Source organism: Paenibacillus terrigena DSM 21567 (assembly GCF_000374845.1).
Lineage (GTDB): Bacteria > Bacillota > Bacilli > Paenibacillales > Paenibacillaceae > Paenibacillus_K > Paenibacillus_K terrigena.
Window position 1 is genome coordinate 56,199 of the sequence record NZ_KB895419.1, and the last position, 230,686, is coordinate 286,884.

The 230,686-nt window shown below is 45.6% G+C and carries 199 protein-coding genes, 1 pseudogene, 2 riboswitches and 1 other annotated feature (2 of these 203 only partly in view); of the genes and pseudogenes, 164 read left to right on the top strand and 36 right to left on the bottom strand.

The features are described 5' to 3' along the window. The 5 genes from C558_RS0120400 to C558_RS0120420 all read left to right on the top strand — a co-directional run. Nucleotides 1-111: the 3' portion of a hypothetical protein gene (locus C558_RS0120400; protein WP_018758151.1), read on the top strand. It extends 165 nt beyond the left edge of the window; only the last 111 of its 276 coding nucleotides appear in the window; its start codon lies beyond the left edge, outside the window; its stop codon occupies nt 109-111. Between the two features lie 85 nt (nt 112-196). Then, nucleotides 197-670: a VanZ family protein gene (locus tag C558_RS0120405; protein ID WP_156826212.1), complete on the top strand. Its 474-nt coding sequence runs from the start codon at nt 197-199 to the stop codon at nt 668-670. Nucleotides 671-673: 3 nt separating this feature from the next. After that, nucleotides 674-1,174 carry a cysteine hydrolase family protein gene (locus tag C558_RS0120410; protein ID WP_018758153.1) on the top strand — a complete coding sequence of 167 codons (501 nt, stop codon included), beginning with the start codon at nt 674-676 and terminating at the stop codon, nt 1,172-1,174. Next, on the top strand, nt 1,171-1,539 hold the full coding sequence (locus C558_RS0120415; RefSeq protein WP_018758154.1) for a glyoxalase superfamily protein: 369 nt from the start codon (nt 1,171-1,173) through the stop codon (nt 1,537-1,539). Before C558_RS0120410 ends, C558_RS0120415 begins: the two co-directional genes overlap by 4 nt. Before the next feature lie 13 nt (nt 1,540-1,552). After that, nucleotides 1,553-2,131: a DUF1572 family protein gene (locus C558_RS0120420; protein ID WP_018758155.1), complete on the top strand. Its 579-nt coding sequence runs from the start codon at nt 1,553-1,555 to the stop codon at nt 2,129-2,131. A gap of 22 nt (nt 2,132-2,153) precedes the next feature. Here C558_RS0120420 and C558_RS0120425 read toward each other — a convergent pair whose 3' ends face one another. Next, the gene (locus C558_RS0120425) at nt 2,154-2,609 is read right to left on the bottom strand and encodes a RidA family protein (RefSeq protein WP_018758156.1); all 456 of its coding nucleotides are present in this window, start codon (nt 2,607-2,609) and stop codon (nt 2,154-2,156) included. 237 nt (nt 2,610-2,846) lie between these two features. Here C558_RS0120425 and C558_RS0120430 point away from each other — a divergent pair, with 237 nt between their 5' ends. Continuing rightward, the gene (locus tag C558_RS0120430) at nt 2,847-3,746 is read left to right on the top strand and encodes an alpha/beta fold hydrolase (protein WP_018758157.1); all 900 of its coding nucleotides are present in this window, start codon (nt 2,847-2,849) and stop codon (nt 3,744-3,746) included. 83 nt (nt 3,747-3,829) lie between these two features. Here the strand turns inward: C558_RS0120430 and C558_RS31515 are convergent, their stop codons facing one another. Then, on the bottom strand, nt 3,830-4,666 hold the full coding sequence (locus C558_RS31515; RefSeq protein ID WP_018758158.1) for a MerR family transcriptional regulator: 837 nt from the start codon (nt 4,664-4,666) through the stop codon (nt 3,830-3,832). Between the two features lie 430 nt (nt 4,667-5,096). Between C558_RS31515 and C558_RS0120440 the strand changes: the two genes are divergently transcribed. The 7 genes from C558_RS0120440 to C558_RS0120475 all read left to right on the top strand — a co-directional run bounded on the left by C558_RS0120440 (nt 5,097) and on the right by C558_RS0120475 (nt 20,474). Then, a complete protein-coding gene (locus tag C558_RS0120440; RefSeq protein ID WP_018758159.1) occupies nt 5,097-9,176 on the top strand; it encodes a family 20 glycosylhydrolase in 4,080 nt (1,359 codons plus the stop codon). Between the two features lie 141 nt (nt 9,177-9,317). Beyond that, nucleotides 9,318-13,856, top strand: a complete 4,539-nt coding sequence (locus C558_RS32715) for an endo-alpha-N-acetylgalactosaminidase family protein (protein ID WP_018758160.1) — start codon at nt 9,318-9,320, stop codon at nt 13,854-13,856. A 404-nt stretch (nt 13,857-14,260) separates the two neighbouring features. Then, nucleotides 14,261-15,277 carry an S-layer homology domain-containing protein gene (locus C558_RS0120455; protein WP_018758162.1) on the top strand — a complete coding sequence of 339 codons (1,017 nt, stop codon included), beginning with the start codon at nt 14,261-14,263 and terminating at the stop codon, nt 15,275-15,277. A gap of 200 nt (nt 15,278-15,477) precedes the next feature. Further along, nucleotides 15,478-16,704, top strand: a complete 1,227-nt coding sequence (locus C558_RS31525) for an MFS transporter (RefSeq protein ID WP_018758163.1) — start codon at nt 15,478-15,480, stop codon at nt 16,702-16,704. A gap of 101 nt (nt 16,705-16,805) precedes the next feature. After that, nucleotides 16,806-17,915, top strand: coding sequence for a YheC/YheD family protein (locus tag C558_RS0120465; protein ID WP_018758164.1), 1,110 nt, complete (start codon nt 16,806-16,808; stop codon nt 17,913-17,915). A gap of 83 nt (nt 17,916-17,998) precedes the next feature. After that, entirely contained in the window at nt 17,999-19,606 is a 1,608-nt protein-coding gene (locus C558_RS0120470) for a sensor domain-containing diguanylate cyclase (RefSeq protein WP_018758165.1), read from the top strand. A 142-nt stretch (nt 19,607-19,748) separates the two neighbouring features. After that, the gene (locus C558_RS0120475) at nt 19,749-20,474 is read left to right on the top strand and encodes an endonuclease/exonuclease/phosphatase family protein (RefSeq protein ID WP_040675551.1); all 726 of its coding nucleotides are present in this window, start codon (nt 19,749-19,751) and stop codon (nt 20,472-20,474) included. 92 nt (nt 20,475-20,566) lie between these two features. Here the strand turns inward: C558_RS0120475 and C558_RS0120480 are convergent, their stop codons facing one another. The 3 genes from C558_RS0120480 to C558_RS0120490 form a co-directional block, all read right to left on the bottom strand. Further along, nucleotides 20,567-22,876 (bottom strand): glycoside hydrolase, encoded by a 2,310-nt coding sequence (locus C558_RS0120480; protein ID WP_018758167.1) that lies wholly within the window; start codon nt 22,874-22,876, stop codon nt 20,567-20,569. A 123-nt stretch (nt 22,877-22,999) separates the two neighbouring features. Beyond that, complete coding sequence (locus C558_RS0120485; RefSeq protein ID WP_018758168.1) at nt 23,000-23,737, bottom strand: VanZ family protein; 738 nt, start codon at nt 23,735-23,737, stop codon at nt 23,000-23,002. Nucleotide 23,738: 1 nt separating this feature from the next. Beyond that, nucleotides 23,739-24,065: a PadR family transcriptional regulator gene (locus C558_RS0120490; protein WP_018758169.1), complete on the bottom strand. Its 327-nt coding sequence runs from the start codon at nt 24,063-24,065 to the stop codon at nt 23,739-23,741. Nucleotides 24,066-24,475: 410 nt separating this feature from the next. Here C558_RS0120490 and C558_RS0120495 point away from each other — a divergent pair, with 410 nt between their 5' ends. From C558_RS0120495 to C558_RS0120535, 9 genes are all read left to right on the top strand, one after another. Continuing rightward, a complete protein-coding gene (locus C558_RS0120495) occupies nt 24,476-26,188 on the top strand; it encodes a proline--tRNA ligase (RefSeq protein ID WP_018758170.1) in 1,713 nt (570 codons plus the stop codon). Between the two features lie 16 nt (nt 26,189-26,204). Next, entirely contained in the window at nt 26,205-27,299 is a 1,095-nt protein-coding gene (locus C558_RS0120500; protein WP_018758171.1) for a winged helix DNA-binding domain-containing protein, read from the top strand. Nucleotides 27,300-27,386: 87 nt separating this feature from the next. Next, complete coding sequence (locus C558_RS0120505; protein WP_026264041.1) at nt 27,387-29,321, top strand: ATP-dependent DNA helicase; 1,935 nt, start codon at nt 27,387-27,389, stop codon at nt 29,319-29,321. Then, complete coding sequence (locus tag C558_RS0120510; RefSeq protein ID WP_018758173.1) at nt 29,318-29,614, top strand: DUF6509 family protein; 297 nt, start codon at nt 29,318-29,320, stop codon at nt 29,612-29,614. The genes C558_RS0120505 and C558_RS0120510 overlap by 4 nt, the downstream gene beginning before the upstream one ends. A gap of 136 nt (nt 29,615-29,750) precedes the next feature. Continuing rightward, the gene (locus C558_RS0120515) at nt 29,751-31,118 is read left to right on the top strand and encodes an MATE family efflux transporter (RefSeq protein WP_018758174.1); all 1,368 of its coding nucleotides are present in this window, start codon (nt 29,751-29,753) and stop codon (nt 31,116-31,118) included. A 216-nt stretch (nt 31,119-31,334) separates the two neighbouring features. Continuing rightward, on the top strand, nt 31,335-32,171 hold the full coding sequence (locus tag C558_RS0120520; protein WP_018758175.1) for a helix-turn-helix domain-containing protein: 837 nt from the start codon (nt 31,335-31,337) through the stop codon (nt 32,169-32,171). A 142-nt stretch (nt 32,172-32,313) separates the two neighbouring features. Beyond that, a complete protein-coding gene (locus C558_RS0120525) occupies nt 32,314-33,831 on the top strand; it encodes a HEAT repeat domain-containing protein (protein ID WP_018758176.1) in 1,518 nt (505 codons plus the stop codon). A gap of 137 nt (nt 33,832-33,968) precedes the next feature. Beyond that, the gene (locus C558_RS0120530) at nt 33,969-35,183 is read left to right on the top strand and encodes a GNAT family N-acetyltransferase (protein ID WP_018758177.1); all 1,215 of its coding nucleotides are present in this window, start codon (nt 33,969-33,971) and stop codon (nt 35,181-35,183) included. 64 nt (nt 35,184-35,247) lie between these two features. Then, entirely contained in the window at nt 35,248-36,489 is a 1,242-nt protein-coding gene (locus C558_RS0120535) for an aminopeptidase (RefSeq protein ID WP_018758178.1), read from the top strand. 76 nt (nt 36,490-36,565) lie between these two features. Here C558_RS0120535 and C558_RS0120540 read toward each other — a convergent pair whose 3' ends face one another. Both C558_RS0120540 and C558_RS35005 read right to left on the bottom strand, forming a co-directional pair. Continuing rightward, nucleotides 36,566-36,661 (bottom strand): hypothetical protein, encoded by a 96-nt coding sequence (locus C558_RS0120540; protein WP_018758179.1) that lies wholly within the window; start codon nt 36,659-36,661, stop codon nt 36,566-36,568. 276 nt (nt 36,662-36,937) lie between these two features. Further along, on the bottom strand, nt 36,938-37,063 hold the full coding sequence (locus C558_RS35005; protein WP_281167135.1) for a hypothetical protein: 126 nt from the start codon (nt 37,061-37,063) through the stop codon (nt 36,938-36,940). Nucleotides 37,064-37,203: 140 nt separating this feature from the next. Between C558_RS35005 and thrS the strand changes: the two genes are divergently transcribed. From thrS to C558_RS0120600, 11 genes are all read left to right on the top strand, one after another. After that, entirely contained in the window at nt 37,204-39,117 is a 1,914-nt protein-coding gene (gene thrS, locus C558_RS0120550; RefSeq protein WP_018758181.1) for a threonine--tRNA ligase, read from the top strand. A 145-nt stretch (nt 39,118-39,262) separates the two neighbouring features. Then, nucleotides 39,263-40,249 carry an inorganic phosphate transporter gene (locus tag C558_RS0120555; RefSeq protein WP_018758182.1) on the top strand — a complete coding sequence of 329 codons (987 nt, stop codon included), beginning with the start codon at nt 39,263-39,265 and terminating at the stop codon, nt 40,247-40,249. Between the two features lie 177 nt (nt 40,250-40,426). After that, a complete protein-coding gene (locus C558_RS0120560) occupies nt 40,427-41,911 on the top strand; it encodes an amidase family protein (RefSeq protein ID WP_018758183.1) in 1,485 nt (494 codons plus the stop codon). Nucleotides 41,912-41,965: 54 nt separating this feature from the next. Further along, a complete protein-coding gene (gene map / locus C558_RS0120565; RefSeq protein WP_018758184.1) occupies nt 41,966-42,709 on the top strand; it encodes a type I methionyl aminopeptidase in 744 nt (247 codons plus the stop codon). Nucleotides 42,710-43,104: 395 nt separating this feature from the next. Continuing rightward, nucleotides 43,105-45,117 (top strand): endonuclease MutS2, encoded by a 2,013-nt coding sequence (locus C558_RS0120570; protein WP_018758185.1) that lies wholly within the window; start codon nt 43,105-43,107, stop codon nt 45,115-45,117. A gap of 81 nt (nt 45,118-45,198) precedes the next feature. Then, nucleotides 45,199-45,786 (top strand): HD domain-containing protein, encoded by a 588-nt coding sequence (locus tag C558_RS0120575; protein WP_018758186.1) that lies wholly within the window; start codon nt 45,199-45,201, stop codon nt 45,784-45,786. A 79-nt stretch (nt 45,787-45,865) separates the two neighbouring features. Next, entirely contained in the window at nt 45,866-46,414 is a 549-nt protein-coding gene (locus C558_RS0120580; protein ID WP_018758187.1) for an NUDIX hydrolase, read from the top strand. A gap of 124 nt (nt 46,415-46,538) precedes the next feature. Next, nucleotides 46,539-47,357, top strand: coding sequence for a hypothetical protein (locus C558_RS0120585; protein WP_018758188.1), 819 nt, complete (start codon nt 46,539-46,541; stop codon nt 47,355-47,357). Continuing rightward, nucleotides 47,354-47,935 (top strand): hypothetical protein, encoded by a 582-nt coding sequence (locus C558_RS0120590; protein ID WP_018758189.1) that lies wholly within the window; start codon nt 47,354-47,356, stop codon nt 47,933-47,935. Before C558_RS0120585 ends, C558_RS0120590 begins: the two co-directional genes overlap by 4 nt. 39 nt (nt 47,936-47,974) lie before the next feature. Then, on the top strand, nt 47,975-48,856 hold the full coding sequence (locus C558_RS0120595) for an aminoglycoside 6-adenylyltransferase (protein WP_026264044.1): 882 nt from the start codon (nt 47,975-47,977) through the stop codon (nt 48,854-48,856). 40 nt (nt 48,857-48,896) lie between these two features. Beyond that, nucleotides 48,897-49,550, top strand: a complete 654-nt coding sequence (locus tag C558_RS0120600; protein ID WP_018758191.1) for an HAD family hydrolase — start codon at nt 48,897-48,899, stop codon at nt 49,548-49,550. Between the two features lie 40 nt (nt 49,551-49,590). On the opposite strand, the gene clpP is transcribed toward C558_RS0120600, so the two are convergent. Then, on the bottom strand, nt 49,591-50,175 hold the full coding sequence (clpP, locus tag C558_RS0120605; protein WP_018758192.1) for an ATP-dependent Clp endopeptidase proteolytic subunit ClpP: 585 nt from the start codon (nt 50,173-50,175) through the stop codon (nt 49,591-49,593). Between the two features lie 186 nt (nt 50,176-50,361). On the opposite strand from clpP, the gene C558_RS0120610 reads away from it, so the two are divergent. From C558_RS0120610 to C558_RS0120620, 3 genes are read left to right on the top strand one after another with little or no spacing between them, the layout of a single operon-like run. Then, on the top strand, nt 50,362-51,090 hold the full coding sequence (locus tag C558_RS0120610) for an RNA polymerase sigma factor (RefSeq protein WP_018758193.1): 729 nt from the start codon (nt 50,362-50,364) through the stop codon (nt 51,088-51,090). 21 nt (nt 51,091-51,111) lie between these two features. Then, a complete protein-coding gene (locus C558_RS31530; protein WP_018758194.1) occupies nt 51,112-51,615 on the top strand; it encodes a GNAT family N-acetyltransferase in 504 nt (167 codons plus the stop codon). 32 nt (nt 51,616-51,647) lie between these two features. After that, entirely contained in the window at nt 51,648-52,169 is a 522-nt protein-coding gene (locus C558_RS0120620; protein WP_018758195.1) for a hypothetical protein, read from the top strand. A 4-nt stretch (nt 52,170-52,173) separates the two neighbouring features. On the opposite strand, the gene C558_RS0120625 is transcribed toward C558_RS0120620, so the two are convergent. Beyond that, complete coding sequence (locus tag C558_RS0120625; protein ID WP_018758196.1) at nt 52,174-53,697, bottom strand: FAD-dependent oxidoreductase; 1,524 nt, start codon at nt 53,695-53,697, stop codon at nt 52,174-52,176. A gap of 248 nt (nt 53,698-53,945) precedes the next feature. Here C558_RS0120625 and C558_RS32720 point away from each other — a divergent pair, with 248 nt between their 5' ends. The 11 genes from C558_RS32720 (at nt 53,946) to C558_RS35010 (ending at nt 62,594) form a co-directional block, all read left to right on the top strand. Further along, the gene (locus C558_RS32720) at nt 53,946-54,944 is read left to right on the top strand and encodes a glucosaminidase domain-containing protein (RefSeq protein WP_018758197.1); all 999 of its coding nucleotides are present in this window, start codon (nt 53,946-53,948) and stop codon (nt 54,942-54,944) included. A 127-nt stretch (nt 54,945-55,071) separates the two neighbouring features. After that, complete coding sequence (locus C558_RS0120635) at nt 55,072-55,836, top strand: MerR family transcriptional regulator (RefSeq protein WP_018758198.1); 765 nt, start codon at nt 55,072-55,074, stop codon at nt 55,834-55,836. Nucleotides 55,837-56,024: 188 nt separating this feature from the next. After that, nucleotides 56,025-57,017 carry an ABC transporter substrate-binding protein gene (locus tag C558_RS0120640; protein WP_018758199.1) on the top strand — a complete coding sequence of 331 codons (993 nt, stop codon included), beginning with the start codon at nt 56,025-56,027 and terminating at the stop codon, nt 57,015-57,017. Nucleotides 57,018-57,056: 39 nt separating this feature from the next. After that, nucleotides 57,057-58,046, top strand: a complete 990-nt coding sequence (locus C558_RS0120645; RefSeq protein WP_018758200.1) for a FecCD family ABC transporter permease — start codon at nt 57,057-57,059, stop codon at nt 58,044-58,046. 1 nt (nt 58,047) lies between these two features. Then, nucleotides 58,048-58,839, top strand: a complete 792-nt coding sequence (locus tag C558_RS0120650) for an ABC transporter ATP-binding protein (protein ID WP_026264046.1) — start codon at nt 58,048-58,050, stop codon at nt 58,837-58,839. Nucleotides 58,840-58,858: 19 nt separating this feature from the next. After that, nucleotides 58,859-59,356 (top strand): HugZ family pyridoxamine 5'-phosphate oxidase, encoded by a 498-nt coding sequence (locus tag C558_RS0120655; RefSeq protein ID WP_018758202.1) that lies wholly within the window; start codon nt 58,859-58,861, stop codon nt 59,354-59,356. A 26-nt stretch (nt 59,357-59,382) separates the two neighbouring features. Then, nucleotides 59,383-59,847 carry a DinB family protein gene (locus C558_RS0120660; RefSeq protein ID WP_018758203.1) on the top strand — a complete coding sequence of 155 codons (465 nt, stop codon included), beginning with the start codon at nt 59,383-59,385 and terminating at the stop codon, nt 59,845-59,847. A 145-nt stretch (nt 59,848-59,992) separates the two neighbouring features. Beyond that, nucleotides 59,993-60,880 carry an ABC transporter permease subunit gene (locus C558_RS0120665; protein ID WP_018758204.1) on the top strand — a complete coding sequence of 296 codons (888 nt, stop codon included), beginning with the start codon at nt 59,993-59,995 and terminating at the stop codon, nt 60,878-60,880. Continuing rightward, nucleotides 60,877-61,797, top strand: coding sequence for an ABC transporter permease (locus tag C558_RS0120670; RefSeq protein ID WP_018758205.1), 921 nt, complete (start codon nt 60,877-60,879; stop codon nt 61,795-61,797). Before C558_RS0120665 ends, C558_RS0120670 begins: the two co-directional genes overlap by 4 nt. A gap of 167 nt (nt 61,798-61,964) precedes the next feature. Next, entirely contained in the window at nt 61,965-62,471 is a 507-nt protein-coding gene (locus C558_RS0120675; protein ID WP_018758206.1) for an RNA polymerase sigma factor SigV, read from the top strand. Beyond that, a complete protein-coding gene (locus tag C558_RS35010; protein ID WP_018758207.1) occupies nt 62,472-62,594 on the top strand; it encodes a hypothetical protein in 123 nt (40 codons plus the stop codon). Nucleotides 62,595-62,615: 21 nt separating this feature from the next. Here the strand turns inward: C558_RS35010 and C558_RS0120685 are convergent, their stop codons facing one another. Continuing rightward, the gene (locus C558_RS0120685; protein WP_018758208.1) at nt 62,616-63,434 is read right to left on the bottom strand and encodes an alpha/beta hydrolase; all 819 of its coding nucleotides are present in this window, start codon (nt 63,432-63,434) and stop codon (nt 62,616-62,618) included. A 173-nt stretch (nt 63,435-63,607) separates the two neighbouring features. On the opposite strand from C558_RS0120685, the gene C558_RS0120690 reads away from it, so the two are divergent. From C558_RS0120690 to C558_RS0120770, 16 genes are all read left to right on the top strand, one after another. Continuing rightward, the gene (locus C558_RS0120690) at nt 63,608-64,453 is read left to right on the top strand and encodes an EcsC family protein (RefSeq protein WP_018758209.1); all 846 of its coding nucleotides are present in this window, start codon (nt 63,608-63,610) and stop codon (nt 64,451-64,453) included. A 155-nt stretch (nt 64,454-64,608) separates the two neighbouring features. Next, nucleotides 64,609-66,798 carry a heavy metal translocating P-type ATPase gene (locus C558_RS0120695; RefSeq protein ID WP_018758210.1) on the top strand — a complete coding sequence of 730 codons (2,190 nt, stop codon included), beginning with the start codon at nt 64,609-64,611 and terminating at the stop codon, nt 66,796-66,798. Between the two features lie 230 nt (nt 66,799-67,028). Then, nucleotides 67,029-67,184 (top strand): DUF1540 domain-containing protein, encoded by a 156-nt coding sequence (locus tag C558_RS33275; RefSeq protein WP_018758211.1) that lies wholly within the window; start codon nt 67,029-67,031, stop codon nt 67,182-67,184. 195 nt (nt 67,185-67,379) lie between these two features. After that, nucleotides 67,380-68,327: a VanW family protein gene (locus tag C558_RS0120705; RefSeq protein ID WP_018758212.1), complete on the top strand. Its 948-nt coding sequence runs from the start codon at nt 67,380-67,382 to the stop codon at nt 68,325-68,327. Between the two features lie 5 nt (nt 68,328-68,332). Next, a complete protein-coding gene (locus tag C558_RS0120710; protein WP_018758213.1) occupies nt 68,333-68,641 on the top strand; it encodes a phasin family protein in 309 nt (102 codons plus the stop codon). Between the two features lie 47 nt (nt 68,642-68,688). Beyond that, nucleotides 68,689-70,368, top strand: coding sequence for an ABC1 kinase family protein (locus C558_RS0120715; RefSeq protein WP_018758214.1), 1,680 nt, complete (start codon nt 68,689-68,691; stop codon nt 70,366-70,368). Nucleotides 70,369-70,474: 106 nt separating this feature from the next. Continuing rightward, the gene (locus C558_RS0120720; protein ID WP_018758215.1) at nt 70,475-71,047 is read left to right on the top strand and encodes a bifunctional transcriptional activator/DNA repair enzyme AdaA; all 573 of its coding nucleotides are present in this window, start codon (nt 70,475-70,477) and stop codon (nt 71,045-71,047) included. 7 nt (nt 71,048-71,054) lie between these two features. Further along, nucleotides 71,055-71,597, top strand: a complete 543-nt coding sequence (locus C558_RS0120725) for a methylated-DNA--[protein]-cysteine S-methyltransferase (RefSeq protein ID WP_018758216.1) — start codon at nt 71,055-71,057, stop codon at nt 71,595-71,597. Between the two features lie 330 nt (nt 71,598-71,927). Beyond that, nucleotides 71,928-72,398 carry a hypothetical protein gene (locus C558_RS32725; protein ID WP_156826213.1) on the top strand — a complete coding sequence of 157 codons (471 nt, stop codon included), beginning with the start codon at nt 71,928-71,930 and terminating at the stop codon, nt 72,396-72,398. Nucleotides 72,399-72,568: 170 nt separating this feature from the next. Further along, complete coding sequence (locus tag C558_RS0120740; RefSeq protein ID WP_018758218.1) at nt 72,569-73,720, top strand: acyl-CoA dehydrogenase family protein; 1,152 nt, start codon at nt 72,569-72,571, stop codon at nt 73,718-73,720. Next, on the top strand, nt 73,720-74,889 hold the full coding sequence (locus C558_RS0120745) for an acetyl-CoA C-acetyltransferase (RefSeq protein WP_018758219.1): 1,170 nt from the start codon (nt 73,720-73,722) through the stop codon (nt 74,887-74,889). The genes C558_RS0120740 and C558_RS0120745 overlap by 1 nt, the downstream gene beginning before the upstream one ends. A 15-nt stretch (nt 74,890-74,904) precedes the next feature. Beyond that, a complete protein-coding gene (locus tag C558_RS0120750; RefSeq protein ID WP_026264049.1) occupies nt 74,905-75,759 on the top strand; it encodes a 3-hydroxybutyryl-CoA dehydrogenase in 855 nt (284 codons plus the stop codon). Between the two features lie 35 nt (nt 75,760-75,794). Beyond that, entirely contained in the window at nt 75,795-76,937 is a 1,143-nt protein-coding gene (locus tag C558_RS0120755) for an acyl-CoA dehydrogenase family protein (RefSeq protein ID WP_018758221.1), read from the top strand. Between the two features lie 34 nt (nt 76,938-76,971). Beyond that, complete coding sequence (prpB, locus tag C558_RS0120760) at nt 76,972-77,862, top strand: methylisocitrate lyase (RefSeq protein ID WP_018758222.1); 891 nt, start codon at nt 76,972-76,974, stop codon at nt 77,860-77,862. Then, nucleotides 77,859-78,980: a bifunctional 2-methylcitrate synthase/citrate synthase gene (gene prpC, locus C558_RS0120765; protein WP_018758223.1), complete on the top strand. Its 1,122-nt coding sequence runs from the start codon at nt 77,859-77,861 to the stop codon at nt 78,978-78,980. Before prpB ends, prpC begins: the two co-directional genes overlap by 4 nt. A 21-nt stretch (nt 78,981-79,001) precedes the next feature. Next, entirely contained in the window at nt 79,002-80,447 is a 1,446-nt protein-coding gene (locus C558_RS0120770; protein ID WP_018758224.1) for a bifunctional 2-methylcitrate dehydratase/aconitate hydratase, read from the top strand. A gap of 79 nt (nt 80,448-80,526) precedes the next feature. Here C558_RS0120770 and C558_RS0120775 read toward each other — a convergent pair whose 3' ends face one another. After that, the gene (locus tag C558_RS0120775; RefSeq protein ID WP_018758225.1) at nt 80,527-80,817 is read right to left on the bottom strand and encodes a hypothetical protein; all 291 of its coding nucleotides are present in this window, start codon (nt 80,815-80,817) and stop codon (nt 80,527-80,529) included. Between the two features lie 210 nt (nt 80,818-81,027). On the opposite strand from C558_RS0120775, the gene C558_RS0120780 reads away from it, so the two are divergent. From C558_RS0120780 to pdaA, 5 genes are all read left to right on the top strand, one after another. Then, entirely contained in the window at nt 81,028-83,307 is a 2,280-nt protein-coding gene (locus tag C558_RS0120780) for an ABC transporter ATP-binding protein (protein ID WP_018758226.1), read from the top strand. Beyond that, nucleotides 83,307-83,837, top strand: coding sequence for a DUF1854 domain-containing protein (locus C558_RS0120785; protein ID WP_018758227.1), 531 nt, complete (start codon nt 83,307-83,309; stop codon nt 83,835-83,837). Before C558_RS0120780 ends, C558_RS0120785 begins: the two co-directional genes overlap by 1 nt. A gap of 13 nt (nt 83,838-83,850) precedes the next feature. Continuing rightward, nucleotides 83,851-86,085 carry an ABC transporter ATP-binding protein gene (locus C558_RS0120790; protein ID WP_018758228.1) on the top strand — a complete coding sequence of 745 codons (2,235 nt, stop codon included), beginning with the start codon at nt 83,851-83,853 and terminating at the stop codon, nt 86,083-86,085. Nucleotides 86,086-86,263: 178 nt separating this feature from the next. Beyond that, nucleotides 86,264-87,853: an acetate--CoA ligase gene (locus tag C558_RS0120795; protein WP_018758229.1), complete on the top strand. Its 1,590-nt coding sequence runs from the start codon at nt 86,264-86,266 to the stop codon at nt 87,851-87,853. A gap of 208 nt (nt 87,854-88,061) precedes the next feature. Next, complete coding sequence (gene pdaA / locus C558_RS0120805; RefSeq protein WP_018758231.1) at nt 88,062-88,826, top strand: delta-lactam-biosynthetic de-N-acetylase; 765 nt, start codon at nt 88,062-88,064, stop codon at nt 88,824-88,826. A 111-nt stretch (nt 88,827-88,937) separates the two neighbouring features. Here pdaA and C558_RS31540 read toward each other — a convergent pair whose 3' ends face one another. After that, the gene (locus C558_RS31540) at nt 88,938-89,144 is read right to left on the bottom strand and encodes a hypothetical protein (protein WP_018758232.1); all 207 of its coding nucleotides are present in this window, start codon (nt 89,142-89,144) and stop codon (nt 88,938-88,940) included. 362 nt (nt 89,145-89,506) lie between these two features. On the opposite strand from C558_RS31540, the gene C558_RS0120815 reads away from it, so the two are divergent. Continuing rightward, on the top strand, nt 89,507-90,154 hold the full coding sequence (locus C558_RS0120815) for a FusB/FusC family EF-G-binding protein (protein ID WP_018758233.1): 648 nt from the start codon (nt 89,507-89,509) through the stop codon (nt 90,152-90,154). Nucleotides 90,155-90,351: 197 nt separating this feature from the next. On the opposite strand, the gene C558_RS0120820 is transcribed toward C558_RS0120815, so the two are convergent. Then, entirely contained in the window at nt 90,352-91,248 is an 897-nt protein-coding gene (locus C558_RS0120820) for a cupredoxin domain-containing protein (RefSeq protein WP_018758234.1), read from the bottom strand. Between the two features lie 81 nt (nt 91,249-91,329). Between C558_RS0120820 and C558_RS0120825 the strand changes: the two genes are divergently transcribed. From C558_RS0120825 to C558_RS0120840, 4 genes are all read left to right on the top strand, one after another. Continuing rightward, the gene (locus C558_RS0120825; protein ID WP_018758235.1) at nt 91,330-92,463 is read left to right on the top strand and encodes a hypothetical protein; all 1,134 of its coding nucleotides are present in this window, start codon (nt 91,330-91,332) and stop codon (nt 92,461-92,463) included. A 494-nt stretch (nt 92,464-92,957) separates the two neighbouring features. Next, nucleotides 92,958-93,335 (top strand): PadR family transcriptional regulator, encoded by a 378-nt coding sequence (locus C558_RS0120830; protein WP_018758236.1) that lies wholly within the window; start codon nt 92,958-92,960, stop codon nt 93,333-93,335. Between the two features lie 75 nt (nt 93,336-93,410). Continuing rightward, nucleotides 93,411-94,001, top strand: a complete 591-nt coding sequence (locus C558_RS0120835; RefSeq protein WP_018758237.1) for an RNA polymerase sigma factor — start codon at nt 93,411-93,413, stop codon at nt 93,999-94,001. After that, nucleotides 93,962-94,939, top strand: a complete 978-nt coding sequence (locus C558_RS0120840; protein WP_026264052.1) for a hypothetical protein — start codon at nt 93,962-93,964, stop codon at nt 94,937-94,939. Before C558_RS0120835 ends, C558_RS0120840 begins: the two co-directional genes overlap by 40 nt. A 142-nt stretch (nt 94,940-95,081) precedes the next feature. Here C558_RS0120840 and C558_RS0120845 read toward each other — a convergent pair whose 3' ends face one another. Then, complete coding sequence (locus tag C558_RS0120845) at nt 95,082-95,975, bottom strand: pentapeptide repeat-containing protein (protein ID WP_018758239.1); 894 nt, start codon at nt 95,973-95,975, stop codon at nt 95,082-95,084. A 177-nt stretch (nt 95,976-96,152) separates the two neighbouring features. On the opposite strand from C558_RS0120845, the gene C558_RS31545 reads away from it, so the two are divergent. From C558_RS31545 to mglC, 33 genes are all read left to right on the top strand, one after another. Beyond that, entirely contained in the window at nt 96,153-98,759 is a 2,607-nt protein-coding gene (locus tag C558_RS31545) for a glycoside hydrolase family 84 protein (RefSeq protein WP_018758240.1), read from the top strand. A gap of 124 nt (nt 98,760-98,883) precedes the next feature. Beyond that, a complete protein-coding gene (locus C558_RS0120855; protein ID WP_018758241.1) occupies nt 98,884-99,162 on the top strand; it encodes a DUF2277 domain-containing protein in 279 nt (92 codons plus the stop codon). A 195-nt stretch (nt 99,163-99,357) separates the two neighbouring features. Then, nucleotides 99,358-99,858 carry a C40 family peptidase gene (locus C558_RS0120860; protein ID WP_018758242.1) on the top strand — a complete coding sequence of 167 codons (501 nt, stop codon included), beginning with the start codon at nt 99,358-99,360 and terminating at the stop codon, nt 99,856-99,858. Nucleotides 99,859-99,893: 35 nt separating this feature from the next. Continuing rightward, nucleotides 99,894-100,493, top strand: coding sequence for a TVP38/TMEM64 family protein (locus C558_RS0120865; RefSeq protein ID WP_018758243.1), 600 nt, complete (start codon nt 99,894-99,896; stop codon nt 100,491-100,493). A gap of 84 nt (nt 100,494-100,577) precedes the next feature. After that, nucleotides 100,578-100,829, top strand: a binding site (T-box leader). Nucleotides 100,830-100,900: 71 nt separating this feature from the next. Further along, nucleotides 100,901-102,580 (top strand): glutamine--tRNA ligase/YqeY domain fusion protein, encoded by a 1,680-nt coding sequence (locus C558_RS0120870; protein WP_018758244.1) that lies wholly within the window; start codon nt 100,901-100,903, stop codon nt 102,578-102,580. Between the two features lie 251 nt (nt 102,581-102,831). Continuing rightward, nucleotides 102,832-103,338 (top strand): sigma-70 family RNA polymerase sigma factor, encoded by a 507-nt coding sequence (locus C558_RS0120875; RefSeq protein WP_018758245.1) that lies wholly within the window; start codon nt 102,832-102,834, stop codon nt 103,336-103,338. Continuing rightward, a complete protein-coding gene (locus tag C558_RS0120880; RefSeq protein WP_018758246.1) occupies nt 103,335-104,186 on the top strand; it encodes a hypothetical protein in 852 nt (283 codons plus the stop codon). Before C558_RS0120875 ends, C558_RS0120880 begins: the two co-directional genes overlap by 4 nt. A gap of 266 nt (nt 104,187-104,452) precedes the next feature. Beyond that, on the top strand, nt 104,453-108,361 hold the full coding sequence (locus C558_RS32730; protein WP_018758247.1) for a glycosyl hydrolase family 95 catalytic domain-containing protein: 3,909 nt from the start codon (nt 104,453-104,455) through the stop codon (nt 108,359-108,361). A gap of 262 nt (nt 108,362-108,623) precedes the next feature. After that, entirely contained in the window at nt 108,624-109,673 is a 1,050-nt protein-coding gene (locus C558_RS31555) for a Gmad2 immunoglobulin-like domain-containing protein (protein WP_018758248.1), read from the top strand. 136 nt (nt 109,674-109,809) lie between these two features. After that, the gene (locus C558_RS0120895) at nt 109,810-111,414 is read left to right on the top strand and encodes an alkaline phosphatase family protein (protein WP_018758249.1); all 1,605 of its coding nucleotides are present in this window, start codon (nt 109,810-109,812) and stop codon (nt 111,412-111,414) included. 65 nt (nt 111,415-111,479) lie between these two features. Next, nucleotides 111,480-112,382 carry a LysR family transcriptional regulator gene (locus tag C558_RS0120900; RefSeq protein ID WP_018758250.1) on the top strand — a complete coding sequence of 301 codons (903 nt, stop codon included), beginning with the start codon at nt 111,480-111,482 and terminating at the stop codon, nt 112,380-112,382. A 137-nt stretch (nt 112,383-112,519) separates the two neighbouring features. Beyond that, nucleotides 112,520-114,802 (top strand): 5-methyltetrahydropteroyltriglutamate--homocysteine S-methyltransferase, encoded by a 2,283-nt coding sequence (gene metE, locus C558_RS0120905; RefSeq protein ID WP_018758251.1) that lies wholly within the window; start codon nt 112,520-112,522, stop codon nt 114,800-114,802. Between the two features lie 119 nt (nt 114,803-114,921). Continuing rightward, a riboswitch (cobalamin riboswitch) is annotated at nt 114,922-115,118 on the top strand. A 168-nt stretch (nt 115,119-115,286) separates the two neighbouring features. Continuing rightward, on the top strand, nt 115,287-120,476 hold the full coding sequence (locus tag C558_RS0120910) for an S-layer homology domain-containing protein (RefSeq protein WP_018758252.1): 5,190 nt from the start codon (nt 115,287-115,289) through the stop codon (nt 120,474-120,476). A gap of 81 nt (nt 120,477-120,557) precedes the next feature. Next, entirely contained in the window at nt 120,558-121,508 is a 951-nt protein-coding gene (locus tag C558_RS0120915) for a DUF4430 domain-containing protein (RefSeq protein ID WP_018758253.1), read from the top strand. After that, nucleotides 121,509-122,399: an energy-coupling factor transporter transmembrane component T gene (locus C558_RS0120920; RefSeq protein WP_018758254.1), complete on the top strand. Its 891-nt coding sequence runs from the start codon at nt 121,509-121,511 to the stop codon at nt 122,397-122,399. Further along, nucleotides 122,372-124,060, top strand: coding sequence for an ABC transporter ATP-binding protein (locus C558_RS0120925; protein ID WP_018758255.1), 1,689 nt, complete (start codon nt 122,372-122,374; stop codon nt 124,058-124,060). The genes C558_RS0120920 and C558_RS0120925 overlap by 28 nt, the downstream gene beginning before the upstream one ends. Beyond that, complete coding sequence (locus C558_RS0120930) at nt 124,027-124,755, top strand: ECF transporter S component (RefSeq protein WP_018758256.1); 729 nt, start codon at nt 124,027-124,029, stop codon at nt 124,753-124,755. The genes C558_RS0120925 and C558_RS0120930 overlap by 34 nt, the downstream gene beginning before the upstream one ends. Before the next feature lie 200 nt (nt 124,756-124,955). Next, nucleotides 124,956-125,534, top strand: a complete 579-nt coding sequence (locus tag C558_RS0120935) for a GNAT family N-acetyltransferase (protein WP_018758257.1) — start codon at nt 124,956-124,958, stop codon at nt 125,532-125,534. 538 nt (nt 125,535-126,072) lie between these two features. Further along, nucleotides 126,073-127,134, top strand: a complete 1,062-nt coding sequence (locus C558_RS0120945; RefSeq protein WP_018758259.1) for a suppressor of fused domain protein — start codon at nt 126,073-126,075, stop codon at nt 127,132-127,134. 150 nt (nt 127,135-127,284) lie between these two features. Then, nucleotides 127,285-127,695 (top strand): MarR family winged helix-turn-helix transcriptional regulator, encoded by a 411-nt coding sequence (locus C558_RS0120950; RefSeq protein ID WP_018758260.1) that lies wholly within the window; start codon nt 127,285-127,287, stop codon nt 127,693-127,695. Nucleotides 127,696-127,782: 87 nt separating this feature from the next. Further along, a complete protein-coding gene (locus C558_RS0120955; RefSeq protein WP_018758261.1) occupies nt 127,783-128,625 on the top strand; it encodes an SDR family oxidoreductase in 843 nt (280 codons plus the stop codon). 158 nt (nt 128,626-128,783) lie between these two features. After that, entirely contained in the window at nt 128,784-129,980 is a 1,197-nt protein-coding gene (locus C558_RS0120960; RefSeq protein WP_026264054.1) for a chromate transporter, read from the top strand. Between the two features lie 112 nt (nt 129,981-130,092). After that, entirely contained in the window at nt 130,093-130,494 is a 402-nt protein-coding gene (locus C558_RS0120965) for an RrF2 family transcriptional regulator (protein ID WP_018758263.1), read from the top strand. Between the two features lie 77 nt (nt 130,495-130,571). Continuing rightward, complete coding sequence (locus C558_RS0120970) at nt 130,572-131,474, top strand: NAD(P)/FAD-dependent oxidoreductase (RefSeq protein ID WP_018758264.1); 903 nt, start codon at nt 130,572-130,574, stop codon at nt 131,472-131,474. A 185-nt stretch (nt 131,475-131,659) separates the two neighbouring features. After that, nucleotides 131,660-131,818, top strand: a riboswitch (cyclic di-AMP (ydaO/yuaA leader). A 188-nt stretch (nt 131,819-132,006) separates the two neighbouring features. Then, on the top strand, nt 132,007-133,833 hold the full coding sequence (locus tag C558_RS0120975; protein WP_018758265.1) for an APC family permease: 1,827 nt from the start codon (nt 132,007-132,009) through the stop codon (nt 133,831-133,833). Between the two features lie 158 nt (nt 133,834-133,991). Beyond that, a complete protein-coding gene (locus C558_RS0120980) occupies nt 133,992-134,333 on the top strand; it encodes an ArsR/SmtB family transcription factor (protein ID WP_018758266.1) in 342 nt (113 codons plus the stop codon). Next, nucleotides 134,320-134,454, top strand: a complete 135-nt coding sequence (locus tag C558_RS35015) for a hypothetical protein (protein ID WP_018758267.1) — start codon at nt 134,320-134,322, stop codon at nt 134,452-134,454. Before C558_RS0120980 ends, C558_RS35015 begins: the two co-directional genes overlap by 14 nt. Nucleotides 134,455-134,649: 195 nt before the next feature. Continuing rightward, entirely contained in the window at nt 134,650-136,251 is a 1,602-nt protein-coding gene (locus C558_RS0120990; RefSeq protein ID WP_018758268.1) for a response regulator, read from the top strand. Next, the gene (locus C558_RS0120995) at nt 136,248-137,987 is read left to right on the top strand and encodes a cache domain-containing sensor histidine kinase (RefSeq protein ID WP_018758269.1); all 1,740 of its coding nucleotides are present in this window, start codon (nt 136,248-136,250) and stop codon (nt 137,985-137,987) included. The genes C558_RS0120990 and C558_RS0120995 overlap by 4 nt, the downstream gene beginning before the upstream one ends. Nucleotides 137,988-138,064: 77 nt before the next feature. Further along, a complete protein-coding gene (locus C558_RS0121000) occupies nt 138,065-138,952 on the top strand; it encodes a substrate-binding domain-containing protein (RefSeq protein WP_018758270.1) in 888 nt (295 codons plus the stop codon). 116 nt (nt 138,953-139,068) lie between these two features. Further along, nucleotides 139,069-140,097 (top strand): galactose ABC transporter substrate-binding protein, encoded by a 1,029-nt coding sequence (locus tag C558_RS0121005; RefSeq protein WP_018758271.1) that lies wholly within the window; start codon nt 139,069-139,071, stop codon nt 140,095-140,097. Between the two features lie 100 nt (nt 140,098-140,197). Beyond that, entirely contained in the window at nt 140,198-141,709 is a 1,512-nt protein-coding gene (locus tag C558_RS0121010; protein WP_018758272.1) for a sugar ABC transporter ATP-binding protein, read from the top strand. 24 nt (nt 141,710-141,733) lie between these two features. After that, nucleotides 141,734-142,744, top strand: coding sequence for a galactose/methyl galactoside ABC transporter permease MglC (mglC, locus tag C558_RS0121015; RefSeq protein WP_018758273.1), 1,011 nt, complete (start codon nt 141,734-141,736; stop codon nt 142,742-142,744). Between the two features lie 76 nt (nt 142,745-142,820). On the opposite strand, the gene C558_RS0121020 is transcribed toward mglC, so the two are convergent. After that, nucleotides 142,821-143,714, bottom strand: a complete 894-nt coding sequence (locus C558_RS0121020; RefSeq protein ID WP_018758274.1) for a LysR family transcriptional regulator — start codon at nt 143,712-143,714, stop codon at nt 142,821-142,823. Between the two features lie 105 nt (nt 143,715-143,819). Here C558_RS0121020 and aroA point away from each other — a divergent pair, with 105 nt between their 5' ends. The 9 genes from aroA (at nt 143,820) to C558_RS0121065 (ending at nt 156,757) form a co-directional block, all read left to right on the top strand. Further along, complete coding sequence (aroA, locus tag C558_RS0121025; RefSeq protein ID WP_018758275.1) at nt 143,820-145,166, top strand: 3-phosphoshikimate 1-carboxyvinyltransferase; 1,347 nt, start codon at nt 143,820-143,822, stop codon at nt 145,164-145,166. Between the two features lie 19 nt (nt 145,167-145,185). Continuing rightward, the gene (gene aroC, locus C558_RS0121030; RefSeq protein ID WP_018758276.1) at nt 145,186-146,241 is read left to right on the top strand and encodes a chorismate synthase; all 1,056 of its coding nucleotides are present in this window, start codon (nt 145,186-145,188) and stop codon (nt 146,239-146,241) included. Nucleotides 146,242-146,578: 337 nt separating this feature from the next. Continuing rightward, nucleotides 146,579-149,995: an endo-beta-N-acetylglucosaminidase gene (locus C558_RS31565; RefSeq protein WP_018758277.1), complete on the top strand. Its 3,417-nt coding sequence runs from the start codon at nt 146,579-146,581 to the stop codon at nt 149,993-149,995. A 125-nt stretch (nt 149,996-150,120) separates the two neighbouring features. Continuing rightward, nucleotides 150,121-150,411, top strand: coding sequence for a DNA glycosylase AlkZ-like family protein (locus tag C558_RS0121040; RefSeq protein ID WP_281167139.1), 291 nt, complete (start codon nt 150,121-150,123; stop codon nt 150,409-150,411). 169 nt (nt 150,412-150,580) lie between these two features. Continuing rightward, nucleotides 150,581-151,930: an amino acid permease gene (locus C558_RS0121045; RefSeq protein ID WP_018758279.1), complete on the top strand. Its 1,350-nt coding sequence runs from the start codon at nt 150,581-150,583 to the stop codon at nt 151,928-151,930. Nucleotides 151,931-152,097: 167 nt separating this feature from the next. Next, complete coding sequence (locus tag C558_RS0121050; RefSeq protein WP_018758280.1) at nt 152,098-152,898, top strand: hypothetical protein; 801 nt, start codon at nt 152,098-152,100, stop codon at nt 152,896-152,898. A gap of 152 nt (nt 152,899-153,050) precedes the next feature. Further along, on the top strand, nt 153,051-154,499 hold the full coding sequence (locus tag C558_RS0121055; protein ID WP_018758281.1) for a spore germination protein: 1,449 nt from the start codon (nt 153,051-153,053) through the stop codon (nt 154,497-154,499). Nucleotides 154,500-154,517: 18 nt separating this feature from the next. Then, on the top strand, nt 154,518-155,633 hold the full coding sequence (locus tag C558_RS0121060; protein WP_018758282.1) for a GerAB/ArcD/ProY family transporter: 1,116 nt from the start codon (nt 154,518-154,520) through the stop codon (nt 155,631-155,633). Beyond that, complete coding sequence (locus tag C558_RS0121065) at nt 155,630-156,757, top strand: Ger(x)C family spore germination protein (protein WP_018758283.1); 1,128 nt, start codon at nt 155,630-155,632, stop codon at nt 156,755-156,757. The genes C558_RS0121060 and C558_RS0121065 overlap by 4 nt, the downstream gene beginning before the upstream one ends. A 79-nt stretch (nt 156,758-156,836) precedes the next feature. Here the strand turns inward: C558_RS0121065 and C558_RS0121070 are convergent, their stop codons facing one another. Genes C558_RS0121070 through C558_RS0121080 form a run of 3 tightly spaced genes read right to left on the bottom strand, consistent with a single transcriptional unit; the run spans nt 156,837 to nt 157,781 of the window. Next, nucleotides 156,837-157,052 (bottom strand): DUF3955 domain-containing protein, encoded by a 216-nt coding sequence (locus tag C558_RS0121070; RefSeq protein WP_018758284.1) that lies wholly within the window; start codon nt 157,050-157,052, stop codon nt 156,837-156,839. Between the two features lie 32 nt (nt 157,053-157,084). Beyond that, nucleotides 157,085-157,291 (bottom strand): helix-turn-helix domain-containing protein, encoded by a 207-nt coding sequence (locus C558_RS0121075; RefSeq protein ID WP_018758285.1) that lies wholly within the window; start codon nt 157,289-157,291, stop codon nt 157,085-157,087. Between the two features lie 10 nt (nt 157,292-157,301). Next, on the bottom strand, nt 157,302-157,781 hold the full coding sequence (locus C558_RS0121080) for a DUF2975 domain-containing protein (protein ID WP_018758286.1): 480 nt from the start codon (nt 157,779-157,781) through the stop codon (nt 157,302-157,304). A gap of 204 nt (nt 157,782-157,985) precedes the next feature. On the opposite strand from C558_RS0121080, the gene C558_RS0121085 reads away from it, so the two are divergent. The 10 genes from C558_RS0121085 (at nt 157,986) to C558_RS0121130 (ending at nt 168,111) form a co-directional block, all read left to right on the top strand. Next, nucleotides 157,986-158,684 carry a response regulator transcription factor gene (locus C558_RS0121085; RefSeq protein ID WP_018758287.1) on the top strand — a complete coding sequence of 233 codons (699 nt, stop codon included), beginning with the start codon at nt 157,986-157,988 and terminating at the stop codon, nt 158,682-158,684. Beyond that, entirely contained in the window at nt 158,677-159,777 is a 1,101-nt protein-coding gene (locus C558_RS0121090; protein WP_018758288.1) for a sensor histidine kinase, read from the top strand. The genes C558_RS0121085 and C558_RS0121090 overlap by 8 nt, the downstream gene beginning before the upstream one ends. Before the next feature lie 75 nt (nt 159,778-159,852). Further along, nucleotides 159,853-160,767: a carbohydrate ABC transporter permease gene (locus C558_RS0121095; protein ID WP_018758289.1), complete on the top strand. Its 915-nt coding sequence runs from the start codon at nt 159,853-159,855 to the stop codon at nt 160,765-160,767. Nucleotides 160,768-160,782: 15 nt separating this feature from the next. Continuing rightward, nucleotides 160,783-161,643, top strand: coding sequence for a carbohydrate ABC transporter permease (locus tag C558_RS0121100; RefSeq protein ID WP_018758290.1), 861 nt, complete (start codon nt 160,783-160,785; stop codon nt 161,641-161,643). Between the two features lie 25 nt (nt 161,644-161,668). Next, entirely contained in the window at nt 161,669-162,829 is a 1,161-nt protein-coding gene (locus tag C558_RS0121105) for an efflux RND transporter periplasmic adaptor subunit (protein WP_018758291.1), read from the top strand. A gap of 31 nt (nt 162,830-162,860) precedes the next feature. Continuing rightward, nucleotides 162,861-164,177, top strand: coding sequence for an ABC transporter substrate-binding protein (locus C558_RS0121110; protein ID WP_018758292.1), 1,317 nt, complete (start codon nt 162,861-162,863; stop codon nt 164,175-164,177). Between the two features lie 153 nt (nt 164,178-164,330). Continuing rightward, nucleotides 164,331-165,119 carry a DeoR/GlpR family DNA-binding transcription regulator gene (locus C558_RS0121115; protein WP_018758293.1) on the top strand — a complete coding sequence of 263 codons (789 nt, stop codon included), beginning with the start codon at nt 164,331-164,333 and terminating at the stop codon, nt 165,117-165,119. After that, nucleotides 165,116-166,270 carry an N-acetylglucosamine-6-phosphate deacetylase gene (gene nagA, locus C558_RS0121120; RefSeq protein ID WP_018758294.1) on the top strand — a complete coding sequence of 385 codons (1,155 nt, stop codon included), beginning with the start codon at nt 165,116-165,118 and terminating at the stop codon, nt 166,268-166,270. Before C558_RS0121115 ends, nagA begins: the two co-directional genes overlap by 4 nt. A gap of 158 nt (nt 166,271-166,428) precedes the next feature. Then, entirely contained in the window at nt 166,429-167,295 is an 867-nt protein-coding gene (locus tag C558_RS0121125; RefSeq protein WP_245583847.1) for an AraC family transcriptional regulator, read from the top strand. 27 nt (nt 167,296-167,322) lie between these two features. After that, entirely contained in the window at nt 167,323-168,111 is a 789-nt protein-coding gene (locus C558_RS0121130) for a class I SAM-dependent methyltransferase (RefSeq protein ID WP_156826214.1), read from the top strand. Nucleotides 168,112-168,182: 71 nt separating this feature from the next. Here the strand turns inward: C558_RS0121130 and C558_RS0121135 are convergent, their stop codons facing one another. The 3 genes from C558_RS0121135 to C558_RS0121145 are packed head-to-tail and all read right to left on the bottom strand — an operon-like array spanning nt 168,183 to nt 171,947. Further along, the gene (locus tag C558_RS0121135) at nt 168,183-169,349 is read right to left on the bottom strand and encodes a Ger(x)C family spore germination protein (RefSeq protein ID WP_018758297.1); all 1,167 of its coding nucleotides are present in this window, start codon (nt 169,347-169,349) and stop codon (nt 168,183-168,185) included. Continuing rightward, nucleotides 169,346-170,854 (bottom strand): spore germination protein, encoded by a 1,509-nt coding sequence (locus tag C558_RS0121140; protein ID WP_018758298.1) that lies wholly within the window; start codon nt 170,852-170,854, stop codon nt 169,346-169,348. Before C558_RS0121140 ends, C558_RS0121135 begins: the two co-directional genes overlap by 4 nt. Then, nucleotides 170,835-171,947, bottom strand: a complete 1,113-nt coding sequence (locus C558_RS0121145; protein WP_018758299.1) for an endospore germination permease — start codon at nt 171,945-171,947, stop codon at nt 170,835-170,837. The genes C558_RS0121140 and C558_RS0121145 overlap by 20 nt, the downstream gene beginning before the upstream one ends. Before the next feature lie 162 nt (nt 171,948-172,109). Here C558_RS0121145 and C558_RS0121150 point away from each other — a divergent pair, with 162 nt between their 5' ends. From C558_RS0121150 to C558_RS0121160, 3 genes are all read left to right on the top strand, one after another. Continuing rightward, nucleotides 172,110-172,493 (top strand): VOC family protein, encoded by a 384-nt coding sequence (locus tag C558_RS0121150; protein WP_018758300.1) that lies wholly within the window; start codon nt 172,110-172,112, stop codon nt 172,491-172,493. 90 nt (nt 172,494-172,583) lie between these two features. After that, nucleotides 172,584-173,435: an AraC family ligand binding domain-containing protein gene (locus C558_RS0121155; RefSeq protein WP_018758301.1), complete on the top strand. Its 852-nt coding sequence runs from the start codon at nt 172,584-172,586 to the stop codon at nt 173,433-173,435. Further along, nucleotides 173,425-174,315, top strand: coding sequence for a DMT family transporter (locus C558_RS0121160; RefSeq protein ID WP_018758302.1), 891 nt, complete (start codon nt 173,425-173,427; stop codon nt 174,313-174,315). The genes C558_RS0121155 and C558_RS0121160 overlap by 11 nt, the downstream gene beginning before the upstream one ends. A gap of 213 nt (nt 174,316-174,528) precedes the next feature. Here the strand turns inward: C558_RS0121160 and phnE (C558_RS0121165) are convergent, their stop codons facing one another. From phnE (C558_RS0121165) to C558_RS0121180, 4 genes are read right to left on the bottom strand one after another with little or no spacing between them, the layout of a single operon-like run. Next, complete coding sequence (gene phnE, locus C558_RS0121165; RefSeq protein WP_018758303.1) at nt 174,529-175,326, bottom strand: phosphonate ABC transporter, permease protein PhnE; 798 nt, start codon at nt 175,324-175,326, stop codon at nt 174,529-174,531. Then, nucleotides 175,323-176,135: a phosphonate ABC transporter, permease protein PhnE gene (gene phnE / locus C558_RS0121170; RefSeq protein ID WP_018758304.1), complete on the bottom strand. Its 813-nt coding sequence runs from the start codon at nt 176,133-176,135 to the stop codon at nt 175,323-175,325. The genes phnE (C558_RS0121165) and phnE (C558_RS0121170) overlap by 4 nt, the downstream gene beginning before the upstream one ends. Then, entirely contained in the window at nt 176,132-176,902 is a 771-nt protein-coding gene (phnC, locus tag C558_RS0121175) for a phosphonate ABC transporter ATP-binding protein (protein ID WP_018758305.1), read from the bottom strand. Before phnC ends, phnE (C558_RS0121170) begins: the two co-directional genes overlap by 4 nt. A gap of 20 nt (nt 176,903-176,922) precedes the next feature. Then, the gene (locus C558_RS0121180; RefSeq protein ID WP_018758306.1) at nt 176,923-177,843 is read right to left on the bottom strand and encodes a phosphate/phosphite/phosphonate ABC transporter substrate-binding protein; all 921 of its coding nucleotides are present in this window, start codon (nt 177,841-177,843) and stop codon (nt 176,923-176,925) included. 342 nt (nt 177,844-178,185) lie between these two features. Between C558_RS0121180 and C558_RS33280 the strand changes: the two genes are divergently transcribed. After that, on the top strand, nt 178,186-181,803 hold the full coding sequence (locus C558_RS33280) for a DUF6359 domain-containing protein (RefSeq protein ID WP_018758307.1): 3,618 nt from the start codon (nt 178,186-178,188) through the stop codon (nt 181,801-181,803). Nucleotides 181,804-182,077: 274 nt separating this feature from the next. Then, complete coding sequence (locus tag C558_RS0121190) at nt 182,078-184,465, top strand: polyprenyl synthetase family protein (protein ID WP_018758308.1); 2,388 nt, start codon at nt 182,078-182,080, stop codon at nt 184,463-184,465. A gap of 21 nt (nt 184,466-184,486) precedes the next feature. On the opposite strand, the gene C558_RS0121195 is transcribed toward C558_RS0121190, so the two are convergent. Then, nucleotides 184,487-184,987 carry a DUF2269 family protein gene (locus C558_RS0121195; protein ID WP_018758309.1) on the bottom strand — a complete coding sequence of 167 codons (501 nt, stop codon included), beginning with the start codon at nt 184,985-184,987 and terminating at the stop codon, nt 184,487-184,489. Nucleotides 184,988-185,148: 161 nt separating this feature from the next. On the opposite strand from C558_RS0121195, the gene C558_RS0121200 reads away from it, so the two are divergent. The 3 genes from C558_RS0121200 to C558_RS0121210 all read left to right on the top strand — a co-directional run bounded on the left by C558_RS0121200 (nt 185,149) and on the right by C558_RS0121210 (nt 187,739). Continuing rightward, nucleotides 185,149-185,859, top strand: coding sequence for a response regulator (locus tag C558_RS0121200; protein WP_018758310.1), 711 nt, complete (start codon nt 185,149-185,151; stop codon nt 185,857-185,859). Beyond that, a complete protein-coding gene (locus C558_RS0121205; protein WP_018758311.1) occupies nt 185,850-187,187 on the top strand; it encodes a sensor histidine kinase in 1,338 nt (445 codons plus the stop codon). The genes C558_RS0121200 and C558_RS0121205 overlap by 10 nt, the downstream gene beginning before the upstream one ends. 138 nt (nt 187,188-187,325) lie before the next feature. Further along, complete coding sequence (locus C558_RS0121210) at nt 187,326-187,739, top strand: YugN family protein (protein WP_018758312.1); 414 nt, start codon at nt 187,326-187,328, stop codon at nt 187,737-187,739. A gap of 77 nt (nt 187,740-187,816) precedes the next feature. Here the strand turns inward: C558_RS0121210 and splB are convergent, their stop codons facing one another. The 6 genes from splB to C558_RS0121240 all read right to left on the bottom strand — a co-directional run bounded on the left by splB (nt 187,817) and on the right by C558_RS0121240 (nt 193,138). Next, the gene (gene splB, locus C558_RS0121215; RefSeq protein WP_018758313.1) at nt 187,817-188,845 is read right to left on the bottom strand and encodes a spore photoproduct lyase; all 1,029 of its coding nucleotides are present in this window, start codon (nt 188,843-188,845) and stop codon (nt 187,817-187,819) included. Then, nucleotides 188,838-189,095, bottom strand: a complete 258-nt coding sequence (locus C558_RS0121220; protein ID WP_018758314.1) for a transcriptional regulator SplA domain-containing protein — start codon at nt 189,093-189,095, stop codon at nt 188,838-188,840. The genes splB and C558_RS0121220 overlap by 8 nt, the downstream gene beginning before the upstream one ends. 86 nt (nt 189,096-189,181) lie before the next feature. Then, complete coding sequence (locus tag C558_RS34780; RefSeq protein ID WP_018758315.1) at nt 189,182-189,340, bottom strand: hypothetical protein; 159 nt, start codon at nt 189,338-189,340, stop codon at nt 189,182-189,184. A 112-nt stretch (nt 189,341-189,452) separates the two neighbouring features. Then, the gene (locus C558_RS0121230; RefSeq protein ID WP_018758316.1) at nt 189,453-190,589 is read right to left on the bottom strand and encodes a Ger(x)C family spore germination protein; all 1,137 of its coding nucleotides are present in this window, start codon (nt 190,587-190,589) and stop codon (nt 189,453-189,455) included. Between the two features lie 45 nt (nt 190,590-190,634). Beyond that, nucleotides 190,635-192,047 (bottom strand): spore germination protein, encoded by a 1,413-nt coding sequence (locus tag C558_RS0121235; RefSeq protein WP_018758317.1) that lies wholly within the window; start codon nt 192,045-192,047, stop codon nt 190,635-190,637. Continuing rightward, nucleotides 192,044-193,138 (bottom strand): GerAB/ArcD/ProY family transporter, encoded by a 1,095-nt coding sequence (locus C558_RS0121240; protein ID WP_018758318.1) that lies wholly within the window; start codon nt 193,136-193,138, stop codon nt 192,044-192,046. The genes C558_RS0121235 and C558_RS0121240 overlap by 4 nt, the downstream gene beginning before the upstream one ends. 167 nt (nt 193,139-193,305) lie before the next feature. Here C558_RS0121240 and C558_RS0121245 point away from each other — a divergent pair, with 167 nt between their 5' ends. After that, a complete protein-coding gene (locus C558_RS0121245) occupies nt 193,306-194,070 on the top strand; it encodes an SDR family oxidoreductase (RefSeq protein ID WP_018758319.1) in 765 nt (254 codons plus the stop codon). A 73-nt stretch (nt 194,071-194,143) separates the two neighbouring features. Here the strand turns inward: C558_RS0121245 and C558_RS0121250 are convergent, their stop codons facing one another. After that, on the bottom strand, nt 194,144-194,548 hold the full coding sequence (locus C558_RS0121250) for a RidA family protein (RefSeq protein WP_018758320.1): 405 nt from the start codon (nt 194,546-194,548) through the stop codon (nt 194,144-194,146). A 246-nt stretch (nt 194,549-194,794) separates the two neighbouring features. Here C558_RS0121250 and C558_RS0121255 point away from each other — a divergent pair, with 246 nt between their 5' ends. From C558_RS0121255 to C558_RS0121265, 3 genes are all read left to right on the top strand, one after another. Beyond that, nucleotides 194,795-195,400 (top strand): DUF1349 domain-containing protein, encoded by a 606-nt coding sequence (locus C558_RS0121255; protein WP_018758321.1) that lies wholly within the window; start codon nt 194,795-194,797, stop codon nt 195,398-195,400. An 87-nt stretch (nt 195,401-195,487) separates the two neighbouring features. Beyond that, nucleotides 195,488-196,402 (top strand): phosphotransferase family protein, encoded by a 915-nt coding sequence (locus C558_RS31575; RefSeq protein WP_018758322.1) that lies wholly within the window; start codon nt 195,488-195,490, stop codon nt 196,400-196,402. A 134-nt stretch (nt 196,403-196,536) separates the two neighbouring features. Further along, a complete protein-coding gene (locus tag C558_RS0121265) occupies nt 196,537-197,727 on the top strand; it encodes an acyl-CoA dehydrogenase family protein (RefSeq protein ID WP_018758323.1) in 1,191 nt (396 codons plus the stop codon). A 72-nt stretch (nt 197,728-197,799) separates the two neighbouring features. On the opposite strand, the gene C558_RS0121270 is transcribed toward C558_RS0121265, so the two are convergent. Further along, nucleotides 197,800-198,309, bottom strand: coding sequence for a tetratricopeptide repeat protein (locus C558_RS0121270; RefSeq protein WP_018758324.1), 510 nt, complete (start codon nt 198,307-198,309; stop codon nt 197,800-197,802). A gap of 302 nt (nt 198,310-198,611) precedes the next feature. Between C558_RS0121270 and C558_RS31580 the strand changes: the two genes are divergently transcribed. After that, nucleotides 198,612-199,973, top strand: a complete 1,362-nt coding sequence (locus tag C558_RS31580; protein ID WP_018758325.1) for a serine hydrolase domain-containing protein — start codon at nt 198,612-198,614, stop codon at nt 199,971-199,973. 41 nt (nt 199,974-200,014) lie between these two features. Here the strand turns inward: C558_RS31580 and C558_RS34785 are convergent. After that, nucleotides 200,015-200,155, bottom strand: a pseudogene (locus tag C558_RS34785) (carbohydrate-binding protein); the annotation flags it as partial. A 277-nt stretch (nt 200,156-200,432) separates the two neighbouring features. On the opposite strand from C558_RS34785, the gene C558_RS0121280 reads away from it, so the two are divergent. The 10 genes from C558_RS0121280 (at nt 200,433) to C558_RS0121325 (ending at nt 213,398) form a co-directional block, all read left to right on the top strand. Continuing rightward, the gene (locus C558_RS0121280; protein WP_018758326.1) at nt 200,433-201,179 is read left to right on the top strand and encodes a metallophosphoesterase family protein; all 747 of its coding nucleotides are present in this window, start codon (nt 200,433-200,435) and stop codon (nt 201,177-201,179) included. 32 nt (nt 201,180-201,211) lie between these two features. Beyond that, the gene (locus C558_RS0121285; RefSeq protein WP_018758327.1) at nt 201,212-201,727 is read left to right on the top strand and encodes a phosphotransferase-like protein; all 516 of its coding nucleotides are present in this window, start codon (nt 201,212-201,214) and stop codon (nt 201,725-201,727) included. A gap of 148 nt (nt 201,728-201,875) precedes the next feature. Next, nucleotides 201,876-202,625, top strand: a complete 750-nt coding sequence (locus C558_RS0121290; RefSeq protein ID WP_018758328.1) for an alpha/beta fold hydrolase — start codon at nt 201,876-201,878, stop codon at nt 202,623-202,625. A gap of 7 nt (nt 202,626-202,632) precedes the next feature. Then, the gene (locus tag C558_RS0121295; protein WP_018758329.1) at nt 202,633-203,223 is read left to right on the top strand and encodes a TetR/AcrR family transcriptional regulator; all 591 of its coding nucleotides are present in this window, start codon (nt 202,633-202,635) and stop codon (nt 203,221-203,223) included. Between the two features lie 249 nt (nt 203,224-203,472). Then, complete coding sequence (locus C558_RS0121300; RefSeq protein ID WP_018758330.1) at nt 203,473-204,435, top strand: ABC transporter permease; 963 nt, start codon at nt 203,473-203,475, stop codon at nt 204,433-204,435. A 10-nt stretch (nt 204,436-204,445) separates the two neighbouring features. Next, on the top strand, nt 204,446-205,330 hold the full coding sequence (locus C558_RS0121305) for a carbohydrate ABC transporter permease (RefSeq protein ID WP_018758331.1): 885 nt from the start codon (nt 204,446-204,448) through the stop codon (nt 205,328-205,330). Between the two features lie 12 nt (nt 205,331-205,342). Continuing rightward, a complete protein-coding gene (locus tag C558_RS0121310) occupies nt 205,343-206,962 on the top strand; it encodes an extracellular solute-binding protein (protein ID WP_018758332.1) in 1,620 nt (539 codons plus the stop codon). Between the two features lie 103 nt (nt 206,963-207,065). Then, the gene (locus tag C558_RS0121315; RefSeq protein ID WP_018758333.1) at nt 207,066-209,336 is read left to right on the top strand and encodes a glycosyl hydrolase family 95 catalytic domain-containing protein; all 2,271 of its coding nucleotides are present in this window, start codon (nt 207,066-207,068) and stop codon (nt 209,334-209,336) included. Between the two features lie 159 nt (nt 209,337-209,495). After that, nucleotides 209,496-211,817, top strand: a complete 2,322-nt coding sequence (locus C558_RS0121320) for a helix-turn-helix domain-containing protein (protein ID WP_018758334.1) — start codon at nt 209,496-209,498, stop codon at nt 211,815-211,817. A gap of 3 nt (nt 211,818-211,820) precedes the next feature. Beyond that, complete coding sequence (locus tag C558_RS0121325) at nt 211,821-213,398, top strand: extracellular solute-binding protein (protein ID WP_018758335.1); 1,578 nt, start codon at nt 211,821-211,823, stop codon at nt 213,396-213,398. Nucleotides 213,399-213,406: 8 nt separating this feature from the next. Here C558_RS0121325 and C558_RS0121330 read toward each other — a convergent pair whose 3' ends face one another. Next, nucleotides 213,407-213,925 (bottom strand): GrpB family protein, encoded by a 519-nt coding sequence (locus C558_RS0121330; protein WP_018758336.1) that lies wholly within the window; start codon nt 213,923-213,925, stop codon nt 213,407-213,409. Nucleotides 213,926-214,244: 319 nt separating this feature from the next. On the opposite strand from C558_RS0121330, the gene C558_RS0121340 reads away from it, so the two are divergent. The 16 genes from C558_RS0121340 to C558_RS0121405 all read left to right on the top strand — a co-directional run. Next, complete coding sequence (locus C558_RS0121340) at nt 214,245-215,684, top strand: SWIM zinc finger family protein (RefSeq protein WP_018758338.1); 1,440 nt, start codon at nt 214,245-214,247, stop codon at nt 215,682-215,684. 11 nt (nt 215,685-215,695) lie between these two features. Further along, nucleotides 215,696-217,558 (top strand): HEAT repeat domain-containing protein, encoded by a 1,863-nt coding sequence (locus C558_RS0121345; protein ID WP_018758339.1) that lies wholly within the window; start codon nt 215,696-215,698, stop codon nt 217,556-217,558. 52 nt (nt 217,559-217,610) lie between these two features. After that, the gene (locus C558_RS0121350; protein ID WP_018758340.1) at nt 217,611-218,714 is read left to right on the top strand and encodes an AAA family ATPase; all 1,104 of its coding nucleotides are present in this window, start codon (nt 217,611-217,613) and stop codon (nt 218,712-218,714) included. Further along, nucleotides 218,711-221,047: a DUF5682 family protein gene (locus C558_RS0121355; RefSeq protein WP_018758341.1), complete on the top strand. Its 2,337-nt coding sequence runs from the start codon at nt 218,711-218,713 to the stop codon at nt 221,045-221,047. The genes C558_RS0121350 and C558_RS0121355 overlap by 4 nt, the downstream gene beginning before the upstream one ends. A 2-nt stretch (nt 221,048-221,049) precedes the next feature. Continuing rightward, nucleotides 221,050-222,267: a VWA domain-containing protein gene (locus tag C558_RS0121360; RefSeq protein WP_018758342.1), complete on the top strand. Its 1,218-nt coding sequence runs from the start codon at nt 221,050-221,052 to the stop codon at nt 222,265-222,267. 1,007 nt (nt 222,268-223,274) lie between these two features. Then, nucleotides 223,275-223,517: a VOC family protein gene (locus tag C558_RS33905; protein ID WP_156826215.1), complete on the top strand. Its 243-nt coding sequence runs from the start codon at nt 223,275-223,277 to the stop codon at nt 223,515-223,517. Nucleotides 223,518-223,793: 276 nt separating this feature from the next. Then, a complete protein-coding gene (locus C558_RS0121365; protein WP_018758343.1) occupies nt 223,794-224,333 on the top strand; it encodes a histidine phosphatase family protein in 540 nt (179 codons plus the stop codon). 323 nt (nt 224,334-224,656) lie between these two features. After that, nucleotides 224,657-224,752, top strand: a complete 96-nt coding sequence (gene comI, locus C558_RS34795) for a competence inhibitor ComI (protein WP_018758344.1) — start codon at nt 224,657-224,659, stop codon at nt 224,750-224,752. A 402-nt stretch (nt 224,753-225,154) separates the two neighbouring features. Continuing rightward, entirely contained in the window at nt 225,155-225,811 is a 657-nt protein-coding gene (locus C558_RS0121375; protein ID WP_018758345.1) for a metallophosphoesterase family protein, read from the top strand. Nucleotides 225,812-225,917: 106 nt separating this feature from the next. Further along, on the top strand, nt 225,918-226,664 hold the full coding sequence (locus C558_RS0121380) for a GNAT family N-acetyltransferase (RefSeq protein ID WP_018758346.1): 747 nt from the start codon (nt 225,918-225,920) through the stop codon (nt 226,662-226,664). 236 nt (nt 226,665-226,900) lie between these two features. Then, nucleotides 226,901-227,365, top strand: coding sequence for an NUDIX hydrolase (locus tag C558_RS31585; RefSeq protein WP_018758347.1), 465 nt, complete (start codon nt 226,901-226,903; stop codon nt 227,363-227,365). Between the two features lie 471 nt (nt 227,366-227,836). Then, nucleotides 227,837-228,313, top strand: coding sequence for a GyrI-like domain-containing protein (locus C558_RS0121390; RefSeq protein ID WP_245583848.1), 477 nt, complete (start codon nt 227,837-227,839; stop codon nt 228,311-228,313). Beyond that, nucleotides 228,297-228,416 (top strand): DUF3221 domain-containing protein, encoded by a 120-nt coding sequence (locus tag C558_RS35230; protein ID WP_169445401.1) that lies wholly within the window; start codon nt 228,297-228,299, stop codon nt 228,414-228,416. The genes C558_RS0121390 and C558_RS35230 overlap by 17 nt, the downstream gene beginning before the upstream one ends. Nucleotides 228,417-228,544: 128 nt before the next feature. Then, the gene (mtnN, locus tag C558_RS0121395; RefSeq protein ID WP_018758349.1) at nt 228,545-229,246 is read left to right on the top strand and encodes a 5'-methylthioadenosine/S-adenosylhomocysteine nucleosidase; all 702 of its coding nucleotides are present in this window, start codon (nt 228,545-228,547) and stop codon (nt 229,244-229,246) included. A 216-nt stretch (nt 229,247-229,462) separates the two neighbouring features. Beyond that, nucleotides 229,463-229,837, top strand: coding sequence for a VOC family protein (locus tag C558_RS0121400; RefSeq protein WP_018758350.1), 375 nt, complete (start codon nt 229,463-229,465; stop codon nt 229,835-229,837). Between the two features lie 112 nt (nt 229,838-229,949). Next, nucleotides 229,950-230,686: the 5' portion of an alpha/beta hydrolase gene (locus C558_RS0121405; protein ID WP_018758351.1), read on the top strand. It continues 130 nt past the right edge of the window; the window shows 737 of its 867 coding nt (coding positions 1-737); it begins with the start codon at nt 229,950-229,952; the stop codon falls past the right edge of the window.

The following is a 230,686-nucleotide window of genomic DNA, read 5'->3' on the forward strand; positions in this document are numbered from 1 at the left end:
GGGACAAGCAATAACTCGAGTTCGGTGTACTGGCTGCTCGGATGTATAGGGCTTAGCGCAATTTATTACGGAATTCGGATCGCCATGATTCGTACGCAAAAGATTAGGTAGCCTACCCAGAAGTGGCTGAAAAATGGATGATTATGGTACAATGGTTGTGGTTGAACTTGCATGGAATAGGAGACACATCATTGAAATGTTTAAGCAAAGATATTATAGGAATAATGTCGTAACTGCTATCTTACTCGTCGCGTTAATAGGTTATTGCTTGGTGATGTTGAACTTGCTGTTCTTTCGGGCAAGGCATGCATTGGATATGTATCACTACAATCTCATCCCATTTGCTACGATTGAACAACTTGTGATCCATCGAGACCACTTTAGCACTGAGACATGGGTAAAAAATCTGTTCGGGAATATCATCTTATTTATTCCGTTAGGGATTTTCATTCCACTATTGAATCAGAAGTTTATGCGGGTCGCAAAATTCGTAATGTTCGTGGTGGTCCTCATCTTTGTCGTCGAATGTGCACAGATGTTGACTTATGTAGGCCGATTCGATGTCGATGACATCATGTTGAATACGGTGGGTGGATGGATAGGTCTCGTCTTAACGAGGCGGTTATGTAGGCAAGTAACACAATCAATAGATACAACAAAAGGAGTGTAATATATGGAGAAAATTGCTTTACTTATCGTGGATATGCAGCGTCTATTTTTAGAGAATAACATGGAGAAGTTTGGTGTTGCTAGAGCATGCGAATACGTGAATCATGTTGCGGATCAGCTTCGCACGCATGGTCATTGTGTCGTACATATCCAGGACGTTGAAGATGCAACAGATGATAACGCAGCGCTGCTAGATTTCATCCCCGAAATTCACGTCGATGCGCATGATATTCATGTGAAGAAGGTGCACTCGAATGCATTCTGGCAGACAGAGCTGGAGCAAATTCTACGGGCTCAGGGTGTTGGCATGGTTATCGTGGCAGGGTTCGCTGCGGAGCAATGCGTGTTATTCACCTATAATGGCGCGATTGAACGTGGATTCAAAACAGTTATGCTGCAGAATGGCATTGTGAGTTTGCCAGATATTATTGCGATGACAACCCGCGATAGGCACATGATCTCTTATCCGGTAATTGAGTTCATGGTCGGGAGGGACAGTGCATGATCTGTCATAGCATGACCCCAATTCTTCGCATATTTGATGAACAGAAGGCGAAGGAGTTCTATTTGGAATTTTTAGAATTTGGGGTGGAATTTGAGCATCGTTATGAGGATGGGTTTCCGTTATATATGTCCGTTACGATGTCTGGTATCACAATTCATCTGTCAGAGCATCATGGCGATGCAACGCCAGGTTCGACGATACGAATCGGTGTAACAGGGCTGGAAGATTATCATAAGAAGCTGCTGGCGAAGACATACAAATTTGCACGGCCAGGCCTTGAACGCACCCCTTGGGAAAACATCGAGATGTCGGTGGCGGATCCTTTCGGGAACCGACTCGTATTCTATGAAATGGATGCAGGATAGGAGCGTAGGATCGATGGAGACGAATCAAGTCTATTTGGATAGTGTGAAGAAGCAGTTCCGCTATTATAAAATGCTTGGTGAGAAGGCAATGGAGCAGGTAACACCGGAGCAGTTATTCCTCGCTCCTAATGACGATTCAAATACGATAGCATCGGTCGTGAAGCATCTGTGGGGCAATATGCGCTCGCGATGGACGGAATTTCTTACGACGGATGGGGAGAAGGAATGGCGGGACCGTGATGCAGAATTCGAAGTTGTTCAGCAAGATCCGACAGAAGTAATGAAGCAATGGAACGAAGGCTGGGCTTGTCTGTTCGATGCGCTTGAATCGATCGAACCGAATCAATTGATGGACATCATCTATATCCGGAACGAAGGGCATACCGTGATGGATGCCATCAATCGCCAGCTTGCGCATTATCCGTACCATGTCGGTCAGATCATCTATGCGGCCAAAGCGCTCAAGGAAGGCGCATGGAATAGTATCTCTGTTCCGAAGAATCAGTCCAAGCAATACAACCATGCCAAGTTTGCCCAAGATAAAGGCATCCGACATTTTGTGGATGGGGAAGTGAAGAGGCTCGAGTCATAGGACTCCAGCCTCTTTTGTTGTCTTAGATGTTCGAATCAACTTGGAAAATCGAATCGACGATGATCGGCAGGTTGTCTCTCACGGAGACAGCGCCGAACACGGATCTCGCATGCAGCCCTTCATCACCGAATACGTCGATCATCAGCTCTGAGAACCCATTGAGTACCTTATGGTGCTCTTCATAATCAGAGGATGCATTGACGAAGCCTTGGACTTTGACGACACGCTTCACTCGCTCGAGTGATCCGAGCTCGGCCTTGAGTACCGACAGTACCTCAAGCCCAACTTGCCTTGCAAAGCGATACCCTTCCTCCGTCGAGAAATCGATGCCGAGTTTTCCCTTCGGTTGACCGGATGGTCCTTTGCCGGATAGAAATACGAGTCCATTGATATTCACGAGATTCGAGTACTTTGCTGCGGGCTGACTGGCTTCAGGCAGGGTAAATCCTAATGCTGCGAGACGCTGTTCTACGGTCATAGCGATCCTCCTCTAATATGAAAATATAGATTATGGAAGAACATACCATAAGCCTAAAATGGATTCAATCTTAAATTCAAACAAAATGATCGACCATTGAAAATAACTATTGCTCATTACGTTGCGTAATATGATTAAATCATAACTAAAGATGCGATTAATGAGCTGGAAGAAACTTGTTCTTCAGTCAGTTGCTAATTTCTTAATGGTGTTGATTCTAAGGGGGAACGAGTTATTTTGATTAAAAGTAAACTAGGTCATTTTACTTCTAAAGCAGGAGAAGCAGAGTTTAAGAATGCTTATCATGAAGCAATGGCACTTATCCCAAAGCCTAATGAAACAAAGGATATCCATACTAACTATGGTACAGTTCGTGTATATTACTTTACTGAAGAGAAAAACAGGGACAAAGAGCCTATCGTATTGCTTCCTGGACGCTCAGCTTCTACACCAATGTGGGAGCCGAATTTGGAGGGGCTAATGAAGGAAAGGCCAATCTATGCTATTGATTTACTCGGGGAGCCTGGAATGAGCATACAGACAGTTGCAATTGTCAACCGGCAGGTACAAGCTGAATGGTTAAATCAGGTGCTTGAAGCGTTAAACTTAGATAGAGCTCATATTGTTGGCGTTTCAATAGGGGGTTGGACTGCCATAAATTTAACGAGATATTACCCCGAAAGAATAGCATCTATTAGCCTTCTAGATCCAGTTTTTGTTTTCGCTCCGATTTCACTAAAGATGATTGCTTTATCAATTCCGGCATCTGTGCCAGTTATTCCCCAAGCTATCAGAGAAAAGATGTTAAGCTATATTTCTGGAGGTGCTAAGGCTGATGAAAGTGAACCGATAGCAAAGTTAATAGAATCAGCAATGCGAAACTACAAGCTTAAGCTTCCGGCTCCTGATCAAATTAGTATTGAAGATTTGAAAAAGATTGATCTTCCTATTCTTGCTTTAATGGCTGAAAACAGCACAATGCATAATTCAAAAAAGGCAGTTGAAAAAGGTAAAAAATATGTAAAAGATATTGATATCGAAAGCTGGCCTAATGCCTCACATGCGATAAATGGGGAGTATCCTGAAGAAGTAAACAGCAGAATACTGGTATTTGTAAAAAAGCATTCGCGGGACTAGGGTCAGTAAGATAGTCAAGCATAGGTCTAGTACGTGTTGTGGGACTTGGTTTAAAAGATGAGTTTTTGCTCGTAATCATTTAATTAAGGAATCTCCTCTGATTGTGTTTGGCATTTATCGTATTTACGTTTTAAAGAGTTGTAATCTTTGCTGTCCTTGCATCGGGTCTTTAAATAGTGCTTCACCGATAAATCAATAAAAGATTGAGATGCATCCATGAGATCGCGGTCTCCCTCAGGCCATGAAGCTCGATCTTCTTGAATCTGTGCAAAAGCATGGATTCGTTCATCATCCCCTTCTGTTACTTCCAGTACTATTTTCCACCAAGCTTCGGCTAATTCTTGTGCAACCGGATCTTCCGGTGCCATCCCGGACTTGGCAAGCGCTGCGGCTTTCAATGCTATTGTTCTCCATGTATGATAAAAATCGAAGGCTTCTCTTTTGGCAAAATGTTCACCCAACATTTCCTTCTGGCTGTCACTGAAAGTGTATTGCCCCCAATCCAACAGATTACTGTTCCTTAAGGTTCGGATAAAACCGGTTATCAACTGCCACGGCGGATCGTTTCCAGCTGCGATGGCAGTCCGAAATGCCTCGATTGAAGAAATGCTTGCATAAGCATCTTCTATTTTTCTATAGAGTACAACCTCTTGCTCATGCAGGATTTGATCGATCTGAGATAACTTCGGACGTTTAACCACTTTGTCGCGTATTTCTGGTAAGGAAAATCCTAATGATTTATAAAACATGATTTGCTCTAAACAGAGCATGTCTTCCTTGGTATAATAACGTCGTCCACCTTCAGTACGGCCGGATGTCGGCAAAAGCCCGATATTGTCGTAGTGCTGAAGGGTTCTTACGGTTACACCGGTTGCCGCGGCCAGTTCGCCGATCAAAAAGATTTTGTCTGTTCCGTCCATGCGTCTCACCTCCTTACCATTACACCACATAACGTAACGTAATGAGCAAGGAATTTTTATTTTTTAAGGTACCTGCTCAATATGGATTGGATATATTCCGAAATCAGTTCGCTAGCAACTTACACCCTGCCCAAGCATTTACTTCTAAAAGGGGCATTATTGTGTCAATTATTACGTATAAATCGACATCGAAGTAGGATTATCCATTATTCTGATAACCTTTGTCGAATGTATTGCTATGGGGAGAGGAATCCACTATTTTAGGGTTATACCACCCCTCAAATCTAAGCGTGTTACTGGAATCAGGCATGAGCTTAAAGAGGCAACTCTTTTTGCTCATGCTTTTTTTACGCCCTTTTTAGGCAACAATTTGGGCAAAAAAACGAAAAGGAGATGATGATGCCGATATTTTTGGACGTAATCGAGGGGAATGGTTAAGCAATGTTGTGGCGCTGAGGGGGCAGGCTTCGCGTTAACATTCAAATATGATGAAGGAGGGGACACAAGAATCGTGAAGAAGTTCAAAACCTTTACAACAATTTTATGTTTGTTAGGCATGATTCTAACGTTGGTACCGCTGTCAAAGGCTGATGCGGCAGAAGGCAGCGTGAATCTGAAGCCGACCGTCATTCCAAGTCTGCAAGAATGGACAGGGGGAACAGGCAGCTTCACGCTGACGGAGAACTCGCGTCTCGTACTGCCTACGAGCTACGCGCGTAAGTTAGGCGCAACCGCTGTCGTATTCCAGAGCGATCTGAAGGAATTAACAGGCCGCAAATATGTATCCGCTGTCAGCAACCTGCCGAAGGCGGGAGATATTGTCCTCACCATGACGAATGAGCGAGACGAGTCGATTGGTGATGAGGGGTACTACTTTGAAGTCGGCGATTATGTCACCATTCGAGCGAATACGGATACGGGTGTGTTCTACGGTACGCGGACTGCGCTTCAAATTCTAGCACAAGATGGAGCACACATTCAGATCCCTAAGGGGAATGCGAAGGATTTTCCGAAGTACAAGGTGCGCGGCTTCATGCTGGATGTCGGCCGCAAATATTTCCCGATGGATTTTCTCAAAGAATATGTAAAGTTTATGTCGTATTACAAAATGAACGACTTTCAAATTCACTTAAATGATAACGAGATTTTCAAAGATAATAGTCGTACGCATTGGGATAAATACGAGGCATTCCGATTGGAGAGCACGAAGTATCCGAATTTGACGGCAAAAGATGGACATTACACGAAGAAGGAATTCCGCGAGCTGCAGGATTTGGCGAATCTGCACGGCATGACCATTACCCCGGAGCTGGAGTCGCCAAGTCATGCGCTATCCTTGACGAAAATTCGACCTGATCTCGTTAAGGACACGCTTCCTGTGGATCATCTGGATATTACTCGCCCGGAGGCGGTTGAGTTTATCAAAGATGTATGGGGAGAGTATATCGATGGCGGTTGGTTCGATGCGAAGGAACTCCATTTTGGCGGCGATGAATTCGATCGGAATGATAAGTCGACGGTGGAAGCCTATCGACAATTCTTGAATTCGATGGATGACTATTTCAAGAGTAAAGGCAAGACATCTCGGATGTGGGGAAGCCTCTCGTTCTTCCCAGGCACGACGCCTGTGAACAAAGATATTACGATCAATATCTGGAATAACGGCTGGCATAATCCGAATGATGCGATTCGCGATGGGTTCAATATCATTAATACGGTCGATGGTAACTTATATATCGTACCGAAGGCAGGCTATTATTACGATTATTTGAATACGAAATGGATTTACGAGAGTTGGGATCCTACATATTTCAGCGGCTCGATCAAATTAAGCGAGAACGAACCGAAGCTGCAAGGGGCCATGTTCGCGGTATGGAATGACCTATTAGGCAAAAAGGTCAGTGTCGAGGACGTCAATGATCGCGTTAAGGAAGCACTTCCAGCATTGGCGCAGAAAATGTGGGGCGGTAAAACGACAGATTCGACTTACGAACAATTCCAGCAAATTAGCAAATCCATTGGGGATGTGCCTGGGACGAACTTGCAGCATCGTGTAGCCTCACAAAGCGAAATGGTTTTATCGTATCCATTTGAAGAAGGTAACGGTCAAACCGTGCACGATACTTCCGGCAATGGCTATGACGGATTGATGCAGGAGGGAACGTGGGCCGAGTCGGGTAAGAATGGCAAGGCTGTACAGTTCAACGATGCGAGCGGGTTCATTACAACAGGACTTCCGGACAAAGGATTTCCATGGACTGTCTCAGCTTGGGTGAATCTGGATGAAGCAGCGACCAATGCCGCTTCCGAAGTGACCTTTATGCAGTCCGACTACGGTAAAATTCAATTGAAACAAACTGGAACAGGTAAAATTGGATTCTCGCGTGAAGGGTATGATTACAGCTTCAATGCAGTCATTCCTACTGGCAAATGGGTGCATGTTGCACTTCGCGGGGATCTAAGCGGCACATCGTTGTTCCTGGATGGGGTATTGAAGGATACGTTGAAAGATACAACACTGCTGCCGATCGCAACGATTGGTGGAAGCCATGGATTTGTTGGTGCTTTGGATGATCTGCAAGTGGTGAATCGCGTGCTTTCCGCGAAAGAGATTGCAGCAGCTGCTGGATCACCCCCATGGACGATCAATATCGCTGCGCATCAGCCGGCCACTGCTTCATCGTCTGAAGTGGACTATCTGACACCGAACCTCGCATTTGATGAAATCGAATCGAGCACTTCTCGATGGGCTTCGAAGTATACGGATAATGAATGGATTCGAGTCGACCTTGGAGAGCGCAAGGCGTTCGATAAAGTAGTCTTGAAATGGGAAGCTGCCTATGCGAAAGGTTACAAGATCCAAGTCTCTGACGATGATCAGAACTGGAACGATGTCTACACGACTACAGCAGGTGCCGGAGGAACAGAAATTATCAGATTCCCTGAGACGACAGCTAGGTATGTGAAAATGTTAGGAACGAAGCGAGTAGGTACTTATGGATATTCGCTGTATGAATTCGAAGTCTATCAACCGAATCCGAATGATCCGGTTACTGTTCCAGAAGCGATTCGTTACACGGAGAACTTCGAGGACAACGCTATCGAAGGTTGGGAACATGTGATTGGCAAGGGTGTAGGAACCATGGCATTAGTGGACGATCCTACGGGAGCAAGCAAGTTTGCGCTTCGTTTGGCTTCCAATGGAACGAACAATATTTTCGTGGATCAGCATTCACCTGCTGTGAAGGACGGTGAGGTCGAATTCAAGGTTCTTCCGGAGTCCGACAACATGCGTCTAGGGATTATTTTCCGATACGATTCGAATGATTCGTGGGCTTCGGTAGGGTTCGATAAGACATCGTGGTACTGGGTCAATGCGCAAGACAGCTACGGACTGATGACCAGCGATCCCGCTGCGAAGTTAACGAAGGGTGTTCCTGCGACGGTCAAAGTGAAATTCGAAGGTAATTCCGTTGCGCTGATCGTGAACGGCGTGACGTATTATGACAACGTCATCAGCGGTATTCCGAATACGGCGGGTAAAATGGGCGCGAGAGTGTTCGGTACGACAACAGCGGTCTTCGATGACTTTCATTACAACAACAACGTACCGGTTACGAATATCAACGTCACGGGGGTCTCGCTTGATAAGGCTACCATTACACTGAAGGAAGGCGAGACGGCAGATCTGACAGCTACCGTTCTTCCAGCGAACGCGACGAATAAGCAAGTGACTTGGTCCAGCAGCGACAATACAATTGCGACAGTGGCGGCGACGGGCGCGGGGCAAGCCAAGGTCACGGCCGTGAAGGAAGGGACAGTGGATATTAAAGTCACGACGACAGATGGTAAATTTGAGGCCATTTCAAAGGTTACCATTGTGAAGTCCGTGAACAAGGAACTGTCAACGGCATTGATCGGTGCTTCGTCTGTCGTATCCGGACAATCTTTCGATGTGACTTTAGGGCTTCGCAACGTTACACAAAGTGTATACGCTCAGGATATTTCCCTGCAATTTGATCCGACAGTGCTGGAGTATGTGGATGCGAGCTCTTTGATCAATGGTGTTAGTGTGATCAAGTCGGTCTACAAGCCAGATGGAACATTGCGCTTCATCCTTGCAAGTATTGATCCAGAGCAAGCATTGACCGGAAATCCTGATATGCTGAAAATCACTTTTAAGTCTAAGGAATTAACGCAGGGCACGAACACGACTCTTGCTGTGACAAATGCCGTGGTATCGGATGATGGAGGCATAGAGATGACTGCGAAGGTGTCGTCTCTTGCCATTCAAGTAACGGTGAATGAGCCGGGTATTCCAGGCGATTTGAATGGCGATGGCAAGATCAGCATCGGGGATCTCGCAATCATTGCGGCGAATTACGGCAAGACCGATAAGGATTCAGATTGGAATACCGCGAAGAGAGCTGACGTTAATCATGACGGGAAAGTGGATCTAGATGATCTGGTATGGGTCGCGCAGCGAATCATGGGTACGAACAAGAATTAAATAGGGAAATGACATCCGACACGGCTTGCTTCATGAGAACGATGAGACAATGCCGTGTCTTTGTGCTTGCAATTTCGGACTATGTAAGATCGCTCTTATGAGCGTAAGAACATGACTTGAAATGGGAGGATTATATAACCAATGAAGAAAAAGAAAAAGAAAAAAGCTATTCAACAGACTAGCGCAGCGATCGCTCTATTGATGAGTGTGCAAATGGGGGTACCAGCGACGCTCGTATTCGCCGATGGGACGACGAGTGCCGTAACGTCGAGCATTTCTGCCACAGCAGCAGCGGCGTTAGCAAGCTACACGAAGGATTTTAATGACGGCAATGTATCCAGTTGGAAGGTGGCAAAAGGAGAAGCAACACTCACGGCGGATAATGGAACGTTGAAGGCGGAGACGGTTGGATCTACAGTCCTCGTGGATACCGATTCACCTGTCATTAAGAATGGTGAGTATGAGATCAAGATGAAATTCAAAGATGTTCCATCCCGGATTGGGCTACTTATTCGCTATGTCGATGCCAATAACTATGCACTTATTCATTATGATAATAATAATTGGGGCTGGGATTTCCTCAAGAACGGGACAGAGACCTACGGCGGAATTGAGTCGGTCTCGAATCCTGTATTTGAAGCCAATAAACAATATACGTTCAAGGTGAAATATATCGATGATAGCGTTCAATTGTGGCTGGATGGACAGGAAGTGCTGAATACCACACTTTCGGATATTCCAATGGCTCCAGGTAAGATAGGCATTCGAAGCTGGTTCGCGAATAAGACCATCAACATTGATGATATCAAATTGGTGGAGAAAGAATCCGGCAGCTCAAATACTAGACCCATTACGATAACGGATACGCTCGCCTCCAACCTACTAACAGCTGAGATTGATAAAGAATTCCCTAGGGTTAAGCAATATACATGGAAACCAACAAACAGGATGATACAAGGCCAGATCAATGGTTCGAATGAAGTGAAAATTAACGGCGTGTCTTCCTTCCCAATCGCTACAAATTACGCGAAGCATGCAGCTACTTCGACAAAAGGGGAGTCCGCAACCTATACCTTGAACTTTCCAGATCAGAACGTGGATATGGATGTTGAACTTGAAGTGAAGGATAACATTCTAAACTTCCGTGTAACTCGCATAGCCGAGAATGGTACGACTAAGGTTCGAACCATCGAACTACCAAATCATGATCTTGTGTCCGTCGTATCTACAGAGCCAAAGGCCGATGAGACTTCAGTTCAGGTCACCTCGCAATGGAACACCATTAATGAAGAGTTTAAAGACTTAAAGAATAAGAATACAGCAGATGGTGGGGGAAGTCGGACTTACGCTTTCTTGAACAATGGTTATCTTGCAGGAACGATCGTGAACAATGTCATTAATGGTGACGATAAACTTCGTGTGAAAGTCTCTACAGGGACGAACAGTGTGAAGAAGGCTGCGCTGTGGAACGGGGCATGGACGTATCGGGGAAGTCTTGCGCCTGGATTTGGCCCAGAAGAGCTGCCATGGTCAAAAGTCATTATTACGGGGAATGCGAACAATGACGGTATCATTAACTGGCAAGATGGAGCGATTGCGTATCGTGCGAATGCACCTGCACCGTACCGAAGTGATTTGATACGGGATAATATATCATACATTGCAATTAACCTTGGATCAACGAATACCAATCCGTTCATGCGGGCATTTGATGATGCGAAGAAAATCTCGAATTTAACGGATGGATTTGGTCAAATTGTGTTACATAAAGGATATCAAGCGGAAGGTCATGACGATTCCCATCCGGATTATGGCGGTCACATTGGGATTCGTCAGGGTGGAGCGAAGGATTTCAACTATATTCTTGAAGAAGGTAAGAAGTATAACATCAAGGGCGGCGTGCACATTAACGCGACCGAATACATGTTGGATGCCAAAGAAACGAAAATGGAGAACTTGGTTCAACCCCTCAGCGGAGGATGGGGATGGTTGGATCAAGCCTATTACGTGGATAAGACGAAGGATATCGAGTCGGGAGAGCTGAAACGCCGTCTGGATATGCTGAAAGCCGATACCGGAGATAACCTGGACTTCCTCTATGTCGATGTCTATTCCGGCCTTGGCTGGAATGCCGCGCAACTGGCGAAGTACGCGAAAGACAATGGCTGGATGCTAGGTACAGAGTTCGCAGGTCCATTCAATGAACAAGTATCCTGGGTGCATTGGGGAACAGATCCAGGCTATCCGAACCAAGGCAACTCCAGTAAGATTATGCGCTTCTTGCGTAATGACACGATGGATGGCTTCATAAGCGATCCTGTTTTGAAGGGGAACAAGCAAGTTGGAGTTGGTTATTGGCAGAATAACCCAGAGTTCTATGATTACAAGAAGACGACAGAAGCGTTCTTCCAACACAATCTGCCTACGAAATATATGCAGCATTTCCAGATTATAAGTAGGGACGTTGGTGGTTGGGTGTTTTTCACGGATAACGTAATCGCTGCCGTAAAGCAAGATAGCAAAGTGCATTTAATGAAGGACGGCAAGGATGTTGCCATCATGACGTATAGCAGTGAAATTAGCGATAGCACGATATTCATCCCATGGGATCCGGTGAAAGAAGATAAAATCTATCACTGGAATCCGGCGGGCGGCGCAACGACTTGGGATCTTCCTAACTCCTGGAGCGAACTTAACAGTGTGAAGCTCTATAAGCTCTCTGATTTAGGGCGGGAGTTCATTGCCGATGTTCCTGTTGTGGGTGGCAAAGTGACGATCACGGCGGACAAAAAAATTGGTTATGTTCTCTACAAGACCGAAGCGCCAGCTGCGTTAGATATGAATTGGGGCGGCAATGGCGCTGCGAAGGATGTCGGCTTTGACAGCCAAGGCTTTACGAAGTGGCAGAAATCTTCGACTGGCGGGAATACCGACCACGTTACGATTGTGAAGGATGGGAATGCGGACGATAAGCTGCAAGTCGCAGGACCTCAGGATGCTTCGGTGACGCAAGAGCTTACTGGATTAACGCCAGGGAAGACGTACAGTGCCTCCGTCTGGGTGAAGGTGAACGGCGAACGCCGCACAACTATCAGCGTCAAGCAAGGAGAAGAAGAGAATAGTAATTACTTGGATAACACCAACGTGAAGTTTTGGGCACAGCAGCACAAATATTTGAATACGAATTTTGAGCGGCTGAAAGTGAATTTCGACGCGGTTGGTACGACAGCGACACTCGCGCTGAATGTAGACCCGGGCTCTGCGGTTGTCCAATTCGATGACGTTCGCGTCTGGGAGAATCCGACGAAGACGGATGAGCATGATGGCGGCGCATTCTATTACGAGGATTTTGAGAATATCGATGAAGGATATGGTCCATTCGTATATTCGAAGAACAGCCCTGTACGGACGCATCTTGTCGAGAAGCTCGATGGCCAGATCAAGTCTTATGTCATTGACGGTAAAACATCGCTCAAGACCAATGAGGAGAGTACAGGTGAAGTGCTGCGTACGCTACCTCAGACATTACGTCTCATGCCAGGAAAGAAATATCATCTTACCATGGCCTACAACGCTGAAGTGAAAGATATGTATACCGTATCCGTTCGCGGAAACGTTGGAGGAACGGTGAAGGACTTGGCATCACAGAAACTGGATGCAGGCAAGGGAACAGTAGATCTGAGATTCGAGACAGCGAATGCGGAGGATATCTATCTGGCGATTAACAAGAACTTCACATCAGATGCAGGTACGGAATTAACAGGAACCATGGTACTAGATACGATTCGTGTGGTCGATGAGACCACACAAACGGCAGTAACGGGTGTGAAGGTGGATAAAGCCGATGCAACACTCACGGTGGGTCAGACTGTTGAATTGAATGCAGCGGTAGAGCCGAGCAACGCGACGAATAAGAATGTCACATGGTCGAGCAGCGATGAATCTGTGGCATCCGTCGCCGTAACGAACGGAAAAGCAGTCGTCACAGCGAAGAAGCTGGGAACGGCTGACATTACGGTGACGACAGAGGAAGGTAAATTCAAAGGCGTTAGCAAAATAACGGTCTCCACAACGGCAGCGCCATCGGGCTCGATCGCAGCACCAGCTTCGGCATACGCTGGCAAAGAGTTCAAAGCTCAAGTCGGTCTAAGCAGCGTGACGCAGGGTGTATATGCACAGGATTTGTCTGTCGATTTCGATCCGGCAACGTTGGAATTCTTGCATGCAAAATCGCTGATTACAGGCATAAGTATCATTGATAAGAAGACATTACCGGATGGCAAGCTGCGCTTCATCGTTGCAAGCGAAGGGCCAGGGAATGCCGTAACAGGAACCAAGGATGTCCTCGAGCTCACGTTCAAAGCGAAGCAAGTTACAGAAGCTGTGAACAGCGTTATTGCGATCACGAAGGCCATCATTTCGGATGCTGCTGGAACTGAAGTGACAATCGGCAATGCAAGCGCAACGGTACAAGTGTCGAAGGAGCAACCGCCAGTTGCGACAGGCGACTTGAATGGTGACGGTAAAGTGACGATTGGTGACTTGGCTATCGCAGCTGCGAACTATGGTGCCACGAAGACAAGTCCGAACTGGAGTAAGGTGCAGTTGGCTGACTTTGACAACAATGGTGTCATTGACATCAGTGATTTGGCTGCTATTGCCCAAAAAATTATTCATTAACACATAGCAGCCCAAGAGAAATCTAGGGCTGCTATTTTTTGAACTCACAATGATACATAATGGATCATTTTTGGGTATCGAAATAATCTCATTCGTTAGACCTAGATCTATAAGACTATGAATTATTATTTGTCGAAAAAAGGGGTCGAAACCGCGTCTTTACAATACATTAACAGTTCTATGATGAATTTTATAAGATTATTAGAAGTTATGTCGAAAGACTTGCAAAATGTGATGGCTCGCGGTAATTTAGATACAAATAGTAACATTAATTTCGTTAATAATTTTGAAAACGTTACTAGATTAGAAGATAGGGGAGGGATGACTCGAATTTTAAGGCATGCGTTAAATCATGAATTATATACCCATACTAAAAATATACTGAAATTCGAAGGGACGATCCTATGAAAACGAAATTACTATCCACGCTACTTGCCGGCATCTTATGTCTGCCGCTTGTATTGAATACAGCATTCGCAGCTACGGGACCTGCGTTCTCTTTAACAGCAGATCAGAAGCAGGCCAAAGTAGGTGAGACGGTCTCACTAACCTTGAGCGGAAAAGGAATTAAAGACCTGTATGCCTATGAAGCTAAATTTACTTATGACCCGAATCAATTGGAAGTCGTAACCGCGAAGTCCAAAATGGAGGGATTCTCTGTATCGCCAATCAAGAAAGATACGGAGATTACGATCGCACATACGAAAATTGGGAAGGTCAATGGGCAGGATGGGGATTTCGATATCGGCACCATTTCGTTCAAAGTTAAAAAAGAGGGCGATGCGAAAGTGACTTGGACGGCGATGAAGACCGTCGATCATAATCTCACGTCGGCTACTGTAACTGTTAACAGTTCGGCTTCGTTCAAGGCTTCGGGTAAAGCAAGTGCGCCTACGCTGACAGATATCCAGAATCATTGGGCGAAGGATCAAATCCTTGAAGCCGTTGAGAAGGGCATCGTCGATGGATATCCTGACGGCACGTTCAAGCCGGATGCGCCAATCTCCCGAGCTGAATTTGCTGCCATTCTAGCGCGTGCATTGAATTTGCCAGATGGCGATGCACTCCAATTCAACGACCTGCTCAAGATTCCGAATTGGGCACAGCCGCAAGTGGCTAAAGCAGTCAAAGCAGGCATCATTACAGGCTATGATGACAACACATTCCGTGCGAATAGTACAATATCACGTACTGAAATTGCAGCGATGGCAGCACGTGGATTGAAGCTCACTCAGGGAACAGGCGATAAGCTGAATTTCGCGGATAAGGATGTCATTCCAGCTTGGGCAATAGGATGGGTTGAAGCGGCAGTGGATAAGTCGATCATCAAAGGTCGTGAAGGTAATAAGTTCGTTCCAAAAGCCGGGGCAACGCGTGCAGAAGCAACCGTCATTGTACTGCGCATGTTAGACTCTAAATAAGTGGAACCACAAGTAAATAAAGAATAATGATCAATCTCCAGGGCTTAGGCTCTGGAGATTTTTTGTATATTCAAAATAGACGGAATAAAATAATGTTTGACGTTAAAGTAAACGTAATGATAATATATCCATTATATATATAGACATAAATAGTAAGTGTCTATAAATCAAATACGGTGTTGAAGGGAGAAGGAAGTTCGATGTTTAAAAATCCGTATGTCCGGACGATCATCTCGTCCCGTGTGCTGATTCACCTTGGCATCTGGGTAAGGAACTTTGCAATTTTGTTGTATGTGACAGATATGACGCATAACGATCCACTATATGTTTCGCTAATCTCGGTGGTTGAATATGCGCCCATTTTCATTTTTGCGATCATTGGGGGCACTTTTGCCGATCGATCCAAGCCACGAAGGACCATGATCGGTAGTGATATGTTATCTGCACTATCGATTATTACGGTCTTGTTGGTCATTCTGTATGGGGCATGGCATGCATTATTTTTCGCGACATTAATCTCTTCGATCTTGTCGCAATTCTCGCAACCGTCCGCGATGAAGCTCTATAAGCAGCATGTACCGGAAGAGCAGCTGCAAGCGGTAATGGGGATCTACCAGACGCTTACGGCGGTATTTGTCGTGATTGGACCGATGGTAGGGACATTTATTTATCAACAATATGGGTTGGAAGTGGCCCTAGCGATCACCGCCGTGCTGTTCTTAGGTGCAGGTTGGATTCTCTCTTGGTTACCGAAGGATGCTGAAGATGTCCGTCAGGAGCAAAAGACCCATTTTATGCAGGATTTGAAGGATGGGCTTCATTATGTATGGCGAAAACGAGAGCTTCGAGCGCTTGGTGGCGCATTTGTGTTCTCTGGCTTCGCGGCGGGATTAGTTCAACCGATGCTGATCTTCGTCACGATGGAGAATTTAGGACTGGATAAGGGTCAATTGAAGTGGATGATGATGGCCAATGGTGCAGCAATGCTCGTGGGTGGAGCTGTCGTGATGGGAATCGCGAAGAAAATAAAACCACAGACCTTGTTAACTTTGGGTCTAGCGGTCAGTACATTCACAACAATTGGACTTGGATTCTCCGTTAGCGTACCGCTGTCTATGAGCTGTCAAGTGTTAGGAGGCTTTTTCTATCCGTTCATTATGATCGGCATCAACACGTTGATGATTAAGAACACCGAAGGTGCGTTTATCGGCCGTGTCGGTGGCGTCATGACACCGCTCTTTATGGGGATGATGGTGATCGGGATGTCGATAGCCGGGATGCTCAAAAGCGCGCTATCGTTATCGACTGTCTATCTGATAAGTGGCTGTTTGTTCTTCATTGGGATGTTGGTTCTATTGCCTCTATACCGTAAACATGTACAGGATGCAGTGGAGGTCCCTCAAGTTGTTCAAGATTCTGAAGCGTGATGGGTGCCATTAATTCTGTGTCGTAGGCTTCCACCGTGTTAATCCGAATGGGCCATGCATACGCTGTGAGTGACATATGATTAATAGATGGTGGTGAGTAGATGGGTGCAATCGTTGGTGTTCTCCTCGATCCGAAGACATATGCGGGGATACGAAGCGGGAAAACAGGCAGTGAACGCATTGCCTTATATCAGAAAGCGGGTCAAGAACTTGGCATTACGCCCCTCTTTATGTCACTAAGGCCAATTCGGAACAATGTTGTTGTCGGATTAATCTATAGACATCCTAAATTTCATCTTGTTAGACGTCCTATCCCGAGTGTGACGCATAATCGCGCGATGGCTTTTTCGAAATCGAGTAAGCAACTTATGGCGACGCTGGCTGCACGCAGTACCATTTTTAATCGCGTTAATCGGTTTGATAAATTGCATATCTATCAGCTCATGTATAAGGAAAAGCGCATGCGGCGTTTCCTACCGTGGTCTGTGAAATTCACACTTGCACAACTTCGTAAAGCGATGGTAAAACATAATGCACTCTATATTAAACCGACGAGCAGCAGTGTGGGGGAAGGCATCATCAAGATTCAGAAAGACATGAACGGATTATGGATCTTGACCTGGAAGAAGAGAGAAAAGTATCTGTTAAATGAGGACAGAGCAATCGCCTGGATTAAGAAGAAGGTTGGCCGACAGAAATATATGATTCAAGAAGCGATTCAATTGGCCAAACATGAGGGGAATGTCTATGATCTACGCGTCTCCGTCCAACGAGGGGGAGATGGGAGGTGGCAAATTACCGGTATCGTAGGGAAGGTCGCTGCGAAGGGAAGCCATGTCACCAATGTCGCCAAAGGCGGGAAGGTGAAACGCACACAGGTATTGTTCCGCGGGAGCGGCTTCCATCCAGTGATTATGAAGCGTACGGTAGAGAAGTCTTCCCTTCAGATGGTTAAATTCCTAAGCACCAAGCTGCCGCTTTTGGCTGACGTGGGACTAGATATTGGGATTGATGAGTTCGGGCAAGTAAAATTGATTGAAATGAACTGCAGGGACCAACGGTATTCGTTCCGGAAAGCAAATATGAAGAAGACGTTCTATCGTACGTATGAAACGCCGCTGCGGTACGCCAAATTTCTGCTATTGAAGAAAAAGAGCTCCAGATTGAAATTACCAAATCTTGAACAATCGAAAAAGAAAGTGCTACAATAGACTTTTAGGAAGAATGCACTAGATTCTACCATCGATTCGACAAAATTTGTAATAGGCGATCAACCATTCAATAAAGGAGCGATATGGAACCAAACAAGCAGCCACGTAAAGGCTTAAAATTATCGGCAATCATTTCAATTGTTGTACTCATCTCCGTCTTCGTTACAATTATTATCAATACGATTGTCGGTTATCAAGCGGAGCGCATCTCGTTATATAACAACACGATAGAATTTAACAAAATCAACGCGACAGATCTAAGTAAGATGACACAATCTCTGATGGTATCGATGAAGAAGAGCATTAAAGTGACGGCAGATTATTTCGCGGATGTACCTCTAACCGATTCGAATGTCCTGTCACAGCTTGATTTCTTTATGGATACCAACCATTATTTTAATTCAATTGTGGTCGTGGATGCTGGGGGGACGATCGTATCGACTTCACCGAGCCACCTGTCCTTAATCGGCCAGAAGCTTAGCTCGCAAGCGGCGAAGGAGGCGCTCGAACGTCGTACCCCTCTTATTTCAGAGCCGTTTCTGGCCATTACAAAGAGGCTGATCGTGCTCGTTAGCCACCCGATCTATGATTCGAAGGGTGTTTACAAAGGATTTGTTGCGGGTTCGATCTACTTGCAACAGCCGAATATTTTTCAGAACATTCTAGGTACCCAAAATAAAAATAAGAATGGATCGTATTATTATGTCGTTGATTCTTCGGGCCGATTAATCTATCATCCGGATTCATCGCGTATTGCGGAGAAAGTAGATCAGAATCCTGTTGTACAGAATCTAATCCATGGGGTTAGTGGACAGCAATTAGTGACAAATATCAAAGGTGTTCGGTATCTGGCAGGATTTGCGAAGGTTGATGAAGTCGGCTGGGGGATTGTATCGCAAACACCAGAGAGTTATATTCAAGCGCGCAGCAACAAGCTCATTAAGAATATGCTCGTTTTCTCGATGCCGTACTTGATCGTTCTATTATTGTTGTCGATCTGGCTTGCCCGTCGCTTGTCCAAGCCCTTGTATCAGCTCGCGAATGCCGCATCACGTCTCTCGCAAGGGGATGAGAGTTTAACCTCTATCCCGCTTCAACCGAGTTGGAATTATGAGACGAACGAGCTTACGAGGACGATTGCAATCGCCTTCGATCGGATGAAGCAGAAGACCGATGAGCTGTCACAAGAAGCAATGACGGATCCGCTGACAGGTTTAACAAACCGAAGAACAATGATGGCTATCACGTCACTCTGGGAAGAGCAGGGGATATCCTATGCTTTTGCCATGCTGGATTTGGATCGGTTCAAATCGGTTAATGATACGTATGGTCATCAACTTGGCGATGAAGTACTTAAATTTCTTGCGCAAGTGATGATGGAAGAGAAGCGGGACCAAGACTTTTGTTGTCGGTATGGCGGTGAGGAGTTCACGATCCTTATGCCGGATACGACAGAACAGGAAGCATACATAGTAGCAGAGCGGATACGAGAAAGAATGGAAACATCAATAAGTCCGATCGGACGTCCAGTGACGCTGTCCATCGGCATTTCCTCGAATGCAGAGGGTTCTGAAGATACGATGGAACGCTTATTGAAGAAGGCGGATGAAGCGTTATATGCGGCCAAGCATGCAGGGAGAAATCGGGTCGTCATGTATCGCAACATGGAAGACATCATGTCCTCGAAATGAAACGCATAACGCAAGACAAAAAGGTGTGAGCTACAAGAAGATATTTTCTTGAGGTTCATGCCTTTTTCGATCGGATTTGTGATATCTTGAGGGAAGAAGATGCAACGTCATGGTGGAGAGGATGTGCGATGAGAGGATGACGATGAACAGGAAGGAACAGACGTCTGTAAGGCTGCGTGTGCTGACATACAACATTCATCATGGAGAAGGCATGGATGGGGTTGTAGATTTACAGCGAATAGCGAATGTCATGCAGTCTCTGCAACCGGACATTATTGCGCTGCAAGAAGTCGACAAATATGTACCGCGCAGTGATGACGTGGACCAGACTGCTGAACTTGCTCGGCGAATGGGAATGACAGGGGTATTCGGCAAAGCCATTGATTTGCTGGGCGGGGAGTACGGTGTTGCGGTATTATCTCGGTTCCCCGTAATCGCTGAACAGAAGACGTACTTGCCGAATGTTAAGCATGGAGAGCAGCGAATACTCTTATCTGTGAAGTTGGATTTAGGGGAAGAGCTTCCGCCGTTAACGTTCTCCGCTGTCCATCTGGAGTGGAATCCGAAGCAGATTCAAGCTAAGCAAGCGGCAGCAATTATTGAGCTGCACAGCAAGGAGACACCTTATGTTCTCGCAGGGGATCTAAATGCAATACCTGGATCGGATACGATGAAGCTGATGTCAGCCGTGTGGACAGATGCCACGGCGAGCATTACGGACTGGACGAATGCAGAAGATGGTAAAATTGATTACATCATGGTTGGGGCGAAGGATCAGTGGCAAGTGGGAGAGCCGATCTTGATGAAGGAAGACATCGCATCGGATCATCGCCCGGTCCTTGCTGTGCTGGACTGGATTAGATATTAGCAACAACGTGCCAGCCCTAGCGTTTATGATTAGGGATACATGAAGAAGGACATCCGTTCATTCGTGAACGAGATGTCCTTCTATTTTTCCAATTACTCTTGCGGCGCCTGGAACCATGTACGCTCGCCATGTCGAATGATGAGTGCTGCTCGTGCAGGAATGGTCTCGCTACCAACTTTCACTTTGTGATCTGAGAAGTTCGCGGTAACTTGTAACTGATCGCCATATGAAGCCTGTTGAACGAGCCTATCTTCAGACAGGATCTTGAAATCTGTCATCGATTTCTGGACAGCTTCCGCATGGAAAGGGGACCACACCTTCAAATAATCCGTGATACGCTGCTTGTTGATGTTCCAAGCACGCTCATTCATATGATAGAGCGGAGGGACATTATAGAGGAGTTCTTTCAGCATTCTTGTACCGACTTCACCCTTAATTTTGAAGGAACCCCACTCCCAGTGCGCTGTGGTAATCACGGAATCGTTATACACCAATTTGAAGAGTGGAAGGGAATACGTAGGGTCAATATAGATATGATCATAGAGTTCCTTAACTGGAACTTGTTTGTTGTAACGTTCCGGGATTTGTCCGGGCGGTCCCCAATAGCCGCCGATATAATAAGGACTTTGTTTGTTCGTCCGCATGTCGGCATCGCCCCATTTGATCACAGGCGCCTCCATACCATGTGCGAATGCAATCGTCTGGCTCGCATAATCATTCCCTGTCTCCGAACCGATCACCATATGCTGCTCGTCACGGATATACGCCATACGATCAAGCTTAGCCTGCATATCTTGCGCTTCTGTTGTCTCATGGCCTGGTGTGTAATCATCATTGAAATCACCCGCGGCATCTACGTCGATGAACCAGGAATTAAAGGCTACACCGGTGCCCATTATTTCTTGCATCCGCTGCTTGACACTTGGCAGTGACAAGGTCGGGTTGAGCAGACGGCCTTTCTTCAGAAATCCTGTCTTTTTCTCCCCATTTGCCTTCGTAATGGTACCATCTGCGTAGAGACTTGCATCTGGGAAGAAAGCTGTCTCCCAATCGCCAGTCTTCTCTTGATGAATGGAATGATAGGAGTCATAGGGCCCAATCAGATAGCCGAGCTCCGCCGCTTTCTTAACGAATTCAGGATTCATATAAGCAGCAGTCCAGTCGGACAGACCGAGCCAAGCTTTTGTCATACCGGCTTGCTGGAACTGCTGTAGTAATTGAACGGTATTCTTCTCATTCCAGTGATCGACTTCGACGACGGCATCGCCGAGTTTAGCCTTCAGCAGACGTTTGTTCAATTCGAATAATTGTACGGGATTCAGCTTGTCGATTCCTTGGGCGATCAATGCTTCGGTTGCCTGATCCAGGGATTTGAATATTTCCGGCTGGTAGAAATCCTTGGATTGGAGTAGCGCGTTAAACCCGCCGATCATGCTATTTTTCTGATATTTATCATAATAATCCTGCTTCATGACAGCACGGAACTGGGCTGCTTGCTCTTTCCCTTCATCACTTGCACGTGGTAAATGCGAAGTGATCCAATCGAGAAATGGCTTATCGAGTTTCGATTTCAACTTCGGCCAAAGGATATCCTCCTCGGAGAGGAGAGATTTATTCCACATATAAATATGCGGTGCGCCATAGAGCTTCTCGATATTCGGATTGTTCGCAGCTTTCTGCTGGAGTGTCGTGAATTTTCCTTGTGCGACCAGTTCATTTTTATAAATACCGGCGATTGCAACGGGATCATTATCGGTTACATAAATACGGAAATTATACGATTTATCCGGATTAATAGAGGGAAAATCATGCGTCATCGAGATCGTGATCCGTGGGTCGACCGTGAAATCTACTGTATTGTTATAAGGATTGTCGAGAACATACATGATTGCATATTGGCTCTTGTTCACCGTCATGAAACGCATGGAGAAAGATTCATTGAAGGACAGACTCTCGTCCGCCAGGAATGCTCTCCAGTGCTGATCATGACTAGGAATCCATTTCCCTTCCCCCCAAGGTATCATATAACTGTCTCCGCTTAACGTTGGCCATGTGATGGACTTCGCTGCGGTCGACGTCATTTGAACTTCAAGCGCGTCTTTTGCCCGTGTTAACTGAACCTGTAGGCCATCGTCAGGATATGTCCATGATATTTTATCGCCCACACGTTGAACATTTGAGACTTTACGTATGGGTTGAGGCTCGGACGCGATCTCTGTCTTGCCGTCTTTTGTAACAGAGATTTGGAACGTCTCGGGCACAACATCATACGTAAATGGAGAAGCAGGATTCACAACAATCGGTTTGGGTACAGCAGTTGGAGCAGCAGGACTTGAACAGCCTGTAATTCCGACGGATAAAATAAGTACTAAAGTTAGTAGTATAGACATGGTATGTTTCATGATGGAACTCCTTTGGAATATATATCACAATATAGATCGTATTACGATGTACTTAATGAAATGAAAACCCTTGATGAAGTGATGAGATCATTTCTTCATGGCAAGGGGCAACGTGTAACGTGCTTATTCATGAATTTGGAACTTTGCATGTTTGTATTGATTGACCAAGGCATGTATCACTTTATAGCATCCGAATCCCATCATACCGCCAATTAAGTTCAATATCAGGTCATCCACATCGAAGCTGCCTAAGGTGAATGCATATTGCAGCATCTCGATGAGAACACATCCGGTAAATGAAGCAAGAAAGATGCGATGAATTGACCGGAAGTAAGGGAAGAGCAAGGGTAATAATAGACCAAACGGGATGAAAACCCCGATATTGCCGAACAAATTCAAGAAGATCGTTGTAAAGGTATAGCGATGATGATTCACGATATAATCACGCAAGGTGTGAAAAGGGACTGTATTCTCGTATAAGTGCATACTCTGCGTATGTCCATACTCAAGCATTTTACGTTTCCATTCGATTGTAAACGCCCGACGTGCCCAGCGGTCACTCGATAGGAGCATGACGTAGCTGAGGAGGGAGGTATAGAGAATGAAAAGCGCTAGAATCCATTTACGCAAATACTTGTCCACGAGCGGGAGAGCATGACATAGCTGATTGCGGATGAACTGCGGCTTCCCGAATCGTTCGATGGCCATAGCTGAAGCCGTGTGCTCGTCGCAGCCTTCTTCGATCAGGTCCATATGTAGTTCGGTTAAATGATCCTTGAGCTCGTCCTGCATATCTTTCTTCTCACGCTTGGAACAAGGCAAGCCTTGAACGATCTGTGATGTATATTGTTCAAAATCCATGCTACTCGCTCCCTTCATGCGTTAGGGTCACGAGGCGCGTCAGCGTTTGCCAATCTTTCATTTTCGCTTGCAAGATTTTGGTTCCCTCGTTCGTAATTCGGTAATATTTACGGCGTCCGCCTTCAATCGATTCTCCCCAGTAGGATTCGACGGCTTTTTGGGACTCTAAACGCTTAAGGGCTGGATAGAGTGTGCCTTCTCCGATTTCATAGACATCATTACTAAGCAATCGAATTTTTTTGGAAAGCTCATAGCCATATTGATCCTTCTGAGCGATGAGGTTCAGTAGGATAAGATCAATACTGCCTTTTAGTAGTTCTTTGTTCACGATATTCACTCCTTTCTACTTCGTGATTAACAGAATATCACATAGTATATCGTATTACAAGGTAATTGGCTTTCCATATTCTTCTTGACAATAGCTCAGCGATATTGTAGATTTGTCGTTAATATTGAACAGTGTTGACCGAGAATCATGGTATTCAGCCTTTCGTCGCGTCAGAGAGGAGACCCCTTGGCTGCAAGGTTTCTAGCTACGAATGAATGCCCCTGTCTTGTGAGCTGTATTGGTGATTGTGGCTTATCCAGTTTGACAACTATACCAATACCGGGTTCGACCGTTATATCGACGAAGAATCATCATACGCCGTGTGATGATGAAATAAGGGTGGTACCACGACACATTCGTCCCTGACGAATGTGTCTTTTTGTCATACAGAGAAAGAGGAGGAGTATACGATGCGTCAAAGTCAATTATTCTCACCTACCCTGCGAGAGGCACCATCGGACGCAGATGCGATCAGTCATCAGCTGTTGCTTCGAGCAGGCATGATTCGCACGTTAGCTGCAGGAATCTATAGTTATTTGCCGTTAGGAAGGAGGGTGCTGCGGAATATTGAGAACATTATTCGCGAGGAGTTAGACATAGTAGGTGCTCAAGAAATGCTCATGCCTTCGATGCAGCCAACGGAGCTCTGGAAGGAATCTGGACGGTATTCAATCTATGGACCTGAACTCATCCGTCTTCACGATCGTCATCAGCGTGAATTCGCTCTTGGTCCTACCCATGAGGAGGTCGTCACCACCATCGTACGCAATGAGATCAACACGTATCGTAAGCTGCCTCTTATCGTGTATCAGATTCAGACGAAATTTCGGGATGAACGAAGACCTCGATTCGGATTGCTGCGTGGTCGGGAATTTCTGATGAAAGACGCATACTCTTTCGATACAGACATGGCAGGTCTCGATCGGTCCTATCAAATCATGTCTCAAGCCTATCATCGGATCTTCAACCGTCTCGGCCTTCATGTCAGAGCGGTAGAAGCTGATGCAGGCGCGATTGGCGGAGATGGCGGTACGCATGAGTTCATGGCACTGGCGGACATTGGAGAAGATACAATAGTGTCTTGTGATTGTTGTGAATATGCGGCGAATTTGGAGAAAGCGGTGGCTAGATTCTCAATTGAACAGACGGGAAATAATAATATTAATAATACTCGGATTCTCGATATGCCTGAGCGAATCTATACCCCTAGCATTCATACGATCGACCAATTAGTGCAGCTGCTGAATCTCAACCCGAAGCACCTGATCAAGACGTTAATATATCGTATAGGCGATCATGTCATTGCTGCGTTGGTACGCGGTGATCATGAGGTCAATGAAATCAAGCTTATGAATGCGCTTGGCGTCGAACAACTTGAATTGGCCGATGCAGCTACCGTTGAACGTATCACTGGGGCGCCAGTCGGATTCGCGGGACCACTCGGTCTTGCCGTACCGGTCTATGTTGATCATGCTGTAGCACGGATGGAAGAGGCTATTGTGGGAGGGAATGAACAAGATTATCACATCCGACATGTACGACCAGGGCGTGATTTTGACATGAATACCGTATTGGATTTGCGGAATGTTGTTGAAGGAGATGCATGTCCGCATTGTGATCAAGGTAGATTGCAGTTCAGCCGTGGTATTGAAGTCGGGCAAGTCTTTAAGCTTGGAACACGATATAGCGAGAAGATGAGAGCAGCTTTCTTAGATGCATCCGGACGCGAACAAACGATGGTTATGGGGTGTTATGGGATTGGCGTGTCGAGAATATTGTCTGCCGTCGTTGAACAACAGCATGATGATCATGGGATATGTTGGCCGGAAGCGATTGCTCCATTTCATGTACACCTTATTCCAGTGTCATTGCAGGATCCCAGTCAAGCGGAAGTGACGGAGTCCTTATATCAACGTTTGCGAGCTAACGGTGTCGCAGTGCTGCTCGATGATCGCGAGGAACGACCAGGCATTAAATTCAAAGACTCGGACTTGATTGGGATACCGTATCGTATTGTTGTCGGAAAGCAAGCAGCCGAAGGAAAGATTGAACTGAAGCAGCGCAGCAGGAAGGATACCGAAGTGCTGACAATCGAAGAAGTTATCGTGCGAATGAATTCATAGGAAGAGGAGGTAATCCATGGTTCAAATGTTATATCGACGAGCATTAAACCGCGCATTGCTCGCGCGCCAGCTATTATTACAGCGTGCTGATATGCCAGTCTACAATGCGATTGAACATTTAGCAGGTATGCAATCACAGGTGCCCAATCCACCCTATTTCGGATTGTGGTCACGACTTCGAGATTTTCAACCAGATGATTTATCGGCATTAATCTTGTCTCGACGTGTCGTACGCATGAGTCTGATGCGATCCACGATTCACCTTGTGACCAATCAAGATTGTCTCACTTTTAGACCTATACTTCAACCTGTGATGGATCGCGGTCTTCAGGGCTCTTATGGGCGACAGTTACGGGGAGTTGATCTCGATGGGATTGCCGAGACTGGCCGAATGTTGGTCGAAGAACATCCAAGAACATTCGCTGAATTAGGCAAGCTCCTACAGTTGCAGTGGCCTGACCATGATGCTGCTGCGCTAGCCAATGCCGTTCGGAATAAGGTTCCGCTTGTCCAAATTCCGCCGCGGGGTCTCTGGGGGAAGAGCGGGAGTGCGACGCATACGACAGTTGAAGCATGGCTAGGTCAATCGCTCACTGCCACCGCGACTCCTGATGCAATGATTCTGAGATACCTTGCTGCCTTCGGCCCGGCAACGGTGCAGGATATGCAGACATGGAGCGGGTTAACGAAGCTTCGTGAGGCCGTAGATCGTCTATTGCCTCAGCTGCTGACGTTCCAAAATGAAGAAGGACATATTCTCTATGATTTACCAGAAGCACCTCGTCCGCCAGCGGATACGCAAGCGTCCGTTCGATTCCTAGGTGAGTTCGATAATATGCTGCTATCTTACGCGGATCGAAGTCGGATCATGGCTGATGAATATCGTACCCGTGTATTTACCGATAATGGTATCATTCGGTCGACTATACTGATTGACGGGTTCGTCCAAGGGTTATGGAAAATTGAGAACAAGAAGAAACAAACGGTATTAACGATTGAACCTTTTGCTCCGCTGGAACAGGATATACGACAAGCATTGATGGAGGAAGGGACAAGGCTGCTGTCTTTCACAGCGCCGGGTACGACTTTCCGGGAAATACAAGGGATTTGAAGCACACAGATCGGTATTTTTAGTGTATAGTAGTAGGATGTGTTTTTTGTGAAGTATTTTTCTTAATGATTTGGAGGCAAAATTCGATTGACTACGTACCCATTTGCATTTAACCCCGGAGAGTCTTTCATGAAACAAGCTGGTGATTGGATCGCGGATGTATTCTATGAGATTTTACCGGAAGCCGGCTTTGAAATCCGGGACGAACAGATCTATATGGCGTTTCAGCTGGAACGGGCCTATAGTGAGAAACAGACGATTTTCGCTGAAGCGGGTGTTGGAACCGGCAAGACGCTCGTCTACCTGCTCTATGCGATCAGTTACGCGAGATATACGCGGAAACCTGCAGTTATTGCATGTGCTGATGAGTCCTTAATCGAACAATTGGTCAAACCGGAAGGAGATATCGCCAAGCTTGCTCGCTATTTGGACCTCACGATCGATGCGAGATTGAGTAAATCCCCGACACAATATATTTGTCTGAATAAACTCGATGAAGCCAAGTCAGGATTTGAGGATGCAGAGAGCTACCAAATGATTTATCAAGATCTGCCGGATTTTGTTCATTTCCCGGACACGATGCAAGCGTTCCACCCATACGGCAATCGGAAGGAATTTCCGCATCTATCGGATGAGCAATGGGGGAGAATAGGCTGGGATGTGTTCCAAGACTGTCTCGTCTGCCATCAGCGTCATCGATGCGGTCAGACATTATCTAGAGATCATTATCGAAAATCGACGGATCTCATTATTTGCTCCCATGATTTCTATATGGAACATGTATGGACATATGAAGCAAGGAAGCGTGAAGGGCAACTGCCGCTCCTTCCGGAGCATAGTTCCGTTGTTTTTGATGAGGGACATCTCTTGGAGACGGCTGCGCAGAATGCGCTCACGTACAAGTTGAAACATAATTTATTTGAAAGTCTTGTCGTAAGATTGCTGGAGGGCGAAGTCAGAGAATCTCTAGCGGTAGCGGTAGAAGAAGCGATTATGCAGAGCGAGTTATTATTCGACATGATCGATCGTAATAGTCGTCAGGTTCCAGCTTCGGACCGGCGAGAAATCTTGCTAACAGATACGTTGATGCAGGAAGTGAAACGATTCCGTGATCGCATAGCCGTCATTGAAGAAGAGTTGGTGTTCGAGAGCGGCATGTTCTCCCTCGATGATTATCAGCTAAAGATTGTCGAAGAGCATCTGGAGATGATCCAAATTGCACTTGCGCTATTCGAACAACCGAACCAACTGATTACTTGGGTCACGAAGGATGAAGACGGGATCACGCTCATTATTATGCCGAAGACCGTGAAGGAAATTTTGAGTGAACGTGTATTTGCGAAGAAGATGCCTGTTATTTTCTCCTCAGCAACATTATCAGTTGATGGATCCTTCGATTATATGGCGAACAGTCTTGGAATTCATGAGTTTTTATCATTCTCCGTGCCTTCGCCTTATGATTATGAAGATCAAATGCGAAGTCAACTGATACTGGATGATCCTGCTGCAGATAAAATGGATCAAATCCGCCGACTTCTTGAACAATCGGAAGGAAGGGCATTGATCTTATTCCCATCGCAAGAGGAATTGCTGGCGTTCAGACACAGGCAGACGCAGACACCAGGGCTTCTCGGTTACCGATTCTTATATGAAGGATCTGCGGAGATTAGTCATGTGATTGCAGACTTCCAACGTGATGAACAGAGTGTACTCTGCGCAGTTACGCTCTGGGAAGGATTGGATATCCCGGGTCCCTCGTTATCACATGTCATCATCTGGTCCTTGCCATTCCCACCGAATGACCCTGTATTTACAGCGAGAATAAAGGATGCAGCGGATCCGATGGAAGAAGTGGATATGCCATATATGCTGCTCCGTCTGAGACAGGGGATCGGACGTTTGATTCGCTCGAGGGATGATCGAGGGATCGTGACGATATTTGGCAAAGAGCTGCACCAAGCATCGATCCGATCGAGAATCGAAGTATTATTACCACAGCCATTAGAGGGGATACAAGTATGATTAACATAACAGCATTTGAAGTGGAATTGATTAAGGATCCATTTGGGATTTTGTCAGGAACACGCTATGAATTTAAGCTTGATATTGATGTTCCTGAAGATGACGAGCTGTGGTCTGAGAACGGTCTTTACATTCGCGTGATCTATGTTGTCGAAGAGAACCGGACAGGCATCGTGAAATATGAGCTTTATGAGAAGACGACCGGACAGTATTTAGATATGGACCTTGAAGAGGATGAGGTCGCAGCGGTCGATGCTTTCTGTCAGGCGAATTATGGAGAATCGTCAGAGTAAGAAGAGGATATGAATACGATAAAGTCTGGGCCCGCAATCCTGCGTGGTTCAGGCTTTTTCTAATTACTAGTTTCTTTTTGGATATATAGCTATTACACTGGGTAAGGAGAAAGAGAGAAAGGTTGATCAGCACATCATGATACAGACATTTACAATGAATCAGAAATTGAAGCAGGTCGTTATGATTCTGCTTCCAATCCTAGTAACACAGGTTGCCCTGCAATGTATGAGTTTCTTCGATACGGTCATGTCAGGTAATTTCAATAAGGAAAATTTGGCTGGGGTGGCCGTCGCCGTAAGTTATTGGGTGCCTGTATATACGGGGTTGACGGGGATATTCCTTGCGGTAACACCCATTGTTGCTCAGAATATGGGCGCAGGGAATCGATCTAGAATCGCCTCAAGTGTGACACAAGCTGCGTATTTATCGGTTGTTTTCGGGGTTGCTGTAATCATCTTAGGTATTTTTGCAGTGGACCCATTGATTAACATGATGCACTTGGAATTCGAAGTGGATCGCGTCGCGAAATCATTCCTCAAGGCGATTGGGATTGGGGTTGTCCCATTATTCGTGTACACCGTTATCCGTGCAACCATCGATGGCCTCGGCATGACTCGAGTGACCATGTTTATTACGTTGTTGTCATTCCCGGTGAACGTGCTGCTAAATTACTTGTTCATCTTCGGTAATTTCGGTTTTCCTCGACTAGGTGGTGCTGGATCCGGCGTAGCAACCGCAATCACTTATATTGTCCTCTTGATCGTTGCTCTATTCTTTGTGAAACGGAATGCTACCATGCGAGAGCTGGCTTTATTCTCACGGTTGGAGCGCGTTCGATTCGCTGAGTGGCTAGAAATCCTTCGCATTGGCGTGCCGATTGGATTATCGATTTTTCTAGAAGTGGGCGTATTCTCGATGGTAACGCTGCTTATGAGCGGTTATGATACGGTTACGATTGCTTCCCATCAATCCGCACTTAATTTCGCTTCACTCTTGTATATGCTCCCACTGAGCATTGCGATGTCACTAACCATCCTTGTCGGATATGAAGTTGGTGCGAAGCGGTACAAGGATGCCAAGCAATATGCAAGAATTGGAATGGTCTCTGCTGTATCGCTTGCTGTGATATGTGCCGTGTTCCTAGTCATCTTCCGAGTGAAAATTGCAGGGCTATATTCCCATGATCCGGTCGTGATTGCAATGACGGAGTCCTTCTTAGTCTATGCTCTGTTCTTCCAACTATCGGATGCGATTGCAGCACCTATTCAGGGAGCGCTGCGTGGATACAAGGATGTGAATAGTGTATTTATGATTGCTCTAGTATCCTATTGGGTTATTGGCCTTCCCGTCGGAATGGCGCTTGCGAAGCTGACAACACTTGAGGCTTATGGATACTGGGTTGGCCTGATCACGGGTCTTGCTGTCGGGGCGATTGCATTATTCTGGCGACTTGGTGTCATTGAACGCAGCGTGCGAGTCAAAAATGTTCGAATTGAACAATAGGTTGATATAGGCAGGAGTCATCATGACTGCTGCCTTCTTAGGAATGATAATGGCTTAGGGAGATGAATCCATTGACGACCTGGAATATAGAAAAGACGCAGTGTCACCTGTTGATCTGCAACGGAAGCAGTAGCGTGAGGCGAGATGTGGAAGAGCATGAGGTGCGTAAATGAGTCGCTATATCATAACCGAATCCTCGACATGGGAGCGAGGATCGTGAAATCAACCAAACAATTGTCGCGACTTCGCAATGTGATTGCGAATGTGCAAGTTCATCTGTCCGTCGCAGCTCATACGAAGGTAGATCACGGATGGCGCTCTATCAACTACGTACCTGACTTTAACCGCTTCTACTATATACTCGAAGGGGAAGGCCAACTGACGATAGACGGGATTACGTACCGCCCGAAGCCCGGTCAATTATTCGTTATGCCCGCAGGGATTCGGCAATCGTATAGCGTCGTGAACGAGAATACGTTCAGTAAATATTGGTGTCATTTTACCGCCCAAATCGGAGATATGGACTTATTCAAGCTGCTCAAGCTGCCGCATTTTATCGATGTGTCGAACCACGACCATCTTATACAGCTGTTCCAACGGTTGATTCATTATCAAGAGAGTAAGGATTTCACGGCGATCATTATGCAGCGTTCTGTCCTACTGGAGATTGTAAGCGTCTTCCTCGAGGGGTCCTTACAAGGTCAATATGAACATCAATTGCATTATGATGCGAATCATCGGATGCACAAAATCCAAACTGTCCTGAAGTATATCGATCAGCATCTGGATCAGAACATAACCGTGCAGGAGATGGCGGAACTGGTACATTTCCACCCGAATTATTTTATCCGCTATTTCAATGAAATGATGGGGGTTACGCCGATTCAGTATGTTCACCAGATGAAGATGGAGAAGGCGAAATATATGCTAACGGCAACCGATGATTCGGTCTCCGAAATCTCTCGGGCCCTAGGTATGGAGCTATGCTTCTTCTCACGGGTATTCAAGAAACATACCGGTCTTCCTCCCTCAGGTTATCGTAAAATGTTTTGAATTGATTTGACGAAAAATAGGTTAATATTGTGCAAATTCATGTGAACATTAGCTATGTTATCCGATGTCGTTCATGTTTAGAATAAGGGTAGATTTTTCGAAGAGTCCCAATCCTGACCAGGAGAAATGAGGAGGTCTACACATGAGCATGAACGAACCGCGATTATTAACCGATGAACAGATGAGACAGTTTATTACAGAAGGGTATTTACTGCTTCAGACGGATTTCTCGTCCGAGTTCCACCAACAGTTGCTTGAGCAATTGAATTACGTGTATAACCATGAAGGAAACCCCGGTAATAACCTGCTGCCTCGTGTTCGCGAGTTACAGAAAGTGATCGATCATCCGATCATTACGGGAGCCCTGACGAGTGTACTAGGACCGGATTATATGCTTCATGCACATCATCACGGCCATTTCAATAACTCGCCGCAACCTGGCGGATGGCACAAAGACAGTTACTTCGGCTATGGACGTATTCGCAATCACCACCCATGGTGGGCGATGATCATGTACTTCCCGCAAGATACACCAGTAGAGCTGGGGCCTACAGGCGTCATGCCGGGAACTCAGAACTACGCTACGAGAGTGTTCGAGCAAGATGAGAGCGAATCTGAAGCAAAAGCGAGTGGAGGTGCTGGTACCTTTGCACTGATTGCTTATGATATCTGGCATCGTTCAACGGCGAACATCTTAGGTAAAGAGCGTTATATGCTGAAGTTCGAATTTATGCGTACGCAGAGTCCAACCGTACCAAGCTGGGATCATCAACAACCTGAATGGGTTACACCAGCAGCATTCTCGGCACCGATTCACACGCATGAGTGCATTTGGCAGGAGACTTGGAACTGGATGCGTGGTGAAGTTGGAAGCAGTGCATCAGCAGCTGCATCCCAGGTAGGCGAAGTGTCCAATCTGCTCGAACAATTGAACAGCAGCTCGAACGAGGAGCGGGTTACAGCAGCAGATCAGCTCGGGCTTCTACGGAGCAATAGCTCGGCAGATGAAGTGGTGACAGCTTTGGCAAAGGCGTTGGAAGATGCTTACGAACCCGTTGCATTGAATGCAGCTTATGCCTTAGCACGGTATGGAGATCATGGCATCCAAGCGCTGCTCGAAGGGTTGCGTCATGAGGATCGTATCGTATCTTTGTCCGCTGCCTATGGTCTTTCCGTTGCTGGAGCGGGTGCAGTTGAAGGATTAACCGAAGCTTTAGACAGTGATCGTGAGGAGACCGTGACTCGTGCGATATTTGCTCTAGGTGAACTGCGAGAGCTTGCATCGGACAGCGTGCCACTCTTGATAGGACAGCTTCGTCATCCGTCCGCGAATGTTCGCATTAGTGTGGTTGAAGCATTAGGGAATATTGGACAGCCGCATGACATTATTGTTCAAGCTCTAGCGCGTTGCCTCAAAGATTCTGATACGCAAGTGCGCTTTATGACAGGTCTATCCCTTGCAAAATTAGGGAAATCGGCTGAGGAGGCCGTGCCATCACTTATCGAGGCGCTGGATGATGAGAATCGGTATGTCAGAGCGCATGCTGCAGAAGCGTTGTACTATATAGGAACGGAGAAGGCTGAACGTGCGCTGATCCATTTCCTCAAAATTGCACGCTGGTGCCCCTCCACGACACCTGCGAGCACATTCTATCCATAAACAACAGGATGCCGGAGCGATTCATTCGCCCGGCTTTTTTCTTGTTCAATTTGGTGGGCAATGAGCATAAAAGCGATGCCCTGTGACACACTAGGTAGGAAATAAATGTATCCATGCTATGGTTAAAGGGGCTAGCCATGAAGAAATCCGACTTACAAGATCAATTGGTGATGCGTCAAGTGGATGTATCAGAGATGGAGCAATTCTATGACTTGCTAAATTATGTATTTCAGATCACGAATCATGATATCCAAGAAATCGGAAGCGAGTTCTTGAAGGAACAGAAACGACCGTTGTTAAGCTTATGCGAGGTCATCGGATGGTTCGATCAAGATAAGCTGGTCTCCCAATTAATGATCTATCCATTCCACGTGAATATACACGGGGTGATCTACGCGATGGGAGGTATTACTGGGGTAGGGACGTATCCAGAATATGCAGGTCACGGATTAATCCATACGTTGATGAGAGAAGCGCTGCGTCGGATGAAGGAGATGGGACAGTGCGTCTCCTATCTCTATCCTTACTCTATTCCGTTCTACCGGAAGCAAGGGTGGGAGATTATTTCCGATCGCATCAAATATAAAATACGAGACACGCAGCTTCCGAAGTTATTTGACGTTCCAGGACGAACAGCACGAGTGGATTGGGATCATCCTGACAAAGAGCGCATCTATGAGCTATTCTCCGCACGAACCCATGCCGCGATGATCCGCGGGCATCTCACTTGGGATGAACGCTTCCGTTGGGAACGACATGAACTATCGCTCGCGATTTATTATAACGAGGACAAGCTGCCCTCGGGATACCTCTGTTACAAAGTGGAAGAAGAAATGTTCCATGTACGAGAGATGGTCTATCTTGACAACGAGGCGCATCAAGGATTATGGAATTTCATCCATGCGCATTTTTCCATGGTTTATCATGTGAAAGGCACAATCTACACCAATGAGCAGCTTGCTTTTTACTTTCATGATGGAGAAATCGAGCAGCGGATCAGCCCGAATTATATGGCACGAATCGTGGACGTTGAACAATTCCTTATGAAGTACGCATTTCATCAAACGGCTCAATGTGAGCTTGTCCTAAGGATACAAGATCCGATGGCAGATTGGAATCAAGGAACCTTCTTCGTACGTATTGAGGCGGGGCGAGTAATTTCAATTCAACAGGAGGAGAATCGCAATGCAGATGTGGAGATGGATATTCAGACGTTCACAACGATGATGTTCAGTTATCGGAGCCCCGCGTATCTTCATAGTATCGACAGAATTCATGCGTCACTTCAATGGATTGACCAATTGGAACAGATTATCCCCGATGCGCAGCCTTGGTTCGCTGATTATTTTTAATGACAGAATTCTTAATGCATTGATATAATGCGTGATGAGAATGATGTTGAGGGGGAAGGTACCATTGGATCGATTTGAGCAGCAATTATACAAATACGCAGACCTACTGATTAAAGTCGGTGTAAACTTACAACCAGGTCAAGTGTTGTACTTAGAATCTCCTCTTGAGACCCCTGAATTTACACGCATTGTCGTCCGTAAAGCTTATGAGGCTGGGGCGAAGTTCGTACAGGTCGTTTGGGTCGATGAGACGATATCTAGAATTCGGTTCGAGTCTGCGCCAGACGATTCGTTTACATACTACCCACACTGGACTGCATCGACGATGGAGCAGTTATGTGAATCAGGTGGTGCGCTGCTTAGCTTGTTGGCAGATGATCCTGACCTGCTGAATGGGATCGATTCCGGTAAAATCTCAACGGCTGCCAAGGCAGCGTCGGTCGCAAGACAGAAATTCCGTAGCTATATTCGTACGAACAAAATAAGCTGGTGCCTGGCCAATGTTCCAACGCAGGCATGGGCAGACAAAGTGTTCGCTGATCTTCCGGAATCAGATCGTGTGCAGGCGTTATGGGATATACTCTTCAAGATCAATCGGATTGATCACGATGATCCCGTTGCTTCCTGGCAGAATCATATTCAATCCCTTCAGAATTTGTCGGGGTTATTGAACGAGAAACGTTATAAGAAACTCCATTACAAAGGTCCGGGGACGGATTTAACGGTAGAGCTCGTACAAGATCATGTATGGGTTGGAGGTGGTGGATGGAATCAGGATGGTGTCTATTTTGTCGCGAATATGCCGACGGAAGAAGTATTCTCGATGCCGCACAGATCAGGTACGAACGGCTATGTATCCAGCACGATGCCACTCAATTATAACGGAGGACTTATTGACGGATTTACATTAACCTTCAAAGATGGTCAAGTGGTTGATTATACAGCCAAAGTCGGCTATGAATCTTTGAAAGAATTGATTGAGAGCGATGAAGGTGCTAAATACTTGGGAGAAGTCGCGCTTGTTCCACAGGACTCGCCAATTTCAAACTTGAATCGCGTTTTCTACGATACAGGCCTTGATGAGAATGCATCATGTCACTTGGCCATTGGCAGTGCATATCCATTTAATGTTCAGGAAGGGACACAATTGTCCAAAGAAGAACTCGAAGCACGCGGTGCGAATATGAGTATGACACATGTTGACTTCATGATCGGATCCACATCACTCGATATCGATGGCGAACTTGCAGATGGGACCATGGAACCTCTATTCCGGCAAGGCAACTGGGTGATCGCAACAGCATAAACATGACAAGAAGACCATGAGAGCCTCATTCGGCTGCGCATGGTCTTCTTGCGTGAAGAGGGCTATCCAGACATTCTTATATGAACGCGCGGGTAACGATTACGAGCAGAATGAACAATACGAGGATTGTTCCAGTGCTAGTAAACAAGCCAAATCCACCTATTTCTCCCATGTTCCTCCCCCTCTCCAAGAAGACTTTGTACTACATGGTATTGTATGATAAAAGGACAAGGAATGATTGGGCAAATTACCGCACATATATAGGGTTAACGCATAAGATGAGTGGATACGGATCATCGTGTGAATAATACTTTCATATAACAAGTTATTGACTTTTGCTTATGATGTTAGGTATGATTAATCCAAGTTAATATTTCGGCGATGATCAAAGACATGATCTTCAATACGGGCTGTCAGAGAGGGAAGTGTGTGGTGTGAGCTTCCTCAGCTAACGATTGTAGATTACCCCTTTGTAGCTGTGACGTTGAACCTGCATGATGTCGATTGCGGCGGTAAGCGTCACCGGCTTATCCACGATAATGGATACCAATAAGGATTTTCCTTCTGCCACCATGGACCAAGAGTCTAGTATGGCTGGAAGGGGATTGAATTAGGGTGGAACCACGAGCTGAACGCACTCGTCCCTTGCCGGGAGAGATGCGTTTTTTTGCGTTCAATGATAGATTGCGATAACGAAGAAATGGAGGAATTCACATGGAAATTCAAGTAACTTTGCCAGATGAAACAGTAAGGAGGTATGCACAAGGCACGACCATTGCGCAAGTGGCGGAATCCATAAGCCAAGGCCTTAAGAAGCAGGCGATTGCTGGGTTAATCCATGGGAATCCCTATGATCTGAGTCATTCGCTAGTGGAAGATTGCCGTCTTGAAATTGTTACACTGGATAGTAAGGCAGGGCTTGACATTTATCGGCATAGTACAGCTCATGTGATGGCTCAGGCGATCAAACGGATATTCGGCCAAGATGCCGTACAACTCGGGATCGGACCTGTCGTAGAAGATGGATTCTATTATGATATTGATATCGAACACCCACTGTCAACGCGTGATCTAGAGGCCATTGAGAAGGAAATGGGTAAAATCGTGCAAGAGAATCTTCCGATTGTCAGACGCGAGGTGCAGCGTGAAGAAGCCGTTCGAATGTACGAAGCGCTGCATGAGCCACTGAAGCTAGAACTCATTGCAGGACTACCAGCGGATGCTGTCATATCCATCTATGATCAAGGGGAGTTCTCAGATCTCTGCCGGGGACCGCACTTGCCATCGACTGGGCGAATTAAGGCATTTAAGCTGATGCACGTCGCGGGTGCGTACTGGCGTGGTGATTCGAACAATAAAATGCTGCAGCGGATCTATGGAACGGCATTTCCAAAGAAAGCGGATCTTGATGAGCATTTGCATATGCTGGAGGAAGCGAAGAAGCGGGATCATCGCAAATTAGGAAAAGAACTTGAATTATTCATGTTCTCCGAAGAGGCGCCCGGCATGCCGTTCTATCTACCGAAGGGAATGACAATCCGCAACGAACTGGAACACTTTGCTCGCGAGCTTCAGGTACCGCGTGGATATCAAGAGGTGCGCACCCCGCTTATGATGAATCAACGTCTATGGGAGCAGTCTGGGCACTGGGATCATTATCAAGAGAACATGTATTTTACAGAGGTCGATGCGACGAAATATGCGCTTAAGCCGATGAATTGTCCAGGGCATATGCTCGTGTTCAAGAACAAGTTGCGTTCTTATCGTGATCTACCGCTTCGGATTTCAGAATTTGGTCAAGTGCATCGGCACGAGTTCTCTGGTGCATTAAATGGGATGATGCGGGTACGCTCCTTCTGTCAAGATGATGCGCATATGTTCGTACGCCCTGATCAGATTGAGGAAGAAATCGGTCGGATCATCTCGTTGATCGATCTCATCTATCAAGTATTCGGGTTCTCTTATAAGATCGAGTTATCTACTCGACCAGAGGATTCGATGGGTTCGGAAGAACTATGGGACATCGCAGAGAAGTCGCTCCAACGTGTATTAGATGATCGAGGCATCGAATATCGGATCAACGAGGGTGATGGTGCGTTCTATGGTCCGAAGATTGACTTCCATATTCTTGATGCGCTGAAGCGCAGCTGGCAATGCGGAACGATCCAACTGGACTTCCAGATGCCTGATAAATTCGACCTTTCGTACATTGGTGAAGATAATCAGAAACATCGTCCGGTAGTCATTCACCGAGCAGCATATGGCTCGATTGATCGATTTATCGGCATTATTACGGAACATTTCGCCGGAGCCTTCCCGTTATGGTTGGCACCCGTGCAGGTGAAGCTGCTGCCTGTCTCAGCGAATGAGACGGATTACGCCATGCAGGTGAAGGAAGCGCTGGAAGCCGCACAGATTCGCGTTGAAGTTGATAGTCGGGATGAGAAGCTCGGGTATAAGATTCGTGAGGCCCAGCTGGAGAAAACGCCGTATATGTTCATCCTTGGCGCTCAAGAAAGGGTTGCGAATTCCTTATCCGTTCGGAAAAGAGATGAAGGAGACTTGGGTGATAAGCAAATCGATGAGATGATCATCAAGCTGCAGGAAGAGATTCGAGCACGGCGGTAGGTCATAGGATCGCTTTATCACAAACCTTACATTTATTGGTTTGCGGTGAGGCGATCTTTTTGGCGTGTATATTCAAGTCCGATTCGAGCAAAATTAACACAAACTGGGATTCATTGGATCGGTTTCATCATTGGAGGAAAACAACATGGATAGTTTATGGATATTAGGTATTGTTATCATTCTTGCCGTTGCTTTTGATTTTATTAATGGGTTCCATGATACGGCGAATGCGATTGCTACATCGATCTCGACAAGAGCATTAACACCCAGAGCTGCCATTCTGCTCGCTGCTGTCATGAACTTCATCGGGGCACTCATGTTCTCGGGTGTCGCGAAGACGATTGGCGGCAGTGTGGCGGACCCTGCAACGCTCGATAACGGCGTTCAGATTGTGATAGCGACGTTAATCGCGGCGATCACCTGGAATTTAGTAACTTGGTGGTTCGGCATTCCATCATCCTCATCGCATGCGCTCATTGGTTCCTTGGCTGGTGCTGTGTTCATGGGAGCAGGTTCCGATCATGTGAATTGGAGCGGATTTATCGGCATTGTCAAAGGGCTTATCCTATCACCGATTATCGGTTTTGCCATTGGTTATGTCGTCATGACGTTGTTAAAATGGATTTTCGCGAGCCGAAGCCCGCATGCCGTGAATCGCGGATTCCGGATTACGCAGATTTTCACGGCAGCGATGCAATCTTTCGCGCATGGAACCAATGATGCACAGAAGGCCATGGGGATTATTACCTTTGCGCTTGTAGCCGGAGGGGTTCAAGATACGTTAGATGTTCCGCTCTGGGTTAAGATTACAGCCGCAACTTCTATGGCACTGGGTTCATCCGTTGGCGGATGGAAGATTATTAAGACGATGGGGACGAAAATCTTCCGAATTGAACCAATCAATGGGTTCGCAGCAGATATTTCGGCAGCAAGCGTGATTCTAACCAGTACGTTACTGCACTTGCCCGTGAGTACTACCCATGTCATTACTTCATCCATTCTGGGGGTGGGGTCCGCCAAGCGATTCTCATCGGTGAAATGGTCGCTCGCGGGACGAATTGCCATGACTTGGATTATAACGATCCCGATAACGGCAGTTCTAGCGGGTATTATTGTGAAGGTGTTATTCTAAGGGTCGTTCAGATGCGGATAAACCCATTTCAGATATCCATGGTTGATGGATAGATGGATGGGTTTTATTTGTGCTTCATTCAAGTTTGAGCCTCGTCTATACATATAATTCCACATAATGGTAATATAGGGGTGTTCTATGAAAACGTAGCGAGGAATAGAAAAGGGGGGTCAATGTATGACCACAAATTTGGATTGGTTAATCGAAGCAGATATTGAACGAATGCAGGCGGCAATGGAATCAGGGAAACTCCGTGCTGTGGAGCTTGTAAAGTTCTATCTGGATCGAATCGATAAGTATGACGAGAAATTGAATTCCATTCTGGAAGTAAATCCAGATGCACTGGCCATTGCAGAGGCATTGGATGAAGAACGTCAGCTTCATGGCAGCAGGGGGCCCTTACACGGGATTCCCATCCTGTTAAAAGATAATATCGACACCCATGATAACATGCATACGAGTGCTGGTTCGATCGCACTTGCAGATTCGTATGCTGCAGAGGATTCATTCGTAGCAGCTAAGCTCAGAGCAGCAGGGGCGATTCTGCTCGGGAAAGCGAATATGACTGAGTGGGCGAATTTCATGTCGAGCACAATGTGGTCAGGATATAGCTCCAGAGGAGGTCTCGTATCGAATCCTTATGGACCCGGTGAAGTCTTCGTGGGCGGATCTAGCGCCGGATCGGGTGCATCGATCGCGGCCAATCTGGCCGCAGCGGCGATTGGTACTGAGACGTCGGGTTCGATCATCTGTCCTGCGAGCCAGAATAGCATCGTTGGTATCAAACCAACGATTGGACTTGTGAGCAGAACAGGAATTATCCCGATTGCGTATTCCCAGGATTCAGCGGGTCCTATGACAAGAACCGTTCGGGATACAGCGATTTTATTGAGTGCGATGACTGGGGTAGATTTGAGAGATCCTGCAACGGCTTCGAGTAAAGAACATGCACATTCCGATTATACGCAATTCCTAGATGCAGATTACCTTCAGCATGCGCGAATAGGTGTGCCAAGATGTTATATTCGGGCTCTAGACCCTGATCGGCTAGATATCTTCGAAGCGGCGATCGAAGTCCTTAAGCGTAAAGGTGCTACGATAATTGATCCCGTCGATATCCCGTGTGAACATACGGCATGGGGTCCTAATATTATGAGATATGAGTTCAAGAAAGGCCTAAATGATTATTTGGCGCGATTAGATGATTCCGTACCCGTCCGTTCCCTGCAAGATGTGATTCATTACAATGATGCCCATGCAGAAATTGCATTAAAGTATGGCCAGGATGTGCTGATATGGGCTGAGGAGACGGTTGGGGATTTGTCTGAGCCTGAATATTGGGAGAGTCTTGCACTCAACAAGGAGATGGCAGCTGACCAAGGGATCGATCGCGTACTGAAGGAACATCAACTGGATGCCCTAATTCTGATAGCCTTTGAGGATGGAGTCGATCTTGCGGCAAAGGTAGGATATCCTGTTATAACCGTACCTGGCGGCTATGCGATTGACGGAATAACGGCGGAGGGTGGTTATAATACGAATGGACCGCAAGGAATTACATTTATAGGAACGGCATACAGTGAGCCGACGCTGCTCAAGATTGCTTATGGTTACGAGCAAGCAACACTGCATCGTGTTCCACCTCAGTTAGATGCTCTTTAACTGGCATCAAGGCATCATTTTCATCTCAATATTCCCTCTGAAAGGTGTTGAACAATGATCACGAAGTCGGAGCAAGAATTAGAGATTATGCGTGAAGCGGGACGAATTGTTGCCGAATGTCATGCATTTCTCGCGGAGAAGATTAAACCAGGCGTTACAACACAAGAGTTGGATCAGATGGTGGAGAATCATATTCGTAAAAGAGGCGCACTGCCAAGTTTTAAGGGACATCACGGCTTTACAGCCTCCATATGCGCAGCAAGAAATGATGTCATCTGTCATGGGTTTCCGGATGATGAGCCCTTGCAAGATGGAGATGTCATTACGATCGACCTCGGCGCATTCTACAAAGGGTTTCATGGGGATTCGGGTTGGACGTATGCCGTAGGGCAAGTATCCGATAAAATTACGAAGCTGATGAAGGATTGTCATACTGGCTTGATGCTCGGCATCGAGCAGGCGGTGATTGGGAAGCGAGTTGGTGATATTGGGCATGCGATACAGTCCTTTGCCGATCAGCACAAGTACGGGAATGTTAGAGAATTTACGGGTCATGGCATTGGTCAAGATCTCTGGGAAGAGCCGGCTGTACCGCACCATGGTCGTCGAGGCACTGGGGCACTCTTGAAAAAGGGGCTAGTTCTTGCCATTGAACCGATGTTCACACTTGGAGATTGGCGCGCCTTTATCGATGCGGATGGTTGGACCGCTCGAACAATGGATGGCTCGATCTGTGTACAATATGAACATACCGTTGCGATTACGGAACACGGTCCAGAAATCTTAACGAAATTATAGATTTGCGAGCTGCTTGATATTCATCTTGAACTTCGCTATAATGACACTATTCTGCACTTAAGGGAGAGACTTTGATGTTGGTGGTCGTTCTTAACTAATCAAATTCCATAGAGAGGATTCGTACGCGCGAGTGAACGTTGTCGAAATTTTGATATAGACAATGTTTATTTTGTGACGCAGAGCGAAGGACCTCGGAATTAGTTAAGAACAGCGGATATCATACAATGCCCTAGGTGTATACCTATCATTCATGAAGCCTAAATCCGTGCTGTTTTCAGCGCGGATTTTTTTGTGGTTTTTTTACGGCGGATATGTAGATAGGATATCAAAATTCAAGGCAGAGAATGACGACGGTCATTCTCTGCCTTTTTTTATTCAAAGGAGGAAATTAGAAGATGGATCAAGCAAATCTGCAACGACTGGAATACGGGAAAGTGAAAGAATTATTAGCACACCATGCCGCTTCTTATCTAGGAAGACGTCATATTGAGGCGATGGAGCCGATGACGCAGTTCAAGATGATTCGTCAGAAGCTGGATGAGACAGCTGAGGCCAAGGTGATACTTCAGAACGGTGGGAGCGTACCGATCCCTTCGCTCGAGGGCTTCGAGCATATCCTGGATCTGATGGATACGGGCTACGTCTTCACAGAGCAAGACTTCTCGCACATCCATACCTTTCTGCACAGCTGCGCACAGCTCATTAAGTATATGGGAACGAAGGCCATGATCGCACCGCATATTAGCGCCTATGCCGCATCGATGTATGAACTCTCGACGCTCAAAACTGAAATTGAACGCTGCATTCGAAATGGTCGGGTCACGGATTTCGCGAGTAAGGATCTTGCGAAAGTACGCAAGCGGATCGCGGTGATTGAAGAGCGCTTGAAGAGTCGGCTTGATGCACTGATGAACAAGCACAGTTCGATTTTGCAAGAGAGGATAATAAGCATGCGTAATGATCGTTATGTGCTTCCCATCCGCAGAGAACATCGCAAACAAATCAAGGGAACCGTCTTAGATGAATCAGCTAGCGGTCAGACAGTCTTCATTGAGCCTGCGGATATTGCACAAATCCAGCATGAGCTTGCGAGCTACCGAGCGGAGGAAGCGCGGATCGAAGCGAAAGTATTAAGCGACTTGACGGCATTCGTCGAGCAATACACCTATGAGATTCAAGTGAATGTCGATACGGTAGGGATCTATGATTTCGTGTTCGCGAAAGCGAAATATGCCATGACCATGAACGGCAAAAATATACGATTGAATGATGAAGGTATGATGGATGTGATTGAAGCTAGACATCCCTTGCTTCGGAATATGGTGCCGCTTCATTTCGCGATAGGACGTTATTACAAATCCCTTATCATAACGGGCCCGAACACGGGCGGGAAGACGCTTGCACTGAAGACCGTTGGACTTCTTACCTTGATGGTTCAATCAGGCTTATTAGTTCCCGCAGCGGAAGAGAGCGTGTTCTCGGTCTTCGATCAAGTGATGGTCGACATTGGTGATGGACAGAGTATAGAGCATGCCCTCAGCACATTTTCAGCACATATTCGTCATGTTATTGATATTCTTCAAGTAGCAAGCCGTGGAACGCTGATTCTCATCGATGAGATGGCATCAGGAACAGATCCGGGCGAAGGGGTTGGATTATCGATCGCGATTCTTGAAGAGCTTCACCGCCGAGGTTCGACGGTCGTGGCGACGACACATTTTACCGAGATTAAGAATTTCGCTTCGTTTACTCCCGGGTTTGAGAATGCAAGAATGGCGTTTGATCCAGAGACGTTGCAACCTGCATATCGGCTTATTATCGGGGAGGCAGGACAGAGCTATGCGTTCCTGATCGCGAAGAAGCTAGGACTCCCTGAGGAGATTATCACACGCTCACAGGAAATCACCTCGCAAGGTGTGAAGGCGGAATTGCCGCGCGATCAGACATTCGAAGCGTTCAAGTCCGTTGATGATCGTGTGATCCCGAATATGCCGAGTCAGCAGCAGAAACAGCTGGAGAAAGCTTCGGTAGATCGAGGGGAAGAACGTGCGTTTGTTCGTGAACCACAATCAAACGAAGTCAATGCCCTGCATGCGGAGACGGAAGAACGTCCAAGCAAGCCAAGGCCGTTGCAGCTCGGTGACCGCGTTCGGATACCCTACCTCGACCGAACCGGCGTGATCTATGAGATCGAGGACGCGAGAGGGGTTATCGGTGTTATGATTCAGAAGCAGAAGCTGAAGATCAACAAGAAACGGGTCGAGCTCTTTATTGAAGCCAAAGATCTCTATGGCGAAGACTACGACCTGAGCATCGTGCTCGATTCGAAAGCAAATCGTAAGAAGCGTAAGCTCATGAATCGCAAGCATGTGGAAGGATTAACGATTGAGATGTCCTCTGACGAGTAAGTGCGGTAGAACAGGTTTCCAATCCATCGTTTTGCCGATATAATTGGGATATTGAGCAGCGGAAGGAGTTGGCTGGAGATAATGGAACGATTATATCAACAGATGGAATTCATCATTGAACTGGATAAGTTGAAAAATATTATTCGAAGAACCAAATTGATCTACACGGATCGGAATGAAAACGACGCGGAGCATTCTTGGCATCTGGCGATGATGGCGATGAATCTCTGTGAGCATGCGAATGAACCGAACTTAGATGTCAGTAAGGTCATACGAATGGTCTTGATTCATGATATTGTCGAGATTGACGCGGGAGATACGTATGCTTATGATGTATCCGGTCATGCGGACAAATATGAGCGTGAATATCAAGCGGCTGAGCGAATATTTGGCCTACTGCCTGCAGATCAGAAGCAAGAGTATATGGCATTATGGCAGGAATTCGAAGACGGGAAGAGCGCTGAGGCGAAGTTCGCCATGGCGCTCGATCGCTTGCAGCCGCTCATTCACAACTATAAGAATCAAGGGAGTATATGGGCAGCGAACGGAATTAAGATTACACAGGTCCGGGAACGCAGCCACAAAATCAGAGAAGGCTCGGAGTCGCTATGGAAGTATGCGCAAGAGATTATCGATAAGAGTATCGCGCAAGGGTTTCTATCGGAATAAATGATCGAAATAGAACAGAGAGCGAATATTACATCGTCTGTCCATCGCCTTAGATCGTGTAGTGTAGGAGCGAATGAAAATGTTAAAGTATAATATTTGTTTTATTAAGCGAGGGGAAGAGATTCTCTTACTAAATCGCGAGAAATCCAGCTGGATGGGATGCTGGAATGGGATCGGCGGCAAACTTGAAGCCCATGAGACCATCCGAGAATCGATGATTCGTGAGATTCAGGAAGAAACCCGAATGGATATCGAAGATCTTCAGTTTAAAGGCATGATTACATGGACCGTCGACGAGGTGAATTATGGCGGGATGTATATCTATTTGGCTGAAGTACCTGTAGATTTCGAGTATCCTACGCCGATTCGAACCGATGAAGGTATACTGGATTGGAAGACCGTTCCTTGGATCGTTCATCCGGAGAATCATGGGATTGCGACGAACATTCCACATACCCTGCCTATGATATTAGAGGACCCGAAATGCTATGATCATCATTGTATTTATGAAGGGTCGCAGTTCAAACAGATGACGTCCCACGTCATTGACGCACGAATGGAGTATGATGGTGCACTGTTGCAGGCGTATCTTAAGCAGCATGCGCATAAGCAATTGTCCATGGCATGATCAGATCGTCGGCATAAACGACAGCCCTTCACATCGTGAAGGGCTAATTGTGATGAATGCGTAAATACCTCGCTGACCAATTCCCCAAAAAATGGTAGAATATCATATTGAGAGGGGGAGGCGGTTGAAGGTAAATTGGAAGGCACTCGGTGGATTGACTATTGTTCTTATTTTGGGAAGCTGGATATTCAATATTCTTTATTTTCAACAGTTGCATTTGAAGGAGCCGCTATTTTTCAAATATCATATGATTGTGAATATGAATCATGGTAAAACAATCTATATTAACTTTCTCGAAAATAAGAATGAAGGCAAGAAAGTTACAGGTATACAATTCGTAGATATCCCGCAGATCCGTTTTCAAATCTACCCAGATCAAACATATACGCATCACATGATGATGAAGGCAGCTGCTGATTTGCAATGGAATGATGATGAGCTGCGTGGGAAATTGCCGGTGACGATCAACGAACTGTTCGTGTACTACAATGAGGGCCCGCCTGCTATGGTACCGATTGGCGAGATTCGGATTGTGGAGGATAAAGAGGCAGATGTTGTTGATTTTATAGCTTCAAGTGGATCTTCAGATGGGTCAGGTAGTTACACGGTGCGTGCGACGCAGAAGGTAAAGCTAGAAAAAGTCGACTTTGGTATTAAGGATCAATCGAAGTCTTGGTTGAATCTGCAACTTGCCAATATACCAGTCAATGAATTGAAATTGCCGATGAACATTGAAAAAGGCGAAGCAATAACATTGCAATACCATTGGTCCAACCAGGATGCTGAGCATGCTGCCTATGAAATATTCCAATCCAAGATTCAACTTCATTTCCGAACGCTAGACGGTCGTGTAGTTATAGAAAGTGTGCCCATAAGCCAATACTTACGTCTAACCAATGCCCAGGTACAACATTTGGTTCGAACCGGAGGTGAGCTCGATTGAATCCAGAAATCTATCGTGCTTATAGACGGTTAGGCTGGGGTTTGGTCTTTGAATTGATTGATTTTAGAGCATTTTATTTTGACGTATTGCCGGATTTCGTAGGGTATATCATGATCGCGTCTGCCCTTTCTCAACTAAGTTCATTGCATACCGTATTTATTAAGGCGAAATGGGTCGCGATTGGAATGATATTCGTAACGCTTCCGCATGTTCTCATGGCATCTAGCGTTACTTTCTCGAATTTTGGTTCCTTACCGCTCTATCTGCACATCTATTCAGAAGCTTTATTAGCATGTCATGTTCTAATTGTCTTCTGGATCTGTCAGGGGTTCGCGGCAATCGCAAGAGCCGAAAGGCAAACAGATTTACTTATGACAGTTATAACTCGAAGGAATCTTTATATGGGCTTGGCCATCGCACAGCTTATCTTCTATCCGTTCTTATTGAATGTCGAAGAGAGCTGGATCAACTTGCTACTTATCTTCGGAGTATTGCAAATGATCATGGAAGTGCTGTTTATTCGGCTACCGTTTCGGTTCTCACAGATAAAAATTAAGCAAATAGACTTGCGTGTATAGGAGGGACAGATTGAGATGAAGATGAAGGAACAAGTAACGATGCGAACCGAACAAGAAATGTTCGATCTGATTCTCGGTATCGCGAAGCGCGATGACCGGATACGTGCGGTATATATGAACGGTTCGAGGACGAACCCGAATGCTCCGAGAGATATTTTTCAAGATTACGATATTGTGTATGTCGTGACAGAGACCTCTTCATTTATTCAAGATGAAACGTGGATTCAAGTGTTCGGAGATCTGCTGATGATTCAGGAGCCGGATAAGATGGACCAGGAAGCGGGCACACCGATGAACTTCGATCGATCCTATACTTATCTTATGCTGTTCACGGATGGGAATCGAATTGACCTGCATATCGAGACTCAAGAATCGATGTTGGAAGGTTATGTGAGCGATAAATTGACGGTTCCCTTGTTAGACAAGGATCACTGCCTGCCATCGATTCCAGCGCCATCTGATGAAGAGTATCACGAAAATAAGCCGACAGAAGTTCAATTTCTCCATTGCTGCAATGAATTTTGGTGGTGTCTGCAGAACGTAGCCAAGGGAATTTGGCGGGACGAAATGCCCTATGCAAGATCTATGTTTGAACACACGTCAAAAGCCATGTTGGATCACATGGTAACTTGGTGGGTCGGTTCACAGCATGAATTCGGTGTTTCAACGGGAAAAATGGGGAAATACTTCAAAACCTATCTACCATCACCATATTGGGAGAAATATGAATCGACCTATCCGGATCGCGAGCATGAGAAGTTCTGGGACGCGGTCTTTGCGGCCTGTGAGTTGTTCCGGTTGCTTGCACTTGAAGTCGCTGAGGACGGCGGATTTACCTATAATATGAGAGATGATGAGAACATGCTGAGTTATCTGCGACAAGTAAGAGATTTACCGTATGATGCAATAGGAATCTATTAATGGTGATGTAGGCTGCGGGAAGAATGGGAGGAAACAGCATATGTTGAACTATCAAACGATACTATTTGACCTAGACGGTACATTGACGGACCCGAAGCTAGGCATTACGAAATCTGTGCAATATGCCCTTCGCAAATTCGATATCCACGTCGAGAATTTAGATGAATTAGTGCCGTTTATCGGTCCACCACTGGCGAATTCATTTCAGGAAGTCTATCATTTCGATGCGGAACAATCGAAGCAAGCGGTAGAGTATTACCGGGAATATTTCAAGGATACGGGAATCTATGAGAATGATGTCTATCCGGGGATCCGAGATTTACTTACAATGCTACGAGAGCAGGGAAGAAGGCTGATTGTAGCTACTTCAAAGCCTACGGTGTTTGCGAAACGGGTCGTAGCTCATTTTGAACTCGATATGTACTTTGATGACGTCTGTGGAAGCAACTTGGATGGTACCATGTCCGACAAAGGAGAGATCATCCAATCGATTCTTGACCGGTATCAAGTAGAGAAAGACCGTGTGATTATGATTGGTGATCGTAAACATGACATCATTGGTGCGCACAAAAATGATATTGCATCCATTGGGATTGAATACGGGTATGGCAGCAGTGAAGAAATCGCACAAATCAAGCCGACTTTTATTACGAAGACGGTTCATGAACTGATTCAATTATTTTCACATGAATAGCAAAAAAAAGAGGAGCACTTAACACTCCTCTTCTCACGAATTACATATGGGAAATCACCTTGTCGATGATGCCGTATTCCAATGCTTCCTCGGCGGACATGAAATGATCACGGTCCATGTCTTTCTCAATTCGCTCCAAAGATTGGCCTGTATGCTTCTGCGTAATCTCGTTCAGTTGTTGACGCGTCTTCAAGATCCGTTTGGCGGTAATTTCAATATCTGACGCTTGGCCCTGTGCCCCGCCACTAGGCTGATGAATCATGATCTCGCTATTCGGGAGAGCGAAGCGTTTGCCAGCGGTTCCAGCCAGCAGCAGAATGGCGCCGAAGGAAGCGGCGAATCCTGTACAAATGGTGTGAACAGGTGCCTTGATATACTGCATCGTATCGTAGATTGCAAATCCTGCTGTTGTGGAACCGCCAGGACTGTTAATATACAGGAAGATGTCTTTATCGGGATCTTCTGCGGAGAGGAAGAGCATCTGGGCGACAATGCTGTTCGCAACTTGGTCATCAATGGCGGAACCTAGGAAAATGATTCGATCCTTCAATAATCGGGAATAAATATCGTAGGATCTCTCGCCAAGGCGAGTCTGCTCCACGACATAAGGGATATAGTTACTCATATTCATACCTCCAAGGGATTCGTTATGGTCATTCTTCTGGTAAACGAATCAGTGAAGGCATAGGATACGGAAGTTATTCCATTTGGGGTAAATACAACTTTATTTTTGAGCCGCGTATCTTATGAAGAGAACCATTCGTTTGCTTCATAAGGGGAATGTTGTTTATTGAGCAAAGGAGGTTGTGAAATGGTCTATATCGAACCTATGCAAGTAGAGAAGGTGTCTCAACAAGATCGTGTGGATCAGCTGCAGATTGTACTTCGCCGTTACTGTCTTTCCATAACGAATTCCCTGGATGATGCAGATGATTTGGTACAAGATACATGGGTTAAAGCGTTAAGTGCCAGTCCAGGGCTGACACATCTGAACCCGGAAGCATTGCTGCTTCGGATTGCGAAGAATACATGGATTGATCAGATGCGGAGAAGAACCCACCTGAACCGAATCATGGAGCAGTTACAGCTAGAGCCCATTTTGTACCCGGATCACGGCCGGCTGGAAGTAGAGGCTGCTTTTCATCACCTGATGACGCATTTATCGCCGCGACAACGAACAGTGTTCCTACTAAGGGATGTGCTCGGGTATTCCATTTCGGAAGCATCACAGATCATGATGACATCCGAAGGAGCCGTAAAAGCAGCACTTCATCGTGCTCGCCAAACACTTGCAGATATTAAAGAAGAGAAGAAAATCGATTCGGCTGTAACCGAAGATCATATCGCCAAAGAACAAATTGAGCGACTCGCGAGCACCTATCTAGACGGAGATATTGGCACATTAATTCAACTGATTCAGAAGAATAATATGGAATCTGTTGCGATGATCGGTCTGATTCAGAATAAAATGATGCAGAGATCGAGCACGGTTCAGGCCGGCAGATCGAAGTCCCATACCAGTATGATGATGGCGGCTTAATTTTACATTGGGAGAGCGAAAATGATTACAAGACCGAATCTATCTGACCTTAAGCACTTGATGGACATCATCAATAGGTGTACTGACCACCTCAACCAATTAGGAATTGATCAGTGGAACGAGCATTATCCAACGACAGATCTTGTCAGATCAGACATAGCATTAGGGAATGTTTATACGTATCGTGAGGATGAAGCCATCCTCGGATTGATGACACTCGGTGAGACGCAACCTGCAGAATATGAGCATATTCAATGGTCAAGTAAGGACACTACGCGGGTACTAACGGTCTATCGACTTGCTGTCGATCCGAAGTGTCAAGGGAGAGGGATCGCAAGGAAGCTTATTGAATATGCCGAGCATGAGGCACGGAGCAGGGAGTTTTCTTGCATACGAATGGATTGTTACACGAAGAATAAAAGAGCCTATGAGCTATACCGCTACTTAAATTATGAACTAAAGGGGACGGTTGTTTTTCCGCATACGTACGTCCCTTTTTATTGTCTAGAGAAAGTATTGTCATAGAATGCAAACTGATTCAGCATGGAGGGAACAAGGTGGCACGATCAGCACAGAAAGTCCCTTTCGGTTATGAACCCCCGGTTCTAACACGGAAAGGGACGTTAATTTACTACGATGCATTTGAGCATACGACAGATCTTGATCTGGAACTTGCCGCTGCGTATGCTTCTACGCACGATTTTAAGGAACTGGTATTGTACCCACTCCATGAAGAGACGGTAAGACGAATGACGAAGGAGCCGGTGAGCGCCTTCTACAAACGATTAGATCGTCTCGTGGATTGGCAGCAGCATCATGCAGGAATTCCAGCGAAGATCGAACAATTCGAAGGTAAACGGAAGAAGTATACGCCGATCGATTCTGCCTTACGTCATCTCAGCGATCAATATGCTGCACCTTATTTCTTATATCTCACGACTGAGGTAGCCAATCAATTCGCATCCTACGATTCCTTCGAATCTTGGATTGTGAAGCTACGTCTTGTCTTAACGGAGGAGCCTCAGCGGATGCATCCGAGGCTCGTGCAGTATCAGCATCGTTGGTCGGTCCGAGCATAAACAATTACAATTGAGTAAGGGGCCGCTTGGCTGGCCCTTCCATCACCTCACCATCGATCGAGAAACGTGATCCATGACAAGGACAATCCCAGCTTAAATCTCCCGCATTCCATTCCACTTCACACCCCATGTGGGTACAAGTTGTATCCACCATATGCAAAACCCCTTGCGCATCGCGATAAGCGCCTGCTCTTTGACCATCCACGGTGACGACATCGCCTTCGCCTACTTCTAAATCCTCAGGTTTCTTACGCACCATCTCCAACTTGCCCGCAATAAGATGTTTTGCCACATCCGCATTTTGCACGACGAACGTTTTAATATCGGGATCGGCATGGAACCGAGACGGCGTATACAGCGCTTGATACGGATTGTCACGTCCAAGAATGGTATCCCGCAGCAGAAGGGCTGCCAGGGTCCCTTGCGTCATACCCCATTTTCGATACCCTGTCGCCACATAGACGTTCTGAACACCAGATGAAATCTGCCCAATGTAAGGGATTTTGTCCAATGTAACGAGATCTTGTGTGGACCAACGATAAGGTATGTCTTCGACTTTGAACTGCTCCATCGCAAAGGTCTGCAGTGCCTCGTAATGCCGAATCGTACATACGCCTTGCCCCGTCTTATGCCCCTCGCCACCTACCAACAAGAGAGTATCGCCATTCGCCATCGAAGTGCTGCGTATGGATCGCGTTGGATCTTCAGCGCGAATATACATCCCACCAGGGTATGGCTCCGAACTTTTGACCCCAAGCACATAGGAGCGCTCAGCATGCATTCTTGAGAAATAAAAGCCCATGCCGTCATAGAACGGGAAATGGGAACAAGACACGGCGTGACGACATGTGACATGATGCCCATCGCGGGTAACGAGCTTTGGTTCAGGTGCATTCTCAACGGTTGTAACTGTGGTATGCTCATAAATTTTCCCGCCTAATTTCATGAACATCCGGACAAGTGCATATAGATAATGTAAAGGGTGGAATTGAGCCTGATTGCGCATGACGAGTGCTTGCTTCATGGATAACGAGAGGGGCATGGATTGGACAAGTTCGCCATGAATTCCGATCTGCTCGTAAGCCTTCATTTCAAGCTCTAATTTCCGCAAATACTGCTCATCGTTAGTGTAAATATAAGCATCTTGGTCTATTAATCCACAATCGATGGACTTTTCTTGGACAAGCTCTTTGATAAACTGTATCGCTTCTTGATTCGCATGATAGTAATACTGTGCCTTCTCCAGGCCCACATGCTGAATCAACTCGTGATAAATCAGGTCATGTTGTGCGGTAACTTTGGCTGTCGTGTGCCCCGTGGTGCCCTTTAGGAGCTCTCCAGCTTCGAGAAGTACGACGTCCAATCCCTCTCTGGCTAACAACAATGCGGTCGTAATGCCGGAAATTCCACCTCCTACGACGGCTGCATCCGCTTGGATATCCTCTTTTAATGCGGGGAATGTCATTGGTTCCGATGAAGCAATCCAGTAAGAATCAGGGTATTGCGGGAACGCATCAGTTGTCTTCATGGGTATCCTCCTGCTTCGATGTTCTCGCTGAATTTTTCCCAATTCGCACCAAAAAAATGTATGGACATCCCAAAGAATGACATCAAGAATTCGTGAATACGAGCTCAGTTGGTTCGATTCCGCTTAGGTCGACAAATAAACAAGTATTCCTCACAGACCGTTTGACATGCTTTTTACGCTCAAATGTGTACAATCTAACCTATATTGAAGCAGGTTTACTTCATCACTTTTAAGGAAGAGGTGTAATCATGCGTAGATTAATTAATCATCCATTATTTGTATATGTATTATGTTTGACATTGCTTTTGACGGTAGGTATGGATTTCCTCGCATCCACAAAAGCAGCGGGTTTAAATCCAAGTGTCCTAAATCCTCATTCGGAATCATCTCATGCTCCTGTTATGGAAGCCTCCATACTAGGTCCCATGTTTCCAGTTCATCTAAGCGCATCAAAATCTGTATCGAAAGAAATGAGTCGGGTAACAACCCTGTCCATAACCAAGCCGTCTCAGAATAACAAGGTAAACGCCACGAAACCGTCCTATGATCGTTATGAAATTACTGCAACTTACCTCAATGTTCGAGCGAACCCTTATGCAACATCCAAGAGAATCGATACGAAAAAGAAAGGGACCGTCCTGCAGGTGGTGCGCAAAACACCAAATGGTTGGCTTCAGCTGAAAGGCGGCGGTTATGTGCATGGTGGTTATGCGCAGCATATGCCTGAAATCGATCCAGATCGCGAATTTCCAGATGTCGTGACCATGACGAAGCGTCCTGCACGAACCATTCCTACACCTGTCGTGACGGAGCCAGCGAAGCCGACATCATCCATCCAATCAGACTCCGGGTTATCGGAGGAACATATTGCGCAGTTGTTCAAAGGTACGGCATTGGCGGGTCATGAGCTCGAAGAAGCGGTCTTAGAGATTGAAGAAGAGTATGGAATCAATGCTTATTTTACAATTGCCGTGATGAAGCTGGAGAGTGGCAATGGCAAGAGTAGGCTTGCGAAGACGAAAAATAATTTGTTCGGCTTAAATGCGACGGGCGGTTCGAATAAAGATGCATTTCATTTCAAATCCAAAGGTGCAAGTGTGGAGAAGTTCGGTCAGCTACTATCCAAAAATTATGTGAAGAAAGGCTATACAACCGTCGAGAAGGTCGCGACGAAATATTGTCCTGTCAATCCGAAGTGGCCGAGTCTGGTCAAAGGTATTATGAAAAGTGACTATAAGAAGCTATAATTGACATAGATTGTTGTGAGAATGAAGTACATAAGAGCATGATTTTTAGGCATAAAAAAGATTGCGAAATAGGGTTGACTTTGACGTTGCGTAAAGGTGTAACCTGAGGGTGTCAGGAGGCGAACATGTGGAATATACAGTCCAGAAACTAGGCAAACTCGCAGGGATCAGCACTCGAACGCTTCGATACTACGATGAGATTGAACTCCTTAAGCCGGCAAAGGTCAATTCGTCAGGTTATCGAATTTATGGTCAGAAGGAAGTCGACCGATTGCAGCAGATCTTATTCTATCGAGAACTCGGAATGAGTCTGGATCGTATTAAAGAGATCGTCACTTCTCCCAGCTTCAATGGGGCCATCGCGCTTCGAGAGCATCGAGAACAACTCCTTGACAGAAGACGGCAATTGGATGCGTTAATTGCGAATGTAGACAAATCGATTGCCTTTAACGAAGGGAGAATTACGATGACAGACCGTGAGAAATTCGAAGGTTTTAAGCAGAAAATGATCGATGAGAATGAGCACAAATATGGGGCTGAAATCCGGTCGAAATACGGGGATGATACAGTCAACAAATCGAATGAGAAGTTGAAAAATATGACGCAAGAGCAGCACGATGAAGTCACGCGCCTTGCCAATGAAGTGATTGCTGTACTAGGCGATGCCATCCAGACAGGGGATCCAGCTAGCGATGTTGCGCAACGTGCAGCGGACTTGCACAAGCAGTGGCTCACCTATTATTGGAGCGAGTATAGTAAAGAGGCTCATGCGGGTGTCGCACAAATGTATGTTGATGACGAGCGTTTCCGCGCGTATTACGACAACCACTACCCGGGTGCGGCGGAGTTTTTGCGTGATGCCATCCATATTTACACAGGACAACAGTCCTAATCAACGAAGTTCAAGAAAGCTTCTTCCCGTGATGGAAGGAGCTTTTTCTCATGGAAGCATTGCAGAATTCATGTTTTCTTAGATATTGAAAATAAGCTATTGTCAATGGCACACAACGTGTGTTAATATCTTCCTAGTTATGATAATGATTATCACTATCAATATAATATGTGGGGGAGACATACATAATGAATGCACAGTTTCGCAAATGGGGTTTATTGACGGGGGCTTTGTTACTAGCACTCGCTGTTGGTTGCAGCAGTAAAGAGCAGACAGCAGAAGCAGGACAAGAGACGACTACACAAGTTGCAACTGAGGAGAAAGCAGCAGCTCCTGCGTCGGCTTATACCGTAGATGAGACCAAAGCTGCAGAATTACAAGCACAATTCGGGGATGCAGCGCCGAGTAAAGTGGTTGTGGCTTCCGTTGCGATCTCGGAAATTCTGAACGAATTAGGCGTTATGCCGGTCGGCGTTCCAACATCTACGCTGGAATTACCCGCAGCATTCAAGGATTTGCCTCGGATCGGGTCCGCGCTCAAACCGGATGTCGAGCAAGTAACGAAGCTGCAGCCGGATGTCATTCTAGGGCCAGAATCGATCAAGACAAGTCTTGATAAGCAATTTAAGCCCGCGAATTTGAATACAGCTTATCTGCCAGCCGATTCACTGGAAGAGTTGAAGCTAACAACGGTCGTTCTCAGCCGCATTTTTAAGAAAGAAGATCAAGCCAATGCGTTCCTTGCAAAGCTCGCTGAACAAGAAAAATTAAGTGTAGAGCAAGCAAGTGGAAAGACACAACTGAAGATCATGATTCTATTCGGCTCTGCAGAATCGTTCATGATGATGAATGAGAATACATTTGCAGGAAGTATTGCGAAGAAATTAGGAGCATCCAATGTGGTGTCCGATGTACTGAAATCCGAAGAAACATATATACCTCTTAATATGGAAAATGTCGTCGCGGCGAACCCTGACGTGATTCTATTGGTTGCACACGGCGATGCCAATACAGCAGTGAAGAAGTTCGAAGAAGATGTGAAGAAGAACGGTGCGTGGGATAAATTGAACGCATTTAAGAATGACAAAGTCAAAGCGCTGGATTATAACTTGTTCGGCGTAGCGTCAGTCGTCAAAGCGTCGGATGCCTATCAACAGATGCTAAGCATTCTGTACTCATAATGACGTAGCTCTTGGGTTCGTGGAATAGGGGGAAGACAAGTGCTCGTACATAAAAAGGCAACTGGGTTAACAATAGGCTTGACGTTCGTCCTTCTCATCTTAGCCATTATCGTATCGATGGGGCTTGGCAGCGTTCAATTCTCACCTGTAGAAATTATTAAAGCACTCTTCGGCCATGGCGGCGAAGTATCGGATACTATCCTGTGGGATATTCGAATTCCTCGTGTCATGCTCGCAGCAGTGATTGGCATTAATTTAGCATTATCAGGCGCGATGCTGCAGGCTGTTATGAATAATCCGCTCGCGGATCCGGGATTAACAGGGGTATCTAGCGGTGCATCTGTAGCCGTATTATTCATCTTGCTGGTCGTACCGCAATTCTCATCCTTTATCCCCTTCGCAGCGATCATTGGCGGCAGCTTGTCAGCGCTGATGGTCTATGCGCTTGCATGGAAGAAGAGGGGGATCACGCCAATACGGGTTATCCTTGCTGGGGTTGCTGTCAATTCTGTCTTCGGCGGCATTATCGGGTTGTTATCCCTCCTTTATAGCGATAAGCTGCCTGGAGCCTTGCAATGGTTGAATGGGAGTCTGTCGGGCAAAGGTATGGGAGATCTGCGCGTGATGTTACCGTACTCGGTCATCGGCTGGATCGTTGCGTTATTTTGTATCCGGCAAGCGAATATATTACGTCTCGGGGAGCAAGTTGCCTTGAATCTAGGCGAGAGTCTGAATCGCGTTCGCATTATTCTCTCTTTCGTCGCTGTCTACTTAGCGGCGGTATCGGTATCAACGGTTGGGATGATTGGCTTCGTTGGCCTTGTTGTTCCACATATGGCACGAATGCTGGTCGGATCCGATTACAAACATCTGATTCCGATGAGTATTGGACTTGGCGCACTGGTATTGCTTGTTGCGGATACGATTGGTAGAACGTTCTTCGCTCCACTCGATATTCCTGCGGGCATTGTCATGGCTGTCGTTGGCGGGCCGTACTTTCTATATCTGATGAGGAAAGGTGATGTATAGCATGCTGGAAGCTACTTCGCTATCCATAAGTTATGATGGGAATCGTATTGTGAAAGACGTCTCTCTTCATGTCAATGAAGGAGAAATCGTCTCGATCATTGGCCCGAATGGATCTGGTAAATCGACGCTGCTCAAGGGGATGTCTCGTCTGATCCCATGCGAGAGCGGTCGTGTATGTATCGCGGGTCAAGAGCTGAGTGCGATGCGCAGCAAGCAAATTTCGCAGATGATGTGCATCTTATGCCAATCCAATCAGACGCCGGCTGATATGACGGTGGAAGAACTTGTCTCTTACGGCAGAACACCGCATAAGAAATGGTTCGAGCGGTTGACGCGTGAAGATCATGAGATCATCGATTGGGCGATAGAACAGACAGGGATGACTTCGTATCGGAAACGCCTAGTCGTATCCTTGTCAGGAGGCGAGGCGCAGCGAGCATGGATCGCTATGGCTTTGGCTCAGCGTCCTAAGGTATTGCTGCTCGATGAACCGACAACATACTTAGATATTGCGCATCAGCTTGAAGTATTAGAATTGGTGAGATCGCTGAATAAAGAGCTTGGCATTACCGTTATCATGGTCCTGCATGATCTGAATCAGGCAAGTACGTATAGTGATAAAATTTGTGTCATTCGGAGTGGCGTCGTGGAGTTGGTCGGTAAACCGTCCGAAGTCTTAACACATGAAATGATTCGCAATGTATACGGCGTCGAGGCTGAAGTAGAATTCACACCGAATTCGACCTCGCCGCGCATTCATCCAATTCGTAGAGCAGTTGCTAATGTAGGCTAAATTTGAGGAGGAATATCAGATGAAGACAATGGATATTGGAACAATGAAGCAGAAATATGTTGATTTTACGAGCAGTCGCAAGACATTAGTGATTAGCAGCTTGGATGAGCAGGGTATGCCATTCATTAGCTATGCGCCCTTCGTGAAGCTTAATGACAAGCTGTACATTTATATTAGCCGTATCTCTGATCATTATCGTTATGTGGAGAGCAATGACCGTGTTCATGTCATGATGATTGCAGACGAGAGTGAGACGCAGAATGTATTTGCTCGCGAGCGTGCACGTTGGTCTTGCTCGACTGCAAATCTTGGCAATGAGGGTCATGAAGAAATTTTCGAATTATTTAACACTTCGTTCGGCGAGAAAATGATGACGATGCTTCGTGGATTGGATTTCTCCTTGTTCGAATTGACGCCACTCGAAGGTCGATTCGTTGTCGGGTTTGGTCAAGCATTCGATGTGAGCCTGTCAGGTGATAAATTCGAGCACGTCGTGGTTGATAAGAAAGATAAATAAGGATTTTGAAGGAGGTAAACTCGATCATGTCTTATGAATTCGTTCGTCCCGTATGGAGAACCGTCCGTGATCGGTTCCAGAAATCGATGTCCGCTTTGAAACCTGAAGAGTTGTCGCTGAAACTCTCGGATGACTCATCGTCCATTGGTTTTATGGTTCGGCATAATGCCGAAGTAGAGTATATGTTCGCGGAGTGGTTCTTCCAGAAGCAAGCTCCGGAAGGTCTGATCTATCAGACCAATGGACCTTCGACAGATGATTCTGCATTTACGGATCTAGCGTCGTTGCTCGCGTTCTCGGAAGCTTCGGATCACTATTTAACTTCCGCGATGGAAGAGCTTCCTGCAGAGGCATGGGACCAGCCGGTCACTACACCGATGGGTGTGTCTACGCCGCGTGAAGCGTTGGGACGCGTTCTTTATCACGCGGGACTGCACGCAGGTCAGATTTCTTTAATCCGCAAATGTGCCGGGCAAGCTAGTCGAGTTTAATACATAACAGGGAGCGCCTTAGAAGGTGCTTCTTTTTTTTGTTGATACAGGAAACATTTTGCGAAAAATGGAGGGATTTACCTGATGTTGTCGAATACAACATGATTGAACTTTGATCATTCTGTCTGAAAGGAAGCTCTCTACGATGTCAAAACTATTTCAAGTATCACTATTTGTGCCGGGGGTTCTACTCATTGTCTTTCTTTTTTCGATGTTGCCAGTTGTTTTTCAGGCTGATCCTGTGAATGGCGCGCTGCACTTTCAATGGATGAATGGCTTCACGAAGATCGGGGAGTATATTGATGGCATTTGGACCGGACAATCCTTCCGCTACTACGCCGGAAGCAATGAATTATCGTTCTGGGAGCAGATTGGTAACGGCATTAAAGTTACATCCTTTTATATGGTTCTCGGTGCAGTCATGGGCATGACGATTGGTATCTTGCTTGGCGTCTATTTCGCCGTTACACGTGCGGAATGGTTCAAGCGTCTCCTGGAGTTGACAGGCGCATTGCCAGACTTCATCATCGTGATCGTCTTGCAATCCATCATCGTACTCGTCGCGATGAAGACGGGCTGGGTCATCGCCAACGTCGGCAGTTTCAATGATAATGAACCTGCCATCCTGCTTCCGCTGCTATCAACAATCATTATTCCTGCGAACTACATGATCCGTAATGTTGCGCTTCATATGAAGCATACGTTTACGGAGGATTATATCAATTTCGCGAAATCGCGAGGACTGCGGAAGGGGTATATCATTTTCCGCCATGCCCTGCCCAATGTATTGCCCTTCATCAAAGCAGATTTGCATAAATTTATGGGGATCTTGTTCGGCAACCTGTTTATATTCGAATATTTGTACAATTTGCACGGGGTTACACTGCTTGTCTTCACCAATGCGTTTGGATTGAAGAGCTATCAGTATAGTCTGGTCGTCAACGGCATTCTAACGTTCTTGTTACTCTACGCGATCGTGTATCTGCTGCTTAGGCTTATGATTCTAGGGTGGGAGAAGGTGTTGACACGATGAATCGAGCATTGATTGCAGGACTCATCATTACCCTTGTCATGATTGCAGCTTCCTTCTTCGGACAATATCTAGCACCGAATCATCTGGAGGATCAGGTTAGCGTCCATTACACTGTCGATGCGAATGGACAAGGTACATTAGTCGTACCGCCGGTCTCTCCGAATGCCGAGTACCCTTTTGGAACGGATAAGGCAGGAACGGATCTGATGGCGAAATTAATCGCTGGGTCCAAATACACGATTATTGTATCTCTCGCTGTTGCATTTGCTCGTATCTTCATCGGTGGGATTGTCGGTCTGCTCCTTGGTTATTTCGGTAAAGAAAAGAAGTCGCGTGCGAAACGGCTGCCCCTATGGAATGTATTAAATGGGATTCCTATGTTCATCATCGTATGGATGGTCATGATCGGCATTTCGATCAATCCGGTGGTATCCCCTGTCTATTTGACGATCATACTCGCCGTCGTCATGACGATCGTCGGAATTCCGTCCGTCGCCTCGACGATTAAAGATAAAACGATGGTTATCCGGGAGAAGCAATTCATTATCTCGGCGAGATCGATCGGTGCTGGCCCCCTGACCATCATTCGAACGCATATTTTCCCACATATGAAGGAAAGCTTCATTATTTTGTTCGTACAAGAGATTATTCTTATTTTGGGATTGCTGGGTCAATTGGCTATTTTCAATGTATTCGTAGGCGGTACGACGATGTACTTTGATCCCATTGAATATGTGAGTCGAACGAATGAATGGACTGGGCTCATCGGCCAAGCAAGGAGTTATTTGTTAATCTACCAATGGATCTTAGTTATTCCGCTTGTTACTTACATCGTGTTTATATTTGGCTTCCATCTCATTTCCGTCGGACTGGAGTCCATCTACAAAGAGAAATACTCCAAAGTATCTCATATTTAATTGTTCTGTGTTCGCCTCATGATTTGCTCGAGATTGTGACATAATAGCTATATGTAGAAGGGCTGAAGATCAGCATGTAAGGTGCTGCTGCAGTCCTTTTATTGTTCTTCAAGGAATTGATTCAAGCTTGGGGAATATTTGCTTAATGAGAAGGAGTATTCGATCTCATGCTTCAAAGTGAACTCGAAGAATGTTTAATCCGATGCATAACAGATTACCAAACAAACATTTACCGTCTCGCATATAGCTATGTTCGGAATACCGAGGATGCCCTTGATATTGTCCAAGAATCGATACATAGAGCCTTAGTATCCGCCGAATCGCTGAAAAATCCCGATGCAATTAAAAATTGGTTCTTCCGCATTGTTGTTAATTTGTCGCTTGATTTCTTAAGGAAGCACAAAAGGATTCGAATTGTAGACGATGAAACACTGGAATCGTATAGTTCGGGCACTGCTGATGACTATCCAGATCTTGACCTGAAGCGAGCATTAGAGGAGTTGCCTATGAAGTATCGCAGCATCGTAATCCTTCGATATTTCGAAGACATGAAGATTGAAGAAGTTGCAGAAGTCCTGCAAGAGAACGTGAATACGATTAAGACGCGACTCTATCAAGCGCTCCGCCTTCTTCGTATCCAGCTGAATGATGACAGTTCTGAGGAGGTACAGTAGATGGACAATCCGATCGAACAATTAAAGAAAGGGTATCAAGACATTCCAATACCAAAGGAACTAGAATGTGTTGTTGAACAGGCAATCAAGCGTCGTAAGGGAAAGGCACCAGCCTCGAAATGATGGGGTGTCTTGTCGGAGAATCTAGTCACGCCCTGCTTCATAGATTCTGTAAGCGACGGACCGCGGGTCGGTCTTGGCTGTCGAGAAGTGGTCGCCACCGCCTTGAATATAGCGGAATAATCCAAGCCGACTCGACATGTGTGGATGCCAACCGTAGGAACCGTCAGCTTGTGGGGAGATCGCTGTATCCTCTGTCAGATTGACATAACTTCTTGGAATCGTTAGGTTGTAGAACTTCTTCAGATCCAGCCTCTCAAAAAGTGGTCCTGCGGGCTCGGACGGTGTTTGATGATACATATGGGAAGCGAACTCGAAGCTTGCGGTGTTGGCGAAGTTCTCACGAAAGACAGGGAAAGGGAGCTTGATTGTATCATCAGGTGAACTTTTGCGTAATTGTATGAACATTTCACGGCCAGCAGGTGGGAGTTCATTAGCGACACTCTCTCCGTCCTTGAGCACGAATGCGTTCCAGAAGACCATTCTGAGAATGCGATCCGGTATTTGCTCAGCCACCTTCTGAACCACAGTCCCCCCGAAGCTATGACCAACGAGGATAATATTGTGAAGGTTGTAAGACACAATGTAATCGACAACAGATTGCGTAATCATCGTATGCGTCACTGCTTTGTTCGGATCTGCACCATGTCCTGCGTATTCCGGTACATACACCATATGTCCCAAATGCCGGAGCTCAGCTGCGATTTCATCCCAGAAGCTTGTATCAGCCCATGAACCATGAATGAGGACGAAAGTCAATGGCTGGGGTTGTATTTCATAAGAGGGACTTTCGATATATGGCCAAGGATTGGAATAGCGAACGTAGGGAAAGGGTACAAACATTTGTAATCAATTCCTTTCAGCGTATAGGCTCTTCTATATGTTTCTACGATATGCCCAGAGCGCCCAATTGGTTAATCTGAATGGATATTAAAAAATTGAAACGATCTGGAGTTCATCCACGTACTAGAAAAATACATGTCAACCCATGTGGATCAGAATGAGGGGATTGAGCGATGGTGGATGAACAAAGGACGACTCGAATGGAAACGAGTGAAGAATTACAAGAAGAACTTAAAGGGATAACCAAATGGGAGCAGGAGCAGCGTGATTTATGGATATGGGATCGAATCGCTCGTTTTCCTTTCAAAATATTAGATCGGCTTACACCGAAGTTCATTCACGAAAAAATTGGCAAGGCACTCGACGAGCTTGGCGGATATGTTCAAGACGGTGGCAAATATCTCGTATCTAGTGGGCAAATCAATCAGAAATTACGAGAAAAAGGCGACTTCCCGAATAGTATTGCTGTTGATCAATTACCGCTATCGATCATGGATGCCGTAGCTGTTGATCTATCCAACAGCCGGAGTAAACTTGCGACCTTGCAAGGCGCAACGACAGGCATTGGAGGAATATTCACCCTCGCAATCGATATACCGGCGATCCTAGGATTATCCTTGAAGGTGATTCAAGAAATTGGACTATGTTACGGGTTCGATCCGAATACGCAGCAAGAACGGGTCTTTACGGTGAAGGTCATGCAATTCACATCGTCAGACATTGTCGGTAAACGCGCTATTCTGGACGATTTGAATGCTGAGACGGCTTCGGAGTATAAAGATTCTGAAGCGGGTAATGCAACCTTGTCCCGAATTGAAGGCTGGCGCGAAGTGATGACAGTCTATCGGGATAACTGGGGTTGGAAGAAGTTGTTTCAGATGATACCAATTGCAGGAATGGTGTTCGGCGCTTGGATTAATCGCGGCATGATGCAAGATGTAGCAGATGCAGCACATAAGTTATATCGGAAGCGCAGAATCCAGATTAGGCTTGCAGAATTAGAGAATCGTCACGCTTAGCAAGGCTTGATATAGGAAAATAGAGTAGAGAAATAGGGGCGTACTTCGGTATGACTCCTATTTTTATTTTGTGTAAGAAGCATTGGACAGGGCATGCTCTATCTTCTGAGGCATATAATATATCGATTTACGATGAAAATGGGAGGTAGCGTGTAATGAACACCCAAATTCAGCTTCAGATTACGGGGATGACCTGTGCGGCCTGTTCGGCTAGGATCGAACGAACGCTTCGCAAGCTGCCAGGTGTCGATACCGTCTCCGTGAATTTACCATTCGGACAGGCCCATGTCGAGCTCGACCCGAATGTGATTCAGGTTCATCAGATTACCGAGAAGATCCAGCAGATCGGGTATGGTGTGAAAGAGGAACTTGAAGATGCACATACGCACGCTAGCAACGATATTCGATTTTACAGGAATAGATTCGTTGCATCGGCTTTGATGTCAATACCATTATTCTGGGTCATGTTTAGTCATTTTACTTGGATGCCGAGCATTGAGGTGCCGGCGCTCATCGCTTCACCTTGGACTCAGCTGCTTATCGGGACGATCCTGCAATTCCTCATCGGATTCCCTTTCTATTACGGAGCGTACAAGGCATTGATACAGCGATCTGCGAACATGGACGTCCTCGTTGCGCTTAGCACGACGATGGCATATCTCTATAGCCATTATCTCATTTTTAATGCGATGCATACCCAGGAGATGCACCATACCCATTATTACTTCGATACAAGTGCGATGATCTTTACCGCCGTGTTGCTCGGGAAATGGCTGGAATCTATCGCGAAAGGGAAAGCGCTCAAAGGAATGAGCCACATGCAATCGCTGCAAGCACGGATGATTCGTCTTCTTGATGGTACACAAGAGAGATGTATACCCGTAGAGGATTTAAGCATCGGAGCGACCGTGATCGTCTATCCCGGAGAAGTCGTCTCTGTCGATGGGAAGCTGATTCGAGGACTGACGGAAGTGGATGAATCTTTCTTGACAGGGGAGAGTAAGCTGGTCCAGAAATCTATGGGTGATATGGTGTACAACGGCTCAAAGAATGTTTCTGGCCTCATTCATATTCGAACTGCTGTTGACAATGCCAATTCACAGTTGTCCAGGATGATTCAGCTCGTGGAACAGGCACAACATAGTAAACCGCTCGTTCAGCGTCAGGTGGATCGATTGGCTGCATTATTTGTTCCGGCGATGATTCTGTGCGGCGCCATTACCTTTCTGATATGGAACTATATGATCTTGCCAGGGAATCCTGAGATGGCATGGCATCACGCGATGGCAGTATTATTGGTCTCCTGCCCTTGTGCTCTTGGATTAGCAACACCGATATCCATTCTGATTACATCGAGTTTGTCAGCAAGGCGAGGAATTTTGTTCAAGGAAGGCAAGTATATAGAGAGCCTCTACCGAATGGATTGCTTCCTGCTCGATAAGACAGGGACACTCACGGAAGGCAAACCCAGTGTTCAAGCGATTGATGCTCCAGGTCAATCCGAGAATTATATTCTCCGCATTGCAGCTGCCTTGGAGCGGTATTCCGCACATCCGTTGGCACAAGCCATTGTCACAGCTGCTGAGAAGAAACAGTTATTGTTGCCTGAAGCTTCTGCCGTGACGGAGATTGCAAGCCAAGGCATTATGGGTTGTGTCGAAGGCATACAGCTTCATATTGGAAAAGAATCATGGCTGCAGTCGATGGATATCTCAGTCCCAGGTGCATTGAAGCCGCGGGTGAAACATGCAGGGGAGACTCGACTTCATGTCGCATTGCATGGCGTATGGAAGGCGACGATCTATTTATCGGACCCGATCCGATCTTCTTCATCGGAAGGGATTTCACTTTTGAAGAAGCACGGGACCGTGATGATGGTGACCGGAGATGAGCAAGCGGTAGCGGCTGATGTTGCTGGACGTACAGGGATTGAATACGTATATGCTGGCATGCTCCCTGCTGACAAGTTACAGCTTGTGAATCGTCTGCAATCGGAAGGGCGTAGAGTTGCGATGATCGGAGATGGCGTGAATGATACGGCGGCACTCACCGCTGCGGATATTGGTATCGCGATGGACTCAGGGACACGAACGGCGATCGAAGCCGGAGATGTTGTTCTGTTGAGAGGGGATCTCACTCATGTTCCAGCTGCAATTCAACTAAGTCGAAATGCCATGCGCAATATTCGCCAGAATCTCGGGTTTTCACTAGCCTACAATATGATCACGATTCCAATGGCAGCCGCGGGTTTTCTGGAACCAATGACGGCTTGTGTGCTTATGGCATTTAGTTCAGTGACGGTTGTCTGCAATGCGCTTCGACTGACGAAGCAGCTTAAGCATTGAGAAGAATTAGGATAAATGTTTATACTAAATTGAGAATCGAGTGAGAATGAACAGCTCGTGTATAAACCTCTCCAAAACCGCAATGCTAGTAGTGAGTGTTCAAAAAGTCTGCATTTCAGCACCGAGAAGGTGAACGCAAGATTCGATGTCGATTATGCTTCTTGAATGACTTCGTGATCAAATGATGACTTTTTTGAACAACCTCTAGTAGTGAGGGAGGTGAATATCACATGGCTAAAGACGTATTATGCGAAGTGAATAACTGCAAGTTCTGGGCGAACGGCAACAAATGCAACGCTACTTCTATCTATGTCGTAAGTAACCGCGGTTCAAATGCTAGAAATTCGGAAGAGACCGATTGTAAAACGTTCGAATCAAAAATCTAATGTAAATGGGGTAGCGTCGGAAATGATCCGGACTACCCCATTTACACGTTATAGAGTGAATTACCTTCTGCAAGCCACTGTTTGTGAACCCGTAAGTTAAATAGAATTCTACTCCATTGTTACATATCGGATAAATCCATACACTTTGATACACATTATAGAACGTAATGAGATGTGCACTGGAGGTAAGCAATCATGGGGCCAAATGGACTTATGACGGTAATTGTTCTATTTTCTCGATTAATTTCACCTGACAATTTCGTTGTGGAATGGAATGGAGAGACACTGGCAACCGTTCATCGAACGGATTATGTGCTGCCTCAGCCGGGGATTCCGCTTATCAATGAGAAGAAGTTCCAGAAGTTCCTCGATAATATAGGCAAAAAAGTGTATCTTCCACCCGTAAATGCGGGTCTAGATGATCTTGGGAGGATCATACCGGAACAAATGGGGAGAAAGTTAGATCGGCGTTTGCTCATGGAACAATTTTATCGATTTATGTATGAAGGGGGCTCATCCAAGATCGAAGTCCCACAACGCCCCTCGTTTCCTAAGGTCGATCGGGAGCTTCTCTCCATCATCCGAGAGAAACAAATCGGTCAATACATAACGTATTTCAACCCGAGGAATAGGAATCGTTCCCAGAATATTGTCCTGGCGGCGCGTGCAGTGAATAATCAAGTTTTGTTTCCAGGAGAGAAGTTCTCCTTTAATCAAGTCGTCGGCATACGGACCGAGTCAAAGGGATACCAACGTGCGCATGTTATTGTCAAAGGGGAGATCGCGGAAGGCGTTGGGGGTGGAATTTGCCAAATTTCTTCCACATTGTTCAATGCGGTTGATCGCGCAGGGCTGCGCATCATTGAGCGCTATTCTCATAGTCGAAATGTCCCCTATGTGCCCCCTGGTCGAGATGCGACGGTTAGTTGGGGAGGTCCGGATCTGGTGTTCCAGAATAAGTACAACCAGCCCATATTCATTCGAGCATTGGTCCATGGCGGACAAATTCAAGTTCTAATCTATTCGTCTGAAGGGGTTAATTACAAGTCCCGCGGTGTGCCGAGCGCCTCGGAACAGCTGCCGGAAGAGATTTTCTCAGATTCGTATCAATTAGATATACAACAGTTTAATACAGGAGGTTAGATCAGATGAAGGATCTATTGAATCGTTCGTTATCGTTAGGGATTGGTATTATTGCTCAAAGCAAGGAACAAATTGAGAAGACGGTGGAGGAACTCGTCAATAAAGGGGAACTAACCCGTAAAGAATCCGCTGAATGGGTTGATGAACTTGTCAAGAAAGGCGAAGAAGCGCGGCAGAAGATCGAATCGAATGTGATGGAGCGTGTACAACGTACCATGGGAGAGCAGCAGATCCGGGGCGTGACGCGGGAAGAGTTCGATGAACTGTCCCAGCGTCTTGCGAGACTGGAACAGCGGTTGGCAGAGAATCAATAAAGGGTTGATTCGAACTCAGATAAATCCGGTACCGAGGAGGGTGCTGTATGCAGATTAGGAAAAGAATACGCCAGCTTAAACGGTATCGGAAAATTGCCATTGCGCTTGTTCGCAATGGCTTCGGTTTTATCGTCCATGATCTTGACTTACTGGAATTGGTTCCGTTTTTGCGTAGCAACGAAAGACATGATGTACATAAGAAGTCCATTGGTGAGCGAATTCGTCTGATTCTTGAAGAGTTAGGTCCTACCTTCGTGAAGCTCGGGCAAATTGCTAGCACACGACCGGATTTGTTGCCAGCGGATGTCATAACAGCGCTTGAACAGCTGCAGGATCAAGTACCACCGTTCCATTCTGATGAGGTAGTGGAGATTGTTGAGGATGAGCTTGGAGATCGTCTTCAGCATGTTTTTCTTGATTTCGAATTGGTTCCTTTGGCTTCAGCTTCTATTGGGCAAGTTCATCAAGCGACATTGCATGATGGCACACAGGTCGCTGTGAAAGTACAACGACCGCGAATTCAAGAGATCATCGAGACTGATCTCGGGATGCTGGCTGAATTTGCAATTCTTGCGGAGAAACGCTTGGAATGGGCGCGGGACTACCGCCTTACAGAAATTGTTCACGAGTTAGCCCGTTCACTCCATGCGGAGTTGGACTACTCCGCCGAAGCGCGTAATGGTGAGAAGTTCGCGAAGCAATGCAAGCATTTGCAGCATGTACAGGTACCTTCATTATTTCCTAAGTATTGTACGCGACGCATCCTAACAATGGAATATGTGACAGGGATCAAGCTGTCTGATCACGCTGGGTTGATGGAAACGGGACATAATCGCACAGAAATTGCTAGACAATTCGCATCGGTTATTTTTCATCAGGTTCTGATTGAAGGTTTCTTTCATGGAGATCCGCATCCTGGAAATGTGTTGGTACAAGAAGATGGAGATCTCATATTGCTTGATTTTGGGATGGTGGGACGGCTGTCGGATGCCATGAAGAAGCATTTCGCGCTTCTTGTAATTGCACTGCGCAATCAGAGCTCCAGAGGGGTCATTCGAGCCATAGGGAAGATGGGGATTGTTCCGGATGATGTTGATGATGCCGCTCTACGCTTAGATGTCGATGAGTTAAGAGATAAATATATTCAAGTCCCGCTAAGCCAGGTGCATATTGGCGAGGCTGTGAATGATTTATTTCGGGTTGCACGAGGTCACCGAATCCGTATCCCTTCCGAGTTAACGATGCTCGGTAAGACACTCCTCACCATGGAAGGCGTTGTAACAGCTCTGGACCCTGAGTTTAGCATATTTGAAATCGCTGAGCCTTATGGGCGTAGGCTATTCAAGGAACAGTTTGACCCGATTCGTATCGGTCGGCAGTGGCTCGATGACATTCCAGAATTTTTTGACTTGCTCACCGAAGTGCCAACGAGTTTGAGAAATTTACTCACTCAGCTGCAGAGAGGGAAAATTCGGATCGAAGTAACGGCTCCGGAATTAACGAAATTTCTACATAAATTGGATCGTGTGGCGGATAAAGTATCGTTCAGTATTGTTCTGCTCGCATTCAGTATTTTGATGGTAGGTCTCATTATAGGGTCATCGATTGGTCATAAGACAACTCTTACTAGATTTCCGGTGATTGAGATGGGTCTAGGTATTGCTGTATTGTTCGTCCTATGGCTCGTCTTCGAGATGATCAGGTCTTTACGTTCCAAGCAGCGATGAGGAAGGTTTCGAATTCCTTCGTTCATTTCAAAATCTTGCGCTTCCATTCAGGCAGGCTATCATCGGGTCAGTCACTTGGTTATACTGTTCTTAGAGGTGAGACCCGATGATGGATCAAATTCCAGATGTGCAGTGGCAAGCTATTCTGCAGAATGATGCTGCCTATGATCATCAGTTCTACTATGCCGTGAAGACGACAGGTATTTTCTGTAGACCTTCCTGCAAATCCAAACCGCCGAATAAAGATAATGTCAGTGTCTTCCGGAATGCCGACGAAGCGCTAAATGCCGGATATCGACCATGCAAACGGTGCAAGCCTACGGGTCAGCGATTACCTGATGCCGAATGGGCTGACCAAATATCTCGGTTTATAGAAGAGAATTATCAACACCCCATATCGCTTCAAATGATTGCAGATACATGTCATGGAAGTCCTTATCATCTGCATCGAATTTACAAGCGTGTTATGGGAATTACGCCGGGCGAATATGTTCAACGGACGAGATTAGAGAAAGCTAAGGAATCATTGCGCAAGTCAGATATCGCGATATCAACGATTGCCGGGAGGGTAGGGATGCCGAACATCCCTTATTTCGTAACCTGGTTCAAAAAAAGCACAGGATTCACGCCGGTTGCATATCGCGAGTCCTATCGAAATCCGTTAAAGGAAGAGGTGTGAATAATCTATGAAAATCATAAATCCATTGAACAACATTTACTGGTCATCTGTCCTTCATGATGGCTGGAAGCTGTACTTCGCTGCTACGGATAAGGGGCTCTGTTATGTCGGCTCGCCGAATCGACCTTTTGAGGAAATGCTTGCCACCGTTGCAAAACATCGTACCGACCATCCTTGGATTCAAGATGATGAAGGGTTGAAGCTCATCCGCGAAGAATTGATGGAATATTTGGAAGGCACACGGTCCAATTTCTCCATTCCGTTCGATCCGATCGGGACTTCGTTCCAGCTTGCGGTATGGCAGGCGTTGTGCAGTATTCCCTACGGGGAGACCAAGTCGTACGCAGATATCGCTCATTCCATTTCAAAGCCTGCTGCAGTACGAGCGGTAGGAGCTGCAATTGGAGCGAATCCTGTGCTGATAGGCATCCCATGTCATCGTGTTATTGGAAAAAACGGCGCATTGACTGGTTATCGTGGTGGATTGGAAATGAAGACAAAGCTGCTGCAATTGGAACGGAATCATGCGCGAATGAGTGTCACAATTTAATATGAAATTAGATATTGCTAGCCGCTGCGATAGTAGCGGTTTTTTGTCGTCGATATGCTGTTGAATCGAGATTTAGGTATCTATCGCTATTAAATAAGGAATGCACCTAAAGAATTGAATCCGCAAGTGCATATGATAGGGAAGTGACAGGCATCCCGCGTAAGAATATGAAGAGGTGATCTGAACATGAACCAGCATTGGCCTATCCATGCGCGTAAGAAATGTATACGAATGGAGCTACAATATCAACAACCTAGGCGGCGTATTAGACGAGGATGTCAATTATTCTATTGCCATCCACGTAGAAGGGTAAATCTAACGACGATTGAAATGGAGCAGCTGATTGTGCTGGTCGAGCAGCTTCGAGTCGAGGTAGATCCATTGCGGCAGATAAGACACTTTCAGCATATCCAGCATATCCATCCTATCGTAAAGAATCTCCAACAATTTATGGATCAGTTGCATCTACCTCCTTCCAGATTGAACCCTGTAAAGGGATCCTTGCAGCAGCTGCTAGACTTACTGAGTCAAGGGAACATGTCTCTGGCAAATCAGAGTTCTGCACTGCAGAACATGCTGGATGCATTGCTACACTTTGCACTGCATGGGACAAATAATCATAAACAAATCACAGCCCACATTCATGCAATTCAATTATTTCTATTCAATATCGATGTGAAAATGGCGGCTTCAGCGTTTGAAATCAGATCAGGCGTTGGACCTGTTGGTGCGGCGGGTCCCACAGGGCCCGTTGGCCCAACAAGTGCTAGTGGCTTCATAGGATCTTTGTCTATCCAATAACGATCCCGATGGATTGGTAGAAGCCATTGCATCGCAAACGCAGTGTCATTTGATGCTGCGTTTTTGTTGTTGTGATGTACTTAATCCGAATGGTCCCCTCATATAATACGATGAATGCGGTTTACGTCGAACTTTGTCCATCCTAAGACCCCGGTAAGGAGGGAGGAGATATGCAGTTTCTTGGTTCTGAAGAACTTGAGATGACGCGCTCTGTTCTTCGAGACTTTGCACGCAGTGAATTAGCACTCCGAGTGAAGGAACGTGATGAGGAGCAGACATTTGACAGTGCGATTGTCAAGAAGATGGCAGAATTGGGTCTCACAGGGATACTCATTCCAGAACAATACGGAGGTGCAGCAGGAGATTGTCTGACATATACGGTTGTGATTGAAGAGCTGGCGGCGATTTGTGCTTCTTCAGCTGCTGTGCTTGCAGCACATACCGCTTATGCGAGTTGGCTGTTATACAGCAACGGTAATGAAAAACAGAAGGCTTTGCATTTGCATGATTTGGCGCAGGGGGTGAAGATCGGGGGGATTGGTTTTCCGGTCGGGCGTGCAGACAGCGAGAGTCAGAGAGACCAACTATTGGCACATAGGGCAGGGGATGTCATGGTCTTGGATGGGAACCATCCTTGTGTCGCTAATGTGGGGATCGCGAATCTTTATATCTTATTTGCATTTGTTCCAAGTGGGTCGAGAAAGCGATATCAAGCCTTTATCGTAGAGGAGGGAAATCCGGGGTTCAAACTTGGCAAGCTGCAGCGCAAGATCGGACTTCGATCGTATCCAACGGCTGAAGTGGTTCTGGAGCAATGCGAGGTGCCTTATTCGAATCGTCTTGGCTCTGTACGAAGTGGGCGTAGCAAGGTTGTATCATGGGTTGATTTAGGTCATCTCAGTGCGGCCGCACAGGCTGTGGGAATTGCTCAAGGTGCACTTGATCGAGCGGCAGCTTACGCAAAAGAGCGGGTTCAATTCGGCAAAATCATTGGCCGTCAGCAAGGGATTGCTTTCAAATTGGCAGATATGGCCGTGAAGTTGGAAGCCGCACGATTGCTTACGTATCAGGCCGCATGGCGAATGGATCAGCGATTATCCTGTAGGAAGGAAGCGGCAATGGCTAGATTGTACTCAGCGGAGGCAGCAGTTGCAATTACGACCGAGGCTGTACAAATCTTCGGCGGATATGGCTACATGCAAGAGGTTGGGTTAGAACGATATATGCGCGACGCGAAATGTTTGGAATCGGATTATGGTACGGGTGGATTCCATATGGATGTTAGGAGACGTATTCGGTCCGATTCGAAGGTGGTGAAGTGATGCAGGAAACCGTGATTATCTCGGGCTGCCGAACCGCATTCGGTAAATTCGGAGGCATGTGGCGAGGCGTCAAGGCCGTTGATCTGGGTGGTGCGGCCATCCGCGGAGCCCTGCAGCGAAGTCTAATGGATCCTGCAGATGTGGATGGCGTTGTCATGGGGATGGTGCTTCAAGCGGGAGCGGGACAAAGTCCTGCGAGGCAAGCAGCAATGCTCGCAGGGCTTAGCCAACATGTATCGGCGGAGACGGTGAATAAAGTCTGCGCTTCCGGGCTTCGAGCGGTTACATTGGCAGATCAGATGATTCGAGCGGGTGACGGCTCCATCTTCGTTGCAGGTGGAATGGAGAATATGAGTAAAGTGCCTTTTGCAGCACCTAACATGCGGTGGGGTGTTAGGATGGGCTCCTCTGAGCTGATTGATCTGATGCAGTATGACGGTCTGTTGTGCGCCTTCGAACAGGTACTTATGGCGCAATACGGCGATGAGGCGGCTCAAGAGCAAGGGATTAGCCGGGAGGAGCAAGATGAATGGGCTCTGCGAAGCCACAACCGCGCAGTTGCAGCGATAACACAAGGGAAAATAAAAGATGAGGTGATCTCTGTATCCACATCGCAAGGTGAGAGGGATACGGATGAATGTCCGCGAATGGATACCAATCTTAAGAAACTGGGCCAGTTAAAACCAATCGTTGGCGATGGGGGGACTGTGACGGCTGGAAATGCGCCAGGCGTGAATGATGGTGCAGCAGCATTCCTACTTATGTCAAAGGAAGAAGCCGCACGTCGCTCTCTAACGCCCCTTGCCCGGATTATCGGTCATACGTCGATTGGAATGGAAGCGCGTCATATTGCGCAAGCACCAGCTGTTGCGATTCAGAAGCTGCTGCAGAAGACAGGGCATCGAATGGATGAGATTGATCTCTTCGAAGTCAATGAGGCATTTGCTGCAGTTATTCTCACTTGTTCACGAATGCTCGCGTGGGATATCGAGCGCGTGAATGTGAACGGCGGTGCGATTGCGCTAGGACATCCGTTAGGTGCGAGTGGAGCAAGAATTTTACTGAGTCTGATTATGGAACTACGGCGCAGGGGAGGGGGCTTAGGGATTGCAGCGATATGCAGCGGCGGTGCGCACGGGGATGCAATTCTGGTTCAAGTGGATGGATAGAATGAGGTGATTCCAATAGCCATTCGAGAAGTTACGGTGCTGGGTGCAGGTCAGATGGGAAGTGGAATCGCACAGACTTTTGCACAACACGGCTACCAGGTTGGGCTCTATGATATCGAATCAACGGCCGTCGAGCGAGGGGTTGTAGGGATAGAAGGTTCTCTAACTCGTTTCGTACGGAAAGGAAGCTTGACGGAGGAAGACAAAAGTCGGATTATGCAGCAGATTCAACCATCTACGGATCTAGGCATCGCAAACCGTTCACAGCTTGTGATCGAAGCGGTCCCTGAGAAGATGGAACTGAAGACCGCGATATTTCAAGAATTGGACTCCATTTGCATGCCGGATGCGATTCTTGCAACCAATACATCGTCGCTCTCCATCACCGCGATTGCTGCAGTCACGGGTCGTCCAGATCTGGTGATCGGGATGCATTTTATGAATCCTGTTCCGATCATACCGCTAGTTGAGATTATTCGAGGATTGGCCACGTCGGATGCGACCTTCGAACAGATCAAGGCCATAACACAGCAGCTTGGCAAAACAGGCGTGGAAGTCCAGGACGCACCCGGTTTCGTCTCCAATCGAATTCTAATGCCGATGATTAACGAAGCCATCTATACCGTCTATGAAGGGGTGGCAGCACCAGAAGCGGTGGATCAAGTGATGAAGCTAGGTATGCATCATCCGATGGGACCGCTTACGCTTGCTGATTTCATTGGACTCGACACATGTCTATCCATTATGGAGACATTGCACCAAGGTTTCAGTGATTCGAAATATCGGCCATGTCCTTTATTACGTAAATATGTGAGTGCAGGTTGGCTCGGACGAAAAACGGGTAGGGGGTTCTTCGTATATGACCAATAAGAATTACGCGCTTCATGAGAGAGGAGTGCCTGCGGATGGAGCTCAGATTGTCGAGCGAACAAGAGCAGTGGCAGAGCAGGGTGCGGCAGTTTGCGGAGACAATCCTTGTATCTCATGTGGCTCCTATGGAACTCGAGGGTGCTTTTCCGCGGGAATTGCTGAAGGAGATGAGAGCGAGCGGCTTCATGGGCATTCCCATCCCGAAGCAATGGGGAGGCGCAGGGGCTGATTTCATATCCTACATTCTCGCGATTCATGAAATCTCAAAAGTCAGCGCTGCTGCGGGCGTCATTCTCTCCGTGCATACTTCAGTGGGCACGTTGCCAATTCTTCATTACGGTACTGACGAGCAGAGGGAGAACTATGTACAGAAGCTGGCATCGGGAGAAGCACTTGGTGCGTTCGCGCTGACGGAACCTCATGCTGGCTCGGATGCGTCATCCATTCGAACGATGGCAACGTTTGAAGGGGATCATTATCGATTAACGGGATCGAAGATTTTTATCACGAACGCAGGCGTAGCGGATACTTATATTATTTTTGCAGTGACCAATGCACTACAAGGGGCTCGTGGAATTTCTGCTTTTATTATTGAGCGGGATAGTCCTGGGTTTAGCATTGGCAAAGCGGAGAAGAAAATGGGTCTTCATGGCTCGAATACCTGTGAGATTACACTGGATCAGGTGAAAATTCCAGTGACTCAGCGCCTAGGTAGAGAAGGTGAAGGTTTCGTGATTGCGATGGGAACGCTCGATGGTGGACGCATCGGTATCGCAGCACAAGCATGGGGTATCGCGCAGGCAGCGCTTGAACTCGTAGATGGAACAGATAGGCATAGGATCGATGATCGCGGACGAAGACGGAGGAGGTCACCATCGGACCTCGATCTCATTGCGGAGCTCATGACGCAGGTTGAAGCCGCAAGGCTGCTTGTCTATCGTGCTGCTTCGTTACGTCAAATGGGCTTGCCTTGTACGAAAGAATCATCGATGGCTAAGATGTTCGCTTCGGATACAGCGATGCGGGTCACTGGCGCAGTGATACGAATCCTTGGCCGCCAAGGCTGCACAGATCATTTTCCGGCAGAACGGCTGTTTCGCGATGCGAAAGTGACCCAAATCTATGAAGGGACGAATGAGATTCACAGGATCGTGATCAGTGGTTCAATGCTTCGATAAGGCATGAGATGTTCTGTATAGGAGGTGACCGTCTATGGTAGACTCACCCGGTCTACGATTACGTCAAGCAATAGAAACGGAGCGTCCTCTTCAAGTCGTGGGTGCAATCAACGCTTACTCCGCTATGATGGCGGAACATATTGGATTTCAAGCGCTCTATCTATCGGGTGCAGGGATTGCCAACGCTTCCTATGGGCTTCCTGATCTCGGAATTACTACACTGCAAGATTGTCTGGAGGATGTCAGGCGAATCTCAAGTGTGACCAAGCTGCCGCTACTAGTCGATGCCGATACGGGTTTTGGCGGGGCATTTCAAATCGCACGGATGATGCAAGAGATGCATCGCGCAGGTGCGGCTGGTATTCATATCGAGGATCAAGTCGCAGCCAAACGATGCGGTCATCGACCGAATAAAGCCATAGTCCCGCAAGAGGAGATGGTAGATCGCATTCGAGCGGCTGTCGATGCTCGCGTTGATCCGCAATTTGTCATTATGGCACGTACGGATGCCATCGCCGTCGAGGGTATGGAGGCTGCCATTGAGCGTGCTTGTGCATGCGTTGAAGCAGGGGCTGATATGATTTTTCCCGAAGCGGTGACAAGTCTGGAGGATTATCGTCGCTTCGCAGAGCAAGTCAATGTTCCTGTGCTCGCGAATCTTACAGAGTTCGGGCGGACTCCATTCTTCAAGCTTGAGGAACTGCGGACTTCGGGTGTACGCCTTGCGCTTTATCCGTTGTCAGCCTTTCGGGCGATGTCTGCGGCAGCCATGCAGGTCTATCAGGCTATACGTCAGGATGGTACACAGCAGAACGTGCTGGATCTGATGCAGACGCGTGCCGAATTGTATGACGTACTTGGTTATGAGGGCTACGAGCAGAAGCTGGATCGTTTATTCGCTACGGAGAGGAGTGATCCAACTTGACGGATCGGCACAATAATGGATTAGCGGATGTCATCGCAGGAGAGACGGCTATTTCAACAGTAGGGAAGGAAGGCAAAGGACTTACGTACCGAGGCTATAGGATTCATGATCTTGCTCGCGCAGGGACATTTGAAGAAACAGCGTATTTGTTGATCTATGGAGCACTTCCGACTAGCGAAGAACTGCAGCAATATCAAACGAAGCTAACGATGTTAAGAGATTTGCCTACAGGATTGCAGACAATACTAGAACAGCTCCCTGCCACGACGCACCCTATGGATGTACTGCGAACTGGCATATCTGCGCTTGGTGCATTCGAGCCGGAATCCGATGAGGGAACTGGACAGGATATTGCAAATCGGCTTATCGCGAGTAGTGCTTCAATTCTCTTCTATTGGTTTCATTTTCAGACGAAGGGCGTACGTATTGAGACTGCAACCGGGAGCCGGTCTGTCGCTAGTCATTTTCTCGAGTTACTGCATGGCATCGAGGCTAGTGAGCTTGATCAGCGGGCGCTGGATGCCTCCCTCATTCTGTATGCTGAACATGAGTTCAACGCATCGACATTTGCCGCTCGGATTACAGCTTCTACACGATCAGACTTCTATTCGGCGGTAACAACCGGCATCGGTACGCTACGCGGACCTCTTCACGGGGGTGCGAACGAAGCGGCAATGGATTTGATTGAACGTTTTGAGAGCCCAGATGCTGCGGAAATCGGGATTAAGGAAATGTTGGAGCGTAAGGAACTGATTATGGGCTTCGGTCATCGCGTCTATTCTATCTCCGACCCCCGGTCAGGTATTATAAAGGCTTGGTCGAGAACGCTGTCGGAGGAGGCGGGGAATATGCGACTCTATGAGATCTCTGAGCGGATCGAAAAGGTGATGTGGGACGAGAAAAGGTTGTTTCCGAATCTTGATTTCTACAGCGCATCCGCCTACCGGATGTTGGGCATTCCTACAGCTCTGTTCACACCGCTCTTCGTCATCTCCCGAATTAGTGGGTGGTCGGCGCATATTCGTGAGCAGCGGGAGGTCAAGCGAATTATTCGTCCTCAAGCGGATTATACAGGGCCTGAACCGATGTCATGGGTCCCAATCAACCAGCGTTCATGAATAGGGGAGGGAGCTTCATACATGTCTCTATCTCATCATGCTGCTAGGCCGCAACCTGATCGGCTCCTCGTCGAGATTGCAAAATATGTGTTGGAACAATCGATTGATAGCGAAGAAGCATATCAGACGGCAAGATTATGTTTATTGGATACATTGGGCTGTGGGCTGCTAGCGCTGCGCTATCCGGAATGTACGAAGCTGCTAGGTCCGATCGTACCCGGTACAATCGTGCCGAACGGTGCTCGTGTTCCAGGCACATCGTATCAGAGCGATCCATTGAATGCTGCCTTCAATATCGGGACGATGATTCGCTGGCTGGATTATAACGATACATGGCTTGCCGCGGAATGGGGACATCCATCAGATAATTTGGGTGGAATTCTCGCAACGGCGGATTATATCAGCCGGACCCGCACAGCCGAAGGCGGAACTCCGCTGCATATGCGGGATGTACTTACGGCGATGATCAAAGCCCATGAGATTCAGGGCGTCCTTGCACTCCAGAATAGCTTCAATCGAGTGGGGTTGGATCATGTAATCCTGGTGAAAGTCGCTTCTACTGCTGTGATAACAGCGATGCTAGGCGGTACGCAAGAGGAAGTCATACAAGCGGTGTCGAATGCCTGGATTGATGGTCATCCGCTGCGAACTTATCGGCATGCGCCGAATACAGGGACCAGGAAATCATGGGCGGCAGGAGATGCAACAAGCCGAGCCGTGCACTTAGCGCTTATGACATTGAAGGGAGAAATGGGATACCCTTCGGCCTTAACAGCCAAGACGTGGGGATTTCAGGACGTGTTATTCCATGGGCAACCGCTGCGCATTGAGCGGCCGTTCCAGTCCTATGTCATGGAGAATATCTTGTTCAAAATCGCATTTCCTGCGGAATTCCACGGCCAGACGGCGGTTGAATGTGCACTGCAGCTTCACCCGAAGGTGATTCATCGTCTAGCAGAGATTGATACCATTCAGATTACAACGCATGAATCTGCGCTGCGGATTATCGATAAGATTGGGCCGCTTCATAATCCTGCGGATCGAGATCATTGCTTGCAATACATGGTTGCCATTGGGCTTCTCCATGGCTCGCTCCATGCGGATCATTATGAAGACAACGCTGCAGCAGATCCTCGGATTGATGCATTGCGGCAGAAGATGATTCTCGTAGAAGATGAGCGGTATTCCCGTGATTATCTGGATGAGCATCGACGCTCTATCCCGAATGCGATACAGATCACCTTCGTAGATGGCACAGCAACGGATAAAGTAGAGATTGAATACCCGATCGGACACCGCAGAAGAAGACAAGAGGGTATCCCTCTCCTGATGGAGAAGTTCGAATCCAATGTGAGAAGTCGATTTGCTGTGAAGCAGGCGAATCGAATCTTCTCAAGTTGTGCGGATCAGGCGGAGCTTGAACAGATGACCGTGCATCAGTTCATGGATTTATTTGTCGCGAAATGAACGCATAGAAGGGCTGCCGACGAATCGGCAGCCTTCTTCGTGTCTAGGTGATTCGGTACAATGAAAGTCTTGAATCCGATTACAATAACTTTTTCTTCATATCCCCAAGATACTTCAGAGCAACCCCGAATGCGCCGACGTAATATGCGCCGAGGAGCAAATAGCCAGTATAATCCAGGGAGACGACGTTCGCAAGTACGAAGAGTGGAAGCACGTAATACAATACGTCTTTCAAATAGTCAAGAACGAGAGAGCTGGAGAACTTCTTGTCTACCAATGCACGGTACAATCCGAGCAAAAAGCTAAGTCCCATTAATCCAAACAGAACCCACATCGTGTAGAGCATCCAACCTGTTAGCACAAATGTCATTTCAACTCACCTCCCCCGCAGGAGGAATGACTGCGTACTATACTATATGTGAGACGGATCAAGGTTGTACTAGGACAACGCACAGGGTACCAAAAACAATTTTAATGAAATATTATCATTTCCTGAACCTAGTAATTATGGTAATATCATTGTGTTTCGTTAAACGCATGATACAAACATAACGTTGAGTTAATGATGGAAGGGGTGCCTATGAACCAAAAGTTGAAAGCCGAAGTGCTGTCTGTACTGCAACAGGTGAAGGCGAGCGATGTTGTCTACTGGATGCATTGTGATCGAAGTAAAGACGGCAAGGGCTTCGCCAGTACGTATTTGATTCTTACGAGTGTTGCACTTCATATCGTATCGAGTACAGAGGGTCAGATTACACAGAAAATATTCAAAGGGATTCAACGAACTCCGAAAGAAACGCCGCGCACAACTACATATCAGTTCGTAGAATCCATTCCACTCCACAGTATTGAGAAGATTTCCATCGTTAATTTAGTTGCATCAGGACTCGTCGTCATTCATGAACAAGAAGAGCGTGCCATCGGTGCGTTCACGAACGGGGAAATGGCGCGTGCCGCCAAATTAGCCTCCTTCGTTACAAAGCTGAAGAATCAGGAAGAGATTCGTCAGGATGAAATCGAAGATCATTCGGAACAAGCTTCATGTCCGAAGTGTGGGATGATCTATCCGGAAGAAGGCAGGCAGATCTGTCCGAAATGTATGAAGAAACACGCGATTTTCGGGAGATTGCTCTCGATTGCAGGCGGGTATAAGAGGCTTATTGTCCTTATCGTGCTATTCATGCTGCTTAACTCGGCATCGGGTCTTGTCATTCCGTACTTGCAAGGAACGGTACTCTTCGATCAAGCGCTTAACAATACGGGTGCTTTTGCTGGGCAGATTGGTCTCGTCATCGTACTGATTTTAGCATTTCGAACCATTTCACTTGGATTTGGCGTTGTGTTCAGCATGTTGAATGCAAAACTCGCCGCCAATGTCGCATTTGATCTCAAAGCAAGTGTGTTCGAATCCATGCAGAGGCTATCCCTGAACTTCTTCCAGAAGAAGCAGACCGGCCAGCTCATGACCCGTGTCAATAATGATGCGACGGAATTGCAGTATTTTTTCGTAGACGGGATTTCGTTCTTTATTGTGAATGCAATGAACATTATCGGGATTACAACCGTGATGCTCATCATGGATTGGAAGCTCACTTTAATTTGTTTCATTCCAATTCCAATCGTCATTCTGCTGATGCGCTGGGTATTCCCGAAGCTCTGGCGATTGTCTTGGCGCAGACACCGACGCGTGAGCATCATGAATGCATTGATCAGTGATTCCATCCGTGGAACCCGTGTCGTGAAGGCGTTCGGTAAGGAGCGGCAAGAGTCGGAACGGTTCCAGCGAGCTAATCACAATTTCTCGGATGCGGAACAATCATTCAACTTGATGGGCAGCACCATTTTTCCAATTCTGAATATGCTCACGCAAATCGGTGGGATTCTGATCTGGGCATTTGGCGGTTGGAAAGTGATGAGCGGCGAGATCTCATTTGGTCAGATCATGACGTTCGTTAGTTACATCTACATGCTCTATGGCCCGATTCAATTCATGAACAATATCGTGAACTGGTGGTCGTATTGCATGACAGCTGCACAGCGGATATTCGAAATTCAAGATGCTGTACCGGAAGTTGCTGAACAACCCAATGCGGTCCATTTGGAGCGGATGAAAGGTGAAATTCATGTGTCGAATATGACATTCGGTTATGAGCCTAACAAACCGGTTCTACAGAATGTAACGTTTCGTGCGAAACCTGGCCAGATGATTGGGGTTGTCGGACATTCGGGTGCAGGCAAATCAACGCTCGTGAATCTGATCTCTCGACTCTATGATGTGACAGATGGTGAGATTCGAATCGATGGACATAATGTTCGCAGCTTGAGCATCTCATCGATGCGTTCGCAAATTGGCATTGTATCGCAAGAAGTCTATGTCTTCATGGGTACGATCGCTGAGAATATTGCCTATGCGGATCCGGATTGTACAATGGAGGATATCATTCATGCAGCGAAAATTGCGAATGCGCATGACTTCATAACGAAGCTCCCTGATGGCTACGATACGATCGTCGGTACAGGCGGGCATAATCTATCGGGCGGTGAGAAGCAGCGGATTTCGATCGCGAGAGCGGTACTGCATAACCCTCGTATTTTGATTCTCGATGAAGCAACGGCCTCGCTAGATACGGAGACGGAGCTTCAAATCCAGGAAGCGCTTGAATCACTTGTCGAAGGTCGAACGACAATTGCCATTGCACATCGATTATCAACTTTACGGAATGCAGATTATCTCCTTGTCATGGATAGTGGTAAAGTCGTTGAAGAAGGAACCCATGAACAATTACTTGCTAGAGATGGCATGTATGCCGGTATGGTGATGAAACATGACGAAGCGTTGAAAATGAGAGAGGTGGTCTAATGCAATCCATAGCTGATGAACGCACGGATTTATCCGTTGCCGCGCAGTTGAATTATTTAACGGCTCAGAATGCGGTTTTTCGTAAAACAGATGGGAATATGCTCGCTGTTCAAGTAGGAGATGAAGATTTTCAGGGGGTGTATCTTCATTGCTCCTTCCCTCACACGAATCGAAAAATCTATATCTCCGTACGTACGGGCGAACATAAAGAAGTGGGTATCATCAAAGCATTAGATGAAGATTTTCCACCAGAAACAGCTGTGCTTCTCGAAGAACAAATAGACATTCGATATTTCGCACCCGTCATTACGAAGGTGATCTCGATCAAAGAAGAATTCGGATACTCCTATTGGAATACAGAGACGAGTGCTGGCCATTGTCAATTCACGGTCCGAAGCGGCAGTGGCAATGTGAAGTCGGTTACCGAGAACAAGCTGCTTGTCATCGATGTGGATGGCAATCGCTTTGTGATCGAGAATGTGAAGCAGCTAAGCGAGAAGGAATACCGGATGGTGGAAATGTGTATATAGGAGGTCGACTGCGATGAATCTGCAATTCGAACTGTCCGAGCAAGATCATCATGCGGTAATGGAAGTGTTGGATGAGCCCATTACGTACTGCGTTCCGGCAGATTTAGCGCTTGATGGAAGAAGAACGAACGGTTTCTTTGTCATCGGGGAGACGAAGTGGGTGGTTGTCATGGATGGAGAGGTTATTGAGACCTGCGCCATTCATGAGACGAGCGATTACAAGGTGATTCCCTTAGTAGGCAATGTCATTATGGAAGCTACCCATCGCGATGTCCGAAGAATTATCATTCGAAGTACGATGCAGCATGCGGCGCGTGTAACCTACATGGCGCAAATTCTCAACTATATGTCTTCGAATAGCAAGATACGTATCTACAATAATGAGGCAGAACAGATCTGTACGAATTGCGGAGGCGCGCTTGTTCCAGGTACGCGATTATGCCCGAAATGTATGAATAAGGCTGCAGCGTTCAAAAAGCTATGGCAAGTCTCGAAATCTCATTGGCGCATGCTTGTGTTTGGACTCATCATTTTATGTGTTATGTCGGTGGTCACTTTAACAGGACCCTATTTCCAGAAAATTCTCGTCAACTCAGCGTTAGCGCCGCCTGCCGGTCAAAGTGCTAATCTGACGATGTTCTGGTTTGCGATTGGTGGGATTGTGTTCGGATTGGTCGCGGGGGAACTGTTAGGCGTACTTCGAGGCAGGGTTATGGCTCGTGTCAGCTCGAGAATTGCTGCGGATTTGCGTAATCTCGTGTTTGAGAAGGTTCAGAGTTTATCCCTAGGATTCCTTACCTCCCAGCGTGCCGGTGATATGATGAACCGGATTACATCCGACACGGACCGGATCCGGAACTTGATCCAAGAAGTATTCACGATGGCCTTGTTCCAGATGATTATGCTGGTAGCTGTCGGAGGATTGTTATTCAGTACCGATTGGCGCCTTGCACTGATTATTATTTTACCTGCGCCACTCGTTGCTTATATTCAATATTTTGTCTGGCGCGCCATACTTCGCAAATTATTTCACCAGCAATGGCGGGTTTTCGATAAAGCGAACTCCTTCCTACACGATGTCCTTAGTGGGATTCGTGTCGTGAAGTCCTTCGGGAAAGAAGAGCGAGAGATTAAGCGATTCAGACAATATAATCGAGAATTTGCCATGGCAGCAATTAAGAGTGAGAACGTTTACAGCTATCTATCGCCGATTTCATTCTATCTCATTCAGATCGGACAATATTTCGTGTTGCTCGTCGGCTGTAACATGATTCTAGGTAATGAGCTGTCCCTCGGGGAACTAATCCAGTTCACAGGGTATGCAGCAATGATCTACGGTCCGCTCGCATGGCTTATGAATATTCCAAGGTGGATTGCGAATGCGTTGATCTCAATTGAGCGCGTATTCTCGGTTATCGATGAACAGCCAGAGATTAACGATACAGATAAATCGGTCAAACATCAATTGCACGGGGCCATATCGTTTCAGGATGTTACGTTTGGATACAAATCCTATGAACCCGTATTGAAATCCATTCATTTCGAGATCAAGCAAGGGGAGATGATCGGACTTGTAGGACATTCCGGTGCAGGCAAGTCAACGTTCATCAACCTGATCTCCCGATTCTATGATGTGAATGAAGGCGCGATTATGATCGACGGCGTGGACATTCGTGATATTAAGCAAGAGGATCTCCGCTCACAAGTGGGTGTTGTCCTTCAAGAAACGTTATTATTCAGCGGTACGATAATGGAGAATATCCGTTATTCGAAGCCGAATGCAACGATGGAAGAGGTCATTCAGGCGGCGAAGATTGCGAACGCGCATGATTTTATTATCAAATCGCCTGACGGCTATGATACCAAGCTCGAAGAGAATGGTAATAATATCTCGGGCGGCGAAAGACAGCGGATCGCCATTGCTCGTGCTGTGTTGAACAATCCACGCATCCTCATCCTAGATGAAGCTACGGCTTCACTGGATATTGAGACAGAGTCTGAAATTCAAGAAGCGCTGAAGCGGGTGACGAAGAACCGTACGACAATCGCGATCGCGCATCGTCTGGCTACCCTGAAGAATGCAGATCGACTACTGGTTTTGGAGAAAGGTGCTGTCGCCGAAGTCGGTACCCATGATGAATTAATGCAGCAGGAAGGCATTTATTACAAACTCGTCATGGCGCAGCGGAATATGTCGAAGGCGAAGACGGATGCTGAGCCAAAATTAGAGGAAGTCGTGAATAGCTAGAACGTCCGTTTAAGAATCAGCAGGACCACGTGAAGGGGTAACACCCATGAGCGTGGTTCTTGTGTTTTCTCTCCCAATCGCATCGAATCGTGAACGTTCTTGGAAATTAACGTGTGATAACGTGTTATAATATGAAATAAGTTAAAGACTTCATTATGTAACATAGGGAGACGGTATAATGGATTACCAGGATTGGATTGCACCAGAATATTATAATTTGACCTCGGAGATGGATCGTCACGATCCGAATAAGCTCGCGCTCAAATGGCTGAATGCGGCTGGAGATTACGAGGAGATTACATATGGAAACTTGCTGCAGCAAGCGAATCAATTGGCTCAAGGGATGAAGGATCTCGGATTGCGTCAAGGAGACCGAGTTCTCGTGATGGTTCCGCGTCGGATTACGGCATATGTCATTTATTTAGCGTGTTTGAAGCAAGGACTTGCCATTATTCCATCTTCAGAGATGCTGCGTGCGAAGGATCTGTCTTATCGGCTTCAGCACTCCGAAGCTCGCGCCGTGATCGCGTGTGCCAGTGGAATCACAGAAGTGGATCAGATTGACAGTGAACTACCTGCCTTAGATTTCCGGATTGCTGCCTTCGAGACGCGCGATACAGCACCATCCAATTGGTTGATTCTGGATGAATTAATGAAGGACAAGCCAGATTCCTTCGAGACGGTATTAACACACCGTGATGATATGGCTATTCTAGCTTACACATCGGGAACGACAGGCAATCCGAAAGGGGTCGTGCATCGTCATGGTTGGGGTTATGCACATCTGCGGATCACGACGCCATGGCTTGATATTCAAGAAAATGATATGGTGTGGGCGACGGCTGCACCAGGGTGGCAGAAGTGGATTTGGAGTCCTTTCTTATCGGTGCTTGGCCGAGGAGCGACTGGGTTTGTCTATGACGGTGCATTCCAACCGAACCGATATTTGGAGCTTATCCAGAGTTACCGGATTCAGGTCTTGTGCTGTACGCCGACGGAATATCGACTGATGGCGAAATCGATGAACTTAGGCCAATTTGACTTATCATCACTCCGCAGTGCTGTATCAGCTGGAGAACCGCTGAATCAAGAAGTTATCCATTCGTTCCAACAGCAGCACCAGATTACGATCCGAGACGGTTATGGTCAGACCGAGAGTACTTTGTTAATCGGAGCACTGAAAGATGCGCCTTTCCGATTGGGATCCATGGGAAGATCCATTTCTCCAGGGTTGGTTGAAGTTATTGATGCGGAGGGGAGTGTCCTTCCTGCTGGAGAAGTAGGGGATATTGCCGTTCATCGCGACATGCCTGCATTATTCGAAACCTATTTCAAAGACCCGGACAAGAAAGAAGCGAATATTCACGGCGATTATTTCATCACAGGGGACCGTGCTTCCAAAGATGCGGACGGATACTTCTGGTTCGAAGGACGCGGGGACGACATCATCATTAGTTCAGGTTATACGATTGGACCGTTTGAAGTGGAAGACGCTTTGATGAAGCACCAATCTGTGAAAGAATGTGCGGCGGTTGCTAGTCCTGACGAAATTCGCGGCCATGTGGTGAAAGCCTTTATTGTTCTCAAGGAGAATGTAGAAGGTTCTGAGGATCTAATAAGAGAGCTTCAGAACCATGTGAAGCAGCTGACGGCACCTTATAAGTACCCTCGCAAAATTGAATTTGTTGAAGATTTACCGAAGACGAACTCGGGCAAAATTCGTCGCATTGCATTGCGTGAGCAGGAGAAACGGACAGCGGGCAACTAAGGAAATTAATGGTAGGGAACGCTATTTTTCGAGCAATTGAATCAAAGGCACAAATGCATGAAGTGATTCCTGGATTGCATTTGTGCCTTTTTTTTACCATGATTAGGAATAGCATTGTCTGGAACGGGGATATTATCTATGGGTTGATTGACATCACGATTGGATAGAAAGGGGAATAAACATCACACATGTACGATATCTGACCGTTATGATCCTGCTGTTCGTCATGACGGCGGTGCCATATACGAATCAAGCAGCTTATGCATCGAGCACCAATCCGTACCATTTTGGATTTAAGAAGAGCAAAAATCATCAGTCGGCCTCCATTCAAGAAGAAGGATTTAAAGATATCTTGATGCGTCAAAATTCTATTTTCCTCGGCGATGTGTCGAAGAAGGAATTATATTTAACCTTTGACAATGGATACGAGAACGGCTTTACACCGAAGATCCTCGATATTCTCAAGGAGCATCAAGTACCTGCAATCTTCTTCGTCACAGGGCATTATGTCAAAGAAGAGCCGGATTTAATTAAGCGAATGGTCGCTGAAGGTCATCTGGTTGGTAATCATTCATGGAGTCATCCAGATATGAGCCAAATATCGAATGCAAAGCTGCGTGAGGAATTGGACAAGGTAAGGATCGAAGTGCAGCGAATCACGAATCAACAATCGATGACATATTTACGGCCGCCGCGGGGGATTTTTAATGAGCGAGTCCTTCAGGCTAGCAAGGAACTCGGTTATACGAGCGTATTCTGGTCGATTGCTTACAAAGATTGGGATACGAACGCGCAGCGCGGTTGGCGGTATGCATATGATTCGGTGATGAACCAACTTCATCCGGGCGCAGTGATATTGCTTCACTCGGTGTCTCGAGACAATACGATGGCTTTAGGTGCGATGCTCGCCGAAGCGAAACGACAGGGTTATGTGTTTAAGTGTTTGGATCAGTTGCAAATGAAGAATTATTAGTAAGGACCTGGCCGATGGCCAGGTTTTTTTGTTGGGTGAAGTGTTTCGATGATCTATAAAATGAGAAAGATTGCCTGAATGTTTTCAGACAATCTTTATTTTGCGTATTCTTTATCCTTCATATGAACGATTCATCATCGAATGGCAGTTATTGTACATTTGTTCTAATTCCGTATCATTCATCTGTGGATGCATTTCCTTCATGAAAGGAATCATGTCCTTGAAAGAAGCGGGTAGATAATTCGACGCATAGGCTACGGTTCCAATACCTATTGTGATTACAGCGGTCATAAGAACAGCAAATACTTTCATTTTCATTGATGTCACCTCCAGTTGGTTATACGAATGAAGCATATAAGATAATGGTGTAGAAAGGATATGATCTACATCATGTAAATCTTGGATTAGGCGACTTGGAAATGGTGACTCATCTACCCAAGAAAAATTGCGTCTTTTGGGATTTTCTGCTATAATTTTGCGTGATATTCATTGGGGGTGGTACAGATGGCAATGCTAAATTGCTCATTAGCTAGGAAGTCCTCATGCAAAGCCTAATCTAGGGCGATACTTTGCGTGAGGTGCGATAGAATAGATTCGATCGCCCAAACTTAACTTTATCGTTTCTAATAGTGGGCTTTGCACCTTATGATCTTTCATAACAAATAAGGGGCTGAAGAGCTATGAGTACACCATTTATTAGAAACCATCAATTTAACGTGATTAAGAAACAATCGGAATTCCTTCAGAATACACTGCGAACCGTCGCAGATCGGAGCGTCTTGGAGACCGTAAGATATCGTGCTGCATCGATCATTATGGAAGCAATACCCGATCTTACAGAGAATCAGCAGAAGATGCTGGAACAAATTACGACCTTCGAGACGGCATATGATTTCCAGAGATATCTTAGCGGATTAGAACCATACCTAAAGTCATATCCGCCGATTACGCTGAAGCAGATTCAGAAGCTATTCCCTAAGAATAAGAAACTGAAAGCTCCTGATCTCTCATCCACCGATTTTCGTCGTGTGACGTATCTGAGCTGGGTAGATGTTGCCACGAACAAATTATTCGTTGTATATCCGTTCGAAGGACAGTTCATCGGCATCGAGGGAAGAATTACGCCGACACATAAGAAAGGGTATTGCCTGTTCTGCAATCGGCATCAAGAGCTTGCATTCTTCACAGTCAAGACCAAGCCTGCGAACGCTTCGCCAGATAATTATTCAGCTATTGGTCAATACGTATGTATAGAGAACCATGGATGTAATCAGAGCATAACCGATACAGAAGCACTGGAGAAGTTCATTCTCTCCGTTCGCAAATAACGCTTTAATTCAGATGGATATGTTCTTGAACTCTGTTAACCAACAGAATAACGTATACGTAGTTCTTGAGCGATATCATCCGATCTGTTTGATTTAACAATCCCGCAATAGCAGTGTAGTTGCTTGTAATTGTTGACAAAGCCGTGGTGAACGCTGTTCATCACGGCTTTTTTGCGTGCGCAGACGAGCTCGCTGATCTAAGCATTCACCTGAATCGTAGCAGTCATCCCAGATTCTCGATGTCCGGGCAGCGTACATCGTACCTCATAGGTGCCGGCCTCTTCGAAGAAGACGATTTGGCTGCTCTTCTCACCGGCGGCAGCATGAACATGGATGTCAGTGCCAACGATCTCAAAATCATGCTCCAACTGACCGGCATTGTCGAGTGTAATACGAACACGCTGGTTCGCGTGAATCTGAAAGTCGTTAGGTGAAAAGCTGAATTCATTAGCAGCAACATATAGTTCTTGAGCTGCATCTTTGCTCTGATCTCCAGGTGAAGCAGAGTGGTGATGACCCGTATTGGCATGATCAGGAGAAGGATTTGCGAGTGGTGGATTCGTTGCGGATGAACTAAACGGCAGCTGCAGCCCACCTCCAAGTACGGCGATAATTACGATGAACATACGAATTGGTTTTGCGAATAAGGATGATTTCTGACGGAGCTGTTCAGCTTTCAATTCTCCTTGGAGCATGATGAACAGCAAGAATAGAATGCCGCTGCATAGAATCGCCATGATTTTCACGGTGACGGTTATATAAGCCGCAGGCATCATGAACATCAACATCGCGCCCATCATCCCGCCCATGATGCCGGACAGGAGTCCATCCATGATCGCCATAAGACTGATAGGCCACCCGATGAAAACGCCAGCGAGGCCGCCAATCAACATACCGATCATGGTCGATAGGAAGAATTGACCGGGCAGCCATACTACCACAAAAGTTCCCATAACAAGGCCAACAGTCATACCAAGCGTCATGGCTGACATCATACCTACCATGCAAGAGATTTGCCGGCGGAATGTAATTACGAAACCTGTGAGCCATGCAGAGAGTATTACGATTAAACCTGTTAACACAGCTAATATCATATACGATGCCCCCTAACCCTATATTCATATGCTTGACCTGATTAATTATGCGAGAGGTTAGAAGTTTAAGGATGACGACTGATGAAACGAAACGGAGCTGATATTCATATGTTTAACGTATTTGAGGTTTCAAGTGCGATAGTGGAACATATCCAGCAGCAATGCCCGGATGATATTGCGATTGTTGCCTGCTATGGATCCTATGTACAAGGCTCAGCGAATGCGAGATCGGATTTGGATTTCTTTTTCATTCCTGCTAGTTCAGATGGTTATCGCGCGAGCATCCAGTTCATTATTGATGGCATTAGCTTTGATTTCTGGCCGATTAGCTGGGAACGTGCTGAACGGATGGCGAATTATGAAGAATCGAACACTTCGATTATTGCGGATTGCCGGCTATTATATGTCCGTTCGGATGCGGATCGTGACCGGTTTGACCAGTTGCAAGAGAAAATTACGAATCCTCCTGGGCTGAAATTACTTGAACGCGCAGAGTCTGAACTTCAAGGTGCCTATGTACATTTGTACAAAATGAGATCGACACCCGATCAGGATAATCTAGCTTTTTATCGAACAGAATCTCAAGGGATATTAACGAAGGTGCTCTATAGTCTCGCATTGATCAATCGTACGTATTTGCGAAAAGGGTGGGGAAAGAACACAGAGCAGATCATGAATTTCATGATTAGACCGGCTCGACTTGAAGATTACATACATATCCTGATTCATTCTAATTCATGCCGAGAAATGCAAGCGAACTGTGAGCTGCTCACACAGGAGACCATAGAACTCCTCACAAGACAGCAGGAATCTTATACAGATGGGCCTTCCTACACCGATCGAATGAATGGGTTCTATGAAGAGTTCAAAGGAATATTCAATAAATTAACTGAAGCGTGTGAAAAGAATGATATTGATACCGCCTATTATTGGTCAATCGGCTTACAAGATGTCATAGCTAAGTTCCTGTATTATTCAGAACGCGGTTATTGGCCTGTGGAACTGGAAGCAAGTCTAGCCTATCAAGTCTATTACGAAAATGCCGGATTTCCGAACTTAGTCGCACTGTTCGATCCTCAGAATTTATTGCCTTTAGAACAAGCTGTACAACGATTTGATTCAATGTTCGTAGAATTTCTAACAGCGAAGTGGCTTAAGATTCTTCAGTTCAAATCGGTGAATCAATTCCGTGAATTTCTTCGTACTCGCGAGTAAAGAATCGGTTGCGTAGGCAGACATAAATCATAAGTTATAGAGATTAAAACCTGGTGCTCGACTGCTAGGTTTTTTTTCTATGTCTGAGAGGCAGAACTGACTATAAATTTGACAAAACAGGAACACATGTTCTAATATAACAAAAGTTTATGGTAGTTGCAACGAAAACGATGAAAATAGACGTAAATCCGATATTTTGCGTGATATAAAAATACGTGTTTGCACGCAATGTCTTCGCTCGCTTGCATCAACCATACGTTAGCGATACCTATCTATGTTCCAGCAAACCATACGCAAGACGTATCTATTTACTACGAAATCGGTACGCATCATTAAATCATGTATAAAAGAAGAGAAACACGAAAAGAAAAATCGACATTTTTCGTATTGAATGCGTAGACATTGAACACAGAAGGTACCACGTATTTTTAATGCATACGAAATGGAATATACTAGATTTATAGAATTCTGAGAATTGAAGGAGGACAACGAAAATGCGTAATTCGGAAGATAAAATGGTCAAAACAAATTCTCTCGGACATATCGTGAAGGTCCAGCAAGTTATGGATTTTATGGTGCTTACCGAACTGAGACATGGTCGTCGATATGGTAAGCAGCTAGATTTGATGATCACAAAATCTCTTGGCGGTGTAGGCGTGAACGATTCTTATTTAGCTCAACGACTAAAGGTTCTCGCGGAGAAAGGCCATGTTAAGAGCCAGTGGGAATCAGATAACCGATTCAACCGATTCTATGAAATCACAGATAGCGGCAATGAGTATTTAGAACAACTAAAGCGCGATTTGCCGGAGCGAGTTGAGATTGCACTGAAAGTCTATAAGCGATTTGAAGCGTTCATGAACCAATCGTAGAAAATAAGTCGGGGAGGAGGTGTCCCTTTTTAGCGAGTTCAATTGTTATATCAATATAATCATTGGGAGGTGAGGATGACGACGAACAAATCGATTGAAGAGCATATTGTAGCAGTACAGCAAGGCGAAGTAGAAGCTTATCGCTTCATCGTGGAGAGCTTCCAACGTCCAATCTATGTCTATTGCTACCGTTTGCTTAGGAATGCGGAAGAAGCAGAGGATGCTGCACAGGAGATTCTAATGAAAGCTTATACTTCGATACAACAATACAAGGCTCGTGTTAGTTTCTCGGCTTGGTTATATCGGATCGCCCATAATTATTGTCTGAATCTCTTAAAAAGAAGGCAGCGGCAAGCTAGACTGCAATGGTTTTTGCGTAAGGAAGATGTAGCGGAGGGCCCGGAGCGTATTTTGGAGATAACTGCTTTCAGCCCACCTTTGGATCAAGCGTTGACTTCGCTTGCGCCGGATGAACGAAGTCTACTTATTCTACATGTGTTCGATGAACTAACGTATGTCGAGATCGGGGAAATAAAGGGTAAGAGTCCGGATGCCATCAAGAAAAAAATAGGACGGTTGAAACAGAAAGTGAGAAAACGTATGGCGAAATGGGAGGAGGAAGAAACGTGGACAGACCACAACCAAATGATCGACACGCAGATCTAAAATATTATGCCGCGCATCCCGATAAACTCCCGCCAATTGATTTGACAGATCGTGTGATGGCGAAAGTGAGAAATTTACAGTCTTCCCCTAAGAGATTTCGCTCGATGAAGCGCTCTAGTGTATTGCTTACTGCGATTATTCTCACCCTTGTCGCTTCTGTTACAGCTTATGCGGCAGCAGAGTATATTCAAATTCGGAATGCGAAGGGTAAGGTTGTGATGCGAACCGCCCAATATTGGCCTCCACTACCCCCTGATCACAATCGTACGGTCCTATCAAGTTACGATGAACAAGTACGTGGAACGTTGAAGCAAGGACAATTGGTTGCATACTATATTGATAACCCAACGCTCAATGCTTACGATAGGAATCTCGTCAAGCTTGTCTATAAAAATGAGTTCAAGCATTACGATGATTACGTTCAAGAGATGAAGCGAACTTCGACGCCAAGGTTATTGCAGCCAGATCGACTGCCTAAAGGATATGAATTCAGCCTTGGACAGGTCGTTCCAAGTTTTCTTTTTGGTGATGATCCAGAATACAAGGAATTATTAAATCGATTCATTGCCAGAGCTGAATCCTCTAAAGGGAAAGAAAAGCTATTTACAGAAGAACTGGATTGGAAGACTTCAGGTACAGCTATGTTGATCTACCAGAAAGATGAGAATAACTACCTTTATTTAATTGCTTCGAAGGCGATTGGTAGTACAATGACTCAACCCAAAGGGGCTAAAGCTGAACAACTAACGATAGACGGACAAGATCTCATATATATTGATAATCGCAATCTAGATACGAAAGTAAGCGAGGGCAAGAATAAGATGGGCTGGTTCAACGAGAAGACGAACGTTGCTTACAACTTGTATGACTCCGCATCCAGCGATCTGACGAAACAAGATTTTATAGCCATGGCAAAAAGTATTATTGAGCATTCTTAATAGATTGAACGTGAACGCCAAGCGGATTGGGAGCGTGTTTTCTGGTAGGAAGTATCTCAACATTAACAATCGTGAAGAATAAAAAAGACTTCATCATCCGAATTCCCGGATGACGAAGTCTTCTTTTTTGCCAACAATACTATCACTGTACACTACTTTTTGCTGCAACCCTGGACCAATGCGGTGGACGTATAAGAGATGAAGGTAGCTTCGTTGCTGCATCTCCTCTAGCTGCATTGATCTGAGACTGTGTTAGGAATAGACTCTCGCTTAAATTGGCACCACAAAGGTCAGTATCACGGAAATCGGCACCAATGAGATCCGCCTTGCGAAGATCAGCGCCTCGCAGGTCCGCTGCAATCAAATAAGCACCTCTTAAGTTCGCACCGATCAGATTCGTACCTCGGAGATTTGCACCCATGAGATCGGCTCCCCGGCCGACTTTCTTCGGATACCGCGGTGGATTCTTAAGTTCACGGAGTGCTTCGGTTCTGACGAGTTCGCTAGTCTGAAGCAGCAATGCATTTACATCCATGCGATGTAAGGCAACATCCACTTTCATCAGATCGCTCCGGGTAAGCATCGTAAGTCGTTCCGTCTCTTCCAACATCGAACGAAGCTCTGGATGAATCGACCTAGCAGCAGGCAGCATTAACGCTTCACTCAAATACCATAACAACTCGTGCAAATGCCACATTTTCGGGAATAACTCGAACATTTCTTTTGCAGTTTGCTTGTCCTGTCGCCAATCATTTCCTTCATAAGTCAGCTGTGAAATCTTCTGGCCGGCTCCGAAGCAATCGAATACCGTACATCCTCGAAATCCTAAATGAACTAGATTCGTATGAACCCCACACCGGAAATCTTCTTGCAAATTGTGGCAGGGCTGCCCTGCACTTTTATCGATCGCGAAGTCAACTGACGCAGCAAAAGCCAGTGACACGCAGCACAATCCGAAGCAGTTCTCACAATCCGCTCGCAGCTGGGCGTTTCGCTCTTCGAGATTCGTAAGGGGATGATTTTGATTTTCTTTCAAGGCCGATATCCTTCTTTCCGTCATCTAATTTCTATAGGATACAATAGTTATTTTCATGTCGTCAATTGTTCGATTTGCGCATTCTCTTTAACAGTGACCTGGTCATATTTGTTGACATGTTTGTTAGGTATGTTATATTATTCCTGTCAAAATCACGGCAGGGAGAAGAGGACAGCGATGATGAAACATAAGAATGAAGCTTTAAGCAAGCAATATTCAATTTTCCCAGTTCCACAAGAAGTGAATGAGCTTGGGGGTGAAACCCGACTCACAGATCGCATTCATATCATTGCCCAAGAAGGATTGAAAGAGGCAACGCTGCCTACACTGCAAGAATTGTTAATTCAACTTGGCTACAAGTTTACGGTATCCGATACATTCGAAGACCATGTAACGAATATATACCTTACGACACAAGGGATGCTGAACGACACGCTATTGAAGACGCACCTGTATGCAGGTACTTTGGAAGCGTTATCTCATAAAGAAGGATACAGCCTCATCGTTCATGGCGTTTCTTCTATTAGTCAAATTGCCATTATCGGGCATGATGCCGATGGAGTTCATTATGGTGTTGTGACCTTAAATCAGATCTTAAGCCAGGTGCCTAACCGCACCGTCCATCATATGAGCATTACAGACTATCCTGAAATTTTATATCGTGGCTATATCGAAGGCTTCTACGGGTACCCTTGGAGTCATGAAGATCGTATCGATCTGATGAAATTCGGCGGTGCTCAGAAGCTGAACACCTATATTTATGCGCCGAAGGATGATCCGTATCATCGCAAGAGCTGGAGAGACTTATACCCAGCAGGGAAAGCGCAGGAAATTGCGGAACTCGCAGCTGCAGGACACCGGAATAACTTGAATTTCGTATGGACCATCCATCCAGGTGATTCGATCGACCTTGCGCTTGAAGAAGATTTCCAATCATGCATCATCAAATTAGAGCAGCTCTACAGTCTTGGCGTACGTCAGTTCGGCGTGTTGTTCGATGATCTCGTTGGCATTCCGAATGGACCTCAGCAAGCGGAATTCATCAACCGAATCGATACGGAATTTATCAAGTCAAAAGGCGATATTCGACCGCTCCTCACGGTTGGTACGCGATATTGCGAAGCTTGGGGACCGTCTATGACAGAATATCTGAAACCTTTCGTTGAGATTCTTCATGATGATGTAGAGGTCATGTGGACTGGGGCTGCGACGATGTCCAATATATCGAGAGAACAATATGATTCACCGAAACGAACAATCGGATCAGACAAGAATCTTTCCGTATGGTGGAATTACCCGGTCAATGATTACTGCGACAACAAAATCTTGATGGGTAAAATAGAAAATGTAAGCTCGGATCTAGATAATGTAAACGGTTTTTTCTCAAACCCGATGAATCAAGCACAAGCTTCCAAGCAAGCACTGTTCTGCATCGCGGATCATAACTGGAACACGGATGCATTCAATTGTGATCTAAGCTTCTCCGCTTCCTTCAAGGCGCTTGCTCCCGAAGTCGCAGAAGATCTTGAAATTTTCGCTTCGAACAGCTGTTATTTGCTCGATGATGGAGGTGTAAGCGGCGACTTTCTATTCGACGAGAGCTGGATGCTTAAGGATGATATCCGTGCGGTCAAAGAAGGCATGGTGCAAGGAGCTGACGTAAGTATGGCAGCGAACAGACTTCTGGCGCAGTTCAATCGTATGGAGGGTGCCGTTGATAACATCCGGGCAAAATGTCTTAATGCAAATTTGCTAGAGGAATTGGCTCCTTTCTTAGAAGCTTTCCACCGTATGGCACGTGCCGCGCAACAAGTGGTTCATGCAATCATCTCCATGCATACAGGTAACCTTCAAGCGATGGAAACGCAGCATGAATCAGCGTTAGCACTACTGAGTTCAATGGAAGAATGCAAGGTCAACCGCCTGAAGGAAGGGGTTCCGACTGATTTTACAGTGGATGTTGGAACACATGTAATCAAGCCATTTATTACGGATATGGTCGTCTTGACAGCCGTTGCTGCTGGAACAGAACAGATGAAGGTACAACCGACCTACGATATGAAAAATATTGCGTTGAGTTCGCTTGGCGTTACAGCGATAGCTTCGAGCAGTGCAAACGATAGCGAAATTGCAGAAAAGGTAATTACAGGGGCGATTGCGGGCGGCAAATGGTGTTCGACAGAGCTTCGACCGCATTTGACGATTGATTTGCAACATCCTCAGACGATCAAGCAATATCGGATTATTAATTGTGGTCATCCAGAGGCCAGAGAGACACCATTCTGGAATACAAGGCAGGCACAAATTCTGGCTAGCAATGACGGTAAGAACTTCACAATGATAGATGAAATTCTGGATAACAAGGAACATACGATTAATCGCATTCTCTTGCAAGAAGTGACAGCCAGATACATTCGATTACAGATTATTGAGCCGGCGCAAATCAGCATAGATGGCAGCGGACATACACGGATTTATGCGTTTGAATTATTCGATGAGCGCTATCCAGAGTTGTCGGATAAAGTGTTAAGTTCTGATGTGCAGATTGAACCATCAGGTATAATCACGATACAGCATGTGAAAGAAGGGGACGTTGTTTCCCTATATCCTTCTCTTACGGCAGATACGCCGCTCGCCACATCCGAAGAAGTGACGGTGGGTTCTACTTCTGTTAAGTTTGAAGGCGTATCACTAACCACCTTGGATTATCGAGTGTTCGTAGAGAGAACAACCAGAAACCATCTTCCAAGTGTTCGAACATCGAAAGGCTATACAATGAACTAAGTTCGATATAGATCCCAGTCCCATTCGATTATGCGTGGACTGGGATTCTCATATTTTCCAAAGGATGCACTTTATTGTATAATTTGTGGTATTCACGAGTCTACTTCATTTAAGGAGAATGGTTATGTGCCGGAACATAAAAACGTTATTTAACTTCGATCCACCTGCGACGGAGGATGAAATTCAAGCGGCTGCATTACAATTTGTACGTAAGCTTTCGGGATATAACAGCCCGTCCAAGGCCAATGAAGAAGCCTTTAATCGTGCAATTGTTGAAGTATCTGAATCAGCCAAGAAGCTATTAGAGTCGCTCGTTACACAAGCTGAACCACGCAACCGTGAGACGGAACTTGAACGAGCGCGTGAACGTAACACGAGACGATTTGGTACATCAGGCAACTAATTCTTTAGTTTCTAAAGTTTATTTCGTCGGATTTCACACGAAAATACAGCGCCATTCGATTTTTTTCATCGAATGGCGTTTCTTTTTTTTATAAAAAGAAGGAAATTGGCATCGAAAGTCGAATCTTACAGCCTGACGTCGTAATTTTTTTGGTAAATAACGGCGAATACATCTACGAAAGGAGTAACTAATACATTGAAGAAGCTGCTAATCACAATGCTCTCGGCTGCTATCCTGTTTGGTGCAAGTGCTGGAACCATGTATGCGTCGGAAAAGCCTGATCTCAAGGTTGCAGTCAACGAAGTGATAGGAACCCCTTACAAATGGGGTGGTACGACAACGGAGGGGTTCGATTGCTCCGGGTTCATCTTGCATATTTTTAACCAATTCAAGATTGAACTGCCTCGTACATCCAAAGATCAATCCTTGTTCGGTACATTGGTGGAACAAGTGGACTTGATACCGGGTGATCTTGTTTTCTTCAACACGGACGGTAAAGGGGTATCCCATGCTGGTATCTATTTAGGTGACGATCAATTTGCTCATTCCTCAAGTTCGAAAGGGGTTATCATCAGTAAATTATCCGATACCTATTATAAACAGCGTTATACGGGTGCTCGTCGCGTGATTGCGGAACCTATTAACCTTACGTTGGTGGAACCGACACAAGTACAAGCTGAAGTGCCGATTAAGTAATCTTACTTATGAAGTACAGGAAGTGGATTGTAGCATTGATCAATATCTTGGTTCTATCGCTGATCTGGTTGGATCGAGACCAGTTGTTCAGCTGGATCGCATCCGATCAAGATCGAAACCCTATGATCATGATATTGATTTTGACCATTATTGCAGCGGTCCCAGGAATACCGTATGGGATTGTTGGGGGTATTGTTGGAGCGAAGTACGGGATTATTGAGGGCAGTATATACAACTTGATCATTTCTTCTCTCGCAGCTGCCGCGATTTACGGGGTAACGAGATATTTATTACAATCCTGGGGAAGGGCTCTTCTGGCAAAATCGAATATGATCGAACGATGCAATCGAATGATTCATAACCATCTGTTCTGGTCACTAATCATTGCGCGAATGATACCGGTTCTCCCCGCGGTTGCAATTAATATCTATGCCGGTGTGTTTCGTATTCCATTTGGTACATTTATTATGACAACGTTCATTGGTAAAATTCCGATCATGGTCGTATACGCCTATGTGGGGGATAATCTATGGTCAGGTGCTTATCAATGGGTCATGGTCATTGCGATTTACCTTGGTTTCCTAACCATTGTATATTCGATATACAAGTTGTTTCTCATGCGTAGATCATCATGAAATCACCCTTCGGGGTGATTTTTTGTTTCCGAAGAATCGTAGTTTACAACAATAGGAGTCTTTTGCTATTATAATAAACAATATTCAAACGCGATGACGAGAAGAGTAAGGGAAGACGTTCTTGTACAGAGAGCTCCGGCAGCTGAGAAGGAGCAAAGAACCATTCCCCGAACCAAGCCTCTGAGCAGCATACCGGAACCTGTAGGGGATGGTGTGACGGGAGCTCCCGTTACAGAGCTAGAGTATAAGCATCGCTTGCAATGCCGTACTTGAAGAGGTTAATATGGCGACATATTAATGAACCTGGGGTGGTACCACGAAAATTTCGTCCCCAAGACAGAGGTCTTGGAGGTGAAGTTTTTTTTATTTTTATGGCCACAATTACAGTTCATTAGGAGGCGTCCACCATGGATCATGAGAATAGTCATTTAACCGAAAATTATTTATATAAACTGATCAGCGAGGAGCTAGAGAAGGACACCTTTGGCAGGGAGATGTGTACGCGGTTTCCGCCAGAACCTAATGGCTATCTTCATATCGGAAGCGCCTACGCGATCCATACGAATCATACGATGGCTAAGAAGTTTAACGGGACATTTCATCTGCGCTTTGACGATACGAATCCACTGAAAGAAGATCTTAAGTATGTGAATGCAATTATCGAGGATATCAAGTGGCTCGGCTACGATCCCGGAGAACACATCTATTATGGATCAGATTATTCGGATGAATTCTATAACGCTGCAGTTACATTGATCAAGCAAGGGAAGGCTTATGTCTGTGATTTGTCACCGGATGAGATGAGAGAATACCGTGGGACTTTGACGGAATCTGGTAAGAACAGCCCTTACCGAGACCGCTCCGTCGAAGAGAATTTGGAGCTATTCCTGCATATGAAACAAGGAGTTTATCCAGCGTCTGCCAAGGTCCTCCGCGCTAAAATCGATATGAAGTCCCCGAATCTGACGATGCGGGATCCCGTCATTTATCGAATTATCCATGCAGCACATTATCGAACAGGGAATGACTGGTGCATTTATCCGATGTACGATTTTGCGCATCCGATTCAAGACGCGATTGAAGGAATTACGTATTCGTTATGCTCCCTGGAATTCAGAGATCATCGACCGTTATACGAATGGGTCTTGCATGAGCTCAAGCTTCCAGAGCCTCCGCGACAAAGGGAATTCGGCCGATTGAATTTAACGGGTGTCGTGACGAGCAAACGGTTCTTAAGACAGCTCGTTGAAGGAGGCCATGTCGACGGATGGGATGATCCCAGGCTTCCTACGATTCGAGGGTTCAGAAGGAGAGGCTTCACGCCGGATAGTATTCGAAGCTTCATTGAGGAAATTGGCAGCATCCGTGCGTATAGTACCGTGGACATTTCACTGTTGGATCACTGTCTCAGACAGGATCTGAAGGACAAAACGAATAGCGTTATGGCTGTTCTGCAACCTCTGAAGGTCGTGATTACCAATTACCCGGAGGATGGGCTCGAATGGTTATCGATTGAGAATAACAGTGAAAATGAATCACTCGGAAGAAGGGAAGTACCATTCTCTCGAACGATTTATATTGAACGGAGTGATTTCATGGAGAACCCTCCGAAAGGCTTCCATCGACTAACCCTGAATGCCGAGGTAAGACTGAAAGGCGCATACTTCATCACATGTGAGGAAGTCATTAAGGACGCCAATACCGGAGAAATCACGGAACTCCACTGCACGTATGACCCGCTTACGAAGAGCGGCACAGGGTTCACGGGCCGTAAGGTTAAAGGGACCATTCATTGGGTTTCAGCGGATCATGCGGTAACGGCAGATGTTCACTTATATGAGAAGCTACTGTTGGATCAAGTTGCGGCTCAGGATGATGAGGGGGATTGGACCGATCGAGTGAATCCCGAATCACTCGTGATCGTGCAAGATGCTAAGATAGAATCGTCTATCGCAGAAGCTCTTCCGGAACAAAAATTTCAATTCTTCCGCCATGGATATTTCAGCGTTGATCCAAGATATACAACGGCCGATCGAATCGTATTTAACCGAATTGTACCGTTGAAGGACTCGTGGAACAAGCGATAAGGCTGATCTCAATGGACTATTCGGATGAGACTTTTCGAACAGAAGTGGAGTATCATCAAGCCGCGTTTTCCAATAGTACGATAGTTCTTGTTATCCCGATTCGATGGATATTTCCGTGAATCGGTTTTTTTATTGTAATCCCATAATGAGGGAAAGAATAGGGGTATGGTGTATCCTTTTCATTTTATTTGAAACTATTTCACACGCCCGACAGTCTAACTATCGCTAACGTCATTAAAGAGGTGAACAATGTGAATACGAAGATAACTGAACAAGAGTTCGGTGAACGTATAGAAGCCTGTAAAGAAAAAATGTATCGGTTCGCTTATTGCTATGTGAAGAATGAACAGGAAGCGCTGGATATTGTATCGGAAGCAACATATAAAGCTTTTTTAGCCTATAAAAGAATGAAGAATCCAGAATACTTTGAGAGCTGGATGGGGCGAATTGTCATCAACTGCGCGTTGGACCATATCCGTCGGAACAAGAAAGTCACCTATCTTGAGGACAATCAGGTTGAATTTGCAGCCAAAGAAAACGCAGTATCACTTGAAGATAAGATGGATTTGTATGATGCGCTGGATCAACTGGATCCGGAAGATCGAGCCATAATTATTCTCAAAATTTTTGAAGATCAGCGATTTAAGGATATGGCGGGCGTATTATCGATGCCGGAGAACACGGTCAAAACGAAGTTTTACCGGATTATTGAGAAGCTCAAGAAAAATCTCATAAGAAAAGAGGTAGACGCCCTATGACTGGAAAAGAACGATATGACAACATTGAAATACCTGCCCGACTATCCGAAGTCATTCAGCAAGCGCAGCAACGGGGACGAATGGAGAAGCGAAGAAGAAACGTTCTGCGAAGATCTACCTTAACAGCTGCTTGTGCTGCTGCCATCATGATCACGGTCAATGTCCCGAATGTGGCCATGGCATTGTCTGATGTGCCTGTCATCGGTTCGATTGTAAAGGTGCTGCAGATTGGCAGTGGGGGGCAACGTACAGATGGCGTCTCCGTCACGACAACAACCGAAGAGAACACCTTAAGTATCAACTTCAGCTTGAATGGGGAACAAACGTCGAGTGCGCCCGCTTACACGGTGGATTACAAAGCAGCACCGGATCGCCTCATATTCTCATTCTATGGGGTACGTAATCTCGACTATATGAAGCTGCAAGAGGATATCAAAGGGTTGTCGAATGTCAAAGATGTCTACAACAATGTGATTTTGGATGATTCAGCGTTCCGATTTGTCGTGGAATTGAAGGAGAATATCGGTTATTCCGTATCGGAGTACCAGCAGCCTGGATACATTCAGTTGAAATTGTTCGGTGCGAAGAAGCCAGAGCAAGCTCACGATGTTTATTATGTGCGAAGCCAAGCGATGGAGCAAGGTGAATCGATCGCCGTTCTCGACGAACAATATGCAGCAGATGATAGCAGCGTTATTAAGACCAAGCAAGGGAAATTCATTGTTGCTATGGGTGGATTCAAAACACGTGAGGAAGCTGAACAGCACCTTCAGAAATTATCTACGAGGGAAGATTACTTCGAACCATTGCACGTCGATCACTGGATGAGCAACGCAAGTCCTGAATAAGTGATACAGACTGTCGTTGAACAAGCCGCAACCCGCCGGAAAACGGGGGTTGCGGTTTCTTTTTGTGTCAGAACATAATATTTTCTATCTTTATGAGGAGATTATTCTATTTTTATTACTATTTTCAAGACTTATAATGATAACAAACTGTAGGTTGAAGGAGGTGGGAAATCGTTATACATAGGCAAAAATCACCAAATCACGGTATAAGGAATCGACACGATGTGTAAGGCATAGAGACGAACAATAAAAGGAGAATCGATGAGATGAGTATAGAGATTCATGCAACGAAGCGTTTCGCAAGAATTGCGACCGTATTATCTTTGGTCATGATTTATTCGGTACTTACAAGTTGGATCCATCCTGAATCCCAGGGATTAGGTTCGAAGGCTTACGCATCTGCCGCAGGGACCGTCAATGATAATGTATCGCTCTGGTATAACAAACCCGCCACGCAATGGGAGACACAAGCCCTCCCAATCGGTAACGGTCATATGGGTGGCATGGTGTTCGGTGGAGTAGAGCAGGAGCGTATCCAATTTAATGAGAAGACGTTATGGAGCGGAGGACCGGGGTCGGACCCGAATTATCAATATGGGATTAAAGACGGCGCTCAAGTTCACGTCGATACGATCAGACAATTGTTGAAGGACGGAAAAATCAATGAAGCAAAGGCGCTGCTCGGTAAGATCACGGGCGTTATGGGTGCGAACGATTCCGCTTTTGGCGCCTATCAAGCATTTGGTGACGTTTATCTGGACTTTGACAAGCAGTCAACTTACAAATTAACAGCAAGCTCCGATCAGAAGCCTTACGGTGAAGGCGTTGAAAATGTAATGGACGGTTCCGTGGATACGAAATGGTATTCCGGCGATGGTTCCCCCCCGTTTTGGCTGCAATGGGAGTATAGTGAGCCTAAAGTGATTACCGGATATTCATTTACCTCTGCGAATGATGTGCCGAATCGTGATCCGAAGGATTGGACACTCAAAGGATCAATGGATGGGCAGCAATGGACGATACTGGATACCCGTGCGAATGAAGAATTTGCATCACGAAAATTGAAAAAGTCATACACGTTCACCAACCAGACGGCGTATAAGTTTTTCAAATTTGATCTTGTCAGCAAGGGTGGAACGCAAATTCAAATGTCCGAGGTTAGCTTTGTTGGGGCAGCAGGTGAAAATAAACCGGTAACGGACTATCGTAGGGAGCTGAATCTAGTTGATGGAACAGCGAAGGTAGCCTATACACGCGATGGTGTACGCTATAAGCGAGAATTCTTCGTCAGCTATCCGGATAAAGTCATGGTCATGCGTATTACGACAGAAAATAATACGCCAATGAGCTTCGATGTCCGCGTTACTGGCGCACAGCCTTCCAATTCGGTCATCACGGAAGGGAATAATTCACTTGTATTAAGCGGGCTTGTTCCTAGTAATAAAATGGCTTATGAAGCGCAGCTAAAGGTGTTGAATGAAGGTGGGTCTGTAGCGGCGAATTCGGGTAAGGTGACGATCAGTAATGCGAACGCTGTTACAATTTTGTTATCAGCCGCAACGAATTACGCGAACAATTATCCGACATATCGCGGGGATAAGACGCCGAAGGAAATCGTTCAGTCCTATATGAACAAAGCCACATCGAAGTCATTCCAGCAGCTTCGTGATACACATGTAGCGGATTATTCTGAATTATTCGACCGTGTGTCGCTTGATTTGGGTGGGGAAACCTCATCATTGCCTACCAATGAATTGTTAAACAAATATAAAACGAACGGTACCGATGCGGAAAAACGCAGTCTTGAGACGCTATTCTTCCAGTATGGCCGTTACTTATTAATTGCTTCTTCACGTGAAGGCTCCCTTCCAGCCAATCTGCAGGGCATATGGAATCAGGTCAATAATCCACCTTGGAATAGTGATTATCATACCAATATCAATGTACAGATGAACTATTGGCCATCAGAGGTTGTCAATCTAGCAGAGACGGATATTCCGTATATCGATTATATCGACGCACTTCGTGATCCAGGACGGGAGACTGCGAAGAGACATCATGGCATTCAAGGGGAAGGATGGGTCATCCATACGGTCAATAATCCGTTCGGGTATACAGCGCCAGGTTCTGATTTCTATTGGGGATGGTCGCCTGCGGCAAATGCATTCATGGTCCAACAAGCATGGGATCATTACGCTTTTAGTGGGGACAAAGATCTGCTCCGTGATAAGGTCTACGACATCATTAAAGAAGCGACGCAGTTCTGGGTTAAATATTTGGTAGAAGATACAGATGGAACACTCGTATCCTCACCGTCTTATTCCCCGGAGCAAGGAGATGTGGGGATTGGGGTAGCTTATGACCAAGAGTTGGTCTGGGAATTGTTCACTCAATTTATGAAGGCCAGCGATACCCTTGGTGTTGACCCAGATCTTCGAGCTCAAGTGAGTGCGATGCGCAGCAAACTATCGATGCCGAAAATCGGTCGATGGGGCCAAGTGCAAGAGTGGAAAAATGATATCGACGATCCGAACAATGAGCACCGTCATATATCGAATTTAGTTGGACTTTATCCGGGTACACTCATTAATAACGTCGACACACCTGATCTGTTCGCCGCAGCGAGAGTGACATTGAACGCTCGTGGAGATGGCGGAACGGGCTGGAGTAAAGCGAATAAGATCAATTTATGGGCGCGTCTGCTGGACGGCAATCGAGCGCACAAGCTGCTCGGAGAACAATTGAAGGGCAGCACACTCGATAATCTATTCGATACGCATCCTCCATTCCAAATCGATGGCAACTTCGGCGCAACGTCAGGCATCGCCGAGATGCTGCTGCAGAGTCACACGGATAGCATTGATCTCCTGCCTGCATTGCCAGATGCATGGGCGAAGGGAAGCGTAGAAGGGCTGGTAGCTCGAGGAGCTTTCGATGTAGCTATGAACTGGCAAGCATCAACATTAACAGGTGCAGTGATTACGTCCAAGAAAGGCAACACAGCCAAGGTTCGCAACAAAGTGTTTACCCAACAAGATGCCATCAAGGTAACCCGAGTGAGCGATGGCAAAACGATCAACCATACGGCTGATAAGGATGCCATTCAATTTGCAACATCCACAGGAGAGCAGTATCGCATCGTAATTAACGCGAAAACACCTGAGGAACCGGTGAAGCCGATTAAGATCGACGATCGTGATCCACTCGTTGTATACGATGGAGCATGGAACCATTATGAAGATGGTGGCGATTATCAAGGAACAGAAACATATAGTAATGCTGTGAATGCATCAGCATCGTTGACATTCGAAGGTTCCGAGATTAAATTCATTAGCGCCTTGCAGCGTAATCACGGCAAATTTGATGTGTATCTAGATGGAGAACGCGTGTCCGAGAATATCGACGGTTATGCACCTGCAACGAATAAACAGCAAGTACTGTTCCAGAAAACAGGATTAGCGCGAGGAACACATACGATCAAAATCGTCGTCAAAGGATCGAAGAATAGCTCTTCTCTGGATACGATCGCGATGGTTGATGCGTTTGAATATGTACCGTTCAAGAAACTAGCTGATCCAGCAACGACATTAACGAGTCCAACAGAAATCCAGTCAGGAAAGACGTTCAAAGTACAATTGGGACTCGATAGCGTAAGTCAATCGGTCTATGCCCAAGATATCCAGCTTCAGTATGACGCTGACCGGTTCGAATTCGTGAAACATGCTTCGCTCATGGAAGGCGTTAGTGTCGTTGAAGCAAAGCAAGAACCTACTGGAACGCTTCGTTTGATCATAGCCAGCCAAGGAGCAAATCATGGGATAACGGACAGTGGGAATGTAATCGAATTGTCCTTCAAGGCGAAGGAAGTATCCAAGACCGAAAAGGGAACGATTGCAGTGACGAAGGCCGTGTTAGCCGATGACCAGGGAAGTGAAGTAGATGCTAGCGTATCCAAGACGGAGATTGAGATCATTGCCACGGTCGAGCCTGGCCATCCACCAGATGTCAATGGCGACGGCAAAGTGACCATCGGTGACCTAGCCATCGTAGCATCCCATTACGGTAAAAATACGAGCAGTCCAGATTGGCAGCAAGCAAAACGCGCAGATATAAACGGCGACGGCAAGATTGATATTACGGATCTTGCGACGGTAGCGGGTAAAATTTTGACGTAAACTTGCGTCATCACCCGGATATGAAATTAGGAACAGAAATACATCACCTTCGATTCATGTGGGGTGGTGTATTTCTGTTTTATAGCAAGAATCTCAGAAGAATGTCAAATTCAGAGTGCTGACTAAAATGGGAATCATTACAAATAATTTGTTGAGACTTTTTTATAACATCTCCCGTCTAACGCATGTAAACTTCATGAAGCTACAACAAATGCTTAGTATTAAACCACAAAAATTTACTCACAAGGGAGATTAAATAGTCATGAAAAAGCAAACGATCGCATTATTCACAGCAGCAACACTTTTAGCAGGTACGGCACTTGTCGGTTCCATGAACACCATTTGGGCGCAGCAGTCTACAGCACCGATGCAACAGCAGCAGGTCAAAGATCAGAATTTCCGGAATGTTAAAATTGCGGAATCTACAGTCACTTACACAATCAAAGGGGAAGCCCAAGTACACGAAGGAACATACCATTATACATTGAAGCAGCACGGGAAGGTTCTGGCCAAGGGGTTCGGTACATCTTCGATGGGGGCACCTGAGTGGGGTGAGATTAACCAACAGATTTCGGTTTCGAGCAGTAAATTAGCAGGTAACAAGGGATTATCCTTGGAAATGTACGAGGTCGATTCAGCTACAGGCAATCAGGTAAACTATGTCACTGTTCCACTTAATAAATCGAATAATACGGCAAAAAATAAAGTGTTTCGCAATTTGAAGTTGTCGGAATCCACCGTAACCTATACGGCAAAAGGGGAAGCTAAAGTGAACGAGGGAACGTATCACTATGCGGTTAAGCAAGATGGTAAAACGCTAGTGAAAGGTTTCGGAACAGCGTCCATTAGCGCTCCGGACTGGGGAACCTTTACGCAACAAATTACAATTCCAAGCAGCAAAATCGATGCGAATAAATCACTGTTCTTAGAATTGTATGAAGTCGATCAAGCGACGGGTAAAATCGTGAACAAAAAGACGATTCAAATGAAAAAAGCAGAACAAACGCAAACGTGTGGGAATAAAGCATTCCGTAATGTCCAGTCATCCTCGCCAGTCGTAACTTTCACGGTGAAAGGTGAAGCGAGTGCATTTGAAGGAACGTATCAATATGTCGTGAAGCAGGATGGCAAGACACTCGCAAAAGGGTATGGTACAGCATCGATCGGCGCCCCGGATTGGGGAACTTTCTCGCAGCAAGTAAGCATTCCGATGAACAAATTGCAGGGCGATAAACCATTAACATTTGAACTCTATGAAATCGATCAAGAAACAGGTAAAGTGGTCAACAAATTGGTTATGCCTATTAAATAACTTCAGCTAACCGCAGCGCGCATCGTGCTGCGGTTTTTTATTACTTCGAATCGCATGAGATGTATAACGACGTAGGTAAGCTGAGACAATATGCCATAAAAGATAAGTAAAGGGGATTCATGTGCGAAAAAAAATAATGTCAGGTCTGATTATCATCGTATTGGTATCAGCTATCATTGGATGTCGACCTCAACAACAAGCCGCAAAGTCTAACGAGCAAGATCTATTATATATTCAATCAACCAAGCACCAAGCTTCTAAGAAGGTTATTTTTTTACTGGTTGATGCACTGATGGCTCAAGCTATTGACCAGGGGATTCAGAGACAAGAACTGCCGACATTCCAATATCTCATTCAACATGGTCAATATTATAAGGACATGGTCAGTTCATTCCCAACCATGTCGGTTACGATCGACAGCTCACTCCTTACGGGAAGCTATCCGAATGAACATCATGTGCCCGGACTCACGTGGTATTCTACAGAAGCAAGGAAGGTCATTAACTATGGTACAGGTCCCATGGAAATCTTCAAGCATGGTATCGAATCCGTTATGTTAGATGGCTTAATTCATTTGAACGCAACCCATCTGAATCCTCAATTGCCCACCATCTATGAAGACTTGGCACGTCATGGATTAAAGTCCGCTTCCATCAATGGATTGATCTATCGGGGGAGGACGCCTCATACGCTTACGATCCCTTCATGGGTTCAAGGGATAACCTCCATTCCAAAAGAAATCAAGGTCCATGGTCCCGATTTTATGGCCCTAGGCGCATTATCTAATCCGCTGCAGGGAAAGACGAGTCTGCCTAAGAGCGTCTTTCGCAAAATGGGATTGAATAGTGCTTATTCGATTGAAACGCTGAATTATTTAATTCAAGCCAATACACTGCCAGATTTTTCGTTAGTGTATTTGCCAGATATCGACCAGCAGATTCATCGAAAAGGTCCTGCGAACATGAAGGATGTCAAAGGGATCAGAGACGTAGATCAACAACTTCATACCATGCTGCAGGCATTCGGTTCACCAGAGAAAGCGCTTAGTGAAGCTGTAATAATCATTGCTGGGGATAGCGGGATGACACAAATTTTGCCGTCAAATGAAAATCCGGTCATCGATTTACCTGCTTTGTTACAGAATGATCATGTATTACGACCAGGAAAAGCTGTCACAGCAGACACGGAAATCGTTCTTGCCGTAAATGAAACAATGGCGTATGTATATAACATAGGACAGCAGCAATCACTCAGAGGCTTGGCTACGAAGTTAAGTCTTGATCCACGAATGGATTATATTGCTTGGAAAGAAGATGGATGGATCTATGTGAAGCAAGGCAATTCAGATCGCGAACTTAGGTACAAGGTGAAAGGTGATTTTAGCGATCCATATCAACAAAGATGGTCGGTAGAAGGGGATATTGACGTGTTGGACTTACAAGTCGATTACGCGAACTATACCTTGCATTATGGTCAATACCCCGATGCATTGCAACGATTGCAAGGCGCGCTTCTTTCACATCCTGGTGATTATATTGTGGTAGGTGCTAAGCCTGGATATGAGCTGGTCGATCGCAGCTCACCCACGCATAAAGGCGGAGGGGGTCATGGATCTCTCCGGCATGAAGAATCATTGGTTCCGCTTATCTTATGCGGGACGGATCAGAAGCCGAAGCATCTTCGGATCATCGACCTCAAACCATTTATTCTGCAATTACTAATCAAAAACGAGGGAGAGTAGATGGAACATTCGACTATACGAATTAATCGGAACAAGTTATGATTTATTCGTAAGGGGGAATCGAATTGACGTTGCAGCAACTGAAATATGTCATTGAGGTCGCCAATCGCGGTTCCATCAATGAAGCAGCCAAACGGCTGTTTATCTCGCAACCAAGTCTATCCAATGCGATTAAGGATTTGGAAGAAGAACTGCAGATAGCGATCTTCGATCGATCGAATAAAGGGATTTCGCTCTCGAAGGAGGGTGTGGAATTTCTAAGCTATGCTAGGCAGGTTGTTGAACAGGCAGAGCTGCTCGAGAGCCGATACTTAAATGCGAAACCGTCTCCTCAGCATTTTTCGGTATCGACGCAGCATTATGCTTTTGCCGTGAATGCCTTCGTAAGCCTCGTTCAACAATATGGTCATGATGAATATGAACTATCCTTGCGAGAGACCAAAACCTATGAAATCATCGAAGACGTAAAAAGCATGCGTAGTGAAATCGGGATATTGTATTTGAATGAATTCAATGGAAAAGTCATCAACAAGCTGCTAAAAAGCGCAAATCTTGAGTTTCATAGCCTCTTTACAGCCAAACCGCATATCTTCATCAGCATCAAGAACCCGCTCGCCAAGCAATCGATCGTAACGATCGACCAGCTCCAGCATTATCCGTATTTATCTTTTGACCAAGGGGAATATAATTCATTCCATTTCTCGGAAGAGATTCTGAGTACGATGTCACACAAGAAGAGTATTCGCGTCAATGATCGTGCGACCTTATTCAATCTATTGATCGGGTTGAACGGCTATACGATCTCGACGGGGGTACTCAGCAAGGACCTTAACGGTAATGAGATAATACCTGTTCCGCTGGATTGCGAGGAGACGATTAATGTCGGCTGGATTGCGCATCGCAATACGTCGATGTCTAAGCTGGGGCTTGCCTATGTGGATGCTCTCATCGAGGCGATTCGCCAATAACGTTGATCTATATGTTCTGTGTTCATCTCATGGGTATAGCTAATGGCTATAGCTAGATATAGTAATTATCAGTTACGCTATACCTGAGAAAACATGGTATCTTTCTTGTAACAACATTTGGCAAGGAGTGTTACGAGATGGCGAAAAGCAGTGTACTGGGATATCCACGGATTGGTCAGAATCGGGAATGGAAGAAGGCGCTCGAAGCGTTCTGGGCGGGCAAGCTCGATGAATCCACTTTTCAGAGTCAATTGCAGGAGTTAAGACTGAATCATTTGCGGAAGCAGCAAGAGAAAGGGATTGACTTCATCGCGGTTAATGATTTCAGCTACTACGATCATGTATTGGATACAGCCACGATGTTCGGGGTGATCCCGAGTCGTTTTCCATATGAAGGCGGTGTTGTACCATTGTCCCTGTATTATGGGATTGCCCGTGGGACGAAGGATGCAACGGCAAGTGAAATGACGAAATGGTTCAATACGAACTATCACTATATTGTACCTGAGTTGGGCGGAACGGAACCGGTGGTAACGGAGAATAAACCGCTGATCGCATACCGCGAGGCGAAGGAGAAATTAGGGATTGAAGGGAAGCCTGTTATTCTTGGACCCTTGACCTTCTTGAAATTGTCCAAAGGCTACAAGCTCGAAGAGACAGATGCATGGCTGGCGCGTTTCGTCCCCCTCTATGTTCAGATTCTTCAAGAGCTTGCTGAGGAAGGGGTTCAATGGGTTCAAATCGATGAACCGATTTTGGTAACGGAATTAGGCGGAGATGACATTGCGCGATTGAAAAAGATTTATGAGACATTCGCTTCCGCTGTGCCTCATCTGAACATTTTGCTGCAAACTTATTTTGAATCGGTAGAGCACTATAATGATATCGTGCAGCTGCCGGTCCAAGGGATTGGTCTCGATTTCGTACATGGATTGGCTGGCAACTTGAAGTCGATTCAAGAATCAGGATTTCCAGCGGACAAGTTCCTAGGCGCAGGGATTATTGACGGTCGTGGCATTTGGAAAGCGGATTTGCGTGAGAAATTAGGCCTCCTTGAGGTATTGTCGAAGATTGTAGCGGAGGATCGTCTCCTAGTGCAGACTTCCTGCAGTCTGCTGCATGTTCCCGTAACGGTGAAGAATGAGACGAAGCTCCTGCCTGAATTGAAGGATGCGCTCGCCTTTGCCGACGAGAAGCTGGATGAGATTGCTCTATTGACCAAAGCGGTTGTTGACGGGGCGGATAGCATTTCAGATGCATTAGCACGATGTGATAAGGAGCTCCTCGGGCTTAAGCAGTCGAGTGAACGCAATCGAAAAGACGTTCAGCAGACGGTTGCGACGATTAGTGCGCAGCATCCTGAGCGCAGCCGATCATTCGCGGATCGTCATATCGCGCAGCAAGATAAATGGCAATTGCCGATATTCCCGACGACGACGATCGGCAGCTTCCCGCAATCCGCAGAGGTACGTAAGGCTCGTCAGCTATGGCGCAAAGGGGATTGGACACCGGAGCAATACGCAAGCTTTATTCGGGATCAGATTGATATCTGGATCAAGCTGCAAGAAGAGATTGGATTGGATGTCCTCGTCCATGGCGAATTTGAGCGTACGGATATGGTGGAATTCTTCGGTGAGAAGCTTGCCGGCTTCGCATTCACACTATTCGGATGGGTACAGTCTTATGGATCTCGTTGCGTAAAGCCGCCGATTATTTTTGGCGATGTTGCCTTCGAGGAAGCAATGACGGTCGAGGAGACCAAGTATGCGCAATCGAAGACGGAACGTCCGGTTAAAGGCATGCTGACAGGACCGATAACAATCATGAACTGGTCATTCGTCCGGGAAGATATTACGCGTGAGCAGATTGCCTATCAACTGGCCTATGCATTAAGACAAGAGGTTGAGGCGCTTGAACAAGCAGGCATTGGCATGATTCAAGTGGATGAACCGGCCGTTCGCGAAGGGCTTCCTTTGAAAGCAGAAGATCAAGCGGCGTATCTGGCTTGGGCTGTGAAAGCATTCCGGATGACCACATGCACGGTTCAAGAGACGACACAAATTCATACACATATGTGCTATTGCGAATTCCATGACATGATCGATTCGATCGAAGCGATGGATGCGGATGTGATCTCGATCGAGACATCCCGTAGTCATGGCGAGTTGATTCATAGCTTCGAGCAGAACACGTATGAACTAGGCATCGGGCTCGGTGTATACGATATTCATAGTCCACGGGTTCCGCAAGTGGAGGAAATGACGGGGATGATCGATCGTGCTCTACGAGTCCTCGATCCAAACCTATTCTGGATTAACCCAGACTGCGGATTGAAGACGCGTGGCCTTGAAGAGACGGTTGAATCTTTGCGTAACATGGTTGAAGCGACGCAGATCGCAAGAGGGAAGTATTCTGCATAAATGAAATGATATCCTTGCTATTCATGATGGGCCGCATATTGTGCGGCCTGTCTTTATCTTGCTGTCGTAAAATTTAAAAATGACAAATATGCAATTATTAGCTATCATAGTCATCATACAATTGAATATCAAATTCAGGTGCAATGATGGTAGAAATGTAATTCCGTCAATTGCTTAATAGGGAAGCTGGGTGCAAATCCCACACGGTCCCGCCGCTGTAAGAGAGGAGTTCTTGCAACAATCCACTGGTTTAACCGGGAAGGAGGCAAGAGCAATGATCCTTGAGTCAGAAGACCTGCCTGTCTTGATACACCATGAACTCTACGAGCGATAGGGGGTGTTTCATGAACGCTTATTCATGCCGTTTATTTGTATAAACCTCTTAACGCTACCTGTTAAGAGGTTTTATTGTTGTAGAGGGGCAGATGCCGTTCTAGCAAGCACATGTTGAATTAGATTTCTGTTGGAGGAAGGGAAGTAGACAATGCGCAAAAATAATAAGTGGGTTACATGGCTGCTCTTGTTCAGCATGTTATTCACGGTATTCTTTACGAATGGAATCAATGTGTTCGCGGCAGGGGTCGATGCATCACCGAACGGGTACGTCACCGTATCGGTGGAGAAGTTCACCCTTGGACAAGGGTACTACCGTGAACCGGTAAAAGTGCCTTTCTATGCGGGCGAAAATGGAGCCATGGTGCTCACGCGCGTGTTGGGGGAAGATAATTTCGAGTATGGAGGTAGAATTAAAGATGGTTTCTATCTGTCTAGTGTTCAAGATTCTACCTATGGGATAGATGTTCCACAATATATTTTAGACAAAATTCACTTGGATGGTTTGGAACTCGGAGCGAAGGCGGATGAAGAATGGCTGGGAGCGTTCGATTATACGTCGAAGTCCGGTTGGATGTACGAAGTAAATAATGTATTCCCAAATGTAGGTTTCTCGCAATATGAGCCGCACGATGGGGATGTCATTCGCACGCAATTCACGTTATACGGATATGGAGCGGATCTTGGTGGGAGCTATGGATATATCCAGACGGCGAATAAAGATGCATTAACGGCGAGAGTTGCCGAAATCAATAGTGATCCGCTCAAAAATGAGATTCTATCCAATCCTGCTATTAAATCGGCATATGATCAAGCGTATGTTGTGCTTAAGGATATGGAAAGCTCGCAGGAGAGTGTAGATACCTCACTAACCAACATGAATGCCTCCCTGAAACCTGACGTTACCGTTAGTGGATTGAAGGATAAACAGGAGGTTTTCCAATCTCAGATTAGTATTACCGTAAGAGCCAAGGATTACAAAGCGGGGATCATTACGCCCGAGGTGAAGTTAAACGGAACCACAATCCCTGTTACGAATGGAAAGTATAACCTTACGTTCAACATAGGAGAAAATACGGTAGCGATTAAGGCCACAGATGTGTCAGGCAACTCGGTTGATCTAGCGTATACCATTACATACACGCCTGCACCCATAAATACAAACACACCAAAGGAACAGTTAAATAAGAACTTAAGTTATGTTCTCAAAACAGTAACGAATCCGAAATTCGGAACGCTTGGCGGAGAATGGTCGATTCTCTCCCTAGCAAGAGCTAATTATCAAGTACCAGAAGGATACTTCTCGTATTATTACAATAATGTCGTTGACGAAGTGAAACGACTAATGACATTGAATAATGGCGTATTGGATAAATCCAGAAGCACGGAGCACTCAAGGGTTATCTTGGCACTTGCTTCAATTGGGAAAAATCCTAAAAGTGTCGGGGATTATGACTTAACGCAAGCCTTATCCGATTATGATTATGTCGCTAATAAACAAGGCATAAACGGGCCAGTATTTGCTTTGCTGGCATTGGACACTAGAAATTATGCGATCCCTGCGGCTGCCACAGGCAAAATACAGACAACAAGAGAAAAATTAATTAACAATATATTAAGCTTAGAAGCGAATAAGGGAACCAGCGGTGCTGGAGGATGGGCTTTAGGCGGCGGACCTAAACCTGATGTGGACATCACATCGATGACCATTCAATCGCTTGCACCTTATTATCAGACTCAAGACAGTGTAAAAGGTGCCGTAGATCGGGCCGTAAATTGGCTCTCTCAAGCACAAAACAACGAGGGTAGCTACTCAGCCTGGGGAAGTACAAGTAGTGAGAGCTTATCACAGGTTGTGACGGCGTTATCTTTGATTGGTATCGATTCAAACACGGATGCTAGATTTATTAAGAATGGTCATTCTGCGATGGAGGCCTTGCTGTCCTTTTCATTTGTAGATGGCGGAGTCATGCATGTTAAGCCGAGCGATGGCAGTCTTGGCAAAATTGATGGGATGGCAACCGATCAAGCTACGTATGCGCTCGTAGCCTATGATCGGTTCGTAAACGGAAGCAATCGACTGTATGATATGACGGATGTGACGAAAGAAACACCGGATGCACCAGATGATATCGAAGTACCCATACCTGGCGGCGACCAACCGAAAATCGTTATTCCATCGGACTATAACAATTATTATTTGAATATACCAAGTGATGCTTCAACGAAAGAGATCAGCATCGAGATTCCTAGCAACACCCTATCGAAAATACAACTGAATTTACCTGCTGGCAGCGGTTTGCCGAGCATTCATGCGGTGAAAGGCGATGTCTCGTTACTGATCGCAAAAGGGACGAAAGTGACTGACGGGGATGCATCGGCCATCGAATTAATGACGGCGATGGATGCTGCCAATGCAGAATTGAAGAAGAAGATCGCATCGATCGTCCCAACCGAGAAGAAGCTGGATCAAATCGATCAAGCGGTGACGATCGGTGGAGCCGCGAAGATCGCGTTCGATCAACATCTGACGTTGACGTTCGCGGGTATGAAAGGCAAGGATGCTGCATTCATTCAGAACGGCGTGCCGAGCGCGATCGACAAGTACAGCAGTGAATCCGAAGGTAAGAAGAGTGGTAAAGACGTATTCGCTTATGATAACGGGAACAATCTCATCGTTAAGACGAAGCATTTTACCGATTTTGTTGCCTATGCAACAAGTACAGAAAAGCCTGGCGATGGCGGTACGACTCCTCAACCTACGAAACAAGTAACGTTATTGGTCGACAAATTGACGATCAAAAAAGGCTACGTGATCCAACAATCCAAAGTAGTAATGCAACCGGGCGATACAGCGTGGAGTGTATTACAACGTGAACTAGATAGCCGTGGTATCAGCTATAGTGCAAGATGGACAGATAAATTTAACAGTATTTATGTGGAATCCATCGCAGGCGACGGTGAATTCGACCACGGCAGCGGTAGTGGTTGGATGTACAATGTCAATGGAAAATATCCGAATTATGGCGCAAGCCTCTATGTTCTGAAAGATGGGGACAAGCTCCAATGGCGCTATACAACAGATCTTGGTAAGGATCTTGGTGTAGACAACAGCGATTGGGAAATACCGGGCGGGACTAAACCGAACGTACCACCGCCGGCAGGCAGCGTGACTCCAACGCTTGACGCGACCAATAAGAACCCGGTGATTACGGTTCCAGCCGATGGCAAGCAAGATTACATCTTGAACTTGACGAAGGAAATGCGCAACCTGGATAAGGTGACGATCAATATCCCGAAAGTAAGCCCGAAAGTCATCCTGAATTTGGCGAATGTATCGGATAACTTACCGGAGGTCACCGCTGTCAAAGGCGATACGACACTCACGATTGACAAAGGAACGGCACTGAAATCTGGAGATCCGCTCGTCGAAGTGTTAACACCGGTAAACACGAGCGATGCAGATGTACAGAAGCTCGTGCAGGCTACACTGAGCAGCGAGAGCCGGAAGCAGGCGAAGCTGATTCATGCCTTTGCGATGGGGAATGCCAAAGCATCCGTACAATTCGATCGTACGCTTACGCTCGTGCTCAAAGGGGCAAAAGGGCAATTCGTTGGTTATATCGAAGGCAATGCGTTCAAGCCAATTACGATCTACGAGTCGGAGAGTAAAGGCATTGAAGCTGCGAAAGGCAAAGATCAAATCACGTATGCCTTCATCAAAGATAATGATGTCGTCATTCGTACGAATCATTTCACGCAATTCGTTAGCTATACCGTGGATACATTGAACACGGAACAACCGTTATCGTTAGAGCAGTTGTATTCAGATGCGAAGTCGATTTCGGCTTGGGCTGTCGATGCGATCCGCGAAGCAAGTCAACATCAATTCGTCAGCGGTAGTGAGGGCCAATTCAAGCCGCAAGCGACGGTAACCAGAGCAGAATTCGCGAAAATGCTCGTTGGCGTGCTAGGACTCGATACGACATCCAATAAGGGTAGCGCCTTCAAAGACGTGAAGAAGACAGATTGGTTCTATCCTTATGTCAATGCGGCTTATGAAGCAGGATTCATCAAGGGCGATGCGGATCAGTTCCGTCCGAACGACAAGTTGACTCGTGAACAAATGGCAGTCATCTTATACAAAGCACTAGGTCTTCAAGCTGCAGAGCATACGGCTGCCCTGCAAGACCTCGATAAAGTATCTTCTTGGGCAAAGGCAGAGGTTCAGGCCGTGATCGCTCGCGGCGTGATGACCGGTGCGAATAACCGGTTCGAGCCGACCGGCCAGGTGACGCGCGAGATGGCGGCTGTCGTCGCGATGCGTTCCTACCAATACAAAAAAGACAACACAGTAACACCGCAACCGAAACCTGAACAGGATGCTTCGCAATTATCGAAAGATGAAGTGAAGCAGCAAATCAGCAAAACGGCAGCATTCATGCAGAAGACGGTCACCGATCCGGTGATCGGTACGCTTGGTGGGGATTGGACGATATTCGGTCTTGCGCGTTCAGGCATTTCCGTTCCGGATGCTTATTACGCCAAGTACTATGCGAACGTCGAAAAGATCTTAAACGAGAAATCCGGCAAATTGCATGCTGTCAAATTCACGGAATATGACCGTGTGATTCTCGCCTTAACGTCGATCGGCAAAAATGTCGATCAGGTGGCTGGATACAATCTCCGCGAATGGCTTGCAGATTACAATACGCTGATCAAGCAAGGGATTAACGGACCAATTTTCGCTTTGATTGCGTTAGATAGCAAGTCATACGACATCCCAGACGTGCAGAGCGTGAAGACACAGACAACGAGAGAGATGCTGATCGACTTTATTCTGAAAAGAGAAATTGCCGGCGGTGGATGGGCCTTAGGCGAAAAGGTGACGACACCGGATCCGGACATCACGTCCATGGCGATTCAAGGCTTAACCCCGTATTATGCAACGAATAAGGAAGTAAAAGCGGCAGTCGATCGCGCGATTGCGTGGTTATCTCAAGCGCAGACAGCCGATGGCGGTTATGCGAGCTGGGAGTCTTCGAACTCCGAGAGCAGCGCGCAGGTCATCGTTGCATTGACCGGCCTCGGCATCAATCCGCATACCGATGTGAGATTCGTGAAGAACGGAAAATCGGTCGTCGATGCTTTAATGAGCTTTGCTGCGGAAAGTGGTGGTTTCTACCATGTGAAGCCGGGCGGCGTGGACAATGGCGGCGCCAAGCCAGGAGAAGTCGATCCGATGGCTACGGATCAGGCGATGTATGCACTAGTCGCCTATGACCGCTTGCTGAATGGTAAGACACGACTCTATGATATGTCGGATGTACAGAAGAAATAGATTATCAATGAAGTGAATCCATTTGAAGTGATGAGCAGGGGCGAGCAATTGCCCTTGCTTTATCATTAGAGGTGTGAATACATGTCGATGAAAAAATGGTTGGTTGCCTGCGGGGTTGTAGGGCTCTTGGTTCTTGCGTATTTCTGGGGCGGGAATATCCCGAAGAAATCCAATCCTGAGCGAGTAAGCAGTATTGCTTCACAAACTCAACCTTCGGAAAAGTCAACGAAGGAGCAAGAACAACAGGTAGAACATCAAACAGAACAACAGGCAACACAACAGGAAGTGCAACCAGATCAAACGCCTCCTGCGAAGGAGCTTCCAAAGGATGGATCGCCAAAGGAAGAACCTGTGAAAGTAACTACAGATCAGGATGCAATTAAAGAGCCTGCCAAAGCGAAAACTTCCGAAACTCCATCATCGAAGTCGGAGGTTACGCCTAAGTCAGATCAACAGAAAGAAGCTCCACCTGCTAAAACCGAGAAAGCTGACAAATCTACTGCAGCAAAAAAACCAGAAGCAAAAAAGGACAAATATCTAACGGATCCCGTACCCGCAGGTAAACCAAAACCAGTGGAGTGGCAGGATGTCTCCATTAATAAGAAAAAGATACTAACGGCTACGCTCTCTGTTACGAGCAAGTCGATCTTAGACAATTTGGACGATTTCAATCCGGATAAGCTGGAAATGCTGCCTGAGGATGGTGTGATCTACAAAGCACAAAAGGTCACCTTCTATGAGGGGGAATCCGTATTTGATGTCCTGTTAAGAGAAATGCGGAATAACAAAATTCATATGGAATTTTCGATGACACCCATCTATAACAGCAATTACATTGAAGGAATAAATAACATTTATGAGTTCGACTGCGGTGAGCTCAGCGGATGGATGTATAAGGTGAATGGTTGGTTCCCGAATTACGGGAGCAGTCGCTATGTGTTGAAAGACAGCGATGTGATTGAATGGGTGTATACATGCGATTTAGGTCGGGATGTCGGCGGCGATACAGCAGTTGGAGGGGGAAAAGGATAAATGCGAGATTCTTTCTCTACCTATCATCCGCTCATTAATTTTGTATACTTTGTGGCTGTCATCACATGCAATATGGTGTTTATGCATCCGATTTTTCAAGTCATTGCATTACTGAGTGCAGGCAGTTATTCCATTCTGTTGAAGGGGGGAAAAGCCGTTCGATTTCAGCTTCTCTTCATGCTGCCGCTGCTTCTTCTCATGGCCACCGTCAACCCGTTATTTAATCATGCGGGCGTAACGATTCTATTCTATTTGGACAACGGAAATCCAATAACGCTTGAATCTATCCTTTACGGCATTGCTGCTGCATGCATGTACGTTACTGTCATCTTATGGTTTTCTTGTTACAATGCCGTGATGACTTCGGATAAATTTATTTATATTTTCGGCAAAATTCTGCCCGCATTGTCGCTTATATTCTCCATGGTGCTTCGCTTCGTTCCTCGATATGCGGCGCAAATCAAAGTGATATCCCATGCTCAGAAATCCATTGGAAGGGACGTCTCGCAAGGGAATATTGTAAGGAGAGCACGGAATGGGATGCGAATTCTCTCGATCATGATGTCTTGGGCACTCGAGAATGCAATCGAAACGGCCGATTCGATGAAGTCTAGAGGCTATGGGCTTCCCGGACGCACAAGCTTCTCTACATACCGGTTCGATAGACGGGATACTATCGTGTTCCTCATTATGTTAGGGCTTATGGCGGTTATCGGAGCAGCGGCTTTCATGGGACAGAATTCAATTCGTTTCTTCCCGTCGATTCGGATTCAACCGATGTCGATGGTTAGCATTATGGTCTATATTGCCTATGGCTTCCTGTGTGTTTTGCCTGTGGTTATTCGACTAGTGGAGGACATCAAATGGAAATTTATCGCATCAAAAATTTGAGCTTCACCTTTCCGCTTGCAGAGAGAGAGGCTTTATCTAATATTGATCTCACGATTCAAGGCGGGCAGTTCATCACAATATGCGGCAAATCGGGCTGTGGGAAAAGCACGCTGCTACGTCAGCTAAAATCCATCCTCACCCCGCATGGTCAGTCTCAAGGCGAAGTGCTTTTCCACGGACAATCGTTACGAGATGTGGATCAGCGCACACAGGCTGCCGAAATCGGATTTGTACTGCAAGATCCTGATAACCAGATTGTGACGGACAAAGTGTGGCATGAGTTGGCTTTCGGACTCGAGAGCTTAGGATATGACCAACAGACCATACGATTGCGGGTTGCTGAGATGGCCAGTTTCTTCGGCATCCAGAACTGGTTCCACAAGCCTGTGACAGAGCTGTCGGGTGGCCAGAAGCAACTGCTGAACTTGGCATCCATTATGGCTATGAACCCATCGGTTCTGATACTCGATGAACCGACATCACAATTGGATCCGATTGCTGCTGTCGACTTCTTAGAGACGATCAGCAAAATCAATCGAGAGCTGGGAACGACGATTATTATGACAGAGCATCGCCTCGAAGAGGTCTTAACGGTATCCGACCGTCTTATTGTTCTGGATCAGGGGAAAGTGATTGCAGACGATTCGCCTGCCAAGGCGGGTGAAATACTTCATACCATACAGCATCCCATGTTCGCTTCGATGCCTTCACCGATGCAAATTCATGCGGGCGTCGGGAGCGGTCTGGATTGTCCAATGACCGTGAAGGAAGGGCGACAATGGCTTAATGTTTACCTTGAAGATAAAGCCGCAGCGCAAACCAAGGTGACAACGCAAAGCCTTACGACACCTTCCTCATCTGTGGCCATTCAATTCAAAGACGTCTGGTTCAAGCATGAACGGGGCGGCCCGGATATTATTAAAGATCTTTCTTTTGAGGTGAGCGAAGGCGCGTTCTACTGTATTGTTGGAGGAAACGGCACAGGGAAGACCACAACACTATCTCTTATTAGTGGCATCCTACAGCCATATCGTGGAAAAATAATGATTCATGGACAGAAGCATACGAAATGGAATAGCAAACATATCACGGCTCATCAGCTAGGGGTTCTCCCGCAGAATCCCGCATCGTTATTCGTGAAGAAGACTGTCGAGCTGGATTTATATGAAATGCTCTCGGATCATCCCTTATCCAAGGAAGAGAAACAGCAAAAAGTGGATTCCGTTGTGAAGCTTACTGAGCTGGAACACTTGCTAGCCATGCATCCATATGATCTTAGCGGGGGAGAACAACAGCGGGCTGCGCTTGCTAAGGTACTGCTGTTAGAGCCCAAAATTCTATTGCTCGACGAACCAACGAAAGGGCTTGATGGTTTTTTCAAACAAAAGCTAGGCCTATTCCTGCGCAAACTCCATCACCAAGGCGTGACCATCGTGATGGTATCCCATGATGTGGAGTTCTGCGCGAAGTATGGCGGGGAATGTGCAATGTTTTTCGATGGAAGCGTCATCGCTTCTCATCCAGCAGAGCAATTCTTCGCAGGCAACAGCTTCTATACGACGGCAGCGAATCGAATGGCTCGCCATATCTGGCGAGACGCAGTAACGATAGAAGGTGTGATCGAACGATGTCAGACCAGCACATCACTAAGCCGCGTTTAAGTCGACGTACTTTATTTGCATCTTTGTTAATCCTTGTCGTAATACCGATCACGATGTGCATTGGGATATTCGTACTTCAAGATCGGAAATATTATTTCATAAGTTTATTGATTCTTCTCTATACCATGATTCCATTTGCGATGGTATTCGAGAAACGCAAACCACAAGCTCGGGAGCTCATCGTGATTGCCGTTCTAGCGGCGATTGCAGTAGCTGGTCGAGGCGCTTTCTTCATGCTCCCGCAGTTCAAGCCTGTCGTAGCGATAGTCATCATTGCAGGTGTATGCTTCGGGGCGGAGTCGGGTTTTCTCGTGGGAGCGATGGCAGGTTTCGTATCGAATTTCTTCTTCGGTCAAGGGCCGTGGACACCGTGGCAAATGTTCTGTTTTGGCATTATCGGCTTTATCGCCGGCATTTTGTTCCAAAAAGGATGGCTTAAGAAGTCAAAGCTTTCTCTATGTATTTATGGCGGAGTGTCAACTTTACTCATTTACGGCGGTATAATCAATATCGGATCGCTGATGATGTTCACCCCACATATTACATGGGAAGGGTTGCTCGCCGTTTATGCGTCAGGCTTTTGGTTCGATATGGTTCACGCGATTGCCACTGTCATCTTCCTCTTACTCCTATCGAGACCTATGATTGAGAAATTGGAGCGCATTAAGGCAAAGTATGGGCTTATCGATCCGTAGGCTGCTTTTTGGCGGACTGCTCTTTTATGGCTTCGTAAGGCAATAGCGTTGTAGAGTTAGTTATAACGATTCTTGACATAGAATGAGTCCCAGCGAGTTTGGTACAATGTGTACTTAGATGGATGGAAAGGGGATAGAATGGATGCCACCTTGCAAATGATTCGTACTGAAAAATGAAGATGAATTCAAGGAGGGTATCCGTGAGTCTTTTACCTAACCATAGTCATGACGTTTTCACGATTGAATGTGAAGATGTTATTTTACGCGAATATCGGATCGAGGATTTAGACGCGCTACACAACCTAACCTGGCAACCCCACTTCCATGCGTTTTTGCTCGATTGGAATGTATCCAGGGAGCAACGGGAAGAGTGGATCGTCCATTATGAAATACCTCAGAACGAACAGTTTCTCAACGCTGTGTCTAAAGACAGGGAAATCGAGGAACTTCGGTTGCGACTCGGTATTATCTCTAAAGCAACAGGTGAGTTTATCGGTGTATGTGGCACAGGGATATTAGATCGCGTATCACCGCCGAGCCGAGAGATTTATTATGGCATTTCCAGCACTCATCAGAATAAAGGTTACACGACCCAAGCAGCAAGGGGACTCATTACTTATTTGTTCGAGAACACTAACACCTCTGAGCTTATTGCAATTGCACAAACCCGAAACGTGCCTTCCAATAAAATAATACAAAAATGTGGGTTTGCATTTCAACACGATCTAACGATTGAAGATCGGGAATATCATTTTTACAAACTGAGAAAGAACTTGTAGAAGTCGAAAATGAATCTAAGGGAGCTTGCCAGTATAAATTTGGCGGCTCTTTTTTGCTGTAACCGCCGGAATACATGGTTCATGCAACTTTTCCCAATCACATGCGTCTGAATAAGATGTGAGAAAATAGCGATTCCTAGGAGACGTGATGATACTGAAAACATGGATTAATTCGATGATAGGTTCAGCGGTGCTTGGAGGGATCCTCTTGGCAAGTACTTCTGCCTATGCAGCTCCAGCATCACCTCCGAACGTTTTCGTAAACGGGCAATATGAGTCTAATGCGATATCGGTAGAAGGACGTACCTTGGTCAAATTGAGGGCGTTATGAAACATCACGATGCGCGACTTGGGATCATAAGCAAATACAAGCCAAGAGGGGTCCACGGTGAAAGTCGTTCCCATAGATGGAGAGAAACGTACGGATGCTAGGTCATAGTTGAATCGTTAAATCTATGAGCATAGGGGCAGCCCATCGCGGCTGTTCTTATTCATGTTGTCATGTGCAGCATGGAATCAATTAGGAGGGAATGCAGAAATGACTGAAGAAGTGAACACAACAGGCTGGGATGCCATAGACCTGGAAGTGACGAAGATATACGGAGAACAGGAGCCGAAACATTATGGGACACTTATTCCATACGCATTGGGAGGTAATGACCCTTTAGATGGAATCAGTGCTTACAAATCAGACGAGCCTGTGCCGCATTGGCATTTTGTAACGTATGGATTTTCTGAGCTCTACGACAAAGAATTCGAGGATTCCGATGTGAGCGGTTATGGATTTGAATTGACGTTTCGGTTAGCACGTGCAATGGATGAAGAAGAACCTCCGGCCTGGGCACTCAACTTGCTGCAAAATATGGGGAGATATGTGTTTAGCAGCGGCAATATTTTTCGCGCAGGTGATTATTTGGATGCGAATGGTCCGATTTGTCTCAATTCAGATACCAAGCTTAAGGCATTGTCCTTTATTGAGGATCCGGAGCTATCAGCAATCGATACGCCCAACGGTAGGGTTGAATTTTTGCAGATGGTAGGTATTACAGTGGACGAGCTCGAAGCGATGCAGACATGGAATACGCTTGGTGTGCTATCTGCTTGCCAAGCCTATATGCCTCAATACATAACAGACTTATCGCGAGATTCGCTACTCCAAGTTGAATCAATTGCCGAAACCGTTCACCAAGGGATGGAAGAAGAGGGATCTAACACCGGTTATCTATTCGTCGGTCAGCTGGGCTGGGAGATAGGGAAGAAAGGCTGGTTGAAAAAGACGCCGGACATTCTTAAATTAGGTGCCAAGCAAGCTGGAATCATTGGAACGTTGCTTCAGGGGCGTATTCTGAAGGGGAAAAATCTCACGTTGGTCGGTTCAGATGTTCGAGTGATGTTTGAACCGGGTGACCATCCATCCTGCGTTGTTGAAGACGGTGAAGTTCGAATCATCCTTGATGGCAAGACCGTGTCAGAGCTTCGTCAGCGACTGCAGCCGCAGGAGAGTAAGTTCGATTTTCCTTCTTTGGAAGGAATGGTCGTTCAAATCGACAAAACCGAGATCAAGGACAACGATGGCAATGTCGTTGAAATCATCGGTTAACGGAAGATATCATGAGAATAAATCGATAGATCATCAAGAGAGGTATCAAATCACCATACAAGGTGAGAGTGATACCTCTTTCCTTTATACAAAATGATTGTTTCTTTTGCTATACTGTATAGAACCTTAACAAATCCAAGGGGGATCAGAATGGAAGATTTACAACTCGTGACAACAAAGTTCAGAGAAATTAAAAATGAATTGTCTAATTATTTTACGCAGGTACTGCCTCAATATGAAGTTACGCCCATTATGATGTATACAATACAATTTTTACGTAAAAATCCGGATTCGATTGCTGTCGATATCGCTAACGAATTTGGTCTGACACGTGGGGCCGTAACACAATTGCTCGATAAGCTAGAGCAGGATGATCTCGTACAACGCAAACCTCATCCCGTAAGCCGCAGAAGCCTGCTCATCCAAGTGACTGACAAAGGTACACGTCTTAGTGACTCGATTTTGAATGAATATAACAATAAGATTGAGCGTCTACTTGTGAACTACACGGCAGAAGAGTTGAGATCACTTCGCCTGCTGTTAGACAAGTTACCCATCTAAGCAAAGAAAACGACCTTGACATTTTTGTTCAGTTCATATACTGTTTAGTTACTATACAATATAAAATTTGAACAAAGAGGTGTTTTTATGAATAAAATTATTTGTATTACGGGTGCTTCATCAGGTGTAGGCTTAGCAACAGCCCTTACTTTCGCAAGGAACGGATGGACCGTATATGCTGGAACTCGGAACTTAGAGCGTGATCAAGCCCAGTTCGCCACGGAAGAAAACCTCCGTTTTCTGGAAATTGATGTGGTCAATCCTGATTCGATAGAACGTGCCATGCATGTTATAGCAGAAGAGCAGGGACGAATTGATCTGTTGTTCTGTAACGCGGGATTTGGGTTTATTCGTACGCTCGGTCAAGCTTCGTTCGAGCAAATTCAAAGCGTCTTCGATACGAATGTATATGGCGTTATGCACACGATTCGCGCTGCACTTCCATTGCTAATCAAAGCTGAATCAGGACATATCATCGCGACCTCAAGCGTTGGTGGCTTGGTGGGTCAACCGCTGAACGAGATATATTGTGCAAGCAAATTTGCCGTAGAAGGATTATTGGAAAGTCTCGCGACGTACTATAAACCTCTGTTCAACATTGATGTTACGCTGATTGAACCTGGCGCGATTGAGACCCAATTTGTGAAAACCGCGCTGGACCAAGTTGCTGCGACGGGCGGTGTGCTCGATGATGAATATAAGCCGATTGTCGAGACGTATATCGATATGTTCACAAAACGAAATGCCGTATCACAGACGCCAGAGTCGATAGCCGATCTCATGCTGGAACTTACTCAAATGGAAACAAAACCGCTCCGAATCCGGACATCAGAAGCAGCAGAACGGTTTGTTAATCATAAAGTTCAAGAGGATCCGACAGGCCTTAAGGGGATTGCTCAAACGCGTAAAATTCAGCTTGGGTTGGAGTAGAACCAGTATATTAAGACTATCTCTCTGTCATTCGGATTATTCAGTTATTTTCGCTATTTAACAATCCCCAAACAATCAATCGTTATAATGGTATCTTCTCAGCTATTGTTACAAAAGTTAGGGAGGTATCATCGCAAGTGGAAAAAGATAAAAATCCAATGAAGCACGAACTAGGACTCAAATTACAGAGATTAGTCGAAGTGTTTCTAGTATCCATGAAGCTCGGACTCACTTCATTCGGAGGACCAATTGCGCATCTAGGTTATTTTCATGATGAATACATTCGTCGTCGTAAATGGATGGATGAACGCAGCTATGCGGATCTGGTCGCGCTTTGCCAGTTGTTACCTGGCCCAGCCAGCAGTCAGGTTGGTATGGGTATCGGGTTGATTCGGGCAGGCCTGCTAGGGGGGATCACAGCCTGGATTGGTTTTACGCTACCATCGGTCCTTGTGTTGATTCTGTTTGCCTTCTTCATGCAGGGCTATGATATAGGTGACGCCGGATGGATTCACGGTCTTAAGCTCGTCGCCGTCGCCATTGTCGCACAGGCCATCCTGAGTATGGGTCAGAAGCTAACGCCAGACCGCAGCCGCGCGACATTGGCAATTATCGCAATGACGATTACACTCTTATGGCCAACAGCATGGAGTCAAGTTCTTATCATTCTCGTGGCGGGCCTTATCGGGATGTTGTTCTATCGGAAATCAGAACTACCATCTGGCACAAGCCTTACGATTCCGATTCGTCGTAGAACAGCTATCATATGTTTGACAGTGTTTGTAGGACTACTAGTGATATTGCCTATCCTTCGGCCAACCATAAATGGAACCGGGTTGTCCTTATTTGATAGCTTCTATCGCTCAGGATCGCTTGTATTTGGAGGCGGACATGTCGTGCTTCCTATGCTCGAACGCGAAGTCGTCCCGACAGGCTGGGTGACCAAAGCTGACTTCCTAGCCGGATATGGCGCTGCACAAGCTGTGCCAGGTCCATTGTTTACCTTCGCTAGTTATTTGGGAGCGATGACGAGTGGGGTGGAGGGAGCGCTCATCGCGACGGTGGCCATTTTTCTCCCTGCATTCCTATTAATCGTTGGGACATTACCATTCTGGAGTTCCATTTGGAGAAGCCCCAAGCTTCAAGGCGCATTCATTGGCATTAACGCATCCGTTGTCGGCATTTTACTGGCAGCGTTATATAATCCGCTCTGGATATCGGCAATTCTTACGCCTGTTGATTTTGCTTTTACTTCCATCTTGTTCTTGATGCTCGTCTTCTGGAAGCTACCACCTTGGAGCGTGGTGATGACTGGAGCGATCGGTGGTACAGTCATTTCACTTCTGCTCATGTGACATGTTGATCGTACCGGCGGCCTGGCTCCCGGTGTTAGGAACAATCCTTGACTAATCTTTGCATCAAGGTTATTGTAGATAAATAAAGTCTATAATTGATTGAGGTGAGAAGATGAAGTTCTCCAAAGCGACGAACTATGCCCTTCATACGATGCTTATCTTGGTTGCATTCGCACCGGATAAACCCATCGGCGTACAACAGCTTGCTGAAAGGCAGGGCGTATCTTCTACCTATCTGTCGAAAATCTTGACGAAGCTGGTAAAGGCCGGGTTAATTGAATCGGCTTCAGGGGCTAGCGGAGGCTATCGACTGAAAGCAAAGAAAGAAGATATCTCGTTCTTGGACGTCATTCATGCGATTGAAGGTACGGCATCCTTGTTCCATTGCGGCCTTCATGATGATACGGAATGTGCGATTCAAAGCGTGATGATATCTGCCGAAGAAGCGATGGAGCAGCAGCTTCGCAGCAAAAAAATCTTCGAGCTTGCCCAAGAAATAACGTTGTCTAAGTAAGGCATCGTTATTTTTTGGCATCAATTATAGACATAATATATCTTTGATATCTTTTATATTTGGGAGGGATGATTCTTATGATGTACGATTGTGCTATTGTGGGCGGAGGTCCAGCAGGGTTAAATGCAGCGTTGGTACTGGGAAGAGCTAGGCGGAGTGTAGCAGTAATAGATAATAATCAGCCAAGGAATCGCGTTACACATGCATCTCATGGGTTTATTACGCGAGATAACGTCACACCTGCCGAGTTCAGGCGTATTGCCTACGAAGAGGTACTCCGTTATCCATCCGTACGGCATTGGCAAGTTGACGTAGCCCATATATCCAAGACAGAGCAGGGGTTCGAAATCAGTACCCAATCGGATGAAATCATCCAAGCAAGAAAGGTTATTTTGGCTACAGGGTTGAGGGAAGTCTTCCCTGACATTGAAGGTCTGCACGACTTTTATGGAACAAGCATATTTAATTGCCCATATTGTGATGGATGGGAGCTCCGAGATCAGCCACTTGTCATTGTGTCGGAAGAAGCTGGAATATTCCATACGGCTAAAATTCTGTATAACTGGAGTCAGGATTTGGTTGTCTGTACGAATGGACTTGAGATCTTAACAAGAGAACAACAAGATATCCTGTCGTCCAAAGGACTTCACATCATGAATAAGCCAATCAAAGCTTTCACAGGTAAGAATCGTATGTTGGAAGAAGTACATTTTACTGATGGCACTTGGATCAAGCGGAGCGGAGGATTTATTACCCCTACCTTCGTACCTAAAGCTGCGTTTGGCGAACAGCTTGGCTATGAGACGACAGCATACGGGGGGATTGTGACCGATCCAGCAGGTAGGAGCTCTGTTGCAGGTCTATACGCAGCAGGAGACGCGGCTTATGTAAGACCTTCTCAAGTTATCTATGCTGCAGCTGCAGGGAGCAAAGTTGCCATGACTGTCAACGCTGACCTGACAGATGAGGATTTTTTATAAAAAATAAAGAATTACGGCGTGTGAAATAGATAATGAAAGAGCAAGATATAAGTAAGCGTTTTCTTGGTGTTAAAATCGCCCATTTTTTTGTTTGCAGCCATCTTTTTCGCGTTTTACAAGGTTATCAATATGGCGTAATATTCAATGTTGGAAATGAACATTACAAGATAAATCATTACAATAAATTCTCATATTCGCTGAGTTTTCCGTTAGGGAAAACGGGGGAACCAACGTGATGGATATAAATGTATCATCACATGGGGTGAATCTGCAGTTATGCAGTAGGGTGACTCTCACCATCCGAATCCGACAGCTAACCTCGTAAGCGTTGATCGAGAGAGAGGATATGAATACTGTGATCGCGTCAATATGACCACAGGGGTTCACACCTCTGTGGTTTTTTATTGTCAAAATGCGGAAATGACGGTTTGGAGGTTGATCTCTGACATGGATAAAACATTGCGATACTAGGCATTATAGCCACATATTCAGACAACAAGTTGTATTAACCAAAAGGGGAGCAATACTTACGATGTTATCCATTTTAAAACGAGTATTAATTGGGAGACCACTCAAATCAACGGAATTGGGCGAACAAAAAATCAATAAAACGAAAGCATTAGCTATTCTGTCTTCAGATGCTTTATCCTCTGTCGCATACGGTCCAGAGCAGATTTTAATTGTTCTGATCACCATTAGCTCAGCTGCATTTTGGTATTCGATCCCCATTGGAATAGGTGTCTTAATTCTATTAACCGCTCTAATTTTATCCTATCGTCAAATAATTTTTGCATATCCGCACGGTGGCGGGGCTTATGTCGTATCCAAGGAAAACCTTGGCATGTACCCTGGGTTGGTCGCGGGCGGTTCTCTATTAGTTGACTATATTCTTACGGTTGCCGTAAGTGTATCTGCGGGTACAGATGCCATTACGTCCGCATTTCCAAGTCTGCATGAACATAACGTAGGGATTGCCATTCTATTTGTTGTGTTTATTACGATCTTAAATTTAAGGGGCGTAACGGAGTCAGCTTCTATCTTGGCTTATCCAGTGTATTTGTTCGTACTTGCTTTATTCATTTTATCGGGCGTGGGCATTTATAATATCCTGACAGGTCAAGTATCCCCTGATCTGCATGCCCCAATCGGGACACCGGTCGCAGGAATCAGTTTGTTCCTGCTCTTAAAAGCATTTGCATCAGGAAGTTCAGCCTTAACAGGCGTGGAGGCGATCTCGAACGCGATACCGAACTTCAAGGATCCTGCACCGAATAACGCAGCGAAGACGTTAATTGCAATGGGATCATTACTCGCGCTCTTATTTTCAGGGATCATCTTCTTAGCGTATTATTATGGAATTTCTCCTAAAGCAGAGGTTACGGTTGTATCACAGATCGCTGAGCAGACCTTCGGAAGGAACTTTATGTATTTCTTCATCCAAGGAACGACGGCATTAATCTTGATCCTTGCGGCGAATACAGGGTATTCTGCCTTCCCATTGCTAGCGGTTAATCTAGCCAAAGATAAATTCATCCCAAGAATGTTCACCATGCGTGGAGACCGATTGGGATATTCGAACGGTATTATTTTCTTAGCGGTCATGTCCATTATCTTAATTGTTGCATTCAAAGGGAAAACGGAACATCTCATTCCACTCTATGCCGTCGGGGTATTTATTCCATTTACACTGTCTCAGACTGGGATGTTGCTGAAGTGGCTCCGTGAGAAGCCGAAAGGCTGGGTTACCAAGTTTATTATTAACACGACCGGCGCTACGATTAGCTTAATCGTCACACTCGTGTTCTTCATCACCAAATTTACACAGGTGTGGTCCGTATTAATCTTCTTGCCGATAATTATTGCTATATTTCATCAAATTCGGAAGCACTACGATGCGGTGGGCGAGCAGCTTCGCATTACAGATTGTGAGCCTGCCCCACCAATTGAGGGAAATGTCATTATTCTTCCAGTCGCAGGGATTACACATGCGGTTGAGAACTCGCTGAATTACGCGAAGTCATTGTCACCTCACCAGATCATTGCGGTACACGTTCCTTTCGAACGAGAAGATGAATTGATTTTCGAGGAAAAGTGGAACAAATGGCAGCCTGACGTGAGACTTGTGACCTTGCATTCACCGTATCGAAGTATCATTAATCCATTAACGAAATTTATTGATACCGTTCAGCGGAAAGCCGGCGAATCCAACTATCAGGTGACGGTCATTATCCCACAGTTTATTCCGAAGAAAGGTTGGCATAATATCTTGCATAACCAGTCGAGCTTGATGATTCGTGCACACTTACTGTTCCGTCGAAATGTGATAATCACGACTGTACCGTATCATTTGAAGAAATAATTCATCGGTTGTCAACTGTCTCAATTCGTTGAGGCAGTTTTTTTGATTTAAAGATGAATGACGATCCCATTATATTCCTTTACAGGAATATTCCGATCGTGATATATTATTAGTACATCAAATCATGAGTTTTATTTAGGAAGGAAGCGGGTTCATCGATGAAAGCAAGCATATTCAGTGCCCTTGCCGAGCCGAACCGGTTTCAAATAGTCGAATTGCTGCAATCCAGTCCTCTTACTGTTGGAGAGATCAGTGAACGGTTAGGTATCCGGCAGCCTCAAGCCTCCAAGCATTTACGCGTACTTCTAGATGCCGGGATCGTTGATGTGATTGCAGACGCCAACCGTAGGATATATAAACTGCGCCAAGAACCTTTTCAAGAAATGGATGATTGGCTCATATCTTATAGACATTTGTGGGAGGACCGATTTGACCGGCTAGATGCGTATTTGCAAGTGCTGCAGAACAACAAGAAGCCTCAATCCGATGAAGAATTATAATGCAACAGTTCGATTTCTGAGTCGGTGTGTAGAACGTAATTATGTCGTCAAAGCGTATGGCGCCATCAAAGGTGGCAATCAGACATTAGATCGATTGTCAGCGCACATGGCATCGCTCTAAGTTGAGCTAACTGTGATCACAGGATCGCTAGAAAAAATTTTAAATGATGGAAATAATTCCAGAAGTTTTGTCGAAAGTATTGCCGAATGGCATGCTTTCCCCTATTTTAAATAATGTAGTGTTCAAGGCATGATCTTACGGAGGTTTCTCTTTAAGTTCATGCCTTTTTTCTAATTCAAGAAGAGGAGCTCGCGCATGTACAATTTGATACTAGTGGATGATGAAGAAGATGTTAGAGAGGGATTGATGCAAGAGATCGACTGGGAATCGTACGGTTTCCAAGTGGTTGAGCGAGCGGAGAACGGGAAAGAAGCGATGGAACTGATCGAGAAGGTCATGCCAGATATTGTGGTGACGGATATCCATATGCCATTCATGAATGGTCTTCAGCTGGCTGAATGGGTTCGGAAGACGTATCCCTCGATCAAAATCATTATTCTGACCGGGTATGATGAATTCGAATATGCTCAAAAAGCCATCAAGCTTCAGATCGATGAATATGTGCTGAAGCCGTTCTCCGCCTCTGATCTGATGGAAGCCCTCCTAAAAGTGAAGCGGCAGATGGATAAAGAATTGTTCGATATGCAGAACCTGAATGCTCTACGAGAGAAGTATCACAAGAGTCTGCCTGTATTGCAAAGCGTATTCCTGTCTTCCTTGATCACACGTTCTTTATCGGAAATGGAGATTCACGAGAAGTGTGCACAGTATGATCTTCACCTCTTGGGAAGCTGCTATATGGTATCGGTCATTCAAATCGATAACCATCGCTTGGAGCAGGGGGATGCTTATCTCTTGCAATTCGCGATGCTGAATATTGCGGATGAGATCGTGCAGAATCACTGCCATGGGCATGTGTTCATCCATCACAATCATGTCGTAATCTTATCGATGCTAGATCATGATCACAATGATTGCCTCAGCGAAGTTACAATCGGGGTGCTGGAAGAGATCCGATTGAACGTGCATAAGTTTCTGAAATTAACGGTGACGATCGGTGTTGGTTCGATTCAGAGCAGTTTATCAGAACTGCATGAGTCTTATCAAGGCGCCCTACAAGCGCTCAATTATCGACTGCTTCTGGGGAATGATCGCGTGATCTGGATCCAAGACGTTGAGAACAAGCGGCATAATCCGCTTATTTTTGATGAGATGAAAGAACAAGCACTCATTCGGTGTATTAAAGTAGGGATGGCAGATGAAGCGCAGGAAATGATCCAACTGCTATTTCATGTCGTGGAAGATGCTAGAATCTCGATACAAGATTTTCAGATCTATTGTATAGAAATCTTAATGGCCATCATTCGTGTCGCTAAAGATATGGCGGTTGAGCTCGAGACATTGTTCGGCAGCTCTCAATTACCGATTGCTGAGATCTACAAGTGCAATAATGTACTTGAAGCTAGGCAATGGATCACGGATATATGCCTGCAATTAATGGATCATATCGCTGTGGGTCGCCAGACCAGCTACAAAAATCTCGTAGATGAAGCGAAAGCGTATATCAAGCAACATTTTGCTGAGAGCGACATGTCGATCCAGCGAATTTGCCAGCATCTCCATATTAGCGCGGGGTACTTCAGTAGTATTTTCAAGAAAGAAGTCAAAACCACATTCGTTAATTATCTGCTGGACCTACGGATGGAAGCGGCGAAGGAACTGCTGCGCACGACAGATTTGAAAGCGTTTGAAATTGCGGAGCGTGTAGGGTATAGCGACCCGAATTATTTCAGCTTCTGCTTCCGCAAGAAATTCGGCATGTCACCAAAAGATTATCGAAATGGTGCCCGATCATGAAGCACTTCAAGCGGATTCAATTCATTATTGCGTTTTCTTTCATCCTGATTACGGTCGTCACCGTCTTGATTGTCAGCTTCATGCTATATAATAAATTTTCGAATACGGCCGAAGACAATGCGGATTTAAATATGGGTCAGGTCGTCGAACAGGTGAAATACAATCTGGAGATGTATGTCAAGAATATGACCAGTATATTCGATGTGGTTGAAGAGACGATTAACCGAAGCCCTTCATATTCGAGCTCCATTCTCGAAGAGCAATTGAACTCGATCATGAAGACGCGAGAAGATTTGATATCCATCGCTGTGTTCACTAAGAATGGAGATCTTGTGGTGAATATTCCGAAGATGGAAATGCGGCCCTATACGTTACTGCAGCGTCAGAGCTGGTTCAATGCGGCTCTCGAAACGCCGGATCAATTATCTGTGTCTTCTCCCCACATTCAGAACCTATTCAAGACATCCTACAAATGGGCTGTCTCACTTAGTAAACAAACAACTTACCATCGGGATGGACTTGCCAGTAAAGGCGTATTGGTCGTAGACATGAATTTCAAGACAATTGATGAGCTTAGCAGACAAGTGGTATTCGGGAAGCGAGGATATGTCTATATCATTGATTCCTACGGGAATATCGTCTATCACCCGCAGCAGCAGCTTATTCATGCTGGACTAAAATATGAGGATTTGGAGCGCGTACTTACCTATTCGTACGGAAGTTACCAAGATGAATTGAATGGGGAGCAGCGAATGATCACGATCAAGTCCGTGAACCCCATTGGTTGGAAGGTGATTGGGGTCGCTTATAAAGACGAACTGCTCACGACGAAATCGGAGCTGAACACATTCCTCCTTTGGTTCTTGATCGTTGTTATTATTTTTGTTCTGTTATTAGCGATATTCGTCTCCGCGCGGATTTCATCACCGATTCAGCGATTAGCCAGATCCGTCAAGATGATGGGTGAAGGCCACCTGAATACACCGATACCTGTATCCGGGATATATGAGGTCGAACAGCTCTCCAGACGGTATCATGTCATGCTCCAGCAGATCCGGCATCTGATGGATCAAATCATCGTGGAGCAGGAAGCGAAGCGGAAGAGTGAACTCGATGTGCTGCAAGCGCAGATCAATCCGCATTTTCTCTACAATACGCTCAATTCTGTCATTCGGCTGGTGGAGAAGGGACAAAGTAGCGAGGCGGTCACGGCCATTACTTCGTTATCCCGATTTTTTCGCATTAGTCTAAGCAAGGGGAAGAACTTCATTTCCGTTCAAGAAGAGCTGGAGCATATCCGGCATTATCTCATTATTCAGACCATCCGGTATAAGAATAAGTTTCACTATACGATTGAGGCTGAGGATGAGGTACTGCATTTTCTCACGATGAAGCTGATCCTTCAACCGATTGTCGAGAATGCGATCGTGCATGGCATAGAACTGATGGCTGATAGAGGGATGATTCGAATTTCGGCGAAAGTAGATGCTGGCAAGCTTCTATTTGAAATTGCGGATAATGGACTCGGCATGTCGCGCGATGCGCTGGACCAATTATTGAAGAATACGCCTAATAGTGCGCAAGGTTCAGGTGTGGGTGTGCGAAATGTCAATCAACGGATTCAACTTCACTATGGTCCAGATTACGGAATCCAGTTCGAGAGTGAGATAGAAGAAGGGACAACCGTACGGATCTATCTTCCAGTGGAAATAGCGCAGAAAGAGGGTGAAGTATGATGCCTAGGAAGATGTTGCTCTTACTAATGGCTTGTTGTCTGCTGTTATCTTCTTGTTCCGTAGATGGGGGATTACTCATGGACAACCAGGAACGGAATATCGATCTTATCGTGAAGATGGATCACGGAGATTATTGGAGTACACTTCGAATGGGGGCAGAGGTCGCTGCGAAGGAGTTCAACGTGAATCTCCGATTCCTTGCGCCTCCGAATGAAGGTGATATTCAAGGTCAGATTAACCTCGTCAATGATTCGATTCAGAAGCATCCCGATGCCTTGCTGCTCGCGGCAAGTGATTATATGAAGTTGGCGCAAGTTACGGACCGAGCGGCTTATAATAACATCCCCATCATTTCAATAGACTCCGAAGTCGGTTCGGCACGTGTGAAGAGTTATATTGGCACGAATAACTACGAAGCGGGCCAACGTGCAGCCGAACGAATGATTCATTTGTTAGGCGGTAGTGGCAAAATCGCTGTGATGAACTTTGTGCAGGAAGCGCGTAACGCGAATCAACGGGAGGAAGGTCTGCTTGATTATGTCGCTCGCTATCCGAATGTGCAAATCTTGGATATAGCCTATTGCCAATCCAGCAGGGAGATGGCTTCTGCAATAACGAGGGAGTGGCTCGATACCTATCCGGATCTCGACGGGATCATTACTTTGAACGCAGAAGCTTCCATCGGCGTAGGCCGAGTCGTGAAAGAGGCGGGACGAGGTGGACTGTTGAAAGTGATCGCCTTCGATAGTCCGCAAGAGACGATGGAGATGCTTCAGGATGGAACCGTGCAGGCATTAGTCGTTCAGAACCCTTTTAACAATGGATATCTAGCAGTTCAGTATGCGGTGGAATTAATCGAGGGTCGCAAAATTGCAGACCGTATCGACACCGGGATTAAAGTCATTGATCTGGAGAACATGCTATGGCCGGAGAATCAGAAGCTCTTATTTCCTTTTGTGCGATAAATATCTCATGAGAATTTTTATAGAAATGATGAGGATTTTGGATTCATTACGAATGGCTAACGCGAGATAATGTAAGCGTAGTCAAATGGATTTGAATATGGAGGAGGTCTACAGAGATGAAGAAGTTAACGTCGATGTTATTAGCCAGTGCTCTATTCGTTACGGTGATTAGTGGTTGTTCAACGGGTAGTAAAGAAGGCGGGGACAGCGGAAGCGAACCAAAAGTCGGGGTGGCGATCTACAAATTCGATGATACGTTCATGACAGGGGTTCGGAACGCGATCGAAGCAAGTGCCAAAGGGATTGCCCAAGTTGAAATTGTAGACAGCCAGAACTCGCAGCCTACGCAGAACGACAAAGTGGATCTCTTCATTACGAAGAATACCAAAGCGCTTGTCATTAATCCAGTAGACCGAACGGCTGCAGGTGTCATCATTGACAAAGCAAAGCCGAAAGATATTCCTGTCGTCTTCTTGAATCGTGAACCGCTCCCCGAAGATATGAAGAAATGGGATAAAGTCTACTATGTTGGCGCGAAAGCGGAAGAATCCGGCACCATGTCTGGTCAGCTGATCGTGGATTATTGGAAAGCACATCCAGAAGCGGATAAGAACAAGGACGGCGTCCTGCAATATGTCATGTTAAAAGGCGAGCCAGGGCACCAAGACGCAGAGCTGCGGACGAAGTTCTCGGTGCAAGCGATTGAGGATGCAGGCATCAAAGTCGAGAAGCTCGCTGAAGATACAGCGATGTGGGATCGTGTGAAGGGGCAAGAGAAAATGGCTGCATTCCTCGCGTCTCAAGGGGATAAAATCGAAGCGGTGCTCGCCAATAACGATGACATGGCGCTAGGTGCGATTGAAGCTCTTACAGCGAACGGCTACTTCAAAGACAATAAGTTCATGCCTGTTGTAGGCGTCGATGCGACAGCACCAGCTCTCCAAGCGCTTGAACAAGGAACGCTGCTTGGTACCGTATTGAATGATGCGAAGAATCAAGGGAAAGCATCGATTACTCTCGCGAGTGTTCTAGCCAAAGGCGAGAAGCCATCCAAAGAGAATGTCGGATTTGATATTACAGACAACCAATACATCTGGATTTCCTATAAGAAAATTACGAAAGACAATATGGCCGACGCGAAGTAAGCTTTCGTTCGATCTTATAGCGCAATTTCATGCTGAGGAGGATGAATGTCTCGAATGTCGAGGCTTCTCCTCTTCATTTCGGATATAGGAGGCAATAGGGATGCCACAGAATGAATATGTGCTCGAAATGAACAACATTGTTAAAGAGTTCCCTGGCGTCAAAGCATTGAATCAGGTCACACTTCAAGTGCGACCGGGCAGCGTCCATGCCTTAATGGGAGAAAATGGAGCGGGGAAATCAACGTTAATGAAATGCCTATTCGGGATCTATTCGCCAGATGGCGGAGAAATCATACTCGAGGGTAAACCTGTTGTAATACCGAATTCGAAGATCGCCTTAAGTCTTGGCATCTCGATGATTCATCAGGAATTACATCCGGTTCCATATCGGAACGTGATGGAAAATTTATGGCTTGGCAGATTTCCGACGCGCGGGTTCGGACCGATTCAATTTATTGACCATCGTAAAATGGCACAGGATACCAGGGATTTATTCCGTGGATTGGATATTGATCTATCACCCGATACGATGGTTCATTCGTTATCCGTGTCAAAGGTGCAGTCCTTGGAAATCGCGAAAGCGGTCTCATTCCAATCGCGAATCATCGTGATGGATGAACCGACTTCATCGCTAACCGATGTCGAAGTGGAGCAATTGTTCCGGATTATACGAGGACTCCGGGAGCAAGGGGTCGCGATCATCTATATCTCGCACAAGATGGAGGAGATTCTGAGAATCTCCGATGAAGTGACGATTATGCGTGATGGCAACAAAATTGGTACGTGGCCAGCAGCAGATTTAACCACGGATTTGATCATTTCGAAAATGGTAGGACGGGATCTGACGAATCGATATCCAGAACGGGAACATGTTCCTGGGGAAGTCCTGCTTCAAGTGAAGGGGCTGACTTCACCGCTACCAAAATCATTCAAGGATATTAGCTTTGATCTGCGGCGAGGGGAGATTCTAGGTATCGGCGGACTTGTTGGAGCCCAGCGGACAGAATTGATAGAGGCGCTGTTCGGCCTTCGTGAGATTGAATCGGGATCTATTCGAATGAATGGGCAGCAGGTGCAGATCAAGTCTCCCGAGGTTGCAAAGAAGCATGGCATGGCCTTGTTAACGGAAGAACGAAGAGTGACTGGTATCTTTCCTGTGTTATCAGTCCATGAGAATGCCGCAATTGCGAATATCGATAAATACCAAAGGCCGTATCTGCTCTTGAATGAGAAGAAGAAGCGCGTTGATGTTGATGCGATGGTCGAGAAATTACGTACAAAAACGCCGTCCACGAAGGAATTAATCATGAATCTGTCTGGCGGGAATCAGCAGAAAGTCCTGCTCGCGCGTTGGTTGCTGACAGAGCCTGAAATTCTGCTCTTAGATGAACCGACGCGGGGAATTGATGTCGGAGCGAAATACGAGATTTATTCCATCATTGTGGAGCTTGCTAAGCAAGGTAAGAGCATCATTATGATCTCTTCGGAGATGCCAGAATTGATCGGGATGTCAGATCGGATCCTGGTGATGTGTGAAGGGAAATTAACGGGAATAGTCGATAGGGAGCAAGCGTCAGAAGAAGAAATTATGCGGTTAGCTGCACAGCACTAGTGTGTGTAAGGGAGAGAGCGAAGTATGGAAACCAAACGAATTCAGAGCTTCATATCACAGAACGCCATTTATATTGTACTAGTCCTTCTGATTGTGGCCATCGCAATCTATGATCCATCATTCCTCGGGCTGAATCCGCTTCGAGATGTCTTGAATCAATCGTCCACACGGATTATTATCGCGCTCGGCGTTGCATTTATATTAATTACAGGCGGAACAGACCTCTCCGCAGGTCGAATTGTTGGACTTACCGCAGTCGTGTCCGCTTCTATGCTGCAGGTGACGGATTATTCACGCAGATTCTTTCCGAATCTCGGGGAGATCAATTTTCTCCTCCCTATTGGGTTAGCTATTCTGGTCGGTCTCATCTTCGGACTGATCAACGGGGTCATTGTGGCCAAATTCAAAGTCCCGCCGTTCATTGCAACGTTAGGCACCATGGTCGCGGTCTATGGCGTGAACTCGCTTTATTTCGATATGGATCCGAATAACTCGCAACCGATAGGTGGACTTCGTAGAGACTTTACGAAAATCTTCGGTACAGGAAGCTTCGGATTCGGCGGTGTCTCAATCCCGAATATTGTACTCATCGCGATCATCGTATCGATCTTTGTCTGGGTGGTCTTTAACAAAACAAAGCTGGGTAAAAATATGTACGCCATAGGCGGTAATCAGCAAGCAGCCAAAGTATCTGGTATTAACGTGGGCAGAAATCTAATCTATATTTACTCGATTGCAGGCGCATTATACGGCTTGGCGGGTGTACTCGAAGCGGCGCGTACAGGCGGGGCAACGAATAACTACGGTAATATGTATGAACTCGATGCGATTGCAGCTTGCGTTGTCGGCGGCGTATCGACGACAGGCGGGATTGGAACGGTGCCCGGCGTTGTCACAGGCGTACTCATCTTCACCGTTATTAACTATGGTTTGACTTTTATCGGCGTAAGTCCGTATTGGCAGCTCATCATTAAAGGCTCCATTATTGTGGCAGCGGTTGCCTTCGACATGCGGAAATATGCAGCGAAACGGTAGATAGAAGCGTTACAGCGAAAAGATCGCCAACTCCCTGTTTTGTTAGGAGGATGGTGATCTTTTGGCGTTCTGAAAATTATATTCCTTCCGAAGACGTACGTAGAAGCTGAACGAAACTTTCCGCTGCAACAGATAATTTCATGTCTCTTCTCACAGTAAAGCCTATGCTACGAGGGGGGAGGGGGTCGATGAGCCTCAGTTCAAACAGCTTGCCACGTAGAAGTTCTTCATGTACGAATGAACGACTAATGAAAGCGGCCCCGTATCCTAATCTTGCAAATTCAACGAGTAAGTCAACGCTCCCGAGCTCGATATCTGGCTTGACCAAGCACCCTTTATCCGCAAACCATTGTTCGATGAAGATCCTCGTACTACTCCCCTCAGATAGCAAAATCAACGGCAGCTCTGCAAGTTCCTCCGTTGTAAGCAATCGATCTGCGAGCTCCTGATACGCCTCCCCAACGACAAAACAATCCTCCAGCACAGCTAGCGGTTGAATATGTAACTTTGGCTCTTGAATGGGCATGTGTAAGACGCCACAGTCGATCTCGCCTTCTATGAGGCGCTGTGTGATTTCGGGTGTCTTCCCATGAGACAGACGAATGCGAATGCCCGGATATGCTTGATGAAAAGCATTCAACTGGGGCAACAACAGATGTTTGATAAGTGAATCACTCGCGCCGATACGGATTTCTCCTTCGTGCAGCTGCTTCAGATTATGAAGATGTTTCTGACCTGAATCCAGCATCGCAAACGATTGCTCCACATATTGGAGCAATGCTCTTCCTTCTTCCGTGAGTTCCACACCTTTGGATTGTCGATGGAACAATTTCAGTCCGAGCGCCTCTTCCATTTGTTTTATCGCATAGCTCACAGAGGGCTGCGTAATATGGAGCTGCTGCGCGGCTTTCGTTAAATTTCTACATTGGGCTGTATGCAGAAAGATACGATACCATTCGAGATTCATCATGATATAGATCACCTCTATGACTATAGGATAAAATTCCGATTTCACTTATTTCATCTTCCTTATTATAATCGGTATTAACCGATAAAACAAAAGAGGTGGACGGAAATGATATTAAATCAGCCGGACTGGGAAGCACGTTCCCCGTGGTCGACCCACAACGATAAACAAGAAGTGAGGATCAATCCTCCTAGATCACCCGTGAAAGGGAGCATTCGTGTACCAGGGAGTAAAAGTCTAACGAATCGAGCATTGATCATTGCATCACTTGCTGACGGAAAATCACAACTTCAAGGAATCTTAAAAAGCGATGATTCGTATTGGTGCATCGATTCGTTAACGAAGCTTGGTGTAAAGGTCGTCATTGATGGTGAGACCGCATATGTCGAGGGCACAGGAGGGGGATGGCCGAACAATGCAGGTGAACTATATGTCGGTGCTGCAGGAACGGTGGCGCGATTTTTGCCCGGAGCGCTAGCCGTAGGTCATGGAGCCTGGACCTTGAAAGGGAGTAAACGAATGAGCGAAAGGCCGCTCTCCCCATTGCTAAGTGCTTTGACGAGCTTAGGTGCGCAATTTGATTATCAGCAGTCCGAACGTTGTGTACCCTTTACGCTCCAAGCAAAAGGTCTACAAGGTGGAGAAGTCCATCTGCCAGGCTCTACATCCAGCCAATTTATAAGCGGGCTGCTATTAGCTGCTCCTTACGCTACTGAACAGATCACCCTACACATTGATGGTGAAGTCGTTCAACGGGACTATGTCCAAATGACACTCGATATGATGGCTTCCTTTGGGGTAACACCAGAAATATCCAATGACGGGCAATCCATCGTGATTCCTACAGGACATTATCAAGGGCAGTCTTATTTGCTTGAGTCAGACATTTCTACATGCTGTTATTTCTGGGCCACCGCAGCACTGACATCAGGGTGCATTCGGATTGAAGGGGTGAACGCGCAGAACGCGAGTCAACCAGACATTGAAATCTTAGATGCATTAGAGCTTATGGGATGCAGCGTTCTCCGTGGCGACAGCTTTGTCGAAGTGCAAGGCCCGAGCCAGCTCAAAGGTGGCTTTACCATGAGTATGAAGAAGTGGTCGGATCAGACGCTAACGATCGCAGCGATGGCTCCTTTTGCCGATGGACCGATTACACTGAAAGATGCTGCGCATATTAGGCATCATGAATGTGATCGTATTGCCGCGATCTGTAAGGAGCTAAGCAAACTCGGTATTCGGGTAGAGGAGCATCACGATGGCTTAACCATATATCCAGGCCAGCCGTCTACGGCTTTACTCGATTCGCATGACGACCATCGGATGGCGATGTCGCTTTCCTTGATTGGTCTAAGGGTACCGAATATACGGATTATGGATCCAGGGTGCGTGTCGAAGACCTGTCCAGATTATTTTGAACGATTGTCTGCACTCGGTGTAGACATCACATATTGAACGAGGGGGCGTATTGCAAATGGCAGGGAACACTTACGGTGAGATGTTCAAAATAACAACCTTTGGCGAGTCTCATGGTGCGGCGGTCGGTGTCATCGTGGATGGTGTGACGCCTGGCGCCGAGATCGACGAAACGTATATTCAGCGACAGATGGACAGACGGAAGCCTGGTCAATCCTCCGTGACAACACCTCGCAAAGAATATGATAAGATTCAGATTTTATCTGGTGTATTTGAGGGCAGAACAACGGGAACGCCACTCGCGATCATGCTGCATAACCATGACATGAATCCTAGTGCATACGATGATATCCAGCACGCCTTTCGACCAGGACACGCGGATTTTACGTATTTGCAGAAATACGGCATTCGGGATTATCGGGGGAGTGGACGCGCTTCGGGACGAGAGACAGCTGCGAGAGTTGCTGGTGGTGCTGTGGCCCGTAAAATGCTAGAGAACAGAGGAGTACAGGTGGTGGCCTATACCCGTGAGATCGGGGGGATTGCTTGCCAGACTTTCGACGAAGGAGCCATTGAACAGAATGCTGTGCGCGCCTGTGATCCCATAGCAAGTGCTGAAATGGTTCGTAAGATTGAGCAGTTGGCCCTGATTGGCGACAGCTGCGGAGGCATCGTAGAATGCCGGATTCGTGGGGTGAATCCCGGTCTTGGGGAACCGGTATTCGATAAGTTAGATGCCGAGCTCGCCAAGGCCATGCTCTCGATTGGCGCGGTCAAAGGCATCGAATTCGGAGCGGGATTCGCAGCTGCTTCCATGCTGGGAAGTGAGCATAATGACGCGATGAGCAGCGGCGGCTTTCTAAGTAATCATTCCGGCGGAATTATTGGTGGGATTAGTACCGGGCAGGAGATCGTATTTCGGATCAGCGTAAAACCGACTTCCTCGATTTCTGTACCTCAGAGAACGATCAACGTCAAGGGAGAGGAACAAGAGATTAAGACGGAAGGTAGACATGATCCATGCATTTGTCCGCGGATCGTGCCCGTCGTCGAAGCGATGGCATGTTTGGTGTTGGAAGATCATTACAAGCGGCAAGCTGCCATGCTAGGATAAGATCAGATAACGAGAGCCCCGGATTGATTCGGGGCTCATTCATGTACGTGTTACAGGAATACTTTGCTGTCGACGTACAACATGGGCTCTATCGAAGTCATGTGGGAGTCAATGGATACCTGTGTTTCGTTATTCCGAGAATACGAGTACATGAGGAGCCTCAACGCTGGAAGGGGCTCTTTTCTATGGAAGAAGTTAATGTCTCCAAATTTTTTAGTAGATGAAAGTGCTTACATCGATTAATATGTAGCTAAGGCCGATAGAAGGGAGGAACAGTCTGCTCGTACATATTGATTCGATGCGTTGGAAGCATCTTATACAATTCTAGGAGGAATACATGAAAAATAAAAATGCTAGATATAAGCGTATTTTATCTTTTGTATTACTACTCCCTCTTGTCGTTAGTATGATAACACCCGAGGCTTATGCCGCAGTGAATGGAGACGGAACGGATGTCATTAATGAGAATTATGCAGATCGGTTGAGCCTTCAGCCATTAGCACCGGCTTTCCGAGTTGAAACCCTACTGCGATGGTCTCCGAATACCGATCCAGACGCAGATTTGAACCGCGCAAGCATCCCCTTGAACACGAAACGATTCAAAGGCTCTCAGATAAACCCACTTGCACATCCACAGGCAGGCATTACCTCGGCTGCAATCACCACATGGAATCATGATGAAGCAAGCTCCGTCGGCAGCAATGAGTTCAATGTCTATGCATTTGATAACTGGCAGCTGTTAGATTCCTATATTTATTGGGCAGGAACCAATGAAGGCATTTTCGCCATCCCATCCCCGGACATCGTCGATGCTGCGCATCGCAATGGTGTACCTGTCTACGCAACCGTCGGATTCCCATGGGGCTCCGGAACCCCTGGCGCACTGGCCGAGGTCACGGCATTCACGCAGCAAAGTCCGGATGGAACGTTCCCCGTGGCGGACAAAATGATCGAAGTTGCTCAATACTACGGGTTTGACGGTTATTTCATGAACCAAGAGACCTATGGTGTGAGCAAGGCGACGGCAGAGCGTATGAATGAAATGATGCGGTACGTCAAGCGGAAATCGAACCTTCGGTTTAGTTGGTATGATGCTCAGTCCAATAATGGTAACGTATCCTACCAGAATGCAGTCAATAGCAATAACGATATGTATGTGAAGCCAGCTGCTGATGGGGCGTATGCGGTTGACGAGTTCTTCTTGAACTACAATTGGGGGACGAGTCAGATCAATACAACCGTTAGCACCATGAAAAGTCATAACCGTGATCCTTATGACGCTTATGCAGGCTTTGAAATCCAACAGAATTCGTATAATACCAATATTAATACAACGCCACTCCTCAATGAGCAGAAACAACCCAAAGTTTCGATCGCTCTCTATACACCGAACTCCACGATGGGAATAGCCGCAAATCCAGCAGACTTTCATGAGAAAGAGAAATATTTATGGACAGGTCCGCAAGGGGATCCAACGCTTGCCGACGATTCATCCAATTGGAAAGGGATGGCCCGATTTGTAACCGATTCATCGGTCATTCAAGAGATACCTTTTACAACCAATTTCAATAGTGGACACGGAAAACAATATTTTGCCGATGGAAAAATAGCCAGTTCACAAGAGTGGAACAACCGCTCCGTGCAAGATATTATGCCAACCTGGCGCTGGTGGATTCGTAGTGTTGGAAGCAGAATCAATGTATCCTATGACTTTGATATGGCTTATAACGGCGGGAATTCGCTCAAATTCAGCGGTCCATTAAATGCGGCTTCCGTGAATGACGTCATGCTGTACAGTACCAAGCTTCCGGTCACAGACAAGACAAAGGTTCGACTGGTGTATCAGAACAAGGCGGGAGCCGATGTTTCGCTTGGCGTGGCTTACAGTGCGGATTATGCACAGGACCAGATGAAGTATTATGCGCTGCCGAAGACCGGTGAAGGATGGCAATCGACAGTTATCGACCTGGGCGGAGAATCGGGGAAAACTGCGTATGCCCTAAGTCTTCGTGTTAGTAATACCGATAACCTGGAGAATACTGCGATTCATTTAGGCCAAATTTCTGTCTATGATGCAACCGCACCAATACTATCCGCACCGGAGAATGTCAAGATCGATGAGCAACTGATACGGACCGCCTATGATGCGGAAGCTCGTATGAGCTGGTCGCCGAAGCCGAACGTGCTCCATTACGAAGTCTATCAAAAGAATGGGGATGGGGCTGCAACACTCCTTGGTGTCACGCCGAATACCCACTTCTATGCATCGAATATGACGAGAACGGCTGCGAATGCTTCGCCAGATAATATCAGAACGCTACAAATTGTGCCTGTGAATCAGGACTATAAACGAGGTACAGCGACTGAAGTTGCATTCCAGTGGGGTATAGACACTTCAGCGACGGAAATTAGTGACCATTCGTCCTCGCCGAATGTCGCGCTGCACGCCAAAGTAACAGGGGTATCGGCTGAGAACGAAGCTGAGCCTGCTGCGAAGGCACTGGATGGAACAGCGACAGGGAACAGTAAGTGGTGCGCTACGAATAAACAGAGCGGTTACATGTCGATTGATCTTGGCGAGACGAAGACCATTCGCCGTTGGCGTGTGGAGCATGCCGAATATGGCGGTGAAGCCAAGGACATGAACACGATTGATTTCGAGCTGCTGTACAAGGATGAATCAGGAAATTGGATCAGCGCCAAGCGGATTCGTGATAATCACAGCGCAGTGACAGATATTATCCTGGATCAGCCTGTGACAGCCCGTGAATTCAAACTTCAAGTATATAATAGCGGTTCATCCCCATGGGGAGCGATCCGTATCTATGAATGGCAGATGTTCGAGCGGGGAGCTTTGCCGAAAACCGAGAACATCATGATGCATTTCGTAACCGCTAAGAATCTGGAAGGAGCTCAGGATCAAGTTGTACTGGAACGCGTTCGTCAGGGTCAGACGGTTCGATTATACAAATCATTGGATGTGAAGGAAGCATTAACGGAGAAAGTCGCTCCCAAAGACGGTACCTTAACGATTGAAGGGTTGGATTTCGGCCTGGCAGCAGGAAGAATCTATTACACGGTGCAAAGCGATGGATCTGATGAAAGTCTCAAGTACAGTACGGCATACGCCAAAGAACCCGGATCCAACCAACCCGAAACAACACTTACGGCTGATAGCAGCGTTGAATCCGGCAAGGAGTTCGGTATGAAGTTCGGACTTCGCGACGTAACCCAGAGCGTATACGCGCTGGACATGACGATGGAGTACGATTCGAAGTTGTTCCAATTTATCTCTGCCGATCCAGCTAAGGATGGAATCAGCCTCGTGTCGACCGTCAAAGACCAGCCTGGCAAACTGCGCTTCATTATAGCAAGTAACGGAGCCGAAAATGGCATGAAGGGTGATGTACAGCTATTGAAGCTGAAGTTCAAGGCAGCCAGGGTTGAAGAAGCCGCTGCAGCATCCATCTCAGTCAAAGATGCCATAATGGGCGATGATACAGGAATGGAAACCAAGGCATCTCCTATTGCGATTTCTGTTCTGATCAAGCCGGAGATCGTCTATCCAGGCATACCGGGTGATGTGAACCAGGACGGCAAGGTAAGTATCGGAGATTTAGCGATGATCGCAGCGAATTACGGTACAACTTCCACAAGCCCGGAATGGGAACGCGTCAAACATATGGATGTGAACAAAGACTTGAAGATTGATATTGAGGACCTTGTGTTTGTGGCGAGCAAGATTATACAGTAAGAACTCGAAAGATATGGAACGTACAACGAATTCATTGATCCCGTTAAGTCACTGACTTAACGGGATATTTTATTTGATATGTCCCATGAAAACATCACCACGCTCTAAGAATTGATCATCGACAAATAAGTCTTCAGAGAAACCAAGCTTTTGAGAAATTAATGGATGAACAGTGGATTATTGAAGTTAAAGTGGAGGGACTCCAATATCCATTTTTTATACGATCCATAGACATCAACATTCTACATAAGGGCATAGAACATAACACAACCGATAAGAGACCTAGTATACTCGCTCCGCTCGATAATTTATTATGGGATCGGACGTTAATCAAAGATTTATTTGATTTTGAATATCGATGGGAAGTGTATAAGCCAGTCGCTGAAAGAATATATGGTTATTATGTATTGCCTTAGATCAAGATTTTAAATTTGATTCATTTTAAAAGACCTATCACACGGACGCAAATTTTGTTTACATTTTGACATCATCCGACATCCTGCATATTCACAAATTTGCAAATAAGGTTATACTGGTATATGCGTTTTAAATAACATACATGAATTGCACATCAGGAGGATATGGATGGGACAAACAGAGGGATCATTACAAAAAAAATTAAAACCTAGACATATAAGTTTTATGGCTATGGGCGGCGTGATCGGAACAGGAATTTTTAAAGGCAGCGCCGAAACGATCGGACTGGCAGGTCCAGGGGTTATCGTATCCTATGTAGTTGCAGGATTGCTGCTGCTAGTCGTTATGGCTGCAATGACAGAAATGGCGACTGCATATCCAAATCGGAATATGAAGGACTTTATCCGAGAAGCGTTCGGAGAAAAGGTCTCATTCACTATGGGTTGGATGTACTGCTTTATGTGGTTGTCTGTATGTGTTATAGAGGTTATTGCTGCGGGCAGCTTTCTGCAATATTGGTTCTCAGATGCGCCGTTATGGTTGCTAAGTCTGGTCTGTGCCGCCTTTATTATTATTATTAATTTGATGAGCGTAGGTACCTTTGGAGAATTTGAATTTTGGCTGGCGGGCATTAAAATTGCCATGATTATCATTTTTATCGTGTTGGGTGGATGTCTGATATTCGGTATTATTCCAAGTGATAATACGCCTTATTTGCAAAATTTCACGAATTCCGGAGGGTTTTTTCCGAATGGCTGGACTTCAGTATTATCTGCAATGCTTGTCGTAATGTTCTCCTACGGTGGGTCTGAGCTGATCGGATTGACTCTTAATGAAACGGAGAACGCTGAACGTTTATTACCCAAGGTGGTTCGTAATTTTATATTACGAATCATTCTGTTTTTCACCCTGCCGATTCTGGTTATCTGCGGTTTAATTCCATGGAATCAGTTGGGATCGGAGAGCAGTCCATTCGTACAAGTGCTTTCAGCGACCGGGCTGTCGGGCGCAGCTCATATTATGAATTTCATCCTGGTCACGGCTGTTCTATCGGCGGCCAATTCTGGTATTTACGGTGCATCACGAATGCTATATTCCTTGGCTGCAGCAGGAGAAGCTCCTAAATCACTAGCCAAGACGAACCGGAAGGGTATTCCGGTAAATACGCTTTTGCTATGTGCGGTCATTTTGCTTGCCGGCTCCTTGTTGGGGCTAATCGCACAAGATCAGCTTTTCCGTATTTTGATGGCTGTTCCGGGATTCGTTGTGATTTTGGTTTGGATTTGTATCGCTTTATCCCAGTTGAAGCTGCGTAAGCAATATCCTGTTAAGCCTACCTTCAAGGTTTGGGGATATCCTTATGTAACAGGATTTGTAGTTTTGTGTCTCGCTGTTATTGCAACCATGTTCCTGTTAGACAGTCAGAACCGAATTAGCATAGGGACTTGCCTTGCAGTCCTGCTCATTCTGATCGTAACGTCTTTTATCAAATTCCGTTCCAAACCATGTAGGAAATAGCGATGAGAACACACGTTCCGAAAATTAGTTGACATTCCATCTCTTCGAATATATACTATTATCAAATCGAAAGAGTGCGGGCGAAGCACCTCGCAGGATTGGCTATCAAGCCATTCTTGTGGGGTGCTTTTTTGCGCTTCTTTTGTAAATCATATGAGGTTAGGGAGATGATTGATTTGTTGCAAAGAAGAGGTGCATATAACCGATATAAGATCGGTCTAGTAGTTCTAATTTTATGTTTCTTGCTGTTCCTGGTTAGACCCCCATTTGTAGAAGCTTCAGATACTGGGTGGGATAGTGCGTTAACAAGCATTGATCAATTGCATGATAGCTTTTCCGCTTTAGAATTAACCAACAAACAGGATAAGCAGCAAATTCAGGTACTGCGCAAGCAAAACAATGAGAAGCTAAAAGAAATCAATATTCAAGTCCAGCATATAGACAAGGAGAAGCTCGACAGGTTGAAAACGGAAGCAGACAAGAGTCGAAAGAAATTCGCACCTTTGCTTGCGGAATACACTGATATTGGCAAGAAAGCAACAGAAGCCAGGAAACGTAAAGATCATAAATCTGTTCTTCTGTTTGAACTCAAGCGGAACCGTATGAAGGCTTCTGTTCTTGCAGCACGACAGGAGATCATGTTGAAAAAGGATGCTTTAACAACTGCGAAGAAGCAGGCGTCCGATAAAGCCAAAATTGTAAATGATATTTTAGTACCGGTGAAAACGCTAAAAAAACAAATTACAGCTGAGAACAAAAAAATAACAGATTTCAATAAACAAAGAATTGAGGCTGACAAACGTTATAAAGCAGCTGTCAAGCAGGGGGATGCCGTGAAGGTAGCTACAGAATTGAGATTAATCGTTGGCGATCTATATCAAATTCATGCATCACAGAAAAAAATAAACGAATGGGAGACGATGATTCGGAGTGCCATTTATGCTGCAGAGGCCAAGCTTCCGAAATAAACGAATGGAAGAAATGCGAGATTACAAGCTGCAATGATTCTGAGGAAACCCAGTTGTTTTGATGTGTTGTCATTTCTTTCCGTATGGTTTGTCCTTGAGATGGGTACAATTTAACTGATTTTCCCAAGTCGGTAAGAAAGGTGCGGATTGAAATGACAGACTTCGTTGACACATTACGAGACCAATTCGCATTACGATTTCAGGATCATACGAAGATTGTTATTCGTGCCGTTTCATCCAATACGGCTGTATGTTATTTGCCTGAGCTTGTGGACACAGATATGCTAAACAAGTTCATTCTTGCGCCGCTGCTGCAAGTGAAATGGATTCCGAATTCTGAAGACCTTATGCGAATATTGACGGTTGGAGAAGTTAAGCCATTAGAATCGTTGAACGAGGCCATTCCTCTCATGATGAAGGGGTGGGCTTATGTCGCGACAACGGATATAGGAGTCGTCGCGAATGTAGCTAATCTGCCGAAACGGCAGATCGGCGCTCCCGAGAATGAGACGACGATCCTTGGCCCGATGCTCGCCTTTTCCGAGTCGATTGAGACCAGTACAGCGTTACTGCGTTCATCGATTCCAGATCCATCTTTACGGAATGAGGAGCTACACTTTGGGAATAAGCGGCATACCCTCATTCGGCTGATGTTCATGTCGGACCGTGTTGAAGAGAACTGCGTCAATGTGGTACGACAACGGATCGAACAGCTTCAGAACAATGATGTCACCGGAAGCGCCGAACTCCTACACATGATTCAAGACAACGACAGCAGCATTTTTCCGCAGATGTTGTTAACAGAGCGCGTTGACTTGGCTAGTCACTCGCTGCTTGAAGGAAAAATCATCATACTCGTTGACGGAAGTCAGTTAGCGATTATCGGTCCGACGGAATTTACGGATTTTTTCTTATCCACGGAAGATCGCTATATGGGCTGGGGCATCGGGACATTTCTCCGCTGCCTGCGGATGCTCGCACTATTTATCTCGGTCTATTTAACACCGGCCTATGTGGCTGCATTAACGTTTCACTATGAGATCATTCCATCTTCTTTACTCGTGTCTCTCATTGAATCGAGATCAAAGGTGCCGTTTCCGCCCTTATTCGAGACGCTAATTCTTGAGATTACGATGGAATTGCTTCGGGAAGCTGGTGCAAGGCTACCTACCAAGGTCGGTCAGACGATGGGTATTGTTGGGGGTATCGTGATCGGACAAGCGGCAGTACAAGCAGGCTTTACGAGCAACATTCTAATCATGCTCGTTGCGCTTGCAGCGCTGGGCTCCTTTGCTACACCGAATTATTTTATGAGCAGTACACTCAGGCTCGTACGTTACCCAATGGTCATTCTTGCAGGTTTCTGGGGTAGCATTGGGATCGTCTTTATGTCTCTCTTGGTGGTGATCCATTTAATTCGTCAGACGAGCTTCGGGCAACCTTATTTTTACGCCATTCACCCGAAGGACCAATCGAACACCTTAAGCCAAGATATGCTAATGCCTGAGCCTAAGGGGCTGACCTCGACAGGACACAGTATCCGTAAATTTATCAAGTCATTCCGTTTATCCTCGTTATGGGCAGGGGATATCGACAACTAACTTCGTTAAGGTGGCAAAATGACCAATCCTGAGCATACACCAGCCAAATACCATTTCAAGGCATATATGCTGTTGTTCCTGATTCCCAGTGTTCAGATTGGCGTTGGGATCTTTGGATTCCAGCGGTACATCTACAAGGAATCAGGGCATGATGCATGGATCTCCGTTATCCTTGCCGGCATTGTGACCCATATTGTGATGTGGATGATGATCACGACCATGAAGAAGAACAATGATGATGATCTGTACGATATCCATTGTACGTTGTTCGGCAAATGGATCGGTAATGCATTAAGCGTTGTTATCATGCTATATTTCATCACGAATATGACAGCCATTGTTCGAACCTACATCGAAGCCGTACAATCGTGGATTTTCCCTGATTTCCCAACTTGGTTGTTAGGTTTAATCTTAGTCGTCTTGATGGTGTATGGCAGCCTTGGTGGGATCCGTGTCGTACTGCAGCTTAGCTTTATTAGTTTTATTATGATCGCGGCGACGACGATCTTGTTCTATTACCCGCTGCAATACGCAGATTGGCGGCGTCTGCTACCGGTCTATGATACCACGGTACAGCATTTGGTCGCGGGAGCGATGAAGATGGGCTTTACAATTGCTGGATTTGAAGTGATTTTCTTCTTATATACGCTTGTGAAAGATAAGGACAAGGCATTACGGTATGCCCAGGGCAGCATTCTATTTAGCAACTTGCTATACCTCATCATTATGGTGATCTCCATTGTATATTTCAGTGAGAATCAGATGCCTAAGACGATCTGGGGCTCCATCAACTTATTAAAAATCATTAAGTACCCGTTCTTGGAACGGATCGAGTTCATCGCAATCCCATTCTGGATGTTCGTCGTCTTACCGGGATTTATGATGCTGGCATGGATTCTCGTCCGGGGAACGACCAGGATTTTCAAATGGAACCAGAAGCTCACGATTTATGGAATCGCAGCCGTCGTACTCATTGCTTCTACATGCTTCCAGAATCGTCGGCAAATTGATCAGCTGAATGATTATATCGGACAATATTCGGTTGTTATATCGTATTACTATCCATGCTTGTTGTTCATCATGACGTATGTTCGTCAATGGTGGAAGGATCACAAAGGGAGTAAGGAATCATGAAATCGATGTGGAAGATTGCCGTGCTTATCATCATAAGTTTATGCCTGCTTGTAGGTTGTGTGGGGACCAGTGTGCTAGAAAAGCTCGGTCTTAGTGTAGCGGTCGGGTTTGATGGGCTACCGAATAACAAACTCAATGTCACGTCCGTCATACTTAATCCCACAACAGAATCCGCCAAAAAATCCAAAGTGATATCTACGATTGCGAATAGCTCTAAGGGTGCACGGATTAAAATCAATAGCATGATATCGCACAGCTCCGTCAGTGGGCAAATTCGTGTTGTTATATTTGATGATCAATTAGGTAAGGCAGGCGTTTCCGATGTGGTCGAAAATTTGACTCGAGATCCTTTTCTGGGTGACAGTATTTATCTAGCCATGAGCAATGGATCGGCGCACGAATTATTATCGCATAACTATCCACAAATTCCGGATATCGGAACGCATTTGTATGAGATGATTCAACAGCACATCGAGGATGATTGGGTTCCCTCGTGTACCGTTCAGGATTATCGTAGTGCGATGTACAGCATCGGCTCGGACGCTGTCCTTCCTATTCTTATGAAGAAAGATGATAGCGTTGAAATATCGGGACTCGTCCTCTTCCGAAATGATAAGGCTGTGGGTACCATCGGGCAAAGCGAGGGATATTTGCTCAAGCTGCTTCGAGGCAAACAGAAGGAATATTTACAAGAAATCGGGATTGACCGTATTGAATTAGAGCCGCATTTGGTGAGTCATAAGGGCGGAAAAGTACGTGTCGTAATTTCCAATATTGGGAGCAAGGTTCGTATCCGTCTTACTTCCATGAAGCCGCTCCAGTTCCAAGTTCACGTGCATATGAATGTAGAATTGCAGGAGATTACGGACCGTTATGATTTCAGCAAAAATGAAGCGAAGAAACTTCTTGAGAAGAAGATCGGCGAAGAGCTGCAAAAAGAAACCGATCAACTGATCCAGAAGCTGCAGCGTATGAATTCGGATGCGGTCGGTTTCGGAAATGTATATCGGAGCAGTGTAAGGAATGCCCATCTCACACGAGACAAATGGGGAGAAAAATATCAAAAAGCGAAAATTCAAACCCAATTCCATGTGAATCTCATTCGTACGGGGACAATTGAATGAAGCTGGAGTTCGTCTTACACAAAGCGTAACGACGCAAAAAAGACGACATCCTTCCTTAACGAAGGGATGTCGTCTTTTGTTATCTTTGCCGTATCTTCTTCACCGTCGAGGTGATACCTGTGTACAGCAGAGCAATAATGCCGCTGAAGAAGAATAGATAACCGATTAGGATGAGAAAGAAAGGTTCATGCAATGTCCCGTCAGAATCGACACTAGACCCGATCATTGCATAGATTGCAAAGCATAGAACGCTTAGAAGCAGGGGAGTGGAAGCAATCACAAATTTTCTTTTCATGTGTAGATCTCCTTTTATACCGATCTCGTTGTTTAATCTCTTTTGTATTCCAGAATGTCACCGGGCTGACATTCCAGAACTTCACAGATTTTCTCTAAGGTTGAAAATTTAATCGCTTTTGCTTTCCCGGTTTTTAATATCGATACATTCGCCATCGTAATGCCAATCTTCTCGGATAACTCCGTGACGCTCATTTTTCGGCGGGCCAGCATAATATCAAGATTAACTATAATGGACATCGTTCGTACCTCATATCGTTAATTCGTTATCTTCTTGGATTTCACTCGCTTTGCGAACGAGATGAGAGAGCATGGATGTAAATACCGCGATGATGACCGCGCAGAAAATCATGAGTAGTATAAACGTGAACATGTAAACGTGAAAGCTTGAGCGGATGACTAGATACAATAATGCACTGACATACAGTACGCATTCCACCATCGCTAGGATGCTGATCACTTTCAGTCGAGAGGCATTCGTATCGGTAAAAGTTTGGTCGGCACGAATATCCGAGCAGATGTTCCATCCGAGCAGCAGTGCAATAAAGAAAGGAATTCCTGTAATCCATAGAAAGGCGATAAATGGATGATAGAGCGCCTTCAGACGCTCGAAAGGCAATAGGAGTTCTTTTCCCAGTTCAGGTCCTAAATAAATACATAACAACAATCCGAAGCATCCGCTAAACACGATAATCATTTTTAACCATTGAGATAATTCTTGCTGCTTCATTGTAACCTCCTGTCTTCCGGTAACATTGATATTAATTCAACAATAATTATTAGTCAACAAATATTTATCGTATAACAATAAATATTGATCGTTATTCAAAAAAACAAACCGTAACAGCATCTCGATGTGATTCAACGTTTGGAAGTAAAGGAATGAATTTGATATAATGGTGCAATTGTTAACTATACGCAGAGGATGGATATTATGAAACAGATTACGGTTCTAATCGCAGATGATGAAGCAGAGATTGTTGATCTGATTTGCCTGCATTTAGAGAAAGAAGGGTATGCGATCATTAAGGCGTCCGACGGTCAAGAAGCAATTCATGCGGTGCAAACTCATCATATTGATCTTGCGATATTGGATATCATGATGCCCAAACTAGATGGATACGAAGTCACCCGCCAAATTCGAGAACATAATCCGATGCCGATCATCTTCGTAAGCGCCAAGGCAACCGATTTAGATAAAATCACGGGTCTTGTGCGAGGGGCGGATGATTATGTAACTAAGCCGTTCAACCCGATGGAGCTGATCGCTCGCGTGAATGCACAGCTGAGACGTTTCAAGCATTTGAATCAACCAGCGCCCGTCGCCGGTTCAACCGTGCTGGAAGTTGGAGGTGTGATGATAAATCTGGATCAGCGTTCAGTCACGTTGTATGGCGAACCGATCGATTTAACACCCAAAGAATTCGATATTTTATATCTGCTCGCCAGTTACCCCAAAAAGGTGTTTAGTGCGGAGAATATTTTCCAGCAAGTATGGGGTGAAGCTTACTATGAGAGCGGCAACACGGTCATGGTGCATATCCGGGGCTTGCGCAAAAAGCTGAAGGAAGATATGAACAAAAACAAATTGATCAAAACCGTGTGGGGGGTAGGGTACACGTTCAATGGGTAGCATGTTAAGAAGTTTTCGCTCCAAAATGATCTTAATATTCGGTCTAAGTATGCTTTTAGCGGGAAGTATCATTTACGGCTTGTATAAAATACTTCAGCTCTATTATCATGCCCAAGTGAAATTTGAAGATTTTGAGACTAGAATTCGTTATTTTATCCGGGAAGTCGGCGATATCAATTTCTTCTTGATCTTTTTTATTCCCTTAGCAATTCTCTTTTTCTTCTTGCTGACGAAGCGTTATGCAACTTATTTCCGTGAAATATCCAATGGGATTCGAAATTTAGCCAATGGCGAATTCGAGAAACGTGTAACGGTATCGTCTCGTGATGAATTCGGGGATATTGCAGCAGATATTAACATCGCTGGTGAAAAATTGTTGGAAGCTGTCTCAAGAGGAGATTTTGCAGAGACCAGCAAAGATCAACTAGTGTTAAACTTGGCCCATGATCTACGTACACCATTAACTTCTGTCATTGGGTATTTGGATTATATTCTGAAGGACGAGCAATTGTCGCAAGAGCAAGCGCGGCACTATACGAGCATTGCTTACGCCAAGTCTCAGCGTCTTGAGAGATTGATCGATGAATTGTTCGAGATTACGAGAATGAATCACGGCATGGTGCAAATTGAGAAGAAACCAATCGATCTCGCCGCTCTACTGGAGCAGTTGTCCGAAGAATTATATCCGCTATTTGAGAAGAATAACTTGGTATCCCGCTTACAGGCATCATCGCAGTTAATGATTATGGGGGACGGAGACCTGCTCGCCCGCGTATTCGAGAATTTATTAACGAATGCGGTTCGTTATGGCAGTGACGGTAGATTCGTCGATATTCATGCATTCCCTGATGCAGGTGACATTGTGGTTCAAGTAATCAATTACGGAAACGCGATCTCACCGGAAGAACTACCGCATCTATTCGAGATGTTCTACACCGGCGACAAATCACGGACGCATCATGAGGGCAGCACCGGTCTTGGTCTATTTATCTCGAAAAATATCGTATCACAGCATAATGGCACGATCACGGCCGACAGCAGCATCATACGTACCATCTTTGAAGTGCGATTACCGCAAGCTGAAGTGAATTAAGGAAAATTTAATGATTACCCCATTTCTTTTTAAAATGTTTCACCTATCCTTGTCGTAGTAGGGAGGGGAACACGGATGAAAAAGAAATGGGGTTTTTGGCTTGCATACATAAGAAAGTTCAACTTGGATAAATGGATTCGTAGTGATTCTGCAGCTGCCTGGATGTTCCTTGCGCCTAGCTTGATTGGGTTCGCTATGTTTTATCTGATCCCGTTCGCTATGGGTGTCGGGTACTCTATGATGGATAGCACGATCAATGGCCAATTCGTCGGCTTGGATAATTATCAAGTACTGCTGGCAAGCGACTCCTTTCGCAAAGCCGCGTCCAATACCTTCTGGTTCACCGTAGTAACGGTTCCGGTGATCATCGCAATTTCACTCGGATTAGCCATGCTATTAAATCAGAACATCTACATTCGCAATGCCCTAAGAACGGCATATGTATTGCCGCTTGTGGTTCCCGTCGCATCCATTGTTGTGATCTGGCAGATCCTGTTTGATTGGAATGGCTCGCTCAATGCATTGCTTCACGATTTTGGCTTCGGACGTATCGATTGGATGAAGACAAGCGCTGCGAGATATGTTGTGATCGCCGTGTATTTATGGAAGAACGTCGGGTATAACATTATTTTATTCTTGGCAGGACTTCAGCAAATCCCTAAAGATTACTACGAAACCGCTGACTTGGAAGGGGCGGGGCGTCTTCGGCAGTTCAAGAGCATCACGTTGGTCTATTTAACATCGACGATGTTCTTCGTCATCATCATGTCCATCATCAATTCGTTCAAGGTATTCCGGGAAACGTACCTGATTGCAGGTGATTATCCCCATGACAGCATTTATATACTTCAGCATTATATGAACAATACGTTCATGTCGCTCGACATTCAGAAGTTAACGGCAGCGGCAACCATGATGGTAGGGTGCATATTGATCATCGTCATCCTATTGTTTGCGCTTGAACGAAGGTTCCGACAGTTTATGGAATAGCAGGAGGTAAACCAAGTGCAAAAAACGAATGTAGGGTCAAAAATAGCATTAACAGGTTTGATGTCGATCATCGCGCTATCCTTGCTGTTTCCAATCGTGATTACTTTCACAAATTCCTTGACTTCAGCGAGTGAAATCAGCATGAATTACGACGCAATCGGGAAGATGAACACATCGGAATTCGTCAATCTGAAGCTGCTGCCAGATGTTGTGACTTTCGAGCAATATCATAAAGTTTTAGTTGACAGTCCTAGATTTCTCATGATGTTCTGGAACTCCGTATATATGGTTGTACCGATCATTGCAGGGCAGACACTGGTGGCAGCGTTCGCTGCATATGCGTTCTCCAAGCTGCAATTCCGCGGAAGGGACCCGTTGTTTCTTGTGTATGTATTGACGATGCTTATGCCGTTCCAAGTGACGCTCGTGCCTAATTATATTATGGCGGATCGTTTGGGACTGATGAATACATCAAGCGCAATTATATTACCTGGTATTTTCGCAGCATTCGGCGTGTTTATGCTTAGACAGTTCACGATGAATATTCCCTATGCCTATATCGAAGCAGCCAAAATGGATGGTGCCGGTCACATTCGAATTTTCTGCAGGATTATTATCCCGATGATTCAGCCAGGAGTCGCAGCCCTTATCGTTCTATTATTCGTCGATTACTGGAATATGGTGGAACAACCGCTGATTTTCTTGGATGAACCGTTCAAGATGCCACTGTCCGTCTTTCTATCGAGAATTAATCAGGAAGAGAAAGGCGTTGCATTCGCAGCATCCATGCTCTACATGACACCCATGGTGCTGTTATTTCTATATGCGGAATCTTACTTTATCGAAGGCATTCAACTGTCCGGTATTAAAGGGTAGTTGGTACGGTTAGGAGGCAAACGGAATGGGGTCAATAGAGGAATTAAATCAACGCAAACGCAATCGGAAGATTCGAATGATCTTCATTATTTTTATGGCAGCGCTCTTGATATTTACCATTTATAGCAACACGCTGCAATCTCTGACGCTGCCGAAAGTAAGAGCGGAGAAAGCGATTCTAGGGAGTATCGAGCATTCGCTCGAGGGGAGCAGTGTGTTGCAACCGCTGGCGGAAGCGAAGCTCTTGAATCCTGCTGGCTGGAAAGTAACGGCTATTGCGGTCAAAGAAGGAGATCGAGTGAAGAAAGGACAGTCCCTAATCACTTATGACAGCAAATCAGCGGAACAAGAACTGAAAGACGAGGAAGCACAATTAGCCAAGCTTAAGTTCGACCTGCAGAACAGCCAAGACCAATTTATTGCTTACGCAACGGATGGCGACGAAGCGAAGGTTCGCAGCACTAGACGCGATATCGAAATGCGCAGAATCGATCTTGGTGTACAGGAGAGGAAGATTCATTCGCTGCAAGACAAGCTCGAGAATAACAATAAGCTGACCGCGCCTTTCGACGGTGTCGTCACGAAATTGAACGCCGTTGAAGGGATCGCATCGATGGGAGAACCAGATGTTCAAGTTGCGAATAACCTTCGCGGATTTCGAATGGAGTTCATGATCGATTCCTCGCTCATGACCAGCCTAGGGATCACGTTGAAGGAGAAAGTACCGATTGAGATCCGACCCGACGCTAGTCAGCAAGTCAGAACTATCGAGGGAACGGTCTACGACATCGCTGATGCAGCACCTCGAATAGACACGTCATCAAATCAAGAGACGAAGACGCCAGCAGTGGTCGCACAGAAAATCATTCGTGTGCAAGTGATCGATCCTCAGCTGAAGGGAGGTGAACAGGCGTTCATCAAACTGACAAAACGCTCAGCACAAGAGGGTTTAGTCCTCTCGAATGAGGCGATTCATCAGGATCGAGAGGGTCAATATATTTACCGGATAGAACAGAAGAAGGGTGCACTTGGCAATGAATTTATTGTTCGTAAGACCAAGATCCAATCCAGTGAAGCCAATGACAAGGAAACCCTGCTTGTGTCATTTGATTTTGATATGAATGATCTGATCATTCTCGAGAGTACGGAGCCGTTACAGAACGGCAATCGCGTTCGACTGCAATAACATTGAGCTAGGAGAAGAGAGGAATCATACGATGAAAAAACAAATGCTGATAGGCATGATGTGTATCTTAATCGCGGCGACGACCGCTTGCGGTAGTGGAGATGGCTCCAGCAAGAATACGGCTAGTAAAGAGAAACGAAAGAGCAATGACGGCAAGACGATTGTTACCCTGAGTTCACTCACGGTCAATCCTTACTTCGAGGCGTTAGAGAAGAAATTCGAACAGAAGTATCCGGATATCGACTTACAAATTCAAGCTTATCTTGGCATCGATGAGGAAATGACGGAATCATCAGCTGAAAAGTATCTTAAACAGACGAATTCAGCGATGTTATCGGGGGAAGGCGCAGACATCTTTGAAATGAGCTATTTGCCGGTCGAGAAATATGTGACTAAAAATATGCTTGTCAATATGAGCGATAGGTTAGAAGCCGATAAAACGTTGAAAAAAAGCGATCTGAACATGAATGTGTTGAACGGAATGAAAACGGATGGAGGCTTGTATTCCGTTCCGAGTTCATTTTTCGTCGGTACGTTTGTCGGAGATGGAGATGCACTTGCGAAGACAGTCAAGGTGGACGAGAAGAACTGGACTTGGACACAGTTCGAGGATGTGGCGCGCAAGTTCAAGGCGAGCAGCCAAGGGGATCGATTCGCCCTGGCGAGTTACGCGCCGGAACGATTCTTGCAAATCTTGGTTAAGAATAATAACGCTGATTTCATAGATGCCGAGAATCATCAGGCTAAATTCGATTCACCGTTATTCGTGCAAAGCTTGGAACAAATAAAAAAGATGTATGACGAAAAAATCATGTCGGCCAACCAAAGCAAGCCGAGCAACCAATTGTTCTACCACACCTATTTATACTCACCTTTGGATGTGGTTGAAGGGGCATTCCGATTCTATGCGAATCCGAAATTGCTGCCTACGCCGCATACGAAGGAAGATGAAGCTGGTACGACCTTCTTAATACCGAACCAACTCGGGATTTCAGCCAATTCACCGGTTAAAGATGAAGCGTGGAAGTTCATTGCTTTCCTTATGTCGGAAGAAGCGCAATCCTTGAATGAAAGAGAAGGCTTCTCTCTTCTCACATCCGTCAATGAACAGACGCTTCAAGACATCGAGAAGCGCGTTAAAAAAGGTGAGATCACAACGAAAATGACGGATCGCCACTTCGATGAACTGAAGCAGCTCATTCAATCTGCGAGCAGCTTGGCTAAGGCGGACGATAAGATGTTATCCATTATTGAAGAAGAATCTAAATCGTATTTCAGCGGTCAGAAGTCGGCGGAAGAAGTGGCAAAGCTGATTCAGAATCGTGTAACGACGTATATAAATGAATAGTTGGGCAACAGTTGAAAATGGATGTTGAGTGTGATGGATCTACTGCGATGCGGTGGGTCCATTTTATTTACTTATAAATACTTATTGAAATTAACAATGTGCTTATATATACTTATTATATTGATTGAATTGCCGAATGAGGAGGGAATGGAGATGTTCCAAGAGGAGAGATTATTGAAAATCTTAGCCTATTTAAAAGCGCATCAATCCATGAGCGTTGGCGAAATTTGCTCGCATTTCCAAGTATCGCGAGATACGGCGCGTCGAGATATTGTCAGGTTAGTTCAAGAAGGTGTTGTTGAACGAACGCATGGCGGGGTGGCCCTGCCAGAGCTTCAGAAGGAGCTTTCCTCCTATCAAGATCGTCTCATTGAGGAATCCTCCAGCAAGGACGAAATTGGCCGACTCAGCGCCAAACTGATTCGCGATCATGAGACGGTCTACTTGGACGTCTCGACGACGGTTCAATTTGTCGCGGAACATGTTGAGGCCAAACAGATTACCGCAGTTACCCATTCCATCGATAATGTTAGCATTCTATCCAAACGAGAGGATCTGAGCATTTATGTGCTCGGCGGTTATCTGCACATCCAGAACCGCCTCTTATCCGGTCCTTCCGTCGTCGATAAAATTCGCGAAATTCGCGCAGACAAAGCATTTATCGGAGCAACGGCCATTCGCCCAGACGGACTCTATTATCCGTATGAAGAAGATGTCAGGGTGAAGAAAGAAATGGCTAGGCAGTCCGATCAAGTGATTCTTGTCGTGGATCATACGAAATTTGGGGCGAAATCGAGATTCAAGCTCGATTTTGAGTACGTCGATATTATCGTGACCGATCAACCGGTTTCAAGCGAAATGAGAGAACTATTGGATGCTAGAAATATTACGCTGATCGAATGCACGACAGAAAATCCACAGGATGGAGCTGAATCGCGATGAATCATAAGATGATCACAAATGTGAACGTATTGCTGCCTCATCAATTATTACCTTCGTCTACGGTCTGGATCGCAGATGGAAAGATCGAGCGAATTGAGACGCAAGAGAGCTTGCAAATCGACGAAAGATACGAACGTATCGATGGTCAAGGCATGTGGCTGATCCCTGGCATGATCGATGTTCATATTCATGGCGCAAATGGATACGACATGATGGATGGAACCGAAGCCAGTATTCAAGCGGTATCTCGTGCATGTGCAGCAACAGGATGTTCTTCGTTCTTGGCAACTTCAGTGAGTTCCACGATAGAAGATTTGCTGAACATGATTCGCAGCGTGAAATCGGTGATTGGTCATGAGCATGGGGCGAAAATCGTGGGTATTCACTTGGAAGGGCCGTACTTGAACCCGAAGCGCAAAGGAATGCAGAATGAGAAGTATCTTCGTCATCCTGATCTTGAAGAAATGAAGCTGATTTTCCAGGAAGCGGGTTCACTCATTAAGATGGTGACGATCGCGCCGGAATTGCCGGGTGGATTAGAACTGATATCTTATTTGAAAGAACAAGGAGTGGTCATCGCCGTTGCCCACTCCGATGCGACATACGAGGAGGCAAAAGAGGCATTTGGCGCGGGCGCAAGCCATGTGACTCATTGCTTTAACGGGATGCGACCGATTCATCATCGAGATCCCGGTCTCATCGTCGCCGCATTCGAGGAACCACATGTGAGCCTGCAAGCAATTGTCGATCAAGTTCACTTGCATCCTGCAATCGTCCGGCTGATGCATCGTATCAAAGGGCCGGAAGGGATGGTGCTCATTACGGACGCGCTTCAAGCGATGGGACTTGGTGATGGGGATTACCTATTCGGCGGCCATCATGTTCATGTAACGGAGGGGATTGCTAGGCTAGCCGATGGTACTTTGGCATCGAGTACGGTGACGATGAATGAAGCGCTGCGTCTGACAGTTGAGAACGGAATACCTTTAATCGATGCGGTGCAGATGGCATCGACATCACCCGCACGGATCTTAGGATTGTCGAGTAAAGGGAATATTGAAGTCGGATTCGATGCGGATTTCGTCTTGCTTAACGAGAAATATGAAGTGCAATGGACCATGGTCGAAGGCGTCATTTCATGTAAAGCCTGATATGTTCAGGCTTTTCTTTGTTATATTCTCGACCTCTTCTTATGTAGTCGATTTAGCAAAATTGGAACAGCAGCTTCTCTTCCTGACAGCTATAATAAGTTCAAATGACATCACCGCGCGGAGAAAGGAAAGATGATGCATTGAATTACGCAGAGGATATGAGGCGAAGTATCGCTTATATCGAAATGAACTTGAAAAAGGATCTAAATGCCAATGAGATCGCAGATCATATTGGATATTCGGTTTATCACTTTTGCAGAGTGTTCAGCATGGTTCAAGGCGTGCCGCCAATGGACTTTGTCCGTAAGAAGAGATTGAATCAAGCCAGGAGGGAGCTGCTCTTAGGCCGCAAAGTCATTGATATTGCATTGGAATTTGGTTTTGAGACGGCAAGCGGCTTCTCCAAAGCCTTTCGTAAGGAATTTGGCTACAGCCCCACGGTTTACATTGCCAAGATTAACAACTTCAGTACAAGTCAATCTGCATCGAGTACAGGAGGGTTTCAAATGAATCCAATGATCACGAGTAAACCTGCATTCAAGGTGGCAGGGTATGGCATTCGAACTAACATTGCAAGCGGTTATACCAAAGATATCGCAGCTTACTGGGACACATATATCGGTGAGAATCTAGAGAACAAAATGTATACCCAGTTGAATCCGCCAGCACATGGGGAGGTGGGGATCTGTATTCCTTCCTCGGATGATGGCAATATCATCTATTTATTTGGTGTCATTGTTGAAGATTACGCCAAAGTTACACCAGATATGATGACATGGGAAGTTCCAGGAGCGAAATATGCCGTCTTCACTACGCCCCCCGTTGATAACATGGATTCAGCGTCTTCCTATGATGCGGATCCACTATCAACAGCGGTGAAGGCAACCTGGAAATACATTTTCGAGGAATGGTTCCCAAGTAGCGATTATGCCTATGATGAATCCAAACTTGACTTTGAATTCTATGATGAACGCTGCCACGGATTGAAAGATGCTGTCATGGATATTTATGTTCCGATTAAGTAACAGGCGGCAGGGAGAGGAATGGAGCTCATGGACAAACACTATTATGGTGATTTATGTTCATTGTATTACGATATTGACAAGCCGACGGCACCGAGCGAAGAATTGAACTATTTGTTATCTTTTGCATCGAAAGAAATGAGAATCTTAGAACCGATGTGTGGTTCGGGACGATTTATCATTCCGTTTGTGGAACGAGGATACCCCATCGATGGATTTGATGTATCGAAAGATATGATTGCAAGGTGCCGGGATAAACTACGCTCGATGGATTCATCATCTCGAATTGATTTATGCGATTTTGCAGCGTTTGATTCGAATAGAGAGCCTTATGACCTTATTTTTATCACAGCAGCATCTTTTTCATTGCTTACGGACAGAGCTGTGATCGACCAAGCTTTACAAATGATGAAACATTCTCTGAAATCATCCGGACGAATTGTTCTCAGTGTGATAACCGATTTGGAATATCGCAACAATTCTTCCTCTAAGGTAGATGAGGCTAAACTCGAATCTGATGCGGAACATCAAAGTAAGAAAGTAAGAAAAGGTTCTATCGAAGTGGTGCTAAAAGGGGATTCGACCTATGATGCCGATGAGCAAATTCAATCCTCTACATTGTCCTACGATCTTTATGTGGATGGTCGGTATGTTCATACAGAAGTTGAGGATATTAATCTGAGGCTGTATCACCCGAACGAGTTGGATGATATTGTTGAGCAGTGCGGGTTGCAAATTGATCACAAATATACGAATTTTGATAAGAATCAATCTGATTTTCTTAACGCTGATGTCATCTTGTATGAGCTGCGAAAATAAGGAGAAAGACTTCTGGCGGGATCCTTAAGAGGGGAGATCCCACCGAAGTCTTTTTTTTGGTTCGTGGTTTTTTATCTTCTTAGTTTCCTCATACCTGCGTTCTTAAGCTTCACTCTGACATTAACATGATCAATCATATCCGGACGAAGTCGAATCGTCTGACCTTTCTGATGACGATTCCAATAATTCACATGCTGACGGTAAATTTCTTCGCGAATGGAGAATAAATCGACGCCCTTCTGAACCCCATCGCGGAATGTTTTTAGTATTTCATTGCGGATATTTTGTTCTGCAAGTTTTTCCATTTTGTGCGGTTGCATATCTGTGAGCGCCTCTTCAATCGAACCGTCAATGAGTAACTGAATGGTGACCTTTGGGATTTGCTGAGGGCCTTCTAGCTTTACAGTAATTTTACTCTCAGGCACATTGAGTGCTAGCATCGCTACAGGCTTCTTATGGGGTTCGATTTGGAGTGCGGTATGTACAACATTTTTTGAAGCCCACCGTAATCCCGTAATGTCTTTTTTAGCCCACCAACCTTGAAACAGATCCTTCTCCATCGTAAAGAGTCCATCAATTGCATAAGCTTCCTTTGGTTTCAAATCTTCAAACCAATGATCTTTATTGAGCGAAATGCTAGGAAGGAGCAGCGTAGAGCCTGGACGCAACCAGTTGATGAACATTTCTCTCAGTGAAATGGGCTGAATGTAGGACTGCTGCATATAGACCTCCTTTGGTTGATGAAGGATGGAATTTATGGGTGACAAGTTGAACGTGGTTGGTGCAGCGAACAGCTCTTTTATGGAGCTCCGAGTCCCATATACCCAAGGAGAGAATCGAATTTCATGATACCGCAGCATCGAATCGGTCATTCTACGGAGATTCTGCTTCATCGCACGTTCATGAAAGACGACCGCACTGATATGCTCCCAAATGATAGGCAGCTGTGATGCTGTGAAAATATCATTCACAGCCGCGTCGAGCGTGTCACCTTCACCTCGTCCTGTCCAGACCGGAATGTGTTCTTTGGATTTTGCGCCTTCTTGCTTCGCAAGGATGGTAAAGTCCAAGGATTGTGAATAGACGACAAACTTGTTATTCTCATAATCAACCCCCATTGCCGTGACATAGTTCAAATCTTGAATGTTCTTCTTATCCCAGCAACCGGTTAAGGTTATTGTTAGCAACAAAAATATACCTATCGTGAACAAACTCATGATTCGTCGCGAATAAGTCATGTCTCATCTCCTTGCCTCGTCTCATCCATTGGGTGAATATAATGGGGACGTTTTCCATTTTGAGAAGGAGGAAAAGCCGCAATGGACTTAAACATGTCACGGAAAGAAGGCGGTGAAATGGGGGACAAATAGGAGATTCCGAAGGATTCTAATGTGGACAAGTACAGCAATATCCCCAGCATGGAAATAAAAAACCCAAACATGCCAAAATAATTCGACATGAGCAGCACTCCAAATTTAAGGATACTAACGGTTCCACTTAAGGATTGATTCACGAGTGTGAATGTGGCAACCGCATTGACCGCTGCAACAACTAACATGGTTGGAGAACCCAATCCTGCACGTATCGCCGCATCCCCTACAATTAATCCACCTACAACGGCAACGGTTTGTCCAACGGCTTTGGGCAAGCGGGCCCCAGCTTCACGGAAGATCTCGAATAATCCGAGCATAAGAATCAATTCCATCGCTGCAGTGAAGGGAAGTCCCATTCTTGCTGTTGTCACTGTGGCTAGCAGCGGAAGAGGAAGCTGCTCGACGTTAAATGCACATAATGCTAACCAGAATCCAGGTATGAAAATGGATATGATTAGCCCAATTACGCGTAATAGACGTTGAAATGTTACGAAGAAATACGGAAAATGGACATCTTCAGGTGATTTCAGCTCCAATAAGAGATCAGCTGGACCGATCAACGCCATGGGGACTGTATCCACAATAATGGAAAATCGGCCTCGAACCAATGCCTGTACGACATAATCTGGCCTTCCGATATAATCCAACAACGGGAACAAGGAATATTTCGAATCTCCCAGTGCTTCGCCAAGCTGGGAACTGCTAACAACCGAATCCACGTCAATCTTGGATAAGCGCTGTTTCACGGTTTCGATCATTTCTTTATTGGCAACATCCTCCAAATATAACAAGGCGATATTCGTCTGAGATCGTCTTCCGATGATACGGGTTTCAATTTTTAACGATTCGGTCTTAAGACGTTTGCGAATTAATCCAAGATTGGTCGTGATGTTCTCTGTAAACCCATCTTTCGGTCCTTTGATCGAAATTTCAGTGCTTGATTCTTCAGGTGTGCGATTTGGGGCATCTGAGATATCCAGTGTGTAGAACACATTCTGTAGAGGCACGCATATGAGCAAATATCCGCTGAATACTTTGGTTATTGCCTCATGAACGCCTTTGGAAGCATCAATCTTATCAATAGCTAGGAGTGGGTTGTGTTGTAATTCCTCTATCCAATGATGGTTATGCAGCATTTGATGAATTTTTGGAATGATGAATTGATTGATCTGCTTGTGGTCGGTCACACCATCACACCACACAAGATTGATCTCCATCACAGATAAATCTGTACCGAATACGAGGGAATGGTATTCGATATCTGCGCAATTAGACAAGCGTTGTCTCAGATTCGCATAGGTTAACGGCATACTGGGCGTAGGATTTAAGTTGTCAGATTGTTCTATCGGATTACTGGGTTGATGTGTCATGGGGTTTAATCCTCCTGTTAGCATGATGTAACCGGGTCAGCAGACAAAGGATGAAGGATAAGACGATAATGCCTATCGCCGTGATTGGATAGTAGTACGAATACAACCAATTCATAAACACCATATCACTCATACTGAACTGTACGGTAAGGATCAAAGCGATAGATACGGATATGCAAAAAATGAATTTAGGGAGCTTGCTTCGGATGGGCGTAAGATCGTAAATGAAAAATATCGCCAGGGAAATGCGAATAAACGCTCCGGATAACCATTGGTAAATGGATAGAAAATCTAAATGATTGATATACTTGCCGATCGTAACTAGTCGCCATTGTTCAAAGACAGGAAACCGTAGCTCCATGGCAATTTCACGACCAAAGTTCGCGATGGAGCCCAAATAAGGACCGATCGTTAATCCAGCAAGACATATCGCAAGAATAGCTAAGCCTCGATAGCTTGCCTTCGTCGAGAGATGATGCTGTAGTAAGAGGAACATGAACAGTTCCACCATGCCGGCTCCAGGGTATAACAAGCCTCTTAGGATCGGGTAGAAGCCATTCTCGAGTACTGGCGTGATCAAGCTGTAATCTTTATATTGAAAGTTCACTCCCATGACAAAATAACCAAGGATAAGGACAACTGGCAGCAAAGCGCCTGCACAGATGGCAATAGAACGAATCCCGGCAAGTGCCGCTAATGAGCATAAGATGGTCAAAATCGTTGCGAGCATGTAGACAGGGGTTTTCGTTAGGTAGGATGTGTTCGTCCAATTGGTCGTATCTTTTAAGGATACGAAGGCAACGGAGAATAAATACACAAGCAGAATTCCAACGATGATCCAGGCTATGAAGGCGCCAGATTGTTCTTTCAACCACGAATAGATGGGGCGTGTCCCTTTACGGTTCATAACATAGAGCAAGGCAGGAATCCATAGGAAAGCGATGCACATGACAAGTAAAATACTGATCCAGCCATCGCTTCCCGTACTTTGGAGCAGAAGCGGGATAATATGAACATGGTTAAGTAATCCGGTCGATAAGATCATGATCATGCAGGCTTGAAAAAAAGTAACGGATTTTGTGCCAGCTTTCATAGTGAACTCCTAACATTGCAAGATGGTGTTAATGTGCTCCAACACCTGTGAAATCATTCCATTGCGGGGGGAATTCGTCGCCAAAATCCATTGTGAAAGGTTACGATTGGATGGTAAGATCGGGAAGACGCTGTGTAAAATGAAGTCTAAGGGGAGAAGGAAATGATTGAATATTTGAACATCCATCATGTGAGTCTCGCAGTACGCGATTTAACGAAAGCCAAACAATTTTATAAAGAGATTCTTCAGTTGCCAGAATTGACGCGTCCACCGTTTCAATCCAATGGGGCATGGTATGCCATCGGCGATCAGCAGCTTCATCTAATCGAATGTCCGGAAGGCGAGGCGCTTCGCAAAGGTCCGATCCATACACAAGATAGTCACTTTGCAGTGTGGGTGAAGAGCTATCGAGATACGATAGACTGGTTGGAGCAATCGGGGATACCCTATGAAGCCAGACCAGAGAGCGTTGCGGGATTTACACAGATTTACATTCTAGATGTTGATCATCATATCATTGAGTTCGATGCACCCTATGGTTCCTAAGTTGACTTTCGAAGAGCAACATCATACAAGAAAAATGAACATCTTTGATCTATAATGAGAGCACATTGACGGAGAGAAGGTGTAGAGATTTTGTCTCACGAGTTGCGCGAGATCCGCTTCGATGCAGACCTGCGGGTGGAAGCGTACCGTTTTGAAGGCATTATGCAGAATTTCCCCAATCACTTTCACGATTACTATGTTATTGGCTTTATCGAGCAAGGGAAAAGGCATGTCATATGCAACAATGAGGAGTTTATTGTAAATAGCGGCGATGTCGTGATCTTCAACCCGCATGACCCACATGCTTGCGCACAGATCGACGGGAGATCTCTGGATTATCGTTCGTTGAATATACAGCCCGAAGTGATGCGTCAATACGTCATGGAGATTACAGGGACGGCCCGTTTCCCGCGCTTCACCAAGGTGGTTATTTATCATAGTGAGCTCGCAGATTCGCTTCGCGATTTACATCGTATGATATGTGACGAACAGCCTGATTTCAAAAAAGAAGAGCTCATGATGCTGCTTATCGAGCAATTACTAACCGATTATTCGGATGTAGAGACCCTGGGTCATGATCGGGAACTGAGCGCTGAAATCATCGCAGTGTCAGCTTACATCGATGCGAACTACATGAGGAATATCAAGTTGGACCAATTCAGTCAATTAACGGGGTTAAGTAAATATTATCTGGTTCGTTCTTTCACGAGAGAGAAAGGGATCTCACCGTACAGCTATCTGGAGACGACGCGGATCAACAACGCCAAGAGGCTTCTAGAATCAGGCGTGTCACCAAGTGAAGTGGCTTTTCTATGTGGCTTTAGTGATCAGAGTCATTTTACGAAATTTTTCAAAAAGCTGATCGGGTTAACACCTAAGCAATATATGCGGGTATTTGTTAGTGAACAGGGATCAAGGCGGTTTACACTTTATGGGGGATAAACGCAACATCACAGCCGGGCATTTATTAGCCTTCATGACCATCATCATCTGGGGAACGACCTTTATCTCGACGAAAATCTTATTAGTCGATTTCACTCCGATGGAGATATTATTCTTTCGGTTTCTTTTAGGATATCTAGTCTTGTTCCTTATTTATTCACGGAAGATTCGAACCCATTCCTTTCAAGAGGAGCTCCTGTTTATGGGGGCAGGGCTTTGTGGAGTGACTTTATACTTTTTATTGGAGAACACGGCGCTAATCTACACGCTAGCTTCCAACGTAGGCGTTATCGTAACGATTGCCCCTTTCTTCACCGCGTTATTCGCACACTTCTTCTTAGAAGGAGAGAAGTTGAACGTTCGCTTTATGATTGGATTTGTTATCGCGCTCGCAGGAATCATAGCCATCGGATTTAACGGCAGTGTCCTGCTGCAGCTGAATCCCGTTGGCGACATCCTTGCTTTTCTTGCACCTATCGTCTGGGCGATCTATTCCGTATTGATGCGCAAAATTAGCGATCTCGGTTATCATACCGTCGGAAGCACCCGTAAAGTGTTTTTCTATGGACTAATCTTTATGGTGCCCGCACTGTTCCTATTTGATTTCCGACTTGGTCTGGACCGATTCTATGATCTCACGATTGTAGCGAATATTCTATTCTTGGGTTTGGGTGCTTCAGCCTTATGTTTCGTCACATGGAACCTTGCGGTAGGTATCCTCGGGGCCGTCAAGACAAGTATATACATATATGTTGTACCTGTAATTACTGTTGCAGCTTCTGCGCTCATTCTGCATGAGGAACTCACCTGGGCCACCTATGTGGGGACTTTCTTAACGCTGGTTGGCTCGTACATCTCAGAGCGAAGTAGGAAGCAATAATCATTTCGTCGACCTTAAATTGCTTGACAAAAAAGTGGGTATAGTCCTTGGACTGTACCCACTTTTTTTCTTTTATAGATCGTCTTAGAAAGGTTGTTGGTATATAGGAGAGAACAAGGAATTTGAATATATTTAATAACATTAATAATTATATTTAACGTAATTAAATAAATGAAATGATGGGGTTGTTCATTCGACTTGTTTTATTCCAAATCAAATAATTCGCTTCCGTAGTTTGCCGGAGATGATGTCAGTCAGCGTGATAAGTATTACGACCCCAAGGAGAATAACACCGACTCGACTCCAATTCCGTACTTGCAGCGCAAAGATGAGTGGTGTCCCGATCCCTCCAGCACCAACGAGCCCAAGCGTAGTCGCTGAACGGATGTTGATCTCGAAACGGTAAAGTGAGTAAGACAGGAATTGGGGTATGACTTGTGGGATGACAGCATATCTCAGCACTTGCAGTCGGTTGGCTCCACAAGCAAGTAAGGCCTCTTGAGGTCCGCGATCAATGCTCTCGATCGTCTCGGAATACAATTTTGCGAGCATGCCTATAGAGTGAATGCCTAGTGCGAGCACGCCTGCGAATGCACCGGGCCCTACGGCTTTGATGAACAAGATGGCGACGATAATCTCCGGAAATACGCGGATTACGCTGAGCAGGATTTTACCGCTTCCGGATACCGTGAGGCGTCTGCTCATATTCGTGGATGCCCAGAAGGCAAAAGGGATGCATAATATCGCAGATACAAATGTGCCAAGGATCGAAATGATTAACGTGTCTAATAATCCACGAAGCAGATCTTCGCCATCTGGAATATACACATACGACCAATCCGGATGCAGGAATCCATTGATAATGGAGAGCATCACAGTTTTCGTAGTGGATTGAACGCCTTCAAAGTGCATGCCTTGAAACGCCCAGTAGTAGATAGCAAGAATGACAATGATACTAAGCCAAAAGCGAATTCGACGGCTTATCGGTTTATACGCTCTTGTATCTCTCATAGCAGACTCCTCCGAATTCTCGTACTGCCGTAATCAATGGCAAGCACAATGACGAGTGTAATCAGGATGATCATGGATGCACGATCGTAACGGAAGAGTCCCAGGGAACGATCGAGTAATATGCCGATTCCTCCAGCACCAACTAATCCAAGTACGGATGCCGCACGGATATTCACCTCGAACGTATAGAGGAAATATGAGACGAAATAAGGAAACGCTTGAGGCACCACGCCGAACATAATCACTTGCAATCGGTTCGCGCCTACGGCAGTCATCGCTTCCAGCGGACCAGGATCAATCGCTTCAATGGATTCGAACGTCAGCTTCGCAATGATCCCGAACGAGAAGAAGAGAAGGGCGAGCATACCTGCGAAAGGTCCAATGCCGAACATCGCGACAAATATCGATGCAAAGAGCAGATCGGGTATCGTACGTACTAAGTTCAAAATGACACGCATCGGTATCGAAACCCACTTGTTCGGCATCATGTTATAGGCACATAAGAGAGCTACGGGAATGGCAAGAATACCGCCTAACGTTGTCCCTACAATCGCGATCTGAATGGTCTCCATTATCGGTTGCCATATGGTCGGTATGTAACTCCAATCGGGAGGAATCATTTCCTGTAGAAGGCTGCCCATTTGAGGCAACCCGGTCATTAACTTGTAGGGCGTGGCATGAATGTGTATCGAGCAAAGAATAAACACGACGATGATCAACAACCATGTAGCTATTCGCTTGTACCGTCCTCTGATCAGCTGGATATCAGGAGGTGATTTCCGTCCTGATCCAGGCACAGCGGGCTTCACACTTCGCCTCCCAGCATTTCGTCGTGTCGAATCGACCGACCGTATATATCTGCAAAGGCTTCGTCGGTTGCCTGTTCCGGCGACCCGTCGAATACGATTTCTCCCGCGCGTAGACCAATAATTCGCGTTGCATATTCACGGGCTAAATCAATGAAATGCAAATTAATAATCGTCGTTATTCTCATCTCTTGATTGATTCGCTTCAGATCATCCATGACTTGACGGGTCGTCAAAGGATCCAGGGAAGCAACTGGCTCATCCGCTAGAATAATCTTGGCTTCCTGCGCTAAAGCCCTCGCAATCGACACCCGTTGCTGTTGACCGCCTGACAGCTGATCGGCGCGGATATATGCTTTCTCTCGGATATTAACCCGTTCCAGCGCATGTAGAGAGAGTTCAATATCTTCTCGCGGGAACATGCCGAGCATCGTTCGAAATGTCGAATGATATGCAACCCTGCCAGATAAAACATTATTAAGCACGGTTGCGCGCTTAATTAAGTTGAAGCTCTGGAAGATCATGCCGATATCGCGTCGAATCCGGCGCAGCTCCTTATCCTTGGCATGCGTAATAGATTTGCCTCCTACTTGGATGTCGCCTTCCGTTATATCATGCAATCGGTTAATCGACCGAAGCAAGGTGGATTTCCCTGCTCCGGATGAACCGACGATGACGACAAGCTCGCCTTCTTCAATGGTTAGATTAATATGGCGAAGTCCAATGGATCCATTCGGATAGGTTTTCGATACATTATGGAATTGAATCATACAAGTCCAACTCTCTCTCGTTACTTGATTTCTTGACCTACAGCCTTCGCATACTCGCGAACCGAATCAAAGTTCTTGTCGTCACCTTTGACATAGCCAACATGTGTATAGATCTCCTTAATAATCTTTGCTCCTTCTTTATCATTCGTGATATCCATAAATGCTTGGCTAATCTTATCTCTCCAACTTTGGTCCATATCATTGCGAACGCTGACGGTATCATTGGGAATCTTAGCCGTGTAATGAAGGACACGCGTTTTCTCGAAAATATCCGGAACATCTTTGATCACGGTATTCCGAGCGTCTTGGAAGTTCGCGACGGCATCGACTTGACCGTTCAATAACGCCATTAATGCCGCATCATGACCTTTGATGGTGATGCCTGTCACGTCTTTATCTGGGTCGATGCCGGCCTTTTTCAATTCAGCAGCTGGATAGACATAGCCTGCGGAAGAAGTGACATTTTGCCAGCCGATTTTCTTGCCTTTCAAGTCTTCCAGGGTTTTAATCGGTGAGTCCTTGGGTACAACGATCATCGCTTTGTAGAAGTCTACCTTCTCGGTCGTAGGTTGGCCTGTTGCATCATCCACACCAAATCGTTGGGCTTGGAGCAGAAGATCTGCGGCTTTTTTATTATCGTGGGCGAGTACATACGCATTCGGCGGCAGGAATCCGACATCCACTTGTTTGGATGCCATGGCTTCGACAATGGTGTTGTAATCAGGGGATACCGTGACGTGGACAGGAATGCCAAGTCTGTCTCCTAGTAGTTTCTCTAGAGGTTTGGTTTTAGCTTCAAGGGTATCTGCATTCTGAGATGGAACGAATTGTACATTAAGCTCTTTCGGTACGTAAGAAGAGCTCGCTTCTTTGGACCCGCAAGCAGCTAGACTCGCAGTGATGAGGATGGTCATGATCATTGCCATTGTCTTTTTAAACATTTTTAGTACCCTCCATTGGTCAATTTTATCTATTGAAAAAACGCCTATATCAGATCTATATATCTGACATCACAGGTCGTAGAACAAAGAAAAAAATGAAAGGTAAAAGAGAATAAACGAGGGTGTTTCCCTATAATCATAAACACGTCCCATGCGTCATATAATCAACGAATTGCCAAGCAGAGGTTGCTTTATTATCGTCAAAGACCTCTGCTTTTGTGTTTTATAATGGCAATATTTAACATAACATTAACACTAAAATACACCGAGACATGCTACAGTTATGACGTTGTAACCACTAAATTGGGATGAAGGAAGGGACAAGGGACGATGAGGAACAGAATGAACATGAGAAGGCTTGGCGCTGTATTTTTAGCACTCTCGTTGTTAATCGGCAATGTGTTTTACTTTCTGCCAGGGACAGCTTCAGCTGCATCGGCGATCACCGTTGCACAAGCCATTGCGAAGAACAACAGCGGCGAGACGGCCACGGTGGAAGGTTTTATCGTAGGTGAAGTGTATAATTCAAAGCCCATTTTTTCTAATTTTCAAGATGATCTCAACTTTTTGATTGCGGATACAGCAAGTGAGACAGACAAAACGAAGCTTATCGATGTTCAGATTACGGCTAGTTACCGGAGCCAATACGGTCTGAAGAGCAACCCGACACATGTCGGCAAAAAAGTTCAGGTCACTGGCACACTAGCAGCATACAGCGGCATGAACGGCGTGAAAAATCCAACGAGCTTCGTCTTGGATGGTACGCCTGGCGGAGGCGAAAATCCAAATCCGACTGACCCAGGCAGCGAGAACATTGGCATTCCCACAACTCTTCCTGACGGCACTGGCAAAAAAGTTCTATTCGATCAGTCCCACGCCCAGACTGCCGGAGCATCGGATTGGGTCATTGATGGAGCGTTCTCGGATTTCGCAGACGGGCTGAAGGCCGCAGGTTTCCAAGTTGATGCGTTAGAAAGAACGATCCCCTATAGCTCTCAAGCGTATGATACCCCTACGATTACACTAAGCAAGTTAAAAGCGTACAACGTATTTGTCATTGGGGAGGCGAATATTCCTTTCAAATCATCCGAGCAAGAGGCGATGCTACAGTATGTGAAGGAAGGCGGTAGTATCTTCTTTATTTCGGATCACTATAATGCCGATCGTAACCTGAACCGCTGGGATTCATCGGAAGTGATGAACGGATACCGTCGTGGTGCTTATAATAATCCTTCGAAAGGGATGGCAGCAGCGGAAGTTGCCTCCGGAGCGATGCAAGGCGTGACCAGCACCGATTGGCTGGGGCAGAATTTCGGTGTTCGATTCCGCTATAATGCGTTAGGCGATTTTACGAAGACCGATACGGTGAAATACGACCAATCCTTCGGCATTACGGCTGGCGTGAATGATGTCGAAATGCACGCAGGTTCGACGATGGTGGTGCTTGATCCGACACGTGTCAAAGGGCTTGTCTATATTCCGAAGACAACTTCAGGGTGGAACAACGCCGTTGAGAAAAGCGATCCAGCGAATTTCCCGAATGGCGGCGTGTATAAAGGCGGCGGAGTAGACGAAGGTCCATTCGCAGCCATTTCCAAGTTACAGAAGGGTAAAGCAGCCTTCATCGGGGATTCTTCTCCCGTTGAAGATGTGACGCCGAGATATGTTCGCGAAGATAACGGTTTGAAGAAGACGACGTATGATGGATTCAAGAGTGAAGGACAGAATAATGTTTTCCTTGTACAGACGGTCAAGTGGTTAGCGGTTCAAGAAGATTACACAACCTTCGAGAATAAAGGCATCACGCTTGATTCCACGACGCCATTGCTGGCAAGCGGGTTGGAGAATCCAGCAACTTCGGTGGAAATTGCGGGTACTGAACCTTGGGGGAATCCTGCAGCTGGATACAAATGGTACGATCCAGCTACATACAAACCGGGTTCTTATGGTACCGGTAAAGGAACGCCCGAAGTACCGATCCCGGATCTGACAACCATCGCTGAAGCTAGAAAAGTCAGCGACAACACGTATGTGACAGTTCAGGGCATTGTCACATCCGAGCCAGGAATCTTCGGTGGATCGGGGTTCTACATGCAGGATGGGACGGCCGGAATTTATATATATCCGAGTCAACCAACAGGTTTTCATGTGGGGGACAAAGTGAAAATCACAGCACAGAAGACCGTATTTAATACAGAAATCGAGCTAATAAACGATGCGAAAATAGAGAAGTTGGATGCGAGTGCGAATATCCCGGCTGCTGTTCCGGTCGTCCAGACAACATTAAATGACGACAATCAAGGTACATTCATTACGCTTAAAGATGTCACGATACAAAATTATGCAACGGTGACGAATTCTCTTGAATTCGATCTGGTGAAAGATGGGGTAACAAGCCGTGTCCGGGTAGACAGCAGAACGAATATCAATGTTGACACGTTCAAGCAGTCATTCCCGGCTGGAACGAAGGTGGACATTACAGGGATTTCATCCATTTTTAAAGGCACTTATCAATTGAAATTATTAAAGAGCGGGGATGTTCAGCTTGCTTCCCAAGCCAATCAACCTCCGGTATTTAAGGCGATTGTGGCCCAAAGTGTGGTAGAAGGGCAACATTTAACCTTCCAAGTCGAGGCAACTGATGCGGATGGCGATAATCTAACCTATACAGCACCTACACTTCCAGGGAATGCCACCTTTGATGCGATTAGCCGCCAATTCTCCTGGACACCGCAAACGCCTGGGGATTATACAGCGTCTTTCCATGTAACGGACGGGAAAGGCGGGGAAGCGACAATTAACGTATCGATTACCGTCACGCCAGCAGCGCAAGGTGCGAGCAACGCGGCCACGTTGACAGGACCCGCTTCATCGTATGTGGGCAGTGCTGCAGACTTGACAGTTGGCATGAAGAACGTTACGGATGGCTTTACGATAGGAAGCATTGTCATTCAATATGATCCGAACGTATGGGGATTTGCGACAAAATCGAATGCAGATGGCACCTTAGCGTTAGCTGACACAGCATTAAGTTCAGACTTGGATAATTCAGGAGTGCTGGCTACGGGTGTCAAACCGGATCAAGGCCAAATTCTTGTCATCGTAGGAAGTACGGGAGCTGATCATATCATAAAAGGTTCAGTCCCGCTCGTCACATTACATGGCACAGTCAAATCGAATGCACCGACAGGTACGACAGCACTTTCACTATCAAGCTTTGATGTATCAAGGGACGGTATAGCCAGTGTGCTGGAAACAACCCAAGCTTCTTGGCATGTCGAAGTGAAGTCAGCTGACAGAGCTGCTTTGATTACAGCGATACAAAATGCGCAGCAACTCCATGACAATGCTGTCGTCGGGTCGGCTCCAGGCCAATATCCATCAGCAGCCAAAGCAGCCCTGAAGGATGCAATTGCAGCAGCAAGTACGGTTCGAGATAATTCATCTGCGACGCAGGAACAGATCAATGCAGCACTTGCAGCCCTGAATACAGCAGTAAACACGTTCAGAAATGCAGTAAATCCATCGACACCAGTAGATAAAGCATCATTAACAGCAGCCATTGCGAATGCGCAAAATCTATTGAACAAAGCTATCACAGGCAATAAAGTCGGCAAGTATCCGGCAGACGCTAAGGCAGCGCTACAAGCAGCAATCGCAGCAGCAACAAATGTGTTGAACAATACTTCCGCATCACAGGCCCAAGTGGACACGGCGGTATCGGTATTAAACGCAGCAGCCGTAACATTCCAATCGAAACTCATCACATTGGTTCCTGGCGCGACGAAGATTACGATCAATGATCTCTCAATTGTTGCGAAATACTTCGGTGTGAAATCGACGGATCCGAATTGGAACAGCATTGCTATCGCAGATGTGTTAGATGAAGGTGAGATTACGATTCGAACGCTGGCAGCCATTGCGCAGCTCGTCGTTGGTGATTGGTACACGAAGAACTAATTGGTAAACATACGACCTAGGTTTTCTTTTTCTCAAACCGCCATGCTTCCTTTACAGGACGCCGATGGCGGTTTGTTTTTTAATTAACATATCATGATGGTTACGCCTATTGTCTTAAAATGCGTTGGTGATATGATGGGAATTGTCGTTATTCGTTTGTAAGTGTTAAATCGATTCTGTAACCAAAATGAGACTTCCTCGTATTAAGTGAACAACACCGACGAATTAGTATTAACATAATATACTTTAAATTAAAGATGAGGGAATCCATCATATGAATGTGGCATTTAAAGATCATGCCGATCTAGGGTATCGGCACGCTGAGGAGAAGGCAGCTCAATATTTTGCAGCACTTAAACTGCAGGTTAAGGAAAAGACTTATGTGCCTACCCTCACAGAAGATTTTCACTTGTGGAAGAAGAATCATATTCATCCTGCTTGGCTATCTTTTTTTTCCAGGGGAAAGAAAAAGCCGGATACACGGGATTATTACAAATATATTCAATGGCTGAGCGCAACTGGCAAACTAGAAGATTATTTGGATCGAAGTGTTTCTTACATGTATATGCGGGATTTAGGCAAGTCTTTGAATTCACCCGCGACACAGACTCATATTCAGCACGTCGTTAACGACATTAAGAATCATTTGATTCATTCTACTTCATCGAATAAGAACAAGGAAGCAGGACTAGAAACGATGAGTCTCGCTGGGTTGTATCGGTGGGGGCAGAAGAAAGGGATCGAAACGGACATCATCTGGTTGATTAACAAGCTTCGTATGGTCTCTATTCATGTCCCTGAGGAAATCAGTGCTGAGCACGCTCAGCGCAAATTGATTAAGATCATTATCGGGGTGGTACTGCATGTTGTGGAAGACATGGACGATACGCTATCCGCTGCGGAACGAGCCAAGCGGCTGGGTGAAGCCCTTCGACTAGGTTATTCTTACGGTCTAACTTATCCTTTCATTGACGATCTACTCGATTCTACGGTCTTAACTCCAACGGAGAAGGAACAGTATTCGCGGATGATCCGCACCTCGCTGCTCACAGGGACCGTACCGAAGCTTAGCGAGTGGTCTGGCAGTAATCAGGAATTGATTCAATATATCCATGCGGAGCTCCGGGAAGCGTTCGAATATATTCGAGACTATGAACGTTCGGACACACAGCGAATATTCTTCGAGCAATCCTATGTATTCTTTCATTCGCAGGAAATCGACCGTGCAAAGGTATTATCGGATTCGACCTATACGAACGAAGAACTCTATATTCCTGTCATTCTCAAATCATCTTCTTCGCGATTGATCGTCCGTTCCGTCATTAGTGCGCCTGTAGATGAAGGCTTTGACGATCGAACCTTCTATAACGGCATTTATAATCAGCTGGCTGACGATTTTGCAGATATGTTCGACGATATGAAAGATGGGGCGGTCACACCTTATACCTACTATTTGAAATATCGTGATCAACGTCCCGATCTCATTAACCCTTTTGAATTGTATTGGTCCGTTATCTCTCATTTGATCCATCACGTGCATCACTCCGATCCCAAGACGCGTGAAGTCATCTTAGATCGGGCAATTAATGGGCTCAAACGTTGTAAAGTGCGTGTAGGAACGGAGAAGTACAACGAAATTATGGATATCTTTGCTTCCGGTCATCCCGAATTCAATCGTCTCGTCCAGTATATGGTTCATAAAGCGGATAACGTAGATTTCTTCGATAAGCTGCTTCGAGATCAGATGGTAACAACGCTCAAGAATGATCGACAGGAAAAAGACGACTTTCATCAGACAATCGAATCGATCCGTCATCAAATTAATGGCATATTGTCTATTGCCAAGCCAAATGATATTTCTCCAATGCAAGAGCCACTCATTGATGCAGCGAACTACAGTCTTGAAGGGGATGGGAAGCGGATCCGCCCCATTTTGACTTGGATGATGGGTGTGAACGAATACGGGCTAGAAGCATCAGCAATTGTGCCGTTACTCAGATCATTGGAATATATGCACACCGCTTCCTTGATCTTCGATGATCTGCCGTCGCAGGATAATGCTTCGACGCGAAGAGGTCGTCCGACCCTGCATCAGGTGCATAACGTTGCTACAGCGGAATTAACCGGCCTGTTCCTGATCCTTCGGGCCATCAATGAACAATCCTCATTGGGGCAATTCAATGCCAATACGGTGTTAGACTTGATCCATTACTCTGCTCAGAAAACAGAAGAAATGTGTATGGGGCAGGCGATGGACCTTGAGTCGAAAGGAAAAGTGCTAACCCTTGAGCAGTTGAACATGATATGTTTCTATAAAACCGGTATTGCCTTCGAAGCTTCTCTTGTAATGCCGGCGATACTCGCCGAAGCGAAAGGATCCGAAATTGCGGCGCTCAAGAAATTCGCATATCATGCGGGTATTGCTTTTCAGATCAAAGATGATCTGTTGGATTTGGAAGGAGATCTGCTCCTCCTCGGCAAACCGACGGGCAAAGATGCAGAGAATAATACTTCGACATTTGTCTCGATCCTAGGTCAGGATCACGCGAAAAAAGAAATGTGGGAACACTATTGCCTAGCCATGGAATCACTAAAAGAAATGCCTCGCGATATCGCTTTTCTGAAGCATTTATTGAATTATTTCGTAAGTCGAGATCATTAATAGAACGACAGGAGTCTTCCATTAGGAAGACTTCTTCTTTTTCAAGGGCTTGATAACGGATATGGCGATAATAAAGAGGGTAATTCCGATCTGAATAATGACCGCATATTGTCTAAACTCATGATTCTGAATAAATGCGGGATTGGTCAATGCTTGAGCATGTTGTGATTCTAGCATCCCCATGTTCGCTACCATGAGCTTATCAACAATAAAGATGCCAATGAGCGTCTGGATGAGGAATAATACCCATTTTACCGTAATCCAGCGATGCCTGAAGAATCCCCAACTCGTAAATATCCCATATACGAATCCTACAAGCAACGTACCAACGGCCCCAATCCTTATAATTTGATCGCTAATACGCACCATAGCCTGATAGGAATCTAGCGTCTCCTCGTATTCATGTAGGCTCATTCCGAAGTTTAATGCAACGGAGCTCATAATCCCCCCAAAAAATAATGTGACTAGAATCAGATGGACAATTTTGAGCCATTTCATCGTGGCAGGATTCCATTTTTTCAAAATTTATTGCCTCCTATGCGTTGTAAGATGCTACCTATGCAATCATCATAACGATCAAATGTTGTAAACTTATGACGATGATGCACGGGTTCTATGAAATTTGTGCTAAATCCTATAAAAGACTGATGGCTGTGGCATAATGTTGGAGGAGGAGGGGGCGTATGGCGCATAATCTATTATTTGTGGATGATGAACAAAAGGTATTGGATTTCGTGAAACCTTTTCTAGAGGAAGAGGGATATATCGTATGGACGGCTCGTAATGGGCAGGACGCCTTGCGTATCGTTCAAGATCGTCATCCGAGTCTTGTCGTATTAGATTGGATGATGCCGCAAATGAGTGGAATCGAGGTATGTATGGCACTTCGTAAATCTAGTGATATTGGTATTATTATGTTAACGGCAAGGACCGAAGAGTCGGATACCTTAGTAGGGCTCGAGGTGGGGGCGGATGATTACATCACGAAGCCTTTCTCCTTACGGGAACTCGCCGCCCGAATCCGTTCAGTCCTACGTAGAATCGATATGAAGCACGGTACAGAACAAGCGCAGCCAATTCGTCGAGGAGAACTGACGATTTCACATGCTGAGTACCGTGTCTGGAAACGTGATCAAGAAGTGTTATTAACGCCTACGGAGTTCAAGTTGCTCACGACACTGGCTGACAAACCTGGCGTCGTATATAGCCGATTGCAGCTGCTCCAATGGGCTTTGCCTGATGATGTACTGAATGATGAGCGTACCGTAGATGCCCATATCAGCCGTCTAAGAAAAAAGATTGAAGATGATCCGGGTCACCCCATTTATATTCATACGGTATATGGTTTTGGGTACCGATTTGCTCTGAAAGAAGAGAAGCCGATATGCGTGTAGGACAGAAAATATTTGTTAGTTATTCCGCGCTCATTCTTCTGATGGGGAGTCTGTTCTTAAGCGGCACTTATGTCGTGGTAAACCAACTGATTCGACATATGGCTGAGGTAAAGCAAGAAGATCGATTGATTGAAATTTGCCGAGATTTAGACGCAATGTATTCCTTGACCTCTGGATGGCAAGGGATCGATACGGATGATATTGCCAAGAATTTTGGTCAAGACAGCAGTATCCTCATCAAGGACGAACATCACGATCTTGTAACTTCGTGGGGGGAGATGGAAGCGCCGTTAATTGAGAAATTCGGCATCAAGAGAGAGCTGGTTACGGAAGACCGCAAAGTCTGGACCTTGTACTATGCGAACGATGTTATCTATTTCGTGGGTCTGTTCCAATATGCCTTTAGAGATTCACTCATCCTGTTTCTCAGCTTGGCCCTGGTCGTGTTCGGCATATTGAGTATCTTCCTCTCGTATTATTTGGCTAGACATCTGACATCACCTATTCGACGCATAATTCCCGTAATTGATGCGCTAGCAAAAGGTAATTTTCATATGAAGGTTCCTGTGAAGACATCGGATGAGTATGGGAAGATCGGTAATGCAATTAATCGTATGTCTGATGATTTAGAACAAGCCGAACAAGTCAGGAAGAACATGACTGCGGATGTAGCACACGAACTGCGTACCCCCCTCGCGATTGTATCTGGGAAGATGGAATATTTACAACAGCGTAACCAGTCTATAGCACCTGAAGAACTGCTTCCACTTCAAGATGAGCTCATTCGACTACAACGGCTTGTAAATGATCTTCGGGAATTGTCACAAGCGGAAGCGGGGCAATTAAAGCTTCATCAGGAACGTGTGAATATCCATCATCTACTTGCACGCATCGTAGACAAGGTCACCTTTGAAGCTGAGGAACGGGAGGTCACTGTCCATTATAGCGAGCCGCTTCAACCAATTGAAGTGATGCTGGATAAGCACCGGATGACGCAAGTATGCTTAAATATCCTCATGAATAGCATTCGGTATACGCCTCCAGGCGGTGAAATTCGGGTAGAGGCAAAGATTGAGAACAAGCATATGCTAATAACCGTAAAAGATAATGGGGTAGGCATCGAGCCTGAGCACATACCATTCTTATTCCAACGATTCTACCGAACCGATCAAGCAAGAGACCGGGACCGTGGAGGAACCGGGTTAGGACTTGCCATCGCTGCGGAATACGTACGAGCACACGGTGGCGAAATTACAGTAGAGAGTGAGAAAGATAAGGGGACGATATTTCAAATTCATATCCCAATCGTGAGAGAAGGAAGCTCGTAAGGTCACATAATGATACCGGATGGAGCTATCGTGCTATCGATTTGACTATGATTCGTTGCAGCTTCCCAATGCGAACTGGAATAAATTGTTGTTATCTGGTTCAAGCTAGTATTAAAAAAATACGGGGGAATCCTGTACATGTTTACATTGGAATCAAGACTGGAAAATGTACAAGGTACCTTTTGCGACTTAAGCGAATCTTTTTGTAAAATGAATTTTTGCTTAGGTGGCAATTGGGAGTACAAGCAGGGGATATTCGACAAGCATTTGGACGCGGAACGTAAGGTATGGCTGCGGATTCCCTTTTATGTAACAAGTGGGCATTTGGATGGAGAATGTGACGGCTGCGACGCCATTGTGAAGTTAGGAAAGCCTTTTGTATTAAATCATCTATACAATGAGGGATTGGATGAAGAGGCACATATCTCACTCACCGGAGGGCTGTTCAATCAATTTCAAGCGCCTGTGGATCCGGATGCTAGTGTGAAGTCGAGATGGGTAGATCAAGCCCAGGAAGTGCTTCATCAGTTAGAACAGTCGATGGTGCATTAGAATAAATACCCCTTAGATCATTGGAATACCTTTTGGTTCATCCGATGAATTCTAAGGGGTCTTTTATTGAAGTTATGTTATGTGAAGTATTCAATCGTTGCTTCTGGGAAATACGTGTTTATTAGACTTCCGAGCGTATGGTTTATCTCCACTTGCTCGCTATCGGTATAGACATATTTGCCAATCCCATAACGTCCCCACTTCCATTTTCGCTTGGATTCTTCGAGTTCCAATTTGGTCATTGGGTAATTCTGTTGGATCACACGTTTAGCCGGTTTGGTAAATCGATGCTGGATCATTTCGAAAGTTAGATCCTTCCTCGCGGAATCGGGCAGCAATCCTGCGAGATTCTGGAACATTTCTGTATAACCTTCTTGCCAGCCCTCGTGGAGGTAGATCGGAGCGATAATGAAGCCTAGCGGATATCCTGCATTTGCGACCTTAGCCGCTGCTTCGATTCTTTCCCCCAGACTAGACGTTCCTGGCTCAAAATTCTTAATGATAAAATCCGCATTAACACTAAACCGAAATCGAGTTCGACCTTGATGGTTGGCGTCGAGTAAATGGTCCACATGAGCGAATTTCGTCACGAATCTTAGCTTACCGAACTCAGATTTGCCAAAATGCTCGATTGTTTTCTTGAGTGTATGGGTTAAATGATCAACACCGACTATATCAGAAGTACATGATGCTTCAAACCGAGTAAATTCTGGTGCTCTTTCTTGCATATATTTATCTGCCGCATCGAAGATATCCTCAAGATTGACATAGGTCCGAATATAAGGTTTGCTTCCCATTGTCGTCTGCAAATAGCAATAATGACAATGCCCCATGCACCCTGTTACGAGTGGAATGGCATATTCCGCAGATGGCTTGGAGGTATCGAACTTAAGCGTTTTACGGACACCTAATACGAATGTGGATTTCGCTATACGATATCGCTGAAAATCATTGTCTCCCGGCAAATTACGAATCTGATTGTGTGAAGTGGTCTGCCGAATTTCAATGCCCATCTGCTCGAATTTATGTACTAACTCTTGACCGAGTGGATATTCCAGTGCACCGGGTTCAACATATACGAGTTGAGGGATGAACGGTTTAACCATAAAAGTCCTCAATTTCAGCAAGACCAAAAGCATCTTGATAAGCCGCTTCGGCTTCATCCCTGGATGCATATACCGCGAACTCTTCGGTTAGAGGGTAATACGTTTCATACAAGAAAAGCGCCATCTGATTTAGATTCTCCGGATGATGGACGACGGCGGCTTGCTGTACGTTCGCGACACTCTGAGAATGTGGGTTGCGAATGATGACGTAGACAATTTGTCCCGGTAAAAAAAGTTCATTATACCCCATGGATTCATCTACCCTTTCCTATTAAGGATAAGCTTCGAGTGTGGAGGGGAAGGGAAATGATGATCCCTTCCCGGTCTTCCAACCATCTACCGATGTTCGACTAAGTCTATAGCACCCAAAACCATGTGAGCTAATCCAAACCCTAGGACACCCGTAGCAGCAAGTTTATACTTGCCCCCAAGTAGTGACGCAGCAGAAGCAGTTACCAGAGTTCCAAGAACCACGGGAATCAAACCTTCACGCATCGTTATCACTCCTATAGAATTGTTATGGAAGACACGGGTTATTGTGATCAAGTCAATTTGTATTTATTCACGAGCATCGGACATCATACGTTTCTACCATGTCAGCAGCACGTCACCTCATCTTCGATATTCCACCACTGACCAGATTCACCTTAACATCGATTTTGTCGATACTTTCGGGATCAAGTGGGAATTTTCCCTTAGCATTAAACTTGTCCCACTGTTTTGGCATTTTGCGATAAAATATGCCTGAAAGTCCGAAAACATCCGCATTCATTTCTAAACCTTTCCGGTAGGTTGTCAGGATTTGATTTTTAATTTCTTTTATTGCCTGCTGTTCCAGCCTTTTTTTATGAAAACTTGTGCTTAGCTGAGGGATGGTGGCCTGCATAGACACTTTAATATCGAAGACAGGTTGACCATGGCTCAACTTTGGACGGATGGAGGATTTGATTTTATTCATAACCATTAAAGCCTTTACGGTCTTGTTATCTCGGATAACTAGAGGGGTTCTCTTCGTCTTTTTTTCTAGCCATCGAAGTCCTAATAAATCTGGGGTTTGCAGGCAGCCTCTGAATTTCTGACTGTCCAACAAACAAACGCCTTCCATGCTGAGGTTGGGAGAAGGCTTGTTATTATCGGTCCAACCATGCACAATATTCAGCGAAGGTAACAGAACTGTTTGCCCTTTTTCTTTATATTTCCATATAAATTTGTAGAGGTACAACGGTGCAATCATTGAACTCTGTTCATACGCTCTGAGCGGGCTGTTAAGCTGCGAATAAAGTACTGATAAGTCGGCGATCGAAGGAGTATTAAGCACTTCTTCCATTGGTTCATGCGTAGCCATGGCCCAAACCGTATATCGGAATTCATAATAACGATCCCATACATCCAAAACCTGTTGGATAATATTGTTCTTGAGAGCCTTGTCGCTAAATACGATGGTTTTCACACTGCTCCAGACAACCCTCTGCGGGCTTGATGCGTACAGATTGAATATAGCCGTATCGAATGAATCCCCTTTGGCCTTACCGATGAATGTTTTCTGCACCTGTGCCTGTCCTGATTCCCTCTTTGCAATGCCGCTAAAATTAACCATCTGGACATAAATAACGACCTGATCATCCACATAATCGATCCCCAAGGTATTGACGTAAATCATATGTTCAATTTCCCTGGCTCCCCAACACCCCGTAAGCATTGTCGAAAACAGCACGACGACAAGGATGCATCGTATGCATTTCATTGTGGTTTCACCCCTTTATACCGTGTTCAGTCAAATGACAGGTCGTTATTTTTTCTTTCCCCATGGCATTCTAAAGATAACTTTATACATGTCCTTGAAATGATGTGGGGCTAAGGGGGTTAGGTAGTAGGTCCCGAATGAACGCAAATTCACCAGATAGAGAATCATGGCCAACAGACATATTAAAGTACCAAACAATCCAAGAAGCCCGCTAATCATGAGCACGGCAATCCGAATCAAGCTGACGACGCTGACCAAGGACTGATTCACTAAAGTAAAGGTGGAAAGTACTGAAATCGCAATAACGACAATCGTACCTGGACTTGCAATGCCGGCGCTAATGGCTGCCTGTCCGATGATTAACCCACCCACTACGGATAATGTCTGACCGAATGCGGAAGGCATTCTCATGCCCGCTTCCCGGAAAATCTCAAACAAAAACAGCAACACGATTGCTTCCAGCGGAGCGGGAAGAGGCACACCCTGTCTCGAATTCACTAAGGTTGCAAGCAATGTAAAGGGGATTTGATCCGAATGATAAGTAGTAAGCGCGATCCAGAACCCCGGCAAAAACAAAGTAAGCATCACGCCGCACACCCTTAACAGCCTTGTAAAAGCAACGAAGATATTCACCAGATGTGCATCCTCTGAAGTGTTTAGCAAATAATTAAAGCTCACGGGTGCAATGATCACGGTAGGAGAACCTCCTATATTAATGACAAATTTACCATGAAGCAGTGAATTCACGGCGAAATCCGGTCTGCCGGTGTAAGACATCAACGGAAAAAATGAGAAGTCGGTTAGAATTTCTTCCAGCTGAGAGCTGCTCACAAGCCCCTCGACCTGAATATTCGTCAGTTTCGCCTTAATTTCGTTTAGAACATCAGGGTCGATCATGTCCTTGTGGTATAAGAGATGCACTTTAGTTGCCGTTTGAGATCCAATCGTGAATTCTTCGACCGCCAACAAATCGGTCTTGAGCCTCTTTCGAATAAGAGCGATATTGGTAAAGGGTTCTTCCGTAAAACCATCTTTTGGGCCTCTCGTTGATACTTCCGTATTGGGCTCCTCCGGTTGTCTTTTGGGGGGATCTGCCAGAGCCACAGCGTAAAAATGATTCGAAGGCGTAAATAGAAGAAATAGATCCCCATTCAGAACGGTTTCTCGCATCGCATTTTCCATTTGATCTGATTGAATAGGAGTCATGTGAAATGGGACTTTCTGCGGAAGATCCAGTTCATATGATCGGAGGATATGTTCCGGGATATTTTTTAGCTCGGGTATAATGCTTTGCTCTACTTTGTTCACATCGCACAACCCTTGGCAATAAACCAGATGGACTGCACGGTCTGATTTAGACAAAGTAACCGTCATCTTAATGACGTCTGAGCTCGAACCGAATAGTTTTGATAGCGCATCCTCAAACGGGTGAGATTCCTTCTGACCATACCCATTCATGATGTTACTTTCCCCTTTCGATAGGCCAAGCTAATCAGCCCCGTTATAACGACAGAAAAAATCACAATTCCCCAAATAGAAAAGGGAAGAACATAAGCAGATATCATTTTCAGAAAGAACTGGTCGCTAATAGGAATGGCTGTGAACAGTACAGCACCTAAAAAAATACATCCGAGCACCCAAGCCTTCACCTTAGGGCTTTGAATTTGGAAAACATCGAGAAACAGGAACATGGTCAGAGATATTCTTAGAAAGGCCCCACTGAACCACTGGTATACGCTTAAAAAGTCCAAATGCTCAATGTATCGACCAATCGTCAATAATCTCCATTCTTCAAATGCGGGATATCGGAGCTTACCAGCCTCGTCCGCACCAAACTCAGCAATTGCGCCAATGATCGGACCCATGGTGAGACCCAAGATAATCAGGATCATAATCATAAAGGAAAGATATGACAGTTGCGACTTGATGTGGTGTTGCAAAAAGAAGAGCATAATGACCTCTACAAAGCCGACTCCTGCATACATGGCTCCTCCCCAAACTGGCTGCATTCCATGCTCAAGTATTGGTTTTAATAAGGAATAATCCTTATGAGGCGTATTGGATATCATGATAAAAAAGCCCAAAACAACGACAAAGGGCAGCAATATGCTGGCGGTATTAGCGAGAGAATAAATACCCATGTAAGCATTTAGTGCAGAAATCAATAAAAATATGCTGGAAAGTACCAATATGGGCGTCTCCGGAGCGAAGGTGAGATGGATCCAATAGACGGTGTCTCTGGTCGTAAACATACAGATAACAAGCAGATATACCCCGGCTGCTGCCGCAAACATGTGGCCCACGAAGGGATGATAAGCTTTGGCCAGCCATTCGAAAAGATGCTGTTTATTGATTTTGGTGATGCCGATGTGCAGAATAAAAATCCAAATCAACGCACATGCGCCTGCCAGCAGTACCGAAATCCAGGCGTCACGTTTAGCTGCGTCCAATATGATAGGAATAATAATGACATGATTTAGAAGGCCTGTACTCAGCATAATGATCATAACGGACTGTATAAATGAAATTTTTGTTTTTATTTTCCTCAACCTCCTAAAAAAACGTATCGCTTCTCCACATTTATCATGGCATTTTATAGAAGATTTATTCTCCAGCTTTTGTCATATTATCAATGCCATACCGAATGAGAGAGCAACATTTCGAAAATCGCCTTGTGATATAACTAAAAATGACATTCACATAAGGAGATGAGAGAATGGGTAGGTTGAAAGGTAAAGTAGCTTTAGTAACTGGTGCAAGCAGGGGGATAGGAAGAGGTATCGCGCTTCGATTAGCAGAAGAAGGTGCAGTCGTGGCGGTACACTACGGAAGAAGACATCATGCGGCAGCGGAAGTTGTCCAACAAATCGAGCAAAACGGAGGATCGGCATTCACGCTTGGTGCTGATTTGAGTTTAATTAATGGTATTAATAATTTATATGATAAATTAGATGATGTCCTACGGGAACGCACAGGTGATCATCGGTTTGATATTCTAGTGAATAACGCTGGCATCGGGCAAATTTTAACCATGGAAGAGGCAACGGAAAATTCTTTTGACGAGGTGATGAACATGAATGTCAAAGGGCCGTTTTTTATTACGAAGCAAGCTTTGCCGCGTCTGAAGGATGGTGGGCGTATTATCAATATTTCATCGTTCGTTACACGCGTGGCATCACCGAGTGTTTTCACCTATAGCATGTCCAAAGGTGCAATTGACACGTTAACACTTGCCTTGGCTAAGCAGCTTGGGAGCCGCAAGATTACAGTGAATGCCATTCAACCAGGCATTATCAATACAGAGATGAACGCCGGTACCTTGCAGGATCTAGGCGGTCAGAAATATGCCGCTGGCTTGTCAACCTTCAACAGATGGGGAGAGCCAGAAGATATCGCAGATATCGCAGCCTTTCTTGCATCTGAAGACAGTCGTTGGGTAACCGGTCAATGCATTGATGCAAGTGGTGGATCTCATCTATAATACGGAGGGCTCTAGAACCTAGCGTAAACGCTAGGCTTTAGAGCCCTTTGTTTTTTTATTTCCGATGATCAATTCAGCCTGCTGCCCAGACATCCAATTCAATCTTCAATGCTGGTAATCCTAATCCTTGAACGTAAGCAATGGTCATAGATGGGGGAGTGGGGCCAAATACACGGTTCCAAATGTCATAGAAATGATCCCAATCGATTTCTTCTGTAGCCCAGATGTTAACCTTAACGACGTGATCAGGAGTTAATTGTTGAGAGGTAAGAATATCAACAATATTGTTCATTGTATTGGTGACTTGTAGATTGAACGTCTCGGGGATCTGCCCGTCTTTATCGATCCCGATTTGACCGGAAAATACATACATCTCCGCATTCCGGCTAATTTTCGTTACATGGCTGTAGCTGCCTACAGGTTTGGCAATATTGTCAGGATTCGAACGTTGTATGATAGGTTGACGATTGTTCATCATGTGAATGTTCTCCTTTTCGTTAGGAAGTAATGAAGTGACAATCAGTCAACCATTCTAGAAAAAGACAGCTGTAGAATACCCAATCCCCGAAGACAAGCTTTTAATGGATCTCTTTTTCATTGGGTAACCCTCCTATATTGATAAGAAATTTATAGTAGAACAGGATCATTATACCATAGAACGCTGGTTTTTTAACGCCGTTGTAGTACAATGGTAGCCATGAAAAGAAGCGGAGGTTATGTTGCCATGATTAATTCCTACATACCAGCATCCATTGATAAGCTTACCATCATGAATGAGCCGGCTCATTGGCGTGTTACAAATGATTCTCTACTCATCCAATCGAAACCCGAAACGGATTTCTGGTTGAAAACCCATTACGACTTTGAAGTGATGAACGGTCATGTCTTGTACGAGTCCGTTACGACGGATTTCATCGCCGAGATTTCGCTTAGCATGGAGCCTGTGTCAACCTATGATCAAGCGGGACTGTTCGTGATGGTATCGGATTCCTGCTGGTTGAAGACGTCACTTGAGTACATCCCAGTTGGTCCGTCACATCTAGGGGCTGTCGTTACCAATCACGGTTATTCGGACTGGTCTACGAGGAACTATGACAATGCACTTGTGACGCAGCCGTTGGCATTTCGTGTTGAACGGAAAGGTAGCGATTATACCCTATTAACTAAAACCCCAGGTAACCCTGAGGCGTGGGAGCAGATCCGAATCGCTCATTTACACGAAGATCCACATCGTAATCCTGTAAAAGTGGGTATCTACTGCTGCAGCCCAACCGCACAAGGCGGTGGTTTCGAGACGCGCTTCCACTCCTTTACCATTGAAGAGAAATAAGGCGAGAAGCTAGCAAGCCGCAACGGGATCAGTAAGCTCCGATATGTTTTTATATGGTATTGAAGCTGCTTAAAGGAGATCATGACGATGGTACAAGAAGATCAAAAGTTTTACACATTGGTTCATCGAATGAATACAGCGTGGCAGTTGCTACGCACATGGGTGTTAAAAGGAGGGATTTCCGCACAGGTAACGGGGCTTGAAATCTTGCAATCTGATGGACACATCATCAAGTTGATCGTTCGTGAGCATGGCGATCTCGATTTACAACGCAATCCACATCTCGCTGCAGATGAATTCAAGCTCTTGAACCTATTGCATTCCGAGAGCGTAGCTGTACCGAAGCCTTATTACTTGGTTCCAGATGGAGAACTATTCATCAAACCCGCTTTAGTTATAGAATTCATTGAAGGTAAGACGAACTTCGCACCTTCCAATATGAACGAATATACATATCAACTCGCAGTCGCGTTATCACAACTTCATCGTATCGATTGCTCCTGCGTGGACGTATCTTTTCTGCCGCAGCAAATTGAGAATTACAATATATTGCTAGTAAAAGATTTATTACGCATGGATAGCTTACTGAATAATTCGGATACGCTCGAAAAGATCCATTCCTTTTTGCGATCGCCATCATGCAATAAAGTTGCCATCCTCCATGGAGATTTTTGGTCAGGTAATTTATTGTGGAACAATGGCCAGCTAATCTCGTTAATTGACTGGGAAGATGCAGCAGTAGGTGATCCGTTAGCGGATCTAGCCAATGGTCGTCTAGAAATTCTTTTCCATTTCGGAGAGGATGCTATGAATTGCTTCACGAATCATTATCAAGCCATGATGCCGACAGTTGATTATTCGCATTTAGCCTATTGGGATGTATTCGCTGCATTACGCCTATGTAGATTTTCCGAATGGGGCTTAGATGAAGAGACCGTTAAAATGATGCATGATAAATACAGATTTTTTGTATCTCAGGCTATTAATAGGTTAATATCCTAAGAAGAGCTGCCTCCATGACTGACATGGAGGTGTGTTTATGTTGATTTAGGAAAAGTACGAAATTGGACCTTAGACAATTCAGACTATTCGGGTATACAATATAAGGAATGAAAGAAGCAGGGAGAGAATGCCATATGTACTCGATTCAATCGGATCCGTTTGTAAGGAACGAACGTGAACATGCGATAGCTTTAAGATCTGAGAAGCTTGCTGAGATATTGGAACAACACGCTTCCTTGCATGATCGTGAAGGGTCATTTCCTTTTGAAAATTTTGAACATTTGAAGGAAGCAGGTTATTTAGCACTAACCGTGCCGCAGGAATTCGGTGGTGAAGAAGCGTCCTTGTATGAGATGATCCTTGCCCAAGAACGGCTTGCCAAGGGGGACGGATCAACGGCGCTCGCTTTAGGCTGGCATGTCAGTCAGGTACTCCAGTTACGTATTAAACAGTCGTGGCCGCGGGAATTGTACGCTGATTTTTGCAGAAGAGCTGTCGAAGACGGGGCGATGATCAACCAATTTGCGAGTGAGCCTGCTACAGGCAGCCCAAGCCGTGGAGGGCGACCTCTGACCACCGCTTTACGGACGGAAAACGGCTATCTATTGTCCGGCCGTAAAACATTCAGTTCACTGATTCCGATTTTGGATCAATTTACTGTCACTGCATTTGTAGAAGATGAAGAACGGACTGGCACGTTTTACGTACGAAAAGGCCCGGGGGTAAGCATAGATGAGACCTGGGATACGTTAGGTATGCGTGGGACTGGAAGTCATGATCTGGTGCTTGATGCAGTATTTGTGCCAGTAGAGCATAGAATCGATATCTGTGAGAACGAAGGAGCGGTAAGTCCGGGTATGTCTGATCACGGCGGAGGGCTCCTGCATGTCCCCGCTTGTTATCTTGGGATTGCCTGGGCTGCACGGAATTTTGCGGTGAAGTTTGCAACGGAATATCGTCCCAACAGCTTACCCGGCCCGATTGCGGAGTTGCCCCATATCCAGCAGAAAATCGGAGAAATGGAATCTGAACGCATTACAGCGCGCACATTGCTCTATAGTGTTGCCGATCGCTGGGATCGACTACCATCAGAGCGGGCAGCGATGAAGCCGGAGCTTGGGCTAGCCAAGACAATAGCGACGAACTCCGCTATGCGGATTGTTGATCTAGCGATGCGTGTTGTGGGCGGATCAAGTCTATCGCGCAGTTTGCCACTGGAACGTATGTACCGCGATGTCCGCGCTGGACTTCATAATCCCCCGATGGATGATACTGTTATAGCGATGTTAGCGCAGCGAGCGATTCGCGAAGCGTCGTCTTCATAAAATCGTATCGAAATTGAAACAAGAGTTAAGACCCGTCGGTTCAATCCGAAGGGTCTTCTTACATTTTACGTGCTATTCAGCTTTTTCATCAAGATCTTCCGTGTAAGCCAAAATACCTCGTTTAAAGTAATGAAGCTTTTCATCCGTGGTGGTCTCCATTAAATTCGTGATCAGCAGCTCAACACTTTCCTTGTAGCTATGACTGTTGTAGAGTGCCATGGCGAGAAATACTTGAATGGCTCGATTCTCTGGGAATTCCTTAGTACCTCTGCGCAGCGTCTCTACCGCTTGTTCGTAGAACCCCCAATAGCGATATGTACTTCCCAAGCCCATGAGACATCTCTCCAAATCCGGCCCCGATATGCCCCGCTCTAGTGCTCGCTCATAAAAAGGTATGGCCTCACGACCCAAGCCAGAATTGTCATGCGCGATCCCGGTTTGATAGTTGATCTCCGCATCATCCGGATGATCGGCAAGTAGTTCTAACAAGTCCCTCCGAACCTCACTTAAAATCTCTTGATCTTGCTTAGATCGTCCTTCTTCGCGCCGTTCAATAAGCTTCTTCAAATCGTCTCTAGACATATACTTTCCCCATTCCATTGTTTGGAAGTTAGTTAAGATGAGATCATCTTACCATAGATGGGCATAACCGAGGATATTGATTATCCCAACAACATACTCAACTTGTCTAATGAATATAATGCATCAAATCCTTGTGCGACGAGTGGCAAGATCCATAAATGAGGGTAGAAAGAGCTGGCAGATTGTGTAGAAAATAATCATAAACGATATTAAACCTATTTATATCATTTGCGCCGTTTTAGAATTGAATTAATGCGTGACGGACAATAATATCAACGAACTGATCGAAGGGGGAGCCAGAAATGCAAGAATATCAACAGATAACAGAACAACTGGACTTATTGCTGAGTGACTATATGAAACGTGACATCGCCACTGCTGGCATGGCCGTAGGCATCGTATATCATGGGCAGCCGATCTATGCGAAAGGCTTCGGGGTGAAGAGCAAAGAAACAGGGGAGCCTGTTGACGGAAACACCTTGTTTCATATGGCTTCTATATCCAAAACATACGTGGCTACTGCTATCATGCAGTTGGTAGAGCAAGGAAAAGTAGCTCTTGATGAGAAGGTTCTATCGTACTTGCCTTATTTCTCATTGCAGGACGAGCGCTATCGCGATATTACAGTGAGGGATCTGCTCAGCCACACATCAGGAATGCCGGATGAGGATGATTATGAATGGGATCGCCCGCAGTTCGATGATGGAGCGCTCGAACGATATGTTCGCGGCATCTCCAACCATCAATTGATGTGGGAACCAGGCATCGGCAAATATGCTTATAGCAATATCGCATTTGAGATCCTTGGCGATCTGATTGCCAAAGTATCCGGCGTCTCTTTTGAGCAATACATGAAAGAGAATATTCTAAATCCACTAGGGATGAACAGCAGCAGCTTTTTCAAGCCAAGTGTCAACGAGCAGTTATTGGCAACACCGCATATTATGGGGATGAGTCCGCAGTTCGGGGCCAAGGTCAGCAGTGTATTCCCATATAATCGTGCCCATGGTCCAAGCTCAACGCTGTTGACTAGTGCTGCAGAATCCTGCAAATATGCGATGGCTTACTTGAACGGAGGCTGTGCGGACGAAGCGAGGATTCTGCAAGAGTCCAGCGTGAAGAAGGTATGGGAAGAAATTGCACCGGCTGGTGACTTTGGTTACTTCCGTCATATCGGTCTGGGTTGGTTCATGGGGCAGTATAGAGGGTTTGATGCCAAAGCTCATTCAGGGATGGATACTGGTTTTTGCTCCAATTTGGTTATTTTACCTGAGAAGGGGATAGCGGTTACCATCATGTTCAATACGGACTACCTCGGACTCGATTCGGTCAACAATGCTATTCTGGATATATTGTTAGGAGAGCAAGTTCGGGTCATTCCGCGTTCACTCACCATGCATGTGACTGGTATTTTGGCTGCAGAAGGCATTGCGGCTGCTGTGAACGAGCACAAGTCTAGTATGGATCAACGGACAACTCTGGGGTTTGTCCCCGCGGAGAATGATTATAGCTACCGTTACATCGCTCAGAGTCTCCTTAATCATGGTGACCCAATTCATGCAGCGAAGGTCTTGGAATTAGCTATCCAAATCGATCCGGATGCAGAAGACCTTCGGTTGATGTTGAATCAAGTGGTTAATCCATCTAGGAATTCCATGAATTAATTATCTGAAATCCACGAGGAGAGGTCCTCGTGGATTTTTACTTAGTTCAGCAACCACAATGCAGGAACATTCGAAGGCTCCCAGCCAACCAAGGATGTATGATTTTGACGGCATTCATTGACGGATCCATTATATGTCACTAACGTGCCAAAGGTATAGGCCGTGTTCGGTGCCCATGCCAGTGCAGTTGAAGCTGCAGAGTTTGTACAGTTTACCGCAGCTTAGTTAACCTCTTAAATAACGAACTCGTGGCAAACATTGACAAAATTACGTGTTATCTTATCTAATGAATATATATATCATGATGATAATGACTTCTGACAACGGTACCTATGTATACCAGTTGAATTGCTGAGCTATCATGACAAACAGCATGCTGAACGCATCTAGTAGAGACCGCCATGTTCCATGGGAGGGAAGTGGCAGTTATTTTTTTCATCATAGAACAGGAGAGAAATTATGCAAGAGTCAATCGCAATTATTTCAGATATTCATAGTAACAGCCTAGCATTAGAAGCAGTATTAAAAGATATTTCAGCGCGCGAGATTCACCAAGTCGTGAATTTAGGCGATAGTTTGTTCGGACCGATCGACCCTTTGGGTACAGCAAGGCTATTAATGGAGAATCAGACCATCATCCATATCATGGGGAATTGCGATCAAATTCTTCTGGAAGCGTACAGTCCATCTGCTACGTTTCAATTTGTAAAACCATTTTTGAATACAGACATCGAGAATTGGATCAGATCTTCTTATCAAGCGACTTGGAGATGCGATGATCTTCTGTTCTGTCACGGGACACCATTTGTAAATGATAAGTACTTGTTGGAGGATGTCGACGAAAATGGCGTTAGACTTAAAGATCCGAATGAACTGATGATAGAACTCGGAAATATAACACAAAGTTTTATTTTCTGCGGTCATAGTCATGTGTTCAAATCGATCAACTTACCGAACGGCAAGTTGATCGTAAACGCGGGTAGTGTAGGGCTGCCAGCCTACGATGATGAGCTTCCTTTTCCGCATGTCATGGAATCTGGCACCCCTTATGCTGAATATGTAATTGCTCATCGAACAAATCAATGCATGAGCATTGAGCATGTGATGATAGATTATGATTGGGAGAGAGCCAGCCGGATTGCTAGTGAAAACGGACGAGAAGATTATGCATTTGCTATTAAAACTGGCAGATCGTTACTCAAATGACTCTATTTCCAACGAATGTGGAGGCCGAATGAGTGGAGAAAGGGAAGATTGTATTTCTGAATGGGGTCACAAGCTCAGGGAAAACCTCGATCGTAGATGCAATCCAATCGAAATCTGAAGCATTCTATTATGTCGTAGCTAATGACCTATTCGAACAAATGATTGGTGATAAGTATCTGAAGGAAGATTATTGGAAATATCTAAGTGATGCCATTATGATGATGTATCGAACGGCAAAATTATTTTCTGATTGTGGAAAGAATATATTGATTGATGGGATATTAGTGGAGAAACCCGAACTTAAACCACACTATGAACAAGTCAAAGAAATATTTAAGGGTTCCCCTCTACATATCGTTGAGGTGTATTGTCCATTGGAAATATGTCGGCAACGAAATATCCAGCGTGGCGACCGATCCGTAGACCAATCGGATTGGCAACACGACATCATGGCAGAGCATATCACATACCTCTGCACAGTCGATACCAGTGTAAATACACCTGATGAATGTGCGGAATGGATACTTGAAAGGCTATATAACTTATAGATTTAATGTAATTACAGGCACATACGCCCATGAGGGAAAGTGCCTGTTTTTTTGTTCCATTGGCTAACTAATTTTCTATTGACTAAACGTTCATTCAATAATAAAATGTAAGTATATTCCAATTCAATCATTTATGGAGGGATCGCGGATGGATTTGTACTATGAGGTAACAGGTGAAGGGAAACCAGTCGTTCTTGTACACTGCGGAGGAGCTGATATAAGGGACTGGACGTATGTGGCACCTATTCTGGCGAAGCATTACCAGGTTATTGCTTTCGATGGTCGAGGGTGTGGGGAATCGCCATCTCCAACGGAACCAGCCAACTATGTAGAGGATTTGCTTGCTTTCTTCAACCATCTACAGCTAGATCAAGCTACCATTATCGGTCACTCGATAGGCGGAAGGATTGCAACTGAATTTGCCCTGACTTATCCAGAGCGAGTAAATAAGCTGGTACTGATTGGTCCTGATTTATCCGGATTTACCCCTAGTGAAGCATTCTCGGAAAGGATGGAAGAGACACGAGCAGCAGCCCCGAATGTTGATCGAATGATGGAAATATCATTAAAGGCTTGCTCATACCGCGTCGTGATGGCAAGTCCTGAGCAGGAACTTACGGTGCAAATGTGGAAGCATAACATTACGAAAATGATGGAATGGGCAACATGGGAATCGGTATGGCCGCAGCCACCGGCGATAGAACGACTTGGAGATCTTGCCGTCCCAACCTGCTTCGTGATTGGTAAGAAGGATGCAGCTGATCTTCACCGTATTGCTGAGCTATATCAGGTTGTCCCTGATATTCGTTTTGTCGAGATTGAAGAAGCTGATCATATGCCGACACTGACACATCCTGAAGAGCTATGTCGTCATATTACTGAATTTCTGGAGGAATGAATTTATCATGCCACGCACGCCGGAAGAGAATGAGCGTATACGACAAGCTGCGAAAGAAAAAATCCATCATGCAGCGATGGCGCTTTTCGTTAAAAAGGGCTACCATGCCACTTCAATTGATGATGTTGCCAGACTGGCTCAGATCTCAAAAGGATTACTATACAATTATTACAAAGGAAAAGAAGAGCTGCTTGCCGCGATGGTCCTGATTCGGATCGAAGAAGTGAAGGAAGTGATGGAAGACGCCGCTGCGTTATTGACGCCGGGTGACCAGCTTCGTCATATCGTCGAAGGAGCGATTAATAACGTATACCGCAGACCTGAGGTGTATCGATTTTACTTGAATTTGCAGACGCAGCCGGAAGACGATCATATCCTAGCAACCTATAGTGCAATGTTGAACGACGAATCCCGCAAGCAGTTCGAGGTTCAATGCCGGATATTCAAACAGCAAGGCGTGAAGGAACCTCGCATGAAGTCACTACAGTTCTCTGCCGCGCTCCAAGGCGCAATGTTGATGATGACGACGTATCCTGGTGATTTTCCGGTCGAAGAGATCAAGGAACAGATCATTCGCGAATACTGCAATGGAACGTAATAAAGGAGTTTAAATCTCCAATTGCACAATACCTATTGAAATCAGAAGGACATCCTTTCTTGTAAGTGGGGAGGTCCTTCTTTTTGCTATTGTTATATCCCTCGAACTAAAGCAACTAACATATTGTATATGGCCAGATCTAACATTTTCGATATCTTCTAATCTATTATCCATTGATTCATGGAAGCGTTATCATATATCTTGTGTATGTTCTAGTCCAATTCAACAACATAAAAGGAGGTGAGTTTCATGAGAAATCAGACCGCTGCTATGACAGGTGAGCTAGTAGATCCGCATGGATCTAAGAATCAAAGTCCATTCCTCCAATCCTTTTGGAGACAAAAGTACTTATATCTCATGGTACTGCCAGGGTTCCTCATCGTGCTCATATTCGCATATTTCCCGATGTACGGCGTGTTGATCGCCTTCAAGGATTATAATGTGGCTAAAGGCATATGGGGAAGCGAGTGGGTGGGATTTAAATATTTCCATGAATTTATTAACAATCCCATTGCAGTGCGAACCGTCAAAAATACGTTAATCCTTGGCGTATACAGTCTATTTTTCGGTTTTCCCGCTCCCATCGTACTCGCACTGCTGCTGAATGAAATTCGAGTGCTTGCATTCAAGAAATTCGTACAAACAGTATCGTACTTTCCTCATTTCATTTCGACCGTGATTATTGTAGGCATGCTCAAGGAATTCACCTCGTTGGACGGTATGTTCAACACGATCGCATGCTGGTTCGGGAAGGAACCCGTCAACTTTATTACGGAATCGCAATATTTCCGCACATTGTTCGTAGGGTCCGGGATTTGGCAGGGTATCGGCTGGGGCACGATTCTGTATCTGGCTGCACTCAGTAATGCCGATCCAACATTGTATGACGTTGCTTCGATGGATGGGGCGAATCGTTGGCAGAAAATGAAACACATCTCACTTCCCGCCATTATGCCGACCACGATTATCCTGTTCATCTTATCCATTGGAGGCATTCTGGGCACCGACTTCATGAAGGTCATGCTGATGTACAACCCAGGGACCTATGAGACGGCCGATGTCATTGGTACATACGTGTACAGAGTAGGTCTAGAGGGAGGACGATTCGAATACAGCGCTGCCGTCGGATTGATGCTGTCCGTTGTCTCCTTTCTGTTCGTTCTGGCAACGAACCGTTTGTCACGTAAATTTTCAGAAACAAGTTTATGGTAGGTGAATGTAGATGGGGTTTAAACATAGCTTAGGTTCCCGCTTGTTCGACGTATTCAACTATGGACTCATGCTGCTGCTGATCATCATCACGGTATACCCGCTGCTGCATGTCATATCGATTTCGCTCAGCCATGCGGATTTTATTGCGCTCGGTCAAGTGAGTTTTTTTCCGAAAGGTTTCAATATCAAGGGATACCAGATCATATTTGAGAAGCGGCTTCTGTATACGAGTTACGCCAATACCATCATGTATGCGACCGTAGGCACGCTGTTGACGCTGCTCCTGACTTCGCTCATGGCTTATCCGCTTACGGTATCGAAGTTCCGAATCAAAAAGCCGATTACGATCTTCCTCGCGGTAACGATGTTCTTCAGCGGCGGCATGATTCCGACGTATTTGTTAATGAAAGAGCTTCACCTGCTTAATACGTTTTGGGTGATGGTATTGCCGGGCTGCATCAGTGCTTATAATGTCATCATTTTTCGTACCTTCTTCCAGAACATCCCGAGCGAGCTGCGTGAATCGGCGTATATGGATGGCGCGAATGACCTGACGGTTCTATTTCGAATCTATCTGCCTCTGTCTAAGGCGCTGCTCGCTACATTCGCCTTGTTCACGATTGTCGGGCATTGGAATGAATGGTTCAGCGCACTCATCTATTTGCGGGACGAGAATCGTTATCCGCTCCAAATGTTCTTGCGCAGCATTATTTTCACGCAGCAGGGATATGGCAGCAGCGAACAGGCAACAGAGATGATCCAAAATCGGCAAATCAACCCGAAGAACATTCAAATGGCTGCCGTAGTCATCACAATGGCTCCGATTCTGTGTATTTATCCGTTCGTGCAGAAGTATTTCGTTAAAGGGGTTATGGTAGGTTCAATAAAAGGATAGGGGAGAGTTGACATGAAAAAAACGTTAATGGGCATGTTGATGGCGCTGCTGCTAATTACGACGTATCTTAGCGGCTGCAGCGGAGAATCAGGCACAAGTGAATCGAAATCAGAAGACAAGGGGAGTTCCGACAAGGCCAATGCGTTGCATTTAAAGGTTGTGATTCCGCATTTCGGAGGCGATCCGACGGGAACGACTGTGCAGCAGGAATACGAGAAGGAAATCCAGAATTATCTAGGGACTGAAGTCAAAATTGATTGGACACGCATTCCGTGGGCCGAATATACGGAGAAGACGAAGGTCATGCTGACGAGCGGCGATATTCCAGACGTCATGCTGGTGCGGGGTCAAGATAATATTATCAAATTCGGAGAACAAGGGTTGTTCGTAGACTTGTCACAGCATATAGATAAGATGCCAAATTATAAAACATATATCGATGCGACAGGCAACAACGAGCAATATTTGATGAACGAAAATAAACAGTTGTTCGCATTCTATGACGGCTATACGAATCCGACAGACATAGAGCCAAGCCAATATGCCGCAGCCTATCGCCTCGACGTCTTCCAGAAGCATAATATTAAGGTGCCGACGACACTCGATGAATTGTATGATGCAGCCAAACAGTTGAAAGCATTGTATCCGGATGCCTATCCCGTAGGACAGAGTGAGCAATATTTAGAGTATGACGGCATCCTGAGCGCGAATCATACCGCAGGGAACATTTATTGGAACGGCGAGAAATATGTATACGGTCCAACGGAAGAGGCTTATAAGGAGGCTTTGATATTCCTGAACAAGCTGTATAAGGAGAAGCTGCTGGATCCGGCCTATTGGTCCGACAATATGGATGAGGCCAAGACCAAAGCCACCTCGGGTAAATCATTTATCTATCCTCTGCTATGGTCAGGGTATGTAGCTGATTTCAATGCGAACAAGCAGGCTGGCGTGACATGGACGTTAGCCATGGGTGCTGACAATCCGAAATACGGTAAGGCTTGGAAATATGGCAGTGAGCCAAAAGGCAAGGGATTAAGCAACGGCTCGGGTCTAGTGATCTCTGCGAAATCCGAGAATGTGGAGCAGATTGTGAAGCTGCTTGATTATCAGTACAGCGACAAGATGGTCGATTTGCTCATGTGGGGGATGGAGGGCAAATCTTATGAGGTGAAGGACGGGAAGAAGCAGTTCTTGCCAGCTCTGATTCAATCAGATGATTTTGTTGGTGAACTCGCGAAATTAGGCGTATCCGCATCGATGCGCACGAGACCGGGTATCGTATTTACACCACAGGAGCGCATTGCCAAATACACGTCGATCCCGGATGTGATGTTCTACCATGATGGGAAAGCACAGATGGAGAACTACTGGTTCTCCTCAGACAAGTACGGGGGCAAAGAATCGATTGCGCCTATGGATCATGCGCCAAAAATGATGTTCACGAAGGATGAAAGTGACCTGAAAGCCAATACGATGACACCGATCGAGACGTATGTCAAAGAAAGCGCCGTAAAATTCATTAAAGGCGAAATGGACTTCTCCGAGTGGGGCAAATTCCAGGATACGATCAAAAAGATGGGCGACTATGAGTCGATTCTAAAATTGTATAACGATAAAGTACAACAATAACAGGCTGACTGATAGAACGATGACAAGCTTAATGGGCGCCGTCTGATCTGATACAGACGGTTTGCTCTATCTGCTAGTAAGACGGATGGGGAGGCTCTATCAAGTGAACAAGTATGATCTTCTATTCGAACAACCAATCGCAAGGTGGGATGAGGCGCTGCCGCTTGGCAATGGATTAACGGGATGTCTCCTATGGGGGAACGGCGCACCGCTCAGATTCAGTCTAGACCGAGGGGATCTATGGGATCTCCGGCTGGCTCCGGAAGTGCATGAGGTGGGGTTCACGTATGCTGAAATGATTGATTGCGTGAAGCGGGGCGATCAAGAGGGGCTATTGAACCGATTCGATCGCATTTATGAAAAATATCCGTATCCGACGAAGCTTCCGGCCGGTCGCTTGGAGCTGAATTTCAGACAACCCGCAGATCAGATCATAAGTAATCTAGTTCTACAGGAAGCATGTGCGAATATCGAGATGACCTTCGGGGATCGTACCGTTACGGTGTCCAGTTACTTGCATGCTGTGAATGGCCTTGGCTATATTCGAATTGTCGGTGATCCGGAAGCAGCAGGAAGATTGGACATCGTTCCACCGGATTATGTTGGCGCCCAGCAGGATGACAACGCGAACCTTGTATTTCATTCAAGCCTGACTCGGCTTGGTTACCCGGCTGCTTCACAGCATGCGGAAGGTCATGTGCGTTGGTTCCATCAACATACCGCGCATGAACTCGAATACGCTATTGTCGTAGCAGAAGGCCATTCAGCTGCAGGGGAGCGTATAGCCGTATATACGGTTGCCACGAACCACGATGGCATGGATTGGTTGGAGATGGCGAAACGGAAGACCGCATCGGCTCTGGAGACCGGGTATGATGCCGCGTTCGTCGAGCATGTCGAATGGTGGGCTCGATACTGGGCTCAGAGCTCCATCACTTTGCCGGATGAAGAAGCGGAGAAGATGTGGGTGCTGAACAATTATCTGTTCGGTTCCTGTTCCCGAAAAGGAGCGCCGCCGATGCCTCTGCAAGGGGTATGGACTGCCGATGAAGGAAAGCTTCCCCCGTGGAAAGGTGATTACCATCATGATCTCAATACGCAGCTTAGCTATTGGCATTATCTGAAGGCTAACCATCTCGAAGAAGGGGAGAGCTTCATCGATTTTCTGTGGAACTTGCGGCCGGAAGCAAGAAGATTCGCCGAGCGCTTCTATGATGCGCCTGGCATCAATCTCCCTTCAGTGATGACCCTGACTGGTGGGGCGATGGGTGGATGGCCGATGTACAGTTTGAGCATTACGAACCAGATTTGGTTGTGCCAGGCCTTCGATCATTACTGGCTGAGCACGGGGAATCAAGAATTTCTGCGCGATAAAGCTTATGTGTACTTCCGAGAAACGGCGGAATGCGTCCAGCGCTGGCTCGTGCCAGGCGAAGATGGCAAGCTGAGGCTGCCGTTATCAAGCTCGCCGGAGTTCCATGATAACCGGTTAGAGGCATGGCTTGATCCCATGAGTAACTATGACTTGTCCCTGTTAATCTATCTGTTCCGCCGTCTGAGAGATATGGCCGGACAGTTAGATTACGCCGATGACGCCGAACAATGGGCAGATGTTCTCGAAAATCTGCCAGAGCTTGCTAGTAACAAGGACGGCGTACTGATGATCAACCTGAAGGAATCATTGACGGAGAGCCATCGTCACTTTTCACATATGATGTCCATATTCCCATTGAAACTGCTCAATCGGAACGCGTCGACACGCGATCGCGACATTGTCGATAAGACGATCTCTCATTTGGAAGTGCTAGGCAAAGGCCAATGGGTCGGTTATTCATTTGCTTGGGCGGCAGCGATGTACGCATGGCAAGGGAATGGAGAAGCCGCACTCTATCATTTGCAGCAAATGTGGCGTTATACATGCTCACCGAATGGTTTCCATTTGAACGGCGATTACAAGCATGCGGGGGTATGCATGTTCCATTACCGCCCTTTTACGTTGGAAGGCAACTTCGCGGCAGTAAGTGCCCTGCAGGATATGCTGCTGCAGGTGGATGAAGGAACGATCCGCGTATTCCCGGCAATTCCAGCAGCATGGGCTGATCGCACAGCCGAGTTCCGCGATTTCAGGGGCGAAATGGGTGTACTCTTATCGGCAAGGTTAAGTGGAGGTAAGCTAGATTATATCAAGCTGCGTGCAGAACGAGGTGGCTCCTTCCGAGTCCAGAACGATTTTGGCTGTGAAGGTCTGTTGATTATCATCGGGGATCGATCTAATGAGATCAATTGCACGGCTGGTGAATCGTTCCGTGTTGATCTGCAAGCGGGAGATGAATGTAGGATTACAGGCATCGGATCTCCAATTCCTGTACGGTAATCCTTCATCAATACCAACCATTGAATAAGGCAGTGAAGCTTCAAGCGGAGTCTTTGCTGCCTTTTTGTATATCCATTTTTTGTAGTACATGTTCCAATACCTGTGTTATATTATTACAACTAGATGTATGCGCATTCATTTCCAGGTGGGAGGGTCCCTATGAAGCATTGGGTCACAGCGTTTCCCCGTAAGGCCACAGCCCAAATGAAGAAAAGAACGCTAATTGCCATCTTTTTGCGTTTCTTCGTGCTGATTGTGTTGCTCCTCATCTCGTCCAGTACCATTGCCGTTTATTCGAATTATCGAATGATCGATGATGCTCGTGAAGCAAACAGTAACTATTTGCGCGCGGCCTCGTCTTCACTCGACGGCTTACTCGACAAAATGAAGGACCAGGGGTACAGCATTTCGTCTGATCCGAGCTATTTGAATTTATTATCCATGAGAGACAAGTCACAAATCCAATACGCTTCAACGGCGTATTTGCTAAGCAGCAAGCTGTATGACCTTTTCGTAAGCGATAGCGCCGTGGACGATTCCTATATTTATTTTTCCAACCTGAACACGATCCTAGCAGGATCCGGCTCCTATGAACCCGCGTTCTACTTAAGCAAGCACTACCGATTCAAGGATTATCCATTGGCTTTCTGGGACGAGCAGTTCAAGCGTGGCATTGTATCGACCATTCTGCCGGCGACGGATGTGTACAGGGAGAGCGGTTCGGGAAGTGAGAAAAAATACAAGACCATTATCCCGCTAGTGCTTAACATAGAGAGCGTGGTCGGATCACGCAGCTATATGGTTGTTAATATTGATGAACAGAAGATCTATCAAATGATCAACAATATGAACATCACCAAAAAAGGCGACATTTATCTAATCGATACGCTCCACAATCGCATCATTAGTGCAACCGATCGCGATAAGCTCGGCGATACGTTCGACATCGGGAAGCTTCAACTCAATGCTACAAGTGGATTGTCCGAATCAGAAATATCGATTCATGGCGACGATTATATATTAACCTATCACCCTTCTTCCTGGGACAACCTCGGCTTTCTCGTCGTAACGCCTGAGAAGGTGTTGACGGCTCCGGTCTATCAGTTCCTGTATATGACGATAGGTGTCATCGCTTTATTTATGCTGGTTGGGGTCGTTGCTTCCGTTGTATTCTCACGTGGCATATATTCGCCGCTCGCTGAGATGGTTCATGTTGTCAAACGCTTTGCCATAGCCCCCTTCGAGAGCAACAAATCCGAATACGATTATATCAAAGAGAGCATTACGACATTGCATCAATCCCATCAGGAGTCGATGCCATCACTGCTGCAGATTTTTTTGTATCGAGCACTTCATCAGCAATTGAACAAGGATGACATTGAACGGCTGTCGCAGAAATATGAGTTTTTTCGCGGAGGCGGCAGCTTTGCGATTGCTGTCGTTAGGTCTGATTTCGCAAGAGATCATCAACTACAAGCGGCTGAGCTTCATACGCGTATGACTCTACTTCACAAACCCGTCCTGGATTTAACCAGCACTGAGATGGTGTTGTTCTTGCAGGAGCAGGATGATGAATCAATCGATCTTTTCGTGTCACAACAGATGCACCCACTCTTATCCATTTATGAAGAAGAATTGGCAGGTGAGATCAGTCTTACGGTTGGCATAAGTAGAGTCTTCGATAAGCTAGAGAATATTCAGCAAGCATATAAGGAAGCAATTGATATACTCGATATGCGCAGCGTAGGGGAGAACCTTATGATTTACCACGCATCAACCAGTACGCCCGGCACGATTGGCGCTATTTTCTCCTCGGATGTGAAGGAGACAGCGCGCAAATATTTAGAGAACGGCTATGTGGATGGCGCTTCAGTGCTGCTCGATCAGCTGTTCGAAGGTGCGAGAAGCCAGCAGATGCGATTTGCGGTATTCCGGCAATTCGTAAGTGATCTGCTCTATTTCGCCGCTGAAACGGTGTATAACCGTCGAATCGACGAGGAAGCAATGTTCGGAATGCCTGCGGGTGAGATGATTGCATACGTCAATGCGCTCAATCATCCACATCGAATTGAAGAAGCCTGTCGTAGCGTATATGAGAATGTAACAGCTCAGGTCCATTCCCAGCAGCAATCGTCTCAGGCCATAACCGGCATGCTGGAGTACATATCCTCTAATCTGGCTGAAGCGAATTTAACGTCAATCTCCGAACGATTTCATATGAACACGAACTATGTATCGCAATACTTCAAGAAGCATCAGGGCGTCACGTTTACCGATTATATCAACCGCCTACGCATTGACAAAGCGAAGGAATTGCTCCTTAGCACCGATTATACAGCGTCTGATATCGGCAAACTCGTCGGATTCAATAATGCGAATGCTTTCATTCGGATGTTCAAGAAGCTGGAAGGGACCACACCAAATGAATACCGCAAGAGCGCCTTCACCATTTATAACAAATCGTCGTTAGAGGGGGAGTAGAGGATGTGGATACGCCGTAGAAAACTGGTAATATGGATCTGTACAGGAATTCTAGTAGTCCTGTCAGCCGTATGTTTGCCCTATGATGAACTCGTGTCTGGCACACCCCCGATAAGCCCGGTCGTTATTCATGCTGCGGTTCCTGCGTTTGATCGTGACCGGAATACGCCAATCGATAAAGAATTCGAACGGAGGACGAATTTAACATTTGATTGGCTGCAGTTTCCTGTCAATGAATATATGAAGCGAATCAATCAAGTACTAACCTCGGCTGGTCAGAAACCGGATATATTTATCGTTAATAAAGATATGGTTCAGCGGTTCGGTCCGATGGGACTACTGCTAGATTTACGGCCTTACCTCGACGAAATGCCCCATTTAAAGCGATGGATTGAACGGTACCCCCAGATTGTTGAGGATATGATGACCGAAGATGGTAAGCTATATGGCATAGATGGTCTGAACACGTACGGTCAAATGCCGATCGGTTATATCCTGCGTGAGGATATCTTCTACCGCAATGGTATGCTGCTGCCTACGACATTCGATGAATTGTACGAGTCGCTGAAAAGGCTCAAGCAGATTTATCCCGATTCGAAGCCGATCTCAAGCCGTTCGGGCCCGGCTAATTTGTTCCAGCAATTCTATATGGCCTACCATACCCAGAGCGGTGTTTATTTCGATAATGACGAGATGACGTATACATTCGGTCCCGCCGAGCCTAACTTTAAGAAGGCTGTCATGATGGCCCGTAAATTTTATCAGGTGGGTCTAATTGATCCTGATTTCGCGACGGTCTCCGAGGCACAGTTTTTCGAAAATATGATCGGAGGCAAGACGTTTGCCTTATTCGGAGAATATTTTATCGAGATGGATGGCTGGATTGAGAAAGGGGTAAAGAGAGATTCATTCTATAGCTTGAAAGCAGTGCTGCCACCCATGACAGATCAAGGCTTACAGGCGCTGCAGCCCGTTCAGTATCCGAATTCTCGCGGGAATTGGGTCATTGCCATCCATGCGAAATCCCCGCATATTCGAGAGCTGATTGCACTGTTGGATGCGCAATATTCCGATGAAATTGTGGAATTGACGAACTGGGGAATCGAAGGCGATACATTCAATCGAGTCAACGGGGAGAATCGATACACGGCTCGATTGCAGACCAAGCTAAATCCATACGGCGAGGTTACGCCGCAGGAAGCGGGCGTGGACGGACGATCTGGGATATGGGTGCCTTATGATCAGGATGCGGAATACGCGAGAAGATGGGGCGCCGTTGGACTCGAATCCCAGCAGTTATATACCGCAAATGCAGACAAAATCGGGTTCTTCGCGGGCCCCGCCATCCCCTTTACGTCCGATGAATTCATTGAGATTACGAAAATCATGTCGCCAATCAAAAACTTCGTTACGTTGAAAGTGATCCAATTCGTAACGGGAGAACTCGGGATGAATCAAGACTGGGATGACTTTCAGGATGAGCTTACTAAAATGGGGGCAGGACGCGTGCTTAAGCTCTACCAAGATAAATATGCCAAGCTGCCGGATGAGAGGAAGGTTCTTCATAAGTCGCTTCGGTAGATTTGATTTCACCGATGGCGCCAATGCCACTTGAGCGCCTCTTTTTCAATTTTTTTGACAAAACCATCTTTCCCAACACTATAACCATCAATATCTGTTGGATATTGTTTGGCTAATTTGCTTTTCAATTCGCCATACGTTTTACAGATGTCAGGGTTCTGACGAAGATAATCTCGGAACGCGAGATGTCGCTCGATTTCTTGAATATGATCATACTGGAACGCATGGATTTGATGCGTGCGATCATCTCCGCCTTTGCGATAATATCTTCTCCCTGCAATACCAAACTCGCCCATGACTTCATAGCCAAGCTCTTCAAAGTGTGCCGTGTAATCATCTAGTTTATTGATATCGTTAACAACAAGTAGAATGTCAATGATCGGTTTCGCTTGTAAGTTCGGCACGGAAGTACTTCCGATATGAAAGCTGCTCACAAGCTCATCTTGAAGTATGCTCTGAATGGCATGTTCTTCCTGCAAATAAACCTCTGGCCAATTTGGGTCGTATGCGACGACGGTGATATTCATTTTTCGATTCCTCCTTTATGTATTGAAAAATATGAACAGGCACGAGGGCGTTGATACAGTGTATATAATATTGAATATTGCGTCAACTCAGAAGGGGGTAGCACCTCACATAATGAAGGGACGATCCTATGTGCTGAATGCTGGCATGGGGGTGGTTCCTTTTTGAGTTGGTTCCTATCTTGAGACTACTCGGGCATAGCCAAAAGCTCCTTATCGGTATAAAGTGGAAGATGAGTATGATTCAACCATTCATACTTATAAGAGATCCGACGTACGTTGATAAAGTAGTAAGGAAGTAAGAGAGATAGGAGCGATAATTTTGATTGAAATGACATCATCATTCGTGGATTCACTAGCTTCGAATACCGCGGCAATAAAGAATGCCCAAGGTCTGGTGAAAAAACGAAGTTTCGTGCAGCTGCATCAATCCGAAGACGGTACATTGTTATTCGCGGAATGCAAAGGAAGCGGAAGCTCGAATTACCAATGCTCAGCAGATTTCATCCAACCGGATAAACCGATACTACGTTGTTCTTGCCCAAGCAGGCAATTGCCATGTAAGCATTCGTTGGGACTATTATATGCCTACATCGGGGGAGAAGCATACACCACCGCTGCAGTGCCGGAAGACATTGCTGCCAAACGGGAAAAAGCAGAGAAGCGGGAAGAGAAGAAGTCGCAACAGACGAGTGAAGGGGCGGAACCCAAGCCGAAAAAAGTGAACAAGACGGCGCTCAAGAAAAAAGTCCAATCACAGCTCGAAGGATTGGAAGTCCTCAAGAAGTTGCTTCGATCATTGGTTCGTAACGGTCTGGGCACGATCGATAAGAAGGTCATCAAGACGATGCAAGAGCATGTGAAGCAAATGGGAAATTATTATCTCGCGGGTGCGCAAACGGAGTTGCGACGGCTTACCTTACTGCTCTCAGAAGCAGACGATCGTGAGCAAGTATATACGGACGTCGTGGAGCAATTGGCCGTGATGCATGCTTTTATAAAAAAGGGACGTGCGTATTTAACAAGCAAATTAGCAGATCCAACATTGGCGCTTGATCATGAATCGACGATCGAGGAATGGCTGGGACATGCATGGCAGCTTACAGATCTGAAGGAATACGGGTTGATGAAGGAACAGGTAGAGTTGGTTCAGCTCGCATTTGTGAGCTATGACGATTCGGCAAGACAAGAATATGTTGACGAAGGATATTGGCTCGAACGAGACAGTGGGGAGATTCATCGTACCATTCAATATCGGCCTTACAAAGCGGCGAAGCTGATGCGTGAAGAGGACAGCTTCTTTGATGCTGTGCGAACTCCCTCCTTATATCAATATCCAGGGGATATGAACCGAAGAGTACGCTTTGAAGAGATGGCTGCTAGACCGCTGGATTCGCATGAGGTCGTACATATACCGAAATATGCCGAGCGATCGTATACAGATGTCATCAAAAAAGTGAAAAACCAGCTGAAGAATCCGTTAAGTAACGCCAATCCGCTCGTATTGCTACATGTGGCCGAGGTGATGCAATCCAATCAAGATGAAGTTGTCATTGCAGATGAATCCGGTCAACATCTCGTATTACGGGATCAAACATCTAATGGGCATCGGACCCTTCCACTGTTAACGCACTTGTCATCATCGCAATTGGAGGATGTAAGCATGCTGGTGAGGTTCGAGCACGATATGGACACGGGGCGGTTAACGGCAATGCCCTTAACGATATTGAAAGATGCGGAAATGCTCCGTCTCTTGTATTAGGAGGAATGAACATGAGTACAGCATTATTACAGGAGCTCCATCAAGAGCTGCGTCGAATCTACATCGCTGGAAGCGATCTGGCACTCGGCGATTACCGACTAAAACGGATGCTGCCGCAATTCCAGCAGCTTGGCGAGCGAGCTCCGATTTTTAGAAGACTAGCCGAAGGGATTGCGGCTCTGATTGAGCCTGCGGATATAGAAAATTATCAATCTGCAGAACAACTGCAGGATTTGAATCTACTCCTTACCTCCGTGCTTCGAACACAAGGGTTGACAGCACCGCAGGGTGAGCTTGGACCGCTAGAACATCGCCCCGTTTCCTTATCTACATTTCTACCGTATCGCAAGCTGGCTGCTGTGGAGGAGGCGCTCACGACGACAGGGAGCAATCGGTATGAGGTGGTTGTTCACGCATTCGAAGAGGGCATGTTCCGGGATCTTCGTCTGCTGGCCCTTGCCGTTCGAGCGCTTGGGGATCCCTATTCGGAAATCGCTGAATTTGCAATGCAGAAGATCCTGCCTTCCTACGGAGCAGAGGTCGTGCCTTATTTGATCGACAGCTTCGATCCGATGGGAGGCAGGGTAGAGAGCCGCAAGATTCAAGTGATCGGGCAGGCGGGCGGAGAAGATGTATTGGATCTGATCTTTCAGGCAGCTGAATCCGGGTCAGAGGAAGTTCGCGTGACGGCGATTCGTTTACTAGCGGATCAGACTTCCTATGCGTCAGCATTGCTCTCTTGGACGAAAGATAAAAAGAAAGCGATACGTGAAGCTGCCTATCATGCCTTAGCAGTCATTAACTCCGAGGCAGCCGTTGAACGGATTTATGAAGCTCTTGCAGGCAAGGACATTGAAATCGTAGCTGAAGCCGCGGCCAAATGCAGCTCGGAACAATTAACAGCATGGTTGGTTCGTGATCTCGGTGAAGAGCTGAAGCATGCATTATCGAACAAAGAAGATAAAAAGAAGGTTGAAGCATCGCAGAACAAAATAAATCACTTTCTTACCGCTTTGGAAGGAAAACGAAACGATACGCTATATGAACTATTTTCTGAGGTAACAAGACAATATTCTTTGTATATCTCTACTGCTGGACTAGATCTTTTGGATGCCGCAGCACAGTACTTGGAACACGAAAATTCCTCGGAAGCCTTGGAAGCTCTTTATAGCTTGGAACAACATAATACACGTTATTTATCATATGCCTTCCGTGCGTCGTTCCGGCAGCTCTCGCCAGCCCAGTTATTTGAGCACTATGTGCAATCCGTTCGAAATAAATGGAAGATGAAGACCAATAAGGAGACCCAGAAAAAGCTGAAGCAATTCCTATCGATCCTTGAGCAGCAATTGATTGCCTATCCCTATCAGCTTTACCCTAGTTTGTGGAATTCCCCTGAAGAGACTACTTACCTGCGCAAAGTGGAAATGATGCCTGTAGAACAGGTCGCACAGCTGTGGGATTCACGATGGTTAGATTGGCTGATTGAGGTTCAAGCCACCCAGCTCGTCTGCGTCTTCGCGCGGCCGGACCATTCGGAATCACAGTCATTTCTGATGGAGCGAATGCAAGACATGACAAATCTGCGTCATCAATCCTTTGAAATTCTGCTTCTTGGCCTTGAACGTGCGGGTGTGGATGCTTCGATCCGGTCGGAATTACTCATGAATGTGCTTGAACAAAAGCGGAGCAGCAACCTTTATACGTTCGAAGGCCATGTGCTGGAATGTCTGTATCAATTGCCTTTCACCTATCAAGATCGGCTGGCTGATATGATCCAAAAATATCGATATTCCGCTCGCGAACAGCTGCAATATGTATGGAACGAGATGGAGAAAAAGAAGCAAGAAGCTTTTGTGGTGGATTCCGTGTGATTTCGAAAAGTTGCAACACAAACATAATGAACGATCATGAGGAGATGAGGATATGGTTACGAGTCAAGAGCAATGGCAAGATATGATGTGCTTGCCCGCTGAGCAATTATATCAAGAAGAAATAGCTGCATTGAAGAAAGCGGATAAAGGGAAGATCCCCGTAGGCTGGCAAATGTCGCCTCAATCAGTACTTACGTTCATTACCGGAGGGAAAGTCGGTAAAACGGTGATCACACCGAAATATATTGGCAACAAAAGGTTGGTCGAAATGGCCATCGCGACACTGGTCACCGATCGTGCGCTACTGTTAATTGGAGAGCCAGGTACGGCTAAATCCTGGTTATCCGAAAATCTAACGGCCGCCATTTATGGACATTCCGGCCTTGTTGTTCAGGGGACGGCGGGTACCAGTGAGGAGCATGTTCGATATTCGTGGAACTATGCCATGTTGCTCGCGAATGGGCCAACACCGGAGGCACTTGTGCAGAGCCCTGTAATGCGGGCGATGGAAGCCGGTGGTATTGCCCGATTCGAGGAAATATCACGATGTGCTTCCGAGGTGCAGGATGCGCTGATCTCGATATTATCGGAGAAGACGATTTCGGTCCCGGAGCTGGGTCGGGAAGTTAGTGCTCGGAAAGGATTCTCGATTATCGCTACGGCGAACACACGGGATCGGGGCGTCAACGAGATGTCGGCAGCCCTGAAGCGCCGTTTCAATATTCTGATCCTGCCGACACCAAGCGATATGGACACCGAAGTCGAGATTGTAAAGAAAAGAGTACGTGAAATTGCTTCCTCCTATGATCTGCAAGCTGCTGTTCCTGCAGATGAGGCGCTGATTAAGGTCGTAACCATCTTCCGGGAATTGCGCAGCGGGATGACACTCGATAAGAAAGAGAAGCTGAAATCTCCTGCGGGAGTGATCTCCACGGCTGAGGCGATTTCTCTCCTGACGAACTCCATGGCTTTAGCCGCGAGCTTCGGCAACGGCGAAATAACGGATGAAGATCTTGCCGCAGGATTGCAAGGAGCCATCGTCAAGGATGACGTGAAAGATAAACTGGTCTGGAAAGAGTATCTCGACAATGTGATGAAGAAGCGTGGCGCAGAATGGCGAGGTCTATACACAGCCTGTAAGGAGATGAACGAGTGAATAGCGTAGCGACGGCCGCTGTACATATATTTGGTGTGCGGCATCTGTCACCCGGCGGCTCTTTGCATCTTCTGGAGCTGCTGCAGGAATTGCAGCCAACCGCCGTACTCATTGAAGGACCATCGGATGCGAACTCGGAGATCCAACATCTAACGAATCGACACTCAACTCCGCCTGTCGCTATTCTCGCCTTTACGGAGGATATCCCTGTTCGAACGGTATTATGGCCTTTTGCTGCCTACTCCCCAGAGTTTCAAGCGATGAAATGGGCAGCTGAGAATGGAGCCCACGCCGCATTTATCGACCTACCGTCCTCGGTTACGGTTACGATGCAGCAGCTGCGATTGGAAGCAAAAGAGAACGTGGAAGAGGAAGAAACGGAAGATGGAAAGCCTTCCGGTTCCGATTCCTTCGATGATTCTTCCATCTACAGTCGAATCGCCACGATTGCGGGCGAGCATGACTACGATATGTACTGGGAGCGTAATTATGAGCTCAATCCGAGTAAAGGGGTCTATCGGGAGGCAATTATTGCCTTCTCCACACAGATGCGCGAACTGACGGAGGAGGATGAGAGACAACATCAACGGGTGGAATACGCCTATAACGCAGTTCGCGAGGCTTATATGCGGAGGCAGATTCAAGACACGATTGCCGCAGGCCACGAACCGAACCGCATTGTTGTCGTCTGCGGGGCTTATCATGCGGCTGCGCTTGCGCAAGATTCGTATGTGATGACGGATCAAGAATGGACGCATCTGCCATCGCGTAAGACGAAGCTGACGCTGATGCCATACTCATATTATAAGTTGTCTTCGATGTCCGGCTATGGGGCAGGCAATCATGCACCACATTATTATGAGATGATGTGGGAGCGCATGCAGACGAATACGCTCGAGGAACTGCCGTATTATTACTTGTCATCGATTGCAAGGTGGATGCGGGAGACGGGGAACCATCGTTCAACCGCTGAAGTGATCGAAGCCGTTCGGCTTGCCGAAGCACTAGCAGCCCTGCATGGAGGGAGCGCGCCAACGCTACGGGATTTGAGAGATGCTGCTCAGACATTACTGGGGCGCGGCGATCTCTCTGTCATCGCAGAAGCGCTCGCACGCGTTGATGTCGGAACAGCCATCGGCTCATTGGCTGAAGGTGTCAGCCAGACTCCGATTCAGGATGATCTGAACCGCATGTTGAAGCAATTGAAGCTCGAGAAGTACAAGACAACCGTGGCTACCGACTTATCACTCGATTTACGTGAGAATCGCCGGGTTACATCGGAAGAATCCACCTTCCTTGATTTGAATCGGTCCACGTTATTGCATCGATTAGCATGGTTAGGCATATCTTTTGCGAAGCTTCGTCCTAGTGGGCAGGAGCATGCAACTTGGGCTGAGTATTGGGTCATCCAATGGTCTCCTGAGGTCGAAATTCAGGTGGTGGAATCGACGCTTCTTGGGGAGACGATTGAAGTAGCCTCTGCGTATGTTTTGCAGCAGAAGTTGGATAGCTGCAGTACCATCGCGGAAGCATCTTGGCTGATCCGTACGGCATGCGATTGCCGCATGCTAGAGCAGATGGAAACCGCGCGGCAGACACTGCAGCGGCTTGCTGCAGATAGCCGTGATGTAATCCAGATCGCTGCAGCGGCGAAGGAGCTGTCTATGATTATCGGTTACGGTGGCTTACGTCGCATGGATACCGCACGGTTGCTGCCGCTTCTAGAACAGTTATTCATGAGGGCGTGCCTGTTCCTCCTGGATGCAGCGCAATGTAATGACGAGGCGGCAACCGACATGATGTCGGCGATGAATGAGCTGAACCGAATTTCCTTGGAACATAGCGAACAGGTGGATGAATCCCTATGGCTTCAAGAATTGCTGCATTTATCAGAACGGGATGATCGGAATCCGCGTCTCTCCGGTTTTGCTTGCGCCATCTTGATGGAACGCCATGCCATCACCGCTCAGCAATGTGCTGAAGAGGTATCTAGAAGGCTCTCTCCCGGCATTCCAGCAGATCTCGGTGCAGGGTGGTTCGAAGGGTTGTCGCAGCGCAATCGGTATGCCCTTCTATCTCGGCAGAGCTTATGGGAGCAGTTGAATGCGTACATTGTCTCGCTGAGTGATGATGAATTTGCTCGTGCGCTGGTTTTCCTGCGGCGTGCTTTTAGTTCGTTCGCTCCGCGGGAGAAGACGATGATTGCCGAATTATTAGGCGAATTGTGGGGAGTTCATGCAGATCAAGCAGCTGAGATCTTGACGGGGGAATTGAAGGAGGACGAAGTAAAGATGATTGACGAGCTAAATGATTTTGATTTTGAGGATTTTTGACCATGGATAACTATGTAGATTCACAGACGGTATCGAGATGGAGAATGATATTAGGCGCTTCTGCAGAGAAGCAGCTTGCAGGCTGTTGTGCAGGCGGGAGTATTGCGTTATCGGAAGAAGAGAGAATTATGGATGAAGCCTTGGCGGCAATCTATGATGATACCGGTGAAGAAGAGGCAGGCCAACATAACGCTCGGTCTTCAACCGGGAGGAATGCAGGCCTCGGCAAGTCCGCACCACGTCTATCCAAATGGCTCGGTGATGTCAGACAATGTTTCCCTGAGGACGTGGTCTCGATCATTCAGAACGATGCTATGGAAAGAAAGGGATGGAAGCAGCTCTTATTCGAGCCGGAAGTCCTTGCTCATGTGAAGCCAGATATTCAATTGGTTGGCACGCTGTTATCGCTGAAGGGTAAAATTCCGGAGAATACGAAGGACACGGCACGAATGTTGGTATCCTCTGTTGTAGAAGAACTCGTCAAACGTCTCGAACAGGGCATCCGGCGTGCGGTGACGGGAGCTCTTAATCGTCGTCAGCATTCCCCGCTTCCTTCCGTGAGCGGAATCGACTGGAAACGTACGATTCAGCGAAATTTGAAGCACTATGATCGGGAGAGCCGTCAGATCATACCGGAGAAGTTCTACTTTTTCGACCGGGCCCAGCGCAGTCAGGAATGGACGGTTATTCTGGATATTGATCAGAGCGGATCGATGGCTGATTCGGTCATATGGGCTTCGGTGATCGGCTCGATATTCGCAAGCATTCCTGCGCTCAGAACGCGCGTTGTCGTATTCGATACGGAAGTGGTAGATTTAACAGAGCAATGCGCGAATGACCCAGTGGAGATGCTGTTCGGCATTCAATTGGGCGGTGGAACGGATATTAACAAATCTGTAGCCTATTGCGAGCAATTTGTGGAAGAGTCGAAGAAGACCTTGTTTATCATCATTTCGGATTTGTATGAAGGCGGCAATCAATCCGCACTAATTCGACGCATGCGTGAACTGCGTGAAGCGGGTGTACGGACGATGTGCTTACTCGCATTGTCGGATCAAGGTCAGCCTTTCTATGATGAACATGTTGCGAAGCAGCTCGCTCGGGATGGAACGCCTTGCTTTGCTTGTACACCTGCATTACTGCCTGAACTTGTCGAAGGTGCGCTGAAAGGCTTTGATTTAGTCGAACTTGCGAAGCGGGTGGGAACGAAGCAGGGGTGAGAATTTTTATATTGTTCTAAGGACGAAGTCGTGTTTGAGCAACTTCCTATTCGCTCAAGCACGGCTTTTGTGCTCTGCCGATATGACATTTTGTCATGTCTCCCATTTGACGAGTTTAGTAGAACGCTAGCATTCGGGCTCGTGGATACAAGAATGTTATAAGAAATCGGCGGAAAACATAAAATATCAAAATCATTTACATAAGAACAAGTATTCGGTATTATATTAATGGGTGTAAATTCCAATTATGGGGGACGAATAATATGGGTCGAGTTGTATTATTTGAATTAAGTAGTCAAGATCCGGAACGTACTGCAAGTTTTTATTCGTCTGTTTTAGGGTAGAAGATTGCTGAGCCTAACTGGGGATATTATTCAGGAAATAATGATAAGCCAGGAATTAATGATGGGATTTCTAAGGGGTCAAATGACTCTCCACACGGAACAAGAATTCAAATAGAAGTTGAGAGCATCGATGATGCAATAAATAAATCATTAGAACTTGGAGCGCAAGTTTTAAGAGGTAAGATGGAATTTGATAATTTTTATCTTGCTTACTTAGTTGACCCGGTAGGGAATGAAATTGGATTAATTCAAACTATTAATTGATTTTTTAGATTATAGGCAGAGAAGATAACAACATGACTTTGAGAGAAAATTCGATGAAGGCCTTGGCATCAGATAACACTGTGTTCCCGCTTCGGGGCTTACGTGAAGCAATTCGAGGAGGCGAATTCAGGCAGACAACCCTGTGAGGCTAGTAGAAGAGCCACCTGTCGCTGGTGCTCCCTTAAGCCTCTGTGGATCGGGAAATCAACAACATTATCTGAAACCAGTGTAACAAACTATAATAAATATTTTAGAGGCGAGTTCAAGATGGAAAGAGTAAAAATATCTGGACCTACAATGATCTTACTTGTAAGAGATATCGAAAAATCAATTGAATTTTTATAAGAGACTTGGATTTAGTTATGAACTAGTCGAGGTCCGGACGTACAACATGTACATATGAATAGAGATTCTGTTACATTTATACTCCATCCAGCAAAGAATCCTGATGATGTGAAACCATTCTCATCGGTTGATGGTGGATTATATTTTGATGTATTCTGCTATACAGATGTTAGATCGCAACTAGAGGAATTTAGAACTAAAGGAATAGATATAGTTAAAGGGCCTGATTTAAATGACTTTTTTAGTGAATTTACTTTTCAAGATATTGATGGGTACAGAATATCATTTGGTGGATAATTTTATTTTAAACATTAGAGATTTGATTATTAATAAAGAACTCTGTTAGTAATTCGAAGAAGGCACTGGCATCATATAACACTGTTATCCTACTGCGTCGCTTTCGCTCCTTAGTCTGCCCGAGGATTTTCGAAGAAGTGAAATCAGGCAGACAACCCTACGAGGCTAAGTGGCGGAGCCACCTAGTCGCTACGCTCCTTTAAACCTCTCGGGTTCAGGAACACAAAAACGTTATACGAAATGTGGCGAAACCAATATAAAAAAATTAGGAGGCTTATGAAAATTGGATTAGTAAGACATTTTAAAGTTACATATAGACCTGATTCTAAATGGATGACATCTGAACAATTCAATCAATGGGTAGACCAATATAATAAATCTGATATTACACCAACGATACATAGTAGTAATGACCTGAATTGGGGTGTATGTCTTTCAAGTGATTTATCAAGAGCAATTAAAACAGCTGAAATTATGTACCAAGGCAATATAATTAGAACCAATCAACTAAGAGAAATAGGAATTCGGTCGGTTATTCAATCAAGAATCAAATTACATTATAGTATTTGGTTATTTATGGGTCGGGTGGCTTGGTACTTCTCACATAAGTCACAGGAGGAAAGTAGAGATGAAACATTATTAAGAGCAAGGTATGTCATTAATAGGCTAGAGACATATGAAGAAACCAATGTATTAGTAGTAAGCCATGGGGCTTTTATGAAATCTCTAAGTAAAGAATTAATTCGAAGAGGATATAAGGGGAAGGGCTTTATAAAACCCAGAAACGGAAGACTCTATACATATGAAAGACGATGATTTTGAAAGTTAACTTGAAGAAGCACCACACTACATCTAACATTTTCCTGCTGCGGGGCTTTCTCCCCTTGGTTTCCCCGAGGCATTTCGGGGAAGGGGATACAGGCAGATAACTCTACACCGCCCAAGTCCGTCGGACCCGGCGCTTAGGGCGGAAAAGGGTTCGGGAACATAACAACGTTATGTGAAAGGAATGCAGTATAAACTATAAGACCAATAAAAAGAAATGTAAGAACGCTTGTACGTAGATGTAAATAAAGGTAAAATATAACTACAATTGAATCTTGGGTGGGCATGGTTTCCCTTCGAAAGGAGGTGAAGCCATGGAAATGAAAGATGCATTAACGATTATGTTCCTATTTGGATCATTTATTCTTGCTCTTTTAACTTACATCAATAATAGCAACAAGAAAAAGTAAAACCCACCCTAAGATTGATAGCCGAAGGTGGGTTTTGATCCTTTGTGACCTAGAAGGGAATAAACCATCCAAGCCAATTGTACTGACCAAGTGTTCACAGCACTTGGTTTTTATTAACTATATAATAACACATGTAAAAACATGTATCAAAACAATATTGTAAAGAAATATAAATGACTTAAGAAAGTAAATCAAGGAATGCATCCGCATCAACTAGCACCGTTTTCCCGCTGCGGGGCTTACGCCCCTTGGTCTGCCAGAGGTAATTTGGTGAAGTAGATGCAGGCAGAACCCTGCAAGGCTATGATGAAGAGCCACCCGGCAGCAAGCTGCCTTAAGCCCTTCGGGTTCGGGAACATAACAACGCTATACGTACCGCGAGACTTTTTATGGAGGTTATACATGGAGCTATTAGTAGTTGGTGATGAACATGGTTGTTATCATACTTTTACTAAGTTAATTAATGAGCATTGGAATAGTGGGAAACAGATCTTAGTGCAACTAGGTGATTTAATGGATAGAGGGAAGTTCTCTCCTGAGACAATTTTATATGCGATTGAATTACAAAAGAACAATCCCGAAAAGGTATATTTTCTTAAAGGAAATCATGAGATTGAAGTTGTTGTTCATTTAGAAGAAGGAAATGAGAATTGGTTAAAACAATGTGGACAAGAGACATTAAATCAATATAAAAGAAAATCATTAGATCTAGTTCACTATATTTCTTGGTTGAAATCTCTACCTCTGTACTATGAAACGGATCATGCCTTTATCAGTCATGCAGGTATTTCTTTGGTAGCAGAAAACCCATTTGAAGAATCTCATCCAGAAAGCGTCTTGTGGAATAGGGGACAACTAAAAAATATTGGTAAACTGCAGATTATTGGGCATACTCCTTGTAAATCAGATAGGGCAGAATTTGATAGTGTAAGCAATACTTTGAATATAGATACAGGGGCATATCTTCCTAAAGCGCTTACAGCCGTAAAAATAAATGATGAAGGTAGAATAGATGAAATAATATTGGTACCTACGCTATCTGATGATGTAACCGATTGAAAAGATATTCTAAGTTCATAGTAGATTCATAGACTATTCAAATTTTGATGAGTAAATTAAATGATGAATTTTTGAGGATTCCGTATCTGAGAAAGGACGTATATCGATGATGACACAAAAAGAAATGATACACATCGTACAATCACAGCTTGCAATTGACCTAAACTGTACAATTGACGACTTGAACAGAGAAAAAGACAGTGTAATTTTTGTAGACGCGAAAGAAAATCCCGGACGCAGGCCGTATCCGAGAAAAGAGCGATATTTTGAAATTTTGTCCATGGGCAAATCAATTGTGGTATCGGCTACGCCGGAACGACTGTCTATTGCCAAAACGCATATGCAAGGAAAAGATAGGGATTCGATATTTTCATTACCATTTATCAGAGGGTTATACCTGCATTTTCTTCCTGATCTAGAGAAATTAAAGCCAATGTCACCACCTGCAAATTTTTCATATGAAGTGGTTGAGAAGGATGAGGTTCCCAAGCTATTGGGGCTTAAAGGATTTGATAATTCAATTATAACTGACATGAATCATCCCTATCATACTGTATTGGTCGTACTTGCCAAGAAAAATAGTAAAATTGTTGGCATGGCAGGGGCATGTAATATATGTACAAAGATGTGGCAAATTGGTATAGAGGTACTACCTGAATACCGTCAATTTGGTTTGGCAACTTATCTTGTAAACAGCTTAACTTTTGAAATATTAAATCGTGGTCGTGTTCCAATTTATGATGTCATCTCAAGCAATATTGCCTCTCAGAGAGTAGCTTACCGGGTAGGATATTATCCGGCGTTCGTGACTGATTGGCGAGTTGATTTTAAGGATTTTGAAACTTTATCTTAAAAATATGTGTGCACGTACGTAAAATGTCTTTTCAGGATTTGTTTAAACTAAAACATTTCCTATGGAAACTGGCTTTTTTCCATTCGAAGAAGCAATAATGATGGTCACCTTTATGAACTTCAGAGAAAGAAATGAAAAGAGTATAAAGACAGAGGGAGCACCGGTCTATGTAGAGTTTTAAATAAAGATGAAAGTTGATGTAAGTAACACATAGAAACTCATAAAGGATGATAAGAATGCGGCAACGCGCTCAGGCAATTATTATTAGAGATAGAGCAATGTTATTTGCATATGGAATTGTGTCCAGCAACAATGAATTACGTCATTCCTTTATTGGTGGTGGAATAGAACAAGGTGAAACTCCAGAGGAAGCAGTGTTAAGAGAACTACGGGAAGAAGCACATATTGAAGGTCGAATTATCTTTAAGTTTAATCGTGAAATAGTTGAGAATCATCATACGTTCTTAATTCATATAGGGAATCAGAGTTGTAGGTTAGGAACAGATCCAGAGGAAGAGCACCTAGCATTAGAGGAGCGAAATCTTAAGGATCTGATTTGGATATTATTTGAGGATAGACATTTATTTACTAGTATTGACAAAGAGTATATCGAAAGGCTAATTGAAGAATGTAAAGAAAGGGAATATTATCCCGAGTGGATAGATGATATACAAGAAATTAGCTTGCCATTCAGACCATAAATAAGAATTAATAAGAATAGTGAAAGAGTGACTTAGATAACTCGAAGAAGCAACTGACTTCATCTAAACCGTATCTACGCGGTGGGCGTGCGGGGGATTATAGGATCGCATAAGGCTACAGTAGATCAATATCAACTCTTTTTAGTCCTAATGGGCAAGGGTGGACAATAGGTAAGGAAGGGAAAAGATATGATATTTGATCTGGTAACGCAGCATATTGGGAGCCTGGAGAGATACATGAATCGGGATCAGAACTAGGAATGACAGTAGTCGTAATTGAAGGTGAGAATCTAAAACCACTAATGAATGAAGTAGAATGGATGGAGAGTTGATTCGAAAAAGCGTTGCGGCTGGACTCTTCGAGTCGCCTCGCTCGGATTGAATGTGAGAACCTTAAGCCTTTCGGATTCGGGAAGGCAATAACGTTATTTGAAATAGCCGTAAAACCAAAGAATCTTAAGAATTAAGGAGATGATTCACTTGACCATCACTACTGAGATTGTAAACATCAAGAAATTGAATATTCTAGGCATTCCTTGCAAAGGTCTCACTAATATGGGTGAAAAAGTTGGAAATGCAGTAAAAGAATTAATGGAACACGTCAAAGACGTAAAAACATGGAATGGAAAACCTTGGTTTGGTGTTTTTCAACCATGTCCTGAGGAAGTGGAGAATGAAGAACTAATCTATTTTGTATGTATAGAGACTGAAGGGTCAATTGTGCAAGGAAACTATCCAGGTGGATTACAACAAATAACAATTCCTGAACAACGATACATGGTGATTCATAAGGGAAAAGATGATTCTATTAAAGATGTATACAGTGGACTCAATAACTTCTTAATCGAGAGAAATGAAGTACAGAACAGTGAAAGTCATTGCTATATTCTCGAATTCCCAGTTGATGAATTGTGGGAATCAATTCAAGTATATGTCCCAATTAAGTAAAGTTGGTCAACTCTTGGAAGTTTGGTATCAAGGTAGTGTCGATACTTCATATCCAGCTCAGGCCGGAGCAAAGAAAGTGGAAATTATTGAGGAACCGAGGTGATTACTTTGAGTGATTAAATTCGTGAACTGCGATCATTAGTAGGAACCATGCCCCTTATTTTAGTCGGTTCGGTAGTAAGGTTAAAGGCAAACTTCAAAAAATTCAATAACCATGAACAGGAGTAATAAATGAAGAAAATTGGTATTATCGCGGCTTGGGAGCCTGAACTTCAATATTTGTTAAAGCAATATGAACCAATAAAAACTGAAACAGTTGCTGCATGGACTTTTTATACTCATCAGTTAGCCGATTTACATATTATTTCGGTAGTAGCTGGAGTCGGAAAGGTCAAGACAGCTAGTTGTACACAATTACTGATTACTAATTATTTTCCAGAAGAATTATATATGACCGGAATATGCGGAGGGTTATCAGAAGAAGTTAGCGGTGGAGATATTATTATTGCAGAAAAAACGATACAACATGACGTTACAGACGCTGGTATCTCTAGTGACCCATTGGATGCATACTTGGGAAGAAGTAGTATAATTGATTCAACTCAAGAGATCATTTCTATGTTTAAAGAATTTACAAAGAATACTGCAGAGCGAGTACATTTTGGAACATTTGTTTCGGGCGATCAGCGAATACGTGATAATGAATTAAGCTACAAGCTGATGACAGATTTTGCAGCGATTGCAGTGGATCAAGAACTGGCAGCTTTTGCTCATGTTTGTTATCTAAACAATATTAATTTTATGGGTCTTAAATCAGTATCAGATAAAGCCAATACAAACACCATAAATGATCAAAAGCTGTTCATACAAAAAGCTTGTATAAACTCTTGTAAATTAATAATTGATTTTTTAGATTATAGGCAGAGAAGATAACTACAAGACTTTGAGAGAAATTTCCCTGAAGGCCTTGCATTAGATAACACCGTGTTCCTGCTGCGGGGCTTAGCAGGCAGACAGTCCTGTGAGGCTAAGTGGCAGCGCCACCCGGTCGTGCTGGTGCTCCCTTAAGCCTCTGTGGATCGGGAAATCAACAACGTTATCTGAAACCAGTGTACAAACTATAATAAATATTTTGGAGGCGAGATCAAGATGAAAAGAGAAAAAATATCTGGACCTACAATGGTCTTACTTGTAAGAGATATCGAAAAATCAATTGAGTTTTATAAGAGACTTGGATTTAGTTATGAACTAGTCGGAGGTCCGGACGTACAACATGTACATATGAATAGAGATTCTGTTACATTTATACTCCATCCAGCAAAGAATCCTGATGATGTTAAACCATTCTCGTCGGTTGATGGAGGATTATATTTTGATGCATTCTGTTATACAGATGTTAGATCGCTACTAGAGGAATTTAGAACTAAAGGAATAGAAATAGTCAAAGGGCCTGATTTAAATGACTTTTTTAGTGAATTTACTATTCAAGATATTGATGGGTACAGAATATCATTTGGAGGGTAATTTTACTTAAAACATTACTAAGTGGGCGGAGCCACCCGGTGACAAACGTCGCCTTAAGCCTCTCGGGAACGCATGAACGTTGGCTACGGTAAGAACATAAGGGGATAAGCAAATGAAAGAAACAAGGGTATATAAGCAAGCAAATAACTGCTCAATAAGTGCTGATATTTATTACCAAGGTGCTGATTCGCCAGTAATTATATATATTCATGGAGGTGCACTAATTTTTGGCACCAGAACATGGTTACCTTTTGAACAAATCGAGTATTTTACAAGTTCCGGATTTAGTATAGTCAACATTGATTACCGACTGGCACCAGAAACAGAATTTGAGTTTATTATTGAAGATATAAGAGATGCGATTGAATGGGTAAGAACAAAAGCAATTGAATGGTATGATTTTGATATCAATAATATTGCAGTAATGGGCAGCTCAGCAGGCGGGTACCTTAGCTTATTAACTGGAACAATGGATGTCAAACCCCAGGCCATTGTCTCTTTTTACGGTTATGGAGATATTCTAGGTGATTGGTACTCTCAACCGAGTGAGTTCTACTGCAAGAAGCCAATGATTAATAGAACTATGGCCTCTGAGTCTATAGGAAATATAGAAGTGACTACAGGTGTATGGGAAAGATTTGATTTTTATCTTTATTGTCGTCAGCAAGGTGTCTGGGTGCAAGAAGTAACTAGATTTAATCGTAATAAAGATTCTGATAATTTAATTAAGTATAATCCAATTAATAATATCTCTGAAGATTATCCCCCTACATTATTTCTTCATGGTGATCAAGATACAGATGTTCCATATGAACAATCTGTTCTCATATATGAGAAGCTTAAAGAAAA

What these genes read in the sequence shown, in the direction of transcription:
- C558_RS0120955 (WP_018758261.1), top strand. Translation starts at nt 127,783, where the DNA reads ATGAATAAAATTATTTGTATTACGGGTGCTTCATCAGGTGTAGGCTTA.
- phnC (WP_018758305.1), bottom strand. Translation starts at nt 176,902, where the DNA reads ATGATTCAATTCCATAATGTATCGAAAACCTATCCGAATGGATCCATT.
- C558_RS0120600 (WP_018758191.1), top strand. Translation starts at nt 48,897, where the DNA reads ATGTTGAACTATCAAACGATACTATTTGACCTAGACGGTACATTGACG.
- C558_RS0120655 (WP_018758202.1), top strand. Translation starts at nt 58,859, where the DNA reads ATGAAGACAATGGATATTGGAACAATGAAGCAGAAATATGTTGATTTT.
- C558_RS0120945 (WP_018758259.1), top strand. Translation starts at nt 126,073, where the DNA reads ATGACTGAAGAAGTGAACACAACAGGCTGGGATGCCATAGACCTGGAA.
- C558_RS0120540 (WP_018758179.1), bottom strand. Translation starts at nt 36,661, where the DNA reads ATGGGAGAAATAGGTGGATTTGGCTTGTTTACTAGCACTGGAACAATC.
- nagA (WP_018758294.1), top strand. Translation starts at nt 165,116, where the DNA reads ATGAATCATAAGATGATCACAAATGTGAACGTATTGCTGCCTCATCAA.
- C558_RS0120685 (WP_018758208.1), bottom strand. Translation starts at nt 63,434, where the DNA reads ATGTTTGTACCCTTTCCCTACGTTCGCTATTCCAATCCTTGGCCATAT.
- C558_RS0121310 (WP_018758332.1), top strand. Translation starts at nt 205,343, where the DNA reads ATGAAAAAAACGTTAATGGGCATGTTGATGGCGCTGCTGCTAATTACG.
- C558_RS0120895 (WP_018758249.1), top strand. Translation starts at nt 109,810, where the DNA reads ATGTCAGGTCTGATTATCATCGTATTGGTATCAGCTATCATTGGATGT.
- C558_RS0121220 (WP_018758314.1), bottom strand. Translation starts at nt 189,095, where the DNA reads ATGGGGTATAATGAACTTTTTTTACCGGGACAAATTGTCTACGTCATC.
- C558_RS0120950 (WP_018758260.1), top strand. Translation starts at nt 127,285, where the DNA reads ATGGAAGATTTACAACTCGTGACAACAAAGTTCAGAGAAATTAAAAAT.
- pdaA (WP_018758231.1), top strand. Translation starts at nt 88,062, where the DNA reads ATGATCCTGCTGTTCGTCATGACGGCGGTGCCATATACGAATCAAGCA.
- C558_RS32715 (WP_018758160.1), top strand. Translation starts at nt 9,318, where the DNA reads ATGAAGAAAAAGAAAAAGAAAAAAGCTATTCAACAGACTAGCGCAGCG.
- C558_RS0121075 (WP_018758285.1), bottom strand. Translation starts at nt 157,291, where the DNA reads ATGTCCATTATAGTTAATCTTGATATTATGCTGGCCCGCCGAAAAATG.
- map (WP_018758184.1), top strand. Translation starts at nt 41,966, where the DNA reads ATGATCACGAAGTCGGAGCAAGAATTAGAGATTATGCGTGAAGCGGGA.
- C558_RS35230 (WP_169445401.1), top strand. Translation starts at nt 228,297, where the DNA reads ATGTCCCAATTAAGTAAAGTTGGTCAACTCTTGGAAGTTTGGTATCAA.
- C558_RS0121000 (WP_018758270.1), top strand. Translation starts at nt 138,065, where the DNA reads ATGGACAACCAGGAACGGAATATCGATCTTATCGTGAAGATGGATCAC.
- C558_RS0120770 (WP_018758224.1), top strand. Translation starts at nt 79,002, where the DNA reads ATGTCTCTATCTCATCATGCTGCTAGGCCGCAACCTGATCGGCTCCTC.
- C558_RS0120715 (WP_018758214.1), top strand. Translation starts at nt 68,689, where the DNA reads ATGCAGATTAGGAAAAGAATACGCCAGCTTAAACGGTATCGGAAAATT.
- C558_RS0120595 (WP_026264044.1), top strand. Translation starts at nt 47,975, where the DNA reads ATGCGAACCGAACAAGAAATGTTCGATCTGATTCTCGGTATCGCGAAG.
- C558_RS0120405 (WP_156826212.1), top strand. Translation starts at nt 197, where the DNA reads ATGTTTAAGCAAAGATATTATAGGAATAATGTCGTAACTGCTATCTTA.
- C558_RS0120775 (WP_018758225.1), bottom strand. Translation starts at nt 80,817, where the DNA reads ATGACATTTGTGCTAACAGGTTGGATGCTCTACACGATGTGGGTTCTG.
- C558_RS31515 (WP_018758158.1), bottom strand. Translation starts at nt 4,666, where the DNA reads ATGGACGGAACAGACAAAATCTTTTTGATCGGCGAACTGGCCGCGGCA.
- C558_RS0121380 (WP_018758346.1), top strand. Translation starts at nt 225,918, where the DNA reads ATGATGACACAAAAAGAAATGATACACATCGTACAATCACAGCTTGCA.
- C558_RS0121065 (WP_018758283.1), top strand. Translation starts at nt 155,630, where the DNA reads ATGAAATCGATGTGGAAGATTGCCGTGCTTATCATCATAAGTTTATGC.
- C558_RS0120995 (WP_018758269.1), top strand. Translation starts at nt 136,248, where the DNA reads ATGAAGCACTTCAAGCGGATTCAATTCATTATTGCGTTTTCTTTCATC.
- C558_RS0121080 (WP_018758286.1), bottom strand. Translation starts at nt 157,781, where the DNA reads ATGAAGCAGCAAGAATTATCTCAATGGTTAAAAATGATTATCGTGTTT.
- C558_RS0120930 (WP_018758256.1), top strand. Translation starts at nt 124,027, where the DNA reads ATGTCAGACCAGCACATCACTAAGCCGCGTTTAAGTCGACGTACTTTA.
- C558_RS0120675 (WP_018758206.1), top strand. Translation starts at nt 61,965, where the DNA reads ATGCTTCAAAGTGAACTCGAAGAATGTTTAATCCGATGCATAACAGAT.
- C558_RS0121365 (WP_018758343.1), top strand. Translation starts at nt 223,794, where the DNA reads ATGAAAATTGGATTAGTAAGACATTTTAAAGTTACATATAGACCTGAT.
- C558_RS0120870 (WP_018758244.1), top strand. Translation starts at nt 100,901, where the DNA reads ATGGATCATGAGAATAGTCATTTAACCGAAAATTATTTATATAAACTG.
- C558_RS0121330 (WP_018758336.1), bottom strand. Translation starts at nt 213,925, where the DNA reads ATGAATATCACCGTCGTCGCATACGACCCAAATTGGCCAGAGGTTTAT.
- prpB (WP_018758222.1), top strand. Translation starts at nt 76,972, where the DNA reads ATGGTAGACTCACCCGGTCTACGATTACGTCAAGCAATAGAAACGGAG.
- C558_RS0121160 (WP_018758302.1), top strand. Translation starts at nt 173,425, where the DNA reads ATGGGGGATAAACGCAACATCACAGCCGGGCATTTATTAGCCTTCATG.
- C558_RS0120455 (WP_018758162.1), top strand. Translation starts at nt 14,261, where the DNA reads ATGAAAACGAAATTACTATCCACGCTACTTGCCGGCATCTTATGTCTG.
- C558_RS0120725 (WP_018758216.1), top strand. Translation starts at nt 71,055, where the DNA reads ATGAAAATCATAAATCCATTGAACAACATTTACTGGTCATCTGTCCTT.
- C558_RS0121350 (WP_018758340.1), top strand. Translation starts at nt 217,611, where the DNA reads ATGGTTACGAGTCAAGAGCAATGGCAAGATATGATGTGCTTGCCCGCT.
- C558_RS0121190 (WP_018758308.1), top strand. Translation starts at nt 182,078, where the DNA reads ATGAATGTGGCATTTAAAGATCATGCCGATCTAGGGTATCGGCACGCT.
- C558_RS0121375 (WP_018758345.1), top strand. Translation starts at nt 225,155, where the DNA reads ATGGAGCTATTAGTAGTTGGTGATGAACATGGTTGTTATCATACTTTT.
- C558_RS0121265 (WP_018758323.1), top strand. Translation starts at nt 196,537, where the DNA reads ATGTACTCGATTCAATCGGATCCGTTTGTAAGGAACGAACGTGAACAT.
- C558_RS0120795 (WP_018758229.1), top strand. Translation starts at nt 86,264, where the DNA reads ATGGATTACCAGGATTGGATTGCACCAGAATATTATAATTTGACCTCG.
- C558_RS0121150 (WP_018758300.1), top strand. Translation starts at nt 172,110, where the DNA reads ATGATTGAATATTTGAACATCCATCATGTGAGTCTCGCAGTACGCGAT.
- C558_RS0121095 (WP_018758289.1), top strand. Translation starts at nt 159,853, where the DNA reads ATGAAAAAGAAATGGGGTTTTTGGCTTGCATACATAAGAAAGTTCAAC.
- C558_RS32725 (WP_156826213.1), top strand. Translation starts at nt 71,928, where the DNA reads ATGGAGCAGCTGATTGTGCTGGTCGAGCAGCTTCGAGTCGAGGTAGAT.
- mtnN (WP_018758349.1), top strand. Translation starts at nt 228,545, where the DNA reads ATGAAGAAAATTGGTATTATCGCGGCTTGGGAGCCTGAACTTCAATAT.
- C558_RS32730 (WP_018758247.1), top strand. Translation starts at nt 104,453, where the DNA reads ATGAGTATAGAGATTCATGCAACGAAGCGTTTCGCAAGAATTGCGACC.
- C558_RS0120825 (WP_018758235.1), top strand. Translation starts at nt 91,330, where the DNA reads ATGAAACGAAACGGAGCTGATATTCATATGTTTAACGTATTTGAGGTT.
- C558_RS0121255 (WP_018758321.1), top strand. Translation starts at nt 194,795, where the DNA reads ATGATTAATTCCTACATACCAGCATCCATTGATAAGCTTACCATCATG.
- C558_RS0120710 (WP_018758213.1), top strand. Translation starts at nt 68,333, where the DNA reads ATGAAGGATCTATTGAATCGTTCGTTATCGTTAGGGATTGGTATTATT.
- C558_RS0121345 (WP_018758339.1), top strand. Translation starts at nt 215,696, where the DNA reads ATGAGTACAGCATTATTACAGGAGCTCCATCAAGAGCTGCGTCGAATC.
- C558_RS0121060 (WP_018758282.1), top strand. Translation starts at nt 154,518, where the DNA reads ATGACCAATCCTGAGCATACACCAGCCAAATACCATTTCAAGGCATAT.
- C558_RS0120440 (WP_018758159.1), top strand. Translation starts at nt 5,097, where the DNA reads ATGGTTAAGCAATGTTGTGGCGCTGAGGGGGCAGGCTTCGCGTTAACA.
- C558_RS0120855 (WP_018758241.1), top strand. Translation starts at nt 98,884, where the DNA reads ATGTGCCGGAACATAAAAACGTTATTTAACTTCGATCCACCTGCGACG.
- C558_RS0121020 (WP_018758274.1), bottom strand. Translation starts at nt 143,714, where the DNA reads ATGATGAATCTCGAATGGTATCGTATCTTTCTGCATACAGCCCAATGT.
- C558_RS0121055 (WP_018758281.1), top strand. Translation starts at nt 153,051, where the DNA reads ATGACAGACTTCGTTGACACATTACGAGACCAATTCGCATTACGATTT.
- C558_RS31540 (WP_018758232.1), bottom strand. Translation starts at nt 89,144, where the DNA reads ATGAAAATGAAAGTATTTGCTGTTCTTATGACCGCTGTAATCACAATA.
- C558_RS0120480 (WP_018758167.1), bottom strand. Translation starts at nt 22,876, where the DNA reads ATGAAACATACCATGTCTATACTACTAACTTTAGTACTTATTTTATCC.
- C558_RS0121090 (WP_018758288.1), top strand. Translation starts at nt 158,677, where the DNA reads ATGGGTAGCATGTTAAGAAGTTTTCGCTCCAAAATGATCTTAATATTC.
- C558_RS31525 (WP_018758163.1), top strand. Translation starts at nt 15,478, where the DNA reads ATGTTTAAAAATCCGTATGTCCGGACGATCATCTCGTCCCGTGTGCTG.
- C558_RS31580 (WP_018758325.1), top strand. Translation starts at nt 198,612, where the DNA reads ATGCAAGAATATCAACAGATAACAGAACAACTGGACTTATTGCTGAGT.
- C558_RS33275 (WP_018758211.1), top strand. Translation starts at nt 67,029, where the DNA reads ATGGCTAAAGACGTATTATGCGAAGTGAATAACTGCAAGTTCTGGGCG.
- C558_RS0121005 (WP_018758271.1), top strand. Translation starts at nt 139,069, where the DNA reads ATGAAGAAGTTAACGTCGATGTTATTAGCCAGTGCTCTATTCGTTACG.
- C558_RS0120965 (WP_018758263.1), top strand. Translation starts at nt 130,093, where the DNA reads ATGAAGTTCTCCAAAGCGACGAACTATGCCCTTCATACGATGCTTATC.
- C558_RS0121050 (WP_018758280.1), top strand. Translation starts at nt 152,098, where the DNA reads ATGATTGATTTGTTGCAAAGAAGAGGTGCATATAACCGATATAAGATC.
- C558_RS0120740 (WP_018758218.1), top strand. Translation starts at nt 72,569, where the DNA reads ATGCAGTTTCTTGGTTCTGAAGAACTTGAGATGACGCGCTCTGTTCTT.
- C558_RS0121200 (WP_018758310.1), top strand. Translation starts at nt 185,149, where the DNA reads ATGGCGCATAATCTATTATTTGTGGATGATGAACAAAAGGTATTGGAT.
- C558_RS33905 (WP_156826215.1), top strand. Translation starts at nt 223,275, where the DNA reads ATGAATAGAGATTCTGTTACATTTATACTCCATCCAGCAAAGAATCCT.
- C558_RS0120475 (WP_040675551.1), top strand. Translation starts at nt 19,749, where the DNA reads ATGAACAGGAAGGAACAGACGTCTGTAAGGCTGCGTGTGCTGACATAC.
- C558_RS31565 (WP_018758277.1), top strand. Translation starts at nt 146,579, where the DNA reads ATGAAAAATAAAAATGCTAGATATAAGCGTATTTTATCTTTTGTATTA.
- metE (WP_018758251.1), top strand. Translation starts at nt 112,520, where the DNA reads ATGGCGAAAAGCAGTGTACTGGGATATCCACGGATTGGTCAGAATCGG.
- C558_RS0120915 (WP_018758253.1), top strand. Translation starts at nt 120,558, where the DNA reads ATGTCGATGAAAAAATGGTTGGTTGCCTGCGGGGTTGTAGGGCTCTTG.
- C558_RS0120755 (WP_018758221.1), top strand. Translation starts at nt 75,795, where the DNA reads ATGGAGCTCAGATTGTCGAGCGAACAAGAGCAGTGGCAGAGCAGGGTG.
- C558_RS0120665 (WP_018758204.1), top strand. Translation starts at nt 59,993, where the DNA reads ATGTCAAAACTATTTCAAGTATCACTATTTGTGCCGGGGGTTCTACTC.
- splB (WP_018758313.1), bottom strand. Translation starts at nt 188,845, where the DNA reads ATGGTTAAACCGTTCATCCCTCAACTCGTATATGTTGAACCCGGTGCA.
- C558_RS0120560 (WP_018758183.1), top strand. Translation starts at nt 40,427, where the DNA reads ATGACCACAAATTTGGATTGGTTAATCGAAGCAGATATTGAACGAATG.
- C558_RS32720 (WP_018758197.1), top strand. Translation starts at nt 53,946, where the DNA reads ATGCGTAGATTAATTAATCATCCATTATTTGTATATGTATTATGTTTG.
- C558_RS0120720 (WP_018758215.1), top strand. Translation starts at nt 70,475, where the DNA reads ATGATGGATCAAATTCCAGATGTGCAGTGGCAAGCTATTCTGCAGAAT.
- C558_RS0120975 (WP_018758265.1), top strand. Translation starts at nt 132,007, where the DNA reads ATGTTATCCATTTTAAAACGAGTATTAATTGGGAGACCACTCAAATCA.
- C558_RS0120910 (WP_018758252.1), top strand. Translation starts at nt 115,287, where the DNA reads ATGCGCAAAAATAATAAGTGGGTTACATGGCTGCTCTTGTTCAGCATG.
- C558_RS0120970 (WP_018758264.1), top strand. Translation starts at nt 130,572, where the DNA reads ATGATGTACGATTGTGCTATTGTGGGCGGAGGTCCAGCAGGGTTAAAT.
- C558_RS0121125 (WP_245583847.1), top strand. Translation starts at nt 166,429, where the DNA reads ATGAGGCGAAGTATCGCTTATATCGAAATGAACTTGAAAAAGGATCTA.
- C558_RS0120485 (WP_018758168.1), bottom strand. Translation starts at nt 23,737, where the DNA reads ATGGATTTTGAACAATATACATCACAGATCGTTCAAGGCTTGCCTTGT.
- aroA (WP_018758275.1), top strand. Translation starts at nt 143,820, where the DNA reads ATGATATTAAATCAGCCGGACTGGGAAGCACGTTCCCCGTGGTCGACC.
- C558_RS0120780 (WP_018758226.1), top strand. Translation starts at nt 81,028, where the DNA reads ATGAACCAAAAGTTGAAAGCCGAAGTGCTGTCTGTACTGCAACAGGTG.
- C558_RS33280 (WP_018758307.1), top strand. Translation starts at nt 178,186, where the DNA reads ATGAACATGAGAAGGCTTGGCGCTGTATTTTTAGCACTCTCGTTGTTA.
- C558_RS31530 (WP_018758194.1), top strand. Translation starts at nt 51,112, where the DNA reads ATGATTACAAGACCGAATCTATCTGACCTTAAGCACTTGATGGACATC.
- aroC (WP_018758276.1), top strand. Translation starts at nt 145,186, where the DNA reads ATGGCAGGGAACACTTACGGTGAGATGTTCAAAATAACAACCTTTGGC.
- C558_RS0120420 (WP_018758155.1), top strand. Translation starts at nt 1,553, where the DNA reads ATGGAGACGAATCAAGTCTATTTGGATAGTGTGAAGAAGCAGTTCCGC.
- C558_RS34780 (WP_018758315.1), bottom strand. Translation starts at nt 189,340, where the DNA reads ATGCGTGAAGGTTTGATTCCCGTGGTTCTTGGAACTCTGGTAACTGCT.
- C558_RS0121180 (WP_018758306.1), bottom strand. Translation starts at nt 177,843, where the DNA reads ATGTTTAAAAAGACAATGGCAATGATCATGACCATCCTCATCACTGCG.
- C558_RS0120790 (WP_018758228.1), top strand. Translation starts at nt 83,851, where the DNA reads ATGAATCTGCAATTCGAACTGTCCGAGCAAGATCATCATGCGGTAATG.
- C558_RS0120695 (WP_018758210.1), top strand. Translation starts at nt 64,609, where the DNA reads ATGAACACCCAAATTCAGCTTCAGATTACGGGGATGACCTGTGCGGCC.
- C558_RS0120990 (WP_018758268.1), top strand. Translation starts at nt 134,650, where the DNA reads ATGTACAATTTGATACTAGTGGATGATGAAGAAGATGTTAGAGAGGGA.
- C558_RS0120745 (WP_018758219.1), top strand. Translation starts at nt 73,720, where the DNA reads ATGCAGGAAACCGTGATTATCTCGGGCTGCCGAACCGCATTCGGTAAA.
- C558_RS0120415 (WP_018758154.1), top strand. Translation starts at nt 1,171, where the DNA reads ATGATCTGTCATAGCATGACCCCAATTCTTCGCATATTTGATGAACAG.
- C558_RS0120925 (WP_018758255.1), top strand. Translation starts at nt 122,372, where the DNA reads ATGGAAATTTATCGCATCAAAAATTTGAGCTTCACCTTTCCGCTTGCA.
- C558_RS0121300 (WP_018758330.1), top strand. Translation starts at nt 203,473, where the DNA reads ATGAGAAATCAGACCGCTGCTATGACAGGTGAGCTAGTAGATCCGCAT.
- C558_RS31575 (WP_018758322.1), top strand. Translation starts at nt 195,488, where the DNA reads ATGGTACAAGAAGATCAAAAGTTTTACACATTGGTTCATCGAATGAAT.
- C558_RS0121360 (WP_018758342.1), top strand. Translation starts at nt 221,050, where the DNA reads ATGGATAACTATGTAGATTCACAGACGGTATCGAGATGGAGAATGATA.
- C558_RS0121280 (WP_018758326.1), top strand. Translation starts at nt 200,433, where the DNA reads ATGCAAGAGTCAATCGCAATTATTTCAGATATTCATAGTAACAGCCTA.
- C558_RS0121250 (WP_018758320.1), bottom strand. Translation starts at nt 194,548, where the DNA reads ATGATGAACAATCGTCAACCTATCATACAACGTTCGAATCCTGACAAT.
- C558_RS35015 (WP_018758267.1), top strand. Translation starts at nt 134,320, where the DNA reads ATGAAGAATTATAATGCAACAGTTCGATTTCTGAGTCGGTGTGTAGAA.
- C558_RS0120575 (WP_018758186.1), top strand. Translation starts at nt 45,199, where the DNA reads ATGGAACGATTATATCAACAGATGGAATTCATCATTGAACTGGATAAG.
- C558_RS0120625 (WP_018758196.1), bottom strand. Translation starts at nt 53,697, where the DNA reads ATGAAGACAACTGATGCGTTCCCGCAATACCCTGATTCTTACTGGATT.
- C558_RS0121110 (WP_018758292.1), top strand. Translation starts at nt 162,861, where the DNA reads ATGAAAAAACAAATGCTGATAGGCATGATGTGTATCTTAATCGCGGCG.
- C558_RS0121070 (WP_018758284.1), bottom strand. Translation starts at nt 157,052, where the DNA reads ATGAAAAGAAAATTTGTGATTGCTTCCACTCCCCTGCTTCTAAGCGTT.
- C558_RS31555 (WP_018758248.1), top strand. Translation starts at nt 108,624, where the DNA reads ATGAAAAAGCAAACGATCGCATTATTCACAGCAGCAACACTTTTAGCA.
- C558_RS0121130 (WP_156826214.1), top strand. Translation starts at nt 167,323, where the DNA reads ATGGACAAACACTATTATGGTGATTTATGTTCATTGTATTACGATATT.
- C558_RS0121045 (WP_018758279.1), top strand. Translation starts at nt 150,581, where the DNA reads ATGGGACAAACAGAGGGATCATTACAAAAAAAATTAAAACCTAGACAT.
- C558_RS0120690 (WP_018758209.1), top strand. Translation starts at nt 63,608, where the DNA reads ATGGTGGATGAACAAAGGACGACTCGAATGGAAACGAGTGAAGAATTA.
- C558_RS0120960 (WP_026264054.1), top strand. Translation starts at nt 128,784, where the DNA reads ATGAAGCACGAACTAGGACTCAAATTACAGAGATTAGTCGAAGTGTTT.
- C558_RS0121010 (WP_018758272.1), top strand. Translation starts at nt 140,198, where the DNA reads ATGCCACAGAATGAATATGTGCTCGAAATGAACAACATTGTTAAAGAG.
- C558_RS0121305 (WP_018758331.1), top strand. Translation starts at nt 204,446, where the DNA reads ATGGGGTTTAAACATAGCTTAGGTTCCCGCTTGTTCGACGTATTCAAC.
- C558_RS35005 (WP_281167135.1), bottom strand. Translation starts at nt 37,063, where the DNA reads ATGGTGGCAGAAGGAAAATCCTTATTGGTATCCATTATCGTGGATAAG.
- mglC (WP_018758273.1), top strand. Translation starts at nt 141,734, where the DNA reads ATGGAAACCAAACGAATTCAGAGCTTCATATCACAGAACGCCATTTAT.
- C558_RS0120470 (WP_018758165.1), top strand. Translation starts at nt 17,999, where the DNA reads ATGGAACCAAACAAGCAGCCACGTAAAGGCTTAAAATTATCGGCAATC.
- C558_RS0121210 (WP_018758312.1), top strand. Translation starts at nt 187,326, where the DNA reads ATGTTTACATTGGAATCAAGACTGGAAAATGTACAAGGTACCTTTTGC.
- C558_RS0121325 (WP_018758335.1), top strand. Translation starts at nt 211,821, where the DNA reads ATGTGGATACGCCGTAGAAAACTGGTAATATGGATCTGTACAGGAATT.
- C558_RS0120835 (WP_018758237.1), top strand. Translation starts at nt 93,411, where the DNA reads ATGACGACGAACAAATCGATTGAAGAGCATATTGTAGCAGTACAGCAA.
- clpP (WP_018758192.1), bottom strand. Translation starts at nt 50,175, where the DNA reads ATGAGTAACTATATCCCTTATGTCGTGGAGCAGACTCGCCTTGGCGAG.
- C558_RS0120650 (WP_026264046.1), top strand. Translation starts at nt 58,048, where the DNA reads ATGCTGGAAGCTACTTCGCTATCCATAAGTTATGATGGGAATCGTATT.
- C558_RS0120530 (WP_018758177.1), top strand. Translation starts at nt 33,969, where the DNA reads ATGAAGAAATCCGACTTACAAGATCAATTGGTGATGCGTCAAGTGGAT.
- C558_RS31545 (WP_018758240.1), top strand. Translation starts at nt 96,153, where the DNA reads ATGATGAAACATAAGAATGAAGCTTTAAGCAAGCAATATTCAATTTTC.
- C558_RS0120425 (WP_018758156.1), bottom strand. Translation starts at nt 2,609, where the DNA reads ATGACCGTAGAACAGCGTCTCGCAGCATTAGGATTTACCCTGCCTGAA.
- C558_RS0121115 (WP_018758293.1), top strand. Translation starts at nt 164,331, where the DNA reads ATGTTCCAAGAGGAGAGATTATTGAAAATCTTAGCCTATTTAAAAGCG.
- C558_RS0121145 (WP_018758299.1), bottom strand. Translation starts at nt 171,947, where the DNA reads ATGAAAGCTGGCACAAAATCCGTTACTTTTTTTCAAGCCTGCATGATC.
- C558_RS0120640 (WP_018758199.1), top strand. Translation starts at nt 56,025, where the DNA reads ATGAATGCACAGTTTCGCAAATGGGGTTTATTGACGGGGGCTTTGTTA.
- C558_RS0121140 (WP_018758298.1), bottom strand. Translation starts at nt 170,854, where the DNA reads ATGACACATCAACCCAGTAATCCGATAGAACAATCTGACAACTTAAAT.
- C558_RS0121270 (WP_018758324.1), bottom strand. Translation starts at nt 198,309, where the DNA reads ATGTCTAGAGACGATTTGAAGAAGCTTATTGAACGGCGCGAAGAAGGA.
- C558_RS0120815 (WP_018758233.1), top strand. Translation starts at nt 89,507, where the DNA reads ATGAGTACACCATTTATTAGAAACCATCAATTTAACGTGATTAAGAAA.
- C558_RS31585 (WP_018758347.1), top strand. Translation starts at nt 226,901, where the DNA reads ATGCGGCAACGCGCTCAGGCAATTATTATTAGAGATAGAGCAATGTTA.
- C558_RS0120920 (WP_018758254.1), top strand. Translation starts at nt 121,509, where the DNA reads ATGCGAGATTCTTTCTCTACCTATCATCCGCTCATTAATTTTGTATAC.
- C558_RS0120410 (WP_018758153.1), top strand. Translation starts at nt 674, where the DNA reads ATGGAGAAAATTGCTTTACTTATCGTGGATATGCAGCGTCTATTTTTA.
- C558_RS0120705 (WP_018758212.1), top strand. Translation starts at nt 67,380, where the DNA reads ATGGGGCCAAATGGACTTATGACGGTAATTGTTCTATTTTCTCGATTA.
- C558_RS0120660 (WP_018758203.1), top strand. Translation starts at nt 59,383, where the DNA reads ATGTCTTATGAATTCGTTCGTCCCGTATGGAGAACCGTCCGTGATCGG.
- C558_RS0120515 (WP_018758174.1), top strand. Translation starts at nt 29,751, where the DNA reads ATGATACAGACATTTACAATGAATCAGAAATTGAAGCAGGTCGTTATG.
- C558_RS0120610 (WP_018758193.1), top strand. Translation starts at nt 50,362, where the DNA reads ATGGTCTATATCGAACCTATGCAAGTAGAGAAGGTGTCTCAACAAGAT.
- C558_RS0121135 (WP_018758297.1), bottom strand. Translation starts at nt 169,349, where the DNA reads ATGACTTATTCGCGACGAATCATGAGTTTGTTCACGATAGGTATATTT.
- C558_RS0120570 (WP_018758185.1), top strand. Translation starts at nt 43,105, where the DNA reads ATGGATCAAGCAAATCTGCAACGACTGGAATACGGGAAAGTGAAAGAA.
- C558_RS0120830 (WP_018758236.1), top strand. Translation starts at nt 92,958, where the DNA reads ATGCGTAATTCGGAAGATAAAATGGTCAAAACAAATTCTCTCGGACAT.
- C558_RS0121400 (WP_018758350.1), top strand. Translation starts at nt 229,463, where the DNA reads ATGAAAAGAGAAAAAATATCTGGACCTACAATGGTCTTACTTGTAAGA.
- C558_RS0120980 (WP_018758266.1), top strand. Translation starts at nt 133,992, where the DNA reads ATGAAAGCAAGCATATTCAGTGCCCTTGCCGAGCCGAACCGGTTTCAA.
- C558_RS0121295 (WP_018758329.1), top strand. Translation starts at nt 202,633, where the DNA reads ATGCCACGCACGCCGGAAGAGAATGAGCGTATACGACAAGCTGCGAAA.
- C558_RS0121320 (WP_018758334.1), top strand. Translation starts at nt 209,496, where the DNA reads ATGAAGCATTGGGTCACAGCGTTTCCCCGTAAGGCCACAGCCCAAATG.
- C558_RS0120555 (WP_018758182.1), top strand. Translation starts at nt 39,263, where the DNA reads ATGGATAGTTTATGGATATTAGGTATTGTTATCATTCTTGCCGTTGCT.
- C558_RS0121085 (WP_018758287.1), top strand. Translation starts at nt 157,986, where the DNA reads ATGAAACAGATTACGGTTCTAATCGCAGATGATGAAGCAGAGATTGTT.
- phnE (WP_018758303.1), bottom strand. Translation starts at nt 175,326, where the DNA reads ATGAGAGATACAAGAGCGTATAAACCGATAAGCCGTCGAATTCGCTTT.
- C558_RS0120465 (WP_018758164.1), top strand. Translation starts at nt 16,806, where the DNA reads ATGGGTGCAATCGTTGGTGTTCTCCTCGATCCGAAGACATATGCGGGG.
- C558_RS0121235 (WP_018758317.1), bottom strand. Translation starts at nt 192,047, where the DNA reads ATGAATGGGTATGGTCAGAAGGAATCTCACCCGTTTGAGGATGCGCTA.
- C558_RS0121245 (WP_018758319.1), top strand. Translation starts at nt 193,306, where the DNA reads ATGGGTAGGTTGAAAGGTAAAGTAGCTTTAGTAACTGGTGCAAGCAGG.
- C558_RS0120880 (WP_018758246.1), top strand. Translation starts at nt 103,335, where the DNA reads ATGACTGGAAAAGAACGATATGACAACATTGAAATACCTGCCCGACTA.
- C558_RS0120670 (WP_018758205.1), top strand. Translation starts at nt 60,877, where the DNA reads ATGAATCGAGCATTGATTGCAGGACTCATCATTACCCTTGTCATGATT.
- C558_RS0121105 (WP_018758291.1), top strand. Translation starts at nt 161,669, where the DNA reads ATGGGGTCAATAGAGGAATTAAATCAACGCAAACGCAATCGGAAGATT.
- C558_RS0121230 (WP_018758316.1), bottom strand. Translation starts at nt 190,589, where the DNA reads ATGAAATGCATACGATGCATCCTTGTCGTCGTGCTGTTTTCGACAATG.
- C558_RS0120785 (WP_018758227.1), top strand. Translation starts at nt 83,307, where the DNA reads ATGCAATCCATAGCTGATGAACGCACGGATTTATCCGTTGCCGCGCAG.
- thrS (WP_018758181.1), top strand. Translation starts at nt 37,204, where the DNA reads ATGGAAATTCAAGTAACTTTGCCAGATGAAACAGTAAGGAGGTATGCA.
- C558_RS0120580 (WP_018758187.1), top strand. Translation starts at nt 45,866, where the DNA reads ATGTTAAAGTATAATATTTGTTTTATTAAGCGAGGGGAAGAGATTCTC.
- C558_RS0120820 (WP_018758234.1), bottom strand. Translation starts at nt 91,248, where the DNA reads ATGATATTAGCTGTGTTAACAGGTTTAATCGTAATACTCTCTGCATGG.
- C558_RS0120500 (WP_018758171.1), top strand. Translation starts at nt 26,205, where the DNA reads ATGGTTCAAATGTTATATCGACGAGCATTAAACCGCGCATTGCTCGCG.
- C558_RS0121390 (WP_245583848.1), top strand. Translation starts at nt 227,837, where the DNA reads ATGATTCACTTGACCATCACTACTGAGATTGTAAACATCAAGAAATTG.
- C558_RS0120495 (WP_018758170.1), top strand. Translation starts at nt 24,476, where the DNA reads ATGCGTCAAAGTCAATTATTCTCACCTACCCTGCGAGAGGCACCATCG.
- C558_RS35010 (WP_018758207.1), top strand. Translation starts at nt 62,472, where the DNA reads ATGGACAATCCGATCGAACAATTAAAGAAAGGGTATCAAGACATTCCA.
- C558_RS0121290 (WP_018758328.1), top strand. Translation starts at nt 201,876, where the DNA reads ATGGATTTGTACTATGAGGTAACAGGTGAAGGGAAACCAGTCGTTCTT.
- C558_RS0121205 (WP_018758311.1), top strand. Translation starts at nt 185,850, where the DNA reads ATGCGTGTAGGACAGAAAATATTTGTTAGTTATTCCGCGCTCATTCTT.
- C558_RS0120510 (WP_018758173.1), top strand. Translation starts at nt 29,318, where the DNA reads ATGATTAACATAACAGCATTTGAAGTGGAATTGATTAAGGATCCATTT.
- C558_RS0120525 (WP_018758176.1), top strand. Translation starts at nt 32,314, where the DNA reads ATGAGCATGAACGAACCGCGATTATTAACCGATGAACAGATGAGACAG.
- comI (WP_018758344.1), top strand. Translation starts at nt 224,657, where the DNA reads ATGGAAATGAAAGATGCATTAACGATTATGTTCCTATTTGGATCATTT.